Consider the following 228,482-nt stretch of genomic DNA (forward strand, 5'->3'; position numbering starts at 1 on the left):
GCCGTTTTGAACGGGAGAGACGGACTATTCTGCTCGCAAGGCTTGCCAGCCGCGGGCCAGCACCAGGCCCAGCGACGCCGATCTGCCAGGAGGGTCCGGCTGTGACCATCGAAGCCGAACGCATCGAACCGGAACCGATCGTGAGCCGGCCATGGCCGGTGCGCGAGTCGGCGAAGGGCAGCGCGTTGGCCCGGATCATCCGGACGACCGACGCGAAGCAAATCGGCATCATGTACCTGATCACGTCGTTCTTCTTCTTCGCCGCGGCCGGCGTCATGGCGCTGCTCATGCGCGCCGAGCTGGCCCGGCCGGGGCTGCAGTTCCTGTCGAACGAGCAGTACAACCAGCTGTTCACGATGCACGGCTCGGTGATGCTGCTGCTCTTCGGCACGCCCCTGGGCTTCGCGTTCGCGAACTTCCTGGTGCCGCTGCAGATCGGCGCGCCCGACGTGTCGTTCCCGCGGTTGAACGCGTTCGCGTACTGGGCGTTCGCCTTCGGCGGTCTGATGGTGCTCTCGGGCTTCCTGACGCCGGGCGGTGCCGCCGACTTCGGCTGGTTCGCCTACGCGCCGCTGAACTCCGAGATCAACTCGCCGGGTGCCGGCGCCGACCTCTGGATCGTCGGCTTCGCGATCTCCGGTCTGGGCACGATCCTCGGTGCGGTCAACATCATCACGACGATCCTGACGATGCGCGCGCCGGGCATGACGATGTTCCGGATGCCGATCTTCACCTGGAACATGCTGGTCACCAGCCTCCTCGTGCTGATGGTCTTCCCGATCCTGACCGCCGCGTTCTTCGGCCTGCTGGCCGACCGGCATCTCGGGGCGCACGTCTACGACGCCGACACCGGTGGGCCGATCCTCTGGCAGCACCTGTTCTGGTTCTTCGGGCATCCAGAGGTCTACATCCTCGCCCTACCGTTCTTCGGCATCATCACCGAGATCATCCCGGTGTTCAGCCGCAAGCCGCTGTTCGGCTACAAGGGCCTGGTGGGCGCTACGGTCGCCATCGCGGCGCTGTCGATGACCGTGTGGGCGCACCACATGTTCGTCACCGGCGCGGTGCTGCTGCCGTTCTTCAGCTTCCTCTCGTACCTGATCGCGGTGCCCACGGGCATGAAGTTCTTCAACTGGATCGGCACGATGTGGCGAGGTCAGTTGACGTTCGAGACGCCGATGCTGTTCGCGGTCGGGTTCCTCGTGACGTTCCTCTTCGGTGGTCTGACCGGTGTTCTGCTGGCCAGCCCGCCGGTGGACTTCCACGTCTCGGACAGCTACTTCGTGGTGGCGCACTTCCACTACGTGCTGTTCGGCACGATCGTGTTCGCCGCGTTCGGTGGGATCTACTTCTGGTTCCCGAAGATGACCGGGCGGATGCTCGACGAGCGTCTCGGCAAACTGCACTTCTGGTTGACGTTCATCGGGTTCCACACCACGTTCCTGGTGCAGCACTGGCTCGGTAACGAGGGCATGCCCCGGCGGTACGCGGACTACCTGGCCAGCGACGGGTTCACCACCCTGAACACGATCTCCACGATCGGCGCGTTCATCCTGGGTATCTCGACGCTGCCGATCATCTGGAACATCTGGAAGTCGTACAAGCTGGGTCGGGTCGTGACCGTTGACGACCCGTGGGGGTACGGGGGCGGCCTCGAGTGGGCGACGTCCTGCCCGCCGCCGCGGCACAACTTCATCGAACTGCCGCGCATCCGCTCGGAGCGCCCCGCATTCGACGTGAAGTTCCCCCACCTGGCCCCCTGGGCCAACGAGGTGAAAAATCCTCAGCAGCCTCCGATCAACGCTTGACGCAATCACCGAAATGGCCGGCCCCTCACGGGGCCGGCCATTTGCGTGGAGTGGCTCACACGGGACGGGTCGGGTTCAGCGTGACGAGCGCTGGCGTTCTACGGTGAGTTAACGCCACCGCATTACCACCAGCCGCGGAACCGGAGCGATGACTCACAGCACGCGTGCCCTGCTCACCGTCACGGGCGCCGACCGACCCGGCGTCACCGCGGCCCTCTTCTCCACGCTGGCGACGCTCGAACTCGAGGTCCGCGACGTCGAACAGGTCGTGATCCGCGGCCAGCTCCTCCTCGGCGTCTCGGTGGAGCTGCCCTCCGCCGACGACCTGCCGGCGGTGAAGGACAAGGTCTCGAACCTGGGCCGCGCCCTCGGCGTCTGGATCGAGGTCGCCCTCGCCCCCACCCCCGACGCGCCGATGACCCGCCGTCAGGAAAAACCGCACCACGTCACTGTGCTCGGCCGCCCCCTCACCGCCTCTGCGGTCGCGGCGATCGCATCCGGCATCAGCGACCTGGGCGGCAACATCGACGCGATCACCCGCCTCTCCAAGTACCCGGTCACCAGCCTCGAACTCCGCGTCTCGGGGGTCGAGAACGCCCCGCTGCGCAGCATGCTCTCCGCTGTCGCCACCGACCACCTCATCGACGTCGCCGTGGAGCGCAGTGGGCTCTCCCGACGCGCCAAGCGGCTCGTCGTGTTCGACGTCGACTCGACGCTGATCACCGGCGAGGTGATCGAGATGCTCGCCGCGCACGCCGGCCCCGAGGCCGAGGCGGAGGTGGCCGCCGTGACGGCCGCCGCCATGCGCGGCGAACTCGACTTCGCCGACTCTCTGCACCAGCGCGTCAAAGCCCTCGAGGGCCTCGACGCGGTCGTGCTGGAGAAGGTCCGCAGCGAGGTGAAGCTGACGCCGGGCGCCCGCACGCTGGTGCGCACGCTCAAGCGCATGGGCTTCCTCTGCGGCATCGTGTCCGGAGGCTTCACCCAGGTCACCGACCACCTCGTCGACCTGCTCGGGCTGGACTACGCGGCGGCGAACACGCTCGAGGTCGTCGACGGTGTCCTCACCGGGCGCGTGATCGGCGACATCGTCGATCGGCCCGGCAAGGCGACAGCGCTGAAGAACTTCGCCGTGGCGGCTGGCGTGCCGATGGCCCAGACCGTCGCGGTCGGCGACGGCGCCAACGACATCGACATGATCAGCGCTGCGGGCCTCGGCATCGCGTTCAACGCGAAACCGGCGCTGCGCGAGGTCGCCGACACCGCGCTGAACCAGCCCTACCTCGACGCTGTCCTGTTCTTCCTCGGCGTCTCCCGCGAAGAGATCGACGAGGTCGACGAAGACTAGAGCTCGCGGGCCAGGACCGCCGCCTGGGTGCGGCTCCGCAGCCCCAGTTTGGCCAGGATGCGGCTGACGTGGGTCTTGGTGGTCGCCTCCGCCATGTCCAGGGCGAGAGCGATCTCCGCGTTCGACAGGCCCCCGCCGAGATGGTCGAGCACCTCCCGCTCGCGGGGCGTCAGCTTCTCCAGCCCCGCCGGCGGTTCCACAGTGCGCACCGCGCCGCGCGCGAACGCGTCGATGAGCCGACGCGTGACCCGCGGCGCCACCATGCCCTCTCCGGCGGCCACGAGCCGCACCGCGGCGATCAGATCCGCCGCCTCGGTGTCCTTGAGCAGGAACCCCGCAGCACCGGCCCGCAGCGCGCCGAACACGTATTCGTCGAGGTCGAACGTCGTCAGCACCAGAACGTCCGCCAGGCCTTCGGCGACCAGCGCCGCCGTCGCGCCGATCCCGTCGAGCTTCGGCATCCGTACGTCCATCACGACGACGTCCGGCCGCAGCGAACGGGACAGCTCCACCGCCTGCTGACCGTCCCCCGCCTCACCGACGACCTCGATGTCGGGAGCCGAGGAAAGGATCAGCACCAGCCCGGTCCGCACCGCCGACTGGTCGTCCGCGACCAGCACTCGAATGCTCACAGCGGGATCGAGGCGTGCACACGCCACCGTCCTTCCCGCGGGCCCGCATCCAGGGCACCGCCCACCAGCGCGGCCCGCTCGGCCATTCCGACCAGGCCCGCGCCGCCGGGCAGCGGGAACCCACCACTCAGAGCGAACGGAGTGGCGACGTCGAGCAGCGCGTTCTCGACGGTCAGGGTCAGTGCGTCGGGTCGGTAGCGCACCACGGCTTCTACCGGTTGGCCCGGTGCGTGTTTGCCGGCGTTGACGAGGGCCTCCTGGAGGATGCGGTAGCCGGCGAGTTCCACCGCCGGTGACAGTGGGCGCGCTTCGCCGTCGATCTTCAGCGTCGTCAGCGTGTCCACCTCACGCATACGGTCCACCAGCGCGTCGAGCTGGTCCAGGCGTGCCTCGGCGGGGGAGTCGGCACCCTCACCCGCCCGCAGGACGTCGATCAGGTGACGCATCTCGGCGAGCCCGCTGACGCTGTGCTGGCGGATCAGTTCGATCGACTGGCGGGTCGTGTCGCCGTAGTCGTCCCTCGCCAGCGCGGCGGTCGAGTGCAGGGCGATCACGCTCAGGTCGTTGGCGACCAGGTCGTGCAGATCGCGGGCCACCCGGGTGCGTTCGGCCATCACCGCGGCCCGCTGGTCCAGCTCCGCCAGCCGCGCAGTCTGCTCGGCCCGCTCGCGTTCGGCGGTGGCCCGGAGCTGCTCGGCCGTCGCCCGTTCCTGCTCGGCTGTCGCCCGCTCGCGCTCGGCCGCGGCGGTCTGCCGGTGCCGCCGGACGGTCATCGCGGTGTCCACCGGCAGCACGGTGAACAGCGCCGCCTGGACGCCGAGCAGCACCCCGGTCAGGTTGCCCTCCAGAACCAGCCCGACGCCGGTGAAGATCAGCACCGCGCCGACCGAGCCGATCATCATCGCCCGGCCGACCCGCGCCGAACCCTGCTCGGTGACGACGTACAGCGCGTTGGCCAACACGCAGATCGTCAGCAGGTTCGGCCCGACGAGCCAGTCGACGGTCAACGCGACAGCGGCGATCGCCAGGCTCGCCCACGCGTAGTCGCGCAGGAACAGCAGCGAGAGCGCGGAGGCCCCGAGCGTCGCCACCCCGACCCACGACGTCAGCGGATACCCGAACTGGAACAGCAGCAGGCCGCCGACGAACACGCCGAGCGCCGAGAGGACATCGCGCCCCCGCAGTTCCCACCCGCCCAGCCGCATGACCCGATTCGATCACGCGTCAGAGCTCCGTGCCTCGACTCCACCGACGGTGCGCGCTTGCCCGACGTCCACCGAAGGATGTAGGGACGGAAGCGGGGAACGTCCGCCGGACGGCGTACGGGCAGTTCGTCGCACGGGCCGACGCCGGAGCCCCCGCTCGCCGGGACGCTGGTGAGCATGGTTGCCGTCATCATCGCGTGCGAGGTCGGGTTCTGGGTTCTGCTGGGGGCCGGGCTCGCGGCCAGATACCTGCTACGGCAGAAGACGCTGGGCGCGGTGCTGCTCGTGGCCACCGCGTTCGTCGACCTGGTCGCGCTGATCGCGGCCGTGATCGACCTGCGCGGGGGTGCGACGGCCGACTGGTCGCACGGGCTCGCCGCGCTGTACATCGGGTTCTCGGTGGCCTTCGGCCCGACCCTGGTGCGCTGGGCCGACGAACGCTTCGCGCACCGGTTCGCGGGCGGCCCCCCGCCGACCAAGCCACCGAAGTACGGTCGCGGCCGGGCCGTCTACGAGTGGAAGCTGTGGTTCCGCGCGGTGGTCGCGTGCGCGATCTCCGGTGCGCTGCTGTTCGCCGCGATCCGCCTGGTGGACGACGCCGAGCGCACCGAGGCGCTCGGCGGGACGCTGTCCGTGCTCCCGAGAATCGTGCTCATCTGGGGAATCGTCGCGCTGACCTACACGGTGTTCCCCAAGGCCGCGAAGGTGGTCGGCTAGGCGACGACCGGCTCGCCGACCAGCGTCACTCCGGCCTGCTCGAGTTCGGTCAGCGCACGCTGGGTGGTCGGAGCGGCGACACCCGCGGTGAGGTCGAGCAGGACGGTCGTGGCGAAGCCGTTGCGGGCGGCGTCCAGCGCGGTGGCACGCACGCAGTGGTCGGTCGCGATACCGACGACGTCCACTTCGGTCACGTCGTGCTCGCGGAGCCAATCGGTGAGGTTCTTGCCGTCGGAAGCGCCTTCGAAGCCCGAGTACGCAGCGGCGTACTCGCCCTTGTCGAAGATCGCCTCGACCCGCGCGGTGTCGAAGTTCGGGTGCAGCTCGACGCCACCCGTGCCCACGACCGTGTGCGCGGGCCACGTGTCGACGAAGTCGGGCTGGTCGGAGAAGTGGTGGCCAGGGTCGATGTGGTGATCGCGGGTCGCGACGACGCGGTCCCACTGGCGGGCGTCGGCGGCCAGCGCCGCGGAGATGCCGGTGGCGACACCCGCGCCACCGGTGACGGCGAGCGAACCGCCTTCGCAGAAGTCGTTCTGGACGTCGACGACGATCAACGCACGGGCCATCAGTTACCCCTAACTGAAAATGACAGGGATGGCAGGGTCACCCGCGGAGAGGCTCAGGCCCTCCCACGGAAGCGTCACGAGTGCCTTCTCCAAGTGGTCCCGGGAGGCCGTCAGCGTCGGAGCGTCCGCCGTCCGGACACCGGCACGCACCAGCGGAATCTGCAGCGGACGGTCGTGTTCCCCCAGCTCCGGAGAGCCGAGCGAGACGACTTCCTCGACCGCGGTGCCGGTGGAGCGGTGACGGCGTACGGCGGTCTTGCGGCCGCCGCGGGACGCCTTGTTCTCGCTGCGCTTGGCGACCGGGCGGCCTTCGACCTCGACCAGTTTGTAGACCATTCCGGCAGTGGGGGCGCCGGAGCCGGTGACGACCGACGTACCTGCCCCGTACGCGTCCACCGGAGCAACCGCCAGCGCGGCGATCGAGTACTCGTCGAGGTCGCCCGAGACGACGATGCGGGTGCTGGTGGCCCCGAGCGAGTCCAGCTGCTGGCGCGCCTGCACCGCCAGTACGCCGAGGTCACCGGAGTCGATCCGGACCGCGCCCAGCTGCGGACCGGCCACCTCGATCGCGGTGCGGATGCCCGCGGTGATGTCGTAGGTGTCGACGAGCATCGTGGTGCCGACGCCGAGCGCCGCGAGCTGACCGGTGAACGCGGCCTTCTCCGTGTCGTGCAGCAGCGTGAACGCGTGCGCGCTGGTTCCGGTGGTGGGAATGCCGTAGCGGCGGCCGGCCTCGAGGTTCGACGTCGCGGTGAACCCCGCAAGGTAGGACGCGCGGGCGGAAGCCACCGCCGCTTCCTCGTGCGTGCGGCGCGACCCCATCTCGATCAGCGGCCGGTCACTGGCCGCGATGACCATCCGCGCGGCCGCGGTGGCGATCGCCGAGTCGTGGTTGAGGATCGACAGCGCGAGCGTCTCCAGCAGCACGGCCTCGGCGAACGTGCCGCGGACGGTGAGGATCGGCGACCCCGGAAAGTACAGCTCGCCCTCGGCGTAACCGTCGATGTCACCGCTGAAGCGGTAACTGGCCAGCCATTCCGCGGTCTGGTCGTCCACGGCGCCCGCGCTTCGCAGGAACTCGAGGTCGTCGGCGTCGAATCGGAAGTCGACCAGGGCGTCCAACAGCCGACCGGTGCCACCGACGACGCCGAAGCGGCGCTCCTTCGGCAACCGGCGCGCGAACACCTCGAAGACGCACTCACGGTGGGCCGATCCGTCGCGCAGCGCGGAGGCCAGCATCGTGAGCTCGTAGTGGTCGGTCAGCAGTGCTGTCCCCATGCCCACCAGCGTACGAGCCGCTTCTCGAATACTTGTTGCCCGGGGTTGTTGCGAGAACGTCCAGCGATGGCACGATGGGACTCATGACCGCTCCGATGGTCGCTCCGGCGGAGACGCCGAGCACCGCAGAAAGGCCCGCGCACCAGAAGCCGTGGGTCACTGTCGTCTGGGACGATCCGGTCAACCTGATGTCGTACGTGACCCTCGTCTTCCAGAAGCTTTTCGGCTACGACAAGCCCAAAGCCACCCAGCTCATGCTCGACGTGCACCAGAAGGGCCGCGCAGTCGTGTCCAGCGGTACCCGCGAAAAGATGGAGCTCGACGTCGCTCGGCTCCACTCGCACGGGCTCTGGGCCACGCTGCAGCAGGATTGACATGACCTATGGCTTCACACGTTCGCACAACGCACTGACGCTGCGGCTGAGCGCCGAGGAGGCGCAGGCCGTCGGGTTGGTGGTCGCGCAGGTCGCCGGTCTGATCCAGGCCGGTGACCGGCGCGGTGTCATGAGCCTCGACCTGGGTCCGGGTTCGCTCGGCCGGGCTTCAGAGGCGCCACGGGAACCCTTCGACGTCTTCGACGATTTCGACAAGATCGAGCCCGACCCCGAGGACCTCGAGGTCGAGCTCGTCGAAGACGGTGTCGCGGGGCCGAGCCTCGATCCGGTGCTGGCCCGGCTCTTTCCGGACGGCTACCGGGACGACGCCGAGGCGGCCGCCGAGCTGCGCAGCCTCACCGAGTCCTCGCTGCGCGAGGAGAAGATCGGCAACGCCGGCGTCATCCTCGACGATCTGCCGTTCGAGGGCGGCGAGATCCGCCTGGACGCCGACCGCGCCGAAGCGTGGCTGCTGGCGCTGAACGACGCCCGGCTGATGCTCGGTACCGCGCTGGAGATCGAAGCCGACACCGATCCGCTGGCCGAGTTGGATGCCGCCGCGGGCGCCGACCCGACCGGTGCGCGGGTGCTGGGGTTGTCGCTCTATCAGTTTCTGACCGGATTGCAGGCCAGCCTGGTGGACGCGCTCGACCCGGAGTAGCAAAGCTCACCGCCGTGGGGCGGTCCGCGCTAGGTACGCTGGGCGTCGTGTTGAAACTCGACCGGGCCATTTACGACGCCATCGTGGCGCACGCCCGCCGCGACCACCCCGACGAGGCGTGCGGTGTGGTGGTGGGTCCGGCCGGCAGTGACCAGCCCGTCCGGTTCATCCCGATGCTGAACGCGGCCCGGTCGCCCACGTTCTACGAGTTCGACTCCACGGACCTGTTGAAGCTGTACCGGGAGATGGACGACCGGGACGAAGAGCCCGTCGTCATCTACCACTCCCACACCGCGACCGAGGCGTACCCGTCGCGGACCGACATCTCCTACGCCAACGAACCCGGCGCGCACTACGTGCTGGTCTCGACGCGCGAGGAGGAGACCGTCGAGTTCCGGTCGTTCCGCATCGTCGACGGTGCGGTGACGGAGGAGCCGGTGGAGCTCGTATGACTCCGACTCAGTCATACCTGTTCGCTCACACGCGGGTCGAAGTCGTCTACGACTGTCGTCACCGCTGACTTTCGGCTTCCCGTTCAGTTATTTCCAGGAGTGTTCCATGGCCATTGAAGTTCGCATCCCGACCATTCTGCGCACCTACACCGGCGGCGAGAAGACCGTACAGGGCGAGGGCGCCACACTCGAGGCGCTGATCGGCGACCTCGACGGCAAGTACCCGGGCCTGCGTGGCCGCCTCGTCACCGACGAGGGCTCCCTGCACCGGTTCGTGAACGTCTACGTCAACGACGAGGACGTGCGGTTCACCGGATCGCTGGAGACCGGGCTCAAGGACGGCGACGAGGTCACCGTTCTTCCGGCCGTCGCCGGCGGCTGATAGTTCCGCGGAGGCGTGAACACTCTGGGGGCCTATAGCCCCTCGGAGTGTTCATGCCTCGGGAACGGGAAGGGCTGGAACCATGGCTCGTTACGACTCGTTGCTCGACGCGCTCGGTGACACGCCCCTCGTCGGGCTGCCGCGACTCTCACCCAGCGAGAACGTCCGCATCTGGGCGAAGCTCGAAGACCGCAACCCGACCGGTTCGGTGAAGGACCGCCCGGCGATCTACATGATCACCGAGGCCGAGCGTGAGGGGCACCTGCGCCCCGGCGACACGATCCTCGAACCGACGAGCGGCAACACCGGTATCTCGCTGGCGATGGCCGCGAAGCTCAAGGGCTACCGGCTGATCTGCGTGATGCCGGAGAACACGTCGATCGAGCGTCGTCAGCTGCTCGGCATGTACGGGGCCGAGATCATCCCGTCGCCGGCGGCCGGGGGTTCGAACCAGGCCGTGGCGATGGCCAAGCAGCTGGCCGAGGAGCACCCCGACTGGAAGATGCTCTACCAGTACGGGAATCCGGCGAACGCGCGTGCCCACTACGAGACGACCGGCCCGGAGATCCTGCGCGACTGCCCGACGATCACGCACTTCGTCGCCGGGCTCGGGACGACCGGCACGTTGATGGGTACCGGGCGCTACCTGCGCGAGAAGGTGCCGGACGTGCAGATCATCGCGGCCGAGCCGCGGTACGGCGAGCTCGTGTACGGGCTGCGGAACATCGACGAGGGCTTCGTTCCCGAGCTGTACGACGCCAGCGTGCTCACCACGCGGTTCTCGGTGGGGCCGCGGGATGCGTTGCTGCGCACGCGGCAGCTCATCGAGGTGGAGGGCATCTTCGCCGGTATCTCCACCGGCGCGATCCTGCACGCGGCGCTCGCGGCCGCCCACAAGGCCGTGAAGCTCGAACAGCGCGCCGACGTCGTCTTCATCGTCGCCGACGGCGGCTGGAAGTACCTCTCCACCGGCGCCTACGCCGGCACCCTAGCCGAAGCTGAGGCCGCCCTAGAAGGCCAACTCTGGGCTTAGAGGGCGGCCCGCCCAGGACGACGCTGCCGAGCCAGCGCGAGGTCTTGAGTATCAGTTATACGAGGCGACCTCGCGCTGGATCGGCAGCGCCGCCCTGGGCGGGCTCCAGGTTCAAGCAAATGCACATGCACATGGTTAGTTGGACGGTAGGGGAGCGCCGAATTTGACGGGGACGCCGTGGGAGAAGAGGACGCTCGGGGGAGGGCCCTGGATGCCGGGGAGACCGGCGGCTTTCAGGAGGCTCTCGTCCAGGCCCAGTAGCGTTGCTGTGCGTAGCGGCCAGATGGGGTGGTCGTTGGGGAGATAGATCGTCTTGCCTCGTAGCACGGTGTGTAGGCCCCAGCGGGCGGTGAGGAAGTCGTTGAGAGGGCTGGGCGGGGACGGAGCGCCCGGGAACACGGTGAACCCGGCGTGGGGGCCTTTGTCGGGCCAGCGGCGGACGCTCCGGTAGGCGTACGCACCGTCCGGTTCGTGGTGGACGCTCATCTTCGACCAGACGTAGTTCAGGCCGAACAGGGAGCGTCCGATCACTACGGGCAGTAGCCGCGCGGCGTCCAAGGACCGGAACACGACGCCCCGGCGGCCGGCCGCGTCCACCGAGTAGAGCCGCACGTTCGTCTCGGCGAAACGTCCGAAGTACGGAACACCGACGCCGAGCCCCACGCGGTCCATCGTGAACCCGATCAGCCCGACGTAGGTCACGCCGTCGAGCGTGTCCGGCTCGGTGCCGGGCGGCAGCAACGGCGCCACGGCCCCGGGCTCGACCGGCCAGTGCAGGAACGCCAGATCCCGCCACCACTGCGTCATGATCGCCCGCTCGATCGTGCGTGGGGCCGTGAGTGTCACGGGTTCGGCGCTCATGTCTCCAGTCTGCCACCCCGTGGTAATCCCAAATAATAGGACGCTAGTCTCGACATATGGAATCGAGTCGGCGTTGGGTGGTGTTGGCGGCGGGCGTGGCCGGAATGACGGCCGGGTGCGCGTTCCTCTACGGGTTGCCGTACCTCCTTCCGCGGCTCCGAGCCGACGGACTGTCCCTGACCCAGGCCGCGGTCCTCGTCGCGTGCCCGACGTTCGGCCTGCTCGCAACGCTGGTGCTGTGGGGCGCACTGGCCGATCGGTACGGCGAGCGTGGCGTCATCGCGTTGGGGTTGGGTGGAGCGGGGCTCGTGCTGCTGGGCGCCCTCTCGGTGCACGGTCCGGTCGCGCTGGGCGCGTGCCTGGTGGTGGCCGGCGCCGCGGCGGGATCAGTGAACGCCGCGAGCGGGCGACTCATCCTCGGCTGGTTCGGACCCGCCGAACGAGGCCTGGCGATGGGCATCCGGCAGATGGCGCAGCCGCTGGGCGTCGCGGTGGCGGCGGTCACCGTGCCGGTGCTCAGCCGCTCCGGAGCGCTGCTGCTCCTGGCGATCTGCTGCCTCGCGACGGCCGTGCTGATCGCGATCGTGGTGCGCGATCCGGCGCGAACCGGGTCGGACGGGGCGGCCACGAACGGCAACCCGTACCGGACGCCGGTGCTGTGGCGTCTGCACGGCGCCGGGGCGCTGCTGGTGTTCCCGCAGTTCGCGGTCGCGACGTTCGGGTTGGTGTTCCTGGTCGACACGGTGCACTGGGACGCGGCGACCGCGGGCCGGGTGCTCGCCGTCGCCGCGTTCGGCGGGGCGGCCGCGCGGCTGTTCGCCGGGTGGTGGTCGGACCGGGCCGGTTCACGTACCGGTCCGATGAGGATTCTCGCCGGGGTCACGGCAGGGGTGTTGGCGCTGCTCGCGACCGGGGTTCCCGGCCTCGTGGTGGCCGCGCTGGTGGCGGCCGCGGTCGTGTCGGTCTCGACGAACGGGCTGTCGTTCACGGCGGTGGCCGAGTACGCCGGCCCGGGGTGGGCCGGGCGGGCGCTCGGCATCCACAACACGGGCCAGAACGGCGTGGCCGCACTCACCGCGCCGATCCTCGGCGCGGTGGTCACCCACGCCGGCTACCCGCTCGCTTTCACCGCGGCCGCAACAGCCGCCGCAGCAGCAGTAGCCGTAGTGCCCGCCCTCCATGTCCGCGACCACCAGCCGACCACGTAACGCGCCCGCGCAACGCCACCCGCCCGCCGAGCACGGCTCCGTGCCTCGCGCGCCTTGCGCCGCGCTCCGCCGCGCCCCGCGCGCCTTGCGCCGCGCTCCGCCGCGCCCCGCGCGCTGCCCCGCGCCCGCGCGCTGCCCCGCGCCCCGCGCCGCGCCGCCCGGCGCGCTGCCCTGCGCCCGGCGCGCTGCGCCGTGTCCCGCGCGCGCTGCGCGCGCGCTTTGCGCGGGCGCGTGATAGCGCTGGGGTGGGCAGAATGCAACGGTTTCGGTTGGCGCGGTGCGGGGTTATGGTGGCCGCGTCACTGTACGCGGGAGCTCGCGCCGGAAGCGGGCTGAGAGGGCGGCTGTCCGAGCAGGACGGTGCCGCCGACCGCTCGAACCTGACCGGGTAATGCCGGCGTAGGGAGCTCTCTCATGAGCAATGTTTCGCAGTTGAGCCACGCTGTCACAGGCCCTCTTCCGGGCAGCAACAAGTCCTACCGGGGCGATCTCCGCATCCCGGTCCGCGAAATTCCGCTGACGAACGGCCAGATCGTCGAGCGGTACGACACCTCCGGTCCCTACACCGCCAACGGCTTCGTGCCGGACGTCGAAACGGGGATCGAAAAGCTGCGGGAGGGGTGGACCCGCACCCATCCGACGCAGTTGCTGGCCGCGCGAGCGGGCGAGATCACCACCGAGATGGCGTACGTCGCCGCCCGGGAGAACCTGCCCGCGGAGCTGGTGCGCGAGGAGGTCGCCGCCGGTCGCGCGGTGATCCCCGCCAACGTGAACCACCCGGAGAGCGAGCCGATGATCATCGGCAAACGGTTCCTGGTGAAGGTCAACGCGAACATCGGGACGTCGGCGGTGACGTCGTCGCCGGCCGAGGAAGTCGAGAAGATGGTGTGGGCGACCCGCTGGGGTGCCGACACGGTCATGGACCTGTCCACCGGGCCGCGCATCCACGAGACCCGCGAGTGGATCCTCCGGAACTCGCCGGTGCCGATCGGAACCGTGCCGATCTACCAGGCGCTGGAGCGCGTGAACGGTGATCCCACGGCGCTGACCTGGGACGTCTACCGGGACGTCGTCGTGGAGCAGTGCGAGCAGGGCGTCGACTACATGACCGTGCACGCCGGCGTGCGGATGGCGTACATCCCGCTGACCGTCGGGCGGAAGACGGGGATCGTGTCGCGCGGCGGGTCGATCCTGGCCGCGTGGTGCCTCGCGCACCATCAGGAGAACTTCCTGTACACGCACTTCGCCGAGCTGTGCGAGGTGCTGCGGGCGTACGACGTGACGTTCTCGCTGGGTGACGGGTTGCGGCCCGGCTCGGTGCACGACGCGAACGACGAGGCGCAACTCGCCGAACTGCGGACGCTCGGCGAGCTGACGAAGGTCGCGAAAGATCACGGTGTGCAGACCATGATCGAAGGCCCCGGACATGTACCGATGGACAAGATCGCCGAGAACGTCCGGTTGCAGCAGGAGTGGTGCGACGAGGCGCCGTTCTACACGCTCGGTCCGCTCGCGACCGACGTGGCGCCGGGGTACGACCACATCACGTCCGCGATCGGCGCGGCGATGATCGCGTGGCACGGCACCGCGATGCTGTGTTACGTCACGCCGAAGGAGCATCTGGGGCTTCCGGACCGGGACGACGTCAAGGCCGGAATGATCGCGTACAAGATCGCGGCGCACGCGGCGGATGTCGCGAAGGGGCATCCCGGGGCCAAAGCGCACGACGATCAGCTGTCGGACGCGCGGTTCGAATTCCGGTGGGCCGATCAGTTCGCGCTGGCGCTCGACCCGGAGACCGCGCAGTCGTTCCACGACGAGACGCTGCCGGCAGCCCCGGCGAAGACCGCTCACTTCTGCTCGATGTGCGGTCCGAAGTTCTGCTCGATGCGTATCTCGCACGACCTGCGAACCACCTATGCCGACGCTGGGATGGCGGCGAAGTCGGAGGAGTTCAAGGCGGCGGGGAACCGGATATATCTGCCGATCGAGCCACACCCCGAGGAGGCGGCCCGATGAAGGTCGCTCTGACCGTCGCCGGGTCGGATTCCGGGGGCGGGGCGGGGCTGCAGGCCGACCTGCACACGTTCGCAGCGTTCGGGGTGCACGGCACCACCGCGGTGACGGCCGTGACCGTGCAGAACACGGTCGGTGTGTCGGGCGTCCACGAGATACCGCCGCAGCTCGTCGCGGATCAGATCCGCGTGGTCGTCGAGGACATGCATCCGGGCGCGGTGAAGACCGGCATGCTCGCGTCGGCGCCGATCATCGAGGCGATCGGGGAGGCGTTCCGGCGACACGGGATCGGGCGGAGCGGGTCGGTTCCGCTGGTGCTGGATCCGGTGTGCGCGTCGATGCACGGCGACGCGCTGCTGCGTCCCGACGCGCTGGACGCGCTGCGGTCGCTGTTCTCGTTGGCGACGGTAGTCACGCCCAATTTGGACGAGACGGCGTTGCTGGTGGGGACGCGTGACCAGCGCGCGGCCGCGCGGGCGTTGCTCGAGCTCGGTCCGGCCTATGCGTTGGTGAAGGGTGGGCACGGGACCGGTTCGCGGAGTCAGGACCTGCTGACCGACGGTACGAGCGAGCTCTGGCTCGACGCCGCGCGCATCGACACCGGCAACACGCACGGCAGCGGTGACACGCTGGGGGCCGCGATCGCGGCCCGGTTGGCGAGCGGCGACACCCTTGCGGACGCTGTCACCGCGGCCAAGCGGTACGTGACGCGTGCGGTCGCGACCAGCTACTCCGTCGGGGCCGGCCACGGCCCCGTGGGCCATCCACCCGCCACCGATGCCTCGTTACTTCCGGACCCGGCGGCGGCGGGGGTCGGGACGTGAGTCGTGGGCTGTGGGTTTCGGTGGTCGGTGGGGGAGTGATCGGGCTTTCCTGCGCGTGGGCGTTGGCGCGGGAGGGGGCGCGCGTCACGGTGATCGAGCCTGATCCGGGGCGGGGCGCGAGTCTGGTCGGGGCGGGCATGCTCGCCCCGATCACCGAGGCGCACCCGACCGAGCCGGGCCTGCTCGCAGCAGGTCGCGCCGCGGTCGAGGCGTGGCCGGAGTTCGCTGCGGCGCTCGCCGCCACCGGCGTGGACCCGGGCTACCGGACGACCGGCACGCTGGTCGTCGGGTACTCCGCCGACGACCTCGTCGCGCTCGACGAACTGGCATCCCGCCTCTCCACGCTCGGTGTCGACGTCGAGCGCCTCACCGGCTCGGCCTGCCGGCGCGCCGAACCTGCCCTCGCGCCGGGGGTCCGCGGCGGGCTGAGCGTGCCGGGCGATCACAGCGTCGACAACCGCGCGCTCCTCCGCGCCCTCCGAGCCGCCACCGACGCTGCCGGCGTCGAGTTCACCCCCGGCGCCGCGCCCGCGCCCACTCCCGGCAGCGCTGTGCGTGAGCTGGTGGGGGTGGGGGCGGACCTCGTGGTGGTTGCGGCGGGGGTTTGGTCGGCGGGGTTGGTGCCGGAGTTGGGCGGGCTGGTTCGGCCGGTGCGGGGGGAGATCGTGCGGCTCACTGCGCGGCGGTCGACCCCCGTGCTGACCCGGACGGTCCGGGCACTGGTCGACGGCCGAGCCGTCTACCTGGTGCCCCGCGAAACCGGTGAGCTCGTCGTCGGCGCCACCCAGGACGAGGTCGGCTTCGACCGGACCGTCACAGCGGGCGGCGTCCACCGGCTCCTCACCGACGCCCGGCGCGTCCTTCCGGCGATCGACGAGTACGCGCTGGCCGAGACGTCATCGGGGCTCCGGCCGATGAGCCCCGACGGGGCACCGCTCGTGGGTCACGTCGCCGACGACACGATCGTCGCGACCGGGCACGGCCGCAACGGGTTCCTGTTCGCCCCGCTCACCGCGACGCTCGTCGCCCAGCTGGCGACCGGCAACACCGCGACGACGTTCGCGGACACCTTCGCGCCCAGCCGCTTCAGCGTCGCGAAAAGTCGATGATCCAACCAGGACGGTTGAGGGTACGGACGATGACGACGTTACGGGTGAACGGCCGCGAGGTCGAAGTGTCCGACCCGGCGACCGTCGAGGCACTCGTCCAGCAGCTGACGCAAAGCCCCCGGGGCGTTGCGGTAGCGGTCAACGGCGAGGTGGTGCCCCGCGGTGGCTGGGCCCGGGCGCAGCTGACCGACGGTGACGAAGTGGAGGTCCTCATGGCGGTGCAGGGTGGGTAAAGCGGCAGCTACGGATGCGCTGGTCATCGCCGGGAGGCCGCTCGCGTCCCGGCTCGTGATGGGCACCGGAGGCGGTTCGATCAACCTCGCGGTGCTCGGGGAAGCGTTACGCGCATCGGGGACGGTACTCACCACTGTCGCGATGCGCCGGGTGGACGCGGTGGCCGGGATGGGGGTGTTCCCCCTGCTCAAGGAGTACGGCATCGAGCCGTTGCCGAACACCGCCGGGTGCCGCACGGCGTCCGAGGCGTTGCTCACCGCGGAGCTGGCACGTGAGGCGCTGGAGACCGACTGGATCAAGCTCGAGGTCGTCGCCGACGACCGGACGTTGCTGCCGGACCCGGTGGAGCTGCTCACCGCGGCCGAGCAGATGGTCGCGGCGGGGTTCACGGTGCTGCCGTACACCAACGACGACCCGGTGCTGGCTCGGCGCCTGATCGAGGTGGGGTGTGCGGCGGTGATGCCGTTGGGGTCGCCGATCGGGTCGGGGCTCGGGATCCGGAACCCGCACAACATCGCGTTGATCGTCGAGGAGTCGACGGTGCCGGTGATTCTCGACGCCGGGATCGGCACCGCGAGCGACGCCGTGCAGGCGATGGAGCTCGGGTGCGACGGGGTGTTGCTGGCGACAGCGGTCACCGGTGCCCGTGACCCGGTGGCGATGGCCACGGCCATGCGGCTCGCGGTCGAGAGCGGCCGGTTGGCCTACCGTTCCGGCCGCGTCCCCCGCCGCTGGTACGCCCAGGCCTCGTCCCCTCCGGTCTACGAGTGAATCGCCGACGACGGCTGGCTGACGCGCGGCTGTATCTGTGCACACCCGACCGCCCCGACCTCGCCGAGTTCGCGGACGCCGCCCTCGCCGGCGGGGTCGACGTCATCCAGCTCCGCGAGAAGGGCATCGAGGCGCGCCACGAGCTCGAACGCCTCGAGATCCTCCAGGCCGCGTGCCGGAAGCACGGCGCGCTGCTCGCGGTCAACGACCGGGCCGACGTCGCGCTGGCGGCCGGGGCGGACGTGCTGCACCTCGGCCAGGACGACCTCCCGGTCGAGCACGCCCGGCGCATCCTCGGCGACGACGTCCTGATCGGACGCTCGACCCACGATCCCGCCCAAGCCGACGCCGCCGCGGCCCAGCCCGGAGTCGACTATTTCTGCGCGGGACCGTGCTGGCCGACGCCCACCAAACTCGGCCGCCCGGCAGCGGGCCTCGACCTGATCAGACACGTGCACACCGAACGCCCCTGGTTTGCGATCGGCGGCATCGACGAATCCCGCCTCGACGAGGTCACGCAAGCGGGCGCCACCCGCATCGTGGTGGTCCGCGCGATCACCGAGGCAGCCGACCCCGAAGAAGCCGCGAGAAACCTACGAGCCCGCATCGTGGGCCAGCAGCGCTAGCTGCACGCGATTGTTGAGCTCCAACCGCGTCAGGATGCGCGACACGTGCGCCTTCACCGTCGCCACGCTCATGAACAACTCCGTGGCGATCTCGGCGTTCGACGAACCCCGCCCGACCGCCTCCGCCACCTCGAGCTCACGCGGGCTGAGCTGCTGCAACAACCCCACCGCCCGCGCCTTCCGCGCGTCGACCCCCGCCTCGGAGACGTGTGCGATCAGCTGGCGCGTAACGGCAGGCGACAACATCGGATCACCGGCCGCGACCGTCCGGATCGCCCGGACGATCTCCGCCGGCGGCGTGTCCTTGAGCAGGAACCCCCCGGCCCCGGCACGCAGTGCCCGCAGCACGTACTCGTCCGCGTCGAACGTCGTCAGCACGATCACCTCGGGCGGATTCGCGCGCCGCCGCAGTGCCTCCGTCGCCACCAGCCCGTCCACCGACGGCATCCGGATGTCCATCAACACGACGTCCGGCGCGAACGACGCCACCGCTGCCGGAACCTCGGACCCGTCCGAAGCCTCCCCGACCACCCGGAGATCGTCGGTACCGGACAGGATCATCGTCAGCCCCGCCCGCACCAACGCGTCGTCGTCCACGATCAGCACTCGCGTCAGGTCGCCCACGGCAACCATGCTTTCAGCCGGAAGTCGCCAGCGGTCGACGGACCGTGTTCCAATCGCCCACCGGCCAGCCCCACGCGCTCACCGAGCCCGACGATCCCGGTGCCGGCGCCGGGGATCTGCGAGGTTTCGGCCCGGAGCGGCAACCAGTTGCGCACCTCGACGGTCAGGCCGTCCGGGGGTTCACCGCTCACTGTGACCCGCACCGCAGCACCCCGCGCGTGCTTCCGCGCGTTGGTCAGCCCCTCCTGCACCACCCGATACGCGGTACGACCGACAACCGCCGGTACCGCGGACGGATCGTCGACCAGGACGTCGAGATCGATCGTGGCTCCGGCACGCCGTGCCTCGGTGACCAACCCCGGCAGGTCGCCCAGCGTCGGCTGCGGGCGGTCCCGGTCGGCCTCGGAGCCGTTCGGAGCGCGCAGCACGCCGATGACGTCACGCAACTCCTGCAGCGCCTGGTGCGCGCTGGTACGGATCACCCCGGCCGCCTTGGCGATCTCGTCCGGGGGCGCGTCGGGCCGGAACTCCAGTGCACCCGCGTGCAGGCTGAGCAGCGAGATCCGGTGCGCGAGCACGTCGTGCATCTCGCGGGCGATGCGGGTGCGCTCGAGCTGCCGGGCCTGCTCGATGCGGAGGCTCTGCTCGTCCTCCGCCCGGCGGGCGCGTTCCCGCAGCGAGTCGACGAGTGCCCGCCGGGCGCGAATGAAACTGCCCCAGGCGACGAGGACGCCGGCGAGCAGCACGACCACGAGCGTGGTCGCCCAGTACGGCAGGGCGGGGCTGGGCTGGACCCAGCCGTAGATCGAGCCGGTGACCACGAAGACCACCGCGGCGACCACCACCAGCCGGGGCCGCCGGTGGATCGCAACCGTGATCAGCGTGATGCCCTGCGGCACCGCCACCATGGTCGAGACCGTGGAGATCAACGAGACGACGATCGAGATCGTCACCGGCCAGCGTCGGCGCCACCAGACGAGCGGGGCCGCCAGCGTCGCCAACACCAGGTCGACCCGCTGGATCGGCTTCTGCGCCACGTCGTGTCCGAGCGCGATCGCGATCCAGAACCCGATCGGGAACGCGAACGAGACCAGCACGCAGGCCACGTCGACCACGAGGTTCCGCCGCGAGCGGTCCGTCGGCTCCTCGTCGAGCGCGAGGTCGGCCTCGGGCCCTTGTGTGACGGCGCTCTTCAGACGCAGAGCCATACGCCGAGGTTACGGCCCCGCGGCCCGGCCGGATACCAACCAAAGTCGAAGGGCGACACGACCCTAAGTCGATCCGGGTCCCAACTTCCGCGACCGCCCGTAGCCTTCCGCCCGAAGCGTTCGAACACCCGTTACGGCGACGCTTCTCCCATGATCGTTGCTGACCGACTGACGAAGACCTACGGCGCGCACAAGGCAGTGGACGACGTCTCCTTCCGCTGCGAGCCGGGTAGCGTGACCGGCTTCCTCGGCCCGAACGGGGCGGGCAAGTCGACCACGATGCGCATGATCTGCGGGTTCACCGCACCCACGCACGGCGGATCGACAGTCAACGGCCTGCCCTACCGTGACCTGCCGAACCCCGGCCGCGAGGTCGGTGTCCTGCTCGACGCGAGTGCCCAGCACGCCGGCCGCACCGGCTTCGAGACGCTCGCGGTCTCCGCGAGGGTGCTCGGCGTCGACCGGAAGCGGGTGCAGGGGCTGCTCGACCGCGTGGGTCTGCCGCCGGAGGCCGCGAAGCGCCGGGTCGGGAACTACTCGCTCGGTATGCGGCAGCGACTCGGGCTGGCGCACGCGCTGCTCGGCGACCCGGCCGTGCTGATCCTCGACGAGCCGGCCAACGGTCTTGACCCCGAGGGCATCCACTGGATGCGCGGCCTGCTCCGGGAGTTCGCCGACCGCGGCGGAACAGTGCTGCTCTCGTCGCACCTGCTGCGTGAGGTCGAAGTCGTCGCCGACCACCTCGTGATGATCGGCAAGGGCCGGATCGTCGCGCAGGGCAGCAAGTCCGACCTGCTCAACGTCGCCGGAGTGCGGGTGCGCGCCACGAACGCGGCCTCGCTGGGTGGAGCGCTGCAGTCCGCGGGGCTGCGGGCCACTGCGAGCCCCGACGGCAGCTTCTCGGTCGACGCCGACGCCGAGTCGGTCGGCCGGGTCGCCGCGGCGGCCGGCCTGATCCTCACCGAACTGAAGGCCGCCGACGGAAACGGCCTCGAAGAAATGTTCCTGCAGCTCACCGCTGCACACCACGAGGAGGTGGCGGCATGACCACCGCCGTGTCGGCCGAGCAGGTCTCGACGTTCGAGCGGAACGCTCCGGCACCGGCGCCGTCGCTGGGCCGGTTGACGCTCGTCGAACTACGGAAGATGTCCGACACCCGGGCCGGGCGGTGGCTGCTCGCCAGCATCGCGCTGGTCGTGCTGGCGCTCGTGACCGTGCGGGTGTTCGCCGGCTCGTCCGAGGACCGGAACGTGGAGAGCTTCCTCGCGTTCGCCACGACGGGCGTCGGCCTGCTGCTGCCGGTGCTGGGGATCCTCTCGGTCACCAGCGAGTGGGGTCAGAAGACCGTGCTGACGACGTTCGCGCTGGTGCCGCGACGCAGCCGGGTGATCACCGCGAAGCTCCTGGCCGCGGTCGCGATCACCGTGATGTCGGTGGCGGTGACCATCGTGGTCGCGCTGGCCGGCAACCTCGCGGCCGAGGTGCTCAACCGCGGCGGGGGATGGGAGCTGGGCGTGGACACGATCCTCTACGCGTTCCTGTTCCAGCTGCTCAACATGCTGCTGGGGATCGCGTTCGGTGCGCTGCTCCTGGCGTCGGGCCTGGCCATCGTTCTGTACTTCATCATTCCGACGGTCTGGACGGTGATCGGCGGAACCGTCGCGTTCCTGAAGGACGCGGCCGGCTGGCTGGACCTGAGCACGACGACCGAGCCGCTGCTCACCTCGTCGATGGTCGGTGAGGACTGGGCCCGCCTCGGGGTCTCCGCCGCGGTGTGGGTACTCCTCCCGCTCTGCGCCGGCCTGATCCGAGTCCTCCGCACCGAAATCAAGTAGTGGGCGGCCCGCTCAGGGCGGCGCTGACAGGCGAGCGCGAGGACTTGAGACCACCCAAAGGTCGCGGCGTCCTCGCGCTCGACTGCCAGCCCCGCCCTGAGCGGGCTCCAGGTCAAGACCAACTAGCTCTGGCGGCCGATCAGGGTGGCTAGGAAGACTTTTTCGATGTCGGCGCCGGTACGGGCCGGGTACGCCTGGCCGCCCACCGCCTTGGTGATCGTGGTGAGCTCGTTCAGGTCGGCGTCGGGGCCGTACCCGATGATCAGCACCTGGATCGGCTTGTCGGGGTTGGCGGTGGCCCGCAGCTGCTGGATCAGCTGCGCCTGCGTCAGACCGTCGTCCTCGTTCTTGCCGTCGGTCATCATGACCAGCAGGTTGAGCCGGTTGTCGGCCTGCCAGTGACCCTGCATGAACTTGTACGCCGCGAGCAGGGTGTCGTACAGACCGGTCGCGCCCTCCGGCACGAGCTGGTTGTAGATCGACGCCTCGAGCGCTTCCTTCCGTGACGAACCGTCCGGCAACCGGCCACCGACCGGCCCGATCGGCACCATCTCCTGGTAGTCCTTGTCACCGTCGAGCTCGGTGGAGAACCGCCAGGTACCGACGTTCGACTGCGGGTTGAACAGCGCTGTCGCCCGCAGACATGCCTGCTGGACGACCTGCATGCGGGTGCCGTTGCCGTCCGGAGCGCCGTCCGCCATCGACCCCGAGCTGTCGATGACGGCGAGCAGGTTCGCCTTGCGCTGCAGCGCGGTCCAGTAGCCCACCGTCTGCGAGATCGACTTGATGTCGGGCAGCTCACGCGCGGCGGAGGGTGCGCTCCCCATGCCGAGGTCGGTGTCGAGCCCGAGCGCGTACTGCGTGGAGAGCTGCGGGTCACGGAACCCGGCCTGGCCGTACGCCTTCTTGGAGTCCTCGCTCTGCAGGTACTTGAGGAACTCCGCCGCGACCTGCTGGCGCACCGAGTCGACCCAGTCGGCCTTGAGCACCTGGTACTGGTAGTCGGCGAAGACAGTGCCCTCTTCGGGGTTGATCGCGACCAGCGGCACCTTGGGCTTCGCGTTGTCGTACGCGGCGACCTGCGCCTCGGTGGCCGGGAACGGACCGGCGTCCTTCAGCCCGGCCTGCGGGTTGGTCACCTGACGCATCCGCGCGAGGAACGTGTCGCTGGTGGCCGCCTCGACGGTCGACGCACGCGAGAGCACGAGCGCGTTGCCCAGTTCCGGTTCGGTGACCGAGTTGTCGCCGTCGGCGTCGGCCACCGACAGCAGGGTGCCGAGCGCCGGGAACGACGCGCGTGGGTCACCGATGCCGATTTTGATCTGCTGCCAGTCGGGGTGCTTGAACCGCGCCCAGGTGGTGCCGGCGACCCGGGTCTTGGCGAGGTCGGCCCACGACACCACCTTGTCGGGCCAGCCCAGCGCCTCGGCCATCGGCTTCGGCAGCGCCATCACCACCGGTGACTTCGCGACGACCGTCGGGGAGTTCGCCAGCATCGGCTTGACGTCCTGCCGGCTGGCCGCACTCAGGATCCAGACCGACGAGTCCGGCATCCAGACGTCGACCCGTGGAACGTCGGAGTCGGCTTTCCAGTTCGGCGTCAGCGACTGCGCCACCTCGGCCGACTGTGCCGCCCGGACGCTGATCCGCGCGCAGCGGCCGTCGATCTCCGGCGCGTCCTCCTGCCACTTCTCGGCCAGCTTTTCGACGACCGGGGCCTGGTCGGGGGAAGCGGCGATCGCCAACTCGACGGGCGCGCCACCACAACGGGCAGTCACCCATAAGTAACCGAAAGTAGTTCCGCTGACCACCGTTGCCAGAACGATCGCGACGATCACCCAGGGCGCGATTGCTTTCCCTCGCCGCCCGCCTGTGGTGGTGATCCGCTCGGCCGCCGATCGGCGACTTACTTGCTCACTGCGGTGTCGACCGCGAGCCATCAGTGCTCCGCGTCTTCAGTTGACAACTCTCAGTGCCAACAACGTTCATCACTTACGTCACGTACGCCGGGAGCATACGCAGCCCTCGGGGCGAAGGCGGCGGTTTTGTACACCTCCCTTTCGTATCCCAGCAGATGCGGCTTCGGCTTTTCCGAGCAACCATGGCGAGTCGGGCCCCACGTGCCCCGAAGAGTGCGACATGGAGGTGACAACGTGTCCGAAACGACGGTCACGCCGAGCCGAACGCCGGATCCGACGATCGACGAACCGCTCAGCGAGCCGATCCGGACCCGCGCGGACGCCGAGGCGTTCATCGCGAAGATCTGTTTCAAGATCGGACCACCGAAACTCGCCGGTATCGAGCTCGAACGCCTGGTCCACGACATCAATGATCCCACCGCGATTCTCCCGGTCGAGCGGCTCGCTTCCGCACTCGGAAGCTGGAGCCCTCCCGTTCTCACCACCCCGACCGCCGATCCGACGGCCCTCGGTCGGCCACTACCCGCCGGTTCGACGGTGACCGTCGAGCCCGGCGGACAGGTCGAGCTCTCCACCCAGGCATGGGGCACGTTCGCCGACTGCCTGGCCGCCGCCGGCACCGACGCCGACGCGCTCCGCGGCGCACTGGCCCGCTACGGCCTGGCGGTCGGCCACTCGGGCATGGACGCCCACCGTCCCGCCACCCGGATCGTCCAGAAGGCGCGCTACGCCGCCATGGAGCGGTACTTCGACCGTGAGGGCGCCTCCGGCCGCCTGATGATGGGCTCGACCGCGTCGGTGCAGCTCTCCGTCGACGCGGGAACCGAAGACGGCGAGCACGCGATGGCCGAGCGCTGGCGGACGCTGCACGCCGTCGGCCCGACGCTGGTCGCGATGTTCGCCAACTCGCCGATCCACGCGGGCGTGCCCTCCGGTTGGTATTCCACCCGCCAGCGGGTGTGGCTGACGCTCGACCCGGGGCGCACCGCCGCCGCCGCGATCGCCGGGGACCCCCGCGAGGCCTATGCAGTGTCCGCGCTCGGGGCCCGGCTGCTGTGCCTGCCCAACGAGACCGACTGCTGGGACGCTCCGCCCGACGTCACGTTCGCCGACTGGCTCGACGGGGCCCTCGACCGGCCGGCCACGTACGCCGACCTCGAGTACCACCTCAGCACGCTGTTCCCACCGGTCCGCGCGAAGGGCTTCCTCGAGGTCCGTTATCTCGACGCCCAGGCCGGCGACGACTGGCGGGTGCCGCCGTCCGTGCTGTGGACGCTGCTGTCCTCGGCGGAGACCCGGGACGCCGCGCTCGCCGCGGTCGAACGAACCGGCGAGCCCACCTGGCCGGGTGCCTGGGCGCGTGCCGCCCGGGACGGCCTCACCGACGAGACCCTGGCCCGGGCGGCGTCGGACCTGATGACGGTGGCGCTGCGGAACGCCGAAGCGGCCGGTGTGCCGACCGCGACCGCCCGCACGATGCTCCGGTTCGCCGAGCGCTACCCGTTCCGCGGCCGGACGCCGGCCGACGACCAACTCGACGACTTCGCTCACAGCTTCGACTTGGAGCGCTCATGACGGCCATCGAGGAACTTCGTCACTCCCCGGAGCAGCTGCGGGCCCGCATCGCGGCCGAGCTCGAACGAGCCCGCAGCCGCAGCCGGCAGCTCACCGACATCGAGCACGACGAGTTGGTGCGCCAGCACTCGCCGCTGATGTCACCGCTGGTCTGGGACTACGCCCACATCGGCAGCCAGGAGGAGCTCTGGCTGGTGCGTGACGTGGGCGGCCGCGACCCGGTGCGGCCCGACATCGACGAGATCTACGACGCGTTCCGCACCAAGCGTGCCGACCGGCCGTCGCTACCGATGCTCAGCCCGGAGAACGCGCGGCGTTACGTCCAGGAAGTGCGTGACAAGGTGCTGGACGTCCTGGAGAGCACGACGCTGGAGGGCCGCCGACTGGTCGAGGCGGGCTTCGCGTTCGGCATGATCGTCCAGCACGAGCAGCAGCACGTCGAGACGATGCTCGCCACGCACCAGCTGCGTGTCGGCGCTCCGCTGCTCGACGCCCCGAAGCCCCCGCGCGGGAGCGCACCGGAGATCCCAGAGATCTACGTCCCAGGCGGCATGTTCCTGATGGGCACCGACCTCGACCCCTGGGCCCTGGACAACGAACGGCCCGCCCACGCCGTAGGCGTGGAGCCGTTCTGGATCGACACGGACCCGGTGACCAACGCGCAGTACGCCGCTTTCATCGACGCCGGCGGCTACGACGACGAGCGTTGGTGGACCCCCGAGGGCTGGGCCCATCGCACCACCGCAGGGCTGAAAGCTCCGCAATTCTGGGACAACGGCCACCGCACCCGCTTCGGCCACGTCGAACCCATCCCACCCGACCAGCCCGTCCAGCACGTCTGCTGGTACGAGGCCGACGCCTACGCCCGCTGGGCCGGCAAGCGCCTCCCCACCGAGGCCGAGTGGGAGATGGCCGCCCGCTACGACCCGGAGACGGGCCGCAGCCTGCGCTACCCCTGGGGCGACGACGACCCGCAGCCCGAGCACGCGAACCTGGGCGGCACCTACCTCGGGCCGGCCCCGGTCGGCGCCTTCCCGCAGGGAACGTCCCCGCTGGGCGTCCGCGGGCTGATCGGTGACGTCTGGGAGTGGACGTCCAGCGACTTCACTCCGTACCCGGGCTTCGCGATGTTCCCGTATCCCGAGTACTCCGAGGTGTTCTTCGGCCCCGACTACAAGATCCTGCGTGGCGGCTCCTGGGCGGCCGACCCCACTGCGGTCCGGGCCACGTTCCGCAACTGGGACTACCCGATCCGTCGCCAGATCTTCGCCGGCTTCCGGTGCGCACGCGATGTGTAGGCACCTCGCCTACCTCGGCCCCGCCCGTTCCCTCTCCGACCTCCTGATCACCCCGGAACACGGCCTGTACCGCCAGTCCTGGGCGCCGCGCAGGCAGTCCCACGGAACCGTCAACGCCGACGGTTTCGGCGTCGGCTGGTACGCGCCCGGCGACCCGGTACCGGCCCGCTATCGCCGCGACCGGCCGATCTGGGGTGACCCGAACCTGCTCGACCTGGCCCGGGTCATCCGGTCCGGCGCCGTGCTCGCCGCGGTGCGCTCCGGCACCGAGGGCATGGGCTTCGCCGAGGCCGCGGCCGCGCCCTTCGCGTCGGACAAGTGGTTGTTCAGCCACAACGGCGCGGTACCCGGCTGGCCCTCCTCGTTGCACCGGTTGGCGGCAGCGCTGCCGCCGGAGGATCTGGTGGGGCTGGAGGCGCCGACCGACTCGGCGCTGCTCTGGGCGTACGCCCGGTCGCGGCTGGCGTCCGGTGTGCCGCTGCCGGTCGCGCTCGCGGAGACAACTGCTGCGGTCGACGCCCCGGGCGCGCGGTTGAACCTCCTGGCCACGGACGGGACCACGATCGCGGCCACGGTCCGGGGCGACACGCTCAGCTGGCGCCGTGCCGAGCCGGCCGGGGTGCTGGTCGCGTCCGAACCGACCGACGACGACCCCGGCTGGCACGATGTCCCCGACAACTCCCTGCTCGTTGCTACGTCCGACGCCGTCACCGTCGAAGAACTTGCTCTGGAGGCCGTCTGATGGTTGCTGCCACGCTCACCGTCGAGAACCACCTGCCCGCCGACTTCATCGCCCGCACGCTGCGCCAGGACGTCGCCACCGGCCTGACCGCGGACCCGAAGTGGCTGCCCCCGCGCTGGTTCTACGACGACCGCGGCAGCGAACTGTTCGACGAGATCACCCGGCTGCCCGAGTACTACCCGACCCGGGCGGAACGGCAGATCCTGACGGCCCGTGCGGCGGAGATCGCCGAGGTCTCCGCCGCCACCGCACTGGTGGAGCTCGGAGCCGGCGCGTGCGAGAAGACCCACCTCCTTCTCGACGCCCTGCGCGCTGCCGGCTCGCTGCGGACCTACGTGCCGGTCGACGTCTCGGACGGCGCTCTGCGCACCGCCAGCGCGAACCTGCTCTGGGACTACCCCGGGTTGGCCGTCCACGCGGTGGTCGCGGACTTCGACCGGCACCTCGGGCTGCTGCCGGTGGACGGGCACCGGATGGTGGCGCTGCTCGGCGGCACGATCGGCAACCTCGACCCCGCCCGCTTCCTGGCCGACGTCCGGGCCACGCTGCGCCCGGGCGAGACGCTCCTGCTCGGCACCGACCTGGTGAAGTCCCCGGACGTCCTGGTACCCGCCTACGACGACGCGCAGGGCGTCACCGCGGAGTTCAACCGGAACGTGCTGAACGTCCTCAACGCCGAACTCGGGGCGGATTTCGAGACCGGAGCGTTCGATCACGTCGCCCGCTGGGACGCCGAGCACGAGCGGATCGAGATGCGCCTGCGTGCGCAGCACGCGATGCGGGTGCGGATCGCCGAGGTAGATCTGACCGTCGACCTGCGGCGCGGTGAGGAGATCCGCACCGAGATCTCGGCGAAGTTCCGCCGCGAGCGGGTGGTCGCCCTGCTCGACGCCGCGGGCTTCGGACTGACCCGCTGGTGGACCGATGACGACGGGCTGTTCGGGCTGAGTCTGGCTACCGCACGGTGACGGTCGTCGCTCTCAGTACGTGAGAGTGACGACATCGGCCGTCGAGTTAGCTTCCGGACAGACAGACCACCACCCCTGCCGGTTAGTCTCGCCGACGTGACGGACGCGCCAATCGGGATTTTCGACTCAGGAGTCGGCGGACTCACGGTGGCGCGTGCCGTACTGGACCAGTTGCCGAACGAGCAACTGGTCTACGTCGGCGACACCGCGCACGTGCCGTACGGGCCCCGCCCGATCGCGCAGGTGCGCCGGTTCGCGCTCGAAGTGCTCGACCACCTCGTCGAGCAGGACGTGAAGATGCTGGTCATCGCGTGCAACAGCGCGTCGGCGGCCTGCCTTCGCGACGCTCGGGAGCGGTACAGCGTGCCGGTGGTCGAGGTCGTGCTGCCGGCGGTGCGCCGGGCCGCGGCGGCGACCCGCAACGGCCGGGTGGGTGTGATCGGCACGAAAGCGACCATCACCAGCGGCGCGTACCAGGACATGTTCGCGGCGGCGCCCGGCGTCACGGTGACCGGCGTCGCCTGCCCGGAGTTCGTGTCGTTCGTCGAACGCGGGGTCACCAGCGGACGGCAACTGCTCGGCCTCGCGCAGGCGTATCTGGAGCCGCTGCAGCGTGCCGAGGTCGACACGCTCGTACTGGGGTGCACACACTACCCATTGCTGACCGGAGTGATCGGTCTGGTGATGGGGGACGGAGTCACGCTGGTGTCGAGCGCGGACGAGACCGCGAAGGACGTGTACCGGGCCCTGACCCGGCACGACCTGCTCCGCAGTGACGACGCGGGACCGCCCCGCCATCAATTCCTGGCGACCGGCGACCCCGAGCCGTTCGCACGCCTGGGCCGCCGGTTCCTGGGGCCCGAGGCGTCCGTGGTGACGTCCCTTACGCTGCCAGCAGCAGCGTCGTTGGAGGTGGCCGGATGAAGCTCTCCGTCCTCGGGTGCGCCGGCAGCTTTCCCGGGCCGGATTCGCCCTGCTCGTCGTACGTGATCGAAGCCGAAGGCTTCCGGTTGCTGCTCGACTTCGGCAACGGGGCGATGGGGGCGCTGCAGCGGCACCCGGCCGGCCTGCACGGCATCGACGCGATCCTGCTGTCGCACCTGCACTGCGACCACATGAGCGACGCCTGCGTGTACATGGTGGTCCGCCGCTACGACCCCGCGGGCAAGCACCCGCCGCTGCCCCTCTACGGCCCGGCGGGCGCCGGGGAGCGCATCGCCCAGATCTACGGGCCCGAGGAGGGCGTCGGCGGCAGCGTCGAGGACGTGTACGACGTCAAGACGCTCCAGCCGGGGCGCTTCGCGGTGGGCCCGTTCACGGTGGAGGCCGCCCGCGTCAACCACCCGGTGGAGACGTTCGGGCTGCGGATCGAGCACGGCGACACCGCGATGGCGTACTCGGCCGACACGGGGCGTACGGATGCGCTCGTCGACCTGGCGCGTGACGTCGATCTGTTCCTCTGCGAAGCGTCTTATTTAGACGACAAGCCGCACCCGCCGGACCTGCATCTGACCGGCTTCGAAGCCGGCGAGTACGCCACGCGTGCCAACGCCCGCCGGCTGGTGCTCACGCACTTCGTGAAGGCGTGGGGCGACCCGGAGCAGTCGCTGGAAGAGGCGAAGCGTTCGTTCGACGGGCCCATCGAGCTGGCCTACGCGGGCGCGGAGTACACCGTCTGACTCCGCGCCCATAGTGGGCCGCCCGAAGTAGGTGGCTATGCCACGCGCCGAAAATGGGCATAGTGGGCAACGCCCGAAGTAGGTGGCTATGCCACCGAATTCGGGCAGCGCGCCATGGCTGTGGTGCGGAACGAGTCCTCGCTGGCCGACTCGACCAGGACGACGCCCTCGTCGAGGTGGCACGGCGCCAGCAGCACACCGCGCTCCGCGGCCACCGAGAGCAGCCGGCGGCGCGTCTTGGCCGCGTCGTCGGTGGCCTCCTCGTAGCGGTAGGCCAGACCGGCGGTGGTCATCTGACCGCGGTGCACGAACGCGTCACCGGTGATCAGCAGTGGCCGGTCGGGGGCGTCGACCAGCAGGCACTGGTGCCCCGGCGTGTGCCCCGGCGCGAGCACCAGGTCGAGACGCTCGTCGAGCGTCGCCGCGCCGGCCACCTCGACCAGCAGCTGCGCGTCGACGAGCGGCTTGATGTGGGAGTCGTAGAGGTCCTCGTACTCCTCGCCGGACTCGCGCAGCCATTTCAGTTCCGCGTTCTGCACCACGTGGCGTGCGTTGACGAAGTACGGCTTCGGGTCGTCCTCGTCGGCCACCACCCAGCCGATGTGGTCGGGGTGGAGGTGGGTGAGGATCACGTCGGTGATCTCCTCCGGCTCCACGCCGAGAGCGGCCAGTTCCTCGGGCAGGCGCCCGGGACGGCCGAACCATTCACCGGCCGGAGCCCAGTCGGGGCCGATTCCGGCGTCGACGAGGACAGTCCTGGTCGGTGTACGGACAAGATGGCAATGCACATGCATGGGCCACCGGCCGGTGTTCCCCGCGTCGGGGAATGCATCCTCGAGTGGTTCGGGGAACGTTCCGGCGGCGTCACACAAGGTAGTCACCGTCAGGTCGGCACCCAACCTGAGCGTGTCGGTTGGCACGTCACCTCCGCTGTCCGGGCGATCACAGCGATAACCCGGTGCAGTCATCCTGCCTCGTCGCCGGTCGCAGCGCACAGAAGGTAGCGGACTTGGCCGGTCGAGGACATCCTTGGCCGGTCGTTCCCCTGCCGGACATCCGGTAGTGACCAGGGGAAAAGCCGCACTCCTCACTCTGGCTTGCATGCGTGTCGCGATCATCACGGAGTCGTATCCGCCGGACGTCAACGGGGTCGCCCACTCGGTGCTGCGTACGGTCGAGCATCTGCTCGCCCGTGGGCACGAGCCGATGGTCGTGGCACCCACCTCGCTGGGGACGCCCCGGGCGTCCCTGCCCGACATTCCCGTCGTGCGGGTGCCGAGCGTGGGCCTGCCCGGCTACCCGAGTTTCCGGGTGGGGCTGCCCACCCGGCGCGTGGCCGGTGCGCTGCGCCGGTTCCGGCCGGACGTCGTCCACCTGGCGTCGCCGTTCGCGCTGGCCGCGCAGGGTGCGTTCGCCGCTGCGCGGCTGCAGTTGCCGGCCGTGGCGATCTACCAGACCGACGTTCCCGGCTTCGCCGGGTTCTACAAGCTCGGCGCCGGACGTGCGGCAGCGTGGCGTTGGTTGCGCCGGGTGCACGGCGCGACCGCGCGAACCCTCGCGCCCTCGAGTGCGACAGCGACCGAACTGGCCGCCCACGGCATCGGCCCCGTGCAGCTCTGGCCGCGCGGCGTCGACGCAGTCCGCTTCGACCCCGCAAAGCGCTCGGACGCGTTCCGCGCGACCGTCGCGGTCGCTCCGGACGGTGGCGGCGCGGGCGCCGCTGCGGCGGGCCACGACGTGATCGTCGGGTACGTGGGGCGGTTGGCGCCGGAGAAGAGGGTTGACCTGTTGGAGCCGGTGTCCAACCTGCCGGGCGTGAAGGTCGTGATCATCGGCGACGGGCCGGCACGGGCCGCGCTCGAGCGGCAGATGCCCCGCGCGCAGTTCCTCGGCGAGGTCGTCGGCGACGACCTCGCGACCGCCTTCGCGAGCCTCGACATCTTCGTGCACACGGGCGCCCACGAAACGTTCTGCCAGACCGTCCAGGAGGCCATGGCCTCCGGCGTCCCGGTGGTCGCACCCGCAGCGGGCGGCCCGGTGGATCTGGTCCGCTCGGGCGTCACCGGCTACCTGGTCACACCGGACGACCCCGGCGCCTACCTCACCGCGGTCCGCGAACTCGTCTCGGACCCCGCGCTGCGGCGCTCGTTCGGCGACGCCGGGCGCGCGGCCGTGGCGGGGCGCAGCTGGGCAGCGGTCGGCGACGCGCTGATCGGGCACTACCGCGACGTCGTGCGCGCCTCCTCCGTCGCTTCGCCCGTGGAGCGCGCCGCGTGACTGATTCCGGCGCGCGGATCGTCCGGCTGGCCAACTTCGTCGGCCCACGATCGGGCGGTCTTCGCACTGCCCTGTACGAACTCGGCCGCGGGTACCGCGCGGCCGGTCACGACCCGGTGCTGGTCGTACCGGGCTCCCACTACACCGACGAGGACACCCCGCAGGGTCGGGTGATCACCGTGCCCGGCCCGATCGTGCCGTGGATGGGTGGCTACCGGGTCGTCCTGGGCCGGCGTCGGCTGGTGACGCTCCTCGACGAGCTGCGCCCCGACCGTCTCGAGGTCTCCGACCGCACGACGCTGCGCTGGACCGGCGCCTGGGCCCGGCGGCACGGCGTCCCGTCGGCGATGGTGTCGCACGAGAACGCGACAGCGTTGCTGGGCATGGCGCTGCCGCGCTGGGCCCCGGTGCGCAGGATCGCCGACGCGCTCAACGGGCGCACCGCTGACACCTACGACACCGTCGTGGCCACCACCGGGTTCGCCGCGGCCGAGTTCCGCCGGATCGGTGCGACCGGCCTGGTGACGGTGCCGCTCGGCGTCGATCTGGAGCGGTTCCACCCGGACCTGCACGACACCGCGCTGCGGGCCTCGCTGGCCCGGTCGAGCGAGTTGTTGCTGATCCACTGTGGGCGGCTCTCGCCGGAGAAGAAAGTCGAGCGCTCGGTGGACGCGCTGGCGGCGCTGCGCGCGCGTGGCGTCCCGGCGGTGCTCGTCGTCGTGGGGGACGGACCGCGGCGGCCGGCTCTGGAACGGCGGGCCCGCGGTCTGCCGGTGAAGTTCCTCGGTTTCGTCCCCGACCGGGACTTCGTCGCTCGGCTGCTGGCCACCGCCGACGCGGTGCTGGCTCCCGGGCCCGCGGAGACGTTCGGCCTGGCGGCGCTGGAGGCGATGGCCTGCGGTACGCCGGTGGTCGCGGCCGGGGACGGTGCGCTCGGAGAGGTGGTCGGTGACGCGGGCGTCGCTGTCAGTGGAAGCACCGGCATTCGTTTCGCCGAGGCGGTGCTGGAGCTGGCCGCACGCCCGGAAGTCGACCGACGCTCGGCCGCCCGGCTGCGTGCGCAGCGTTTCGACTGGCCGACGGCGGTGAGCGGCATGCTCGCCGTGCACGGGCTCGAAGGGGGTGTTGAGTCGTGGTCGGGGACGTTCGTTTCGCGGCCCTCGGCGACTCGGTGACCGAGGGATTGGGTGATCCGCTGCCGGGTGGCGGCTGGCGTGGGTGGGCGGCGTTGCTCGCCGAGAGTTTTTCGTCGTCGACGTTCGTCAATTACGCGGCGAGTGGGGCGACCACCGCGCGGGTGCTGGACGAGCAGTTGCCGTCCGCGTTGGCTTTTCGCCCTACGGTGGCGAGTGTGGTCGTCGGCGTGAACGACGTACTGCGCCCCGGGTTCGACCCGGCGCTGATCGAGAACCGGCTCGACCACGTCGTCGGATCGCTCTGTGCGTCCGGCGCGGTCGTGTTGACCGCGCGGATGCCCGATCCGGGCCGCATGCTGCGGTTACCGGGGGCGTTGCGTCGCCCGCTCGGCCGGCGCACCGTCGAACTCAACGGCGCGGTGCAGTCCGTGGCCGAGCGTCACCGCACGGTGCACATCGACCTGGCCGACCACCCCGCGGTCGCCGACCGCGCCGCCTGGCACGTGGACCGGCTCCATCCGAACGAGCGCGGCCACCGGGTGGTGGCCCGGGAGTTCGCCGGCGCCCTGGAGGCCCGTGGCGTACCCGTGCCCCGGATGCCGTCGGCCGAGCCCAGCGGCGGACGCTCCACCCGGCCGTTCGAGCACGTCTGGTGGCTGGCCACCAAGGGCACCGGCTGGGTTCTCGACCGCGGTACCGACCTGGTGCCCCACCTGCTGGGTATGGCTGCCCGCGAGTTCTGGTCAGCGGTGCGTTCGCGCCGCCGATAGGGGGCGCACCGGAGTGTCCGAACGGGGGATAGGCTGCCGCCCATGACGGACTCCTCCACCGTGCTCACGATCGGCAACCGGCCCGACGGCCGGGTCGCCGACGCGCTCCGCCCCGTTTCGTTCGAACGCGGCTGGTCCGACCACGCCGAGGGCTCGGTGCTCGTCGAATTCGGCCGTACCCGGGTGCTGTGCACGGCCAGCGTCGTCGAGGGCGTGCCGCGCTGGCGCAAGGGCAGCGGCCTGGGCTGGGTCACCGCCGAGTACGCGATGCTCCCGCGCGCCACCCACACCCGCGGTGACCGCGAATCGGTGAAGGGTCGCATCGGCGGCCGCACCCACGAGATCTCCCGCTTGATCGGCCGCAGCCTGCGTGCCTGCCTCGACCTCAAGGCGCTGGGCGAGAACACGATCACGCTCGACTGCGACGTCCTGCAGGCCGACGGTGGCACGCGTACCGCGGCCATCACCGGCGCGTACGTGGCCCTCGCCGACGCCGTCCAGTGGCTGGCGTCGCGGCACGCGCTCGCGGCGTCGCCCAAGAAGGCTCTGAAGAACTCGGTGTCGGCGGTCAGCGTCGGCATCATCGACGGCGAGCCCCGGCTCGACCTCAACTACGACGAGGACGTCAAGGCCGGCGTCGACATGAACGTGGTCTGCACCGGCTCCGGTGACTTCGTCGAGGTGCAGGGCACCGGTGAGGCGATCACGTTCGGCCGTGACCAGCTCAACGCCCTGCTCGACCTGGCCTCGGCCGGCTGCGCGGAGCTCGCTGCGCTGCAGCAGAAGGCCCTGGACTCGTGAGCCTGACCCGGGTCGTACTGGCCAGCCGCAACGCGAAGAAGATCGCGGAGCTGCGCCGGATCCTGGCGGTCGCCGTTCCGCAGGTCGAGGTCGTCGGCCTCGACGAGGTGCCGCCCTACCCGGAGACGATCGAGGACGGCGCCACGTTCGCGGAGAACGCGCTGCTCAAGGCGCGAGAGGCGGCAGAGGTGTCCGGGCTGCCGGCGATCGCCGACGACTCCGGCATCGCGGTGGATGCGCTCAACGGCATGCCCGGCGTGCTGTCGGCGCGCTGGGCGGGCAAGCCCAAGAGCGACGAGCGGAACCTGCGCCTGGTGCTGGAGCAGGTCGAGGACCTGCCCGACACCCGGCTGGGTGCCGCGTTCGTGTGCGCCGCAGCGCTCGTGCTGCCGTCCGGCGAGGAGCACGTCGTCGAAGGACGCATGGAAGGCTCACTGGTGCGCGAGCCGCGGGGCACGAACGGGTTCGGGTACGACCCGATCTTCGTGCCGTCGGGGTCGGTGCTGACCAGCGCGGAGATGTCGTCGGCCGACAAGGACGCGATCAGCCACCGGGGCAAGGCCTTCCGGGGTCTGGCCGAGGTCCTTGCTGTGGCCGCTGTCACCTTGTGATGAACAACAGGTTGTAAGACTGTTCCGGGCTTTTCGCGTCCGGGTGCGGTGGCTAGACAAAGAGCTGCAGCCGTCCCCGACACTGTGAGGAGTCTGCTCGTGTTCGACGAGCTGCCCGACGCTGTCGTCACACTGGTGACAGCGGCCGTGAGCGTGATCGCTGCGCTCATCGTCGTGCAAATCGTTCATTTCGTGGTGCGTCGCATCGGTCGGCGCGCCCCGCTCTTCGACCAGCTGGCCACGCGCCTGCACCGGCCGACGCAATGCCTGGCGGTGGTGCTGGCCGTGCAGGGTTCGCTGCACGCGACCACCGCCACCGGCGACTGGCGCGGACCTTTACTGCACGGCATCACCGTGCTGATGATCGCGGCCGGTGCGTGGGTGATCGGTGCGGTGCTGCTCGTCCTCGAGGACGCCGCACTCTCCCGGTTCCGCACCGACGTGGAGAACAACAAGACCGCACGCCGGGTGCACACCCAGATCATGGTGGTGCGGCGGGTGACGGTCGCGGTGGTGGTCGTCGTCGCGGTCGGCGCGATGCTGGTGACGTTCCCGACCGCCCGGGCCGCCGGAGCGTCGTTGCTGGCCTCCGCCGGGATCGCGGGTGTGGTGGCCGCGTTGGCCGCCCAGTCGATGCTGGGCAACGTGTTCGCCGGGGTGCAGCTGGCGTTCAGCGACGAGCTGCGCCTGGACGACGTGGTCGTCGTGGAGGGGGAGTGGGGCCGCGTCGAGGACATCACGCTCAGCTATGTGGTCCTGCACCTGTGGGACGACCGGCGGTTGACGTTGCCGACGTCGTACTTCACCACCAAGCCGTTCCAGAACTGGACGCGGAACGAGTCCGCGCTGCTCGGCGCCGTCGAGATCGACGTCGACTGGGCCGTGCCGACCGAGGAGATGCGCCGCGAGCTGCGGCACATCTGCGAGGGCACGGACCTGTGGGACGGGCGGGCCTGCGTGTTCCAGGTGACCGACGCGACCGGTGGGTCGGTGCGGGTGCGTGCGCTGGTGACCGCCCGCGACGCTCCGACGCTGTTCGACCTGCGGTGCCACGTGCGTGAGCGGTTGGTGCAGTGGCTGCGCGAGCGCTACCCCCAGGCGCTGCCGCGCTCGCGCGCAGACGTAACCGGAATCCCCGGCCTCCGAATCGAGGGCCTCAACGGCCCCTCCTCTCGACCGTCCGCCGACGGGCACGCGGACGGCCATACGAATGGGCACGCGGACGGCCACGCGGACGGGCGAGACGGGCGCCGGATGGGGGCGGGAGTCGCTGGACAGGCGTTTGCGCCTGGCAGCGTCGCGGACGCGCCGGATGATGCTCGGGTGTTCAGCGGCTCCGCGGACGGCCGCGAACGGAACGCCGCCTTCGCCGGCCCGTCGGAGGACTCCGACCGCACCTGACGACCGCAAACGCGCGCCCTCCCGTCATCACGGGAGGGCGCGCGTTTGCCCGTGGTGCGCAGCGGTCACAATGGCACCGGCTGCGGAGGGAGACCCGATGTCGGACGGCCTACGGACGGCCCTGTACTGGCTCAGTGCGGGCTTTGGGGTACTGGGCGTCGTACTGATCGTGCTCGCGCTGATCCAGCGCGGTTTCGGGAGCCGCGTGCAGGAGACCACACCCTGGCGCGTGACGTCGCTTGCGATCCTCTTCCTGGCCGCCGCCGTAACCGTCACCGGCATCGCCTACATCTGGCCCCACCCACCGGAGTAGTTGTGCGGCCGCAGTAGGTTCTCGGCTCATGGGTGCACTCAAGCCGTGGCACGTTCTCTCGCTGCTGTGCTGCTTACTGGTCGTCGGTGGCGGCGTCGCCGGCATCATCGCGGCGATCAGCTACTCGACCAAGCGCAAGCGCTAGGGGTCCTGCGGTGCGGGAGGTGGGAGTCGAACCCACATGTCCTTTCGGACACCGGGACCTAAACCCGGCGCGTCTAGCCTTTCCGCCACTCCCGCTCGGCTGACATCGTACGCACGCCGCTGACCGCGGGCACGTCGAGCCTGGGCCGAATCGTCAGTCGAGGCCGAGGTCGCGGCGGAGCTTCGCCACGTGACCCGTCGCCTTGACGTTGTACTGCGCCTTCTCGATCTTGCCGTCCGCGTCGATGACGAACGTCGAGCGGATGACGCCGGTGACGGTCTTGCCGTACATCGTCTTCTCGCCGAACGCCCCGTAGGACGACAGGACGCTCTTGTCCGGGTCGGAGACCAGCGGGAACGTGAGCGACTCCTGGTCGCGGAACTTCGCGAGTTTCTGCGGCTTGTCGGGGGAGATCCCGATCACGGTGAGGCCGGCGGCCTTGAGCGAGTCCAGCGAGTCCCGGAAGTCGCACGCCTGCTTCGTGCACCCCGGGGTCATCGCCGACGGGTATGCGTACAGGATCACGCGCTGACCACGCAGGTCGGCGAGGTGCACGGTGTTACCGGAGTCGTCGGCGAGCTCGAAGTCGGGAGCGGCGTCGCCGGGGGAGAGGCGCGGTGCGGCAGTCATGGCCGGAAGCCTATTCCTCTCGACTCACGCCCCTGCTATTGCAGGTTAGTTGCAACAGCAGAGATGATGCGTGAGGAGTTGTACCGGCCAAGTGAGGGGGAGCGGTGGAGCCAACGGGTACGCCCGTCGCGATGCACATCTCCGACGGCATCGTCAATCTGCCGATCTCGGCGGTCTTCGGCGTCGTCGCCGTGGCGTGGATCGCCTTATGCCTGTTCCGGGCCCGTCGCGACCTCGACGACCGGCTGGCGCCGATGGCCGGCCTGGTGGCCGCGTTCATTTTCGCGGTGCAGATGCTCAACTTCCCGGTGCTGCCGGGCGTCAGCGGGCACCTGCTCGGCGGTGCGCTCGCGGTGATCTTGGTCGGGCCGTGGGTGGGTGCGCTCTGCGTCGCCACGGTGCTGCTCGTGCAGGCGTTGCTCTTCGCCGACGGCGGGCTGTCCGCGCTCGGGCTCAACGTCACGAACATGGCGATCATCACCACGCTCGTCGCGTACGGGGTGGTCGCGGTCGCGTTGCGGGTGTTGCCGCGGAACCGGCTCGGGATCGTCGTCGCGAGCTTCCTGGCCGCCACGGTGTCGGTCGTCGTCGCGTCGCAGGGCTTCGTGCTCGAGTACGCGCTCGGCGGCGAGGTGGACAAGGCGCTCGGGCCGATCTCGGCCACGATGGCCGGCGTCCACCTGCTGATCGGCATCGGTGAGGGGCTGATCACCGCGACCACGGTTGCGACCGTTGCGGCGGTGCGCCCCGACCTGGTCTACGCACTGCGCCGGTACCAGCAGAAGCCGCTGTTGATCACTTCGGGGAGTAACGCATGAAGCGGGTGAGGCTCGCCGCCTTCCTCGGCGCAGGGCTGCTCGTTGCGCTGCTGCTCGCCGGCATCGTCAGTTCCGCCGCGAGCTCGCAGCCGGACGGGTTGGACGCCACCGCCCGCGAGGGCTGCACGTTCAACGCCGACGACGAGATCACCGGCGGCGACTGCCTGGCGAAGTCGGCCAAGGAGCACGACATGGCCGACTCGCCGCTGGCCGACTACGGCATCCGCGGCATCGACAACTCGTTCGTCTCGACCGGCCTGTCCGGCGTCGCCGGCGTGCTTCTCGTCGGCGCGATCGGTGGTGGCGTCTTCTGGCTCCTCCGCCGCCGCGGCACCGCCGGCGCCGACCCGGAGGATGCGCCCGCGGCCTCGCCGGTCGGCGCGTCGAGCAGTGGCGGAGCAGGCGGCCGCGCGGACGAGGCCGCCGGCGACGGATCGGGCCGGTAGGGCTGCGTGGGAGCCGGCCACAGCCATCCGCTGCATCTGCCCGGTGCATCGCTCGTGCACCGGATGCCGTCCGAGGTGAAGATCGTCGCGGCGCTGGCGTTCGTCGTCAGCGTCGTGGCGACCCCGCGCGAAGCGGTGTGGGCGTTCGGCCTTTACGCGGTGCTGCTCGCCGCGGTGGCCGCCACCGCCCGGATCCCCGCCCGGTGGCTCGCGACCCGGGGCCTCATCGAGACGCCGTTCGTCGTCCTCGCAGTGATTCTGCCGTTCCTCGAGAGTGGCCCGTACGTTCACGTCGCTGGACTCCAACTCAGCGAGGCCGGCCTCTGGGCCGGCTGGAACATCGTCGCCAAGGGCACACTGGGCGTCTTCGCGTCGCTTCTGCTCGCCGCGACGACGAACGCACGCGACCTGTTGCTCGGCCTGCAACGCCTGCGCACCCCCGGGCCGATCGTCCAGATCGCCACGTTCATGCTCCGCTACGTCGACGTCATCCTCGGCAACGCGCGGGCCATGCGCATCGCCCGGCTGTCTCGCTGCCACGACCCCCGGTTCTTCTGGCAGGTCCGGGCTTTCGCGACGTCGATCGGCAGCTTGTTCCTGCGGTCGTACGAGCGCGGGGAACGGGTCTACGTCGCGATGCTGTCCCGGGGTTACACCGGCGCACTACCGATGGCCACCACCACGCGACCCCCGGCGAGGCAGTGGGCCACCGCGCTCACGATTCCCGCGGCGGCCGCGGCGGTTAGCGTGACGGCGTGGCTGACGACGTAACCCTGGAAGTAGCGGGCCTCGCTTTCGCGTACCCCGACGGCAGGCAGGCGCTGTTCGGCGTCGATCTCGTGCTGAAGAAAGGCGAGCGTGTCGCCCTGCTCGGCCCCAACGGCGCGGGAAAGACGACGCTGGTGCTGCACCTGAACGGCATCCACACCGCCGGTGCGGGCAGCGTCACGGTCGCCGGGATGCCGGTGGTCAAGGAGAACCTCACCGAGATCCGCCGCCGCGTCGGCATCGTCTTCCAGGACCCGGACGACCAGCTGTTCATGCCCACCGTGGCCGAGGACGTGGCGTTCGGGCCGGCGAACCTGGGTCTGCGTGGCACCGCACTCCAGGAACGCGTCACCGAGGCCCTCACCGCCGTCGGCATGCAGGACTTCGCCGACCGCGCACCCCACCACCTGAGCTTCGGCCAGCGTCGGCGGGTGGCCGTGGCCACCGTGCTCGCGATGCGCCCGGAGATCCTGGTGCTCGACGAGCCGTCCAGCAACCTCGACCCCGCCAGCCGCCGTGAACTCGCGCAGATCTTGCAGAGCCTCGACGTGACGCTGCTGATGGTCACCCACGACCTGCCGTACGCGCTGGAACTCTGCCCGCGAGCGGTGCTGCTGGACGGTGGGGTCGTCGTCGCCGACGCCCCCACCCCGCAGCTCCTGATGGACGCCGAGCTGATGCAGAGGCACCGGCTCGAGCTCCCGTACGGCTTCGACCCGTCGGTCGCGCTCCGTTAGCGCTGCGCGGCGTCGATCGCCTTCGTCAGCTCCGCAGTCGTCGGGTTCTCCAGTGAGGTCCCGTTGACCTTCACGGTCGGTGTGCCGTTCACGCCTGCTTTCGACGCCTCGTCGGTGACCGATTTCGTCCAATCGGCGTACTTCTGATCATCGACACACTTCGTGAACGTGTCCCCGGTGATACCGGCGCTCTTCGCGAGGCTGATCATCTTCGCGTTCGTCAGGCCGGAGGCGTTCTCCTCCGGCTGGTTGGCGTAGAGCGTGGTGAGGAACTCGGGGAACTTGTCGGCGTCGGCCGCGCACCCGGACGCCGCCGACGACCGGCTGGAGTACTTCGTGCCGGACGAGAACCGGTCCAGGTACGCCACCGGGTGGTAGACGATCTTCGCGGTGCCCTCGTCGACGTACTTCTGCAGCGTCTTGCCGCTCTCGTCCTCGAACGTCTTGCAGATCGGGCACTGGAAGTCGAGATAGACGTCGACGGTGACCGGCGCGGTGGTCTTCCCGACGGTCAGGCCGGTCGTCGTCGCCGACTTCGGCAGAACGACGTCGTCGGGCTGGCTGGACTTGTAGAGCGTCACGCCGATACCGGCGGCGATCACCAGCACGGCCAACGCGATCACCGAGACGATGATCGTTCGTCGCCGCCGCTCCGCAGCGCGCTGCTTGGCAAGTTGCTCGGCGGCGATCCGCCGGGCCTTGTTTGACGACTTCCCGCTCATGTTCTCAGCTTCCGGAGATCCAGTTGTCGACGGCCAGACGTCCACGCGGCCACCGGGCGAGTGCGAGCGCGATCACCAGCAGCGCGCTGTCGCGGAGGATTTCGAGGGTGTAGGCGGTGCTCTGATCGGGATCGAGTTCGCCGCCGCTGCCGAAGCACCCGCAGTCGATGCGGAGCCCGCGGGCGGCCGCGGAGATGATTCCGATCAGGAAGACGACCAGCAGCACCGCGGAGAAGATGGCCCCGAACCGCACGGCCACGCCGGCGACGAGCAGCAACCCGAGCACGATCTCGAGCCACGGCAGACCCGCGCCGACGACCGTCGCCGCACCGTCCGGCAGCAGCTGGTACGCCCGCACGGCGCGCACCGAGGCGGCGAGGTCGGTGGCTTTCGCGCCACCGGCCCAGAGCCAGACGCCGCCCAGGAGCAGCCGGGCGACGAGCGGCAGCCACGGCCGGGCGGTGGGCCACCAGGCCGGGGTGCGGCGGCGGGGTTCGCTTCGCGTAGACATCGCTACTTGGTCGTTCGTACGGTCCGATCGGTTCCCGATGTGGGCCAGAACACGCTATCGCTACTTTGCGTAACCGCGGGGGAGGCGTGTGACGGGTGTGGCGATATCTCTCAAGCCGACATTAAGCAGTGCGTAATCGTGCCCCCAAGCCATTCTGATTACCGGTCCGGGCTGATGAACTGGGTTCACCGCAGCGCGGTTCCGGTCGTCGGAGGTGGGCGATCCGGGGTTGCGGGTGGGAGCGGTGGCGGCCGTGGCTCGGGTTGGGAGACAGGGGAACCCGGGCCGCGGCTGAAACCTCGACCTGCGCTCGAGTCCATCGCGATCCGATCGACCGGCTGGACGCGCGTGACCTGCCGGTCCGTGGCCCGCCTGGGGGACGCCCCTCCCCCAGGCGGGCTTCTTTTGTCTGTGGGCGGCCCGCCCAGAACGACGCTGCCAGGCGAGCGCGGACCCTTGAGTATGCAGCTATACGCGGCGGGTCCGCGCTCGACTGGCAGCGTCGCCCTGGGCGGGCTCCAGGCTCATACCAAAGGCAACTGCTCAGGCTGACGTTAGGGCGCTGACCAGGTCTTCTCTTGCTCTTGCCACTCGGGAGCGGATGGTGCCTACCGGGACGTTTTCCACGTCGGCGGCCTCCTGGTAGGAGAGGCCTACCAATTGGGTGAGGACGAACGCGGAACGGCGTTCGGTGGAGAGCCGGGCCAGCAGATCGGTGGCGTCCGCGGTGGTGGAGGGATCCGGTGCGGTCGGTACGAACCGAGCCCTCAGGACCTCGTCGAGGCGCCTGCGTCGCACTACGGTGCGTAGGTGGTCGGCGCAGGCGCGGCGGGCGATGCCGAGCAGCCAGGTGCGGGCGCTGGCCCGCGCCGCGAACGACGGCAGGGCGCGGAACGCCCTCAGATACGTTTCCTGGGTGAGGTCGTCGGCGGCGTTCGTGTCGACGAGCGACGCACAGAATCGCCAGACGTCAGGCTGGGTGGCGCGCACGAACGCCGCGGTCGCCAACGCGTCGCCGTGCTGAGCACGTAGTGCCCATTCGGTGACGTCGTCGGGGGCGGGCACCTGTCCAGGGTACGGCCGAACGTCCGGGAACTACTGCCCGCCGAAGGACGACTATCCCCGTATGCAGTGCGCACAGATCAGGGTCGCCCTCTCCGCGCTCGCGGACCGGGAGGACCCCGGAATCGACCGGGCCGACGTCGACACCCACCTCGCGGGGTGCGCCGAGTGCCAGGCGTGGCAGGCGGCCGCCACCGAGGCCACCGGCGTGCGCTGCCGCGCCACCGCGCAGCCTCCCGATCTCACCGAGCAGATCCTCGCCGCCATCGCCGCGGACCGCACCACCCGGCGCCGAGCGCGCTCCGGGCTCGGCGCCTCCGTACGGCACGCGGCAGCGCGTCTGTCCGGCCGGGCAGCGGCCGCAGACATGTGGGCCGCGACCGGGTCGCCCCCGGCGGCCGGGGCGACGAGCGGGCGGGCGGGCTTGCTGCACGCCGGGGTGTTGCGGTGGGCTTTGGGGATGTCGGCGGTGGCGCAGCTGTTGCTCGCGTTGCCCGCGCTCGTCGCCGAGCCCGGCGCCGGTGGCGCCGTGCACGCCGGGCGCGAAATGGCGTCGTTCGACGTCGCGGTCGCGATCGGGTTCCTGTTCGTGGCCGGACGACCGGCCTGGGCCAGAGCCCTGGTGCCGGTCGCCGTTGCGCTTGCTGGTTGTCTGTTGCTGACGAGTTCGATCGACGTCGCGGACGGAGCCGCCCAACTCGGACACGAGCTGAACCACCTGCTCGCCGGTGTCCAGGCGGCCCTGGTCTGGCTCCTGTCGCGCACCGATCGAACGTCGACGCCCTCGGAGCCGTTGCCGAGGCAGGTATGACGTTACGAACGACAGGAATGGGGAAGCGCGTGCGGAAGGTCCAGCGAGCGCTCGTAGTGGCGTTGTTCGCCCTGCTGGCGATCGGCTTCGGTGCGTCGCCGGCCCAGGCGCACGCCGCGCTGGAGGGCACCGACCCACCCACCGGCTCGATCGTCGACCCCGCGCCGACCGTCGTCACGATGAACTTCAGCGAGCGGGTCACGCCGGTCAAGGGCCGGATCAAGATCATCGCCCCGGACGGTTCGAACGTCGTCCAGGGCGAGCCGACGACGGTGAACGGCGGCGCGCGGGTACGCATCCCGCTGAAGTCGGACCTGGCCGACGGCACCTACCTGGTCAGCTACCGGATCATCTCCGCGGACGGCCACCCCGTGTCCGGCGGGTACACGTTCAGCTCGCGGGTTCCGTCCGCGCTGGGCGCGAAGGCGTCGGAGGTCAACTCCGGCACCGCGTCGGCGTCGGTGGACACCGGTGTGCGCGGGGTGCAGTCGGTCAGCCGATACGCCGCTTACGCCGGCATCGTGCTGCTCGCCGGCCCGCTGGTGATCGTGCTGGGGCTCTGGCCGCGGCGGCTCGCCACGGCCGGGCCGCGACGCATCGCATGGGCGGGCTGGGGGCTGCTCGCTGTCGGAACGCTCGGCGTCCTCGTTCTGCAGGCGCCGTACGCGGACGGGGGCACGCTGGCTGACGTCTCGGTCAGCGGTATCGGCGAGGCGCTCGACGAGACGGTCGGACGTGCGCTGCTGATCCGGCTGGCGTTGCTCGTCGCCGCGATCCCGGTGCTGTTGCGGGTGCTGCGTCCGCCGACACCCAAGGACGGTGACGCCCCGGCGTGGGCGGGGCCGGTCGACCGTGTGCTGGCCGGGATCATCGGCGTCGCGATGCTGATCACGTTCCCGTACGCGGGGCACGCGGGTCAGTCGCCCGCGCCGATCGTGTCGGTGCCGGCGATCACGCTGCACGTGGGGTCGATGGCGGTGTGGCTCGGCGGGCTCGTCGTGCTGGCGCTGTACCTGCTGCCACGGGCCAAGTACCGCGAGCTCGAGGTGATCCTGCCGGTGTGGTCGCGGTGGGCGTTCTGGGCGGTCGGCGCGCTGGTGTTCAGCGGTGCGATCGAGACGTTCCTGGAGATCGGCGGCTTTCGCGGCATCGACCGGCTGGTCAGCACCACGTACGGCCAGCTCGTCCTGACGAAGGTGATCTGGCTCGGCGCGATCCTCGTCGTCGCCGCGAACGCACGCGCCTGGATCAACCGCCGCTTCGGCGTTCCGGTCGCCTACGCCCTGGCCGCGGAGGACCCCGAAGCGAAGCGTCCCCAGAAGGCCGCGAAGAAGACGACGGCGGGCAAGCCCGCCAAGAAGGCTCCCGCGAAGCCGGCGGCGGCAGAACCGGAAGCGGCCGACGACGAGTCGGCGGTCGGCCTCGTCAAGCCCGGGACGGCTTCGGCCGTGAAGGCGGGTACGAAGACCGCGGCGAAGAAGGCTGCCAAGAAGGTCGCGCCGAAGAAGATCAGAGAGCCGGAGCCCGAGACGTCGGACTTCTCCGCGTCCGGGCGCGCGGCCGACGAGGTCCGGCGGCTGCGGTCCCGCGTCGCGATCGAGGTGGCCCTCGGCGCCGTGGTGCTCGCGCTGGCGACCGCGCTGGTGCAGGTCGCCCCGGCCCGCAGCGCCGACGACGCCGCTGCGGCGGCAGCGGCCCTGCCGTACACCGCTCAGGTCGACATGGGCCCGAACGTGCTCCAGATCGACCTGCCGGCCCGGATCGGCCGCAACGAACTGCACCTGACGCTCTTCGACAAGAACGGCCTGCCGGTCAAGGTCGAGGAGTGGAGCGGCTCCGCGGAGCTGGCGAAGGCGAACGTGTCGACGGACGTCGTCGCGTTGCCGCTCACCGAGAACCACGCGGTGGGTCAGGTCGAGTTGCCGATCGCTGGTGACTGGAAGTTCGTGTTCACCGCACGAACGTCCGACATCGACCAGTACAGCGTCGAAAAGACCATCACGATCCGCTGAAACGGTCGGCGGCCCGGCGAGAGCCGGGCCGCCGCCTCAGATCGAGTCCAGGTCGTGCAACGCGGCCCGCAGAAGCTCTGCGGTTTCGGGATCCGTTGCCTCGCACCGCGCCAGCGCCTCCTGGACGCGGAGGCGGGCACGATCCAGCGCTGAGCCCCGCTCGGTGGACGCCACCTCGGTGGAGTGCACCCGCTGCTGGAGCAGTTCCGTGCGCTCCAGCAGCAGCCGGTTCTTCTCCCACAGATCGATGAACACGCTGACCTTCGCCCGCAGCACCCACGGGTCGAACGGCTTGGCCAGGTAGTCCACCGCCCCGGTGGCGTATCCCCGGAACGCGTGGTGCGGCTTCCGGTCTATCGCGGTGAGGAACACGATCGGGATGTGCCGGGTACGTTCCCGGCGCTTGATGTGCTCCGCCGTCTCGAAGCCGTCCATTCCAGGCATCTGAACGTCGAGCAGGATCACCGCGAAATCGTCGGTGAGCAGGCGCTTCAGCGCCTCCTCACCCGACGGCGCGGTCACCAGGTCGTGGTCCAGTCCCTGCAGGATGGCTTCCAGGACGAGCAGGTTCTCGGGGCGGTCGTCGACCAGGAGGACTTTCGCCCGCTTGCGATCAGTGCTCACGCGGCAGGTCCGGGCGCGCCCGCGTCACGTGTGACCCATCCGGCCATCAAGCGGAGCAGCCGATCGAGATCGACCGGCTTCGTGATGTAGTCGCTGGCTCCCGCGGCGAGACTCTTGTCCCGATCGCCCGGCATCGCTTTCGCCGTGAGGAACAGGATCGGCAGTTCGCTGAACCCGGGCATCTTCCGGATCGCCGCTGTCGTCTCGTTACCGTCCATGTCGGGCATCATGACGTCCATCAGGACGAGGTCCACCTCCGGGTGGGCCTGCAGCATCGCGATACCGGCCGCACCGTTGTCGGCGTAGAGCACGGTGAGCCCGTGCAACTCCAGCGCGGAGGTCAGCGCGAACACGTTCCGGACGTCGTCGTCGACGATGAGCACGGTACGTCCGGCCAGCACCGACGTGTCGACGGTCGGGCCGGTCCTCCCGCGCGGCGGCCGACTCTCCACCTGCCGGGGCGCCGGCGCGGGCGGCCGCTGACCGCTCTTGGTGTGATCGTCAGGACTGGAATAGCCCGGCCGCGTCGTCGCCGCAGGCGTCGGCTGCGCCGCTGACGCGCCCTGCGTGATGATCGCGGCGCCGATCTCCTCGGCGTCCACGATGCTGCTCGGCCCGGGCGGCAGCGACGGCTGAGCGGCCGGCAGCGAGCTGCGCAGCGGCCCCGAGTACGTCGAGGACAAGAACGTGTCCTCCGGCAGCCGCTCCAGGCCGCTGCCCGGCTCGGCCGCCTCACCGGGATAGCGCTCCGGCAGGTACAGCGTGAACGTACTGCCCCGGCCGACGTCACTCTGCACTGTGATCGAGCCGCCGAGCACCCGCGCGATCTCCCGCGAGATCGACAGACCCAGGCCCGTACCGCCGTACTTCCGGCTGGTCGAGCCGTCGGCCTGCTGGAACGGGTCGAAGATCAGCTTGAGCTTGTCGGCGGCGACCCCGATGCCGGTGTCGGTCACCGCGAACGCGACGACACGGTCGGCCGCGTTCAGCGTCGGGCTGGCGAACAGCATGTCCTCCGGACCGACGTGGATCGACAGCGTCACCGTGCCCGCGTCGGTGAACTTCACCGCGTTGGACAGCAGGTTCTTGAGGATCTGCTGGAGACGCTGCTCGTCGGTGAACAGGTGCTCGGGGACGCCAGGCCCGCGGTCGACGGCGAACCGCAGTCCTTTCAACTCCGACTGGGCCCGGAACGTCTGCTCGACGTACCCGCAGACGTCGTCCAGCGCGACCCGGCCGGCGTGGACGTCCATCTTGCCCGCCTCGACCTTGGACAGGTCCAGGATGTCGTTGATCAGCGTCAACAGGTCCCAGCCGGCGTCGTGGATCGTCCGGGCGAACTCGATCTGGCGCCCGGTGAGGTTCGACTCGGTGTTCTCCGCCAGCAACCGCGCCAGAACGAGCAGCGAGTTGAGTGGCGTCCGCAGCTCGTGGCTCATGTTGGCCATGAACTCGGTCTTGTACTGGCTGGAGAGCGCCAGCTGCTCGGCTTTCTCCTCCAGGCCGAGACGCGCCATCTCGATCTCGCGGTTCTTGATCTCGATGTTGCGGTTCTGCTCACTGAGCAGCGCCGCCTTCTCCTGCAGCTCGGCGTTCGTGCGCTGCAGCTCCATCGACTGCGCCTGCAGCTCCTGGGTGAGCCGCTGCGACTGCGCCAGCAGCTCTTCCGTCCGCGCGTTCGCGATGATCGTGTTCAGGACGACACCGAGCGTGTCGACGAGCTGCTGGAGGAAGCTCATGTGCAGGTCGGAGAAGTTCTTGAAGCTGGCCAGCTCGATAACGCCGAGCACCCGTTCCTCGAACAGCACCGGGACGATCACCAGGTCGGCGGGCGGTGCCTCGCCGAGCCCCGACCCGATCGTCAGGTAGCCGGCCGGCGTCTGCTCGACGCGGATCGACCGGCGCTCGACGGCGGCCTGACCGACCAGGCCCTCGCCCAGCGACAGCACCGACTCGCCCCGCCGCGGCGCGTACCCGTAGGACGACGCCAGGCGTAGCCGCAGACCCTCCCGAGTGGCCTCCAGAAGGAAGAACGCGCCCTGCTGGGCGTCCACCACGGGGGTGATCTCGCTCATGATCATCTGGCAGACCTGACGCAGGTCGCGCTGCCCCTGGAGCTGAGCACCGATGCGGGCCAGGTTGCTCTTCAGCCAGTCCTGTTCCGCGTTCTTGGTGGTCGTGTCCTTGAGGTTGCCGATCATCTGGTTGATGTTGTCCTTGAGCTCGGCGAGCTCACCCTGCGTCTCCACGGCGATCGCCTGGGACAGGTCGCCGCGGGTCACCGCGGTCGCGACCTCTGCGATCGCACGGACCTGGGTGGTGAGGTTGCCGGCCAGGATGTTCACGCTCTGGGTCAGGTCGCGCCAGGTGCCGGAGACGTCCCGCACCTCGGCCTGACCGCCCAGCTGGCCCTCGGTGCCCACCTCGCGGGCGACTCGCGTCACCTCGTTGGCGAACGACGAAAGCTGGTCCACCATCGTGTTGACGGTGTTCTTGAGCTCGAGGATTTCGCCCTGGGCGTCGACGGTGATCTTCTGTCCCAGATCGCCCTTCGCGACAGCGGTGGTGACCTGGGCGATGTTGCGGACCTGGCTGGTCAGGTTGCCCGCCATCGAGTTCACGTTGTCGGTCAGTTCCCGCCAGGTACCGCTGACACCACGCACCTGCGCCTGGCCGCCCAGCTTGCCGTCGGTGCCCACCTCGCGGGCCACGCGCGTGACCTCGTCGGCGAACGATCCCAGCTGGTCCACCATCGTGTTGACGGTGTTCTTCAGCTCGAGGATCTCGCCCTGGGCGTCGACGGTGATCTTCTGCGTCAGGTCGCCCTTGGCCACGGCCGTGGTGACCGAGGCGATGTTCCGTACCTGGCCGGTCAGGTTCCCGGCCAGCTGGTTCACGTTGTTCGTCAGTTCCTGCCAGGTGCCGGAGACTCCCCGGACCTGGGCCTGGCCGCCGAGCTTGCCGTCGGTGCCCACCTCGCGGGCTACTCGGGTGACCTCGTCGGCGAACGACGAGAGCTGGTCGACCATCGTGTTGACGGTGGTCTTCAGCTCCAAGATCTCGCCGCGGGCGTCGACGGTGATTTTCTGGGTGAGGTCGCCCTTGGCGACGGCGGTGGTGACCTGGGCGATGTTCCGAACCTGACCGGTGAGGTTCCCCGCCAGCTGGTTCACGTTGTTCGTGAGTTCCTGCCAGGTGCCCGAGACGCCGCGCACCTTGGCCTGGCCACCCAGCTTGCCCTCGGTGCCCACCTCACCGGCCACCCGCGTGACCTCGTCGGCGAACGACGAAAGCTGGTCCACCATCGTGTTGACGGTGTCCTTGAGCTCGAGGATCTCGCCGCGGGCGTCGACGGTGATCTTCTGGGTGAGGTCGCCCTTGGCGACGGCGGTGGTGACCTGGGCGATGTTCCGCACCTGGCCGGTCAGGTTCTGCGCAAGCTGGTTGACGTTCTCGGTCAGCTCTTTCCAGGTGCCCGAAACGCCCCGGACGTGGGCCTGGCCGCCGAGTTTGCCCTCGGTGCCCACCTCGCGGGCCACGCGCGTGACCTCGTCGGCGAACGCGGAGAGCTGGTCGACCATCGTGTTGACAGTGCTCTTCACCTCGAGGATCTCGCCGCGGGCGTCCACGGTGATCTTCTGGGTGAGGTCGCCCCGGGCCACAGCGGTGGTGACCTGGGCGATGTTGCGGACCTGGCCGGTCAGGTTGCCGGCCATCGAGTTCACGTTGTCGGTGAGCTCGCGCCAGACCCCGGAGACCCCGCGCACCTGCGCCTGACCGCCGAGTTTGCCCTCGGTGCCCACCTCGCGGGCCACGCGCGTGACCTCGTCGGCGAACGACGAGAGCTGGTCCACCATCCGGTTCACGGTGGTGCCGATGCGGAGGAACTCACCCTTGAGCGGCTGGCCCGCGATCTCCAGGGCCATCTGCTGGGTGAGGTCACCGCGGGCCACCGCGTCGATGACGCGGGCCACCTCGGTCGTCGGCCGGGCCAGGTCGTCGATCAGCGAGTTGATCGCCTGCGCGCCGGTCGCCCAGTCGCCGCGGCCGATCGACTCGTCGACCCGCTCGGTCATCCGGCCGTCGCGTCCGACGACGCGGCTGACCCGTTCGAACTCGCGGTTGCGCTGATCCATCCGGGTCGCGACGTCGTTGAAGAGCTCCGTGAGCTCGGCGTCCTCACCGTCGCGCCGGGAGAGCCGCACGCTGAAGTCGCCCTTGCGGAGCAACTCGAGCGCCGCGGTCAGCTCACGGACGATCGGGGGTCGTTCAGCGAGCATCGTGCCGTTCTGAGCCCCGCCGTTGTCGGCGGGCGCTGACCCGAGCTCCTCGGGACGGCGGGAGCGCCTGCCCCGTTCAGCTGTCGTCATCGTGTGCCTCATCTCGCCGGATGTCCGAACAGCGCAGGTATCCGATGCGCGTGGACGTCTCCATCTTTGCGTATCACGCATCGTGGAGCGCCCGATCCGATTCGGTAGCCTTCTCAGCTTGGTTGTGGCGTGTGCTGAACAGTGTCGGACAACGACCGAAATAGTGCTGGACTCTGCAGCGGTTGGCCCCTGGACGCTAGGGTCTGTCCGGGACTTCCCGAACAGGGCGAGTCCTCCCTCGAGTTCGGCTACGGCTGGGCTGTCCGGGCGGGGGAGCAGAGGTGAGCCAGCAGATGGGTCATCAGATGAATTCTTCTCCGGCTGGGGGGTCCGTGGTGGTCAGCCGCCGCGCGCCGCTACCCGGTGACGCCCGGTCCCCGGCACTGGCCAGGGCCCTCGCCCGTGACGTCGTGGAGGAGTGCGGGCTCGCGTCGCTCTCCGACGAGGTCGCACTGCTGACCACCGAACTCGCGACGAATGCGGTCGTCCACGCGGGCACCGCCATGCACATCGAGGTCGTCGGGGATGCCGCCAGCATCACGGTCCGGGTCACCGACGGCAGTCGTGCGGTGCTCGGCCCCTCGCTCCCACCCCCGATGCTGGCCGAGGGCGGCCGTGGCCTGCACCTGGTCGACTCGCTGGCCTCCGAGTGGGGCGTCGCGTACGGACGCAGCGGCAAGTCGGTCTGGTTCCGGCTCGACGTCGACGACCCGGTGGTGACCCGCGCCGGTTCGGAACCGTCCGCCGCTCCCGAGCCGGAACCAATGACCGAGCCGGCCGAGTCTCGCTGGGGTCTCCGTCGCGAGGTCGGTATCGGGCTCGGCCGCAAGATCCGGGGTCGCCGCAACGGGGTCATGGGTGCCGGTGGCGTCGTCGTGAAGACGAACGAACCCGCGGTGCCCCCGAAGCAGGTGCGCCGGCCGGTCGCCGGGCGCGCGGCGGCGGTCGTTCCGGCCGCCGAGGCCGCCGGGTGGCTCACGTACCTCACCGACCGCGTCGTCCACGAGCTCGACTCGACCGAATTGGCCCAGGAGATCCTCTACCGGGTCGGTGAGGTCACCGGTGCGGCGTTCGGCATCCTGTGGGTGGACGAGGGCTCCGGTGTCCGGGCGCTGGCGTCGATCGGCATCACCGAGGACCCGATCGACCCGCCGGTCCGGCTCTGGCCCGACGACCCGCCGCGCCCCCGCAACGCCGACTTGCTGCCGCCCACCCAGGCGCTCGCCGACGCCGGTGCGGGCGTCGCGCTCTCGGTCGCGCTGCCGTCCAGTCCGCCGATTCGTGGCCGCCTGGAGCTGGGCATGCCGGCGGGGAACCTGTTCCGGTCCGCCGACGCGGTGTTCGCGCTGCTCGCCGCCGAGCGGCTGGCGGTCAGCCTGGACGCCGCCCGGCTGCGGGACACCGAGCAGACCCGCCGGGGCGATCTCGCGTTCCTCGCCGACGCCAGCGAGCTGCTCGCCTCCTCGCTCGACGTCGATCTGACGCTCGCGCTGGTGGCGCAGCTGTGCGTGCCGCGGCTGGGCGAGTGGTGCGTGATCCACACCCTGGACGACGCCGGCGACCCGGAGCTCGTCGTCGCGGTGCACAACGACGAGCGTGGCGTCCCCGAGCTGGAGGACGCGTTCCTGGCGCCGGACGGGGCGGTGCTGCGGGAACGGATCCGGGCCGCGACGGTCACGCACGCCGCGACGCCGCTCACCGGCCCGCTGTCCGGGCTGGTGCTGCCGCTCACGGCCCGGCGCGAGGTCGTCGGCACGATGTCGATCGGTGACCCGCCCGGGCGCCGGCACACGTCCGAGGAAGTCGCGATCGCTGTCGACCTGGCGCGGCGGGCCGCGCTCTCGGTCGACAACGCGCGGCTCTACTCCGAACGCGACTCGGTGGCCGAGGCGTTGCAGAGCGCGCTGCTCCCGGCGTCGCTGCCGGTCGCCGACGGGCTGGAATTCGCCGCCCAGTACCGGCCCGCGGGCGCCAGCAACGAGGTCGGCGGTGACTTCTACGACGTGCTGCCGCTCGGTGAGGAGCGGTGGCTGCTCGCGATCGGTGACGTCTGCGGCAAGGGGCCGCAGGCGGCGTCGGTGACCGGCATGGTGCGCGACGTCCTGCGCACGCTGGCGCGGGAGGGGCGCAACCTGCCGTACGCGCTGGCCGCGCTGAACCGCGCGCTCGTCGAGGAGGCGTCGCTCGTGCGGGAGGGCGGCGGACCGATCGACGGCCAGACCGTGTTCTGCACGGTGGCGGCCGCGTTCGCCGAGCGTCGGGAAGGTGGGCTGCGGGTGCGGTTGTGCCTGGCCGGGCACCCGTCGCCGATCGCGGTGCGCGCCCGCGGGGGAGCGGAGCAGGTCGGTGTCGGCGGTATGGCGGCCGGGCTCACCGACCACATCGAAGTCGAGGAAGTGTCGGTGGACCTCGGGCCCGGTGACGCGCTCGTGTTCTACACCGACGGGGTCACCGAGCGCCGCCGCGGTGACGCGCAGTTCGGCGAGGAAGGCGTGCTGGAGGTGCTCTCGCGCAGCAGCGGCCTCTCCGCCGCCGACATCGCCGCCGGCCTCCGCACCGCCGCCACCGACTTCGGCGACGGCCCGTTGCGAGACGACCTCGCCATCCTCGCTTTGAGGGCGGCCCCCTGAACGATGTGGCGCTGGGCTCGCCATAGCGGGCCCAGCGCCACATCATTCAGTCGCCGGCGGCCCAGACTCCCGTGAGCTGGCGCTGCGTGACGTGTAGCGGCTCGACGCTGATGCTGATGACCGCTACGTCGTCGTAGCCCGGTGGGTCGAACTCGTTCATCAGGTTGCGCACCCAGCGAACGAGTGACTTCGCGTTGTTGTGCGGGCGGTCGGCCAGGGCGGCGGCCAAGCGGCCCTCGCCGAAGCGCTGGCCGTAACGCCGGGCGTCGGTGATGCCGTCGGTGTAGAACAGCAGCCCGTCGCCGGGCCCGAGCAGCGTCTCGAGCGTCGGGTACCGGCTGTCGGGCAGCCAGCCGAGCATGGGCCCGGAGTCGGTGAGCCGCTCGATGCTCCCGTCGGCCCGGCACACCACCGCCGGCGGGTGCCCGCCGTTCGCGAGCCGCACCTGGGCCGACCCGCTCTCGGTGTACTCGATCACGCAGAACACCGCCGTGCAGTAGCGCGGCACGTCCTGGGCGGCCTGGTCGGCGACGATCGTCTCGTTCAGCGCCGCCATCACCAGCGACGGCTCCGACGTCTGGATCGCCGCGCCCCGCAGCGCGTACCGGGCCAGCGACGTCAGCGCCGCCGCCTGCACACCCTTGCCGGAGACGTCACCGATCGAGATCGCCCACCGCCGCCCGCCGAGCGGGAAGACGTCGTAGAAGTCGCCACCGACCTCCTGCAGCGGCGCCGCGTGGTAGAACGCCGAGAGCTCCATCCCGGGCACCTGCGGCATCCTCGGCGGCAGCAGCGTCTGCTGCAGCGTCCGGGCGACCTCCTCGACCTGTCCCTTGGACTTCTGTACCTCCTCCCGGCGACGCCGTTCGAGGCGCACCTCACGCAGCGCCGCGAGCCGCAGCTCCAGCTCGTCGACAACGATCGAGGCGAGGTCGGCCAGCGACTGCAGCTCCTCGGGCGTGGTGGCGCGCGGCTTCCGGTCGATCACGTTCACGGTGCCCAGGTGGTACCCGTCGCTGGTCGTGATCGGGGCGGCCGCGTAGAACCGCAGCCCGAACTCACCCCGGACGAGCGGATTGTTGTACGCGACCGGATCGAGCGTGGCGTCCTCGATCGCGACCGGCTCGTCCACGAGAATTGCAGATGCGCATAGTCCCGGGTCACGACCTATCTCGGTGACGTCGACGCCGTGCGTGGCCTTGAACCAGATCCGGTCTTCGTCCACGATCGTCACCGTGGCGACGGGAACTCCGAATATGCGAGCGGCGAGTGCCGCTATGCGGTCGAAGGCTCCGTCGGGGGGCGTATCGAGGATGTCGTACCGGCGGACCGCCCGGAGTCGCTCGACCTCGTCGGGCGGAATCAGGTCGGCGTCGGTCATTGCGCCCTCCTCGAGGGGTATCCGTTGACACGTTCTGAAGGGGTGGAGATGAACTTGTCCGTCGTGGTGAGCAGCGCTGGGGAGTCCGGCAGTATCGGCGTTCTCCGGCTCTCCGGAGAGCTCGACATTGCCACGTCCGGCACACTGCGCCAATCCCTCGACGCGTTGCGTGACGAAGGCCGGGAGAACCTGGTGCTCGACCTGAGCGGCGTCACGTTCTGTGACTCCACGGGTCTCGGCACTGTTGCAACCCACGCTCGCTGGGTCATGGGTGTCGGTGGCTCCCTCGTGGTCTGCGGGCTCCGGCCGGACGTCGAAGCCGTGTTCGCGATCTCCGGTCTCTCCACCGTCCTCCCCACTGCCAACTCCCTCGACCACGCCGTCGAGCTGGCCGCGGCGGGTTCGTCGCCCAACTGAGCGCCCCCCACCTCTGAGACGCAGTGACGACTCGAACCAAGTCGCACCCCTTCCCCTACCAAACTGGTAGGCCTTATGTGCTTTACTGAACACATGGGTCAGGAGTGCTTGGTGAGGCAGCCGTCCGGACTTCAGCTCGGAACGGTGTTGCAGAAGCTGGTGGCCACCGTCGATTGGCGGGCTCAAGTCCGCTATGACGTCGATGACCGTTGGTACGGCCGCCTCGATGCAGGCGAGTTCACCGACGGCGTCCAGGTGGAGGCCTGGCTGCTGACCTGGTGGCCGGGGCAGCGCACCGGCCTGCACGACCACGGCGGCTCGGCCGGCGCGTTCGCCGTGGTGCGCGGCCAACTGCGCGAGGACACCGTCCAGACCCCGCGCCACGCACTACCCCGGCTGCACAGCCGCACGCTCCACGCATCCCAGCAGCGCGTCTTCGGCCCGCGGCACCTGCACGAGGTCGTCAACGACGGCGCCGAGCCCGCGGTGAGCATCCACGTCTACGCGCCCCGGCTGACGATGATGACCCGCTACCGCTGGACCGACTACGGCCCCGAGGTCGCCGTGGTCGAGAAGGCCGGAGCCGACTGGTAGTTACCGCCCACCGACGACGTCGGACCGGTTGCCGCACCCAGCGGCCCGTCCGGCGTCGTCGCTTGCTGTTCAACCGCACAATCCGACTGTGTCCGTCAACATTGATCGGGTGCCGCTGGCCCTAGTTGGGGGTCAGCACGGTTGCGATTTCAAGGGGGAACGGGTGGCCGATCTGTCCGGCGTGTATCCCGTCCTGCCCCCCATCGAATCGCCCGCGCGGCCGGCGGAGACCCTGACGGTCGAGGACGAAGTGCTGGCATCCTGGCTCGACATCCTGGTCGCCGACGGACTGGTACCGCCGAGGGCCGTACTCGGCAATTCGTACTGACTCCTTTTTGGGGCCAGGCTCGTTGCACCAACGGCTGACGACGATCGGTACGGTCGGCCAAGTTCCCTCCGCCGCTCTGAGCGGTGACGTTTTCCCAGCTAAACTGCGTCGACTAAGTCCGCGGGGGCTGAAGAACCGTTCTTTCGGGGGTTAGGGCGGTTTCTTTCTTAGGGCTAGCACGGTGGAGGCGGCCTGTTACGGGCTGGCACCGTGAGGCCTCTCGACGATCCGCAGCTTTCCGGCTGCGGTGGGGGTTCGGTGGCACCGGGGGGTGCCGCGTTATGGGGGGGACGGAGGGGCTGCACTTCATGGCGGCGAAAGTTTTCGCGCCGCGCCGAAGGTCCGGCGAATGCCGGACCCGCTCCGGAACGGGGAACCGGAGCGTGCGGCGGCGACGCGGGTGGGCCGGGCGGCTCACAGCGGGTGGGGGCGCCGGCAGGACCGACGTCGGCGCGGGCGGCGAGATGGACGAGCGTAAGCAGTTGGCTCCCGGCACGGTGGCCCAGGACGCCCTGGAGACCTCCGCGGCACGGATCGCGTTGATCTTCCGGGTGGCATGGTCGGCACTCACACCGGTGCTGGCGTACCCGCAGGCCATGGCCTCGGGCGGGGTGGACACGTGGCAACACGTCGCAATCGGGAGCACGGTCGCGTGGGGCGGTGCCTACGCGTGGTTCCTGCGGCACGGTCGGCTGGTGCCGGGGGTGGCGGTCGCCGACAGTGCGCTGTTCTGCGTGTATCTGGGCTGCGCGGCCTGGGTCCTGCCCGTCGAGTACGTCGGCAACCCGTCCACGTGGATCATCGGCGGCGCGAGCGTGGCGATCTTCATCGCCTCCTGGTCGCTGACTCCGGTGGGGACGGTGGTGCTCGCGGCCGCGCAGAGCGTCGCGTTCCTGGTCGGCGTCGCCGCGTCGGGGCGCCCGCTGGTCGGCGGCGACTACAGCGTCGTCGCGATCTTCGTCCTGCAGGGGGTTCTCGCCGTCGCGGTGATGCGGCTGATCCGTAACGGCGCCCGCCGCGCGGACGCCACGCTCGACCACGTCGCACGGGCCCGTGCCGAACTCACCGTCGAACGCAGCCGGTTGCGCGGCCGACGCCAGTTCGAGCGCAATCTGCACGACACCGTGCTCAGCACGCTGACGGTCATCGCCCGGGGGGCGTTACGCACGCGCCTCGATCTGGTCCGCGCCCGGTGCGGGCGTGACGTCGCTCTGCTGGACCGTCTCGACGACCTCCCGCGCAGCACGGGGCTGTTCGCGAGCATGGCCTGGGAGGCCGGGTGCCGGGCGATGCCGGTCCGGCTCGACCTGCCAGCCGACGAACCCGCGCTGCCGACCGACGTCAGCGAGGCGATCGCGGGGGCGGTGCGCGAGTCACTGTCCAACACCGAGCGCCATGCCCGGGCGGGCTGCGCCGAGGTGAGCGCGGTCGTGACCGACGGCGGCGTCCGGATCGTGGTCCGTGACGACGGGGTCGGGTTCGACCCGGGCGCGACGGGACGCGAGTCGACCGGGGTCCGCCGCTCGGTCGTCGAGCGGATGGCGGCGGTCGGCGGCCGGGCGGACGTGGTCTCCGCCCCCGGTGCCGGCACCGAGGTGACGCTCAGCTGGCAGGGCGCGGAACGTCCGGTCGTGCAGCCGGAGCCCGACGAGCCGGCGGTCGCCGCCGGTTACCACGCGGGCATGGGCTGGGCGCTCGTCGTCATCGCGCTGGTCTGGCACCTCTACAGCAGTTCGTCCCTGATCACGCAGCGGGACGCCTACCGTCCGTTCTGGCTCGAGCTCACCGCGTGGCTGGCGATCCTCGTCGTCGTGCTCGGCGTCGCGGTGCGGGGCCCGACGAAGGCGCTGCCGCTGCCGGTCAACCTCGCAGCGCAGGTGCTGGTGTTCGCGGCCGCGGTCGCCGGTTTCGCCGCGATCGACGGCACTGATCAGATCGCCGTCAACTGGATCACCGGCGACGTCGGGTGGCCGCTGGCGCTCCTCGCGCTGCACCGCCCGGTCGCGGAGTACCTCGCGTGGTCCGCCGGCGTCGTGGCGCTCTCCGTCGGTGCGGTGCTGGTCGAAATCGGGCCGGACGTCGGCGCGATGACGCGGATCGTCACCGCGCTGCTCTGCGCGATGATCCTGCAGTTGGCGGCCGTGGTCGCGTTCGGGTTGGTCCGCCGGAGCGGAGCGCTGGCCGAGGCCGGTGTCCGCGAGGCCGCCGGCATCCGCGAGAGCCGCGACGCATTGACGGCCGTCGCCGAGGACCGGCGGCACTGGCAGCGCGAGCTCGGTGCGACGCTCCGGCCGCTGGTCGGGGCGCTGGCGAAAGGCACGCTCGACCCGGCCGACCCCGACGTGCGCGCTCAGTGCGCGATCGAGGCCAGCCGGCTGCGGGCGATGCTGTCCGAGCTCACCGAGACCGGGGAGCACTCGATGTGGCGACGCGACATGGTCTCGTCGCTCTCCGGTGCGGCGGCCGACCGCTCCGCGACGATCGAGGCGCGCATCGCCCCCGACTTCGGGGAGGTGCCCGAGCCGGTCCGTGCCGAACTGGTCGCGGCGGTGCTCGCGATCCTGCGGATGACCAGCCCCGGCGAGGCGGTCGTGACGCTCAGCGGCTGTGTGCGGGACGCGTCGGCGACCGTGCTGCTGCCGGTCGCGTCCGAGCGCTCGGCAGTGAAAGAAGCGATGTGGACGCTCCTCCACCGGGTCCGGGCAGCGATTCCCGGAACGGTCAGCGCGGACGTCGAAGAGCCAGGTTCGAGCAAGTTCTGGGTAGAAGTGAGGTGGGTCTCCTGATCACCGTGGCTGCTGTAGACGACGATCCGCTGGTCTTGCAGGGTCTGTCCGCCTGGCTGGCTCCGGCCGACAGCGGGATCGTGGTCATCGATCTCGCCCAGTCCGTCGACGAACTGCTGCACGGCCGCGGCCGTGAGGCGGACGTCGTCCTGCTGGACGTCTGGTTGGGCGACGACAGCCGGGTCGGCGACAACGTGCGGGCGATCACCGCGGCGGGGCCCGCCGTGGTCACGATCAGCACGCAGGACATCACCGACCTGATCGTGGAGTCGATCGAGTGCGGCGCGCTGTCCTACGTCCACAAGAGCTTGGATCCGACGGAGATCCGGGCGGCGGTGCGCGCGGCGGCTTCCCGGCACAAGTTCATGACGCCGGCGCTCGCGTTCGCGTTACGGAGTGACCAGCGCCCGACCCGGCCGTCGCTGAGCCTGCAGGAGACCGAATCGCTGCGGTTGTACGCGTCCGGTCTGCGCATGACCGACGTGGCGCGTCGGCTCGGCGTCAAGCCGTCGACGGCGAAGGGATACCTCGACCGGGTGCGGGCGAAGTACGACGACGCCGGTCGCGCGGCCCGCACCAAGCTGGATCTGCGGGAACGGGCGCTCGAGGACGGCATCCTGCGCACCACGACGGCGCTCGGTCCGCGCGCAGTTCGGAGGGTGACCGGATGACCGCTGTTCAGAGGGCGCGCCGTCGCTCGGCGAACAACGACACTTTTGTCCCGCAACAGGAACGCTGAACGGAGTCGGGGTGGTCGTGGCAACGGCGGGTCCTGCCCGCCTGGCACCGGATCGGGACACCGCGGAGGTCGCGCGGGTCGTCTGGGGAGCGCTGACGAGACAGCGTCAACAGCTCCACCAGGGACGCCGTTGCACAGCGACGCGGAGTCCGCTGTTGCGCGATGCGCATTCGCAGCACTGCCTGGTCTGCGATGAGCTCGCGCTGGACGCCCAGGAGCGCGTGGTCGTCTCCTGGCAGCGGCAGGCCGAGCGTGAGTCGTGGACGCACGCGCGGATCGTCAGCTGTGCGCAGTCGGTACTCGCCGACCGCGTGCGGACGCGCCTGTCGGCCTCCGGGCTGGTCGCTCGGCCGGAGCGCTGGCTCGAGCAGAAGTCGTTCCTGCCGCACGTCGACCCGGCCGGTCGCGTGCTGCTGGTCGCGCTCATCGTCAGCGTCGGCTACTACACCTGCATCCCGACGGCCGGCGGCCGGGTGCGGCTCGGTCCGGCGGTCGTCCAGCCGCTGATCGACGGTGTGCGCCGCGGAGCGTTCGCGTCGGCGCTCACCCGGGCCTGGCCGAGCGACGACGAGCCCGACCTGGGCAAGGCGGCGGGGCACCTGGCCGGGGCGCTGGTCGCCTGGCGGGAGATGCGGCCCGAGCAGTACGCGGCGCTGGTCGGCCTCGCCGAGGCCAACCGCACCGTGCTCAGCCTCGACGTCGCGGGCATGCGGTCGGACGTCGAGTTCACTCACCTGGCCGGGGCTCCGGTCGGCGACGACGTCGCCGAGGTCGTGATCGAGCAGCGGGGGCGGTGGATCGTGGGAACCGAGCACGTGGCGGCTACGAGCGCTTTACTTCGGCGCTTCATCGGGCGGGTGGGGGAAGTGACCCGGCCGGCCGAACTGCGCACACTGCTGGTCGAGGAGGCGGAGAAGCTGGCCGCCGAGGAGGGCAACCCGTCGTGGCTGCGTGAACTGCGCGACCGTCCGGCGGTGGTCAGCGCGCTGATCGACCACGCAGCCGAATTGATCCCGGCACGGGCCTAGCCACACAGCCCCGCGCGGGCACCTAGGCCGTGTCCTGCGAATCTCGCTCGCAGCGAGATTCGCAGGACAGGGCCTAGACCAGCACACCCGCGCTGATGCGGTCGGCGATCCTCGTCGCCTGCGCGCGGATCTCCGGGATCGCGGTCGTCTCGTACCGCGATCCGCGCCGCACCGGGCCGAGCGTCCAACGGCCCGGCACCGGTGTGCCGTCCGCTCCGATGAGCTGACCGTCGTCGGTCGTGGCGTAGCCGAGGTCGTGCGCGTCGGGGCTCGTCACGCCGGTTTCCGCGAGCTGGCGCGCGAGCGGGTCGGCGCTCGCGACCCACGTCCCCGGCCCCCGGCAGTCGACGACCGCGCCGGTGGTCGTCTCGACCGACCCCTCGCCGCGCGGCGTCCACGTGACACCGGACGGCCCGGTGGACACGACGGACCCGGCCACGACCTGCAGCCGACCCTCCCGCGAGAGCCGGCGCAGCTGCGCCCCGATCGGCGGTGCCATCCGGTGCCGGTGCACCTCCCAGAGGCGGGACACGTGTCGCAGGAACCGGTCCTGCGCCGGAACCGGCAACCCGGTCCAGAGACGTTCGACGTCCGGGCGGAGCCCGTCGACGACGCCCCGCCACTCGCCGTGCGGGGGCACCGCCCGGCGCACCTGCCGGACCAGCTCGCTGACTTCTGCGCCGGAGATGCCGGAGTGCACCATTCGCGGTGGCGGGTCCACGTGGACGCGGGGGAGCAGCCCGTGCCGCGAGATCGCGGTGATCCGGCCGAGGTGACCGCGCCCGGCCAGCGTGACGACGACGTCCACGGCGGTCAGCCCCGTGCCGAGCAGCACGACGTCGTCGTACCGGCCGATCCGGTCGAGCGCTCCCGACGTCCACGGGTCGATGTCGCTCGTGCGCGCCGGGGGGTGGCCCAGCGCCAGGACCACGTCGTCGTCGGGCAGCATCCGGCCGTCGGCCAGCTGCACGGCGTCGCCCAGGACGGAGACGGCGCGGCCGCGCACGACCCGCACCCGACCGCCGGAGCCGCGCACCAGGTTCTCCAGGGCCTCACCCAGGTAGCGACCGTAGGTCGTGCGCGGCGCGTACCCGGCGGGACCGCAGTAGAGCCCGCGCTCGCGACACCACTCCAGGAAGTGCCCCGGACGGTCGGCGTAGAGGCTCATCGTCTCGGTGCGGGAGTTTAGCAGGTGACCGTAGTCGGTCGTGGAGTACGCGACACCACGGCCGAGCTCCGGCGCGGACTCCACGACGGTCACCGGCGCACCCGGCCGGGCGGCCAGCGCGACCGCCGTGAGTACGCCGCTCGCACCGGCGCCGATCACCACTGTCATGGCCCGACCGTAGCCGCACATTCCCTACTCATCAAGTAGACAAAGCAGGTCGGAGCGGGTTTCAGCCGAAGTAGAACGTCGCGGCGCGGGTGTCGTGAGGTTCGGGGCCCGCTGTGGGCGCCGGCTCGTCCGAGCGGGCCAGCGCCGAGCCGCCGAAGTTTCGTAGCACCTTGAGTACGGACCACAGCGTGTGGTCACACCGCATGTACAAACCGCCCCGGTATCGCACCATTCCGACGTGCTGCAGCGGGCCCAGTGCGGCCCGCACCGTCGTCTCGGGGAGGTCGAGGTCGGACGCACAGGTGTCGCTGCAGAACAGTCCGCCGTGCGCCGGTGCCGTCCGGTCGATCCAGAGCGCGATCCGCACCCGGTCCGCGTCGCCGAAGACGTCGGCGAACGCCTGCTCCGGAGGGTCCACGACCTCGCTGTCGTGGTCGGTCCAGAGAGCGCGCATGGCCCGGGTGCCCGTCGTCGTCATTCAGCACTCCTTTCTCGGAGGCGGGTCGTCCCGCGTTCCTCCCACGAAAGCATATAAATGTGACGAAAAGGAGTCGTAGTGTCGAGTTTTTCGATCAAGAAGGCCGTTGTTCTCTGATCGGTTGTTACACCCGTATACCGGTGCACGATTCGGGTCACACGAGTAGCGGCGACGGTCCATCATGGGTGCCGTCAGTGACGACGGAGAGGAACCGATCGGTGACCACGGTGCACGAGGTGGAGGACGAGGTCAGTGTCTGGGAGGACGACCCGGGCGCGCCGCCGTCGACGCGAACCCCGGTCCTGCGGGCCCGTCCGGCGTTACGCACCGCCCCGCTCGCTGTCGACGTCCAGGGAACGGTGCCGCCCGACACCGAAGGTGCCGTCCGGTACTGGACCGCGGCCGAGGCCCTGGGCCGGACGGTCGCCCTCTACGCGCCGCTGTTCCCGGCCGACAACTTCCCGAACGGCGCGACCTGGAACCCCGCCGTCGGCGAGGTCCTGGTGGCCGACCTCAACGCCGGCGTCGACCTGAACGCCTACTACGACCGTGGTGGCCTCGCGTTCTTCCGCCAGCACGTCTCCGGCGTCACGGTGTGGTCGGGGGAGAGCCCCGACATCGTCAGCCACGAGACCGGCCACGCGATCCTCGACGCGCTCTGCCCCTGGATGTGGGACGCGGCGAGCGCCGAGATCGCGGCGTTCCACGAGTCGTTCGGCGACATGACCGCCGTGCTCGCGGGGCTGCGCCTGGCGACCCTGCGCGAGCAGGTGATCGGCGAGACCGGCGGTGAGCTGTCCCGCTCGTCCCGGCTGTCCCGGCTCGCCGAACAGCTCGGCTGGGCGGTGCGGCAGCTGGCCCCCTCGTCGGCCGACCCCGACTGCCTGCGCAACGCGTCGAACGAATTGTTCTACCGGGACCCGGTGACGTTGCCGCCGAGCGCACCGGCCAGCCAGCTCTCCAGCGAGCCGCACTCGTTCTCCCGGGTCTTCACCGGCGCGTTCCTCCGGTCGCTGGCCGGCATGGTCCACACGGTCGCCGGCACCGGCCAGATCGACGACGACGTACTGCGCACCGCCGGTGAGGACGCCGCGACGCTGCTGGTCATGGCCGTCACCGACACCGCGGCGGTGCCCTCCTACTACGCCCAGGTCGCCGCGCACCTGATCGAGGCCGACCAGGAGAAGTTCGCCGGCAAGTACACCGCCGCACTGCAGGCGGCGTTCGTCCGGCACGGCATCCTCTCCCCGGCGTCGGCCGAAGCGATCGTCGACGGGGCGACCGCGGACGACGACGACAAGCCCGCCGAGCGGTCGATCGCGCCCGGCGTCCCGCACCAGCGCGGGGCGTCGACGTCCGAGGTCGCCGTCTCCGGCCGGCCGTACGGGCTGCCCGACGACCTGACCGTGCGCGCGCCGGTCGAGTCGCCCCGGTTCTCGGTGGCTCCGGCCGCACCGTCGCGGGGCGAGCTGGCCACGACGCCCGGCGAGGACGTCGCCGCGGCGTTCGTCGAGGATCTGTTCCGCCAGGGACGCGTCGCGGTGCCGCGGGAGTACCAGCGCGGGTTCGCCGCGGCCTCCGGGGTCGACGGGACACTGCGCACCCACGAGGTCGCGAACAACGGGGCGGGCCTGGTGCTGATGCGTCGAGTGTTCGACTGAACCGAAGTCATGACCTCCGACCCGGTTCGTTTCAGGGGGGAAGGGGCTACCTTCGAGTAGTAGCAGCCGACTCTCAGGAGGCGACCGTGAGCGCTGCACGACGAGTAGGCACAGCCGAGCAGACCCCCGCCGAGGTGGAAGCTGCCGAGAAGTTCATCGCGGACCTCATCGCCCGCGGTGAGGCGGTCGAGGTCGACCGCGTACCGTCCGGTAGCGCCGACAAGCAGAACGACGCGCCGGAGGAGCCGTTGCCGGCGGGCGTGACGCATGAGGTCGTGCACCGCGACGGCGAGACAGTGGTGAAGAGGCGGCGTTACAGCGCCTTCTGACGGACCGCACGGCGGGCTCCGTCCCGTGTGAGGTCCAGTTTTCGGCGCTGAAATCTCGGCGCACCGGCATCGAAACCGGTCATGGCGACGCTCGTCGTCATGACCAGCTTCGAAAGCCGCCATCTCGTCGTGGTGGGGCACGGCATGGTCGGCCAGCGTTTGGTCGAGGCCCTCACCGACCGGGACACCCGCGCCGAGTGGCGGATCACCGTGCTCGGCGAAGAGACCCACTCCGCGTACGACCGGGTGGCGCTCTCCCGCTACCTCACCGACCCGTCCGCCGGTCTCGGCCTCGTACCGGACGGCTGGTACGACGGCGATCGGCGCACCTGCCACCTCGGCGACCCGGCGGTGGCGATCGACCGGTCGGCCAGAACGGTCCGTACCGCCTCGGGTCGCTCGTTGACCTACGACGCGTTGGTGCTTGCCACCGGATCGCGAGCCTTCGTCCCGCCGGTGACCGGCGCCGACCTGGCGGGCTGCCACGTCTACCGCACGCTCGACGACCTCGACCGGATCCGGTCGGAAGCCGCTGACCTCGACGGTTCCGCGGTCGTCGTCGGCGGTGGTCTGCTCGGGCTGGAGGCCGCCGGCGGCCTCCGCGACCTCGGCGTCCCGGTGCACGTCGTCGAGTTCGCCCCGCACCTGATGCCGCAGCAGGTCGACGCCGGCGGCGGTGAGGCCCTCCGCCGGTTGGTGGAACAGCTCGGCGTGCGGGTGCACGCCGGCGTCGGTACCGCTTCCCTGTCGGGCGACGCCACCGGGCGGGTCGCTTCGGCGACGCTGACCGACGACACAGTGCTCGACACGCAGCTGGTCGTGTTCGCGGCGGGGATCCGGCCGCGGGACGAGCTGGGGATCTCCGTCGGCCTGCCGCGCGGCACCCGGGGCGGGGTGCTCGTCGACCGCTCGTGCCGCACCGAGGACCCGGCGATCTGGGCGATCGGTGAGTGCGCGGCAGTGGAGGGGTCGGTTTACGGTCTGGTCGCGCCCGGGTACGCGATGGCCGAGATCGTCGCCGACCGCCTGCTCGGCGGTACCGGGGAACTCGCCGAGCCGGACATGTCCACCAAGCTCAAGCTGCTCGGCGTCGAGGTGGCGTCGTTCGGTGCGACGCGGGGGCCGCTGGACGTCGTCTTCTCCGACCCCGTTGCCGGGATCTACAAAAAGCTCGTGATCTCCGACGACGCCCGGACGCTGCTCGGCGGCGTGCTGGTGGGGGACGCCTCGGCGTACGCGGGGCTGCGTCCGCTGATCGGCCGCGCGCTGCCGGCGACGCCGGAGACGCTGTTGTTCAGCTCGCTCGAGCTCGACGACGAAGCCCAGGTCTGCTCGTGCAACGCGGTGACGAAGAAGGACGTCGTCTCGGCGATCACGTCCGAGGGCGCCACGGATGTGGCCTCGTTGAAGGCGTGTACCCGAGCCGGCACGAGCTGCGGGTCGTGCATCCCGATGCTCAAGACGCTGCTGGACGAGTGCGGAGTGCACGTCTCTTCAGCGCTCTGCGAGCATTTCGCGTACTCGCGGGCCGAGCTGTTCGCGCTGGTGCGATCATCCGGGATCACCACCTTCTCCGGGCTGATCGCCGCCCACGGCACGGGCCACGGCTGTGACCTGTGCAAGCCGGTCGTCGCGTCGATCCTGGCGAGTCTCGGCAACGGGTACATCCTCGAGGGCGAGCAGGCCGCACTGCAGGACACCAACGACCACGCGCTGGCGAACATGCAGCGCAACGGCACCTACTCGGTCGTGCCGCGGATCCCCGGCGGCGAGATCACCGCGGAGAAGCTGATCGTGATCGGCGAGGTCGCCCGCGACTTCAACCTCTACACGAAGATCACCGGCGGGCAGCGCATCGACCTGTTCGGCGCCCGCCTCGACCAGCTGCCCCAGATCTGGAAACGCCTGGTCGACGCCGGGTTCGAGTCCGGCCAGGCGTACGGCAAGTCGCTGCGCACCGTGAAGTCGTGCGTCGGCGAGGCCTGGTGCCGGTACGGCGTGCAGGACTCGGTGGGCCTGGCGATCGACCTGGAGCTGCGCTACCGGGGTCTTCGCGCCCCGCACAAGATCAAGATGGCGGTGTCCGGCTGCGCCCGGGAGTGTGCCGAGGCGCGCAGCAAGGACATCGGAGTGATCGCCACCGAGAACGGCTGGAACCTCTACGTCGCCGGAAACGGGGGTTTTCGCCCCCGGCACGCTGACCTTTTCGCCAGCGATCTCGACACCGAAACACTTCTGACATACGTCGACCGGATTCTGATGTTCTACATCCGGACCGGCGAGCGGCTGCAGCGCACGGCGGCCTGGCTGGAGAGCTTGGACGGCGGACTGGAATACCTCCGGTCGGTCGTCTGCGACGACGTGCTCGGGATCGGTGCGGATCTGGACGCGTCGATGGCGGCGCACGTCGCGAACTACTCCGACGAGTGGGCGGACACGCTCGCCGACCCGGAGCGCCTGGCCCGGTTCGTCCCGTTCATCAACGCTCCTGGCGTGACCGATTCGAGCATCGAGATCGTGTACGAGCGCGGTCAGCCGCGCCCTGCCCGCCCCGGCGAGACGCCCACGCTGGTGGCCGGCCCGACCTTGGAGGTAATGCCCCGATGACCGCTTCGTTGATTGCCGTCGATTGGCGCGTGGCCTGCCGGGTGACCGATCTGTTGCCCGAGCGGGGTGCGTGCGCCCTGTTCGACGGGGCCCAGATCGCACTCTTCCGACTGTGGGACGATCAGGTCTATGCGGTGGGAAATCGGGACCCGTACACCGGGGCGCAGGTGATGGCCAGGGGGCTGGTCGGCACCCGCGGCGGACGCCGGACGGTGGCGTCGCCGCTGCACAAGCAGGTATTCGACCTCACGACCGGGGAGTGCCTCTCCGATCCGGCCGTGCCGTCGCTGCCGACGTGGCCGGTCCGGGTGCGCGACGGGGTCGTCGAGGTCGAGCTACGACGTGGGTGAGCTCGACGGGTTCACCGTCGCGGTGACGGCCGAGCGGCGCAAGGACGAGCTCGCCGCTCTGTTCGAGCGTCGGGGTGCGCGGGTGGTGATGGCGCCCGCGCTGCGGATCATTCCGCTTCCCGACGACGAGATGCTGCTGTCGACGACGCGTGGGCTGCTCGACTCCCCGCCCGACATCGTCGTGGCCACGACCGGGATCGGGTTCCGGGGTTGGCTGGAGGCCACCGAAGGGTGGGGTCTGGCCGATGCGGTGCGTTCCATGCTGGCCGACGCGACCGTGCTGGCGCGTGGCCCGAAGGCGCGCGGCGCGATCCGGGCGGCCGGTCTGACGGAGGAGTGGCACGCTTCGTCCGAGACCAGTGCGGAAGTGTTGTCGTACCTGCTGGACGCCGGGGTCGACGGTAAGCGGGTGGCGATCCAGCTGCACGGTGAGCCGCTGCGTGACGTGGCGGCTGCGTTGGTTTCGGCGGGCGCGGAGGTCGTCGAGGTCGAGGTGTACCGGTGGGTGCCGCCGGAGGACGTCACGCCGCTGCGTCGGCTGGTCGAGAGCGTGTGCGTCGGGGCGGTGGACGCTGTGACGTTCACCAGCGCTGCGGCGTCCGCGAACTTCCTGGCTACGGCGGATGCGTGTGACCGGGGTCCGTCGGTGGTGAAGGCGTTCTCGACGTCGGTGATGGCGGCGTGCGTGGGGCCGGTGACCGCGTCGGTGCTCAAGCGGCGGGGGATCCCCGTGGTGACTCCCTCGCGTTACCGGTTGGGTGCCCTGGTGCGGTTGGTGGCCACTGAACTGCCGGAGCGGTGTGCGACGTTCCGGGTGCGGGACCATCTCGTGCAGGTGCGGGGGTTCGCCGTGATGGTGGACGAGGTTGCGGTGGGGGCGCCACCCGCGTCGATGGCGGTACTGCGTGCGCTCGCGTCGCGGCCCGGGCGGGTGTTCAGCCGGTCGGAGCTGCGTGAGGTGCTTCCGGCGGGGGATGCCGGGGACCACGCGGTGGAGATGGCGATCACGCGGTTGCGGGCGGCGCTCGGCGAGGTGGATCTCGTGGAGACCGTGATCAAACGGGGTTATCGGTTGCGCACGGAAATATTGCTCAGCGAGGCAACCTCGGGTGGGGTCGGGCGTCTGTCGGGGTGAAGGGCCCGGAACGGGGCCCGTGACCCCGGGAGTGCCTTCGTGCCACGAATTCGTCCGCGCACGTTAGTGGTGGCCGCCGCGGCTGCCGCGGCCCTGGTCGTCGGCGGCGGGTTCGCGGCGAACGCCGCGATCCGCCAGGACGCCCCGTCGCCATCGCCATCGCCATCGGCGTCGGCGTCGACTCCGGCCGCGGCGCCGGCGTCTTCGGCGGCCGCGTCGAGCCCGCTGCCGCCGACCGACGAAGCCTGCACGACGCCGGCCCCGGTGCCGCCCACCGACGCAATCCCGCCCAAGGCAGCCCCCAAACCGGCCGAGTCCGCGCCCGCGGAGACGGCGGCGCCCGCGCAGACTGCGGTGCCGGTGCCGCCGGTGGAGGCGACTCCGGCGCCCGACTGCACCGTGGCGGCTCCGGCCGAGCCGGCGCCGGCGGAGACGGCGACCCCCGCGCCGGTCCCGCCGAAGCCCGCGACGACGGCCACGGTGGTGCCGGCCCCGGCCGAGACCGCGGCGCCGGTTCCGGCCGAGCCGGCCAGGAAGAAGCCGGCGGCGACCGATCCTCCACGGGTGGTTCCGGCTGAGTCGGTGCCCGCGCCTTCGGAGAAGTGACGGCCGTGTCGACGAGGATGATCCCGTGACCACGCTCGTCCTCCCCACCCCGACGCGTCCCCCGCGTCGGTGGTGGGGCTGGCTCTCCCGCTGGACGACAGAAGCGTCCCCCGACGAACTCGCCTGGCCCCCGAGGCGAACAGCCCCGGGCCCGACCGCTCCGAAGCTCGTCGAGCTCTACCACCACCGCCGCCTCGCGCTCGTACGCCTGGCCGTGCTCCTGGTCGACGACCAACCGACCGCCGAAGACGTCGTCCAGGACGCCTTCGCCGCCGCCTACCGCCGCCACGGCGCCTCGTTCTCCGGCGTCGACAACCCGGACGCCTACCTGAACACGGCAGTGGTCAACGCCGCCCGCTCCGTCCTGCGCCGCCGCCGGACCTTCCGCGCGGCCCCTCCGCGGATCGAACTCTCCCCGGCCACCGACGAGGGCGTACTCCTCGCGGAGGAGCACCGCGAGGTGCTCACCGCACTGCGCCAACTCCCACGCCGCCAGCGCGAGGTACTCGTCCTCCGGTACTGGTCCGATCTCTCCGAGGCCCAGATCGCCGAAACCCTCGGCATCTCCCGCGGCACCGTGAAATCGACCGCCAGCCGTGCCCTCGCGGCCCTGGAGAAGCTGCTGGAGGCCGGACGATGAGCCCCACCCAGCTCGAGAACCGCCTGACCGCCGCACTGAACGCCCGCGCCGACCAGGTCACCGCGGCCGACCTGCGCCCACCGGCGCCACCCACCGGGGCGCGCCGCCCGACCAACCGCTGGATCGTCGCGACCGTGACGATGGCCGCCGTGGCGGTGGCGATCGCCGTCTTCGTCCTGATCGGTCAGGTGCGCGAAACGCCGGTCCGCCCCAGCCACCAGCCGCCACCCAGCACGACACCGGCCACCACACCGGCCACCTCGCCGTCCCCCGTGGCGTCACCAGCGGTCTCGGCGACCCCGCTCACCCCGGCGCCCGAAACGACGGCAGATACCTCGCCACCGAAGGACCCCGGCGACGAGTTCGGTGCGGAACCGACGACGGTCCCGACGGACAACCCCACGAAGTATCTGGTGCCGGAGCCTGCGGAATCCGTACCTTGATCCTATAAGCCGTTTGGGGGACGTTACGTAATCAGGCTGGTGGAACTGCGTCACCGACACGGTCGAAATCCGCCCATACTTTTCGACTCCAATTCCCCCAGGCCCGCCTAGCTCGGCAGAATCGCGTTCGTATCAGCCATGCGGGTTGCGGGGCCCGAGGAACTGGACGGGTGCTTGCCATGCTCATGAATCGTGCGCGTCTCGACGCCGCGTTACCCGCATTCGAGTTCGGGGATCGGATCGGACGTGGTGGCTACGGCGTCGTCTACGCCGCACGTCATCGTCGTATCGGCTGGCAGGCTGCGGTCAAAGTGCTGGCCGACGGCGACACCGACGGACCGCTGCGGGAGCGGTTCGTCTCCGAAGCCACATCGCTCGCCGAGCTCGACCATCCGCACATCGTGCGGATTCATGACTATGTGGAACACGAAGGCCTGTGTCTCCTGGTCATGGAACGCCTCAACGGGCCGATGCTGCACCAACGCCCCGGTCTGACCGGTGTGGAGGCCTGCGGCGCGGGTCTGGCCGTCTCGGACGCTCTGGGCGCCGTGCACGCGCGCGGGATCCTGCACCGGGACGTCCGCCCGGACAACCTGCTGTACAGCTCCGACGGAACGCTCAAGCTCGTGGGCTTCGGAACGGTTTCCGACGGCGCTTCGCTGATCAGTGCGGCGTCCGGAACACCGGCCTACACGGCTCCGGAACGCATCCAGGGGTTCCGGCTCGGCCCGGCGACCGACGTCTACTCGCTCGGCGTCGTCCTGTACGAGCTGTTCAGCGGGCACCTGCCGTTCAGCCGGGAGCTGCCGCTCTCCGCGCTGCTGCACCACCACGTCAACGTGCCCCCACCGTGGCTGTCCGACGTTCCGCGGCCGCTGGCGGCGGTGCTCGACCGGGCGCTGAGCAAGAACGCCAACGACCGGCCACGGTCGGGTCACGAGTTCGCTGTCGAACTGGGATCCGCGGCCGCGGGTGCGCTCGGATCCGACTGGCTCGACCAGGTGTCGGTGCCGATCCGGGTCAGCGGCCGGGTCCGCGACGCCGCACGGGGCCGGGACGGCGCGCGCGGCGGCAACGTCGACATCGACGCCCGGCCGGTGAGCGCGCGGGCGAGCGTGGCGCTCCCGGCGTCGACCAGCCCGGCGTCGGCACCCGCCGGAGCCGCACCGACCAGCGGCGCGCCGATCGGCGGCGGGGGAGTCGTCACGGCCCCGCCGGATCCGGCCGGTTCGTTCGCGGAGTCCGAATCGGAGGTCACGCGCCGCGCCCGCCAGGCGTTCGGTGCGACCGGTCGGCACTCGACGATCACCGAGACCGTCCACCCGAACGACGGGCCGCCGGACGACGTTCCACCGCCGGACGCCTTCGACGACGGATTCGGTGGCGACGAACCACCGCGCAAGCCCTGGTACCGGCGCCGCTGGGTCGTCGGCCTGAGCACGCTCGTCACCCTCGGCATCATCGGCGGATCCGCGCTCGTCGCGATCGCGCCCTGGAAGTCCGACTCCGACAACGACGTGCGCACGATCCGCACGTCGACGCCGCGCGGCATGATCGTCGACTCGGACGGCAACCTGTACCTGAGCGACGTCTCCAACCGGCAGGTCCGGAAGGTCAGCCCCTCGGGTGCGGTCAGCGTCTTCGCCGGCACCGGACCCGAGGTCACCGCCGGCTCCGGTGGTGACGGCGGACAGGCCGTGAAGGCCCAGCTGGCGTTCCCGCAGTCGCTCGCGCTCGGCCCCGAGCGCAGCCTCTACATCGCCGACACCGCCGAGGGCCGGGTGCGGCAGGTCACCTCCGACGGCAAGATCCGCACGGTGGTCGGCGCGAAGCCGACGATCGAGGAGGACGACGACATCACGGACGCGCAGGCCGCCAAGCTCCCGAACTTCTTCGTGATCGCGACCAGCCGCAGCGGGCAGCTCTACATCGCCGAGTCCGGCAGCGGCACCCAGCGCGTCCGCCGCCTCAACCAGAACGGCGGGCTGGCCACCGTCGTCAAGAACGCCACCAACGACGAGGGCGAGACGAACTCCGACGCGGACGCCATCCAGTCGATCCGCTCGATCGCGATCGGCAGCGACGGCCGGATCTACGTGGCCGACCGCGGCCACAAGCTGATCTGGGGCTTCCAGCCGGGCGACGACACCCCTGCTGCGGTCGCGGGCGGCGGCACGCTCGCCGACTGCCCGTCGAAGGTCGTCTTCAACGGGCCCGACACGCTCGCGATCGGCGACGCCGGTGAGCTCTACGTCGGGTCGTACGGGCTGTGCGAGCTCAAGGACGGCGGGTCGGCGCGGGAACTGGTCAAGAGCCAGTACATCGACGCCGTCGCGGCGGGCCGCAACGGCGACGTGTACTACCTCTCGAAGAACACGATCTACAAGCGGACGTCGGCCGGAACGGTGACCGAGGTGGAAGACAGCTAGGTCCCGGCGAGGCGTTCGACGACCGGCGCCAGGTCCTCCATCGCGGCGACGTCAGCGGCGATGTAGGACACGCCGGTGTTGTCGCGGAACCGGGACAGCTTGCCGGCCATCTCGGTCGGCGTGCCCATCAGCACGGCGGTGGACCCGGCCGCCGCGAGCTCGGCCGGCGTCCCACCGAGCCACTGCTGGACGCCGGGCACCACCCGGTCGCCCACCACCATCAGCCGCGACGCGAGCTCGATGTCGTCGAATCGGTCGCCGGCCGCGTCTCTGACGACCGCGGCGGCTCGGGCGTGCGCCGCCTCGTCGGCGCTCGGGGGCAGCGCGAACGCCACCGTGTCGGCGACCCGGCCCGCCAGCGCGAGGATCTTCGGGCCCCCGGCGGCGATCAGGATCCGCGGGCTGTGCTCCTGCGCGCGGACGGCGTCGACAGCGGCCCCGACGCGCGCGATGCGCTCGGCGGCAGGCGGGAACTCGGTGCCGAACATCTCGGCGAGCCGCTCGGCGCCCGGCCGACCGGTGCCGAGGCCGAGCTCGAAGCGACCCTCGGTGAGCCGATGCATGGTGGACGCTTCGTGCGCGATCGACGCCGCCGTGCGCACCGGAGCTACCAGCACGTACGTGCCGACGTGCAGGGTGGTGGTGGCACCGGCGGCGAGCGCGGCGGTGGGGAAGGGCGCGCCGAGGTGGTCGGTGTCGGGGATGAGCAGCACGTCGTAGCCGAGCGACTCGGCTCGCCGGGCGAGGGCGATCCAGTCGGTGCCGGTCATGTTCTGGCCGGCGACCACGCTGAAGCGAAACCTTCGATCCGTCATCGGTTCCTCCCGATAATCGTTCGCGCTTGTAACGATTACTAGATGTATAGCATTCGTCAAGTGCTACGGTTTTGGCGTGGAACCCGCCTGTCCGGCCGAGGGCGCGCCGCCCGAAGGCACGAGCGCGTTCCTGCTCTCCCAACTGGGTGCGTTGTCGGCGCGGATGTTCGCCGAGCGGGTCGCCGCGCTTGATCTGACGCCCCCGCAGGCCGGCCTGCTGCGTCTGGTCGCCGGGCGGCCCGGGCAGAGTCAGCAGGCGCTCGCCGCCCAACTCGGCACTCCGCCGAGCCGCATGGTCGCGTTGATCGACGGCCTCGAGGAGCGCGGTCTGCTGGCTCGCCGCCGCAACGCCGACGACCGCCGGTTGTCGTCGCTGCACGTCACCGCGTTCGGCATGGAGCTGCTCACGGAGCTCGGTGGCCTGGCGGTCTCCCACGACGACGAGGTGTGCGCAGGACTCGACGACTCCGAGCGCGCCCAACTCCACGCACTCCTCGTCCGCTTGGCCGTACTGCGGGAGCAGCGCCCCGGAGTTCATCCCGGCTTTCGGGGCCCGCCCGGCTGAAACCGGCGCCGCATCCTGGTTGTCCGTTGATCACCGCCGCGCCGTTGCGCGGTTGAGACTCGGTGTGCGTTGTGGATTCCGTGGCAAAGCTAGGAAAATTGCACGCGAACCGTGCCATCAACCGGCTGTGCCACCAACAAAACTGGGACGACGTGAATGATCGTCGATCGCGCGCGCATCGAGGAGGCACTGCCCGGCTACGTGCTGGGCGAAGAACTCGGCCGTGGCGCGTTCGGTCTCGTTCTCGCCGCGCGCCACCGGCAGCTCGCGCGTGACGTCGCCATCAAGGTTTTGGGGCGGCCGGGGGACTCCGTCGAGGAAGGCAGGTTCCGCGCCGAAGCGCGCGTCTTGTCCGAACTGGACCACCCGCACGTCGTGCGGCTGCACGACTACGTGGAGCACAGCGGGTTGTTCCTGCTGGTGATGGAACGGCTGAGCGGCGGCAGCCTGGGGGAGCGCGGGCTGGAACGGGTCAGCCCGGAGTACGCGTGCGCGCTGGGCCTCGCGGTCGCCGACGCGCTGGACGCCGCCCACGGCCGGCGGGTGCTGCACCGCGACGTGAAACCCGACAATCTGCTGTTCGCCGGCGACGGTGCGGTGAAAGTGACCGACTTCGGCATCGCGAAGCTCGTCGAGGAGACGTCGGCGGCGTCGAGTTCGTTCGTCGGTTCGCCGGTGTACATGGCGCCCGAGCAGGCGGCGCTCGGTCGGCTCGGGCCGGGCACGGACCTGTACTCGCTGAGCGTCGTGCTGTACCAGCTGTTGACCGGGCGTCCGCTGTTCGCCGTGGACCTGCCGCCCCCGGCGATGCTGCTCGCGCACCTGAGCCAGGAGCCGCCGCCGATGCCGGACGTCGCCGCTCGGGTGGCCGGAGTCGTGCTGCGGGGGCTGGCCAAGGACATCGACGACCGGCAGCCGACGGCCCGTTCGTACGCCCTGGACCTGGCGTCCGCGGCGGCCGCGTCGTTCGGCGGGGACTGGCTCGCCCGGGCGGGGCTTCCGGTCCGGGTGGACGAGGAGGTCCGCGACGCCGCCCGGGCGACCAGCCCGATCCGCTCGTTCGACACGACGGTCGGGCGGAAGTTGCCGGACTGGCCCTGGGGCCTGCCACCGGCCCGCCTCGACGAGGTCCTGCCCGATCCGGCAGCGTCGGAGTCGGCGGCGGCAAAGTCGGGCTCCGCCGCTGAGAAGCTTTCGCTCACCAGCACGGCAGGCCGACGCTCGGGCGCGCTCGTCGTCACCGCGACCCCGGACTGGCTCCTGCGCCCCCCGGAGCCCCGCATCAACCCGGCTCTGCGCGGCCGCGCAGTGGCGATCGGCGCGGCGCTGCTCGGCGCGGTGCTCGTCGCGGTAGTGGTCGGATTCGGCGTCAGCACGCTCTCGACCGGCCCGCACGTCGTCCCCGGGCCGGGCGGTGTCGTAGCGTTCGGCAGCGCCCTCTACGTCTCCGATCCGGCGCACAGCCAGGTCCGCCGCTTCGACTCGGCTGCCGTCCGCGGCTCGGGCGGCACCGTCGTCGCCGGCAGTGGGCGCGACGGTTACTCCGGTGACGGCGACCGGGCCGTCGACGCCGAACTCAGCGAACCCGGCCCACTCGCGGTCGACGGCAACGGCAACCTCTACATCGCCGACGTCGGCAACCGCCGGATCCGCAAGGTCACTGCGGACGGCCGGATCAGCACCGTGGTCGGCGGCGGCACGCACGCGCTGAACACCCGGTTCCGGGCCGACCAGGTACGCCTCTCCGAGCCGTTCTCGATCGCCGTCAGCCCGCAGGGCGTGCTCTGGGTCTCCGAGCAGCAGCGCAACCGGGTCTGCCGGGTGAAGCCCGACGGTCGGGTCGAGGCCTACGTCGGCACCGGCCAGCCCGGTTTCGACGGCGACGGCCTGTACGGGAGCTGGGCGCTGCTCAACGCCCCGACGGCGGTCGCGGTGGACCCGTCCGGTGACCGCCTCTACGTCGCCGACCAGGGCAATCGCCGCATCCGCGAGGTCCGGGTGGGGTCCGGCTTCATCCGGACGTACGCGGGCGACGGCAGCAGCGGACCGTTCAGGAACAACGTCCAGGCCACCACCGTCGGACTCCCGAGCGTCTACACGCTGGCGGTCACCGCCGACGGCTCGGTCTACCTCGGCGGCAGCGACGCCCGCCGGATCGACCCGCAGGGATTCGTCCGCCCGGTGGCGACCCTCCGGACGATCTCGATCGCCGCGACCGGCAACGGGACGGTCTACCTCGTCGCCGAGCAGGAGAACTCGTCGGGTGATCGTGTCCGCAGCCTCTATCGCCGTACACCCGCCGGAGGCCTGTCCCGTCTACCGTGGTGACGTGAGCGTCGTCGTCTCCGTGAGCAAGGATTCCGAGCACCACTTCAGCAAGCACCCGGTCGAGGAGATCGTGCTGCTGACCGGCCTGGGCATCGAGGGAGACGCGCACGCGGGCGTCACCGTGCAGCACCGGTCCAGAGTCGCGGCGGATCCCACCCAGCCCAATCTGCGGCAGGTCCACCTGATCCAGAGCGAGCTGTTCGACGAGCTCGACGGCTTCGACCTGGCGCCGGGCGGGCTCGGGGAAAACGTCCTGACCCGCGGGATCGATCTGTTGGCGCTGCCGACCGGCGCCGTGCTGCGGCTCGGCTCGGAGGCGACGGTGGAGATCACCGGGCTGCGGAATCCGTGCGGGCAGATCAACGGGTACCGGTCGGGGTTGCTCAGGCAGGTGCTCACGAAGGACGAGCGGGGTGAGCTCGTGCGCAAGGCGGGGGTGATGGGCGTCGTGCTCGGCGGGGGTGTGGTTCGACCTGGGGATTCCGTCACGGTGTCGCTGCCGCCGTTGCCGCACCGGGCGTTGGAGCGGGTCTGACGGGGCGGTTCGCGGCGGCGCGGGCGGCCAGGGGCACGATCGGGCCAGCGCAGAACACGAAGAAGCCGGCCAGCGCGAGCCAGCCCTGCGCACCGAGTCCGCCGACGAGCGCCGCCACCGCGGCGGGGGCGAACTCCTGGACGGCGCCGGTCATCGTCGCGTTGAGTCCCTGGTACTCGCCGCGGCACTCCTCACGCATCAACCCGACCGACACGCCCCACTGCCCCGAGACGAACAGCAGTTCCCCGGCGACGTGCAGCAGCCCACCGACCAGCACGATCACCACTGCCCACCCGGCGCCGACCCACGCGGCGGGCACGAACACGAGACAGCTCACGGCCAGCACCACGCCGCTGAGCGCCGCCGCCCTGGCGCCTCGCCGGATCGTCGTGATCCGGGCGCTCACCGCGGTCTGCAGCGCCGCGATCAGCACCGAGCTCACGATCACGGTGCCGGCCGCGACCACCGCCGGGGCGTCCGTCGACGACACCACCCACAGTGGAATGCCGGTCGACTGCACTGCCCAGCACGCCGTGAGCGCGGTGATCGGCACCATCGCCGCCAGATAGCGGCGATCCCGGATCGCAGTGCCACGCAACCCGGCCCAGCGGCTGAGCCGACGCCCCTTCGGCGTCTCCGGCACCCCGGCCAGCAGCAGCGCGTTGACGACGAACGTCACCGCGTTCCCGACGATCGCCGCGACGTACGCCCACTGCTGGTCGACAGCGAGCACCGCCGCGCCCAGCCCGGCGCCGACCGTGTTGCCCGCGTGCACGGCCGCCCGTGACCGGGCGAGCATCGTCACCCGCCGGTCGCCGGTGAAGAGCCCGGTGATCAGCGCGTTGCCGACGCCGGAGCCCACCACCTGGGCGCCGTTGAACACCGCGGCGACGAGCGTCAGCGCGAGCATGCCGTCGACGCGGAGGAACGCGAGGCAGGCGACCGCGCGCACCAGGTTGATCGTCAGCGACACCCGGCGCGCGCCGACCCGATCGGCGAGCGCGCCGCCCGGCAACGAGAGCGCGATGCCGACCACGCCCGCCACGGTCAGCGAGAGCCCGAGTTCGCCGGGGGACAGGCCCACGACCCGGGTCAGGTACAGCGCCCAGATCGTGAACCACAGTCCGCCGCCGACTCCGTTGATCCCGGCGCCGAGGAGTAGTCGGCCACTCACGCGATCGTGTTTCATGGGATCATGAATTGTCAGTGTCGGGCAGGATCAAACCCAGTGGCGTGAAGGGAGCCTGCCGTGGTGGACCTCGCGGACGTGCTCGGTGCGATCGGGGAGCCGATCCGCTTCGAGGTGTTGCAGGTGCTCATGAGCGAGGGGGAGGCGGCTCAGGCCGCACTTGCCGAGCGGCTCGGCGTCACCCCGTCCCGGCTGGGCAACCACCTGGCCACCTTGCGCGCGGCCGGCCTGGTCGAACCGATCCGGACCGGCCGCTCCACTCGCTACCGCCTCCCCGACCCCGACGCCGTCCACGCGCTCCTCTCAGCCGTGAACGTTCTGGCGGGGTATGACCCTCCAAAACGTGCAAGCCTCGACGGGGGGCCGTCGGCGTTCGCGCAGGCTCGGACCTGTTACGACCACCTCGCCGGGGAGGCCGGGGTCCGGCTGCTCGATCGGCTCGTCGCGGACGGGGCGTTGATACCGGGCCCCGAGGCGGAGTCCGTGCTGACCGTCGGCGACAACCTGGACGCCGCGCTGACCCGGCTCGACGTGCCGTATCCGCAGGTCCGCCGCAGGAAGCTGGCGGTGGGCTGCCTGGACGCCACCGCCGGCCGCCCCCACCTCGGCGGAGCGCTGGGCAGCGAAATCCTCCGCAGCCTGCTCCGCCGAGGCCTCCTGCTGCCGGGCCCGTCCCCCCGCAGCCTCATCGAGCACCCCGACCTGGAACCCCTCCTCGCCTAGCTCCTAGACGCGAGATGGCGGGGGAGGAACAGCGTCGGGATCAACGCGACGACCGCGATGCCGACCACCCACCAGAACGTCCCCCCGAACGCCGACGCGACAGCGGCGGGTGACGGCGCCCCGCCGGTAGTGACCTGCCGCTGCAGCACCACGAACAGAATCGCGCTTCCCACCGACCCACCCAGCTGCTGGAAGATCCGCACCGCCACGCTGGCGCGCGGAATTGCGTCCGGGGTGAGACCACGCATCGCGGTGGTCATCACCGGCACCAGCACCGCGCCGATTCCCAGCCCGCTCGCCAGCTGCGCCAGGCTGATCGCCGGGTAACCGGTGTCGGCGGCCAGCTGCGTGTACCCCAGGCCACCCACGGCCCCGAGCACGAGCCCTGCCGCGACCATCGGCGCCGGCGGGAAACGATCGGCCAACCGTCCACCGAGGATCAGCGACAGGCCCATCCCGAGCCCCAGCGGAATCATCAACAGCCCGGTGTGCAGCGCATCCTCACCCCGCACCTGCTGGAAGTAGAGCGGCAACAACCCGAGCGCTCCGAACATCACCCCGCTGGCCAGCGTGATCACACCCGCCGCCGCGGCGAACGACCGCACCCGCAGCAACCGGACATCCACCAGCGCCCGGCCGCCGAGCCGCGCCGCATGGATCGCGAATCCGGCCAACAGCGCCAGGCCGACGAGCACCGGCGCGATCACCGGCGTGTGCAGGAAGCTGCCGGAGCGACCGGCCTCGGCGAACCCGTAGATCATCGCCGCGAACGCGGGGGCCAACAGGATCAGACCCAGAAGATCCAGATCGACGCGCGGCGCGTCGCCCCGCGCCCCCGGCAGGAACCGGGGGGAGAGCACCAGGGCGATCAGGCAGATCGGCACGTTGACGAAGAAGATCCAGCGCCAGCTCAGATTCGTCACGATCAGCCCACCGAGCACCGGGCCTAGCACCGGCCCGAGCAGCGCCGGGATGCCGATCGTCGCCATGACGCGGCCCATTCGTGCGGGTCCCGCCGCGATCGCCAGGATCGACTGGGCGAGCGGCAGAATCAGTCCGGCGCCGACGCCCTGGAGGATCCGGAACGCGATCAGACTCTCGACCGACCACGCGCACCCGCACAGCACCGAGGCGACCAGGAACACCGCGAGCGTCAGCATCCACATCGTCCGGGCGCCGAACCGCTCGAGTGCCCAGCCGGCGATCGGGATGACGCTCGCCATCGCCAGCAGCGGGCCCGTGCTGATCCACTGGATCGTCGAGAGCGTCGTGTCGAAGTCCGCGAGCAGGGTGTTCGTCGCAATGTTCGTCATCGTGACGTCCAGCTGCATCATGATCGCGCCGAGCATGATGACGCCGGCGAGTTTGAGTAGGTCGGGGGTCAAGCGGGTGTTGTCCTCCGTGACGGTCACGATTCCTCCTCCGTAAACATTTACTGCGCGGTAAACAGTTACTGCAATGCTGGTTGGGGCTGGCGGCCAGGTGAGAGCTCAGAGACGAGGCGGTGTCATGCCCTGGACGAACTGGTCGATGATCAGGTCCTTGGCGAATTCTTCGTCGACGTTCAGGAGGTTCACCAGCCGGTTGAACGTCTGTCCGCTGGTCGCACCCATCGCGAAGATCGAACCGATCGCGGTGCTGTAGGCGATCGCGAACGGGAGGTCGGCGCGGAACACGCCGTCGTGCTGCCCGCGCTCGTACAGGTCGCGCAGGGGAGCGGGCAACTGGTCGATGGTGGTGGGGTGCAGCGTGCCGAAGTGCCCGGCGAGCTGCTCCTGGATGAAAAGCGCCGATCGGTACGGGTGGGTCAGCGTGATCTCGAGCGACGCGCGGAGGGCATAGCGCATGCCTTCGATCGGCTCCATCGTCTGAGCCTTTTCGAGAGCCGGCCACCAGGCTTGGGCGACCGCGCGGCGCTGGTCGTCCATGACCGCGCCGTAAAGGCCCTCTTTGTTGCCGAAATGGTGGTAGATCATGCGCTCGTTGACGCCCGCCTTGGCGACGATCGCGCGGATGCGGGCGCCGTGCAGCCCGAACTGGGCGAACTCCTCGGCGGCGGCCGCAAGGAGCGCTTCTCTACTGTCCGCCACGCAGTAAGTGTTTACCGCGCCCGCGCGCTCGTCAAGTGGAGATGGCCCAGGGCGGCGGTCACGGCCCGGCCTACTCGGACGGTGTCGGGGCCGATCGCCACCACCAGTACCGCCGACTCGTCGGCTAGCGGTAGGACGTCGCACCGGACCCCGCCCACGGTGGTCACCGGAATATCGTCGATCTGAAAGGCGGAAGGCACGACGGTGAGGGCTGTCGACTGGACCACGGAACCGCCCAGTACGGCGGGTCCGTTCCATCCGGGTGGGGCGCCGGTGCCGACGTCCAGGTCCTGGGCGAGCAGCATCCGGCCTGCGCGGCGGACGCGCCAGCGGGTGCGGAGGCGGCCGGGTGCTTCGTGGTGGCGGCCGAGGACCACCGTCTCGGTCAGTGTGAGGCGGGCCGTGTCGGCGAGCGAGACCTCCAGCGAGGTGACGTGGTCCGCGCCGCGGGCCACGACCAGCGGCTGGGGTTCCCAGTGGAGCGAGGCCCCGGAACCGACGTTCAGGCTGACCAGCGCGGAACTCGAACCGCCGTGGGGGCCGGGCAACGCCAGCGCGGCACCGGCGGAGCCCACGGCGAGGGAGGCGCCGTCGCCCACGGTGACCGTCAGATCGGTGCGGTCACCGCCGAGCGGCCCGGCAGCGCCGGTGACCATCGTGAGCCCGCGGTCGGTCTTTCGCAGCACGATCGGCGGCTGCGACGCCATCTCACGGAAGACCGTGCGGTCGCCGTCCCGTTCGACGACCGCACGCGCGCTAGCCCGCAACGGCCATGCCGTCTTTCAGCCAGCCCAGCCGTGCGTCCCGGATCCATTCGGCCACCGTCGACGCCGACGGGTCCTCGCGCAGCGACTGGAAAACCACGGGCTTGCCGCGTCGCACGGCGGCGGAGTCGCGGTCCATGACACCGAGGTCGGCGCCGACGAGCGGGGCCAGGTCGGTCTTGTTGATGACGAGCAGGTCGGAGCCGGTGACGCCCGGTCCGCCCTTGCGCGGCACCTTGTCGCCTCCGGACACGTCCAGCACGAACAACTGCACGTCGACGAGACCGCGGCTGAACGTCATCGTCAGGTTGTCGCCGCCGCTCTCGACCAGCACGAGTTCGAGCGGAGCGAACGACTCCTCGAGGCCTTCCACCGCGTCGAGATTCGCGGTGATGTCGTCGCGTACCGCGGTGTGCGGGCAGCAACCGGTCTCCACGGCGGCGATGCGGTCCGGGGCGAGCACGCCCGAGCGGCGGAGGAAGTCCGCGTCCTCGGTCGTGTAGATGTCGTTCGTGACGACGCCGAGCTGCAGTTCCGGGCCGAGCGTGCGGCACAGTGCGGCGACCAGCGCGGTCTTGCCGGAGCCGACGGGGCCGCCGACTCCCACGCGGAACGCCCTCCCCGGGGTACGGGGGGCCAGGTCGCCAGTGAGCGGGGCGTGCTGTTCGAAGACGTCGTGGTCGTGGGGTTCGCCGTTGGCGTGTGCCTGGGTGTGAGCATCAGGAAGCAAAGAGACGCACCTCCGAGCGGGCGTGGGCCTGCGCCAGCAGGTCCAGTAGGGGAGCGGACGGCGCGGGGAGCGCGTCCGAGGGTTGGTCGGCGTAGCGGGTGGCGTCGGCCACCACCGCGTCCGCCGTCGTGGTCAGGGCCGCGTGGGCGGCGGTCAGGGCCAGTGGGTCCAGCCCCAACAACCGCACTGCTGCGGACGCCGGGCCGCTGACCGCGTGTGCGACGGCGAGTGCGGCGGCCTCTTCGGGAGTCCCGCCGGCCGCGTGGGCCGCTACCCCGAGTGCGATCGGGTGGTGGGGGCGCGTGCCGAGCGTTGCGTATCCGGGGTGCGGAAACGCGTTCTTCGCCACCCGCAGCAACGCCCGCCCTTGCGCGCGGGACACCCTCCGCACCTCAGGCGCCGGCGTCCGAGCATCGACCTCCCCGTCGAGGTCGTCCCAACCGGAGTGTTCGGCGAGATGGCACGCGCGGGCGGCTACCGCGGCGGAGAGGAGGCCTGCGGTGTGGAGGCGGCCGTGGAGGAAGGCCATGACCCGGGCGAGGTCGTGGTCGACCAGGCCCGCGTCGACGGCCGGGGCGATCCCACCACTGTGGGCGTGCGCCCCGGCCGGCAGCCGGGAGTCCGCGAGGAGCAGGAGGGCCTGGCGCATCAGTCCGTGTCCATCAGAACAGGAAGTAGCGCTGAGCCATCGGCAACTCCGCCGCCGGCGCTTCCTCGATCAGCTCACCGTTCACGTGCACCGCGAACGTGTCCGGGTTGACGCGGATCTCCGGCAACGCGTCGTTCAGCGGCAGATCGGCCTTGCCCCGACGTCGCACATCAGCAACGGCGGCCAACCGACGCCGCACGGCGAGCCGGTCCGCCAGACGGTCTTCAACGGCGATCGGGGCAACGAAGTGGACACTGGTAGCGCTGGCGACCTGCGGCCGCGCGCCCCACATCGGCCGGGGAAAGATCGGCTGCGGCGTCGGGATCGACGCATTCGCGTCACCCATCTGCGCCCACGCGATCATCCCGCCCTTCACGACGACGTGCGGCCGGACCCCGAAGAACTTCGGATCCCACAGCACGAGATCCGCGAGCTTCCCGATCTCGACCGACCCGACCTCTCCCTCCAGGCCGTGCGCGACCGCCGGAACGATCGTGTACTTCGCGATGTACCGCTTGGCGCGCGCGTTGTCCGCAACCGTGTCACCGGGCAACGACCCACGCCGGCGCTTCATCGCGTGCGCGGTTTGCCAGGTCCGCATCACGACCTCGCCGACCCGCCCCATCGCCTGACTGTCGGAGCCGATCATCGAGATCGCGCCCAGGTCGTGCAGTACGTCCTCGGCGGCCATCGTCGACGGCCGGATCCGGCTCTCGGCGAACGCGAGGTCCTCCGGGACGGCCGGGTTCAGGTGGTGGCAGACCATCAACATGTCGAGATGTTCGTCGAGCGTGTTGACGGTGTGCGGCCGGGTGGGATTGGTCGAACTCGGCAGCACGTTCGGGTGGCTGGCGACCGTGATGATGTCCGGAGCGTGGCCGCCCCCGGCACCCTCGGTGTGGTACGTGTGGATGCCGCGGCCGCCGATCGCGGCGATCGTGTCCTCGACGAACCCGGCCTCGTTCAGCGTGTCGGTGTGCAGGGCTGCTTGGACGCCGTACTCGTCGCAGATTCTGAGGCAGGCGTCGATGGCGGACGGCGTCGAGCCCCAGTCCTCGTGCAGCTTGAATCCGGACGCACCCGCTTTGAGCTGCTCGACCATGGACTCGGCGGACACCGTGTTGCCCTTGCCGAGCAGCGCGACGTTGATCGGGTAGTCGTCGAGGGCCTCGAGCATGCGGGCCAGGTACCAGGCGCTCGCGGTGACCGTCGTCGCCTTCGTGCCCTCGGCCGGTCCGGTGCCGCCGCCGATCCAGGTGGTGATGCCCGAGCCGAGCGCCTCCTCGATCTGCTGGGGTGCGATGAGGTGGACGTGGCTGTCGATGCCACCGGCGGTGAGGATCTTCCCGTTGCCGGCGAGGACCTCGGTGGACGGGCCGATGACCAGTCGGGGGTCGACCCCGTCCTGAGTGTCCGGGTTGCCGGCCTTGCCGATGCCGACGATCCGGCCGTCCTTGACGCCGATGTCGGCTTTGACGATGCCCCAGTGGTCGAGGATCAGCGCACCGGTGATCACCAGGTCGGGGGCGCCGTCGGCGCGGGTGACACGGGACTGGCCCATCGACTCGCGGATGACCTTGCCGCCGCCGAACACGACCTCCTCGCCGGCGCTCGGGCCCCGGGAGAGGTCCTGCTCGACCTCGATCAGCAGGTCGGTGTCGGCAAGCCGGACGCGGTCGCCGGTGGTGGGGCCGTAGAGAAGGGCGTACCGACTCCGGTCGATGCTGTCGGTCACGCGGCGGCTCCCGGGTCGAGGGACGCGGCATCCCGGCCGCGTTGCGGGCGAGGGCTGGGCGCGGCTGCCGTCATGCCTCGGGGCCCCGTTCGTCGAGGAGGCCGGCGAACTCGGGGCGGAGGCCGGGGACATCGCGGGTGCCGGCGATCGCGACGAGATCGACCTCGCGCACCACGCCCGGCTCGAACCGCACCGCGGTACCCGACGGGATCGCGAGGCGGTAGCCCCAGGCCGCGCGGCGGTCGAAGCTCAGGCCGGTGTTCACGGCCGCGAAGTGGTAGTGGCTGCCGACCTGGATCGGTCGGTCCGCGGTGTTCGTCACCTCGAGGGTCTGCCGCTCGCGTCCCTCGAGCAGCGGCACCGGATCGCCGGCGACGAGGATCTCGCCGGGGATCACGGGATGGGGTGGTGGACCGTGACCAGCTTGGTCCCGTCCGGGAAAGTCGCTTCCACCTGCACCTCCTCGATCATCTCGGGGACGCCGTCCATCACGTCGTCCCGGCCGAGCACGTGCCGCCCGGCTTCCATCAGGTCGGAAACGGTGCGACCGTCCCGTGCTGCTTCGAGCAGGAACGAGGTGATCACCGCGACCGCTTCGGGGTGGTTCAGGCGGAGACCGCGCTGGCGGCGGCGCTGCGCCAGGTCGGCCGCGTAGGAGATGAGCAGGCGCTCCTGCTCGTGCGGGGTCAGGTGCACAGCGTCGTCCTCATCCTCGGGCGCCAGTCCGCCCGGCAGCGTAACCGCGCGTTGTTACCAGCACGTTTTGCCTCGCCGCCCCACCCTGATCCCCGTTCACGAAGGCTGTTGCCAGCTCAATGGTACGAGTGCAAGAGTGTAGGCATGCGAGCTCACCCCGTAGAGCCGGATAGCCTGCCCCTTGACGATGCGGTGCGTGGTGTGCGATCCGCGCGCGGCCGGCTGCTCGAGGAGGTCGTCGTGAACGCGGATCCGTTCGACTACTCGATTCCGTGGCCGCCCGGCGGCGAGTGGACCAACGCTTTCCTCGACGCGCTCCGGGATGACGTTCCCTACCGGACCGAAATCGTCGACGGGAACCTGGTTGTGAGTCCCAAACCCCATCCATGGCATCTCCTTGTCTCCCGGCGGATCGCCAATGCTTTGGAGGACGCCGCGCCGCCGGGCATCACCGCCTACGAGGAATTGGAGATTCGCTGGAACGACGGTGAAAGGGTGCGTCGGTCGCTCGCGCCCGATGTCGCTGTGGCGCCCTTTGATCTCGTCGACGGAGAAGAGCCCTTCGCGCGACCCGCTGCAGTGCAGCTTGTCGTCGAAATAGTGTCCCCGTCTTCCGTCGTCACCGATCGCGAGCACAAACCGCGCCTCTACGCAGCGTGGGGACTTCCCCGGATGTGGGTTCTCGACCGCAGCCAGGGGCTCACCGAGTACCAGTTGACGCAGAGTGGGGGACCGGAGGTCGTGCAGGTTCTCTCCAGCGGCAGATTCTCGACCGACGTCCCGTTTCCGGTGGTCATCGATCTCGATCGGCTTGGTTGAGTTGATCGCGATGAGGAAGCCGCCGCCCGCTCACATCCCCATGCCGCTCGATTGGGAGTGGTCCGCTGCTGAGTTGGACGCGCTGCAGGATGAGGTTCCGTATCGCGTAGAGGTCGTCGATGGGGTGCTCGTGGTCAATCCGCGTGCATATCCGTGGCACAACCACGTGGGCGGTGAGGTCTGCGACGTATTGGCGGCCGCTGCTCCGTCGGGAGCCTGGGCGTACTTCGGTGTGGAGATTCGCCACGTCGAGGGTGAGATGGTTCATCGGTCGCTCGTTCCCGACGTGATGGTCGCGCCGAGACGTCTGTGCGACGAGCGGGCGGACTATGCCGTTCCCGGCGACGTCTCGCTGGTGGTCGAGGTTGTGTCGACACATTCCGAAGTGTTCGATCGGCGAGTGCGTCCGGTGCTCTATGCCGACTTCGGGATCCCATCGATGTGGCTCATCGACCGCACCCTGACCCTCGTCGAGTACCGCCTAGCCCCCGACGGCGACCCCGAGATCGTGCGAACCGTCCGCGGCGGCACCTTCACCACCGACATTCCGTTCCCGATCACGCTCAACCTCGACGCCCTCGGCTGACCAGCAAACTCACGTGTGACCGAAAGGCGATGCTGGACCAGCGCCAAGACGTCGGCCATCAGCGTGTTCCAGTCTGCGAACCGTTCGGCAGTCGGAGCGGTGTTGATCTGAAGCGCTCCAACGGCTACGAAGGCGTCTGCAGAAGGCTCTGAGTCGCCTGTGCGGTAATGGTCCTCCGAGAGGTCCCCACGGCCGAATCGGAACTGGTGCCGATCCGCAGGCGTGATGTCCCGTTGGGGCGGTGTCCAAGACGGATAGAGGATGACCGCCATCGGATTGGTGAGTTCCCGGACGGACTGAAAGGCGTCGTCGCCGAGAGCGTCGTTCTCCTCGGCTTTCGGGAAGGCGACGATCTTCCCAGCGCTGTTCGGGCCCGCCAAATGTCCAGTGGCGACGAAGCGTGCGGCAGCGAGCGCGAGCACCATGGATCGATCGATGTCGTGACTCAGCGCTGGCTGATGTGTCAGCCACACGGACGTTCGGACGGTGAGACCAAGAAGTAAGTCGAAAGCCGGGGGTGGGAGGCGGTCGCCTAAAGCTACGGCGTCGCGAAAGATTCGAGGTTGGATTACGCCGTGAAGGTGCATCTCGACCAGTCCGGCGAAAATTATCGTCGCCTCGATGTCGGTCGGGACTGTTCCGCGCCAGGCTGCGGCGCCGGCGCCGATGTGGGCGTCTCGGCGGATGTCGCCGAGTAGGCGGGCTTCGCCTCGGGCCAGCCAGTCCGCAGGGGCGGTGCCGAGGTGTGCGCGGGAGGGGGCGCGTTCCAGCACCCAGCCCGGCCGGACCGTCAGCGCCCCGACCACCGCCAGCCAGGCCTCGTCGTCGAGCGCCGCTCGCCATTGCGGCACCAGCGAACGCCACCACGGCACCGCGTCCACACCCGTGGGCGCCAAGGCTGACAACGGAACTCGACCCTCGGGCGACAGGGATGCCACCAGCGACGCCAGGTTCAGGGTGTAGATCGCGTAGTGGTCGATGGCGTCCCGGCCCAGGGGGTTGTAGGCCGCCGGTGTCCAGGGCGCCAACCGGCTCCGCGCCCCCGCGACCAACCCGCACAGCACCGCCACGACGCCCCCGCCGCCCGCACCGGCATCCCCGCCCGAGGTCGCGGCCCCGCTCGGGATCGTGGAGCCGGCCAGTTCCGTGACGAACTCCAGGACTCGGGGGAACTTCAGCAGCGGTACGTGTGAGAGGAGGGCGCGCAGTCGGTCGCTGTCCGGTATCCCACCCAGCCCTGGCCCGAACGCGCGGGCGTCCTCGTGCTGGCGCGCCATCAGCCGCAGCTGCGCCGCCAGGTGCGACGCCACCAGGTACTCGCCGAACGTCGAGTGCAGGAACTCGTATGTGGACGGCAGTCCGTGCGTCGCCCCGGCGGCCGACGCGTGCACGAAGAAGAACCGGCCGACCGTCCGGATCGTCTGGTCGAGCGGCTCCGGCGCGGCGTCGACGAACGCGGCCAGGTCGGCTTCCAACTCCGGCCCCGTGGCGAACGTCCGGCCGCGGTTGAGCATCGCGAACGCCGCGACCGTCAACGGCCACCGCCGCTCGGCGACGAACCGGTCGACGTCGACGCGCGGCTCCTTGAGCGCCTCGCGCCGCAGAAAATGCGTCACGAGCCGCTCGTACAGCACCGCGGTGGTGACCCCGGAATCCAGCGACGGCGCCGACGGATCGGCGGTGTACAACGCGATCAGCAGCAACAACAGTGGCTGCCGCCCCAACTCGGCGAGGGCCGGCGGCACCACCGGGAGTGCACGGAACCCCGGCGAACCCGCGTTCAACCCATTCCACACCGCGAGCCACTGCGCGACCTGCTCGTCGGTGAAGTGCTCCAACCGAACGATCAGCGTCTCCGCCGGAATCAGCACCCGATCGGCCATCACCGTCCGGGACGTGACCACAACGGCGACCGGCCGCCCCAGCGACGCCTCCACCGCCTGGAACTCCGCCACCTCGTGCAGGTACCGCGACTGCGACGCCCCACTGGCCTGCATCAACTCGTCCAGACCGTCGAGCACGACGACCCTCGTCGTTCCGGCAGCCGCCGCGTCCTCGACGAGCTGACCCCACTGCACCCGGCCGTGCGTCGAGAGGTCGAGCGCCTCCTGGATCTGCATCGCGATCGACGCGTCCGCCCGCACGCGACGCAGCGGCACCCGCACGGCGGTCCACCCTCCGACCGGTAACCGCGCGGCGAGCATCTGCGTCAGCATCGACTTCCCGGCACCGGGGAGCCCGAGCACCAGCAGCGGCGTGCTGATGCTCGACGGCGAGGTCAGGTAATCGGCGAGGAACAGCGCGGAGGACGTGATCAGCCGCTGGTCGGTCCACCACCGCTCGTCGGCAGGCGACGCACCGCGCTCGGCCGTCGCGACCCGCAGTTGCGGTGCGACGTACGCCTGCTCCAGGGTGGGAAGCGTGACGGTTCCGGACCCCGGATCACCCAGCACCGGACGGTCGAGAACGCTCCGGTTGAGCCGGCCCAGGACGTCCAGCGTCGAGAGCGGCGGTGCGGCCCCGCTCACCTCGCCCAGCAGCCGCTCGATCAGCTCGAGCGCCCGGGACTGGCCGGCCACGAGATCGGACCCCCACGCGCGCACCTCCCGCCGCGTCACCGTCGACTCGCCGAGCATCAGCCACCGCCCGAACTCCGGCACGTCTGCCGCGAGCCGCACGAACGCCGCCTCGTAGGTGCCGGTGGCACGCGAAATCAGGTCAACCTCATCAAGAATGACATCACCAGCGAGCCCGCTCACGAACGCCGCACAACCTGCGGCCACCCGGGTGAAGTACGGCGTCAACCGCTCGTCGAGGTTCTCCCGGAACCCGTATCGCGGCCCCGGAATCGGCACCGCGGCGCGCGTCAACGCCTCCAGCCGTGGCTGCTCGGGCCGCCCCGCCGCGAGCCGCAGTTTCTCCTCGTCGGTGAACTCCAAATCCCCGTACGCGGGACCGAGCTGCGCCTGCAGCGCCTCGAAGAACGACGACACGACCAGCGTCGTGTGGGCCGCCGCGATCAGTTGCAGGCGGTCGTACCCCGAAACGCCCAACAGCCTGCTGTGGACGCCGTCCACGAAGCCGCGGAGCAGCCGGACACCGTCGTTCTTCGGGTCGACGAGCTCCAGCAGACCCCCGCCGAGCACCGAAACCGACACCAGTCGTTCGAGACGGTCGAAGATCGGACGGTCGTACTTCCCGAGGATGTTCAACGCGCCGCGGTACGTGAGCGCGGGGTCCGTCCACATGCCCGGCAGCGTATCGGTTCGGTCACAGCCATTGTCGAAAGTGGAGAGGGAATGAAATGGTTCAGGAGTACCGCAGAATGAATGCGTTCTTTTAAGCAAGAATTGATTAACGCGAATTAAGGCTCGGGCCGGTAATCTTGCCGATGCCCGATGGCACCCTCGCTACCTACGTTGATCTGGTCCCGTTAACCGACTGAGGGGCCACTCAGCTAATGTCCGTTTCTCTTGCGGTTCGCCGTATCGTCACAGCTGTCGCTCTCACCGCGACCAGCTTCACCGGTTTGGCGCTCGCCGCCTCGCCGGCCACCGCTGCCTGTTCCGACGTGCAGGTCGTGTTCGCCCGGGGCAGCACGGAGGCGCCCGGCCTCGGCATCCTCGGTCGGCCGCTGGTCAGCGCCATCCAGCAGCAATTACCAGGGCTGACGGTCGATTCGTACGCCGTCGACTACGCCGCGAACATCAGCCAGACCAGTGCCGGCCCGGGTGCGACCGACATGACCAACCACATCAAAGAGGTCGCTGCGGCCTGTCCGAACACCGAGTTCGTGATCGGCGGCTATTCGCAGGGTGCGAGCGTCACCGATATCGCGATCGGCATCCGGACGACACTCGGGCGCGGTGAAACGATTCCGGAGAACCTGGCACCGCGGATCAAAGCGGTGACCGTGTTCGGTAACCCGCTCCGCCTTTCCCGGCAGACGATCAATTCCGCGAGTCAGTTGTACGGTCAAAAGGCGCTCGACACCTGTGCCACCGGTGACCCGGTCTGCGGCAACGGTTCCAACGCGATCGCCCACCTGCGGTACGCGTTCGACGGCTCCGTGACCCGCTCCGCCCAGTTCGCGGCGAACCTGGTCAAGACGACCTAGCGAGTTGGCGGGCGGCGTGACGCAGGTCAGCCCCCGCCGCCTCGACGTCCAGCGTCTGCAACTCGTCTTCGATCACGATCGCGCGGCCCTCGACGAACAGCCGGGCCAACGGGGGAGGCGAGCCGTAGACCAGGGCGTCGATCGGATCGACGATGTCGGAGTGAAACGGGCCGTCCACTCGCCACAGTGCGATGTCGGCCCGTTTCCCGACTTCCAGCGACCCGATCTCGTCCTGGCGCCCGAGGCACCGCGCCCCGCCGATCGTTCCGATCCGCAGAGCGTCCCGCGCGGTGAGCCCCGACGGCCCGTACCGCAGGCGGGCGGCGAACAACGCCTGGTGCAGTTCCTCGGACAGCCCACCGTTCTCCTGCGACGCGGCTCCGTCGACGCCGAGCCCGAGCGGCCCGCCGGCCTCGAGCAGCGCCGCGACCGGTGCGATGCCCGAACCGAGCCGGGCGTTCGAGCTCGGGCAGTGCGCCACCCCGGTGCCCGCACCGGCCAGCGTCACCACGTCCGCGTCCGACAGGTGGACGCCGTGCGCGAGCCAAACGTCGGGCCCGAGCCAGTCGACGTCGGACAGGTACTCCACCGGCGTCATCCCGAACTTCTCCCGGCAGTACTCGTCCTCGTCGTGGGTCTCCGCGAGATGCGTGTGCAGCCGGATACCCAGCTCCCGGGCCTGGGACGCCGATTCACGCATCAGGTCACGCGTCACCGAGAACGGCGAGCACGGCGCCGCCGCGATGCGAACCATCGCGCCGGGCGACGGGTCGTGCCACCGCGACACCGCCTCGTCGACCGCCGCCAGGACGGCGTCGAGCGGCTGGACCACGGAGTCCGGCGGCAGGCCGCCGTCCTTCACGCTCAGGTCCATCGACCCGCGCGTCGGGTGGAACCGCAGCCCGACGTCGGCGGCGGCGGAGATCGTCGCTCCGAGCACGTCGCCGCCCTCGCGCGGGAACACGTAGTGGTGATCGGTCGACGTCGTGCACCCGGTCAACGCCAGCCGCGCCAGCCCCGCCCGGGCCGCCGCCCCCACGATCGGCTCGTTGATGCCCGCCCAGATCGGGTACAGAGTCTTCAACCACGTGAACAGCCCGTCATCGACGGACACCGCCCTGGTGGCCCACTGGTACAGGTGGTGGTGCGTGTTCACCAGCCCCGGGGTGGCCAGGCAGCCTGCGGCGTCCACGTGCACGGCGTCGGTACGGGCAGGTGCGGGACCCGGACCGACGGCAGTGATCACACCATCGGAAACCACGACGTGCCCGGACTGGTATTCGGTGCCGGAGGCATCGACCGTCGCGACGGCGCAGCCCTCGATCACTGTCGTCATCGGCGCACCGTCCCTTCGATCAGCCCGTAGGGCTCGGTGGGGGCCACGTATACCTGGTCTGGGTTGTCGAGGCCGAACGGCGTCAGATCGACGAGATTGTGGTGCTTGTTCGGGAGCGCTAGCCGCACCTCGGCCACCGACGGACAGTCGGCCAGCACCCGCGAGCCCATCGCAAAGAGGGTCTGCTGCAGCGAGTAGCTGTACGTCCCGGCGAACGCCGCGAGCAGTCCGTCGCGCGCGCCCGCGTAGGCCTCGGCCCACTCCACGTCGGTCGTCGAGTGGTCCCACCAGGCGTCCACCGACGTCGCGAGGATTCGCTCGGTCGTCTCGGGAAGCGTGGTGTACGGATCGCGCGGGAAGCCGTGGAACTCCGAGTCCGTCGTGTTCAGCAGGGTGAGGTCACCCAGGCCGGACGAGACCTCCGCGCCCTCGGACGTCACGACCACCCGTGCCCGCCGCGTCTCCGCTCCGGACCGTGCGAACGAGTGCGGCCCGAACGCTTCCCAGCGGTGCTGCTCGATGGTGATCCGCGCGCGGTGGATCGCTGCCTGCGTGGAGACGAAGTGCTGCCCGAGCCGCAGCCCGAACGCCTCCGGCTCACCCACCCCGAACTCGCGGGCGAACGCGTAGACCGTGTTCTTCTGCGTGTCGGTGGCCAGCACCGCGCTGTTGTCGCCGGTGAGGTGGGTGCCTTCCAGGTCGCCGGAGAGCGCGCTGGCGACGGTGAAGTCCGTGACGACGTGCCGATCACCCGACCGGTCGACCGACACCAACCGCACACCGGCCTTGCCGTACTGGTTCGGCCCGAGCGTGAACGTCATGGTCAGCTCCCTCGGTAGGTGGAGTACGCGAACGGGGACAGCAGGAGCGGCACGTGGTGGTGCGCCTCGGCATCGACTATCTCGAACACCACCGACACTTCCGGATAGAACGTGCGCTGACCTCGGCTTCCGAACCACGAGCCGGTGTCGAACACGAGCCGGTGGACACCAGCGTCAGCCTGCCCCCAGGACGAGATCCGCCCGTCGGAATCCGTCTCCCGCGTCACGACCGAGGCCCCGAAATGCCAGCTCACCCGTAGACCCACCGCAGGGACCCCGTTCACCGCATCCAGAACGTGCGTCGAAAGGCTCATGAGAACAGCTTGGCCAACCGCAGGCGCGTGATCGCCGCGAGCTCCCCGCGAACCACGTCGTGCTCGTGCGCCGGGTCGTTGTCCAGCCGGTCCTGCAGGATGCCGAGCAGCTCCTCGGCCGACTTCCCGGACGCGCACACCAGGTACACGTGCCCGAAGCGGGCCTCGTAGGCGGCGTTGCCGTCGGCCAGCGCGGTGAGCACCTCCCGGTCGGCGTCCGCGACACCGGCCTGCTCACCCTGCGACCACCGTTTCTCGGTGGTGGCCGCGTTCTTCGGCCGATCCCCGATGCGGGGGTGCGCCGCCAGTGCTTCCTGCACGTCTGCCCAGCTCAGGTCCGAGAAAATCGGGTCCGACGCCGTGCTCAACGCGTCCAGGTCCGCGTACGGGCGCCCCGCGACCATCGCCCGTGCCCAGGCAGTGGAGGCGCAACACGGATGCAACATCGCCGTAGCAGTGTCGGGATCGGCGTCGTTGAAGGCGTCCACGCTGGTCACGGTGCCCCCTAGTTTTGTGGTACGCGTGTGGCGAACTCTGCCATCAGGAGGTGCGGCCGGTGCTGTTGGGGGACCTGCTCGGGACCGAGGATCTGCGGCTGCGGCCGCTGGTCCTACCGGCGGGTGCCGACAGCCGGACGGTCGTCGACGTCTTCACTACCGACCTGCCGGATCCCGGCCGGTACCTGGCCGGTGGTGAGCTGGTGCTGACCGGTCTGGTGTGGTGGTCCCCGGGTGCTGCCGAGACCTTTGTCGACGCCGTGCTGACGGGCGGCGCGACCGCGCTGGGCGCCGGGGAGGCGGCGCTCGGCGGCGTCCCCGACGAGCTGGTCGAGCTGTGCCGGCGGCGCGGGTTGCCGCTGTTCGCGGTGCCGGCGTCGGTGTCGTTCGCCGACATCACGCGGCGGGCCCTGGCCACGGGGCGCCCGGTCGGTCGGCGGTTGCTCGCCGTGCTCGCGGGGCGGGCCGGGCTCAACCGGTTGCTGGACGTCGCCGCGGCCGAGCTCGGTGAGCCGTGCGTGGTGTTGAGCCCGGTCGCGGGCGTGATCGCGGGGGCACCGCCGGAAGATCAGGCGGCGCTCGTGCGGGCGTTTCTGACTGCGCCGCGGCTCCCGGCGACCGTCAACGGCATCCGCCTGCTGTCGGCCGACGCTCCGGACCGGCACCGAGCCGTCAGCTGGTTCGTCGCCTGCCCCGCCGAGCCGTCCGACGCGGATGCGACGGCGCTCGCCGAGGAGCTGGCCGGTCTCGTCGCGCTGGAACGCGCCCGGGTCGACGCCGGGCGCCGGGCCGAGCGTCGGCTGGCCGATCAGGTGCTGCGGGCGTTGACGGCCGGTGGGGACGCGTCGGCCGAGTTGCGGGTGGCCGGAATCGCTCCGGGGACGCCGGTCACCGTGCTGGTCAGTGCAGCCGCGGCCACCGGCCTGATCGACGAGATCCTGCGCACCGCCGTACCCGACCCGGTCGTCGGCAGCCGCAACGGCGCCACGATCGCCATCGTCCCGCGCCGCGACGCCGACCCGCTCGCCGACGTCCTGCGGGCCGGGTTCGCAACCGTGGCGCCGGGACTCACCGGGACCCGGCTACCGACCGGGCTGAGCGGAACCGTTCCGGCCGGTCCGGCGCTGTCCGCTGCCCTGGAGGAAGCCCGGCACGCCGCCGGTCTCGCCGCAGCTCGCGCCGAGCCCGCCGCCGTGGTCACCGCCGACGAGATCGACTCGCACATGCTGCTGCTCGGGAGCGTCCCGGACGAGGTGCGACGCGCCTACCGCCACCGCGTGCTCGGCCCCGTGCTCGCTTACGACAGCGCGCACGACGCCGAGCTGGTGGCGACGCTCACCGTGTTCCTGGACCACTCCGGATCGTGGAGCCGCTGCGCCGAGGTGCTGCACCTGCACGTGAACACGGTCAGGTACCGGATCGCCAAGGTGGAGCAGCTGACGAACCGGAACCTGTCGCGGTTCGACGACCGCGTCGACCTGTTCCTCGCGCTTCGGCTCAGCGGCCCGTCAGACCGTCGATGAGCTCGCGGTTGATGTCGGCGTGCCCGGCGTGCCGCGACGTCTCCTCGATCATGTGCACGATCACCCACCGCAGCGACATCCGATGGTTGCGGTGCTCCTCCGCGCACGGCACGTCGAAGTTCGGCGCGGCCTCGACGAGCCGGTCGGACTCCTTCCACGCCTCGCGGTAGTCGTCGACCAGTTGGTCCACGGTCACGTCGGGTGCGACGTCCCAGCTGTGCCGGTCCCACTCGGCACCGGGCTCACCGGCCCAGACGTGGCGGAACCAGTACCGCTCGGAGACGGTGAGGTGCTTGAGCAGCCCGGCGAGGGTCCACCCGGACGGGGTGATCGGTCGGCGAGCGTCTTCCTCGGAGAGGTCTTCGACTTTGCGGACGATGGATTGCCGGAGGTAGGCGAGGAACGCGAGCAGAGTCGTACGTTCGTCACCGACGATGAAGGGAGCCCTGCGGTCCGTCATGGGATTTATTGTGCGACGCAACCGGGCGGTGAATGGTGTGTTTCCCGCAGGTGTCGCCACGCCAGCACACGCCTAGTTCGGCACCCCCGCCTTCCAGCGGGAAACCAGCGCCTCCCAGCCGTCGGGCGCCAGCTGCCCGAACGCCCGCACCCGGGCGAGGCCGCCGTCCGGGAAGACGTCGACGCGCAGATGCGTGGCCCGCACCGAACTGTCGACGGCGAACCAGTGCGGCGTGTCCGGCAACAGCGGACGCCGTTCCAGCAGCTCGGTCCAGCCGTCGTCACCGGTAGGGGAGTCCGCGGCGCGTACCCGCACCGCCCCCGGCGCGTTCCCGACGAAGTGCGTCGTGTCGATGAGCAGCTGCCGGACGTGCCCCGGGCCGGTGAGCCGGATCAGCAGCCAGTCGTTGCCGTCACCCCGGCGCCGCCGTGTCTCCCAACCCTGCCCCATCGTCTGGGCCTGACCGGGCAACAACACGTTGTCGGCCGGCGAGTAGAAGCGGTTGCTGCAATCTTCGACCCGTCCGCCGTTCTCCAACGCGGCCAGATCCAGGGACACGCCCTCCAGCCGACGCGGATCAGGAACGACGTCACCGAGCACCCGGAGCCGGGCGACGCCCCCGTCCGGAGCGATGTTCAGCCGCACGTGCGTGACGAGCGGCCCCTCCGGGACGTCGAACGTGTTAGCGGAGTCTCCGGCCAATTTCACCCGGTCGGTCAGCGGCGTCCAGCCGGCGTCGTCAAGAGGCGAGTAGCCGTCGACGTAGCGACCCTCCAGCCAGCACTCCTCGGGGTAGTTGCCGGTGAAATGGGCGGTGTCGACCACGATCCGTCGTACGAACCCCGGCGCACCCAGTCGCACGATCGCCCAGTCGTGCCCCGGCGAACGCCGACGACGGGTCTCCCAGCCGTCGTAGACCTGTCCCTTGTGGCCGAACGTGGCCGGCTGGAACAGCGGAACGTCCGGCCGGATCAGGTTCTCCTTCTCCGCGAACGTCTCGTCGCTCGCCGCGATCACGGCCCCGCCGAGCGAGCGAACCGCCAGGTCGATCATGCGTTCCCCCTGGTCAGCAACTGTCCCGTCGGTTCGTCGCCCACTCGGTGCCCCCGCAGCCACGTCTCCCGCACCAGCCCGGCCAGCGGACGGAACGCGTACGGCGTCACCGGATGCCTGTGGTGCAGCTGCGCCGGATCGACCACGCGCCCGGCGTCGGGCTCGAAAACGGCGAAGTCGGCGTCGAATCCCAGCGCTATCCGGCCTTTGTGTCGGAGGCCGGCGATCTCCGCCGGACGCTGCGACATCCACCGGGCCACGTCTGCCAGCGTGAACCCTCGCGTGCGCGCCTCCGACCAGATGGCCGACAGGCCCACTTCGACCGACGCGATCCCGCCCCACGCCACCCCGAAGTCGCCGATGTCGAAGCGCTTCAGATCCGGCGTGCAGGGGGAGTGGTCGGAGACGATGCAGTCGATGACTCCGTTCCGGAGTCCTTCCCACAGCAGCTCGCGATTGCTCGCCTCCCGGATCGGTGGGCAGCACTTGTACTGCGTCGCCCCGTCGGGCACCGCTTCCGCGGTGAAGCTCAGGTAGTGCGGACAGGTTTCCGCCGTTATTTTTACGCCATCCCGGCGGGCGGAAACGAGCATGGGCAACGCGTCGGAACTGGACAGATGCAAGATGTGGACGCGTGCGCCGGTCCAGCGGGCCAGTTCGATGACCTGCGCGATCGCCACGTTCTCGGCGCCGCGGGGGCGGCTGGCGAGGAAGTCGGAGTAGCGCTCGCCGTGGGCGGTGGGGGCGCGGTCGATCGCTTTCGAGTCCTCGGCGTGGACGATCAGCAGCGCGTCGAACGAGTGGAGGCTTTTCAGCGCCTCCTCGAGCTCGTCCGGTGTCACCGGCGGGAACTCGTCGACGCCGGAGTGCAGCAGGAAGCACTTGAAGCCGAACACGCCGCTGTCGTGCAGGCCGCGCAGGTCGGGGCCGTTGCCCGGCACGACGCCACCCCAGAAACCGACGTCGCAGTGCACCTGACCGGCAGCGACCTTGCGCTTGATCTCCAGTGCCGCCGCGTCCGTCGTCGGCGGGATGCTGTTCAACGGCATGTCGACGATCGTCGTGACGCCGCCGGCGATCGCGGCGCGCGTGGCGGTGGCGAAGCCCTCCCACTCGGTGCGGCCCGGTTCGTTGACGTGCACGTGCGTGTCGACGACGCCCGGCATTAGCACGTGCTCGTCGGGGAGCGTGTGCTCCTCGGTCGCCTCGAGCTCGGCGTCGAACGGCTCGATCGCGACGATCCTGCCGCCGGCCACGCCGATCGCCCGGTCCACCTCACCGGTCGCGGTCACCACCCGCCGCGCGCGGACCACCACATCCAACACGTGGGCCACCTCTTCCGACTCTGACCGGAGGCTTCTGGTCACGACCTGGGGCGGGACAGTTGGCGGAGGGCGGGCACGTCCAACGGGACCTCGTCCTCCGGGAAGGCGCCGCAGTCGAGGCCGCGCAGGATCACGGCGGAGAGGGCGCGGGCCGTGGCGGGCTCGTCGACGACGCCGCTCTGGCTCGACGTCCGGCCGAGGTAGGTGGTCAACCGGGTCACGGCCGGAGGCAACGCGTCGCGGAAGAACACGTACGTGGCCAGATAGCGGGTGACCAGGTGGCCGGGGTGCATGTCCCAGCCCTGGTAGTAGGCGCGCTCCAGCGAACGGCGCACCAGCCGGGCGTGGTTCTGCCAGGCGTTGCGCACCTCGTCGGTGGTCCCGGTCGGCATCACATTCGTGGAACCGTCCACGGCCGGAACCCCGGCCTGCACCGCGGCCAGCAGCATCACGGCCTTGGCGTGGTCGGCGACCGGGTGCTCCAGCGTCTGGAACGCCGCCGCGACGCCGAGCGCGGCGCTGTAGTCGTAGGTGCCGTAGTGGACGCCGGCACACCGATCTTTTGCGGCGGCGACCAGCCGCGCGACCGTCGCGACCCCGTCCGGCCCCTGGATCGCGCTCGGCAACTCGATCTGCAGCTCGATGCCGATCGTGCCGTCGGTGAGGTGGTGCGCCGATTCGACCGTGCTCACGACGTCGACAAAAGCCTGGACCTGAGGGACGGAAGAGACCTTCGGAAGCGTGACGACGAAGTTGTTGGCCAGCACCGGCGGCACCTCGGGACCGTCCGGAAGGTTCTGGCACAGCGCCCCGACCACGAGGTCGAGGGTGCGCACACCCCGACGCCGGTCGCGGGCCTCCATCGACTTCACGCGGAGCCCCAGCGTGAACGGCGCGCCCTCCCGGCCGATCAGCGTGGCGACCGCCTGACCGGCCTTCTGGGCATCGGCGTCCTCGTCGGCGTCGGACCGGTAGCCGTACCCGTCCTCGAAGTCGATCCGCAGGTCCTCGATCGGCTCGGCGGCGAGCTTGATGCGGACGCGCGGCAACGCGGCGCGGACCGCCTCCGCCGGGAGGCCGAACGCGTCCGGGTCCGACCCGTGCGCGTCCAGCAGCGCCAGCGCTTCGGCGCCCCAGCGTGCGGGCAGACCAGCCGTGAACTGGTCCGCCGGCACGTAGACCGTGTGCACCGGCTGGCGGCCGGGGGGCGTGCGATCGTGCTGGGTTTTCAGGGCTTCGTCGGTCTCCGCGAGCCGTTCGTCGAGCTGGTCGAGCAGATCGTCCAGCATCAACGCACCAGCGCGTAGGCCGGAAGCGTGAGGAAGTCGACGAAGTCGTCTGCGAGCGCGACCTGCTCGAACAGCGTCCGGGCCTGGTCGTAGCCCTCGCCGAGCTTCGCGACCTCCTCGTCGAGGAGGCGGCGCACGAGCGACTCGGTGACCGTCTCACCCGTGTCGAGGATCGTGCCCTGGTGGACCCACTGCCAGACCTGCGACCGGGAGATCTCCGCGGTGGCGGCGTCCTCCATGAGGTTGTTGATCGCGACCGCGCCGAGCCCGCCGATCCACGCCTTCAGGTACTGCAGCGCCACCGAGACGTTCGACCGGACGCCCTCCTCGGTGACCTCGCCGGGCGTGTTCGCGACGTTGAGCAGGTCACTCGCGGCCACGTGCACGTCGGGGCGGAGACGGTCGACCTGGTTGGGCTTGTCCTTCAAGACGGCGTCGAACGCGTCCTTGCAGACCGGCACCAGATCGGGGTGGGCCACCCAGGAACCGTCGAAGCCGTCGCCGGCCTCCCGGTCCTTGTCTGCCTTGACCTGCGCGAGCGCCTTCTCGTTGACCTCCGGGTCGCGGCGGCTCGGAATGAACGCGGCCATGCCGCCCATCGCGAACGCACCGCGCTTGTGGCAGGTGGCCACCAGCAGTTCGGTGTAGGCGCGCATGAACGGCGCGGTCATCGTCACCTTCGCCCGGTCGGGCAGCACGAACTCGGGCCCGGCGTCGCGGAAGTTCTTGATGACGCTGAACAGGTAGTCCCACCGGCCGGCGTTGAGCCCGGACGCGTGCTCGCGCAGTTCGAAGAGGATCTCGTCCATCTCGAACGCGGCGGTGATCGTCTCGATCAGCACGGTGGCGCGGATGCAGTTCTTCAGGCCCAGCCGCGCCTCGGAGTGGGTGAAGATCTCGTTCCAGAGCCGCGCCTCGAGGTGGCTCTCGGTCTTCGGCAGGTAGAAGTACGGGCCGCTGCCGCGTGCGAGCAGCTCTTTCGCGTTGTGGAAGAAGTACAGCCCGAAGTCGACGATTCCGCCGGCGATCGGCTCACCGTCGACCGTGATGTGCTCTTCGTCGAGGTGCCAGCCGCGGGGGCGGGTGACGACGACGGCGAGGTTCTCGTCGTTCAGCTCGTAGCTCTTCTCGCCGCTCTTGAAGCTGAGTTCGCGCCTCGTGGCCCGGTACAGCGACACCTGGCCGCCGACGACGTTGTCCCAGTGCGGGGTGTTCGCGTCTTCGAGGTCGGCCAGCCAGACCTTCGCGCCGGAGTTGAGCGCGTTGATCGTCATCTTCGGGTCGGTGGGGCCGGTGATTTCGACCCGGCGATCCTGCAGGTCCTTCGGGGCCTTCGCGACCTTCCAGGCTTCGTCGTCGCGGATGCTGGCCGTCTCGGCCAGGAAGTCCAGCTTGCCGGTGCGCGCGATCTCGGCGCGCCGGGTCTTGCGCCGCTCGAGCAGTTCGTTGCGCCGCGCCCCGAACGTTCGATGGAGATCAGCGAGGAACTCGAGCGCTTCGGTCGAGAGGATGGTTTCCGCTCCGTCGACCGTGGTGGGGGTGCTTTCCACGCCGCTCACGCTGAGCCTCCTAGGTATTCGCCGTCGGTAACACCGTAAGCGGGGTCTACCCCAGAAGGACAAGGTGTGAAGCAGATATATCCGCTGGTTCCGATAGCTGGAACCGGTGGAGGTTCCGCTAGGGGTGACGCAAGCCGTCGTCGAGGACGCGTGCCCAGGGTTCGTCGATCTCCGACGAGCCCATCGTGACGACGATGGAGCACAGGGCGCCATTGGCGAAGAACGCCTGCACGGCCTTTTCGTCGGCGCCGGAGGCGGTTCGGGCGTACTCGACGAGCATCGCGTAACCCTCGCGGACGGCCCGTTTGATCTCGGGGACGCTGACAGCGGCGCACTGGGCGTGCATCTGGAGCAGGAGGAGGTCCTGGTCGGCGATCAGCTCGGCGTAGGAGCCGCCCATCGCGTAGAGGATTGCATCGGGGGTGTCGCCCCTTGTGCCCTCTTTGAAGCTGTCGAGGATGCGCTCGAACCCGCGGCCGACGACGGCGGCGAAGAGCGTCTCCTTGTCAGGGAACAGGCGGTAGAGGTAGGCCTGGGAGATGCTGGCGGCCTTGGCCACCTCGACGGTGGTGGTGCCGAAGTAGCCCTTCGCGGCGAACGCTGAGATCGCGGTGGCGAGCACCGTTTCGCGCCGGTCTTCAGCGGTGGAGAGCGTGCGGGGCATGTGAGTAGTCAACCACACTCTCGGGGCGGCCCGCCCAGAACGGCGCTGCCAGGCGAGCGCGAGCCCTTGAGTATCACTTATACGAGGCGGTCTCGCGCTCGACTGGCAGCGCCGCCCTGGGCGGGCTCCAGGCCAGAGCGAGCGCTTATGCGCTCAGCGGATGCGGGCGCCCGAGATGGCGCGGGCGATGACCAGGCGCTGGATCTCGCTCGTGCCCTCGAAGATCGTGTAGATCTTCGAGTCGCGGTACATGCGCTCCACCGGGTGCTCCCGGCTGTAACCCGCACCACCGAGCAGCTGCACCGCACGCTCGGTGGCCCACACCGCCACCTCACCGGCCTTGAGCTTCGACATCGAGCCCTCACCGGCCCCGAACTCCTTGCCGGTGCGCCCCATCCACGCGGCGCGCCACACCAGCAGGCGTGCGGCGTCGATCTCCATCTTCATGTCGGCGAGCGCGAACGCCACGGCCTGGTTCTCGATGATCGGACGCCCCCAGGTCTCGCGTCCCTTGGCGTACTCGAGCGCGTACTCGTACGCGGCCCGGGCGATGCCGATCGCCTGCGCACCCACTGTCGGGCGACTGACCTCGAACGTCCGCAGCGCCGCCTGCCCCTTGCTGCCGACGCCTTCGCGGGCGCGGGCCAGCTTCTCGTCGAGCTTCTCCTTCTCGCCGAGCAGGCAACTGCCCGGGATGCGGACGTCGTCCAGGAAAAGGTCGGCGGTGTGCGAGGCCTTCAGGCCGAGCTTTTTCACCTTGCGTGCGGTGGTGAGCCCCTTGGTGCCCGGCGGGATCACGAACCCGGCCTGCCCACGGGACCCGAGCGTCGGGTCGACCGACGCGATCACGACGTGCACGTTCGCGATGCCGCCGTTGGTGATCCACGCCTTCGCGCCGTTGATCACCCACTCGTCGGTGGCCTCGTCGTACCGGGCGCGGGTCTTCATGCCCGAGACGTCCGAGCCGGCCTCGGCCTCGGACACCGCGAACGCGCCGAGCTTCGGGTCGGCCTCGTCGCCGAAGCACTGCGGCACCCACTCGGCGAGCTGGTCGGGCGTTCCGGACGCGAAGATGCCGGCCACCGCGAGCGTCGTGCCGAAGATCGACATCGCGATCCCGGCGTCGCCCCAGAACAGCTCTTCGTTGACGATCGGCAGGGACAGGCCGGACTCGTCACCCCACCACGTGGCGAGCGACTCGAAGCCGTAGAGGCCGATCTTCGCCGCTTCCTGGATCACCGGCCAGGGGGTTTCTTCTCGCTCGTCCCACTCGTGCCCGGCCGGGCGGACGACGTCTTTTGCAAACCCGTGTACCCACTCGCGGAGATCGTCTTGTTCTTCAGAGAGGTCAAGGTTGAACATCGCGTCCTCTGTCTGACCGGTTCCGACTACTCATTGGTAAACTTACTGGCGAGTAGATTACTGATGCGGTGGGTAGGCTGCAAGACGTGACCGGGCCCTCCAGACGTCTTCCACGGCGTGTGCGTGAGCAGCAGATGCTGGACGCGGCCACTGCTGTGTTCTCCGAGCGGGGATTCCACGCCGCGTCGATGGACGAGATCGCCGAGCGTGCCGGTATCTCGAAGCCGATGGTCTATCTGTACCTGGGGTCCAAGGGCGAGTTGTTCAGTGCGTGCATCCGGCGGGCGGGTGGTCAGCTCACCGAGGCGATCAGCGCTGCCGCTGAGCCGGACCTGCCTGCCGAGCAGCAACTGTGGGCCGCGGTGCAGGCGTTCTTCGCGTTCGTGGGGGAGCACCGCGACGCGTGGGCGGTGATGTTCCGCCAGGCGCGGGGCGAAGGGGAGTTCGCGGGGGAGGTGGCGGGAATCCGCCGGCTCGTCGTCGACAACGTCGCGGACCTGTTCGCGCGGGCGATCCACTCGGCTGGTGCCGTGGATCCCGGGCCCGACGAGCTGCGGGCACTGGCCCACGCGCTCGTCGGCACCGGGGAGTCGATGGCGGAGTGGCTGCTCGATCACCCGGACGAGAAGCCCGAGACCGCGGCCACCCGTTTGATGAACATGCTGTGGATGGGGCTCGGGAGCCTTATTCGGGGTGAGGTGTGGCGTTCGCCGGTGCCGGTTCCACCCGTCCGGTGAGGTTGTTCGCCACGGTGAGGTCCCAGCCGTTGGCGCGGGGGTGGGCGGAGAAGTCCACTGTCGACGGCAGGAGCAGTGGTTTTCCGAACTGCACGGTGATCGTGTAGGCGTCGGGAAGCCGGCCTTGGAGGGCGGCGAGGCACCGGGCCTTCACCCACATGCCGTGCGCGATGGCACGCGGGAAGCCGAACAGCTTCGCGCTGAGCGCATGCAGGTGGATCGGGTTCCAGTCCCCGGAAGCCCTCGCATACTCCCGCCCCGTCTCACCCCCCACCGACCAAACCCCAGCAGGAACCCCCTCCACGCCCTCGCGCGCGTCCGCAGCGCCCATGCCTGCGCCGCGCGCGTCCGCAGCGTCCATGCCTGCGCCGCGCGCGTCCGCAGCGTCCATGCCTGCGCCGCGCGCGTCCGCAGCGTCCATGCCTGCGCCGCGCGCGTCCGCGCCGGCGCTGTCTGCGTCCGCGGCCGCAGGGGTGGGGTCCGCGGGAGTGGGGGAGCGGTGGAGGTAGGTGGCGGTGCTGTGCCAGATCGGGGCGCCGTCGATTCGGGCGTTGGTGACGATGTCGAACTGGCGGCCGCGGCGGTGGGGGCGGAGGTTTTCGGCGTGGACTTCGAAGGTGAGTCCCTCGGTAGGGGCGATGGGGCGTAGCTGGGTGATCGTGTTGCCGATGTGGACGATTCCGGGCAGCGGGAACGGGAACTCTCGCTCGGACATCAGCGCGATCGCCAGCGGGAACGCGAGCACCTGCGGATATGTGCCGGGCACCGCGTCGCCCAACCCGAACCCGCACACGCGGTTGTAATCCGCGAGCCGCTCCCGATCCACCGCGACCTCCTCCAACACCAGCCGCATACCGGGCAACGAACCACCACCCCCACGCCTGAGCAACGCCCGCGGATAAAGGGTCGAGAGCCGGGGCGCACGCGAAAGCACGCGCACCTCACCGCGCGCAACGGAGGCGCCAGCGCTGTCGGCGCCGGGCTGGGTGGCGTCGGGGGTGGGCATCAGGCGCCCAGAAGGGACTGGCCGCACACCCGGACCACCTCGCCGTTGATCCCGGCGGAGCCGGGGGACGCGAACCACGCGACGGTCTCGGCGACGTCGACCGGCAGACCACCCTGCGTCATGCTGTTCATGCGACGCCCAGCCTCCCGGATCACCAGCGGGATCCCCGCGGTCATCCGCGTCTCGATGAACCCGGGCGCGACCGCGTTGATCGTCCCCCCGCGGGACGCGAGCGTCGGCGCGAGCGACTGCACCATGCCGATCACCCCCGCCTTGCTCGTGGCGTAATTCGTCTGGCCCATGTTGCCGGCGATACCCGCCATCGACGACGTGCCGATGATCCGCGCTCCGGGGCGGAGAATGTTCTCGCCGAGCAGGACGTCGTTGATCCGCTCCTCGCTCGTGAGGTTGACGTTCAGGACGATTTCCCAGCGTGCGGCATCCATTTTGCCGAGCGTTCGGTCGCGGGTGACGCCCGCGTTGTGGACGAAGATGTCGACGCCGTCGCGGAGGTGACCGGCGAGGATGGTCGGGGCGTCGTCCTCGGTGATGTCGAGGCTGAGCGGCTCGCCGCCGACGGTGGCCGCGACCTCGGCGAGGTCGGAGGCCGCGGACGGGACGTCGACGCAGACCACGTGCGCGCCGTCGCGGGCGAGCACGCCGACGATCGCCTCGCCGATGCCGCGTGCGGCGCCCGTGACGACGGCGACCTTGCCGCTGAGGGGTCGCTCCCAGTCGACCTGTGGCGTCTCGGCGGAGCCGATGCGGATCACCTGACCGGAGACGTACGCCGACCGCCCGGAGAGCAGGAACCGCAACGTCGATTCGACGCCGTTCTCCGCGCCCGGCGCGACGTAGACGAGTTGCGACGTCACGCCGCGCTTGACCTCCTTGCCGGTCGAGCGGGTGAACCCCTCGAGGGCGCGCTGGGCGGTGGCTTCGCGCGGGTCGGCGCAGTGTTCGGGGGGTGTGCCGAGCACGATGATGCGTCCGCTCGGCGCTAGGCCGCGTACCTGTGGGGCGAAGAAGTCGTGCAGCGCGCGGAGTTGCTCGCTGCGCGTGATGCCGGTGGCGTCGAACACCAGCGCGTGCGGCCGCGGCTCACCGGGCCGCCCCTCGGTCCGAGGCCCGAGCTCACGCACCACCACCCCAGCAGCCCTCAACAAAGGCCCCACCACCGTCACCAACCGCCCCCCGCCCGAGCCGAGGCCCGCGCCGCCTCCGCCACCCGAGCCGAGGCCCGCGCCGCCTCCCCCACCCGAGCCGGACCCATCCGCGCCAGGCTGCGCAGCGCCGCCACCGGCGGCGCCGCCGGGGTCATCTGGGCCCGCGCCGAGGATTACCGGGCCGGGGAGCAGGGGGTCGCCGGGGTGAAAGCGGCGGAGGGTGGGGGGTTCGGGGAGGCCTACGCGGCGGGCCAGGAAGCGGCCGGGGGCGGTGGTGACGAGCTGCTGGTAGCGGTCGCGCATGGAGTCCCTCGCAGTGACGGATCTTACTGGTTGGTAAGACTACTCGCGAGTAAGGTAGTGGCAAGCGAATCGGGAGGAGCCTTCGATGTTCGGAGCACCACGTCGGGTCGGCATCGTCGGCGGGAACCGCATTCCGTTCGCGCGCCAGTTCGGCCCGTACGCGCGGGCGTCCAACCAGGACATGCTCACCGCGGCCCTGGACGGCCTGATCACCCGCTACGGCCTGGAGGGCCAGGTACTCGGCGAGGTCGTGGCCGGCGCGGTCCTCAAGCACAGCCGCGATTTCAACCTGACCCGCGAGACCGTGCTCGGCACCGCACTCGACCCTCGCACACCGGCCTACGACATCCAGCAGGCCTGCGGCACCGGCCTCGAAGCCGCGATCCTCGTCGCGAACAAGATCGCGCTGGGGCTGATCGACTGGGGTATCGCGGGTGGTGTCGATACCGCGAGCGACGCACCGCTCGTGCTCAACGAGAGGTTCCGTCAGGTGCTCCTGGCGTTCAACCGTGCGCGATCGACGTCCGAGCGGCTCAAACTCGTGACCCGCCTCCGCCCGGGCTTCCTCGTGCCCGAGATCCCGCGCAACGCCGAGCCCCGCACCGGTCTGTCGATGGGTGAGCACGCGGCGCTCACCGCCGCCGCCTGGGAGATCGCCCGCGAGGACCAGGACGAACTCGCAGCGGCAAGCCACCACCACCTCGCCGCCGCCTACGACAGCGGCTTCTTCGACGACCTCGTCACCCCGTACCTCGGCCTCGAGCGCGACCAGAACCTGCGCCCGAACTCGACGGTCGAGAAGCTCGCGACGCTGAAGCCGGTGTTCGGCGACACGATGACCGCCGGGAACTCGACGCCACTGACCGACGGGGCGTCCGCGGTGCTGCTGGCGTCGGAGGACATGGGCCTGCCGGTGCAGGCGTGGCTCACGCACTGCGAGACCGCAGCGGTCGACTTCGTCCACGGCGACGAAGGGATGCTGATGGCGCCGGCGTACGCGGTGCCGCGGATGCTGGCGAAAGCGGGCCTCACGCTGCAGGACTTCGACTTCTACGAGGTGCACGAGGCGTTCGCGTCCCAGGTGTTGGCGACGTTGAAGGCCTGGGAGGACCCGGCGTTCTGCAAGGAGAAGCTGGGCCTCGATGCGCCGCTCGGGGCCATCGACCGCGCGAAGCTCAACGTCAACGGTTCCTCGCTCGCCGCGGGTCACCCGTTCGCGGCGACCGGCGGCCGGATCCTGGCCACCGCCGCCAAGCTGCTGGCGGAGCGCGGTAGCGGCCGCGCGCTCATCTCCATCTGCGCCGCCGGCGGCCTAGGCATCACCGCCATCATCGAGCGCTGACGAGTTCTCGGTGCTTCGACGGGTTCTCGGGCCTACCGGCCGCCGAGATAGGCCCGAGAACCCGTCGTAACCCCGACAACACGTCGAGAGCCCGGTTTGCTGCGGTGCGAGCACGGGGCACTGAAGGGGCATGCCCGAGCACTGGTACCGCGAGGCGGTCGTTTACTGCTGTGACGTTGAGACGTTCCAAGACTCGAACGGAGACGGGGTAGGCGACTTCCCAGGCTTGATCAGTCGGCTCGACTACCTCGCCCGTCTCGGCATCACCTGCCTCTGGCTGAACCCGATCCATCCGACCCCCAACCGCGACGACGGCTACGACGTCGCGGACTTCTACGCGGTCGACCCGCGCCTCGGGACGCTCGGCGACTTCGCGGAGCTCATCCACGAGGCGGGCAACCGCGGCATCAGGGTCGTCATCGACCTGGTCGTGAACCACACCTCGGACCAGCACCCCTGGTTCAAGTCCGCGCGCGAGAACAAGAACTCGCCCTACCGTGACTGGTACATCTGGTCCGACACCGAGCCCGAGGACCGCCGCGAGGGCATGGTCTTCCCGGGCGAGCAGAAGGAAACCTGGACCTACGACCGCACCGCGAAGTCCTGGTTCTACCACCGCTTCTACAACTTCATGCCGGACCTCAACACCGCGAACCCCGAAGTCAAGGCGGAGATCAAGCGGATCGCGGCGTTCTGGGTGCAGCTGGGTGTCGCCGGCTTCCGGATGGACGCGGCGCCGTTCGTCATCGAGGCGACACCGCAGGCCCCGAAGGACTTCTCGTTCCTCACCGACCTCCGCGCCCACCTGCAGTGGCGTCGGGGCGACGCGGTGATCCTGGCCGAGGCCAACGTCGGCGCCGACGAGGTGGGGGAGTACTTCGGCGACGCCGGCGGCTCTGCCAACCGGCTCCACATGCTGTTCGACTTCGCTCTCAACGCCCGGCTGATGCTGGCACTGGCCCGGGGCGACGCCGAGCCGGTGATCGACGCATTGCGCGACACCCCGAAGCTGCCCGAGTCGGCGCAGTGGGCCACGTTCCTGCGCAACCACGACGAGGTCGACCTCTCCAAGCTCACCGCCGAGCAGCGCAGCGACGTGTTCGCCGAGTTCGGCCCCGACAAGGACATGCAGCTCTACGACCGGGGCATCCGCCGTCGGATGGCGCCGATGCTCGGCAACGACCGCCGCCGAATCGAGCTGGCCTACGCGATGCAGTTCTCGCTCCGCGGCACACCGGTGATCCGGTACGGCGAGGAGCTCGGCATGGGCGAGGACCTGTCGCTGACCGGCCGCGACGCGATCCGCACCCCCATGCAGTGGACGCCGAGCGTCAACGGTGGCTTCTCGGTCGGAAAGGAGCTCATCCGCCCGGTGATCTCCGAGGGCGACTACGGCATCGAGAAGGTCAACGTCGTCACTCAACAGCAGAATCCGAACTCGCTGCTCAGCTGGTTCGAGCGCATGATCCGTACGCTCCGTCAGTGCCCCGAGGTGGGTCTCGGTGCCTGCAGCGTCGTCGATGTCGCGATGCCCCGCCACGTACTCGCTCACCAGGCTGACCAGGCGGAACGCGGTGCGATGGTGTTTCTCCACAACCTCGCTGACGAGGATGTGACGGTTGATCTGTCGGCTTTGGGGAATCACGCAGAGCATCCGTACGAACTTCTCGCAGACAGGGACTACCCGTCGGTGGACGACACACTGAGTAAGATTCAGCTCGCCGGCTACGGATACCGCTGGATCCGGCTCCGCGACAGCCGCGGCCGGCACACCGGTGGCCAGGTCACCCGTGGAGGCATTGCATGATCGGCGACACCGCGAAGGTCACCCGGTCGGCGTCGGCAGAGGAGTACCACAATCCCGCCGACGACAAGATCGTCGGCGCGACGATCGGCGTCGAGGAGGAGTTCCACGTCCTCGACCCGAAGTCCGGGGAGCTCGTTCCGGAAGCGCTCACGCTGCTGGCGACCCCGTCGGGGGATCACGAGCCGGAAGCGGAGCTGCTGCGCTCGGCGATCGAGACCGCGACACCGGTCTGCCGCAGCCTCACCGAGGTGCGCGGCGAGGTCGTCGCCGCCCGGCGCGCGCTGATCAAGGCCGCCGCCGAGCACGACGTCGCGGTGGCCACCGCCGGTACGGTGCCGGACTCCGGTCTGCGCTCGATGGGCGTCTTCCCGAAGGAGCGGTACCGGCAGATGGCGGCCGAGTACCAGCAGTTGGTCCGTGAACAGGCGGTCTGCGCGTTCCAGGTGCAGGTCGGCGTGCCGAACCGCGACCTCGCGGTCGCCGTGGTCAGCCAGATCCAGCCGTGGCTGCCGGTGCTGCTCGCGCTCTCGGCGAGCTCGCCGTTCTTCTCCAACACCGACACCGGCTACGCGTCCTACCGGACGATCGTCTGGTCGCGCTGGCCCACCGCCGGCCCGGTGCACGGCTTCCGCTCCGCGGACGAGTACGACCGGACGGTCGCGACGCTCGTCGATTCCGGGATCATCTCCGACCCCGGAATGGTCTACTTCGACGCCCGGCCCTCGGCGCGGTACCCCACCGTCGAGCTGCGGATCACCGACGGTTGCCCGCGGGTGGACGACGTCGTGCTGCTCACCGGCCTGGGTCGTGCGCTGGTGGTCACCGCGGCGAACGAGATCGAGCGCGGGGCCGTCCCGATCTCGGCGCGTCCGGAGCTGCTGCGTGCCGCCGACTGGCGGGCCGCACGGTCCGGCCTGCACGGTGAGCTGTTCGACCCGGTCGTGGGGACGGCAGTACCGGCCTCCGACGCGGTGCGGGCTCTCGTCGAGTACGTCGGCCCGGCGTTGGACGCGAACGGCGACACCGACGAGGTGCGGATGCTGCTCGCGGACCTGCTCGCCCGCGGCACGTCGGCCGACCGGCAGCGCGAGGCGCTCGGGCGCCGCGGCACGTTCAGCGACGTGGCGAACCTGCTCATCGAGGAAACCCGTGGCGGAGTAGACGAATCGTAGTTGCGAGGCTTGTGCGTCGCCTGACCATTTCTGCGGTCAACTGACCGAAGTGGTCGGTAAGGTAGGCCGCGTGGAACAGCACACCGCGTCGGACGTCGAGCCGGAACGGCCCAGCGCGGCGCGGGTCTACGACTACTACCTGGGCGGATCGCACAACTTCGCGGTGGACCGCGCGATGGCAGAACAGGCCATTCGCATACTGCCGGAATTACCGGCGAACATGCGCGCCAATCGGGCCTTTCTGCGTCGCGCGGTCCGTTTTATGATCGCCCAGGGTGTGCGTCAGTTCCTCGATCTCGGGTCGGGGATCCCGACCGTGGGCAACGTCCACGAGGTGGCGCTCAGCGAAGCACCCGACGCTCGGGTGGTGTACGTCGACAGCGATCCGGTCGCCGTCGCTCACAGTCAGTCCATTCTGGAGGACGTGGCACAGGCGACGATCGTGCAGGCCGACGTCACCGACCCGGCGGTCGTTATCGGGCACGCCCGGCGGCAACTGGACTTCGACCGGCCGATCGGCGTGCTGATGGTGGCGCTGCTGCACTTCGTGCCCGAGACGGCGAACCCGCGGGCCCTCATCGCGCACTACCGCGACGCGGTCACCCCGGGCAGCTTCCTCGCGATCTCGCACGGCACCGCCGACCAGCAGGGCGACCGCGGTCCGCAGCTGGAAGCCCTGTACTCGCGCAGCGCGAACCCGCTGGTGTCGCGCGACAAGGCGACGATCGAGAGCTACTTCGACGGGTACGAGCTGGTCGAGCCCGGCGTCGTCTTCGTGCCGCTCTGGCGTCCCGATCCGGGTTCGCTCCCGTCGTCGACGCCGCCCGAGCGCACCGCGACGTACGCCGGCGTGGGGCGCGTGCGGTGACCGCGCTCCGGGATCCGGGCAAGCCGGATCTCGGCCGCCGGTGGGCGGCCGCCATCGGTGACACCTCCTACGTCACCGTCAGCGACGCCCAACTGGCACTGCTCCTGCAGGACATCCTCGACCGGCTCCGCGGCGCCGTGCGCGCCGATCCACCCGACACGGCGGTCGCCGAGGAATCCGGCGCCGCGCTCGTCGGAGCGCACTTCACCGGCGTCGACGCCCTGCAGCGCTCGATCGCGATGCTGGCCGACGAACTCGACCGCGAGTCTCGCCCGCACGCCGCCACCTGGGCGATCATCGGCGCGTTCGCGGCCGGGTACTCCCGCGCCCTGCGCGAGGTGACGCTCACCGAGCAGGAGTCGATCCGCCGCGCCGACCTGATCGCCCGCGCCCGCACCGAACAGGCCCTGCGCGCCAGCGACGCCCGGTTCCGCGCCGTCTTCTCCGGTGCCGCTGTCGCGATCGGCATCGGCGACGTCCAGGGCGCGCTGCTCGACGTCAATTCGGCGCTGTCGGAGATGCTCGGCTACTCGGCGGAGGAACTCCGCGGACGCTCGGTGCTGAGTCTCGTCCACCCCGACGACGTGGCCGACGTCGCCGCCGAGGTGTACCGCGCGCTCGCCGAAGGTGGACGGGAGCACGTACGGGTCGAGAAACGTTTCGTGCGCCGGGACGGCGAAGCGATCTGGGGCCTGCTCACGGTCTCGATGGTGCCGGGCGAGGACGGCGAGCCCGGTTACGTCGTCGCCGTCGGCGAGGACGTCACCGACCTGCACCGGCTGCAGACGACGCTGCGCTACCAGGCCATGCACGACCCGCTCACCGGCCTGCCGAACCGGGTGATGTTCTCCGAGCGGATGGACCAGGCGTTCGAAACCGCCGGGGACGACGCCCGGCTCGGCGTCCTGTTCATCGACCTCGACGGCTTCAAGGTCATCAACGACACGCTGGGCCACGACATCGGCGACCGGCTCCTGGTCATGGCCGCCGAGCGGCTCGACCGGGGCGTGAGCAGCAGCGGCCACCTGGTGGCCCGGATGGGCGGCGACGAGTTCGTCGTCCTCGTCGAGCAGTCCGGCGGCGAGGGCGAGCTCACCGCGCTGGCCGAGAAGCTCCTGGCCGAGCTCTGCCTGCCGTGCCAGATCGACGAGCACCTGCTCACGGTCTCCGCGAGCATCGGCGTGGTCGAGCGGCTGGTGGCCGCCACCGACCGCAGCGAGCTGATGCGCCACGTCGACGCCGCGCTGTACTGGGCGAAGGCGGACGGCCGCAACCAGTGGTCGCTGTTCGACAGCGCCCGGAGCGAAGCCGAGGCGATGCGGTACGCGGTCTCCACGTCGATGCCCGCCGGCCTGCAGCGCCACGAGTTCTACCTCGAGTACCAGCCGATCACCGCGCTCGAGGACGGCCGGATGCTCGGCCTGGAGGCCCTGGTCCGCTGGCGTCACCCGTACTACGGCGCGATGCGTCCCGACGACTTCATCGGGATCGCCGAGGACACCGGACTGATCGTTCCGCTCGGGCGGTGGGTGCTGGAGGAGGCCTGCCGCGAGGCACGCTCCTGGGCCGACCTGATGCCGGACCCGCCGTTCGTCAGCGTCAACGTCGCCGCACGTCAGGCCGCTGATCCGGCGCTCGTCAACGAGGTGCGCGCGGTGCTCGAGCAGACCGGTCTCCCGCCGGAGCGGCTCCAGCTCGAGCTCACCGAGAGCGCGGCGATGGGCCCCGCGCCGATCGACACGCTGCACGCGCTGGCCGAACTCGGCTGCCGGATCGCGATCGACGACTTCGGCACCGGCTACTCGAACCTGGCGTACCTGCGGTCGCTGCCGGTACACAGCCTGAAGCTCGCGTCGCTGTTCGTCGCGGGGCTGCAGCCCGTCCCGGGGTTGGACGGCGACGTCGACGCGGAGATCGTCGCGACGCTGGTGTCGCTGGCGCGGACGCTGCGCCTCACGGTCACCGCGGAGGGCATCGAGACGCAGACGCAGGTCGAGCGCCTGCGCGCGCTCGGCTGCCACCTCGGCCAGGGCTACCTCTTCGGCACCCCCATGGCCGCCGAAGACGTGCGCAAACTACTGCACTGAACTCTGCTAGCCAATGCAAACCCCAAGAGGGTTACTGCACGGAGATATGGACGTGGTTCGTGTGGTCGCCGGACGGCGTGCCGTCACCGCTGTAGGACTTCCAGCCACTACCGGGTAGCCAGATCTGCCGGAACCAGATCACGTACAGAACGCCGAGTCGGTCGGCGTTGTCGACGCCCCAGGCGGCCAGCCGGTCGCCGTAGGCCTTCGAATCGCCCGACGCGATGCCGCCGAACCCGCCGGTGTCGGCCGCGAAGTCACACGCCCGGCCTTTCGGGTGCTCGCCGAACGACGCCTGCCGGAAGCAGTGCGTGTAGTGCGTGAAACCGTCGGCCCTGGCCTCGTTGTACGTGTGCAGCATCCGGGGCGTCAGGCAGCCTCCGGAGGTGGGGTCGTCGATGCTGCAGCTCTCGGACGGCCAGCTGCCGTCGGAGTTACGCGCGGCGGGCTGCGCGGCGGCGGACGTGCCGCTCAGGAAGCCGGCCGACGAGTCACCGCCACCGGCCTCGACGAGCGCCTGCTCGGCGTCGGCGCGGCGCTTGGCCATCGTCTTCTCTTGCTGCCGCTGGAGCTTCAGCTCCTTGTCGACCTGCTCGCGCTGGCTCGTGAGCTTCTTCTGCGTGGTGCGCAGCTCGGTGAGCGTGCCGTTCGTCTTCCGCGAGATCGTGTCCATGTACGAAGCACGCTCGACCAGCTCACCGGCCGAGCCGGAGTTCGCCAGCACGGTCAGCGGGTCGGGCATTCCACCCTTGTACGCCTCGGCGCCGAGCAGTTGGGCCTCACCGGTGAGCACCGTCAGCTTCTTTTCGGTGTCGGCGATCTGGCTGACGAGCGACTTCTGGCGCTTCTGCGAGGAGGCGACCTTCGCTTTGGCGTTGTTGTACCCGCTGGCCGCCTGGTCGAGCTTCTTCCGGAGCGCGCCGGTGCCGCCCTCGTCGTCGTCCGCTGCCGAAGCCGGGTGCGGTAAGCCCACCAGGAGGGCGCAGAGCACAGCGAAGACCGAAACGGCTGTCACGAGGAATCGCCGCCGAGGCGCGAGCGTCACTGTGCGTATCCTCCCGAGGTCGAGCCGTCGGCGTTCGTGGCCGTAGTCCGCCGGAACTGTACCGAAGGAACCTGGGTGTTCCGAGCGGTGGTTACGGGGCTGTGGACAACGCCGACGACTCGAAGGAACTCGGGAAACGGATCAAATACGCAGGTCGGGGCGGTGCTCCCCGCGTGCGGGCCCAGTCGGCTGCGCCTGGTGCGTCCGATGTCACGCAGGGTGAGTTGAACGAGTCTTAAGCTGTGGAGCCGACCCGGTTAACCCCGCTAGCTCAGAAGGGCTGGAAGCCGTCCCGGCGGTGCAGACGCCCGACGACCGACGGCGAACCGTGCCGCCGACGTGCTCTCACCTGGTCCGCGACCGCCGCGGCGCACGCGACCACCGCCCCGAGCACCAGCCCGATCGGCTGCGACGCCACGAGCGAGAACAAGGCGAACCCGGTCGCCAGCGCGACCAGCAACTGCAACGGCCAGCGGCGGTCCCGCCGTGGCGCGCGGGGACGACCCTTCGCGAGACCGGCGGCGAACGCCGGGTCGTCGGCCGAGGTCCACGCTTCGATCGCCGACAACTGACGGCGTTCCTCACTGCTCAGCACCGTGGCGCTCCTTCCAGCCCGCAGGCGGTCGGCGAGGGTGGCTGCCACGCCGTGACCGCTTTGAGATCTTCCCCGCTGTAGCGTCGCGCACACGCGTAATTACGACTGCCCTCATTTGCTCTTAGGACGGCTTTCGGAAAGGGCCTCCCGGCCAACCACTACGGTTGCCGTCATGACTGCCGAGTACGACGTCGCGGTGATCGGAGCCGGACCGGCAGGTGCCTCGGCCGCCCGGATCGCCGCGGAGGCCGGCTGCCGGGTCCTGATGCTCGAACGCGGAGTGCTTCCCCGGTACAAAACCTGCGGCGGAGGCCTGATCGGCCTGTCCCGCGCCGCGTTCCCGGCCGGTTTCACGCCGCCGGTCCGCGCGCGGATCGACCGTCTCACCTTCACGCTCGACGGCCGCCTCTCCCGGACGTGGCGCGCCCGCTCGCCGTTCATCGACCTCGTCTACCGCGACGAACTCGACGCCGCTCTCACCGACGCCGCGCTGGACGCCGGAGCGAAGCTGCAGGAGGGCGTCACCGTCACCGGGCTGCGGTCCGAGGCCGACCTGGTCCGGATCCGCACCGCCGAGGGCGAGGTCACTACCCGCGCGGTGGTCGGCGCCGATGGCACTTCCGGTCGCACCGGAACGTACGTGGGTGTGCAGATCGCCCAGGTCGACCTCGGCCTGGAGACCGAGTTCGCCTGGCCCGACGCGACCGTCGGCGACTGGGCCGGCCGCGTCCTGATCGACTGGGGTCCGCTGCCCGGCTCCTACGGGTGGGTGTTCCCCAAGGGCGACGCGCTGACCGTGGGCGTGATCGCCGAGCGCGGGCAGGGAGCGGCCACCAAGGAGTACCTGGCCGCGTTCGTCGACCGCCTCGGTCTGGGGGACGCACCCGAGATCCGCTCGTCGGGTCACCTCACCCGGTGCCGCACCGAGGACTCGCCGCTGTTCCGCGACCGCGTGCTGGTCGCCGGCGACGCGGCCGGCCTACTCGAGCCGTGGACCCGCGAAGGCATCTCCTACGCGCTGCGCTCCGGTCGGTTGGCCGGTGCGGCCGCCGTCGCGGTGGCCCGTTCCGAGGGTGATGCTCTGAGCGTGGCCACCGAGGGCTACGCGGCCGCGGTGGAGGCGGAGTTCGGCGCGGAGATGCGAGCCGGCCGACGGTTCCACACCGCGTTCAGCCGCCGGCCCGGGCTGTTCCACGCCGCGATCGCGACCGCACCACCGGCCTGGGGCCTCTTCCGCCGCCTGGTCGGCGGCGAGACCTCCTTGGAACACGTCGCCGCCCACCGCTCGATGGACCTCGTGCTCCGAGCGTTGTCCCGCTGACCCGTTGCCGGCCTGCGCGTTGAGCGCGGCAGTATCAGGCGTGCCGGGCCGCGAATTCGGGCGCGGCCAAGCGCAGGACGTGCTGCACCAGGCGCACCAGCGCGTCGCGGCTCGAGCGGCGGTCACGCGCGTCGACGAGGACGACGGGCACACCGGGATCGAGGTCGAGCGCCGTCGCGATGTCGCCCACCGAGTGTTCCTGCGTGTTGTGGAAGCAGTTGACCGCGACGATGAACGGCGTGCCCTGGCGCTCGAAGTAGTCGATCGACGGGAAGCAGTCGGTCAGCCGACGGGTGTCCGCGAGCACCACGGCGCCGAGCGCCCCGCTCGCCAACTCGTCCCACAGGAACCAGAAACGGTCCTGCCCGGGCGTACCGAACAGGTAGACGACCAGATCGTCCTTGAGCGTGATCCGCCCGAAGTCCATCGCGACGGTCGTGGTCTCTTTGCGATCGGTGCCGGTGACGTCGTCGATACCGATCCCGACGTCGCTGAGCACTTCTTCGGTGGAGAGCGTCGGGATCTCGCTCAACGACCCCACCATCGTGGTCTTCCCGGCGCCGAACCCACCGGCGATCAGGATCTTGAGAGCGAGCGGAACTTCGACTCCCCCGGGCGACTCAGATCGCGCGAAGTCCATCGATCACTGCCTCCAGTAGCCGGCGGCTCTGCAGCTCGGCTGTCGTCGGTGCCGGTCTGACGACCACGCAGCCCGCCCCCACCAAGTCATCGATGAGAACACGGACCACGCCCAGCGGGAGGTCGAGGTGAGCCGCCAACTCGGCGATCGAGATCGGACGGCGGGCGGACTCCAGGATGTGCAGGTGCTCCGGTTCGAAGCCGGCCCCCACCGGCACGGTGTCCTGCACGCTCAAGATCAGGGCGACGACGTCGAGTTCCTGCGCCGGCCGGGTGCGGCCACGCGTCATCGCGTAAGGACGGACAACCGGTCCGGCCTCGTCGTCGTACCACGTACCTTTCACATTGGGTCACCTTCAACCCTGCTCTGCGCCGCAGACCGCGGCGACGTGGACAGGTAGGTGCCGACCCGGGTGACGAGCATGGCCATCTCGTAGGCGATGAGGCCCACATCGGACTCGGCGTCGCCCAGCACCGCGATGCACGCACCGCGGCCCGCCGCGGTGACGAACAGGAACGCCTGCTCCATCTCGATGATGGTCTGCCGGACGGCCCCGCCGCCGAAGTAGCGGCCGGCGCCGCGCGCGAGGCTCTGGAACCCCGACGCGACGGCGGCGAGGTGCTCGCCGTCCTCGCGGCTCAGCCCGCGCGATCCGCCGATCATCAGACCGTCGGACGACAGCAGAACCGCCTGCTGGGCGTGCGGAACCCGGTCGACCAGATCGTCCAGGAGCCAGTTCAGTTCGCCCGTGGCTCTCGCCGTCTGCGTCATCGTTCACCCTCCAGCGCACCGGTGTTCGAACCTTGACCGGCTGGTACCCCGTCCGGTTCGGATGTACTGCCTTCCGCACCCGACTCGGGCCCGTCATCGGCCGGTGAGTCGGGCCCGATCGTACGCGCGGCATCCGACCGTCCCAGGACGGAGCCGCGCTGGTAGGAACCCATGACGGCGCGGATCTCCTCGGGTGAGCGCATCGTCGTCGGCTCGATCGGAGCCGAGGGAATTCCGGATCCGGCGCGCAGGGGAGCCGCCAGACTTGCTTGACGGACGCGCCGGGGGAGGCCGCCGGTCGTGGTCGCGGCGGGTTCCGGTGCCGCTGCGGTTTCGGCCGCTGCCTCCGCCGCTGTCTCGGCGGCCGCGTCCTCGTCGAGGCGGGACCGGAGCCGGTCGCCCAGGCTCAACGACTCCGGTTCGGTCGCCGGCTCGTCGTCGGGCAGCCCTCGACTGGCCAACGGCGCCCGCGCGACCCCCCGAGGCCGAACGTCCCCACCCTCGCGTCCGAGATCGTCGGCGTCGGACGGATCGGGGCGGCGGCGTTCGCGGCGGGGGAGGGGACCCTGACTACTGAGGTTCTCCCAGTCCGCGCCGGGGTCCCGCCGAATGAGCGGCGGCAGCCCGTCTGCGGAAGCCTCGGAAGGCTCGGAAGCCGAGGAAGGCTCGGAAGCCGCGGAAGGCTCGGACGGGGCGCGACGTTCGTCGGCCGGCCGCAGAACCGTGTCGTCCAACGGCGTCGACAGCAGACTCCAGTCCGAACCCCCCGACCACGCGGTCGAGTCGAACACCGGCGGCGGATCAGTCGAGAGTGTCCCGTTCAGGACCTCTTCCCCCTGCTCCGGCGCCCGATGCGCACCCCCACCCGGCGCCAGCTCCTCGTACCCGGGAGCGACGGTGAGCACGGGCGGCCCGGCCACATCGAGCTCGGCGTCGAGCGGCTCACCCCGCATCGCCTCGGCGCGCAACGGAGGCTCGCGCCGCTGCTGCGGGATCGCCCCCTCGGGCGCGACGATCATCGACCCCGGCAGCAGCACGATCGCTGTCGTTCCGCCGAACGGCGACCCCCGCAGCACCACTCGGATGTCGTGCCGCCGCGCCAGCTGCCCGACCACGAACAGGCCGAGTCGCTCACTCTGCAGCAGGTCGAACTCCGGTGGCTCGGACAGCCGCTGGTTCACGGCCTCCACCTGGTCGGCCGGCATCCCCAGCCCGCGGTCCTCGATCTCGATCGCGAACCCGGCCGGCACGAGTTCCCCGGTCACGTGCACCGTCGTGTGCGGCGGCGAGAACGACGTCGCGTTCTCGATCAACTCGGCCAGCAGGTGGATGACGTCGCTGACGCCACGCCCGGCCAGCGACGCCCGCGGCGCCCCCACGACCCGCACCCGCGCGTAGTCCTCGACCTCGGCGATCGCACCGCGCATGACGTCGATCAGCGGTACGGGATTGCGCCAGCCACGGCCCGGCGTCGAGCCGGACAGGACGATGAGGTCCTCCGCGTGCCGCCGCATCCGGGTCGCGAGGTGGTCGAGCGTGAACAAGTCCTCGAGCTCGTCGGGGTTCTTCTCTTTGCGCTCCATCGCGTCGAGCAGCGTCAGCTGGCGGTGGATGAGCGCCTGGCTGCGACGGGCCAGGTTCAGGAACACCTCGCGGACGCCCCGCCGCAGCTGGGCCTCCTCGATCGCGACCTCGACCGCGGTGGACCGGGCGGCGTCCATCGCCGAGGCCACACCCTCGATCTCCCGGATCGTGAACCCCGTCATCGGCTGCACCTCGGCGTCGACGTCGACGCTCTCCCCGGCGCGCAGCCTGCGCACGACCGCGGGAAGTTCGTACGTCGCGAGGCTCTGGGCTGAGCGCTGGACGCCGACCAGCTCCCGCACCAGCGAGCGTCCGATCCGGATCGAGACGAAGATCGAGACGACGACCGCGATCAGACCGAGCAGACCCGCGATAACCAGGAGCGCGATCGTGCGGTAGCCGCCGGGTTTCAGCTCGTCGATGAAGCGCACCGCCGCCTGTCGGCTGAAGTTGGCGTACGCCTTGGTCATGCCGGCGTCGGCTTCGTTCCAGTTGTTCTCGTCGACCGGCGGGCGGCGGTTGCGGCTGCCGTCCCGGACGATCGAGTCCTCCATGTCGGCGAGCATCCGTCCGGTGGACGTGTCGCCGAGCGCGATCAGCTCCTGCTGGTCGACGGCCGGGAACTTCTGCAGTGCGTTCGTCAGTAGGTACCGGCGGGTGTTGATCAGGCTGATCGTCCGGTCGTACTCCGCGGTCTGAAACGCCCCGGCGGCCAGTGCGCCGGAGACGATCGCGGCCTCCTGGCTGAAGATCTCGGCCGCTTCACCGATCTGGAGCAGGCCTTCGGAGCGGTGGCCGCGGCCGGGCTCGGGCGTCGCACCCAGCGCGTAGGACGTACCGAAGATCTTGGCGATCAGGTCCGAGTAGTAGTCGGAGACGGTCAGCCGGGGGCTCGCGCCGGTGTCGATCCAGGACCGCTGCTGCGGGAGTTCGTCGGCGGCGGCGAGCAGCGCGTCGAGCTCGGGGCGGATTTCGTCGGCGTGGCTGCTGTCCGAGGTGCTCTTCCTGAACGCGGAGTACGCCTCGTCGGTCTTCTTCCGCGCCGCGGTCAGCTCGACGCTGTTGCGCCGGCCCGCTCCGACGTCGGTGACCGAGATCTTCCGTTCGACCTGGAGGGCTCCGAGGAGGTTCGCGCCGGGGAACCCGATCTCGTCGGACCGCGACGAAGCCGCCAGTAGCGTCAGCCCGTCGGACAGCGTGATGCTGGCGGCGATCGCCCAGAGCACCACGAGCGAGATCAACGGCAACGCGAGAAGCGTGACGAGTTTGGCCAGGACTGACCGGCTGCGGGACTGCATCGCACCTCGCACGGACGGGGAGAGACCGCTGTGCCCGCTGTTTGGGGGCCACGGAATGGTCGTCCGGGAGTCGGCACCGGGTGGGGCCGCGTCGTTGCGTTGTTGCAGGACGTACCCGGAATGGTCCTGCGGGCGGACGCTAGCAAAGTGACGGTTGAGGCGACAAGGATGGCTCCTATCAGGACCGTCAAGACCCGTGGGTCAGAAAGGCGAATATCCCCCAGTAACTCATCGATCGGTGGGATTCTGGGGGTAATCGCTCCCGGAAGGAGTCTTTGATGACCCGTCCCGGTTGGATCGCCGCACTACTTGCCGCCTTGCTCACCACTACCGTCCTGGCCGGCTGCTCGGGTGACAGTTCCTCGGACGACGACGGCACGCTGACTGTGTGGAGTCTGGAGAACCTGCCCGATCGGGTGGCCGCGACCCAGAAAGTGATCGCCGAATTCACGAAAAGCTCCGGCATCAAGGTGAAGTACGTCGGCGTCGACGAGAACCAGTTCTCCAAGCTCGTCACCGCCGCAGCCGCCGGCGGCGATCTCCCGGACGTCATGGGTGCGCTGCCACTGCCGGCGCTCTGGTCGCTGAACGCGAACGAACTGCTCGACACCGCGTCGGCCGGCGAGGTCCTGACGTCGCTCGGCGCCGACACGTTCAACCAGCGCGCGCTCTCGCTCACCAAGGACGGCGACACGGTGCTCGGCGTCCCCAGCGACGCGTGGGCGCAGTTGCTCTTCTACCGCACGGACCTGTTCCAGAAGGCAGGCCTGGCGAAACCGGAGACCTACGAGGCGATCACGGCCGCCGCGAAGAAGCTCACCAGCGGCAGCCAGGTCGGCATCACTGCCTCCACTGTCGCCAACGACGGCTTCACCGCGCAGACGTTCGAGCACCTCGCGCTCGGCAACGGCTGTGAACTCGTCGACGACAGCAAGAAGGTCGCGATCGACAGCGACCAGTGCGTCGGCGCCTTCCAGTTCTACGACGACCTGATCACGACCGGCTCGGTGAAGGGCGCGCAGAGCGTCGACTCCACTCGCGCCACCTACTTCTCCGGCCGCGCCGCGATGGTGATCTGGTCGTCGTTCCTGCTCGACGAACTGGCCGGGCTCCGCTCGGACGCGCTGCCGAACTGCCCGCAGTGCAAGAGCGATCCGACCTATCTCGCCAAGAACACCGGCGTCGTCACCGCGATCAAGGGCCCGGACGGGCAGCAGCCGGCCCAGTTCGGCGAGATCACGTCCTGGGCGGTCAGCGCCACCGCGCAGACCGAGAACGCGAAGAAGTTCGTCGAGTTCATGATGGGCGACGGCTACACCCGCTGGCTCGGGCAGGCGCCCGAGGGCAAGGTGCCGGTCCGCACCGGTGACGGTTCCGCCAAGACCGCCTATGTGGACGCCTGGCGAAAGCTGCCTGCCGGCGTGGACAAGAAGGCCCCGCTCAACACCCTCTACCCACCCGAGCTGGTCGACCAGCTCGTCTCCTCGGTCGACACGTTCGCCCGGTGGGGCATCGAGCAGGGTGAGGGCCGGCTGGTCGGGGCCACCCTGGGCGAGTTGCCGGTCGCCAAGGCGGTCAACGCGATGACCAGCGGCCAGCTCGATCCGCCCGGCGCGGCGAAACAGTGCCAGGAGCAGGTCGACGACATCAAGAAGAGCCTCGAATGAGCCGCGCGACGCTCGAGCCGCCGGAGGTCGACGACCTCCCGAGACGCCGCGGCCGGCGGACGCCTCTGCAGCGCGGCGAAGCGAAGACCGGCTGGGGTCTGCTGACGCCGACGCTGATCATCGTGCTGGTAGTGGTCGTCGCGCCGATCCTGTGGACGATCATCCTGGCGTTCCAGCGCGTCCGGATCATCGACCTGCGGCGGCGCGGGCTCGTCGGCGAATGGACGCTGCAGAACATCGAACGGGTCTTCGGCAGCCCGGGGTTCTGGGACACGCTCTGGACGACAGTGGCGTACACGGTGTTCGGCGTCGCGATCTCGATCGGGCTGGGGCTCGCGGCGGCGCTGGCGGTGCGTCACCCGTTCCGCGGCCGGACGTTCGTGCGTGCGTCGTTCCTGCTGCCGTACATCGCGCCGGTCGTCGGGGCCACGTTCGTCTGGCAGACGATGCTCAACCCGGAGTACGGCGTGCTGAACGCGTGGGGCACCCGGTTCCTCGGCTGGGACCGGCCGGTCGACTTCCTCAACGAAGTGTCCGGGTCGCTGTTCGGCATCCCGGTGCCGACCGCGCTGGTCACCGTGATCCTGTTCGAGGGTTGGCGCTACTTCCCGTTCGCGTTCCTGTTCCTGCTCGCGCGGATGCAGGCGCTTCCGAAGGACATGGAGGAGTCGGCGCTGGTCGACGGCGCCACCCCGACGCAGCGGTTCCGGCACATCGTCCTGCCGCAGCTGCTGCCGACGATCGCGGTGCTGACCGTGCTGCGGTTCGTCCTCACGTTCACCAAGTTCGACGACGTCTACCTGCTGACCGGCGGCGGGTCCGGCACCGAGGTGGTCAGCGTGCGGGTCTACGACTTCCTGACCAGCCGGGGTGACATCGGGGCCGCGTCCGCCGAGGCGCTGGTGCTCGCGATCGCGCTGGCGCTTTTCGTCGGCGTCTACCTGCGTCTGGTGAGGCAGTCATGACCGAGGTGTCCGAGCGGCCGGTGCGTCGGGACTGGGATCGCGACCGGATCGAGCACGCGGTGCTCGGTGTCGCGCGGTGGGTGACGATCGTCGTCCTCACCGTCGTCAGCCTGTTCCCGTTCTATTACATGGTGCTGCTGTCCGTCCGGCTCATCCAGGACGTGCAGCTCTCGCCCGGCTCGATCCTGATCCGGCCGGGCGAGATCGTGTTCGACACCTATCAAGAGGTGCTGCGGTCCGTCGAGAACGGTGGACAGGGCTTCGTGCGGCTGATCGGGGTGAGCGCCGCGGTCTCGGTCGCCACCGTGATCGTGACGCTCGCGGTGTCGATCCCGGGCGCCTACGCGGTCACCCGGCTGCGGTTCGCCGGGCGTCGCCAGGTGGACGGCCTGTTCCTGGCGATCTACCTGTTCCCGGCGATCGTGCTGGCGATCCCGCTCTACGTGGTGCTCAGCCGGCTCGGCCTGCGCGGCTCGCTGGTCGCGTTGGTGCTGGTGTACGTCGCCCAGACCGTGCCGGTGACGCTCTACATGCTGCGCGGCTACTTCGACACGATCCCGGTGAGCCTGGAGGAGGCCGCCCAGCTCGACGGCTGCGGGCGGCTGGGCGTCATCTGGCGGGTGAGCCTTCCGCTGTCGCGCCCGGCGCTGGCGGCGACGGCGCTCTACGTGTTCATGATCGCGTGGAACGAGTACCTGTTCGCGCTGCTGTTCCTGGTGGAGCGGCGCGACCGGTGGACGGTGTCGCTCGGCCTGTCGCAGCTGGCCGGATCGATCGAGATCCCCACCACCGTGCTGATGGCCGGTTCCGTGCTGCTCACCGCGCCGATCGTCGCCCTGTTCTTCGCCGGCGAGCGGCTCCTTGTCGAGGGTCTCACCGGCGGGGCCGAGAAGGGATAGGTACTGTCCCGTACCGTGGCAGACACGAGAGCGGTACGCAGTGAAGACGCGTTCGACGTGGCCGCCGTGCACAAGTGGCTGGCCGAACGGGTCGACGGTCTCGACGTGCCGCCGGACGTGCGGCAGTTCTCCGGCGGCGCGTCGAACCTCACGTACCTGCTCCACTACCCGGACCGGGAACTGATCCTGCGACGCCCACCGGCCGGGCGCAAGGCGTCGTCGGCGCACGACATGAACCGGGAGTACCGGGTGCAGAAGCACCTGAAGCCGGTGTTCCGGTACGTGCCGGAGATGGTGGCGTTCTGCGCCGACCACGAATATGCCGGAGTGCTCGGCGCCGACTTCTACGTCATGGAGAAGCTCGACGGCACGATCCCGCGCAAGGACTTCCCGCCGGAGATCCAGCTCGACCCGGTCCAGGCGCGCACGCTGGCGTTCACGGTCATCGACACGCTCGTCGAGCTGCACGACGTCGACCCGGCGGCTGCGGGCCTCTCCGATCTCGGGCGGGGCGCGGGTTACGTCGAGAGGCAGGTGCGCGGCTGGTCGGACCGGTACCGCAAGGCCCGGACCTGGAACGTGCCGAAGGCCGAGAGCGTGATGGCCTGGCTCGACGAGCACCGCCCCGACGACGTGAAGTCGTGCCTGATCCACAACGACTACCGGCTGGACAACGTCGTGCTGGCGCCGGACGACCCGTTGCGGGTGGTCGGCGTCCTCGACTGGGAGATGGCGACGATCGGGGATCCGCTGATGGACCTCGGTGGGGCGCTGGCCTACTGGATCCAGCACGACGACCCGTACCTGTCCCAGCGTGCTCGCCGGCAGCCGACGCACCTGCCTGGGATGCCGACCCGGCGCGAGGTCGTCGAGTACTACTGCGACCGCGCCGGGCTCAGCGCGGACAACTGGGCGTTCTACGAAGTCTTCGGCCTGTTCCGGCTGGCGGCGATCGCCCAGCAGATCTACTACCGCTACCACCACAAGCAGACGCGGAACCCGGCGTTCCGGCAGTTCTGGATCAACGTCAACTACCTGATCTGGCGCGCGCACAAGGCGATGCGCTGATGGCGGTCGTCTACCTGATCCGGCACGGTCAGGCTTCGTTCGGCGCCGCGGAGTACGACGAGCTGTCGGAGCTGGGACGGGAGCAGTCACGCATCGTCGGTACGGCGCTGGCCGCGCAGGGGGTGCGGATCGACAGTGCGGTCTCGGGCGGGCTGCGCCGCCAGCGGGACACCGCCGAACTGTGCCTGAAGGCCGCCGGCCTGGCGTGCGACCTCGCCGTCGACGACCGCTTCGACGAGTACGACCACTTCGGCCTGGCGGCGCAACTGCACGACGGTCCGGTGCCGGCGTCGTCCCGCGACTTCCAAGCCGTTCTGGACGTCGCGCTGGAGCGGTGGATCTCCGGGGCGATCACGCCGGAGGGAACGGCGAGCTGGGTCGAGTTCTCGGACCGGGCGTGGGCGGGACTGGACGAGTTCCTCGCCGCGCTCGGGCGGGGCGGCTCGGGCGCGGTCTTCACGTCCGGTGGAGTAATTGCTGCGGTCTGTGCCCGGTTGCTCGGACTGTCCCCGGCGGGGTGTGTCGCGCTTCACCGCGTGGTCATCAACGGCGGAATCACCAAGGTCGTCGCCGGTCGCGGTGGTGCCGCGCTGATCTCGTACAACGAGCACTCGCACATTCCCGCTGCGCAGGTCACCTATCGGTGAAGTTGCAGGGGGCAACGCTGGCTACTGTTGCTCGTGTGGGGCAGGATGTCCGCCGGGGGAGAAGAGGGTTGGCTGGCAGTGGAAACCACGCACAAGGGGAAACGGCGCAGAGCGCGCGGTTGGCTCGCCTGGGGCTTACCGACGCTGATCGGTGCTGCGGTGCTCATTTCGGTGACCGCGCTGGTCCTCGGTCTCAAAGGCCTGTCCGACGCCGCCTGCGCGGCCGTCTTACCGCAAGCGCTGTCCGTGCCCGCGGCCGTGCCGCAGCCCGGTGACAGCCGCTCCGGTCACACCACGTTCTTCGACCTTGCCGCGTCCGGTGGCTCCGGCTGCTCGTACGACGGCCCACCCGCCGACGGCATGTACCTCGCGCTCGGTTTCGACGAGTTCGCGAACGGCGCCGCGTGCGGCACGTACTTCAACGTCACCGGCCCGAACGGCAACACGGTCCGCGTCCAGGTCGTCGACTCCTGCGCCCCGTGCGCGCCCGGCCACATCGACATGAGCGAGAAGGCGTTCTCGCAGCTCGCCGACCCCGAGGCCGGTGACGTCCAGGTGACCTACCGTGCGGTGGCCAATCCGTCGCTGCCCGGTTCGCTGAAGTTCAAGGCGCAGGAAGTCAGCGAGTACTACGTCGCGGTGCTGCCGATCAACCACGGCAACCAGCTCACCAAGGTCGAGATCAACGGCGGCAACGGCTGGCAGACCGGGACGCGGCGCGGCGACGGTTACTACACCGCCGACAACGCCGGCAGCGGTCCGTTCCAGATCCGGCTGACCGACATCCAGGGACACACGACGACGGTCAGCGGCGTCGACCTGTCCGGCGGTTCGACCACCTCGACCGGTGTCTCGATGTACTCGGGCTCCGGCGGTGGACGCCAGACCGGCACCACGAAGAAGAAGACGACGACGTCTCCGTCGGCGAGCGCGTCGCCGAAGCCGTCGCACACGATCACGCTGCCGCCGGCGATCGGGGCCACCGACGCGCCGACGCCGTCCGCACCCGCGGTCGGACGGCCCGAGACGACGAACCTCGCCGACCCCAAGCAGTGTTAGGCCCTGTTTCAAAGGCCAGCAGGCCGCCGTGGCCGCGGCCCAGACGACGACCGGCCGCGTTGTCGGCCCTTCCGGATACAACAGCGGTATCCGGAAGAACCTCCGTCTTGCCGGATCGCCGCCTGGACCACGCCCACGGCGGCCTGAACCTTTGAAACAGGGCCTAAGCGTCCCGGCGCTCGCGTCGGGGGAATGTCAGGTCTGGTGGGCGCGGCCGCTCACCGGGACTGCTCCTGAGTTGCTCACGGCCCTGCTCGATCCGATCGAGCAGGGCCGTCGTGCGGGGTATCGGCGGGAGGCGGACCGCGCCCGGTTCACGGTTGCGGCGAGCCTCCTGCGCGTGGTCAGTGGCGCTCATCTGGGGATCGAGCCGTTGCGGGTGGCGGTGACCCGTTCGTGCCCCGACTGCGATCGGCCGCACGGGCGACCGGTGCTTCCGGTGGCCGGGTGGGAGTGCTCGGTGTCGCACTCCGGGGACCGGGTTGCGGTGGCGATCGGTCGGACCGGGGCGCTCGGTGTCGACGTGGAGGAAGTTTCGCAGCGGGATGACGCCGGCCTGCGCGAGATGGTGCTTGCCGCGGACGAGCGTGGGGACGATTTCGTGACCTACTGGGTGCGGAAGGAAGCGGTGCTCAAAGCCACCGGCGAGGGATTACGCGTCTCCCTGACCGAAATCGCGGTCACCGCCCCCGACACCGAACCGGCCCTGGTCCGAGCCCACCACCCCGACCTCCCGTCCCGAACAACCCTCCGCACTCTCACCCCCGGCAACGGCTATCGCGCTTGCCTGGCGGCCCTGGACGCCCCATCGGTCACCGTGACCGAACTAGACGCCACTGAACTCCTGGCCGCGACCGGCCGATAGGCGCGTCCGCGCGGCGGCGCTGGTTGCCCGTCCGCGCGGTGAGCGAGGGTGGGCGGGCGGGACGCCCGCGTCGGCGCGGTGACGGGTCTGCTCGCGGCGTCGGCACGGCGACACTCGGTGCGTCGTCTCGGCGACCTACGCGGTGGGGCGGCGTCGCTACGGTGACCCCGTGCGTCGGCCATTGATAGTCACTTTCGTTGCGATCGTCGGTCTCGGGATCGGCGTCGGCCTGGTGCTGTTCGAGCCCTGGAGACTCTTCACGAGCACCACGGTCGAGGAGTCGCTCCCGACCGTGCCGTCGGGCACCGCGGCCCCCACCGGCAAGAACACCGAAACGACGGTGCTGGCCCGCGGCAAGCTCATCACTCACGAACACGAGACGACCGGAACGGTCACGATCCTCGAACTCCCCGACGGCAGCCGGGTACTCCGCTTCGAGGACCTGAACACCTCCGACGGCCCGGACCTCCGCGTCTGGCTGACCGACGCCAAGGTCGTCGAGGGCACCGCGGGCTGGACGGTGTTCGACGACGGCAAGCACGTCGAACTCGGCGAGCTCAAAGGCAACAAGGGCGACCAGAACTACCCGTTGCCCGCTGACGTCGACCTCGAGACGCTCACCAGCGTCTCGATCTGGTGCGCCCGCTTCCACGTCTCGTTCGGTGCCGCCGAACTCTCAGCCGCCTGATCGGCCGCCCCGCTCGCGGACGGTCCGTGCGTAGCGTCGATCAAAGATTCTGAAGCCGAGGGCGCGGCAATTGCGGAACCGACCAGGGCGTAGCGGCCTTTGCCTTCGACCTTCGCCGCGTACATCGCGAGGTCCGCAGCGCGGAGGAGTTCACCGACGCGCCCGTCGGTCTGGTTCACCGCGATGCCGACGCTCGCGCCGATCCGCACCCGGTGGCCGTCGATCGTGGTGATGGCGGCGATCGACGAGACGATGCGCTCGGCCAGCTCGACGCCGACCTCGGGGGAGGAGGTGGCGGGGAGCAGGACGCCGAATTCGTCGCCGCCGAGCCTGGCGACCAGGTGGCGGTTGTCGGAGTCGAGGCACTCGCGGAGCCGGTCGCCCACGCGGATCAGCAGCGAGTCGCCGACGGCGTGCCCGTACTGGTCGTTGACGGCTTTGAAACCGTCGAGGTCGACGAAGAGCACGATGACCGCGTCGTTGTGCTCACCGATCGCCGCTTCCACCCGGGAGTGGAACAGCGCGCGGTTCGGGAGTTCGGTCAGACCGTCGTGGTAAGCACGGTACTCGAGCTCCTCCTCGCGGCGGCGCAGCTCGAGGACGGTGTCGGCGAGCTGGGCGTTGAGTGTGACGTTCTCGCGGATGATGGTCAGCTGACGCCCGAGCACCAGCACGACGAGCGTCCCGCAGCCGACGACGAGGACGGGGCTGAGCCCGCCGGTCGCGAAGTAGACGGCCTCGGTGGTGAAGATCGCCATGCTGAACGGGACGTACGGCAGCAGCGTGTACTGCGGCACCGTGATCTGCTGTGACTCGGCGCGTGGAGCGGTGGCCACCCAGACGCCGCCCAGCAGCATCGACATGTACGAGATGAACCACAGCAGGTTGATGGCGCCACTGCTGCTGTAGTTGCCGAGGTGGTCGAGGAGTGCGTAGGCGACGTCGCCGACCGCGGTGAGCAGGAATCCGGCGCTGAGCATCGCGAGCGGTGCGCGGGTGCCCGGGGCTCCGGCGCTGAGCACGAGCAGGACGACGGTGGCCATCATGACGTCGGTGATCGGGTACGCGATCGCGATCGCCCAGTTGATCGGCGACTGCTGTTCGGCGGCGATCGGGCCGAGGACCGTGCCCCAGCTGACCAGGAACAACGAGCCGGCGATGATCGTGCCGTCGAGGATCAGCCGCAGGGACACGGCGGGGAGTTGGGCGGCCAGCAGGGAGGTCAGGCCGAACAGCAGGACCGGTATCGCGCTGAGGTAGATGACGTCGGTCGCGCGGGTGTAGTGGTCGTTGTCGTTGAGGTACCGGAGGAAGCTCGACGAGTTGCCGACCGCCCACATCAGGAGCCCGGTCGCGACCGCTGCCCAGCCGCGCCGGGACGTGTCGCGGGTCCGTCGGGCGGCCCAGGCGGCGCAGGCGGACGCGGAGTAGCACGCCAGTGCGCCGCCGATCGCGGCGACCGAGGTGAACGCGCTGCTGTCGGAGGACAGGAACAGCGCGATCGCGTAGTAGGCCGTGGCGAACGCCACGGCGGTCACCGCGATCCGGCGACGTCGTTCCACTCGGCCTCCTGAACTGGCTCGCCCCCCTTATCGGCCGAGTTCACCCAGACCTGATCGCGGGTCAGATACCGGGTTCGACGAGACCGGATTCGTACGCGAGTACGACGGCTTGGGCGCGGTCGCGGAGGTCGAGCTTGGCGAGGATGCGGCCGACGTGCGTCTTCACGGTCTGCTCGGCGACGACGAGCGTGGCCGAAATTTCGCCGTTCGAGAGGCCGCGGGCGATCAGCGTGAGCACCTCGGTTTCCCGGGGCGTGAGCACGCGGAGGCGGTCGGGGCGCGCGCGGTGTGTCGCCGGGCGGCGGGCGAAGTCGGCGATCAGACGCCGGGTGACGCTCGGCGCCAGCAACGCTTCACCGGCCGCGACGACCCGCACGGCCTGGACCAGGTCGGCCATGGGCGCGTCCTTGAGCAGGAACCCGCTCGCACCGGCCCGCAGCGCCGCGTACACGTAATCGTCCAGGTCGAACGTGGTGAGCATGAGGATGCGCGTCTGATCCATCTCGCGAAGGATGTGGCGAGTGGCCTCCAGCCCGTCCATCACCGGCATCCGGACGTCCATCAGAACGACGTGCGGCCGGACACGGCGGGCGAGCGACACGGCTTCGGCACCGTCGGCGGCCTGACCGACGACGCTGAAGTCGGGCTGGGCGTCGAGCAGCGCGGCGAAGCCCTGCCGGACCATCGCTTGGTCGTCGACCACGACGAGACGTACGGGATCGGTCATGGCTCTATCGGTAGTCGGGCACGCACGGCGAACCCTCCGTCGGGGGTGGGGCCGGCGTGAAGTTCGCCGCCGACCACGGTCGCACGTTCGGTCATGCCGGTGAGGCCGTGTCCGGGTTGGGTCTTTTTTGGCGGATCGGCGCGGGATTCGTTGACGACGTCGATCTCGAGGGCTTCAGCGGTGTACGTGAGTTCCACTTTCACTGGGGCGCCGGGGGCGTGCCGTGCGGCGTTGGCCAGCGACTCCTGCACGATCCGGTAGGCCCCGACGTCGACGCCGGGCCGCAGAGGCCGGGGTTCGCCGGTTCGGGTGAACTCGACGTCCGCGCCGGCCTTGGTGGCGCTGTGGACGAGGTCGGGCAGGTCCGCGCAGCCGGGCTGGGGCCGTAGGTCGGCCGACATCTCCTCGCTGCGCAGGACGCCGAGCAACCCCCTGACCTCGTTCAGCGCCTCCCGGGCGGTGCTGCTGATCGCGGCGAAGTCCGCCGACGCCTCGGGGGAGAGGTCACCGAGCCGGTACGGGGCGGTCTCGGCCTGCACGACGACCATCGACATGTGGTGCGCGACGACGTCGTGCAGGTCGCGGGCGATGCGGGCCCGTTCCTCCAGTACCGCGGTGCGCGCCTTCTCCGCCTCGGTGAGCTCCCGTTCGTGGCCGAGTGCCCGGCGGGTGCGGCGCAGCGTCCTGACGACGTCGGTCACCACGGCGATCGCGACCAGCAGGATGATCCAACCGGGGCGCGCGTCCGGGTTCGCGTACGCGAAGAACAGGACCGGCGCGGTGACCCAGGCCCCGGCCGCGACCCGGCGCGGTGCGCGGGCGCAGATGTTCGCGAACGCGACGATCAGCGTGAAGCCGAGTAGCGGTGGCCAGTGCCAGGGATCGTCGTCGAGGACCTCGAAGCAGCTGGGTAGGACCACCGCGACTGTCGCGCCGCCGTACCAGGCCGTGACCGGGTAGCGCCGGAGCGCCCAGAACACCGCGGTCTCGGCGCCGGCCACCACGGGCATCCAGTCGGGACTGATGTCCAGCACCGACGGAGCCCCGGCCAGCGCGAGGGGAAAGTACGCGCCGAGTGCGACGAGCGCCCACAGCGCCGTCTGGATCCGCGGCGGGGTTCGAACCAGCTGCCTCCATAACCGCACGCCGCGAGCGTAGGCCGCGCGGGGGACCCGGGTCGTCATACCGGCGACGGTGATGCGGGGGCTACTGCGGTATGACGCCGTGCCGCGGCTTCTCGGTGGTTCGTCGTTCGCGGGGCCGGGGGGTGGCGTGGCTGTCACACCCACGGGTGACGTTCGGTCGGCGTCCCTCCGAGGGGCTACGCGCGAGATCACGCCTCGGCCGGACGATCGTCGGCGCTGTCGTTCGTAGCGTCCTGACCAGCGGGGACGTGTCGTTCCCGGACGGGAGGGGCGACATGTCGCGTCGAGTGTGGACGGCTTTGCTGCTGACATTGCTGACCGGCGTTCTCTGCGGCGACACCGCCTCCGCGACCCCCGCCGCCCGCCGGGACACACCGGCCGGTGCGGCTGTCCGCGCGGTGACGGCGGACGCGAGTGTGGCGTCGGGCGGGGTGCCGGGCGCTGTGTCGGGCGGGGGTGGAGCTTCTGCGGGAGACGGGGCGCCGGTGCCGGGGGATTTCGAGGTGGTGATGGGGTACTTGCCGGTGCGGGAGGGCGGGGTGTGGGTGGCGCCGCACGGGGCTTGCTCGGCGCCTACCGGGGCGACGCGGTACGACTTCGCGGCGGCGTGCAAGGCGCACGACCTGGGCTACGACTTACTGCGCTATGCCGCGCGGGTGGGGAAACCGCTCGGGCCGTGGGCGCGGGAGGCGGTCGATGCGGCGTTCGGCCGCGCGCTGGCGGCACGCTGTGCCTCGGTCGACGGCGCGGTGGGGTGCCGGGCCGCGGCGGCCGCGTACCACGGGGTGGTGGTGGCGAACTCCTGGCGCCAGGACTGGCGCGATCCGCGCCCGGAGCCGTGGTTGCCTTGGGTTCTGGTCGCGACGGCGCTGACGCTCGCGCCGATCATTCTGAACGCGGTGCTGGCGTATGTGGACCGCATGTCCACGCGACGCGGCCGCTAGTGGAGCACCTTTTGTACCTAAATGTGCAGTACCGTTCGATGGATGAGGAGGCTCGGAGCGGCGTGTGCGAGCGCCGGGATCGCGGCAGTGCTGCTCTGCGGATCGACGGCGCCAGCGATTGCCGACGACGACTGGGGCCAGCAGTGGAACGCGCCGAGCGAATGGGAAGTACCGCGGTACGGCGCTGACCCGTGGTCGTACGAGCAGGAGTGGCCCGGCGATTGGTCCGGGCCGTGGGGCGAGGCGCCGCAGCCCCAGCGCCAGTCGGACGGCCGCTTCACGACCCGCGACCAGTCCGCCCAACGCCCCCCATCAACCCAGCGCCACCCCGCCCGACAACGAGCAGCCGCCCAGCGAGCGGCAGCGCAGCGCGCCGCTCAACGCGCAGCAAACCAGCGAGCCGCGAACCAGCGCGCGGCGGCGCGGCGGGCGGCGGCGCAGCGGGCGGCCGCGCAACGTGCGGCGGCACAACGGTCAGCTTCGCAAGGTGGGGCGGCGTGGCGCTCGGATGCGCAGGGTGCGGCAGCGCAGCGGCCCGCGGGTCAGCGTGGGGCGGGTCAGCGTGCGGCGGGTCAGCGTGCGGCGGGTCAGCGTGCGGCGGGTCAGCGTGCGGCCGGGCCGCAGACGGCGGCTCAGCGGGCGGCGACGCAGCGCGCGACCGCGCAGCGGCAGGCGGTTCGGCGGCAGGCGGCTCAGCGCGCGGCGGAGCGCCGAGCGGCTCGGGTGCGGGCGGAGCGGGCGGCCGCGGCCCGGCGAGTGGCCGAGCAGCGGGCGGCCGAGATGCGCACTGCCGAGGAGCGGCCGGTCGGCGACACCGCGGGCCGACTCCGGCAGGCCGCCGAACGCGCCGCTGCCCAGCGCACGGCTGCCCAGCGCACGGCTGCCCAGCGCGCGGCTGCCCAGCGCGCGGCTGCCCAGCGTGCCGCGGCTCAGCGCGCGGCCTCCGAGCGCGGCGCTAGCCAGGGCACCGCCGCTGAGCGGGCAGCCGCCCAGCGCGCCGCCCAGCGCACGGCGGCCCAGGCAGCGGCAGCGCAGCGGGCGGCAGCGCAGCGTGCGGCGGCTGAGCAGGCAACAGCTGAGCGTGCGGCCGCCCAGCGTGCGGCAACGCAGCGTGCGGCAGGGCAGCGTGCGGCAGGGCAGCGTGCGGCGGCTCAGCGGGCGGCGGCCCAGCGTGCGGCCGACCAGCGGGCGGAGGTGGCGCCGCCGGTGGGGCAGGCGGTGGTGCCGCAGGACGCGCAGGGCGTGGCTCCAGCCGCCCCCGGACGCCCGGCTGACGACGTCCAAGCCCCCACCCAGGCCCCCAGCGCAGAAACAGCGCGCCCCATGGCGTCGATATCAGACGGAACAAACAACGGGGCGGAGGCCGGGCGACCGGAGTACCCCGGCGGACCGGTGCCGGAGAACCTCTTCCCGGCGGCGCCGGACCCGACGCCGGTCGCCACCCCTGTGGCGCCAGCCGACCACCGCCTACCCGTGGGGCTGCAGATCGGTGTCGCGCTGCTGTTCCTGTACCTGGTGCTGGTCTATTTCGACCGGCGTTTCCTGTTCATCCGTCGGCGCCCGGAACCCGAGCCCCAGGACGTGGGGCTCGATCTGGTGCGCGACCACGTCGACGAACGCTAAGCCGCGAGCGCCCGGCGTCGGTAGCAAGCGCGCAGGTGGCTGCTGACCAGGGTCGGTAGCCCGGACCGGACGCAGGCGTCGGCGCCGGCTTCGAGCACCTCGACGACCTGGTCGGCGGTGGCGTAGGTGTCGACGACGCCGACCACGGGGGTGCCCGGGTGCTGCCGTACCGCGGCACGGATTCGGCCACCGTTCGCACCCCCGATCACCAGGAGGTCGGTGTGGTCGATGTCTTCCAGGTCGGCGCTCTGCGCGCGCCAGTGCGCCGGGAGTTGCTCGGCCAGGGCGGCCAGGCTGCCCGAGGCGCCCACGACGGTCACGAGGACCGTGTGTGCCTCATCGGTGAGTACGTTCCGTCCGGACTCGATGCTCGTGATCGTCATGGTTCCTTTTTCGGGCCGGAGCCTGAGGCTGCGCTGAACGGAACATGTGCTGATTCTGTGAGACCCGATCGATACGGTGGCCACGTGCGGAGCTTGCTAAACGCGGCAATCGACCGGGTCCTTCGGCTGCCCGGAAAAACCGGTCCCTACCAGGTCGAACGGAACTTGCGGGTGCCGATGCCCGACGGTGTGGATCTGCTCGCCGACCGGTACGCGCCGCCCGGCGACGAGCCGGCTCCGGTCGTGCTGGTCCGGACGCCGTACGGTCGCGATCGACAGCTCGCCATGCTCTACGGAACGCCCTTCGCCCGCCGCGGGTTCCAGGTCGTGTTGCAGAGCGTGCGCGGCACGTTCGGCTCCGGGGGGCTCTTCGAGCCCTTTCACCACGAAAAGGACGACGGCCTAGCGACGCTGAGCTGGCTGCGGAACCAGCCGTGGTGCGACGGGCGGGTCGCGATGATGGGGTCGAGTTACCTGGGTTTCACGCAGTGGGCGGTGGCGCCGTATGCCGAGCCGCCGCTGGCCGCGCTGTGTCCGGCGATCACGGCGTCGGAGTTCACCAGCTCCACGTACCTCGGCGGTGGCGTGGGCCTTCGCGGTGCGTACGAGTGGGGCACGATGGTCGTCTCGCAGGAAAGGCGTCAATTCTTCCGGGGCCGGCGGAACCGGCGCGCGATGGCGAGCCTGCCGCTCGCGAGCATCGGCAGGGAGAGCTCGTACTGGCAGGAAGTGGTCGCCCACGAGAACGACGACTTCTGGGCACCGAGCGACCACTCGGCGGGCGTCTCATCGGTGACCGCACCGGTGTCGATGTACACGGTCTGGTGGGACATTTTCCTGCTCAACCAGCTGCGTGACGTCATCGCCCTGCAAAAAGCCGGCACCACACCCCACCTGACGATCGGCCCCGGCGCCCACGCTGAAATCCCCGGCGCGCTGGCCGCCAGCCGGGATGCCTTCGAGCACCTCTCGACCGTGCTGCACGGCGCACCGGCACGACAGCGCGCACCCGTCCGGCTCTGGCTCCAAAAAGCCAACCGCTGGCTCGACGCCGAGCAATGGCCACCCCCGAGCACGCCGACGACCTGGCACTTCGGGAACGGTGAACTCGGCGTCGCCCCGATCGACGGGGCCCCCGAGGTCACGTTCTACGACCCCGCCGACCCGACGCCCACCGTCGGTGGACCCGTCATCGGCAAGGACGCGGGGCCCGCCGACAACCGGGCGATCGAGGCGCGGGCCGACGTGCTCTGCTACACGAGCGCGGCGCTGGAGTCCGATCTCGACCTGGTCGGGGAGCTGAGTGCGGTGGTTCGTGTGCGGAGCGATCCGGGGCACGGGGACGTGTTCGTCCGGCTCTGTGACGTCGAGCCCTCTGGCCGCTCGATGACGATCTCCGACGGGTTCGTGCGGCTGCGGCCCGGTGCGCCGCTCGACGTGCCGGTGGAGATGCGGCCCACCGCGTACCGGGTGCGGGCGGGTCACCGGTTGCGGGTGTCGGTCGCGGGCGGGGCGTACCCGCGGTTCGCCCGCAACCTCGGCACGGGCGAGCCCGCCGCCACCGCCACCCGCATGGTCAAGGCCCACCGCCAAACCTCCGGCGGCTCGCTAGTGCTACCGGTCTACGACATCGACTAACCCCGCGCAAGGCCGACTCCGCCGTGCACCACCGCCCCACCCCGCCGCCCGCGCGGCTGTGCGCCCGCGCGGCTGTGCGCCCGCGCCTCGCGCGGCTGTGCGGCTGTGCGGCCCGCGCGGCTGGGCGCCTCGCGCGACCGCGCGGCTGGGCGCCCCGCGCGGCGGGGATCAGTCCCAGAATCCCGCGTGGGCCGCGCGGGCATCGGGGAGGTCCACCGGGCCGTCGACGGTGACCTCGCGCTGGCCCCGCGCGAACACCTCACGGCAGGGCAGCGCCAGGGTCGGGTTCTCGGGGTTCGCGCCGGTCATCTCCCGCAGCACGTCCTCACCCAGCGCGTACACCACCCGGCCGATACCGGCCCAGTAGATCGCTCCCGCGCACATCGCGCACGGCTCCGTGCTGGTGTAGAGCGTGAACCCGGCCAGCTCCGCGGGCGCGAACCGCCCGCTCGCCTGGCGCACCAGGTTCGTCTCGGCGTGCCCGGTGGCGTCCCGGCCGGTCACCACGCTGTTCTCCGCCGCCAGCACCTGCACCCCCTCCGCGTCGACGAGCGTCGCCCCGAAGGGATGGTTGCCGTTCACCCGGGCGTTGCGGGCGACCGAGATCGCGGTGCGCAGATGGTCGGTGTCGACGTCACTGATCGCCATGACCCGATTCTCCTCCTGACAGAAGATGTCAGGAATGACCTCCAGGATCGTGTCCATCCCGACCTAAGGAGTCACCAGTGCGTGCCACCGCCTCATTCACCGTCGACACGTTCGAACCCGTCGGCGAACCGGACGGCAGTATTGCCTCTGCGCTGCTCACCAAGACGTTCACCGGCGACGTCGAGGCGACCAGCACCGTCCGGATGCTGACCGTCGACCAGACGGCCTACGTCGCGGTGGAGCGCATCACCGGAAGTGTCCAGGGACGAAAAGGCAGCTTCGTCCTGCTGCACACGGCCACCCAGGAGGAGGCACGCTGGCAGGTCGTCGCCGGCTCCGGTACCGACGAGCTGGCCGGCCTGACCGGTACCGCGGTGCTGACGCGGCACGAGGACGGTTCCCATACCTTCACATTGGACTACGAAATCTAGCTACGGTGAGGTGGCTGCCGTCGAGGAGGTCAAAGATGACCGTCACCGCCGCCACCGGAAGCACGCTGTCCCAGCTGGCTGAACGCTCCTGGGAGCGGCTCGGTCAGGAGAGCGTGCAAATCTTCGAGGGCACCACCTGGACGTCCGCGCAGCTCGGCGCGCGGTCCCGCCGGTTCGCGGCGGGGCTGCTCGCTGCCGGGCTTCGTCCTGGCGATCGGGTCGTCGTCTGCATGGCGAACTGTCCCGAGGTGGGGGTCGCGTATCACGGCATCTGGTGGGCCGGGGGCGTCACCACGCCCGTGCTGTTCCTGCTCAGCGACGCCGAGATCGCGCACATCCTGCGCGACAGCGGCGCCACCTTCGTCATCACGACCCCGGAATTCCTCCCAAAGATCCAATCCGCCGCCACCGGCATAGAAACGGTCCGCGGCATCATCGTCGCCGGCGAGCCCCCAACTGCGGAAACACCGGCCGCGCGTCCCGCTACGCCGTCCACCGCTACGCCGTCCACCGCTACGCCGCCCACCGCTGCGACGGCCACCGCTGCGACGGCCGCAGCCGCGCCGGGCGCTGCGCTCGGCGGCGCCAAGGCAGTCCTCGGCTTTGCCGAGATGGAAAGCGGCGCCGAAGCGCCGCAAGCTACGCGCCTCCCGAGCGACCTCGCCGGCCTCCTCTACACCGGCGGCACCACCGGCCGCTCCAAGGGCGTCATGCTCACCCACGACGCCATGTCGGCCGCCGCCTACGCGATGGTGCACGCGTCCGGCGAGGACGACGACCTCCGCGTCGCCCTCCTCCCGCTGCCGCTCTCGCACATCTACGGCCTGACGGTCAGCGTCATGTCGGTCCACGCGGCCACCCCGCGCACCGGCGTGCTGATGCGCTGGTTCGACCCGGTCGGCTGGCTGAAGCTCGCCGAGCAGCACAAAGCCCAGGTCGGCGCCGTCGTTCCGAGCATGCTCCAGCTGATCATGGCCCAGCCCATGGAGGACTACGACCTCTCCTCCCTGCGGCGAGTCGCCAGCGGTGGAGCTCCGCTCCCGGCCCAGGTAGCGGCCGACTTCAAGCGACGCATGCCCGGAATAGAGGTCTACGAGGGCTACGGATGCTCCGAACTGGCCGGCGGCATCACGTCCGGAAAGCCGGACAGGCAGATCCCGGTCGGCAGCGTCGGCGTTCCGATGCCGAACATCGAGATGCAGATCGTCCGCCCCGACGGCACCCCGGTATCCCCCGGCGAGGACGGCGAAATCTGCGCTCGCGGCCCGATGATGATGAGCGCCTACTGGAACGCCCCGGACGAGACCGCCCACGCGATCCGCGACGGCTGGTTCCACACCGGCGACATCGGACACCAGGACGAAGACGGCAACCTGTTCGTCGTCGACAGGATCAAGGACCTGATCATCCGCGACGGCTTCAACGTCTATCCCCGTGACGTCGAAGAGGCGATGCTCACCCACCCGGACGTCGCCCTGTGCGCGGTGGTCGGCCGCCCGGACCCGCGCCGCGGCGAGGAAGTCGTCGCATTCGTGCAGCTCAGCCCCGACGCAACGGTCACCGAAGACGAACTCGTCAACTATGGGAAACAGAAGCTCGCCGCCGTGAAGTACCCGCGCGTCGTCCGCATCGTCGACCAGATCCCACTGACGTCCGTCGGCAAGCTCGACCGCAAGGCGCTGCGCAAGCACGTCAGCTGACCCACGCGCTCCCGACACGCATCATCGGCCCGGCAAGGCTTCTCGCCGCCGGCTCCCCGCTGATTCCCACGTCGTCGAGCAGCTCGCTCACGCACGCCACGTCGGCCGCCACCCCGGCCACCAGCGACGGCACGTCGTACATCCCCGCGGCGCGCGGACAGACGTCGACCTCGACGTGGGGAAAATCGGCGAAGCCGGTTTCGGCGAGCACCGCCTCCACGGTCGCGCGAAGCACCCAGCTGGTGGCGCGCAGCGGCGAATCCGGCCGCGCGTGCAGCGGCAAATGCCGGTGGACCCGCCACGGACCGGCCCCCGGCAACCACTCCAGGGCGTACGGGAGGTCGTCAGCGGTGCGCGTCAGGCCTTCGGAAGCGCGCTCGCGGACCGGCTGCGGAACGTCCGAGACCAGGGCTTCCAACGCCCGGCGAGTAGCAGGATCACGCGGATCATCCACCTGAACGGCGGTAGCCGCTTGCACCTTCTGCACGGTCAGCCCCGCCCGGTATACCGCGGAGATCGCCGCAGCCGGATCCACGAACGAGACCGCCAGTGCACACGTGTCGACGCACACCCCGACGTACTCCGGGTCCACCCGTCCAGCCAGCCACCGCACCGAATCCAGCACGGTGTCGAACCGGTACCCCGGCGCGGGCTCGAACGCCAGCGTCACCGGCCGGCCGTTCTCCGCGTCTATCGCGCGCAACCGCTCGACGAGCAACCCCAGATAGGTGGCGGCCGTCGCATCGTCGGCCGGCGACCACGGCTCGCGCCACCCCAGCGGCAGCGTGCCGATCGTGCCGTACGCGAGCCGGTCGGGAAGCAGGTCGGCCAGCACCGCGGCGCAGTCGAGCGAGTACCGCAGCCGCGCCGGGTCGTTCCAGCGCGGGGAGTCGCTGCCGGTGTTGAGCGTGGTGACCTCGAGGCCACGTACGTCCAGCTCGCGTCGCAGCCGACGCCGCGCCGACCGGTCGGACGCGAGCCCCGAGGCCACTGAGGGTGCGAGCCGCAGCCCGAGCCCGAGTCGTTTCATCGGCACGGCACGCCGGATCGGCTCCGCGTACCGGTCTAGTTGCGCAACGACGTCATCGAGGTCGGAGACCGGGTGCAGATCGGCACAGTACGAGAGCGGACCGTCACCCATCAGCCGCCCGCTCGACCGGCACCGTTACTCAACGGCGCGCCGCCTAACCACGACGTCATCGATGTCCTTTACAAAGAGTGAATAAAGGATCTTTCGCCACCTGGGAGGAGCACCATATCGGATCCGCGAGCGCGGTATCCATACTCGGTGACTGATCCGTCACAGCGAGGGTGCCTGCTGAGGCTGGTGTGACAGGAGTCAGAATCGATGGTTCGCCGCCACTGCAGGACCGGGGGACTTTTCGATGCCACGAACCGTCCGCACCAACATCCTGATCACGGGAGCCAGCTCCGGACTCGGCGCCGGCATGGCGCACGAATTCGCCGCCCGGGGCCGGAACCTTGCGCTCTGTGCCCGTCGGCTCGACCGCCTCGAAACGCTCCGTGAGGAACTGACCGGCACCTACCCCGGCGTCCGGGTGGCCATCCACAGTCTCGACGTCACCGACCACGACGCGATCTTCCGGACGTTCCGGTCGTTCGCGAGCGGCCTCGGCCACATCGACCGCGTCATCGTCAACGCCGGCCTCGGCAAAGGCGCACCGATCGGAACCGGCCGATTCGACGCCAACCGGGAAACCGCCGAGACGAACTTCGTCGCCGCGTTGGCGCAGTGCGAAGCGGCGATGGAGCTGTTCCGTGAGCAGAACGCCGGACACCTCGTCGTGATCAGCTCGATCGCCGGCCTGCGTGGGGGGCGGCGCTCCGCAGCGACCTATGCCGCCACCAAAGCGGGTCTCTCGACCCTCGCCGAGGGCATCCGCATGGACGTCGCCGACACCCCGATCCGCGTCACCACGATCGAACCCGGCTACATCCGCACCGACCTCAACGCCGGCGCCGGCAAACTGCTGTTCGAGGTCGACGCCGCAACCGGCAGCCGAGCACTCGCGCGTGCGGTCGAGCGCGAGCCCGCCTCCGCGTACGTTCCCGGCTGGCCCTGGCGCGTGGTCGCCCCCCTCTACCGCATCGCCCCTGCCCAGGTTCTCCGCCGTTTCTTATGAGACGCCACCCGGCGAACCACCGCAGGCAGCCCCGCACCTCCATCCCCGCTTCCGCCGCGCCCCTCGCCTCCCCCTGTCAACGGCGCGCCCTGCCCCGCGGCCCCCTCCCACCCGTCACCTGCCGCCCCGCACACCCCGCACACCCCGCACACCCCGCACACCCCGCACGCGCCGCCCCGCGCCGCACGCGTCGCCCCGCACGCGCTGCGCCGCGCCGCACGCGCTGCGTCGCCCCGCACGCGCTGCGCCGCGCCGCACGCGCTGCGCCGCCCCGCACGCGCTGCGCCGCCCCGCACGCGCTGCGCCGCCCCGCACGCGCTGCGCCGCCCCGCACGCGCTGCGCCGCGCCGCACGCGCTGCGCCGCGCCGCACGCGCTGCGCCGCCCCGCACGCGCTGCGCCGCGCCGCGCGGCACGCGCTGCGGGCCGCATGCGCCTGCGCCCCCGCGCCCGGCTCGGTGCTCCTGGTGGGCTTGCGTGTTTTCGGGGTTTTGTGACGAGTTTGCGGGCTCATGTTGGCTCGGATGAGCCCGGAAAGTCGGCGCGTGAGCCCGAAAAGTCGAATGGCTCAGGCTAGGTAGACCGTGTCGCCGGACACGGTCACCGACTCGCTCGGCAACGCCGTCTTCGCCGGCCCCGACACCACTGACCCGTCCGTCGCGGAGAAGTGGCTCTTGTGGCAGTTGCAGATGATCTTGCCACCGGTCACGGTCGACACCGTGCAGCCCTGGTGCGTGCACACCGCACTGAACCCCTTGTACGTGCCGGCGGTCGGCTGCGTCACCACGATCTTCTCGCTGGCGTAGATCTTGCCGCCGCCGACGGGAACCTCGCTGCTCGGCCCGAGCTCGGTACCGGCGGGGGAGGCGGTCGTCCCTGCAGTGGCGGACGCCGCTGCGCTGGCGGACGCGGGTGCGCTCGTGGCGGCGGCCGTCGAAGCGGTAGTGGTCGCGCTGTCCGAGCCGTCGTCACCGTACGAACTACACGCGCCGAGCGTCGCGGTCACCCCGAACGCACCCGCCCCCGCCACGACGCTACGTCTTGTAACGGCCCTGTTCTCACCCATCTGTCCCCCCAATTCGAGAACCGAAAGTAATCAGTTAACTCCGAGTAGCGATGAGGGCTCTTTAGGGGTCACGAATGCCATTCACCAGTGGGACCGTCGGTCCCCGACGCGGGGGCGCGTCGAGGCGGGGTCAGGGGTGGGCCCGCCGATTGTCGGGGGGCAATCATGCTTTTATCCGTCATCGCGTTGACGCCGTCACCGAGTCCCACGACTCCGGGCCGCATCGAGCAGATCACCGAACAAATAGCCAACCGCCAGTCGCCGACCCCGAACTGGCTGGTGCTCTTCACGGGCCTACTGGCCCTACTCTTCGTCGGCACGTCCATCATCCGCCGCGTGGCGACCAGCAGCCACGAGGGTGCGCACGCGACGGCGGCGGGGATGATGGGCCAGGTATCGGGCATCACGCTGCCGCTGAAAGGCAGCGCGTTCACCACCGTGCAGGTCACCGGCTTCGCCAGCTTCCTCACGCTCTTCATCGGGTACCTCGGACCCCCGCTGTTCGGACTACTGGGCGCCTGGCTCCTTTCCCGCGACCACCCGGTGGCGGTGCTCTGGCTCGCGATCGTGCTGTTCGGAGTAGTGCTCTGGCTGATCAAGAATCCGTTCGGCGCGTTCTTCGCCGCCGCGATCGGGGGCGTGCTGCTGCTCGTTGCTTGGAACACCACTCTCGCCGTCCAGACGGTGGTCGCGTACTTCCTGGTCTGGTCGCTCCTGCTTCGGGGGTCGCGCCACGTGAGCCCGTACCTGGCGGCGGCCGCCCGCAAGATGGACCCGAAGGCGAAGGAGAAGTCCGACTACCGCGCACTCCGCGAGATGACGTACGTACCGCAGATCATCTACGTGGTGGTGCACCTCGCGCTGTGCTGGTCGGCGCTGGCGTTCGGAGCTTGGCTGATGCTCGTCGCCTAGCGGGGATGTGGCGCCGGTCACAGGCGTATCAGGGTGCTGGTTCGGCGGTCTGTTCCGGTGAGTTACCGATACCGGAGGGGAAGATCGACATGGGGTACCGAGTCAGTTTTGGGCTGCGACTGCTGGCTGTCGCCGCCATCGTGGGCCTGGTGGTCTGGGGTGCGAGCGCGGCCGAGGTCGCAGCGCCCAAGGGTCTGAAGACCGCGTTCAGCGCGTTCACCAGCGGGCCGAGCGCCGCGGAGGCCGCAACGCCTACCACCGCGCCGACCGCGGGAGCCACCGCGGCCGCGACCGCGTCCACGGGCGCCACCGCCGCGACCGGTGGCACCACCGCGACCGGCGCGACCACCGCGGCCGGCGCCACCACCGCCGCGACCGCGACCGCCACTACCGCGCCGTTCATGGCGACGCTGACCAACAAGTGCGTGCCGGACGCGTCGCTGCCGAAGACCTACTACGCCGGCAAGAACTGCGACGACCCTGATCTTCGCTACAACAAGTTCCTGCTGACGATGTCGACCGAGGTGTACAAGGTCGTCGGCTACCAGCCGAAGATGGTGCAGCTCGGCGAGGAGACGTGCGGCGAGCTGGCGGTCTACGACCAGACCCGCGTGGTCATGGACGTCACGCAGTGGCTGGTTGCCGAGCAGGCTCCCGCCAACGCCCGCAAGGCCGCGCTGAGTGTCCTGAACTCCGCGACCAAGAACCTGTGCCCCGAATTGCGCAGCAAGGTCACCATCGCCTGATCCCGCACCACCCCGAGGGCGCGCCGAGCGGCGCGCCCTCGGCCGTGTTCCCCCCACCCCCGCTCCCGCGCGCCCCGCCCTGCCCTGCGCGTGCCGCGCGCTCGCCGTGCCCTGCGCGTGCCGCGCGCTCGCCGTGCCCTGCGCGTGCCGCGCGCTCGCCGTGCCCTGCGCGTGCCGCGCGCCCGCCGTGCCCTGCGCGTGCCGTGCCGTGCGCGTGCCCTGCGCGTGCCGCGCGCCCGCCGTGCCCTGCGCGTGCCGTGCCGTGCGCGTGCCGTGCCGTGCCGTGCCGTGCGCGTGCCGTGCCGTGCCGTGCCGTGCGCGTGCCGTGCCGTGCCGTGCCGTGCGCGTGCCGTGCCGTGCCGTGCCGTGCGCGTGCCGTGCCGTGCCGTGCCCTGCGCGTGCCGCGCCGTGCCCTGCGCGTGCCGCGCCGTGCCCTGCGCGTGCCGCGCGCCGCGCGCGTGCCGTGCCGAGCGCCCCGCCATGCGCTAGCCGCTCCCACCACGCGCCATGCCATGCGGGCGGGCAGTGCGCCGTGCCCCACGAAGGTTCCCAGCGCGCGGATTGCCAGGAAACCGTCCAGCGACACGCCGCTCGGCGAACAGGTTCCTGGCATTCCGCGTCCCGCCGCGCCGCGCCGCGTCGCCGCGTTCCGCGCCGTGTTGCGTTCCGCGCTGCGCCGCGTTCCGCGCCCCGCGATGGTGATCCCCTCGAGCGCGGCGGCGCGGCGGCTAGCCGAGGGCTTTCTTGCCCGGGATGGCGGCTAGGAGTTCTCTTGTGTAGTCGTGCTGGGGAGTGGTGAGGAGTTCGTCGGCTCGGCCGGTTTCGACCAGGCGGCCGTTGCGCATCACCCCGACGCGGTCGGCGATCTGGCTCACGACTGCCAGGTCGTGCGAGATGAACAGGTAGCCGAGCCCCAGTTCGTCCTGGAGTCGCACCAGCAGATCGAGGATCTGGCGCTGCACCGACACGTCCAGTGCGGACACCGGTTCGTCGCACACGACGAGCTCCGGCTTCAGCGCGAGGGCCCGCGCGATCGCGACCCGCTGACGCTGCCCGCCGGAAAGCTCTGCCGGCCGGCGGTCCAGCACGTTGGCGGGCAGCGCGACCTGGTCGACCAAAGCAGCCGCCCGCGCGCGCCGCGATGCCGCGTCGCCGACCCGGAACTCGTGCAGCGGTTCCGCGATCGCTTCCTGCACCGAGAGGCGGGGGCTCAGGGACGCGTACGGGTTCTGATAGACCGGCTGCATTCGGCGCCGGAGCCGCCGTAGCGCCTCGCCACGGAGGCGCGTGCTGTCGACACCGTCGAAGGTGATCGAGCCCGCGGTTGGTGTGGTCAGCCGCAACACCATCCGCGCGACGGTGGACTTTCCTGATCCCGATTCCCCGACCAGCGCGAATGTCTCCCCACGCGGGATCGAAAAACTCACGTCGTCCACCGCGCGCAACATCCGCGCACCACCCCGGGTCCACGGCAACCGATAGTCCTTCACCAGCCCACTCACCGAAACCAGCGAGTCGCTGAGATGGACGCCACCCGCGCTGCCCGCGCCACCCCCGCCACCCGCGCTGCCCGCGCCGCGCGGCTCCGCGCCCGCGCCGCCCACGCCGCGCGGCTCCGCGCCTGCGCTGCCCGGCTCCGCGCCTGCGCTGCCCGGCTCCGCGCCTGCGCCGCGCGGCCCCGCGCCTGCGCCGTGCGGCCCCGCGCCTGCGCCGTGCGGCCCCGCGCCCGCGCCGCGCGCTTCCGCGGCGGAGGTGCGGTCCAGGGTGGCCGTGGCCGCGCGGAGGCGGCCGGTGTTGAGGCTGGGGGCGCTCTCGAGGAGAGCGCGCGTGTAGGGCTGGCGCGGGGCGCGGAGAACCTCGGCGGTCGGGCCGGCCTCGATCACCTGGCCGTTCGCCGCCACCACGATCCGCTGCGCCCGATCCGCCGCAACCCCAAGATCGTGCGTGATCAGCAACACCGCCGTGCCGGTACGCGCGATCAACGTCTCGAGGTGATCGAGGATCCGCCGCTGCACGGTGACGTCCAACGCGCTGGTCGGCTCGTCGGCGATCACGAGCTTCGGCCCGCACGCCAGCGCCAGCGCGATCAACGCCCGCTGGCGCATCCCGCCCGACAGCTCGTGCGGATACTGCCGGGAACGCAACCCCGGCGAATCGAGCCCCGCGTCCGCGAGCAACTCCACCGCCCGCGCATCGGCCGCCCGCCCCCGCGCCAACCCGTGGATCTTCAGAACCTCGGAAACCTGCCGCCCCACCCGCTGCACCGGGTTCAGCGCGATCATCGGATCCTGCGGCACCAACCCGATCTCACGCCCACGAATCGAACGAAGATCCTTCGCCCCCACCAACTCACGCCCGTTGAACGTGATCGACCCCCCGGTCAACCGACCGCCCCGCGGCAACAGCCCCACGATCGCGTGCGCGGTCGTCGACTTCCCCGACCCCGACTCACCCACCAGCGCCACGACCTCACCGGCCGAAACGGTCAGGTTCACCCCGTCCACCGCAGGCGGACGATCACCGTACGCGACCCGCAGGTCCGAAATCTCCAGCAGACTCACCGGTACTCCTCCCCACCGCCGCCGAGCGCCCGCGAGACCCGGTTCGTCGCGAGCACGGTCGCGGCCACCGTGAGCCCGGGCAGTGTCGTCAGCCACCACGCGGTGGCCAGATAATCCCGCCCGGTCGACACCAACGAGCCCCACTCCGGCGTCGGTGGCTCCGCGCCGAAACCGAGGAAGCTGAGCGTCGACACGGCGAGGATCGCCAACCCGAAGTCGAGCGCCGCGTACGCCCCGATCGGCCCGAGCGCATTCGGCAGCACGTGCCGCCGCAGGATGCTGTACCAGCGGGCGCCGGTGGCCCGCGCCGCCTCCACATAGGTCGCGGTCCGCACCCGCAGCACTTCCGCCCGCATCAACCGGGCGAAGTTCGCCACGGTGGACAGCCCCACCGCGATCGCCACCTTCGTCGTACCGAACCCCAGTACGGTCACGATCGCCAGCGTCAACAGCAACTGCGGAATTGCCAACAACACGTCGACGAGACGCATGGCGACATCGTCCAGCCACCCACCGACATAACCGGCCAGCAATCCCACGAGCGAGCCGACCACCAGCGCCACGGCCACCGCGATCACCGTGGCCCGCAGCGACAGGTTCGCGCCGTGGACGACCCGGGCGAACAGGTCCCGGCCGGTCTGGTCGGTGCCGAAGAGGTGCTCGGCGCCCGGGGACTGGAGCTTGTCGGCCGGAACGCCGACCAGGGGATCGCGGGAGGTGAAGATCGCGGGGAAGAAGGCGGCCAGCAGCACGGCCGCCAAGAACACGATCGAGAGGACCAAGCCGGGGCGCCGGGCCAGGAACACCGCGGTCCGCCGGAGGCGATTCGGCGCCGGGGTGTGTTCAGGCGTCGCCACGGGCGTGCGGGTGTCGAGGGCGGTCATGCTGCCAGCCCCTGCCTGCTCGTGGTCACCCGTGGGTCGACCAGCGGATACAGCACGTCGACGAGCAGGTTCACCGTGACGAACGCCAGCGCGCTCAGCACGACCAGACCCTGCACCAGCGGGATGTCCTGGTTGCCGACCGCGTCCACGACCAGGCGACCGATGCCCGATCGTGAGTACACGGTCTCGACCACCACCGAGCCGGCGAGCAGCTGCCCGGCCCACGCCGCCGCCACCGTCATCGCCGGAATCGACGCGTTACGCAGCACGTGCCTGAAGTGGACACGGGCCCGCCCGGCTCCCTTCGCCAGCGCGGTCTCGACGTACGGCTCCTCGAGCGCGGTGAGGATGCTGCGCGCGAGCACCTGACCAACGAGCGCACCGATCGGGATCGCCAGCGTCAGCGCCGGGAGGATCAGGCTCTCGAAGCCCTCGTTGCCGATCGCTGGTAACAGGCGCCACTGGAACGACACGACCTGCACCAGCACGAGCCCCACCCAGAACGTCGGCAGGGAGACGGCGACCGGCGGGATCGCCAGCACCGCCTGCCGGACCAGCGGCCACCGCGGATAGGTGCCGCCGAACGCGAGTAGCAGCCCGAAGGCGAGCGAGAACGAGAACGCCAGGCCGGTCAGCTTCAGCGTCTCCGGCAGCGCCTCGAGAATGCTGTGGGTGACGCTCGCCCCGGTCTGCACCGAATGGCCGAAGTCGCCGTGCAGCGCGCTCCACAGGGCACGCGCGTACTGCACGGGTAGCGGCTGATCGAGACCCAACTCGGCCTTCAACGCCGCGATCTGCTCCGGCGTCGCCTGGCTCTGCCCGGACGTCCCGCCGGACAACATGATGTCGACGGGATCGCTGGGCAGCAGGTACAGCACGCCGTAGCCCAGCGTGAACGCCGCCCAGAGGACGAAGAATGCCTGCGCCAGCCTCCGACCCAGGTATCGGACCGTCATTTGCCGAGCCAGGTGTCGTAGAACGAGAGCCGCGACGACGCTTCGAACCGCAGCCCCTGCACCTTCTCGGACAGCCCGATCACCTGCGACAACTCGACGATCGGGATCTGGTAGGCGTGATCGGTGATGATCAGCTTCTGCGCTTCGGCGACGAACTGCTTGCGCTTGGCGTCGTCGAGGGTCGCGACCTGCTCGTCGAGGGCCGTGTCGAGCGGCCCGGGCTTCAGCTGCGAACGGTTCGCGTACTTCGTCGAGAAGATCGTCCGCAGGATGTCCGGATCGGCGCGGGTGACGTTGTACCAGAGGAAGTCGAAGTCGCTGTTGGCCTGTGCGGCGGTCAGCTCACCGGTCGTGAGCTGGCGCAGCTTCAGTTCGATACCGACGGCCTTCAGCTGCTGCTGAGCGAGCTCGAGGATCGTCTGGCTGGGCGGGAACGCCAGGTTGTAGATGACGTCGACGGACAGCTTCTTGCCCGCCTTCTGCCGGATGCCGTCGGAGCCGGGTGACCAGCCGTCGGCGTCGAGGAGCTTCTTGGCGCCGTCCTGGTCGAACTTCAATGCGGCGCCCTGGTCGCTCCAGCCCGGCGTCGACTCGGCCAGCGTGCTGGTCGCGACCTGGTACTTGTCGGAGAGCGCGGTCTGCACGATCTCGTCGCGGTTGAGCGCCTTCTGGATGGCGAGGCGCACCTGCTCGTCGCCGACGATCGGCTTGGACGTGTTGGCCGCGAGGTTGAACGGGATGCCGGGGTTGCCGCGCACCAGCAGCTGGAATCCGTTGCCGTCGAAGCGTGCCTCGTCCTGCGGCGGAATGTCGGTGGCGCCGTCGATCTGTCCGGACTGGAGCGTGCCGGTGCGGACGCCGGACTCGGGCACGATCTTGTACTCGATGCCCTCGAGGTAGGCCTCACCCTTGTGCTCGGCCAGCGACGACGGCCAGGCGTAACCCTTGCGGCGCTCGAGCGTGACGCCCTGATTCGGCGTGTACTTCTTCAGGACGAACGGCCCGGAACCGATCAGGTCACCCTGGCAGCGCTGCTCCGGGGTCTTCGCCGCGGTCGACGCCGAGAGCAGGCCGAGCGACATCGTCGACGTGGCCTGCAGGAACTGGGCACTGGGCGCCGCGAAGTCGACCCGGACCGTCGTCGGGTCGACAACGGTCGAGCTCTGGTAACCGCCCAGGTAGGTTCCGGCGAGCTGGGCCTTCGCGCCGAGCTTCACGATCGCGTCGAAGTTGGTCTTGACCGCGGCGGCGTCCACCGGGGTGCCGTCGCTGAACGTCGCGCCGGTGCGGAGCTTGAACGTGAAGCTCGTCGCCGCGTCGTTGATCTGCCATGACTCGGCGAGCCACGGCTTGATCTCACCGGACTTCGGGTCCTGGTCGGTGAGCGAGTCGACGATCTGGCGGCCCACGTTGAGGCTGGCGTTGAGGCCGAACTGCTGCGGGTCGAGGCACGTCGGGTCGACGGCCAGCGCGAACTTCAACGTGCCGCCGGACTGCGGGGGACCGGACTCGGCAGTGCTGTCGTCGGAGGACGAGCAGCCGGCGAGGACGAGGGTCGTGGCCGTGGCCAGCACCAACAACGTGGAACGTACGGGCACGAGCAGCTCCTGGCGACGCAGAGGGCACGGAAGTCTCAGGGATCACACATTTAACATGCATCCCCTACCTGCGAACTATGGATAGGACTGTAGATGTGTCCAGCGCCGTTGAAAAGGTTCCGTCAGTCGAGGGTGTCGACCGTCCGGGTCAAGTGCCGAGTGAGCAGTGAGGCCGCAACGTCGGCGTCGCGAGCCAGCGTGGCCTCTTCGATCGCACGGTGTTCGCCCAGGTAGTCCCTGATCGGGGCGCGGTCGATCGACCAGCGGCGGACCAGCTCGCCGGCCAGCCACATGCGGTCGAACGTCTCCAGCAGCACGGTGTTGCCGCTGCCCTCCAGAAGCGCCCGGTGGAAGTCGCGGTGCGCGCGTGACCATTCGGCCGTGATCTGCGAGCCGTCGAACGCTGGGGTGCGGGCCAGGCGGTGGTGCGTGGCGCGGACCCGCGCTTCCCAGTCCAGGTCGCCGCGCTCGATCGCCAGCCGCAACGTGGCGACCTCCACCGTGCACCGGGCCTCGACCAGGTCCTGCCAGCGCCGGTCGGACTGCAGAGGAACCGCAAAACCACGGTTCGTCAGCCGGTCGGCCAGTCCGTCGCCGACCAGCCGCACGAGCGCCTCCCGCACCACCGCGAGGCTGACGCCATGAGCGCCGGCGAGTTCTTGCGGCTTGAGTGCGTCGCCGGGGGCGAAGTCGCCGCGCAATATCGCATCGCGGAGCTCGTCGTAGATCCGTCCGGACAACATCTGCGCCATGGCTTCATCGTAGACCATTTGACAGATAATCGATTTTCGGTGTTACAGTCGATTGCATGAACGATCCCTTCGCCCGCCTCCCGGAGGCGGCTACTTTCACCCTGACCAGTACCTCCGTCGCTGACGGCGCGCCCCTCGCGCCGGAGCAGCGGTCCGGTAAGGACCTCTCGCCGCAGCTGTCCTGGAGCGGCGCGCCCGAAGGCACGAAGAGCTACGCGGTCACCGTCTACGACCCGGACGCGCCGACCGGCTCCGGCTTCTGGCACTGGGCCGTGGCCGACATCCCGGCCTCGGTCACGTCGCTCCCCGAAGGGGTCAGCGACAGCGATCTCCCGAGCGGCGCGTATCAGCTGCCGAACGACGCCCGGCTCTCCCAGTTCGTCGGTGCCGCCCCGCCGCCCGGGCACGGCGAGCACCGGTACTTCATCGTCGTGCACGCGCTCGACGTCGAACAGATCGGCGTTCCGGCGGACGCCACGCCGGCGCTGCTCGGTTTCACCATGGCCGGCCACATCCTCGGCCGCGCCGTCCTCACGGCCACCGCGGAAACCTCCGCCTGAGCGCAGAAGGCGTCCGACCAGGCCCGCCGACGGGCGCGGGCGCGCGACGCGAAGCGCTGCCGTCCGGGCCCGCTGTGGGGCCGGGCGGCAGCGCTCCGGTGGCGAGGTCAGCTCGTGATGTAGCCGACCAGTTGTTCCTTTTCGCTCTCCAGCTCGGAGATCGTGCTCTTCACTACGTCACCGATGCTCACCAGGCCGACCAGGCGGCCTTCGTCCACCACCGGCAGGTGCCGGATACGGCGATCGGTCATCGTCTGGCGGATACGGGCGACGTCGTCGGTGCTCCGGCACGTGTGGACGTCGACGGTCATGATCGACGACACGCTCTCGTCGAGGAGCCGCACGCCGTGCTCGTGCAGCCGCCGCACGATGTCGCGTTCGGACACGATCCCGGTGATCGTCTCGCCATCGTTCGACACGACGAGCGCGCCGAAATTGTGCTCGGCCAACTGGGCCAGGAGTGAACGGACGGATTCGTCGGGTCCGACGGTAGCCACCTCGGAGCCGCTGGACTTGGTGCGGAGAACATCGCTGATCAGCATCGGACATCGCTCCCAACGCAGGTCGGGGAGTGTTTCGTTCTGGGTACCGGTTCGGTCCGTCTCGCGTCAAGGGTCCGGACTCCTGGTGACTTCTGGTGATTCCAGGACATCCGCGTCAGATCGGAGCACCCTGATGAGACCTGGATCACAATGATGTGAACCGCGGGGAGGTCGACATGGCGCGCACCCGGACGGTGTTCTCCCTCTCGTTCGTCGCGATCATCGCGCTGGTAGCCGTGGTCGCCGGAGTGGTGGTGGGCCGTGCAACCGGAAGCGGTTCAAGCGGTGGCGGGGGCGGTGACGGTGGTGCGGCCAGCGGCACCCGGATCGACGTCATCATCAAAGCGAGCGACTCGTCCTTCTGGCAGGTGATGCTCGCCGGCGCTGAGCAGGCGTCCGACGACTTCGGCGTCGAGGTCAACACGTTCGGCCCCACCTCGGAGACGAACATCGACGAGCAGGTCCAGTTGGTCGAGAACTCGATCTCGCGTGGCGTGGACGGCATCGTGATCGCGCCGAACTCGTCGAGCGCGCTCAACTCCGTGATCGAGCGGGCGCGGGAGGCCGGGGTGAAGGTCGTCACCGTCGACACCCGGATCACGACGCAGACCGAGGGGTTCATCGGCACCGACAACGTGAAAGCCGGTCAGCAGGCTGGGCGGAGGATGTGCGAACTGCTCAAAGCGCAGGGCCGGACGTCCGGCGCGATCCTGGTCGAGTCGTCGGTAGCGGGGATCCAGTCGCTCGTCGATCGGGACCGCGGGTTCCGGCAGGGGCTCGCAGAAGGGTGCCCGGGTGTCGATTCGAAGCTCCAGCGGTACAACAACAACGACATCAACACTGCGGCGTCGCAGGTCAACGATGCGCTGACCGCCAACAGCAACCTGTTGGGCGTGTTCGCCGACAACAACACGTCCGGGGTGGGGGCTGCCCGTGCGGTCGCGGACAACAAGGCCGCCGACCGGATTCCGGTCGTGGCGTTCGACTCCGATCCGCAGGAGAACGCCGCGCTCGCGAACGGCACTATCGACGCTCTCGTCGTGCAGAACCCGTACTTCTTCGGGTACCAGGGCGTGTTGTCCGGGGCGATGGCCGCGACCGGTCGCACCCCGCCGCGCGAGATCGACCCCGGCGCGGTCGTGGCCGACCAGAAGAACCGCACGACCCCCGAGGTGAAGTCCCTCCTCGAACCCCCCACCGCCGAGCCCGGCTCATGACCAGCCCACCCGCGCCGAGTGACCCGTCCGGCGATCCTCGGCCGGTCGACCAGGCGACCGGATTACCCGTCCCGGGAGAAGAAGCGGGCACGGAAGGCGGTCCCGTCCCGGTCGACGACCCAACGGCGGGCGCGCAGCCCGCGGGCAACTCTCCCGCGCCGATCGACCCGCCCGCGCCGGGTGGTCCGCCCGCGGCGCGCGACGCTGCCGCGCCGGGTGGCACGCCGGTGTCGGCCGACGCGCCCGTGGCGGACGGTACGCGCGCGGCAGCGTCGCGCGCGTCGGCGGCCGATGGGGCCGGGAGCGAGGCGACCCGTGGGGAGGGGGGCGCGGCGGTCTTGGAGCTGGTGGGGGTGTCCAAGGCGTTCGGGCCGGTGCAGGCCTTGAGTCACGTGTCGCTGCGATTGGCGGCGGGGCAGGTGCACTGCTTGGCCGGCGAGAACGGCGCCGGAAAATCCACGTTGATCCGGGTACTGACCGGCGCGCTCCGGCGTGACCGCGGCGAGTACCGCATCGACGGCGTCGACGTCCCGTCCGCCACCCCCGCGGCACTGCGTGCGGCCGGCGTCCAAGCCGTCTACCAGGAACTGAGCCTGCTGCCGCACCTCTCGGTCGCCGAAAACCTCTACATGGGACGCCTGCCCGCGCGCCGCGGGCTACTGGACTCCCGCCGGCTCCGGCGGTCCGCCCGCAACGCCCTGGCCGAAGTAGGCCTCACCGACCTCGACCCCGACACCCCCGTCGAGCGACTCTCCGCCGCCACGAAGCAACTCGTCGAGATCGCGAAGGTCCTCACCGCCGACGAGGTCAAGGTGATCGTCTTCGACGAGCCCACCACCGCCCTCACCGAGAGCGAATCGGCACGCCTCCTCGACCACATCCGGCGCCTGCGCGAGCAGGGCGTCGCCATGCTCTACGTCACCCACCGCCTGGAGGAGATGTTCGAGATCGGCGACCAGGTCACGGTCCTGCGGGACGGCGGTCTCTCCGAGACCGGGCCGATGGCCGAGTACGACGAGAACAAACTGATCGCCGCGATGGTGGGGCGGGAGGTGACGTCGCTGTACCCGGAGGAGACCCGGGACGCGGGCACCCCGGTGCTCCGGGTGCGAGGATTGCAGCGGACGGCCGACGGGCCGTCGGTGGACCTGGACGTCCGCGCGGGGGAGATCGTCGGTATCGGTGGGCTGCTCGGGTCCGGGCGCAGCGAGCTGCTGCTGGCGATCTTCGGCGCGGAGCGGATGGTGGCGGGGGAGGTCCAGGTCCACGGGCGGACCGTCAGGCCGACCGGGCCGCGGGCGATGATGAACGCGGGGATCGGACTGCTGACCGAGGACCGGAAGGTGCTCGGGTTGCTGCCGGAGCTCTCGATCCGGGAGAACGTGACGATCGCGAGCCTGCGGAGGGCGTCGCGGGGTGGGTTGCTGCCTGGGAAGTCCCAGGCCGCGGAGGCCGATCGGTTGCTCGACTCGTTGCGGCTGCGGGCCGGTTCGTACGACCAGCCGGTGTCGACGTTGTCCGGCGGGAACCAGCAGAAGGTGCTGCTCGCGCGGTGGCTGCTCACCGAGCCGAAGGTGTTGATCTTCGACGAGCCGACGAAGGGGATCGACGTCGGCGCGAAGGGTGAGCTGTACGACGTCATCGGTGACCTCGCGCGCCGCGGTCTCGGCATCGTCATCGTGTCCTCGTACCTGCCGGAACTCATCGGGCTCGCCGACCGGATCGTCGTCCTCCGCGACGGCGCGATCGCCGGTGAACTCCCGTCCGGCGCCTCCGAGGAAGACGTCCTCCGCCTGGCCTCCGGCGGCGCGCCCGCCGCGGCCGAAGCGGCCGACGCGCCTGCGGCTGGCGCGCCCGCGACCGGCGCCGAGGATGACGCGCCTGCGGCTGGTGCCGAGGATGACGCGCCTGCGGCCTCCGGCGGCGGCGTTACCCGATCAGCCCCCGGCGGCGGCCCGGCCGCCGGGGGCCGCGACACCGACGCGGAGGGGGATCGTCGTGGTGCCTAGGTTGATGTGGCGGGAAGAGGTTCCGACCACGACGATCACCAGTGACGCCGAGAAAGCCGAGAAGCCCGGGGCACACCGGGTGCTCACGCTCGGCGACATTGCCGGCCGCGAAAGCGGCGGGCTAGTCGTACTGCTGGTCGCCGTCGGCGCGCTCACCCTCGCCAGCGACACGTTCCTCACCGGCGGAAACCTGGCCAACCTCGCCCGGCAGGTCGCGATCTTCGGCATCATCGCGGTCGGCCAGCTCCTCGTCATCCTCACCGCGGGCATCGACCTCTCGGTCGGGTCGGTACTCGGCCTTTCCGGCGCGGTCACCGCACAACTGCTCGTGGCGGGCTGGCCGGTGCTGGTCGCGATCGCGGTCGGCGTCGCGATCGGCGCTGCCCTGGGCCTCGCCAACGGCCTCCTCGTCACCCGGGCCAAACTGCCCCCGTTCATCGCGACCCTGGGCATGCTCGGCATCGCGCGTGGCGTCGTCCTGGTGATCACTGACGCCAAGACGGTGCAGGGCCTGCCGGAAGGATTCCAGGAAATCGCGAACGGCACCGTTCTCGGCATCCCGAACCTGCTGCTGATCGCGGCGGCGGTCGTACTGATCGTCTGGTTCGTGCTCACCCGCACGGTGTTCGGCAGGTACGTCTACGCGGTGGGCTCGAACCCGGAGTCCGCGCGGTTGGCCGGGGTTCCGGTCACCGCGGTGACGATCGCGGTCTACGCGATCTCCGGCCTGCTCGCCGGGCTCGGCGGTGTGCTGCTCACGTCCCGGCTCGGCGCCGGTATCCCGACCGCGGGCACCGGCTTCGAGCTCAATGCGATCGCGGCCTGCGTCATCGGCGGAGCAAGCCTGTTCGGCGCCAAGGGCGGCGCGCTCGGTGCCGCGACCGGCGCGCTGATCATGGGCGTGCTGAACAACGGCGGCAACCTGCTCGCGATCAACGCGTTCTACCTGCAGATCGCGATCGGCGTTCTGATTCTGGTGGCTGTCGGATTCGACCAGTGGAACAGTCGGGTACGCACTTAGCTACAAAAGCGCAGTTTATCGGTATTGTGCGAACATGGGGGAGCGTCGCGGCCTGCAGTGGCGCGCGGGCGTCGTCCGCTGGGGTGCCGCCGTGCTCATCACCGCGACGGTGATCGCGGTCGCCGCCGTCGCGTCGCTGTTCGCCGCCCACGTCAGCGAACGCACTCGGGAGCGGGAGGCGCAGGCGCAGACCGTTGCCGCGGCCACCCGCCTCGAACGCCAGGTGGACCACTACGTCGAGGCGTTGCGCGGGGTCGCGGCGTGGTTGCGGACCGAGGGGTGGCCCAGTCGGACGGATTATGAGCGGTACACCGATGCCGTTGCGGTGCGTCGGCGGTATCCCGGTATCCAGGCGGTCGGTGCAGCGCAGTTCGTGGACGCGTCCGCACGTACGGTGTTCAGTCGACGGGCGGCGGCCGACCTGGCACGCGCGGAGCAGGGCTATCCCGCATTCCGCATTCATCCCGGCGAGACCGGAGAGGCCCTGCCGATCACGTACGTCGACCCGGTCGGGGGCAACGAGGCCGCCGTCGGGTTCGACTTCCTGAGCGAACCCCGGCGTCGCGCCGCCGCCCTGGCCGCGCGGGACCTCGGCGTACCGCGGCTCAGCGCTCCCACCACGCTCGTACAGGAGACCGGCACGCAGCACGGGGCGCTGGTGATGGTGCCCGTGTACCGCACGACGACGACGCCGGCCACCGCCGCCGCCCGCCGCGAGGCGTTCACCGGCGTCGTCTACGCCGCGTTCCGCATGGGTGATCTCGCGGAGGGCGCGCTCGGCGTCGACGCCGACCGACTCTGGCTCGACGACGTAGGCTCCACCACCACGCCCGCGACCGCGCCGCAGGCGCTCTACGCCCCGAGCGCGGCCGCTTCGAGCGCGGCCGCCCCGAGCGCGGCCACCCCGAGCGCGGCCACCCCGAGCGCGGCCACCCCGAGCGCGGCCACCCCGAGCGCGGACGCTTCGAGCGGTCGGGTGCCGGACGGCGTCGAGGAGACCGAGTTGTCGGTGGAGGGGCGGCGGTGGCGGGTGCGGTTCGACGCCGCGACCGACCTCGGCCCGCTCACGCAGTACGGCCCACTCGCCCTGGGAGTCGGCGGAGCAGCGGTCGCCGTGCTCGCCGGTGCTCTGCTGCTCGCGTTGACGTCCGCCCGGAGTCGCGCCCGCGTCCTCGCGGTCTCCATGACCGCCGAGCTGCACTCGGTCACCGACACCGCCACCGACGCGATCGTCACCGTCGACCACTCCGGCAGCGTCACGGCCTGGAACCGCGGTGCCGCGCGGATGTTCGGCATCGAGCCGGGCGGGATCCTCGGCGCCCCCGTCGACCGCGTCATCCCCGGCGGGCTACCGGCGCTCACCGAGGCGCCCGGCCCGGTCGGTCCGCACCCCGACCCGACCGTCGAGGTCGACGCCACCCGCGCCGACGGCACCGAACTGCACGTCGAAGCCTCTGTCTCCACCTGGAAGAGTCCGAAGGGTCTGTTCGCGACCGCGATCCTCCGCGACGTCACCGAGCGCCGCCGCGCCGAAGCCGAGATCCGGCGCACGAACGACCTTCTCGAAGGTGTCCTCCGCGGCGCCACCGAGTGCGCGATCATCGGCTGCGACGCCACCGGGCGCGTCACGGTCTTCAACGAAGGCGCCCACCGCATGCTCGGCTACCGGGCCGAGGAGGTCATCGGCCGGGCCGTCCTCGACACCCTGCACGACCCGGCCGAGATGACCGCCGTGGCCGACGAGCTGGGCGTCGACTCGGTGGAGGAGATTTTCCAGGTCCTGCTGCGTGACGGCCTGCCGAGCACCCGCGAGTGGACGTACGTCCGATCCGACGGCTACAAGCTCCCGGTGCTGCTCACCGTGACCTCGCTGCGGGCCGACGACGGCACCGTCGAAGGTCACATCGGCATCGCGTTCGACCTCACCGAAGCCCACCGGCTCGAACGGGAACGCGCCCGGCTCGCCAACCGGTTCGAGCAGCTCGTCGACTGCTCCGGAGAAGGCATCTACGGTCTCGACGGGAACGACCGCATCACGTTCGTCAACCGGCAGGCAGCCGCGTCGCTCGGCTGGGACGTCGAGGAACTGCTGGGACGCATCGCCCACGAGGTGCTGCACCACCACCTCCCGGACGGCTCCCCGTACCCGGCCGAGGACTGCCCGATCGCCCGCACGATCGCCGAGGGCAGCACGAACCGGATCGACTCCGAGGTGTTCTGGCGGCGCGACGGCACGTCGCTGCCGGTCGAATACGTCGCGGCGCCGCTGCACCGGGACGGGCAGATCGAAGGTGCGGTGATCACGTTCGCCGACATCACCGACCGCAAACGCACCGAGCAGGTGCTCAAGGAGGCGGTCGACCGGCTCCGCGAGATCGACCAGGTGCGCACCGACCTCGTCTCGACCGTCTCGCACGAGCTCCGGACCCCGCTGACCAGCATCTCCGGCTACCTCGAACTGCTGATGGACGGTGACGTCGGTCCGATCACGACCGAGCAGGCCAAGATGGTGCAGGTGGCTCACCGCAGCTCACAGCGCCTGCTGCTGCTCGTCGAGGATCTGCTGACGCTGTCCCGGATCGACGCCGGCGCGTTCCACATCCGGCACGACGAGGTGGAGCTCGGACCCCTGTTGGACGCCGCGATCGGTGCGATCACGCCGATGGCGCTGAGCAAGGGGATCACTGTCACCTCGGAGGTGCCGGACGACATCGGCGTGGTGCGCGGGGACGCCGCCCACCTCGACCGGGTGATGCTCAACCTGCTGTCGAACGCGGTGAAGTTCACCCCGGGCGGTGGTGCGGTGACGCTGAGCGGCCGACGGCTTGGCGACGAGGCGATGGTGACCGTCCGCGACACCGGTATCGGCATCCCGGTCGACGAGCAGGGACGCCTGTTCGACAGGTTCTTCCGCTCGTCCAACGCGATGGACGAGGCGATTCAGGGCACCGGCCTGGGGCTGTCGATCGTGAAGACGATCGTCGAGCACCACGGAGGCCGGATCGTCGCGGACTCCCAGCTCAACCACGGTTCGACGTTCACGCTCACGCTTCCGGTGCACGCCGCCGTTCGAGCCTGACCACCGCGCCGACCCCAATCCCGAGCCGGTCGGCGGCCCTGCCTTGATTGACCGCAATGGCCACCCGTCCGGTCGAGTCGAGCAGCACGACGAGATCGCCGGGCGGTACGGCGCCGAACGTGTCCCCGCGGGCGATGTCCAGCCGCATATCGTCGTCATGAAGAAGGTGCACCGGCGTGCCGAGCGGATCCAGTTCCGCCGCGGAAGCGGCGAGTTGCAGTGAGCCGAACCCGTCGACCGCCCGCACCTCCGCCTCCAGCCACCCCGGCCCCGTGCGGGTGACCTCGGTGGGTAGTCGTACCAGCGTTCGGGGGTCGATCGCGGGCCCGAGCTCAGCCAGCGACGCACCGGTGGCCAGTCGCGCCGCCGCCGGCATGAACAGGTCCCGCCCGTGGAACGTGCGAGCCGGCGTCGCATCGGTCAGCTCGACGGCCGCCGTCACTCCGCCGAGCGTGTCCGCTGCCGGCAGCAGCAGCCCGTTGTCGGGTCCGACCAGGTGCCCCCGCGGCGTCTCGACGACGACCGCCCGCCGGTCGGTGCCGACGCCGGGATCGACGACCGCCACGTGCACGCTGTCGGGCGGCAGGTAGGGGACGGCGTCCGTCAGAACCGCCGCTCCGCGGCGCACGTCGGCCAGCGGTACGAGATGGGTGACGTCGATGATGCGGACGCCAGGCGCGGCGGTCAGTGCCACGCCGTGACAGATCGCGACGAACGCGTCGGAAAGCCCGTAATCGGTGGTGAACGAGATGTGCCGCATCACTCCGCCCCCATTCGGCAGCCGGATGATTCCGGGTTAACTGGGTAGCACTTTCGCATGGCTGACATCACCGCTCACCACGGCATCTTCAAGGACACGAAGCTTCACGTGGACGACACGGGCGGCGTCGGGCGTCCCGTCGTGCTGATCCACGGCTGGCCGCTGTCCGGCGAGTCGTTCAAGTACAACGTGCCGGCGCTCGCGGCTGCGGGGTACCGGGTCGTCACGTACGACCGTCGCGGGTTCGGTCGGAGCGACAAGCCGCTGACCGGCTACTCGTACGACTCGCTCACCGAGGACCTGCACACGGTGCTCACCGAGCTCGACCTGAACGACGTGACGGTCGTCGGGTTCTCGATGGGCGGGGGCGAGGTGGTCCGGTATTTCTCGAAGTACGGGGCGGAGCGGCTGCACAGCGTGGTGTTCGCGTCGGCGGTGCCGCCGTACCTGGCGAAGACGTCGGGTAACCCCGGGGGACCGCTGGAGAAGTCCGAGATGGCGGAGATGACCGCCGGGCTCACCGCCAACCAGGACAAGTTCTACGACCAGTTCATCACCGAGTTCTTCTCGGTGAACGGAGTGCTAGCGGTGACCGAGGCGCAGCGCCAGGAGGCGCTGGCGTTGGCGAAGCGGTCGTCGAAGGCTGCCGCGCTGGAGTGCATGACCGCGTTCGGGAACACCGATTTCCGCGACGATCTGCCGAAGGTGTCGGTGCCGGCGCTGGTGTTGCACGGTGACAGCGACGCGACCGTGCCGTTCGAGGGGTCGGGGGAGCGGACGGTGAAGGCCGTGCCGCAGGGGTCGCTCTACGTGATCGCGGGCGGTCCGCACGGGTGCAACGTGAGCCACGCGGACGAATGGAACGAGGCGTTGCTCGCGTTCCTGGCGAAGTGAGTTGCTAGCGCGCCGGCGGCGCGCCCGAAGGGGGCCGATGGGGTTGCGGCCCCGCTCTGGCACGCCGCGGGCAGGAGGGGGAAGGGCGGCCCCGCCATCTCTTGGCGGGGCCGCCCTTCGTACGTGCTCCACCCTCGGCGGCGGGGCCGCGCTCGCGCCTGCGGCCGCGCTCGCGCCTGCGGCGGGGCTCGCGCGTGCGGCCGTGCTCGCGCGTGCGGCCGTGCTCGCGCGTGCGGCCGTGCTCGCGCCTGCGGCCGTGCTTGTGCCTGCGGCCGTGCTTGTGCCTGCGGCCGTGCTTGTGCCTGCGGCCGTGCTTGTGCCTGCGGCGGGGCCGCGCTTGGGTTTGCGGGCGGGGCCGCGCTTGGGTTTGCGGTGGGGTCGTGCTTGGGGCGGGAGCCGGGCGTGGGACGGGGCTAGGCCTCGTCGCGGACCGGGTCTCGGAGTAGGCGGGGGAGATAGACGGCGCCTGGGCCGGCGCCGGCGGCGCGGTCGCCAGGGTTGGAGAGGCGGCAGCGCTGCAGGGAGAGGCAGCCGCAGCCGATGCACGAATCGAGCCCGTCACGCAGCGCCATCAGCGCGCTGATCTGCTCGTCGAGACGCGACCGCCATGCGCGCGAGAGCCGCGTCCAGTCCTGCCGGGTCGGCGTGCGCCCGGCAGGCAACGTCGCCAGCGCGTCCCGAACTTCTTCGAGGCTCAACCCGACGTGACGCGCGGCCCGGATGAATGCCAGCCGACGCAGCACCGACCGGTGGTACCGGCGCTGGTTACCGGTGGTGCGGGTGGCCTCGAGCAGCCCGACCCGCTCGTAGTAACGCAGGGCGGACGGCGCATGCCCACTGCGGTGCGAGACGTCGCCCATCGTGAGCAGATCGTTCATCCCTGCCTCCAATAGCTTGACTTGAAGTCAACTTCAGTTTTTACCGTACCGGCAGCGCACCTCGAAAAGGAGAAGAACAATGCCTCTCGGAGTGATCACCGGAGCCTCCCGCGGACTCGGCCGCGCCACGGCCCTCGCCCTCGCGGCCCGCGGCTGGGACCTCGTCGTCGACGCCAGGGATACCACCGCGCTCGACCGCGCGGTCGCGGAGTTCCGCAGCCGCGGCGGCCCGGGCACGCAGGTGCTGGCCGTGCCCGGCGACGTCGGCGAACCGTCGCACCGCGCGACCCTCGCCCGCGTCGCCCGCACGCTCGGCCCCGTGGACCTGCTGGTCAACAACGCGAGCCTGCTCGGCCCGATGCCGCCGCTCGCCGAGTACCCGCTGCACCGGCTGGCGTCGGTGCTCGCGGTGAACGTGCTCGCGCCGCTCGGCCTCACCCAGCTGCTCCTCGATTCGCTGGGCACTGTCGTCAACGTCAGCTCGGACGCCGCCGTGGAGGCGTACCCGCAGTGGGGCGGGTACGGCGCCAGTAAGGCCGCGCTGGACCAGCTGTCGGCGGTGCTCGCGGTGGAGCGGGCGGACCTGCGGGTCTACGCATTCGACCCGGGAGACATGCGGACCGCGATGCACCAGGAGGCGTTCCCGGGGGAGGACATCTCGGACCGGCCGGAGCCGGAGACCGTGGTGCCGGCATTGCTGAGGTTGGTGGAGGAGCGGCCGCCGAGTGGGCGGTACCGGGCGTCCGAGCTGTTGGCGGGGGTGGGGGCATGAGGTCTCCCCGTACGGTGTTCAGTCTGCCCACGGACGCCGACGCGCACGAACCGCCCGAGGCGCGCGGGTTGGCTCGGGACGAGGTCCGGTTGCTGGTGGCCGGGTCGTCCGGTCTGACGTCGACGCGGTTCGCCCGGCTCCCCGACTTCCTGGCGCCTGGCGACCTCGTCGTCGTCAACATCTCCGCGACGCTCCCCGCCGCGGTGGACGGCCACCGCCCGGACGACACTCCAGTGGTGGTCCACTTCTCCGCCCCGAGCGGCGCTGCCCCGAGCGGCGCTGGCCCGAGCGGCGCTGCCCCGAGCGGCGCTGGCCCGAGCGGCGCTGCCCCGAGCGGCGCGCGGTCGAGTTGGGTCGTGGAGATGCGGGTGACGGACGGATCCGGGCCCGTTCTGGATGGGGCTGTAGGCGAGCGGATCTCGGTGCCCGGGGGTGCCTGCCTCACCCTCCGCGCCCCGGCGGACCAGCGCGAATCCGGCGTCCGCCTCTGGCACGCCGACGTCGCCCTCGAAGGCCAGGTCGTGCCCTGGCTCAACCGGCACGGCCGCCCGATCACCTACGGCTACCTGCACGGACGCTGGCCACTCACCGACTACCAACCGGTGTTCGCCCGGGAACCAGGCAGCGCCGAGATGGCCAGCGCCGGTCGCCCGTTCACCGACCGCATGGTCACCGACCTGATCACCAGGGGCATCGGCGTGGCCCCGGTACTCCTGCACACCGGCGTCTCGTCGCAGGAATTCGGTGAAGGACCGCAGACCGAACGGTTCCGCGTGCCGGGCGCGACCGCACGCCTGGTGAACTCGGCGCGTAGCGCCGGCGGGCGGGTGGTAGCGGTAGGGACCACGGTGACCCGCGCACTCGAAAGCGCTGCCGACGACACGGGGCACGTCACCGCGGCCGAGGGCTGGACCGACCTCGTGATCGGCCCCGACCACCCGACCAGGGTGGTGAACGGACTCATCACGGGCTGGCACACCCCCGACGCCTCCCACCTGCTGCTCCTCGAGGCCGTCGCCGGCCCGGACCTCGTCCAGGCGGCCTACCGCGAGGCCGTCGCCGAGCACTACCGCTGGCACGAGTTCGGCGACAGCTGCCTACTGTTGCCCTGACACAGCACTGGCGGCTTCCCGCCGGGCCCGCTTCACCCGGTACATGGCCTGGTCGGCGACGCTGAGCAGCGACTCCGACCCCAGCGCGACGCCGATCCCGATCCCGACGCTGGCACTGACCGCGAGTTCGTCGCCGTCCGCCTTCACGGGCGCCCGGAGCAGCACCCGGAAGCGCTCGGCGACCCGCTCGGCGTCGACCGGGGACGCACCGGGCAGCACCACCGCGAACTCGTCCCCACCCAGGCGCGCCGGGGTGTCCCCGGGCCGTGTGCATTCCCGGAGACGCCCGGCGACGGCCACCAGCACGGCGTCCCCCGCCGGGTGCCCGTGCACGTCGTTGATCAGCTTGAAGTCGTCGAGATCGACGAGCAGCAGCGCGCACTGGCCGGACGCCCCGGCCTCCAACCGTTCGTTGAACAGCGTGCGGTTGGGCAGGCCGGTCAGCGGATCGTGGGTCGCCTCGTGCTGGAGCTGATCGCGGAACCGCCGCGCCTCCGTGACGTCCCTGGCGTTACACACCACCCCGCCGACGCCTGCGCCTTCCAGCAGGTTCGTGCAGGCGCCGTCCAGCCAACGCCAGTCGCCGTCCGCGTGCCGGTAGCGCGCCGAGATCGTCATCGTGCCGCCCTGCCGGGCACGCAACTTCGTGAACGCGGCGTCGGTGGCGTCCCGGTCGTCCGGATGCAGAAGGTCGACGAGTCGCAGACCGACCGCCTCGTCGACCGGTAGGCCGAGGACCTTCTTCACCGCGGGGCTGGCGAACGTCACGATCCCGTGGACGTCGACCACCAGCGTGATGTCGGTGGAGTGCTGCAGCAGCGACCGGTACCAGCGTTCGTTCTCGCCGAGGGCCGCCAGACTCTTGTCGAGGCGCTGGATCAGCGCCTCGTTGTCCGCGAACGCGTCAATCTGCCGGATCGAGACCAGGACGCTGATCACCAGCACCGCGAGCAGCACGCCCCAGGCCTTCACACCGGCGCTGCGGGGCAGCACGGCGACGAGGGTTCCGGCCGCGGCCAGCGTCGCCACGTAGGGCAGTTTGTTGTGTGCGCGCTGCACTTTCCGCCGTGGACCGGGGAGCCCGGTCGCGAACGTCAGCCCCTGGATGCGGAAGCCGGCGCCGATCAGCATGGCCGCGAGCACCTGGAGCGCCTGCGCGACACCGGCGTGTTCGTCCGTGCCGAGTGCGCTACTTGCAAAAATGCCAAAACCTTGAGTGACGGTGGACGCGATGCACGGCATCACGGCGATGCGGGTCATCGGCGCGGCGTCGGTATAGAGCAGTTTTGTCGCCGCGAACACGGCAACGAGCACGAGTGCGCCCGCGACCAGCCCGGACACGCGGTCGACGCCGGGCTCGGCGGCCAGCGCCCAGGCGAGGGCCGCGCCGCCGAGCAGGACGGTCGTGGCGTCCAGCCAGAACCGCAACCGTTCCCGGACGGTGCGCACGCTGGTCGGGTAGAACAGCACAACGGCAACGGCCGCGGTGACGCCCACCAGGAAGGATGCGGTCTGGATCGGCCCGCTGACCGCGACCTCAGGGCCTGCACGGGCGAACACGATGACGATCTGGCTGACGTCGCCGACCGCGAAGCAGAAGCCGGTGAACGTGATCGCGCGGTAGAACCGGCGCATCGGGCGGGGGAGGTCGGGCCGCCGCGCGATCCGGTACGCGAACGTGGCGAGGCCGGTGTCCAGCATCAGCTGCGCGATCCAGCTGACCTGGAGCGTGCGAGCCAGGTCGGCGCCGGCGACGAGCAGCCAGGTGATCACCGCGAGGGCGCCGCCGACGTAGACGAGCAGCACCGGGTCGCGGTACACCGCTACCCGACGCCCGTCCCGCCTTCTGCCCGGCACAACTGTTTATCGGTCACCCGGGCGGGAGCCTGACGCGAACGAGCGTCGCGTCGTTGTCCCGATGCGCACGCGCGGAGCCCTCAGCGGGACGCCTCCGCGGCGGTCTCCGCCTCCGCGGCGGTCTCCGCCTCCGCGACGGTCTCCGCCTCCGCGACGGTCTCCGCCTCCGCGACGGGGGAGGCACCCGCGACGGGGGAGGCGCCCGCGCCATCCGTGCCATCCGTGCCATCTGCGGCGCCCGCGGCATCTGCGGCATCTGCGGCATCTGCGGTGCTCGCGGCATCTGCGGTGCCTGCGGTGCTCGCGGCACCTGCGGCGTTCGGGGTGGCGGCGCTCGGGGTGGCGGCGCTCGGGGTGGCGGCGCTCGCGGTTGCGGCGCTCGCGGCGGCGGTGGCGGAGCGGCGGGCCTGGAGTAGCCACCACCAGCCGCTGAGGGCGGCGCCGAGGCTGAAGCCCAGGAGTGCGGTGGTGAGGAGCCGGGCGGCGAGCCCGGGCCACGGCACCGGCGGGACAGCGTGCGCGAATGTCTCGTAGTCGGGCAACCCGCCCAGCAGCGCGAGGCACGCCCCGGCGAACGCCAGCGCGAACGGCCCGGCGTCCGTACCGCGACTCGCAACCACCGCGGCGGCGAGCGCAGCCACCGACACCAGCAGCCCGACCCCCTGCCCCGTCAGCACACCGGTGACGACGCCGAACCCGGTGACCCCCTCGACGAGCGTGCGGCCGATCGCGTCGGCGAGCTCGGCCAGCGCGGCCACCCCCAGGGCTCCCGCCACGAGATGGCGCGCTGCCGGACGTCGACCGAAGAAGTAGGTGCAGGCGAACAGGGCTGCAGCCACGAGCACGACAGCAGCCCACCACAACGTGGGGGTCGGTGGTGGTTCGTAGTCGAGCGTGCCGCGGACCGTGGTCGGAACGCCGGCCACGACGAGCGCGGCGGTCCAGGACGCGACGCGACGCGCGGACGTGGGGTCGGCGCTGACGGCGGGGGGAGGGCTGGTGCTCATCCAGTGCGAGCGGTGGTCGTGCCAGCGCACGACCCGGTCGGAGCTGAGCTTCTGCCACTCCGGCGCGGCAGCGGTGTCGACGCGGGCGTTGGGCGGGACGGGACTCTTGCCGTCCGCGGTGGCGTTGATCCACGTCGCGGGGGAGCGGGTGTTGGTCCAAACGCCGTCCGACGTGATCTTGAGGTACGGCTCGCCGGAGTAACCGCGGATCTCGACGTCCCGGTCGGTGTTGCTGCGCAACTCGAGCCGCACGCCGTTCTCGATGACGCTCAGCGTGACCTCGTCGGTCGACGGGGTGACCGAGGTGATCGCGGTGCGGTAGTCGGTGGCCTCGGGCTTGGCGTCGGCGCCGTGTGCCTGCGCCGGTGTCGCGGTGCCCAGGAGCAGCGCGGCCACGACCGAGAGCAGGGTGACGAGGGGTCGCTGCATGACCCCAGCATATCTGCGCTGTTCAGAGCCCTCTTTCGCGATTTGAAGAAAGGCGCTGAACCACCTGCCGCGCATTTCCGTGTGATGGGCGTGGGCAAACTCCGAAGCTCATCCGGGTGCGCCGGACTCAGGAGAAGCAATGCGAGTAAAAGGTCGGTCAGGTTGGACCTTGGGCGTGGCGATCGGTGGAACCGCGCTTGCGCTGACCGGAGCGGCTTTGGTAGGGACGTCGAACGCCAGCGAAGAGGCTTCAACCGCCTCCAGCGCTGACGTCGGTACGATCACCTGCCCAGACGTCGAAAGCAAGTTGCCCGCTGTTCCGGCTTCGGCCCGGGCTGAAGTCGACCGCAATCTGGAGCTGTTGAAGACCCAGATTTCGGAAGCCCAGAACAGGCTCGAAAGCACCGTCGGTCAGGGCGGCGCGAACTTCGTCCAGAACGCGATCCTCGGCCCGCTGGCGGACAAGCGGAAAGCGACGATCGACCGGATCGAAATTTCGATCGGACGCACTGCGGCCCGGCCGGATCTCGGCGCGGATGCTTTGTCGGTGTGTTCCGTGGGAGACGAGGCGGCCGCACCTTCGGCTGACCCGGCGAACGAGCCGCCCGTCGCCGAGACTTCCTCGCCACCTGCAACTGGTGAGGAGAACGGGGAGGATCCTGCTGGTCAGCAGATCTCCTGCCCGGATGTGGAAAGTCAGCTGCCGGCGGTCCCGGCTCAGGCACAGGCGGAGGTGGAACGCAATCTGGCGTTGCTCGATACGCAGATCAATGAAGCCGAAAACCGACTTGTTACGTCCGCAGGAGAAGGAGGCGCGAACTTCGTTCAGAACGCCATCCTCGGTCCGCTCGCTGACAAGCGAGTAGCTACCATCAACCGAATGCAAACCGCGATCGGCCGGAACGCGCCGCGTCCGAACCTGGACGTCGAGTCGTTGTCGGTCTGTTCACTCGCCTGAATCTGGTAGTGCGGTTGCGCGGTCTGTGGCGGTCCGCGTAATCGGAATCCCGGTCACCGGGTTCAGGCTTTCTGGGAGCACCGCTGGTCACCCCGCCGGCGGTGCTCCCTATTTTTGTGTCCATTTTCGTGGTTCTGATGACCCAAGAACTGTTAATCCTCATTGCTGAACCTCTGGTGGAATAGCGGCGTTCTTTTCTTTCGTGGGCGCAAGAGGCCCTTCCGGGTGCATCTATAGGGAGAGCGGAATGCGAAAACGAGCAGGACGGTCGCGGTGGGCCATCGGCGCCGCAGTCGGAGGAACCGCGATCGCGCTGACAGCAGCGGCGATGGTCGGAGTTTCTGCGGCGAGCACGGATTCGAATGCGGATCCCGCGGCCGCCAGCGCGGACCAGATCGTCTGTCCGGAGGTCGCGAACGAGCTGACCGCGGTTCCCTCTGCGGCGAAGGACGAAGTAGCGCAGAACGTGGTGCTGCTGGAGATGCAGATCGCCGAGGCGCAGGCGCGTCTCGAGTCGTCGGTCGGTGAGGGCGGTGCGAACTTCGTCCAGAACGCGATCCTCGGCCCGTTGGCGGACAAGCGCCAGGCGACGATCCAGCGGATCGAGACCGCGATCGGGCGGCAGGGCGACCGGCCGGACCTGAACGCGGAAGAGTTGGCGACGTGCGCGGTGCAGGGGGCGGATGCTTCCGAGGCTCCGACAGCGGATCCGGCCAACGATCCGGCGGCTGACGCCGCTGCCGCTGATGACGCTGCGGCTGCAGACGACGCTGCGGCTGCAGACGACGCTGCGGCGGATGACGCGGCTGCGGCTGACAACGGGAAGGGCAAACACGGGAAGAAGGGCAAGGACGCTGCGGCGGCGGAGGACGCTGCGGCTGCGGAGGACGCTGCTGCGGCCGAAGATGCTGCTGCGGCCGAAGATGCTGCTGCGGACGACGCGGCTGCGGCAGATGACGCGGCTGCGGCGGACGCTGCGGCTGCTGACGGTGGCGCGATCCAGTGCGGCGTTGCCGCGGACTACGTCGACGCTGCTGACGTCGAAGCTGCTGACGCTCCCGAAGAGGCGGCGGACGCTGTCGACGAGGCCAAGGACGAGATCGCCGCGAAGGAAGCGGCGGCAGAGAAAGAACTCGCCAAGGCCAAGCACCGCAGCAAGAAGTTCGTCGCCGAGCACATCCTCAACCCGCTGGAAGTTCAGCGTACGGGACTGCTCGCCCGAATGGGCCTGGCCGTCGACAAGTACCAGGACGCCGCGGTGAAGGAAGGCGCCGAGGCTGACGCTGCGGCAGAGGTCGCCGACGCCGCCAAGGGCAAGGACGCAGACGCTGCGGACGCGGACGCTGCGGCTGACGCTGCTGCGGCCGATGACGCTGCCGCCGCGGACGCTGCTGACGCTGCTGCTGCTGCTGCCGACGACGCTGCGGCGGCGGACGCTGCCGCTGGCGACGATGCTGCTGCCGCTGACGACGCTGCGGCAGATGACGCCGCCGCTGCGGACGACGCCGCTGCCGCCGATGACGCTGCGAACCAGGCGCTGGAGGACGCCCTCGAGCTGATCATCGCCGCTGCAGGTTGCACCATTGCCTGAGTGAGGTCGCGCTCCCCGGATCCCTGCCCGAGTCGGATGGGCAACGTCGGGTAGGGATGCTCGGAGCCGCCGGGGAGGCGATCGGAACGCGCGGTCTGTGGCGGCCCGCGCGTTACCGATCCCGGTAACCCATTCAGGTCGCTGAGGGCGCACCGCCGGCCGGGGAAGCCGGCGGTGCGCCCCATTCCCATGTCCACTCCGCTCCGCGTCCGCGTCCGCGTCCGCGCTTCCCGCGCTTCCCGCGCTTCCCGCGCTTCCCGCGCCGAACGAACAGGCACCGCGCCGGAAAAGCACCGCACCGCGCCGGATGCGCGGCCCGCACAGCGCCGCACCACGTACGCGCTTCGTTGCACAGGGCGCCGTGCCGCAAAGCGCCAAGGCCGTGTGGCGCCTCGCCTCAGCACGGCGTCCGTCCACGGATAGTGGCTGGACTCGACTCGGACTTCAGTCCGCGCACGTGCGCCGCAAGGCTCCTCGTCCGACGGCATCAGGTTTTCGGCCCTACGACGGGTTCCCGGCCCTACGACGGCCCGTCGTAGGGCCACAAACCCGTCGTAAGCCCAACAACTCGTCGTGAGTCACACGCCGCGGAGCGCCCGCACTATCGGGCCCCCGTGCGGCCCGCCGCGGCCCTGGGCCATGGCGGCATTCGGACCGCCCATGACGCTATTCGCCCCGCCTCACGACGCTGACCGCCCTGCGCACGGGCGACACCGCCCCGCCCCCGCGCACGGGCAACCAACCTGCCCCCGCGACCGGGCGACACCGCCCCGCCGCGCACGGGCGACACCGCCCCGCCCGGGCAACCGTCCAACCCGCGCCAGGGCAACACCGCCCCCACCCCATGTCCGGCAACCGCCTCACCCGGCTCCTGAGCGACCCGCCCCGTCCTGCGCACGGGGGCAGCTCACCGTCCTGCGGACGCGGCAACAGCTCACCGTCCTGCGCACGGGGGCAACACGTCCCTGCGTCGAGTCGATACCGCCCCGCTTCGGGCCCGCGCGACGCCCTGGCGGGGGAGGCTCGCGCTAAGTGGCGAGGCCGCGCTCGGCGCGGGTGGGTGGTCGCCTCAAATGCCGAAACGGGGGCGGAGATATCTCCGCCCCCGCTTGGGGATTGTTCGAGGCGCGACCCCGCCGGTTCCGGGCGGACGGGGCCGCGCGAAATGAATATTGGCCCGTCGACACCCGCGGTTCTCATACATCGCGGAGTACGAGTTATTCGCAGCGGCGTCTAGACGCGTTCGGCAGTGTGCGTGGCGTCGCTTGTGGACAATAGGCTAAATGTCGAGAGTGGTCAGAGGCGCGAATGTGATCGCGATCACGTAGCGTTGCCTGCGGGTATTTCGGTGGTCGAGACACCACCGTCACGCTCACCCGTTCGGCGGGGGTGGCCCGGCACCGTTGGGCGGATCATCGCCCCGCGGCGACGCAAACCGGCTCTGTGGGGCTGCTGTGACGAAGAGTGGTGCTTAGCGTCAAAGCATGCGTTCTTCCGAGCCGGCTTCTGAGTGGATCCACGCCTCGCGGCTCGATTCGCGCGCCGACGAGGACAAGACGATCGCGCTGCGGAGCTTCGATCCGGTCGATGAGCCGACGCGCGTGGTGCGGGCGGTGGATGGTGACGCTCCGTGGCCCGACGACGGGTTCATTCCTCGCGAGCACGTTGCCTCTAAGCACGCCGGTTCGGATTACTCGGGTGACCGCGAACGCTCCGGTGGCGAAATCGTGCCGTGGGTGGGCGGAAGTCAATATCGCCAGGGAATTAGCCGGGACGCTGTTCTCCGAGTCGATTCCGAGCGCGATCCGTGTGATCGTGACGGCGACGAGCACGACATCGACCATGGAGATCCCGGATTCCCGGGCATGCCCGGCCGGTCTTCACGCGAGGACGCGAACCACGCTGACGTCGGCCCCGCTCGCGCCGAGTGGTTCTTCCCGGACCGGTACGACCGCAACGATCTCCACGCCTCCGACCAAGCCTTCGCGCCCCGCGACGACCGTGCCGAGGACGCGCCGGCCCGCGACGAAAGCTCTCACGAGCGCCCTAGACACGACCTAGGCCGCCACAACCGCAATCCCCACGCCGGCCGCGCCCACGACGCCCACGGCGGCCGCGCCCACGACGCCCGCAACCGCGACGGCTACGACGGCCGCGCCCTCGTCGGCCGTGACCGCGGCGGCCATGACGGCCGCGCCTACGGCGGCTATGACGGCCATGATCATGACGGCCATGACCACGGCGTCCATGACGGCCGCGACGACGGCGGCCATGACGGCCGTGACCGCGACGGCCGTGACCGCGACGGGCTCGACGGCCTTGACCAAAATTCCTACGACGATCGTGACCGCGACGGCCATGGCAGCCACGATCGGAATGCCAACAACGGTCATGACCGGCATGCCTATAACAGCCGTGACCGGGACGACCACGATGGCCGTGACCACGGCGGCTACGACGATCATGACCAGGATGTCTACGCGGGTCGTGAGCGCGCCGGCTTCGATGGTCGTGACCGGGATGTCTATGACGGCCGTGACCGCGACGGTGGTGACCGCGTCGGCTTCGACGGTGCTGACCGTGGTGTCTACGACGGTCGTGGCCACGACAGCCGCAGCGGTCGCGGTGGCCATGGCCGCTACGGCGACCGCGATGGCGGCGGCGACCGCGATTGGCACGCGGACGCGCGTGACGGCCGTGGCGACCGCGTTCGCGATGTCTACGGCGGTGGGCGAGGTCGCAGTGGTTATGGCCGCGGCGCGGATGGGTTCGAGTTCGATGGCCGCGGTGGCGATGACTACGACGCCGATGGGGGCGGTCGCGGGAGGTATGCCCTCCTCGGGGACAGCGGCCGGGACGCCGGCGACCGGGGCGCCAGCGACCGCGACGCCAGCGACCGCGATGACTACGACCACGACGTACGCGGCCATGATGTAGGCGGCCACGACGGTCGTGGCTGGGATGCCCGCGATCACGACGCCGGTCACCAGGACGGTCACGATTACGACTTCCGCGACCAATTCCGTGGCGGGCGCGGTGGTGAGGAATACGCCTATGAGGACGGTTGTGGTGATCCCGGGTTAGGCGGACTTGAGCTCGGCGGCCGCTATCGGGGCGACCGTGAGTGGAGTGGGCACGCCCGCGATGGATTCGCCTCTGGTGGTGCCGGCGACGATCGCGACCCGAGCGGGTTCGACTTGGGCGATCGTTACCGCGATAGCTACGACCGCGATGACGACGGCGACCGCTCCGGCGGGACCGGGCGTGCGGGCCACGACAGCGCGGGCCACGACAGCGCGGGCCACGACAGTGCGGCCCACGACAGTGCGGCCCACGACAGCGCGGGCCACGGCAGCGCGGGCCACGGCAGCGCGGCCCACGGCAGCGCGGCCCACGGCAGCGCGGGAGTCGATCGGGATAGGCCCTCGGGCTTGGTTGGGCGCGTAGCGGTGCCGGGTGCTCGCGGCGTGGTGGCTTTGCCTGCTGGGCCGCGTCCGGGCGAGGACGTCGCGCGGGCGGAGATTGTTGGACCTGTTTCGTGGAGCGCTGGTGCGCCCACGGGGCGGGTGGAGGTAGGCGGAGCGCCGGCAGGGTGGGTGGAGGGGTCCCTGCCTGCCGGCGGATCGCATCTGCCGCTGCCTGCCGTGCATCCGGGTGGCCCGGAGTGGCCTGCTGGGAGTTCGGATCACTCGAGACCACATGACCGCTCCGACGCTTCCGAGCGGCCGATAGCTCCCGATGACGGCCAGGGACGGCCGCTGGCGCGCTTTGACGTAGCGCCACTTCCGGCGCCGATGAGCGGCCTGGCGGCCTCGGGAAGTGCCCGGGTGCGGTCGATGGACGTTCCCGCGCAGCCGATAGCGCGCTTCGACGCCCCAGCGCTCCCCTCGGCGCCCACGAGCGGCTCACCGCGCCCGGGAAGCACCCCGGAGCGCCTAGCGAACACGGTGAGCCCCCCGGAGCGCTTAGCGAATACGGTGAGCCCCCCGGAGCGCCTAGCGAACGCAATGAACGGCCCGGCGCAGCCGGTAGATGCGGCCACTGGCTACACACGGCCAGCGAACACGGTGAGCGGCCCGGCGCGCCCGGTACGCGCCTCAGTGCCTCCAGCGAACACGGTGAGCGGCCCGGCGCGGCCGGCGAACGGGATGAGCGGCCCGGGGCGGGCGGTGGATGTGGGGAGTGGGCTTGCTAACGGCTCGGCGCGACCCCCGAGCGCGGTGACGCGGCCGGGGAGTGCGGCGCGGGCGCCCGGGGCGGCTAAAGCTCGCCCCGGCAAAGTGCTCGGCATCGCCGCCGCCCTCCTCCTCGGCGCCGCCGCGACCACCTGGTACGTCGTCGGCGACGCCGACGGCCGGGACACCGACGCTTCCCCCGTCGCTGTCGAGCGTCCGTTCAAGCCCACCGCAACCGCTGCGGCGGGGCAGCCGGTCACGGACGGCGCGCTCCAATACGTCATCAACAGCATTGAATGTGGGCGGAGCACCACCGGTGACGGCGGGCCGACCGCCGAGGGGCAGTTCTGTCTGGTGACGGTCGAGGCTACGAACGTCGGGAGCGAACCGCGGACGTTCGACGCGTCCTACCAGTGGGCGGTCGACGGCGCCGGTGAGCGCCACCCTGCGGACACCACCGCGAGCCTGTACGCCAACCAGAACGGCGAGACGTTCCTCCGCGACCTCGTGCCGGGTGCGGAGGTCAGCGGAGTGCTCGTCTTCGACGTGCCCGAGGGGCAGACGATCGTTTCGGTGGAGCTGCACGAGTCGCCCGACTCCACCGGCGCGGCCGTCGCCGCCCGTTAGGTCGCGCCGAGCTCGACCAGGAGTACGCCGGTCGCGATGAGCGCGATGCCGCCGAGCATCACCTTCGTGAGCGGCTCCTTGAACAGGATTCTCGAGGCGACGGCAGCCAGCGCGACACCGCTGGCGGTCCAGATGCCGTAGCCGACGCTGAGGTGGAGGCCGCGATCGAGCGCCAGCGACAACCCCGCGAACGCGCCGACGTAGCCGGCGACCACGGCGACGTACCACGCCCGCCGACCCACCGACGCCATCCGCAGCGCGAGCGTACCGCCGAGCTCCGACACGATCGCCGCGGCGAGGAGTACGTACTGCATGTCAGCCCTCGTGCTTCGTGCGTGCCGCCTGCGAGCCCAGTTCGACGAGGAGCACGCCGGCGATGATCACCGCGATGCCCAGGCCCATCAGAAGGGTCAGCGGCTCGCCGTAGATGAGCGCGGACAGGATCGCTGTGCACACGACGCCGAGCGCACCCCAGATGCCGTACGCGACCCCGAGCCCCACCCCTCGACGGAGGACGGCCGCCAGCAGCACCAACGACGCCAGGTAACCGGTGACGACTACGACGTACAACACCGGGTGGTCCAGGGCAGCCTTCAGGGCCATCGTCGCGGTGACCTCGCTGGCGATAGCCCCACCGAGTAACAGCCACTTCGTCATAGGAGCTCGAGCGCTGCGGCTAGTACGGCGGGTCGCTCGTCGGCGTCCAGCGGGAGGACGTCGGTGGCGTCGGCGAACCAGCAGCCGTCGGCGATGAAGCGGATCGCATGCAGGCGGGCGCGCTGTTCGGCGGGGAGGTCGCGTGGCACGTCGATCCAGACGCGGAGCCGCTCGGCCCAGCGGACGATCATTCGCTCGCGCAGCTTGGGATCGCTGAGCATGACGAGGTCGGCGGCGTCGTGGTCGGAGTTGAGCGACCACCGCAGGTATGCGACGAGCCGCTCGGTCGGCCCTACCGCACCGCCGGGCAGGAGCGCGATGAGCTGCTGTTCGTGGCCGTCGATGAGGTGGTCGATCATCCCGGCGACGAGTGCTTCCTTGGTGGGGAAGTGGTACATCAGCCCGGGTTTGCTCAGGCCCGCGGCCCGAGCGGCGGACTCGAGCGACACCGCCCCGCCGTCCCGGAGGACTCCGAGCGCGCTGTCCAGCGCCGCCTCGCGCTGTGAGGGTCGAGTCTTCACCCCAGTAACCATACCGACCGGACGGTAAAGTAACGACTTCACAAAAAGGGCGCGAGGCCAATTTCGCCTCGCGCCCGATGTGCGGAAGAAGAGTGCGCCAACAGGGACTTGAACCCCGAACCCGCTGATTAAGAGTCAGCTGCTCTGCCTATTGAGCTATTGGCGCCCGTCAGCCCCGGGAAGGTTGACCACCCCGGGCGACGACACAACGATAGCAGCCCGCTGCGCCAGGCTCGAAATCGGTAAGCACCCCCGGCCCTGAACCAAAGGCTTCACCCGCTCGTAGGGGTTGACAACATCATGTACAGGTGATTCACAGTGTTGTGTAGGTGTACAGCACGACGATGAGCGGGGTGACGATGCGGGCAGTCCGCACATCGAGGGTCAAGCAGGTCGGCGTCGCGGTCCTCGCGCTTGGCCTGCTGGCGGCGTGCAGCACCGGGCAGGAAGTGGCCACCGGCAAGTTCAGCCCGGCGGCGAACGCGATCAAGAGCCCGCCGAAGCCCGCGACCACGCTGACGCTCTCGAAGCCGGCGAACAAGGCCACGAAGGTGCTCACCAGTTCCGTGCTCACGTTCGCCACGAACGGCACGTTGGAGACCGTCTCGCTCACCGGCCCCGACGGCAAACCGGTCCCCGGCAACGTCGCGAGCGACAAGAAAACGTGGGTCCCCGCGAAACAGCTCGCCTACAGCACCACGTACAAACTCACGGCCACGGCCTCCCAAAACGGCCGAAAAGCCACTACCAAGAGCACTTTCTCGACGATGGGCAAGCCTGGTTCCATCACCGGCGCGGATCTCTACGTGAACGACGGTGACACGGTGGGCATCGGCCTGCCGATCGTCGTCGAGTTCACGAACAGCATCCCGAAGTCGCAACGCGCAGCGGTGGAACGCAGGTTGTTCGTCACCAGCACCCCCGCCGTCGAAGGCTCCTGGCACTGGTTCGGCGCCAGCGAGATCCACTACCGCCCGCGCGCGTACTGGCCCACCGGAACGAAGGTGAGCGTCCGGCTCGCGATCGGTGGCCTGCCGATGGGCAAGGGCAACTACGGCAAGCGCGACCGGTTCGCGACGTTCACCGTCGGTCGCGCGGTCACCAGCAAGGTCGTCAACAAAGACAAGACGATGTACGTCTACAAGGACGGCAAGCTGATCCGGAAGTTTCCGATCAGCCTCGGCAAGCGGAGCACGCCGACGTCGTCCGGCAAGATGGTCGCGATGGAGAAGGCGTACGAGAAGACGTTCGACTCCGGCACGTTCGGCCTCCCGGCGGATTCACCCGGCGGTTACCGGCAGAAGGTGTACTACGACGTGCGTTTCACCTGGGGCGGTGAGTTCGTGCACGCGGCGCCGTGGTCGGTGGGCTCACAGGGCAGCACGAACGTCTCGCACGGATGTGTCAATGCGTCCACGGGCAACGCGAGCTGGTTCTACGAGCAGACGCTCAAGGGCGACCCGATCGAGGTCGTCGGCACCGAGGCCCACGTGCAAAAAGGCAACGGCTGGACCGACTGGGAAATGACCTGGGCGCAGTACAAGGCCGGTAGCGCGATCAAGTGACACGCAAAGGGCCGGTCCGAAAGGACCGGCCCTTTTGCATCGGGGTGACTGATGGGATTTGAACCCACGACACCCGGGACCACAACCCGGTGCTCTGCCAACTGAGCTACAGCCACCATGCGCGCGTTTCCTACCCGCGCGGCTCACTCATCATAGCGGTCCCGTGTGGCCACCCTCGACCTCGGGATCGGATGTACGTCACTTCAGGTCGGGCAGCCCTGCCGCGATCGCCCGGGCCTGCTCGACGTCCGGGCCGGGTGGGGCGACGAAGATCGCCTGCCGGTAGTACTGGAGCTCCCGGATGCTCTCCTTGATGTCGGCGAGCGCCCGGTGCGCGAGGCCCTTCGCCGGCTGCCCGAAGTACACCCGCGGGTACCAGCGGCGGCACAGCTCCTTGATCGAGGAGACGTCGACCATCCGGTAGTGCAGGTAGTTGTCCAGCGTCGGCATGTCCCGCGCGAGGAAACCGCGGTCGGTGGCGATCGAGTTGCCGCAGAGCGGCGCGGCCTTGGCGTCCTTGACGTGCTCGCGCACATAGGCGAGCACCAGCTCCTCGGCCTCGGCCAGCGTCACCGTCGACGCCCGCACCTCGTCGGTGAGACCCGACTTCGCGTGCATCTCCCGCACGACGTCCAGCATCCCGTCCAGCGTGGCGTCGGGCGCGTGGATCACCACGTCGACGCCCTCACCCAGGATGTTCAGGTCGGAGTCGGTGACGAGCGCGGCAACCTCGATCAGGGCGTCGTGCCCCAGTTCCAGCCCGGTCATCTCGCAGTCGACCCACACCAAACGCTCAGTCACGCACGGCAGCCTATCGACCTCGATGTCCAACCGTGTCGAGCGCTCCCGTTTTCCCGGATCTCGAACCAGGGCATGGTTGCAGGATGAGCGGCAGAATTGAGGACTACGCGGTCATCGGCGACCTGCACACGGCGGCACTGGTCGGTGCCGACGGCTCGATCGACTGGCTGTGCCTGCCCCGTTTCGACTCCGCCGCGTGCTTCGCGAAGCTGCTCGGCGACGAGGAGAACGGCCACTGGCAGATCTCCCCGGTCGACGAAGCCGTCTGCACGAGCCGGAGGTATCGCGAGGACACCCTCATCCTGGAGACGATCTGGGAGACCCCGGGCGGCAAGGTCCGCGTCATCGACCTGATGCCGCCCCGCGACGACGCCGTCGACGTCGTCCGTGTCGTCGAAGGGCTCGAAGGGCAGGTCGCGATGCGCAGCGTCCTACGGCTGCGGTTCGACTACGGGCGAATCGTCCCCTGGGTACGGCACATCAACGGTGAGTTCGCCGCCGTCGCCGGCCCGGACGCGGTATGGCTGCGCAGCAGCGTTCCGCTGCACGGCGAGAACCTCTCGACGGTGGGCGAGTTCACGGTCTCACCCGGCGAGTACGTCCCGTTCGTGCTCACCTGGCGCGAGTCGTGGCAACAGAACGACCGCGATGTCGACGCCATCGAGCAGGTGAACAACACCGAGGCGTACTGGCGCGGATGGATCCAGCAGTGCCGGTACGAAGGGCGCTGGGCGGACGCGGTCAAGCGGTCGCTGATCACGCTCAAAGCGCTGACCTACGACCCCACCGGCGGCATCGTCGCGGCGGCCACCACGTCGCTGCCGGAGCAGATCGGCGGACCCCGCAACTGGGACTACCGCTACTGCTGGCTGCGCGACGCGTCGTTCACGCTCCAGGCGTTGGTGTCCAACGGCTTCGAGCTCGAGGCGATCGCCTGGCGCGACTGGCTGCTGCGTGCGGTCGCCGGTGACCCCGCCGACCTGCAGATCATGTACTCGATCAAAGGCCGCCGCCGGATCGACGAGTGGGACGTGCCGTGGCTGGAGGGCTACGAGAAGTCGGCGCCGGTGCGCATCGGCAATGCGGCGAGCGAACAGCTCCAGCTCGACGTCATCGGTGAAGTTCTCGACGGCCTGCACTTCACCCGCGAGGCGGGCATCACCGCGAGCGAGGAGGCCTGGAGCCTGCAGAAGCGGCTGATCAAGCACCTGGAGACCACCTGGCGGGAGCCGGACAACGGCCTCTGGGAGGTCCGCGGCGAACGGCAGCACTTCGTGCACTCGAAGGTGCTGTGCTGGGTGGCGTTCGACCGGATGGTGAAGACCGCGGAGAAGTTCGGCCAGGACGGTGACGTCGACCGCTGGCGCTCGACCCGCGACACCATCCACGCCGAAGTCTGCGCGCGTGGCTACGACCGCACCCGCAACTCGTTCACCCAGTACTACGGCTCCGCCGGTCTGGACGCCTCGCTGCTGCTCATTCCGCGCCTGGGCTTCCTACCGCCGGACGACCCACGGGTGATCGGCACTGTCGAAGCCGTCCAGCGGGAGCTGGTGGCCGACGGATTCGTGCTGCGGTACCGCCCGGAACAGGAGTCGGTCGACGGGCTCCCCGGCCAGGAGGGGGCGTTCCTGGCGTGCAGCTTCTGGCTCGCCGACGCGCTCTACCTGATCGGCCGGAAGGACGAGGCCGTCGAGCTGGTCGATCGGCTGGTGAACCTCGCCAGCGACACCGGCCTGCTGGCCGAGGAGTACGACCCGATCGCCCAGCGCCACCTCGGCAACACGCCCCAGGCGTTCAGCCACGTGGCGCTGGTGAACTCGGCCGTACTCCTCGGAGGTGGCTAGGCCCTGTTTCAAAGGCCAGCAGCCCGCCGGGGGCCTGAACCTTTGAAACAGGGCCTAGAAGCGCTGCTCTTCGTGGCCCAGGCCCAGGGCCTGCGCGATCGACCCGGCGTTCTCGAACTCCTGGTCGGCGGGCAGGTCCCGGACGACCGTCACCAGACGCGTCGGGGCGTTGTTCTCGACCAGGCGGTCGATGATCTGGTCGCGGTAGGCCGGGTAGACGGCCCGCCCGAGGTAGGAGGCGAGTTCCGAGCGTTCGGCGACGCCCTCCGGCGTGAGCCCCTCGGGGATACCGCCGGTCAGCGTGGCGTCGGGCGCCAAGTCGGCCTCGGGCTGGTCCTCACCGGGCGCTTCCGGATCGAGCCACTCCTCGGCCCGCCCCGAGCGACCGCCCTGGACGAGGGCACGCGTCTCGCGGGCCATCGCCTCGTCCTGCCGTGGTCCGTGTTTGTCGCTGCGTTCCATGCGCCAGCAGTTACCCGGCGACCCGCAACTCAATCACGCGGGGTGAGGTTCCGATACGCGCGGTCATACCTGACCAGCGGATCCTTCGCGCCGGTCGACGCGCCGACCACCGAGCCGGTCACCAGGAGGTGATCGCCCACCTCCTGCGCGGAGACCGTGACGCATTCGAGCGTGGCGCCGGCCCGATCGAGGAGCAGCGCTCCGGTGAACGCACCGCGGTGGTGCTCTTCAGAAGCCAACAGCAACCGCGCACTCGGACGCCCGGCCGCGGAGAACCGTCCCGCGAGCGCGGCCTGTCCGGAGCCCAGTACGGAGAGCCCCCAGTGCCCGCGCCGCTGCAGAACCTCGGCCAGGTAACCCGAAAGATCCACCGCGATTGCGACGATCGGCGGGAACAACGAGACCGGCATGAACGCTGTGAGAGTAGCGGCGAGATCGTCGGCGGGGTCGTCAAAGTCCTCGTCGGGGTCGACACCGTAGGCGCCGGGCGGTGCTCCCTCGGGAGGTTTGCCGTCACGGATGCTGAGCACCACGACACCGGTTGCGAACCGGCCAAGTGCAGATTTGACCTGGTCAGGCGTGATTTGGGGCGAGGCGTTCGTCACAGAGCCGTCCAGAAGCTCACCCGAGCAGGTTACCCGGCCGATCCGGGGGCATTCCCTGACGGATGGCTGCTGGGGCGCGACGTTGCGCGGATCACCCAACGAAACCGGAATCTCCGTCGGGTGAACGCCGTTGAGGGTTACGTACGTGTGAGGCACAAAGAGGGATTGGGGAGACGATGACGACGGACGTTGTGGAGCCGACTACCCGGGTCGTTGAGGTGGACGACTCAGCGGTGCCGGACCGCGACCTCGTCGGCACCTACCTGCACGAGATCAGCCGCACCCCGCTGCTGAACGCCGAGCAGGAGGTGGAGCTGGCGAAGCAGGTCGAGGCCGGCCTCCTCGCCGAGCACTGGCTCGACGAAGGAACCTTCCCCGAATACATCACGCGTTCAGAGCTTACCCGGCTCGTGGCGGAAGGCCGCCGGGCGAAGGACGCGTTCATTCTGGCCAACCTTCGGCTGGTGGTTTCGATCGCGCGGCGCTACACCCGCTCCGCGATGCCGCTGCTCGACCTCGTGCAGGAGGGCAACTCCGGCTTGGTCCGAGCGGTGGAGAAGTTCGACTACCAGCGCGGATACAAGTTCTCCACCTACGCCACCTGGTGGATCCGGCAGGCGATCAGCCGAGCCATCGCGCAGCAGGCCCGTACGGTCCGGCTTCCCGTCCACCTCGTGGAGGAGATCAACCGGATGCGTAACGTCCGGCGTGACCTCACCCGTGAGCTGGGACGCGAGCCGGAGATCCCGGAGCTCGCCAAGTCGTTGGACATCGAGCCGTCGCGTGTCGAAGAGCTGATTCGCTGGGCGCGGGAGACCGTGTCGCTCGACACTCCGGTCGGTGAGGACGGCGAGACCTCGCTGTCCGACCTGGTCGCTGACGGCGACGAGCCGTCGCCGGAGGACGTCGTGATCGCGGCGATCCAGCGGGACGGGCTCGGCCAGATGATCGAGCGGCTCGACCCGCGGTCGGCCCGGATCGTCCGTGCCCGCTACGGGCTCGAGGACGGTCGGCAGCAGTCGCTCACCGAGATCGCCGGCACGCTGGGCCTCTCGCGCGAGCGGGTGCGCCAGCTCGAGAACGCGGCGCTCCACCAGCTCCGCGAACTAGCCGCCTCAGAAGGCGTAGTCGCCGCCTGAGTGGGCGGCCCGCCGAGAACGACGCTGCCGAGCGGGCGGCAGGACTTGAGTATCACTTATACGCGGCGTCCTGCCGCCCGATCGGCAGCGTCGCCCTCGGCGGGCTCCAGGTTCAAGCCAAGCCCCCGGCCTATTTGGGCCGGGGGCTTCGTCGTGTTCGGCGCAGTACGGTCGGGTCCAACGCTTTCTAGGAGGACTTCAGTGACGTCGGAGAAGCAGATCATTGGGCGGGTCGACGAGCTCGTCGCGGAAGAGCACTCGTTGCGGCAGAAGCTCGCCGCGGGCGAGCTCACCGCAGCCGAGGAGCACGAGCGGCTCAAGCAGGTCGAGGAAGAGCTCGACCAGTGCTGGGACCTGCTGCGTCAGCGCCGGGCCAAGCGCGAGTTCGGCCAGAGCGAGGACGACGCGGCGGCGCGCCCGGTCAGCGAGGTCGAGTCATACCTGCAGTAATCCTTCACATCCCATTCAGTCACGTTTCAACTGAAATCTGACTGACTCCGCTGGGCTGCTCGGGGCGAGGCGACAACCACGTCGCCCCGCCTCGAGGAGGAGTTATGCGGAGTGTCCGTTTACCACTCGCTCTGACCCTGGTCACCGCCTTCATCGCCGCAGCACCGGCCACGGCCTCGGCCGCCCCGACGTTCCCCGCTGCGCAGCCGGCGGCCGCCTCGGCCCTGCCGGCGCGGGCGGCCAAGCATGCGGCGCCGGAAGTGATCGGCCACCGCGGAGCGAGCGGCTACCGCCCCGAGCACACGCTCGCCAGCTACCAGCTCGCGATCGAGCAGGGCGCCGACTACGTCGAGCCCGACCTGGTGAGCACGAAGGACCACGTACTCGTGGCGCGCCACGAGAACGAGATCAGCGGCACCACCGACGTGTCGAAGCACCCCGAGTTCGCCGACCGCAAGACCACGAAGACGATCGACGGCACCGCGGTCACCGGCTGGTTCACCGAGGACTTCACGCTCAAGGAGCTCAAGACGCTCCGCGCGATCGAGCGCCTCCCCGCCGTGCGCCCGGACAACACCGCCTACGACGGCAAGTTCGAGATCCCGACGCTGCAGGAAGTAATCGCGCTGGTGAAGCGTCAGCACCGCACGGTCGGGATCTACCCGGAGACCAAGCACCCCAGCTACTTCCGCTCGATCGGCCTGCCGCTCGAGGAGCCGCTGGTGAAGATCCTCAAGCGGGCGCATCCGCGGAAGGTGATCATCCAGTCGTTCGAGGTCGGCAACCTCCGCGAGCTCAACAAAATGATCGACGTCCCGCTGGCGCAGCTCGTCGACGCGACCGCCAAGCCGGCCGACGACCCGCGTACGCCCCAGGACCTGGTCTCCCCGGCCGGGCTGAAGGACATCAGCACCTACGCGGACGGCGTCGGGCTGAACACCGCCCTGGTGATCCCCGCGAGCGGGAAGCCGACCACCGTGGTCGCCGACGCGCACAAGCAGGGCTTGATCGTCCACGTGTGGACCGTCCGGGCCGAGAACCAGTTCCTGCCGGCCGCGTTCCAGGACGGCACCGACCCGAACGCCCACGGTGACGTCGAAGGCTGGCTCGAGCTGCTGCTCGCGCAGAAGATCGACGGCTTCTTCACCGACTTCCCCGACATCGGCCGCGCCGCGGTGGACGGCAAGCGCGCCGCCTGACCGTTCTGCGAGCGGCTGGCTGCCCGGCTGGGGACCGCCTCACCAGGCGGATCGGGTGTGACGACCGCATACTGGGGATACCAGCAGGACGTCACCCGCTCGCACGTCAGGAGGAGAACGCACCGATGAGTCCCCCGGAGCCTGCGGGGTACTCCGTGCTTCTCGGGCGGTTGGAACTCGCTCTCGACGCGTCCGGCATCGGCTCGTTCGACTGGCACCTGGCCACCCACGAGCTGATCTGGGACGACCGGCTGTGTCGCCTGTTCGGCGTCGACCCGGCCACGTTCGACCGCCGCATCGAGTCCTTCTACGAGGGCCTGCACCCCGCCGACCGCAACCGGGTCCGGGAGCTGATCGGGCGTGCGATCGACGAGGTGGGCGAGTACTCCGCCGAGTACCGCGTGATCCGCCCGGACGGCACGACCCGCTGGGTCGAAGCCCGCGGGCGCGTGTTCGCCGACGCGGACGGGCAGCCCGAGCGTCTGATCGGCGTCGCCGCGGATTTCACCGACCGCCACGACAACTGGCGCCGCGAACAGGACGCCGTCCGCGCGGAGTGGGAGCGCGCGGCGCTGATCACCGCTGTCACCCGCGCTCTGGCGGAGGCGCTGACGCTCAAGGACGTCACCCAGGTCCTGACCGGCACGATGCGCGGCGCGATCGGTGCGTCCGCGCTGGGCGTCGTCCTGATGGAGAGCGACCGCCTGCGGGTGATCGACGCCGTCGGGTACGACCCGCAGGTCGTCGCGGACTTCGACGGCGTCGGCCTGACCGACCCGCGCCCGCTGGCCGAGGCCGTGCGTACCCGCTCGCCGCTCTTCGCCGGCGACGCCGACACGTTCGCCGCGCGCTGGCCGGACGCCGCCGAGGTGGACGGCGCGGCCTGGGCGTACCTGCCGATGGTCGCCGGTGGGCGCCCGGTCGGTGGCTTCGCGGTGCGCTGGGACAAACCACAGCCGTTCACGTCCGACGACCGGACGCTGCTCGTCGCGCTCGGCGGCCTGGCCGCGCAGTCCTTCGAGCGGGCCCGCCTCTACGACGCCGAACACGAGCTCGTCGCCGGTCTGCAGCGCGTGATGCTGCCGCGCCGCACCGACGGCATCCCCGGTGTGTCCACCGCGTGCCGCTACCTGCCCAGCACCGACGGCCTCCAGGTCGGCGGCGACTGGTACGACGTCATCGCGCTGCCGTCGGGCCAGGTCGGCCTGGTGGTCGGCGACGTCGAGGGGCACACGGCGCACGCTGCGGCGGTGATGGGCCAGCTCCGGATCGGCGTCCGCGCGTACGCCGCCGAGGGGCACCGCCCCGAGGAAGTGATGGCCCGGACGAACCGGCTGCTGGTCGAGCTGGAGACCCGCCTGCTCGCGACGTGCTGCTACGTCGCGCTCGACCCGGTCACCGGCGACGGTGTCGTGGTGCGGGCCGGGCATCCGCCGCCCATCGTCGTCCGTGCCGACGGAGCGGTCGAAATCGTCGAAGCCGCCGGTGGGCTGATCCTCGGGGTGCAGGACGCCGAGTACCGGACCGTGCGCGTCCACGTCGGGCCGGGCGACGCGTTGGTGCTGGTCACCGACGGCCTGGTCGAGACGCCGGGGCGGACGATCGACGACGGGCTCGCGGCGGTCGCCGAGCGGGCCGCCGTCGGTGCCGGTGACAACGCCGAACGTCTCGCCGACCGTATCGTCGAGCCGGTCGGTCCGGCCGGGCACCGCCTCGACGACGTGGCCGTCGTCGTCGCCCGCCGTGATCTGGGTGACGAGAGTCGCATCGACGAGGCGCGGCACCCGATCGCCCGCGGTGCGCAGGGGGCGATCGGCCGGTCCCGTGCGTTCGTCTCCCGCACGCTCGGCAGGTGGGGCATCGACGAGAGCGTCGTCGAGCCGGCGGTGCTGTGCACGTCCGAGCTGGTCACGAACGCGATCCGGCACGGCGAGGGCCTGGTGGAGCTGGCGTTGGTGCGCTACCCCGACCGCGTCCGCCTGGTCGTCGAGGACGACTCGCCGCGGCCACCGCGGGTCGTGAAAGCGCCGGCGACCAGCACCGGCGGCCGCGGCCTCGACGTCGTCGACAGGCTGTCCGCCGCGTGGGGCTCGGAGGCGCGGGGCACCGGCAAGATCGTGTGGGCAGAATTCACGACGTGACGCGGCCTCCCGGCCCCGTGCGGTGGTCAGGAGGCGGGCGGCGGCCCGCCCCGTTCGGGCGCGAGGTCGGACAGGGGGCCGGTGGGGAGTGCTATCCAGCCCTCTTTGGCTGCCAGGGCGGCGTCTTCCGGGGCGGGTGGGACGGTGAGGTCGAGGGCGGCGGCGCGGGCGGTGAGGCTCGCCAGGACGGCGTCCAGGGCGTGGTCGCTGGCTCGGCAGAGGGACTCGTGCTCGCCCAGGTCCAGCCAGGGCGCCCTGGTCAGGAGTTCGTCGACCAGGGCGTCCCTGGCGGGCGCGTTCGCCGCGCCCTTGTAGCGGCGGTACGGCAACCCCCAGCACTTCAGCGAGCCGGCCGGGTAGGCCTCGACCACGAGCTCGTCGACCGGGACCCCGTCGGCGGCGAGCCGCGCCAGAATCCCGGCGCAACGCATCGCCGGGTGGGCTATGCGATCGGCCGCGACGCTCAGCGGGACCACGCCCAGGCGTTCCCGCACGACCTCGTCGGTGCGGCGGTACGCGAGCCCTCGCCGCCACGCCTTGTCGGTGTTGGCGGGGGGGACGAGCGTTCCGGCCGACCACGCCCCCAGGAACCGCACGAATTCTTCGGGCCAGCCCAACGGGCAATCGATGCCGGTTCGGGCGGCACCGCCCACGGCGTCCACCAGAATGTCGTCGATAATCGAGACCTGAATGTGATGCGCCTGCGCTCCGGCAGGCGACCAGTCAAGAACGGCAATAGCCGTATTGGCGGCTTCAGCCGCCAAATCCACCCCGAGAGTCCTCATCGGGAGTGCAGCAAGCCTGCTACACAGAGTATTCAGATCGTGCCTCCAGCGCGCTAAGCTAGCCGCTCGGGCGCGGTGCCCTCGGCAGGACTCGAACCTGCGACCAAGTGCTTAGAAGGCACCTGCTCTATCCACTGAGCTACGAGGGCATGGCGCGGGAGCAGGATCAGTCGACGGCCCCCGCCGTGCCCCACCGGTCCCCGCTATCTCGGAGAGCAGAGTAACCCGCAGGTCAGAGCAGTGCTCGGGGATCTGGAGGGACACACCCGACGCGTCTCCTGCCATCCGCGTCAGTTGATACTGACGGACAGCCCGGGTCGTGCTTGTCCATCAGGTTACTAACCCATTTGTCCCTGGCCGCGATCCCCGCGCTTTTTGACACGTGACTACTGTCAGTGTGCGGAAGCGTTGATAACGGTGATGGTCAGGATCCAAGCCAGTACGAGGACGGCAGCGAACGGAACGGTGACCTTGCTCATGGGGAACCCCCTGCGCGGATCGAAAGCGAACGATGGCTCGTCGACCCGGCACTGCGCACCGCGGCGCTGACTTGCTAAGTCAGGGAGGGAAGTCAACACCTCAGCCGCTGATCGCGTGCCGGGTAGGACTACTGGAGGGATCGTTCGATGACACGACGACCACCTCCTCGACCTCGGCACTTGACCGCTCCGAAGGCTACACGCTTTGCGCTGTGAGCGCACATCGATGCTGGTCAGAGCCGGGTGGCGGGCGTCACGGAGTCTATTGTGGATAGTACGAGTAAGACCTCGGCCGGACGGTGGAACCAGCCGTGGTCAGCGGGTGACGAGACCGGCCGGTGTCGCGACCCGATTCCGGCCCGATCGTCGTGTCGTCGTCGACGACGAGCGCGATGACCCACAGGCTGTATCTGTCGGCTGGATCCACTGCGGGTGGCATTGTTCTTGCCGTGTCTTTGGATGACGTCGCTGACGAGCTGTACGGCCTGGACCCCGGATCGTTCACCGCGGTGAAGACCGCGCGCGAGAAAGAGGCCCGCGCGGCCGGTGACCGTGACCTCGCGGCGCAGATCAAGGCGCTGCGGAAGCCGTCGATGTCGGCGTGGCTGACCAATCAGCTCATCCGGGAGCGCAAGGACCAGATCGAGCCGCTGCTGGCGCTGGGGGAGCAGCTACGGGAGCTGCAGGCGTCGGTGAGCGCGGAGCAGCTGCGGGCGCTGACGCAGCAGCGGCACCGGCTGGTCTACGCGGTGGCCCAGGAGGCCCGGGCGCTCGGGCACGAGCGGGGCCAGACGGTGACCGACGCGGTGGCCCGGGAGCTGGAGCAGACGCTGCACGCGGCGCTGGGGGATCCGGAGGCTGCCGAGGCGGTGCGGAGCGGGCGCCTGATCAGTGGCTTGCAGTACGCGGGGTTCGGGCCGGTGTCGCCGTCGTCGGCGGCCGCGCCCGCGAAGAAGGCGGCTGCTCCGGTACGGAAAGACGACCTCGCCGAGAAGCGGGCCGAACGCGCCGAGCAGCTGCGGCAGGCGCGGGTCGAGGCCCAGGAGGTGCTCGATCGGGCGCGGGCCGGGCTGGTGGACGCGGAGGCGTCCCGGGACGAGGCCGCCGCGGAGTTGGCGTCCGCGGAGGAGCGGCTGACCGAGGCGCGGGACCGCGTCGACCAGATCAAGCTCGATCTCGACGACGCGGAGGAAGCGGCCGAGGCTGCCGACCACGAGCTGAAGGGCGCCCGCCGGGCCGCGCAGAACGCGCAGAAGGCCGCGGTGCTGGCGTCCCAGCGGGTGACGGGTGCGGAGTACCGGCTGAACGAGCTGCCCGAGCCCTAACGGACGGCTGCGGAGGCCTGGGCCGCGATTTCCGATTCCTCGTCGGTGGGGATGACGAGGACCTGGACCGGACCCGTTCCGATGGACGTCGGTTCGTCGACGCCGACGGCAGCTCGATTGGCGTCGTCATCGAGTTCGATACCCAGGTGGGCGAGCGGACCGCAGACCTCGGCGCGCAGCCGCCAGTCGTTCTCGCCGACCCCGGCGGTGAACACGAGGGCCTGCACGCCGGGGACGACAGCGAGGAACGAACCGATGTACTTCCGGATGCGGTAGGCGTAGACGTCGAGGGCCAGGCGGGCGGCGTCGTCCGACTCCGCTTTCGCGCGCACCTCGCGCATGTCGGACGCACCGGCGAGCCCACGTAGCCCGCTCTGTTTCGTGAGGATGCCCTCGATCTCGGCCGGGTCGAGGCCGGCGCGGATCAGGTGGAACGGCACCGCGGGGTCGAGGTCGCCGCTGCGGGTGCCCATCACCAGGCCCTCGAGCGGCGAGAGGCCCATCGACGTGTCGACGCTGCGGCCGTGGTGCACAGCGGTGGCCGAGGCGCCGTTCCCGAGGTGGCAGATGATCAGGTTGTCGAGGTTCGCGCGGCGGGTGACGTACTGGCAGCTGGTGCCGTGGAAGCCGTAGCGGCGGATGCCGTGTTCCTTCGCGGTGGCGACCGGCAGCGCGTAGGTGGCCGCGACCGCGGGGATCGTCGCGTGGAACGCGGTGTCGAACACCGCGACCTGCGGGACGTCCGGCAGCAGTTTCCGCAGCGCGCGGATGCCCGCGAGGTTGACCGGGTTGTGCAGGGGTGCGAGCGGGGAGAGCTCCTCGATGCCTTTTTCGACGTCCTCGTCGACGATCGTGGGCGCGGTGTATTTCGTGCCGCCGTGGACGACGCGGTGGCCGACGGCCTGGAGGTTTGCGAGGTCCAGCTTCTCGAGCATCCAGGCGAGGGCCGCGTCGTGGTCCTGTGCGGGGCGGGTCTCCTCGTGGCCGTTGTGCTTGAGGCGGGCGTTGTCGGAGCCGATCTCCTCGATCAGGCCCTTGGCTTTTGCTTTCCCGTCCTCGATCAGCTGGAACTTCAGCGACGACGAGCCCGAGTTGATGACCAGGACCGGCTTCATCGGGTGGCTCCCTGCGCCTGAACGGCCGTGATGGCGACGGTGTTGACGATGTCGGCGACCGTGCACCCGCGGGACAGGTCGTTCACCGGCCGGCGCAGGCCCTGCAGCACCGGACCCACAGCGATCGCCGACGCCGCGCGCTGCACGGCCTTGTAGGTGGTGTTCCCGGTGTTCAGGTCGGGGAAGATGAGCACTGTCGCGTGGCCGGCGACCGGGTTGCCGGGCAGCTTCGCGGCGCCGACGGTCGGGTCGACGGCGGCGTCGTACTGGATCGGGCCGGCGAGCGGGAGGTCCGGGTGCTTTTCTCCGACCAACTCGGTTGCGGCCCGCACCTTGTCGACGTCGACACCTGATCCGGACTGGCCCGTCGAGTAGGAGACCATCGCGACCTTCGGTTCCACGCCGAACTTGGCCGCCGTCTCGGCGGCGCAGACCGCGATGTCGGCGAGCTGGGTGGCGTCCGGATCCGGCACGACAGCGCAGTCCGCGAACACCAGCACCTTCGTCGGCAGGCACATCAGGAACGCGCTGGAGACGAGCGAGACGTCCGGCAGCGTCCGGATCACCTCGAGCGCCGGGCGGATCGTGTGCGCTGTGGTGTGCGCGGCGCCGGAGACCATGCCGTCGACCTCACCGGCGTGCACCAGCATCGTGCCGAAGTACGACACGTCACCGACGACGTCGTAGGCCATCTGCGGCGTGACGCCCTTGTGGGCGCGAAGTTCGGCGTACGTGTCGGCGAACGTTTTCCGGAGTGGGTCCCTCAGCGGGTCGATGATCCGGACTCGTGCGACGTCGGTGCCGAGGTGGGCGGCTTTTGCTTTTATCCGCTCGGGGTCGCCGAGCAGGACGAGATCGGCGACACCGCGCTGGGTGAGTTCCTCGGCGGCGAGCAGAATGCGTTCCTCTTCGCCTTCCGGGAGGACGATCGTCCGCTTGTCGGCGCGGGCGCGTGCGATCAGCTGCGCGGAGAACATGTGCGGCGTGACGACGTCGGGCGTGCTCAGCTGGATCCGCTTGCGGAGCGTTTCGACGTCGACGTGGTCGGCGAACGCCCCCAGCGCGGCGGCGACCTTACGGGCGCTGTCGGCCCGGAGCTGCCCGGTCAGTCCTTCGAGCCGGTGCAGCGTCGTGTAGGTGTCCGCCGTGACCGCGATGACCGGGAGGCCGGACGGCTCGAGCAGTTTGAGGCTCCGCTCGTCCGGCACGTGGCCCACCGTGAGCACTATTCCGGCTGGTGTCGGCAGGTCGGGGCTGACCGCGGCGGCGGCGACTCCCACAGCCAGGTCGATGCGGTCGCCGGACGAGACGAGCAGCGTGCCGTCCTTCAGCAGCGGCAGCACGGTCTGCAGGTAGGCGGAGCCCGCCAGGTACGAGTCGACCTCGCGCTGCAGGGCCGGGCCGTCGCCGCTGAGCAGCGTCCCGTCCAGCGCGGCGACGACCTCGGCCACCGTGAGCGCGGCCAGCACCGGCAGGTCGGGCACGACGTAGACCGGCGCTTCAGCGAGGGCCGCGTGCCTTTCGTCCGCTCGGTTCACGATGGTGGCCAGCACCTCGCAGCCGTGCGTCTTGAGCACGGTGGAGCCCTCGCGGAGTGCGGTGGTGACCGCTTCGGGCGAGCGGCCGTGTCCGGACAGCACCTGGATCACCGGCGCGCCGAGGTTCGCGGCCAGCTCGGCGTTGAGATCGAACTCCACAGCCGGGGAAGGGCCGGTGAAGTCGGTGCCCACGCACAGCACGAAGTCGTAGCGCTCCCGGAGCCGGGCGGCGTGGTCGACGATCGCTTCGATCAGCTTCTGCGGGCCGCCCGTCTCGATCAGGTCTGCAGCGGACGAGTACGTGAACGCGACGGCGTCTTCCTCGGGGATGTCGAGCTCGTAGCGCTGGCGTGCGAGCTCGACGATCGGGTCGGGTCGGTTGTGGTCCGGCACGACCGGCCGGAAGACCGCGAGCTTCTCGACGTCGGCCGCGAGGAGGTCGAGCAGGCCGAGCGCTACCGCCGACTTGCCCGACCGCGGCTCCATCGACGTGAGATAGAGGATATCGGACATCGTGGCCCTCCCCGCTCGACTTGCTCGCAGCTTACGGAGCAGGGTGGGTGGAGGCCGAGCCACCCCAGGTGAACTCTTGGGTCAAGCGGTATTTCTTTCGGCGTAACCGCTTTCAGCAAAATTGCTGAGAGCGAACATTTGTGTTCTCAACGTTTGTCGGCGCTTAGCGTCGGGCGCATGGTGAATTCGCGAATTTCTCGGCGGGCGGTCGACACCGTTCCGTATTGGTCATCCGTGCCGGTCGTGCGTGCTTCGATGCCGGTTTCGTCCGTGCCGGTTCCGGGTGGGGGAGGGCTGGACGAGCAGGTTTATGCGCGGCTGCTGCGCGATCGGATCGTTTTTCTCGGGAGCGAGGTGAACGACACGGTGGCGAATGCGCTGTGTGCCCAGCTCTTGTTGCTGAACGCCGAAGATCCGACGCGCGACATCTGGCTCTACATCAATTCGCCGGGTGGCTCGGTCACCGCGGGAATGGGTATTTACGACACGATGCAGTGGGTCAGTAATGACGTCTGCACGGTGGCGCTGGGCTTCGCCGCGTCGATGGGACAGTTCCTGCTCTGTGCCGGTACGCGCGGCAAGCGGTACGCGCTGCCGCACTCGCGGATCGTCATGCACCAGCCGCACGGTGGGTTCGGTGGCACGGAGACCGAGATCCGGATCCAGGCCGAGCAGATGCTGCACACCAAGAAGACGATGGCGGAGCTGATCGCGCAGCACACGGGTCAGCCGTTGGAGCGGATCGAGGAGGACTCCGACCGGGATCGCTGGTTCACCGCGTCGGAGGCGCAGGAGTACGGGTTCGTGGACCAGGTGGTCCGGACGCTGAGCCCGGCGCAGGTGTTGGGCTGACGCGGCGCGGCTTTTTTCGAGCTTCCGACGGGTTTTCGGGCCTTCGACGGGTTTTCGGGCCTTCGGCCGGCGGGTTTGGGGCCGGGAACCTGTCGTAGGCCCGGTTTGTCGTTGGCGTCGCCCGCCCGGCGGGCGACGCCCGAGCGAGTCCGGGGCTACGCGGCGGTGTCTGGGCGGCGGGGGGCGCCGGTGGTGTGGCAGCGCGTGCCGGACGGTCGATGAACCGCGGCGTGCTGGGTCGCGGCGTCGGCCAGCAGGCGGATCCGGAGCAGGTCGAGCGCGCGGTTGACCGCGGCTCCGGCCTGGTCGGGAAGGGGCGGGGTCATGGGCAAAATTCTACGTCCTGTAGACGAAATAATCCACGAACTGAAATGTGGCTCGGGCGTCCCCTGTGCAGTGTTGTGACTCCACGCGCCGGTGGCAACGACACGGGGCGCATTTCTCCGGAAGTGAATTACGTGAACGCGTCTACCCCGGCGCATTTCAGGACATCGGCGAGGTCTGTACGCAAGCAGTGAACTCTGGTTCACTACTTGCGTGCCGTACCGCCAGCCTCCGCGGGTAGCGCACCGCCGCGCGGCGGTGCGCGAACGACTCGTGTCCGAAGCGACGCGCATCATCGCGTCGCAGGGCTGGTCCGGCGCCACGGTGGCCGCGGTGGCCGCGGCGTCGGAGATCTCGACCGGCGCCGTCTACCAGCACTTCCCGAACAAAGGTGCGCTCGCCGCCGAAGTGTTCCGGCGGGCCACCCAGCGCGAACTCCAGGTGCTCGCGACAGTGCTCACCGCTGCCTCGCCGGAGTCCACAGCGGACCGGCTGGCGCAGGGCGTCGGACTCTTCGCGCAGCGGGCCATCCTTGGCCGGCAACTGGCCTACGCGCTGATCGCGGAACCCGCCGAGCAGCCGGTGCTGATCGAGCGGCTGACCTACCGGCGGCGGTACAACGAGGTGTTCGCGACGCTGATCGCCGAGGGTGTCCGCAAAGGCGAGATGGTGCCGCAGGACGCCGCCGTCACCGCCGCCGCGCTCACCGGCGGCGTCGCCGAAGTTCTGATCGGCCAGCTCTCCGGGCCGGCCGACCGTTCACTGGTACCGGAGCTCACCGCGTTGGCGCTCCGCTGTGCCGGAGTGCTCGTCCTGGAGGCGACATGACAGATTTCTTGGTCTCCCCTGCGACGCACGAGGTCAGCAATCAGCCGCCGCCGCTGGTCGGCCACGACGTCGCGGACGACGCGGCGCTGCTCGCGGGTGTGGTGCGCGAGGGCGCCTCCTGGTACCTCCCGGAGCTGCACGAGCTCGGGCAGTGGGCCGGCACCGCGGAGGCGCAGACGTGGGCCGACGAAGCGAACCGGAACGAGCCCGTGCTGCGCACCCACGACCGGTACGGCAATCGCATCGACGAGGTGGACTTCCACCCGTCCTGGCACCGGCTGATGGAGGTGTCGGTCGGCGCCGGGCTCGGAGCGACGCCGTGGGCCGACGACCGGTCCGGGGCGCACGTCGCCCGCGCCGCCGGGGTGTTCGTCGCCGGCCAGGTGGAGGCTGGGCACCTGTGCCCACTGGTGATGACCTACGCGGCGGTGCCCGCACTGCGTGCGACGCCGTCGCTGGCCGACGTGTACGAGCCGCTGCTGACCAGCCGGGTCTACGACTTCGGGCTGCGGGTTCCGACGACCAAGCGCGGGCTGCTGGCCGGCATGGGGATGACCGAGAAGCAGGGCGGTTCCGACGTCCGGTCGAACACGACGGTGGCCAAGGACGCCGGCGACGGCACCTGGCGCCTGCGCGGGCACAAGTGGTTCACCAGCGCACCGATGAACGACGTCTTCCTGGTGCTGGCTCAGGCGCCCGGTGGGCTGTCGTGCTTCCTGGTGCCACGGGTGCTGCCCGACGGGACCCGGAACACGTTCCGCATCCAGCGGCTCAAGGACAAGCTCGGCAACCGCAGCAACGCCAGCTCCGAGCCGGAATTCGACGACACCGTGGCGTGGCTGGTCGGCCCGGAGGGGCGCGGAGTCCGGACGATCATCGAGATGGTGTCGCTGACCCGGCTCGACAACGTCATCGGCTCGGCGGCGGGCATGCGTGCGGCGCTCGTGCAGGCCGTGCACCACACGCGGTACCGGTCGGCCTTCGGCCGGCTGCTGATCGACCAGCCGCTGATGGGCAACGTGCTCGCGGACCTCGCGTTGGAGTCGGAAGCCGCGACGACGCTCGCGCTGCGCCTGGCCGGGGCGGTGGACCGGGCTCAGCTCGGGAACGACCAGGAGAAGGCGTTCGGGCGGTTGGCCACCGCGATCGGCAAGTACTGGGTGTGCAAGCGGCAGCCCGCGTTCGTCGCGGAGGCGCTGGAATGCCTCGGCGGCAACGGGTACGTCGAGGACAGCGGGATGCCGCGGCTCTACCGCGAGGCGCCGCTGAACGGCATCTGGGAGGGGTCGGGCAACGTCAACGCGCTCGACGTGTTGCGGGCGCTCGGGCGGTCGCCGGAGGCGTTCGCCGCGTACGCCGAGGAGGTCGAGCAGTCGCTCGGAGCCGACAGCCGGCTGGACGCGGCGTGGGCCGCGCTCCGTGGGGAGCTCGCCGACACGCACGAGTGGGAGTACCGGGCCCGCCGGCTGGTCGAGCGGTTCGCGCTGGTGCTGCAGGGTGCGTTGCTCGTCCGGCACGCGCCGGAGGAGGTGGCGAGCGCGTTCTGCGGGTCGCGGCTCGGGGGCGAGAGCGGGTACGCGTTCGGCACGCTGCCGCGGGGTACGCCGATCGAGTCCCTTCTGGAGCGCGCCGCACCAGCGACGTAGCCGTCGAATCTGACTTATCACCCACATGTGACGCCCCGGAAACAGTGGCCCCGCAGGCTTGTTCCGACCGCAAGCGTCGCGGAGGTGAAGTGCGTGGGGAGTGGCGGGGCCGACCGGCCGCTGACATCGCCTGCGCAGGCGTCCGTGGCGGAGCCTTCGGCGATCCAGCTCCTGACGCCTTCCGTCGTGCAGGCCGCGCTCGTGGGCGGGGCGGTGGTCGCCATTCGTCCGGCTCGGCCGCGCGATGCCCCTGCGGTCGCCGAGCTGCACCGGCGGGCGGCGCCGTCATCGCTGCGTGACCGGTACCCGGGGACGCCACCCCCGGCGTTGACGGATCCGGAGCAGTGCCTGGCAGCGGTGCCCGGGAGCTGCACGTTGGTGGCGTTCCACGGGTTCCGGCTGGTCGGGGTCGCGCAGATCACGGGGCACGTGCCCGTTGCGGACTTCGGCGTGCTCGTGCGGGAGGACCATCGACGCCGGGGTCTCGGCGCCATCCTCGCGAAGCACGCGCTGCACGTCGCGCACGAGTTGGGGCATCGTGAGGCGGTGTCGTTCGGGAGCCCGGACAACCGTGCGCTCCGGGCGATGTTGCATCGGCTCGGCCTCGAGGGGCGGACTCGGTACACCGGGGACCTCCTGGTTACCCGTATCTCTCTGCCGTACGAACCCGACCCGGCTCCTTCGGGGCCCGGCCCCGACCCGGCCGTTCGCCTGCCCGACCCGGTCACCCACCGCCACCCCATAGCCAGCGCCTGACCCCCACCTCGTGGGCTCGAATGTTCGGCCCAGTGGTCCGGCCGACGGGGGCTCGAATGCTCGGCCCGGTGGTCCGGCCGACGGGGGCGCGTCGGCCGGACCGGTCGGCCCGTCCGTGGGGCCAGTCTTGGACCGGGCCGACGTTGTCAGGCCGGAACCGGCGAGGCTCCACGCCGGCGGGCCGACGACCGCGTCGCGCTCGGGGCCCGCCCCGACGAGTCGTGGTCTCCTGCGCCCGAGGCGGCCCCTTCCGACCCGCCGCCTTGACCGTCCGCGGCCCGCTCGCGTGCTCCACCCTCCTCAGTCGCCTGCCCAGCGCCACCCATCGGCGCTCGGTCCGAGCCTCCTGCCGCAGCGCCACGGCCCCTGCCTTCAGCACCGGCGTCGCCGCCCGCGCCACTCCCGGTTGCCGCGCTGTCCGTCGCGCCCGTCGTGCCCGCGGCGCTTGCGGGGGCTGTCGTGCCCCAGGTGGCGCCGTTGGTTCGGGGTGCGGCTTCGGCGGGGGTGTTCTGGGTTGGGTGGGGGGTGGGGCCGGTCGGGCGGACGGGGGAGGCGTTGGCGAAGGCGTCGCCGGCTGCGCCGATGTCCGTGTCGTCGAGCGAGCCGTCCTCGGGCGTGGCGATCTGCGGAGCGCCGTTGCCGGCGCCGCCGATGATGTGCGCATCGATCGCGCTGCCCGTCGGCAGACCGTCGGGACCGAGCTCGTCGACGGTGGTCGCCCGCTGCGACGAGATCCGCGTGAACTCTCCTCGTCCGCGGTTGAAGTCGAAGCCGATGGCGGTGGCTTCGAGCTCGTACGAAGCCCGCCGGGATTCGGCCACCTCGTACGTGCGGGTGAAGAGGCGCCCGGTGACGATCACCGGATCACCCTTGACCACGCACGCGGCCGTGTTGTCGGACAGCGTGCGCCAGCACGTCACCTTGAGGAAGAGCGATTCGCCGTCGGCCCAGCGGTTGGTGACTCGGTCGAAACGCCGGGCGGTGGATGCGACCCGGAACGACGTCACGCTCACGCCCGAGTCGAGAACTCGTCGGACCGGCAAGTCGACGACGTTTCCCACGATGGTGGTGATCGTCTCGTTCATCTGAAGATCCCTGCTTCCGCGAATGGTCTGCCCGGACACCCGGGCGCGGTCTCACCGTCCCCGCGTCACCCGCCCCCGGTCAGCGCCCCTGCCCGTTCCTGGGGATAACCCAGGCCCCTGTGCACACCCGCCCCCAGCCACCAACCGTGCTACCTACCCCCGCCGGCCCACCCGCGCCCGGCTGCGCCCGCGCCCGCGCGCCCGGCTGCGCCCGCGCCCGCGCCAGGCTGCGTCCGCGCCCGCGCCCGCGCTGCGTCCGCGCCCGCGCCCGCGCCCGCGCCCGCGCCAGGCTGCGTCCGCGCCCGCGCCCGCGGCGTCCGCGCCCGCGCCAGGCTGCGCCCGCGCCAGGCTGCGCCCGCGCCCGGCTGCGCCCGCGGCTGCGCCCGCGCCCGGCTGCGCCCGCGGCTGCGCCCGCGCCCGGCTGCGTCCGCGCCCGGCCCGCCCCGCGCCCGGCTGCGTCCGCGCCTGCGCCCGGCTGCGCCAGCGCCTGCGCGCCGCGTGGCCGCCTGTGCGCGCCGGGCGCGGCTATCTGCGCGCGCCATGCATACCCCCAGCAACCGGAGGGTGGGTGGGCAACCAGGTACCGGTCGGCGGGACGTCTCGGGCGCGGCCGACGGCGGGCGGGGGCGGAAGGGAGCGGCCCTGGCCATGCAGGCGTCGATCTCGGAATTTAGGCTCTGGCAGTGCTTGCGCCGTCCCGTACCGACCTACTCGCCACCGCCACTGGCCTTGCTCTGGGAGCGCTGCTCGATCACGTCGTGCCTGATCCGAGGCGGGGGCATCCGGTCGCGGTGTTCGGGAGGTTCGCGGGGGCGCTCGAGCGGCGGCTGTACGCGCCGAGCCGTTCGCGTGGTGCGTTGTACACCGCGTTGGCGGTGGGGGTTCCGGTCGCGGCGAGTGTTGCGGTCGATCGGGTGACGCGGGGGCGGCCTGTGCTCCGGGCTGCGGTGACGGGGGTCAGTGCCTGGGCGGTGGTCGGTGGGGCGTCGCTGCGGCGGGAGGCGGCTGCGATGGATCGGCTGCTCGCCGCAGAGGATCTGCCCGGGGCTCGGGAGCGCCTGTCGCATCTCTGCGGGCGTGATCCGGCTGGGCTGGAGGCGCCGGCGGTGGCGCGGGCCGTGGTCGAGTCGGTGGCGGAGAACACCGCGGATGCTGTTGTGGCTCCGTTTTTTTGGGGGGCGGTGGCTGGTCTGCCGGGATTGGTCGGGTATCGGGCGGCTAATACGTTGGACGCGATGGTGGGGCATCGTTCGTCTCGATACGACCGGTTCGGGTGGGCGTCTGCGCGGTTCGACGATCTGCTGAACCTGGTGCCTTCGCGGCTGACTGCGCTGCTCACGGTTGGTGCGGCGCCTGCGGTGCGGCGGAACTCTGCCGCTGACGCCTGGCGGACTTGGCGGCGGGATGGCAGTGCGCATCCGAGTCCGAATGCTGGTCAGTGCGAAGCCGCTGCTGCGGGGGCGTTGGGGATTCGGCTCGGTGGGCGCAACGTCTATGGGGGGACTGTCGACGAGCGTCCGGTTCTCGGTGACGGGCGTGCCGCGCAGGTGTCCGATATTGCACCTGCTGCTCGATTGTCTCTTCTGGTGGGGGCGGGTGCGGCTGCTCTGGGCGCGGCGGCGCTCGCGCTCCGCGCGGCAGGGACGGCGCCCCGGCGCGCGGCAGCCACGGCGCCCCGGCGCGCGGCGACGGCGCTTCAGCGCGCGGCCACCGCGCCTCGCCGCGCGGTCGCAGCCCGGCGTGCGCCCGTCTTCCGGTCCGCCGCGACAAGGCTTGGCCGGGGTGCCGCGTGAAGGGTGCGCTCCTCGTCGCCGGCGCGACGTCCGACGCCGGCAAGAGTCTCCTCACCGCCGGCATCTGCCGCTGGCTAGCCCAACATGGCATCCGCGTAGCGCCTTTCAAAGCGCAGAACATGAGCAACAACGCGGTCGTCACCCCCGACGGCGGCGAAATCGGTCGTGCGCAGGCGCTGCAGGCCGAAGCGTGCGGTCTCGAGCCGAGCGTCAGGTTCAACCCGGTGCTGCTCAAACCGGGCAGCGACCGCAAATCGCACCTCGTCGTGCAGGGCCGCGCCGCCGGCGAGGTCAGCGCGATGTCCTATCGCGAGGTCAAGCCCAGGCTCCACGGCCTCGTTCTCGACGCCCTCGAAGACCTTCGCCGCGACTTCGACGTCGTTATTTGTGAGGGCGCGGGCAGTCCGACCGAAATCAATCTCCGTGCCACCGACATCGCCAACATGGGCCTCGCCCGCCCAGCGAAGCTTCCCACGATCGTCGTGGGTGATATCGACCGCGGCGGGGTGTTCGCGTCGCTCTTCGGCACGCTGGCTCTGCTCGACGCCGAGGACCAGAAGCTCATCAGTGGGTTCGTCATCAACAAGTTCCGCGGTGACGCGCGGCTGCTCGAGCCGGGGATCGAGCAGCTCGTTGCGCTTACCGGGCGGCCGGTGCTGGGGACGCTTCCGTTCGTCGAGGGGCTCTGGCTCGACGCCGAGGACTCCCTGTCGTACAGCCCCGATGGCGTTATCGGGCGCGGAGCGCCACCGATCGGTACGACCTGGCTACGTATTGCCGTGCCCCGACTGCCTCGAATGTCCAACGTCACGGACCTCGACGCGCTCGCGGCTGAGCCCGGGGTGCAGGTGCGCCTCGTACGGCATCCCGCGGCACTGGCCGATGCGGACCTCGTCGTGATCCCCGGCACCCGCGAAACCGTTGACGACCTGGCCTGGCTCCGCCGCACCGGCCTCGCCGACGCGATCCTCGCCCACCACGCTGCCGGTCGCCCGGTCGTCGGCATCTGCGGGGGGTTCCAGATGCTGGCACGGACCATTGCGGACGACGTCGAAAGCAAGCAGGGGACAGTCGACGGCCTGGGGCTGGCGCCGGTCGAAATCACCTTCGCGTCGGACAAGACACTCGGACGGCCGACCGGCACGTACGCAGGCAATCCGGTGAACGGCTACGAAATCCACCACGGTCAGGTGAGTGGGCGTGCACCGGACGTCCCGACCTGGATCACGACCAGCTCCGGAGCGGTCGAGGGGGTCCGGTATTCCGACGGCCCCGGCGTGGTCTACGGCACTCACTGGCACGGGGCGCTGGAGTCCGACGGCTTCCGCAGGTCCCTGCTGGCCGAGGTATCCGACCAACGCTCGTTGGTGGGGTTCGTCGTTCCACCCGACACTGCATACGTGCAGGTCAGAGCCCAGGCTTTGGACGCTCTGGCTAGTCTCGTCGAGCGACACCTGGACACGAACGCACTGATCAGACTGATCGACGAGGGCGCCCCAGCCGGGCAGCCATTCATTTTGCCGGGAGCACCATGAGCATCGCGAGTGTGGCAGGCTGCGAAAGCGGCCTTTAGCGGATCAGGTCGCCGGGTAACGACCCGAACACAGATGTCCGGGGCTACCAGCGGTCTTCCGGCGAACTTCGTCCGGAGGCTCCACAACCCCGGATGCGGTACGGCGCGACGACTGACCCGGGCAGATCGTCGGTGTCGAACCGATGTAGGAGGTTAGGACTTCATGCCGCTCTTCGAGGTCGGGCCCGACGGCCTGGTCCCGCTTCAGCGACTGGACCAAGCGGTCGGAGACTTCGACCGGCAGATCGAGGACGCGTTATGGCGTGACCCTGATCCCGTCTACGGCAGCCGATTACTCCGCATCCAGCAGCGTCCCACGCTCAGCGCAGGCGGCCACCCGACGCTGATCGCCGTGGACAACGAGGGTCGCCTCGTTGTTATACACGCACGGCAGCGCATTGACCGCAACGAGTTAGCGGAGTGTCTCGAGTATTTCGGTTGGGCGCGTGCGGCCAGCCTGGAGGAACTCGCGGCGCTCTACTGGCGCGGCGAGGACATCTTCTGGAACGACTGGAAGCGGTTCTCCGAAGAAGAAGGCATCACCAAGCTCGCGGGTAACCCGAAGCTCGTGCTGGTCGCCGGTGAGTTGGCCGACCGTACGACCGCCACGTTCCAGCTGCTGGTGGAGAACGGTCTTCCGCTGACCGTTTCCACGCTCGGTGTCTGGCGCTCCTCCGTTGGCACGCTTCTGCTCGATATCGGTGACCACGGGCACGGCTTCGGTCGTGCGTCCGGTTTCGGTCGCCTCGATTCCGACGCTGATCTGGGCGACGCCACGCAGAGCCGGCCGTACTCGTCTGTGCCGTTCCCGGCAGGGATGGGCGGATCGGCGCCGTTGTCGGTGGCCGCGAGTGGCCCGGACGCGCCGTCTGGTCCGAAGCCGCCCGTGACCGCACCGGCCGCGAGCTTCCTCGATGCCCCCAGCCCTCTTTCCCGACCCGCGGCGACCCCACTCGACGGCCCGAGCCCCCTTTCTTCGCCCGCTCGCCCCCTCGATTCGCCGCCTGCGAGCCCTGCTGCGCGCGAGGGGGCGAGTGCGCTTTCGACGCCGGCCGGTCCTGGGTCGCTCGACGGCCCGGGCCCGCTCGATGGGCCCAGCGTTCTCGACGGGCCCGGTCCGCTGTCCCAGCTCGCCGCGGGTGCGCCGGGGTCTGGTGGACCGAAAGGGGCGTCCGAAGCCGGCGTTGCGCCGGCGACGGCAAGCCCGACCACCCCGCCGGGACCGCGTCCCCCTGCGTCGTCGCCCGAGCCGTTCGGGTCCTCGACGCCGTCCGCTGACGATCAGAGCGTGACCACGTCGCCGCGCGGTGGCCGCGCGGCCCGGCGAATCGGCGCGGAGCCGGTGAGTCCCGCCCGCGGTCTGACCGTGGTCGGAACCGAAGACCCCACCCCGAGCCGCACCGACGGCCCGCCCCGTGGTGACTCTCCGGGCCGCGGCGACCGCCCGCTTGGTGGCGACGCCGCAGCTCATTCCGGCGCTCCCGAGAGTGCCGACGTCTTCGGCCACGGCGCAGGCTCGGACCGCCTCGACGCGCCTGGTCGCGGCGACGGTCCGGGTCGTCCCGAGGTGCTCGGTCGTGGTGACGGCGCCGGTCGTGATGGCGTGCCCGGTCGTCCTGATGGGCCTGGTCGCGGTGATGGTCCGGGTCGCCCGGAGGTGCTCGGTCGCGGTGATGGTCCGGGTCGCCCGGATGGGGCCGGGCTCGGCGACGGGCCTGGTCGCGGCGACGGTCCCGTGCGGGGTGACGCCCCTGGCCGTGGTGACCTTGCTGGCCGTGGGGACGGGCCGGGGCGGCCGGTTTCGCCGGCGGCTGGGTTGAGCGTTGTGCCGAGTGACGGTGACCAGCGCCCGGAGCCCGGGCGGTCCGAGCCGGGGCGGTCGGATGGATCCGAGCCGGGCCGGCTCGGTGCGGCGTCGCGATTCGACGGACCCCGACGACCCGACGGGGCGGCTCGCACCGACGGCGCGCCCGATCGACCCGAACCTCAGCGCGGCAACCCCGACGCGCCGGTGGTGCGTCGGCTCGGCCCGCCGACGTCGCACGCCGCCGCGGACGACGACCCGATCGATCGGACCGCCGAGATCCGTCCGATCGACCCGCTGAACGACCCGATCTCCACGCTGACCGGTGGGCTCGACGAGGACCCGTTCGGGTCGCAGTCGTCGGGCGGTCGGCACGGGCAGCAGTTCACGCCGGAGGCGCCGAGCGAGGCAGGTGTGCGCCTCGGCCAGCCGCGGCGCCCGATGCCGTCGGGGAGCGAGCATGACCGGGGTGCACGCCCCGGTCCCGAGAAGCCGCGGCGTGGTCCGTACCCGGTGAGCGGGCCGATCCCGCCGAGCGGGCCCTCGAACTCCGGTCCGGGGCGCCCGGAACAGGACGCGCCTGCTGCGCGCCTGGGCAGTCACGCCGGTGACGCGGGTCCGGGGCGCAACGAGCCTCCGGGCCCGGCCGGTCCCCCGCCCACCACGGTGCTCGGCGGACCCCCCGAGTTCGGTCCGCCCCCCGGCGCCCGCCAGCCCGGTGCCCAGCCGGACGGCCGTGAGCCGAGCCCGCTGTCGAGCGGCCGCGAGCCCGGTCCGCTGTCCGGAGGCCGTGAGCCTGGTCCGTTGTCGGGTGGGCGTGAGCCCGGTCTGCTGTCGGGTGGCCCGGAGTTGGGCGCCCGTGACGGTGGGTCCCGCGAGCCGGGTCTTCGGGAAATGGGTGGCCGCGGTGGCCGCGAGCCCGGGCCGCGTGATGGTGGTGCCCGGGAGCCGGGTTTCCGCGAGCAGGGTGGTCGAGAGCCCGCTGGTCGTGAGTTCGGTGGGCGTGAGCCGGGGCGGCGGGAGCCGATCGGGCCCGAGTTGGTTCCGGGACCCCGTGATCCGGGTCCGAGCGAGGCGGACGGCCGTGAGCAGGGTCCGGCTTCGCGCGAGTCCGGGCCTCGCGACGGTGGTGGTCGTGAGCCGCGCCTTCGTGAGGTGGGCGGTCGCGACGGCCGTGACCCCGGGTTACGCGAGGCCAGCGCGCGGGACGGCGGGCCCCGTGATGGTGATCCGCGTGATGGTGGTCTGCGTGACGGTGGCTCCCGTGACGGCGGGCCCCGTGACGGTGGGGCCCGTGACGGTGGTCCGCGAGATGGTGGGGTCCGTGATGGTGGGCTCCGTGAGCCCGGGGCGCGTGAGTTCGGGGCGCGTGAGTTCGGCGGGCGTGGGCCGGGCGGTGACGAACAGGGTCCTCGGGATCCGTTCGGTCGGGAGCAGGGGCTGCGTGAGGTCGGGCGTGACGACGCAGGGCGTCGTGGGCCGGGTGGTGAGCCGGGGCCTCGGCCCGATCAGTTCCGGCAGTTCCCGGACGAGTTCTCCGAGGGCGGCCGTCCCGGCCGGGGTCGTGACCCGCGTGAACAGGGCGACCAGCCGCCGGCGTCGGACCCTCGGTTCGGCCGCGACGTGCTGGCGTTCGAGCGTCCGACGGGGGAGTTGCCCGGGCTGGGTGGGCCGGTCAGTGCCCCGCCGGTGAGCCCGCGCTCCGGCCCGCCGTTGCAGCGTCCGCCGTACGACGACGAGGACGACACCAGCGAGATTCCGGTGGCTCGGTCGCCGCGGCCTGGGCGTCCGGGTAACTCCGGACGGGTGAGCGCGACCGGCACCCACCCGGTGCCGTCGTTCCCGCCGAACGAACCGTCTTTCGGTGTGCCTTCGGACCGGCCGTTCGGGGCGGTCGGAGGCCCGGGTGGACCTGGTCCTGACGGCCCCGGCGCCAATGGCTTCGGTCGTCCCGGCCCGGACGGCCCGGATGGTCCTCCGTTCGGTCGCACCGGCCCGGGTGCGGACGGTCCCGGTACGAACGGGTTCGGTCGCTCGGGCCCCGGACCCGACGGTCCTTCGTTCGGCCGTGGCGGGCCGGGTGCCGACGGCCCTGACGGGCCTGCTTTCGGTCGTCCTGGTCCTGATGGACCGCCCTTCCGTCGCGGCCCGGGTAGCGACGGTCCGGATGGTCCTCCGTTCGGTCGTGTCGGGCCCGGTGCCGAGGGCCCCAACGGGTTCGGGCCTTCCGGGCCTGGACCGCTGGGTGTCGTGCCTGGTTCGCACTCGAGCGGGCCGATTCCGCGGCCGGCCGATTTCGGGGGACCGAACGGGTCCAGCGGGCCGATTCCGCGGCCTGCTGACTTCGGTGGGCCGAACGGGATGGGCGGTCCGCCGCCGCGTCCGAGTGAGATCGGTGGCCCGCAGGATCCGGATGCGCCGTTCCGTCGTCCGGATGGGTTCGGCGGCAGTGAGTGGGAAGTTCCGCCGCCGCCGCCGAGCGACTGGGATCGCGACGATCGCCGCCGGGGCTTCGACGACCGTCCTGGAGGGGCGACGTCCGGAGGGTCCGCGTTCGGTGGCCCGCCTGCCGGCGGCCCCGGCCCTGACGGGCCGTTCTTCGGCGGCTCCGGTACTGACGGACCCTTTGATCGCCCCGGTCCTGACAGCCCGTTCTTCGGCGGTCCTGGTCCCGATAGCCCGTTCGATCGTCCTGGTCCGGACGGTCCGTTCGATCGTCCTGGTTCGGACGGTCCGTTCGGTGGTCCGCGGCCCGATCGTCAATTCGGTGGGCCTCGGCCCGAGGGGTCGTTCGGCGGTCCCAGGTCGGATGGACCGTTCGGCGGTCCGCAGGGTGGTCCGCCCGTTTCGGGCGGACCCGCGTTCGGTGGCCCGCCCGCCGGTGGCCCGCCCGCCGGTGGCCCGCGAGCCGACGGCCCCGTGTTCGGTAGCCCTCGTCCCGGTGGTCCAGGGCCTGATGGTCCCGTGTTCGGTGGGTCCGGACCGGACGGTCCTCCGTTCGGTGGTTCGGGATCCGATGGCCCCGCATTCGGTGGTCCGCGGCAGGACGGTCCGTTCGGTGGGCGGCCGGTGTCCGGTGGGCCCGCGTTCGGCGGTGCGCCACGGCCCGACGGTCCGTTCGGTGGTCCGCCTGCTGGTGGGCCCGGTTCGGAGGGGCCCGCGTTCGGTGGTCCGCCCCCGGGTGGTCCCGTCTTCGGCGGTCCGCCGAATGGTGGTCCGCCCAACGGTGGCCCGCCCAACGGTGGCCCGCCCAACGGTGGCCCGCCCAACGGTGGCCCGCCCAACGGTGGCCCGCCCAACGGCGGTCCTGTCGCAGGCGGCTCGATCTTCGGCGGCCCGCCCGTCGGTGGGCCGGGCTCCGACGGCCCTCCGTTCGGACGCCCGGGCCCTGACGGTCCTTCGTTCGGCGGCCCCGGATCTGACGGCCCTCCGTTCGGACGCCCGGGCACTGACGGTCCTCCGTTCGGACGCCCCGGACCTGACGGTCCTCCGTTCGGACGCCCCGGACCTGACGGTCCTCCGTACAGCGGCCCCGGACCTGACGGTCCTCCGTACAGCGGCCCCGACGGGCCCCCCTTCGGTGGGCCCGGTCCGGACGGTCCGTTCGGTGGTCCGCCCGCCGGTGGACCGGGCGGCCCCGGTCAGTACGGTGGCCCTCCGTCAGCCGGCGGCTGGCCCGGTACTCCGGAATGGCCGGTAGGCCCCAACGGCGGCGAAGGCCGCGATCCCCGCGACCGCGATCCCCGCGACCGCGATCCCCGCGACCGCGATCCCCGCGATCAGAACCCCCGCAACCGCGACCCCCGCGAAAACCGAAACCGCGACGACTGGGACGCCGACGACCAGCCAACCGCCCTCCGCAGCGGCCCAACCCTCGTCTGGGACGCCCGCACCCAGGGCGAAATGCTGCACGAGAACGGCAACAGCGGCCGCTGATCCGCAGCCGAGGGGCGCTCACCCGTGAAAAGGTGAGCGCCCCTTCACGCGTGCAACCGATCCCGGAACAACTGCAGCACCTTCTCCAACGCCTCTCGCGTCGGATGCCCGGGCTCGTCCACGAGGTGCTCGGTCAGCACCGAGTGAGCCCGCCGCCCCGCTGGCACCGTCGACGACGGAATCTCCACCCCCACGAACCCGTCACCCAACTCCCGCCGCAGCCGATCGAACCGCTCCGGCGGCGAGAGCGCGTCCTCGGTGAACCGCAATCCGAGCACACACAGCCCTTCGTCGGCGCAACGCTCCTTCACCCGGGCCAGCGACGCGGTGTCCAGCCCGACGTCGGACTTCCGCGCCGCCCCGACCGGGAACGGCAGCGACGGCTGGGACAGCACCGGCGCGATCATCCGCCGGTCGACGGCCATCGCCAGCGCGAACCCACCGGTGAAACACATCCCGACCGCGCCGACGCCGGGCCCGCCGCACTCCTCGTGCGCCTGCTTGGCCAGCGCCCGCAGCCACACCGTCACCGGCGACGCTTTCCGGAGCGCGAGCCGCGTGAACTCCCGGGAGACGCAGACCGGGCGGAACGCGCTGAGCGCCGCCCTCCCGTCCGGCGCCCGCCCGGGAGTGCCGAACAGCGACGGCAGATACACGGTGAGCCCGAGCGCGGACACCCGCTGCGCGAACTCGATCACCCGAGGAGTGATGCCGGGAATCTCCGCGATGACGATGACCGCGGGGCCACTACCGGCCCGATAGACCGGATGGGTCACTCCATGGTGCGTGAAGTCGAACCGATCGAACCCCTCGAGCGCCATGGAGGCAGCCTAGGGGGCATCAGCCGCCACGGCCTCCGGCTCTTCGACGACGGCGCGCTGATCGTCGTCCCGATGTGCGTAGTTCCGGGCGAAGATGCCGTATCCGACGATGAACATGACCGCGAACAGGTACCACTGGACGGCGTATGCCAAATGTGGACCTTCGTCGAGGTCGTCGGGTGTCGGCAACGCCGACAACGACGGATCCGCCGGCGACACGAGCTCGACGAACGCGTCGTAGGCGGGTTCGCCATCGGCCTTCAGCGCGTCCGGGGTGATCCGCGTGATCAGGTTCCGGCCGCTGACCTGGACGGCCCCCGTCGAACCGCTCTCCGGCTTCCGCACGCGGCCGATGATCGTCACGGTGCCGCTCGGCGCCGGCCCGACCGTCGGAACCTCCGTCGCTCCGCGGGACGACGCCTCGACCCACCCGCGCACCACCCACAGCACCGGCCCGTCGGTGGTGCGCAGCGGCGTCAGTACGTAATAGCCGAGGGTGCTGTTCAGCGTCCGGTTCCGCACCAGAACTTCATTGGCGACGTCATACTGCCCGGCTATCTTCACCTGGCTGTACTCACGCCGGGACCCCGGCGCCGACGAGGTGCTCAACGCCTGGTCGGCAGGCACGGGCGACGCGTTGCGCGCCGCCGTGATCGAGGCGTTGATCGTGCGCTTCTGGTCGAGCCGGTCGAGCTGCCAGTGCGCCAGCCGCACGCAGACCACGGCGGCCAGCACGCACAGCAGGAACGAGGCAACCCACTTCGGGCTCAGCAGGAAGCGGTACACGGCTCGACGCTACTCCGCGTCAAAGATAGGTCTCTACCCAGCGTAGAAGTTCCTCGAGATACCGTTCCCGGACCGGTGGGGCGGACAGCGCGAGGTCGTGCACACCGTTCTCGATGCGCACCAGGGTGACCTGGCGGCCCAACCGGTGTGCTCGGCTCGCGATGTGCTCGACGTCGAGCACCGCATCCGTCCGCAGGACCGAATCGTCCCAGCGCGACGACCGGAACGTGGCCGTCGAGCACGCGACGAAGACCGGCACCTCGATCGCGAGCCCGGCCTCGATCCGCCGGTGCCCGTTTCGGATCGCGCGCAGCCACCCCGCGTGGATCTGCACCCCCGACATCGGCTTCCAGGCCAGGTCGTAGTCCCACTCGCCGGAGTGGTCGCGGTGCAGGCTGCGGCCGTAGAAGTTCGACGACGGAGCCGGCATCACCTGGTAGGGGCGGAACGTGCCGAGCGGCGCGGCGAAGTAGTCGATCGCGTTGCGCAGCATCCGCGGCTGGTTCATGTCGAAGAACGGACTGTTCAGCGCGATGCCGTCGACCAGCGGCTCGGTGCGGTGGCGGTGCGCCCACAGCGGCGCGATCAGGCCGCCCGTGGAGTGGGCGTGGACCAGTACGGTCTCGTGCGAGTCCTCGCCGCGGATGATCTGGAGCGCGGCGTCCAGGTCGGCGAAGTACTCCGTCAGGCTGCGGCAGAAGTACGGAGTCTGGTGCGGACGCAGACTCCGACCGTATTTGCGCAGGTCGATGGCGTAGAAGTCGAAACCTTCGCCGACCAGACGGTCGGCGAGGTGCGTCTGGAAGAAGTAGTCGACGAAACCGTGGACGTGCAGCACCGCACGTCCGGTGGGCTGCTCCGCGCGGCGGCGGATCAGCGTCGCGACGACCTCGCCCTGGTCGTCGTGACCGAGCGGGATCGTGCGCTGCTCGTACGGCTCACCGAGGACGTCGGTGGTCCAGGCTTGCGCCTCCGTGGAGATCGCCATGGACGAAGGCTAACCGGCCAGTAGGGGAGCCCGGGAAGTCGGGCTCCACGCCCTCGAAACCGGGACGCCGGGCGTCGCAGGGTGGTGTCCGACCGAAGGAGAACGATCATGACCACCGCATACGCCGCGGCGACCGTCCGCGAGCAGAACGCCACCGCCAGTCGCACCTGGGCCGCGGTCGGCGCCGTGGCCGGCCTCGCCGGCGTCGCGAGCATCCAGACCAGCCTCACCATCGACGCCGGCTACGCCCCCGACACGATCGGAGACCCGGAGAAAGTCGTCGAGCGGCTGGCCGATCAGACGGTCGCGATCCTGGTCACCCACACGCTGACGATCATCACCGCGCTGCTGCTGGTCGTGTTCGCCGCGGGTCTCAAGCGTCGGCTGGAGGCGCAGGCCCCGGTGGGCAGCCTGCTGCCGTCGGTCGCCGCGTCGGGGCTCGGTCTGGTGTCGGTGGCCGCACTGCTGGGCAGCGGCCTGACCACGGAGTTCGTGTTCGGCGCCAACGCCCCGAAGGGTGAGTTGGTGCCGGAGTCCGGCGACTTCTACGCGCACTGGATCGCCACGATCCCGTGGCTCTGGGTCGGCGCCGGGCTCACCGGTGTCGCGGTGGCCGCTGCCGCGCTGAAGCACTCGGCCGCGCCGCGCTGGATCGGCTGGGTGGGCGTCGTCCTCGGCGGTCTGACGCTGCTCGCCGGTATCTCGCCACTGCAGTACATGGCCGGCTTCACCGGCCCGGTGTGGCTGCTGGTCACCGGACTCGGATTCTTGTTCGCCGACCGCCGTCGGTCTGATGCCCGACTGAAATAGTCGTACGTCAACTGTACGGTCATCGACCGTGACGATCCTCACTGACAGCGCTCTGGCCAGCGGCAACGCCGGCCGGAGCGCTGTCGGCACGCCGCGGGTCGCCGGCACCGTCGCCGGGCTCGCCTGGCTGCTGGCCGTCGGCTCGACGGTGCTGCTCTTCGCTGCCCGGCCGCCGGTCGACGAACTGCTCTGGTTCTTCACCGTCGACGCCACGGTGGCCGCCGTCTACGGCACGGTCGCCGGTCTGACGCTGTCCCGGCGGCGCCATCCCGTGCCGTGGCTGGTCGCGCTCATGGCGCTGGGTTGCGGTGTGTCCGCGCTCGCGATGGCGTACTCGGCGTTCGCTGCGCGATGGCCGCTGCCGGGGGTCGGGACGGCGGCGAACCTGATCAGCGTCGGCTGGGTGCCCGGCACGCTGGCGATCTTCCTGGTCGTTCCGTGGCTGGTGCGTGATCACCGGCTCGGTCCGGTCGCCCGGCTGGGCGTCACGCTCGGCGGCGCGGTGTCCGTGGCGTTGTTCGCGGTCAACGTGTCGCAGCCGGATGCTCCGGTCACGTGGCTCGTCGTCGCCGCGGTCATGCTGGGCCTGGTCGCGTCCGGGGAGGTCACCTGGCGGCGGTTACGTGGCCCGGTCGAGGAGCGGATCGGGCTCGGCTGGCTGGCCGTCGGCACCGCGATCATGGCGGTCTCGTTCGTTCCGCTGGCGTTCTACGGTCAGGTCCAGCTGCCGATCTGGTTCACGCCGGTGCTGCACCTGGTCGCGCAGGCGGTGTTCCCGGCCGCGATCCTCGTCGCAGTGCTGCGTCAGCGGATGTGGGGTCTGGATCTCGCGATCAGCCGTGCGGTGCTCGGTGGGCTGCTCACCGTCGGGCTGGTGGTTCTGTACACGGCGGTCACCGCGGTGCTCACCCGGCTGCTGCCCGGCGACGGCATCGCGCAGGTCGTGGCCGCTGCGGTCGTGGCGGTCGCGGTGCAGCCGTCCCGCCTCTGGTTGCAGAGCCACGTCCGGCGCCTGGTCTACGGCGACGCTGCCGAGCCCGAGCGGGCCGTCCGCCGCCTGGGTCGGCACCTCGGGGGTGCGCAGAGCCCCGAGGAGCTGCTGAACGGGCTGGTCGAGAGCGTCGGGCACGCGTTGCGCCTGGAGTCGGCCACGCTGGAGGTCGACGGCGTGCGTGCGGCGTCGTGGGGTTCGCCCACGGCGTCGCCGATGCTGGTGCCGCTGCTGCACCGGGGCACGGAGGTCGGTGTTCTCGGGGTCACCGTTCCGCCCGGTGAGGCGCTGGACGCTCGCGCGCTGCGCTCGCTCGGCGAACTCGTCTCCGTCGTCGCGGCGGGCGTCGTGCTCGCCCGCGCGTCCTCCGACCTGGCCGACGCCAGACAGCGGCTGACGTCGGTCAGGTTGGAGGAGCGGCGGGTCATCCGGCGGGAGCTGCACGACGGGCTCGGGCCGTCGCTGGCCGGTATCCGGCTGGGGCTGCAGGGGGCGCGCAACCTTCTGGGGAGCGACCCGGGAGCCGCTGGTACGTTGCTCGCCGCCCTGCAGGAGGAGCTCGACGGGCGCGTGGACGACGTCCGTACGCTCTCGCGGAACCTTCTGCCGCCGATCCTCGACGAGCTCGGGCTCGAACCGGCGCTGGCCGAGCTCGCGGCCCGGCACGCAGAGGGTGGGCTCGACGTTCAGGTGCGGTGCGTGGGCACCGAGGCGCTCGCCTCTCCGCTCGCCACCGCGGCGTACGGCATCGTCGTGGAGGCGGTGATGAACGTCGCGCGGCACGCGAGCGCTTCCGGTTGTTCGGTGGAGGTCGTGGCCGACGCGGAGGCCCTTCGGATCGTCGTCGAGGACGACGGCACGGGAGTCCGGCCCGGCGCCGTGCCCGGGGTCGGCACCCGCTCGATGCGCGAGCGCGCCGAAGAGCAGGGCGGCACGCTGTGCGTCGAGCCGACGGCCGCCGGCGGAACCCGCGTCGCGGCTGGCCTGCCGCTAGGCGTCGCATGACGCCTCCCACCCACGGCGCCCCCCACGCCCCGGGCCCCGCCGGCGGTGGCCCCGGTGGCTCCGGCGGCTCCGGTGGCTCCGGCGGCCCCGGCGGCCCCGGCGGCGGTGTGAGGATTCGGGTTGGGGTGGTGGATGACCATCCGGTGTTCCGACTCGGGATGGCGGCGCTGCTGAGCAGCCTCGACGGGGTCGAGGTCGTGGCGCAGGCGGCTTCGCGGGCCGAGGCGCTCGCGGTGATCGGACCGGGTGTCGACGTCGTCGTCATGGACCTGCACCTGGGCGACGACTCCGGCGTCGAGACCACCCGGGAACTGCTCCGGCGGCTACCCGACCTGAGGATCCTGGTCGTCACGATGCTCGAGGACGACGAGTCGGTGGTGGCCTCGGTGCGCGCGGGAGCCCGCGGCTACCTGCTGAAGGGCGCGACCCCCACCGAGGTCGAACGGGCCGTGCGAGCGGTCGCGAACGGCGAGGTGATCCTCGGCCCACAGGTCGCCGCTCAGGCCATCAGCTACCTGTCCGGCGCCCGCACCACCGGCCCGGTGTCGTTCCCCGAACTCACCGACCGCGAACGCGAGGTGCTCGACCTCGTGGCCCGGGGCTACGACAACACCACGATCTCCCGCCGTCTCGTCCTGAGCCCGAAGACCGTGCGCAACCACGTCGCGAACGTGTTGACGAAACTCGGGGTACCGAGCCGCGCAGAAGCGCTGCTCCTGGCCCGCGAACGTGGTCTCGGAGGCGTGTGACGCCGGTTATCGGGGTAACCCGCGGTAACCGGAGGTGCGACATGTCGGACTACTTCGCTGACCGGGCGGAGGCGGGCCGTGCGCTGGCGGTCGCCGTCGCCGAACACCTGAAGGAGCACGAGGTGCCCCTCGTGCTGGGGCTGCCGCGCGGTGGCGTCCCGATCGCGCGGACCGTGGCCGCCGCGGTCCACGGCGAGCTGGACGTCGTCGTCTCGCGCAAGATCGGGGTGCCGTGGCACCGCGAGCTCGGCGTCGGCGCCGTGACCGTCGACGGCCCCGCGCTGTTCGACGAGGGACTGCTCGGCCAGGTGGGCCTCACGTTGCAGGAACTCCAGCCTGACGTCGAGCGGGAACGAGCCGAGGCGGTGCGACGCACCGAGCGGTACCGGGGCGGTCGACCGGCGCCGGTGGTGGAGGGGCGCACGGTGGTCGTGGTGGACGACGGGCTCGCGACCGGTGCCACCGCACGGGCCGCGCTGCGGTCGTTGCGGGCGCTGCGGCCCGCGCACCTGGTGTTCGCGGCGCCGGTGTGCGCACCGCAGGCCGTGATCATCCTCGGCGTCGAGGCGGACGCCGTGGTGTGCGTGAGCGCGCCGCCGGAGTTCCGCGCGGTCGGGTACCACTACCGGGACTTTCCGCAGCTCACCGACGAAGAGGTGGAAGCGGAGCTGACCGCGGCCCGCCGTGACTCGGCCGCGTTGCGCCTTTGAGGCTGCTCACTGTCGCGCCGTGAGCGAGGAAGCGCGGGCGCCCGGACGGCGGTGACGCACGTCTCGCACCTTTGACGATGGGGACGTGGTGAGTCACAGTTACGGCGAGCGGAGGGCAGGAAGACCGGTGAGAATCCGGCGCGGTCCCGCCACTGTCACCGGGGAGCCGACCTCACTCAATGGTCACGGCCGGTAACGGCTGGAAGGCCGAGGACACGCTTCGATCCGGGAGCCAGGACACTGCGTCCGCTCCCTGCGAGCCTGCTCGCAGGCCATCGCACACGCGGGCGTGGACACCCGCGGGAAGGATCCTGGCATGCCCTCGTGCGTGATCGGCGGGTGACTCCGCCGTACCCGTTCTCCGCGGTCGTCGGTCTGGACGACCTCCGTTTGGCGTTGACGCTCAACGCCGTTTCGCCTGCTATCGGTGGTGTGCTCGCCCGGGGCGAGAAGGGCACTGCGAAGTCGACGGTCGTCCGGGCGCTGCACGCCCTGCTCCCACCCATCACGGTGGTGACCGGCTGCCGCTTCGCCTGCGACCCGGCCGCCCCCGACCCCCAATGCCCCGACGGCCCGCATCTCCCGGCGCCCGCAGGCCCGGATGGCGTCGGCGCCTCGGCTGGAGGCGTGGCCGCCGAAACGCGCCCCGCGCGGTTGGTGGAGTTGCCGGTGGGGGCCACCGAGGATCGGCTGGTGGGGGCGCTCGATCTGGAGCGGGCGCTCACCGAGGGGGTGCGGGCGTACCAGCCCGGGTTGCTCGCGGCCGCGCACCGGGGCGTCCTGTACGTGGACGAGGTCAACCTGCTCGCCGACCACCTGGTCGACACGCTCCTCGACGCCGCCGGCATGGGCCGCGCGTACGTCGAGCGTGACGGCGTCTCGGTGCGGCACGCGGCGCGGTTCCTGCTCGTCGGCACCATGAACCCGGAGGAAGGCGAGCTGCGTCCGCAGTTGCTCGACCGCTTCGGTCTGACGGTGGAGGTCACGGCGAGCCGCCGGCCCGCCGAACGGGCCGAGGTCGTGCGGCGGCGGCTGGCCTACGAGGCCGACCCCGAAGGCTTCGCAGCCCGCTGGGCCGACGCCGACGCCGAGCTCGCCGAACGCATCGTCGAGGCGCGCGCCCGTCTGGCTGACGTCACTCTGAGCGATGCCGCCCTGCGCCGGATCACGGCCGTGTGCGCCGCGTTCGACGTGGACGGGCTCCGGGCCGACCTCGTCACCGCGCGGACGGCCGTCACGCTGGCGGCGTGGAATGGGCGGGACCACGTCACGGACGACGACATCCGGCGCGCCGCCGAACTCGCGTTGCCGCACCGGCGCCGCCGTAACCCGTTCGACGCACCCGGCCTGGACCAGGACCAGCTCGACAAAGCCCTCCAGGAAGCCGCCGACGACGACCCCGACGACGACCCGGACGGTCCCAACGGTCCCGACGACGGTCCCAACGGTCCCGACGACGGCCCCAACAGCCCCAACGGCCCCAACGGCCCCGACGGCCCCGACGACGGCACCACCGAGAGCAACACGAGCGACGGCGCCCCCGACAGCAGCACGGACAGCGGCCCCGATCGCCGCCCACCCGACACGAGCGAACCGCTCGACGGCGCGAGCCCCGCAACCGACCGCGGCCGAGCCGACGAAACCGCAGACGACAACCGGCCACGCCTCCCCAGCCCCGCACCCGAACGACCAGCGGTAAAAGCCACCGACCCCTACCGCACCAAACTCCTCACCGTTCCCGGCGTAGGCCGATCCCAGTCCGACGCCACGGGCCGCCGCTCCCTCGCCGAGTCGCGCCGCGGCCGAGTCGTCCGAGCCGCACGACCGGACGGCCCGGTGCACGACGTCCACCTGATCGCGACGTTGCTGGCAGCGGCGCCGCACCAGAAACAACGCGGACGCACCGCGGGCCTGAAGCTCGAGAAGCAGGACCTGCGGTCCGCGGTCCGCCGCGGACGGGAGAGCAACACGATCCTGTTCTGCGTCGACGCCTCCGGCTCGATGGCGGCCCGGCAACGCATGGCCGCGGTCAAGGGCGCGGTGCTGTCGTTACTGCTGGACGCCTACCAGCGCCGCGACACCGTCGGCTTGGTGACGTTCCGCAAGGACACCGCGACCCTCGCCCTGCCCCCCACCGGCAGCATCGAGGTCGCCGCCCGGCGCCTCGACGAACTCCCGACCGGCGGGAGAACCCCGCTCGCCCAGGGACTCGTCAAGTCCGCCGAAGTGATACGGCTCGAAAAACGGCGCAACCCTCACCGGCGACCCCTCCTCGTCGTGGTCACCGACGGCCGCGCCACGTACGGCAAGAACGCCAGGGAAGACGCCCGTCGCGCCGCCGCGTTCCTCGCCGCGGAACACACCGCGGCAGTCGTCGTGGACTGCGAAACCGGCCCGATCCGCCTCGGACTGGCCCAGGAACTCGCCATGAACCTCGGCGCCACCGCACTCCGCCTCGAAGAACTGAACGCCGACAACCTGGCGCACGTCGCGAGGGGAGCAGCCTGATGCCGCAGGGAAAACCGGACGTCATCCCGAACGACGGCCTCACCACCCGCCAGCGCCGCCGCCGGCCGATCCTGGCCGTCCACACCGGCCCGGGCAAGGGCAAGTCCACGGCGGCGTTCGGACTCGCGCTGCGCGCGTGGAACGCCGGCTGGCCGATCGGCGTCTTCCAGTTCGTGAAGAGCGCCAAGTGGCGGGTGGGGGAGGAGGACGCTCTTACCGCGCTCGGCGAGTACCACGCGCAGACCGGCAAGGGCGCACCCGTGACCTGGCACAAGATGGGCGAGGGCTGGTCCTGGATCCAACGTGCGGGCACCGAACAGGACCACGCGCGTGACGCCGCCGAAGGCTGGGAGCAGATCAAGCGCGACCTGGCCGCCGAAAGTTATGGCCTCTATGTCCTGGATGAGTTCACTTACCCCATGAAGTGGGGTTGGGTCGACGTCGATGATGTGGTGGAGACGCTGGGGAACCGCCCCGGCAGCCAACACGTCGTGATCACCGGCCGCAACGCCCATCCGTCCCTTCTCGAAGCCGCTGACCTGGTCACCGAGATGACCAAGGTCAAGCACCCGATGGACGCCGGGCAGAAAGGCCAGAAGGGAATCGAGTGGTGACCGTCGTCCCCCGCCTCGTCATCGCCGCTCCGGCGTCCGGCCACGGCAAGACCACCGTGGCGACCGGGCTCCTCGCCGCGTACAAGGCGCGCGGCCTGCGGGTCAGTCCGCACAAGGTCGGCCCCGACTACATCGACCCCGGCTACCACGCGCTCGCCTCCGGGCGGCCCGGCCGGAACCTGGACCCGTATCTCGTCGGCACGCATCTGATGGGGCCGTTGTTCGCGCACGGCGCCGCCGGTGCGGACCTCGCCGTCGTCGAAGGCGTCATGGGTCTGTACGACGGTGCGGTGGGCCATGGTGAGCTGGGCTCCACCGCGCAGGTCGCCGCCGCGCTGCGTGCGCCGGTCGTGCTCGTCGTGGACTCGTCCGCGCAGGGCCGGTCGGTGGCCGCGCTGGTGCACGGGTTCCGCACGTACGAGCCGAGCGTGTGGCTCGGTGGGGTGATCCTGAACCGGGTCGGGTCCGAGCGGCACGAGCAGATCCTGCGCGAGGCCTGCGAGGAGATCGGCACACCCGTGTTCGGCGCGCTGCGTCGGCGCGACGCGATCTCCACGCCCTCCCGGCATTTGGGGCTCGTACCCGTCGCGGAGCGCAGCAAGGAAGCGACCGAGGCCGTCGAGGCGATGGGTCGGATCGTCGCGGAGAGCGTCGACCTGGACCGGTTGCTGTGGCTCGCGCGGTCTGCTCCGCCGGTGTCGGCGGATCCGTGGTCGCCGACCGAGGCGGTCGGGGGTGCGGTGTCGGAGCGACCGGTGATCGCCGTTGCCGCGGGAGCGGCGTTCACTTTCGGTTACGCCGAAACCGTTGAGCTGTTGGAGGCGACCGGGGCGGTCGTCGCGCGGTTCGACCCGCTGAACGACTCGTCGTTGCCCGAGGGCACGGCCGGGCTCGTCGTTGGTGGTGGGTTCCCGGAGGTGCACGCGGAGGCTTTGAGCGCCAACGAGCCGTTGAAAAAGGCGGTACGTGATCTGGCGGCGTCCGGAGCGCCGATCGCGGCGGAGTGTGCCGGGTTGCTGTGGCTGACCAAGTCGCTGGACGGCAAGCCGATGTGTGGCGTGCTGGACGCCGAATCCGGCATGACCTCGAACCTCACGCTCGGCTACCGCAGCGCGGTCGCGATCTCGGACTCGCAGCTGTTGCCGGAAGGGACGCGCGTGCACGGGCACGTGTTCCACCGCACGCAGGTGGAGCCCCGCGCCGGCGCCCGGCCCGCGTGGCAGTGGCAGGGGCGTCCGCCGGAGGGGTTCGTGCAGGACGGCATCCACGCGTCCTACCTGCACCTGCACTGGGCCGCGCATCCGATCATCGCGCGCAGGCTCGTGGATGCTGCTTCCCGCCTGCAGCGTCGTGCGTTGCCCGCCGTCCCTACCGGTCCGTCACCCACTTTGATCGACGCTCCACGCGAACTACCGCCCGCAGCGGCCGATGCGGCTCCTACGAAGGTGGAAGTGGCCGCCGCGTCCACGTCGTCGAACGACGCACCGCCGGTGGGATCCGACGCACCGTCACCAGCGGCGACGCCGGTCGCACCCGCAACCAACGACGCACCAGCGGCTGTTGCGCCCGCGACCGGCGCTGCGCCGACCGCTGTAGCGACCAGCGACGCGGCCACGGCTGTCGCGCCGGGCGGAGCGCCTGCGGCGGCTGCCGATGCGCCCGCGGCCGACGGCGCCGTGGCCGTAGCCGACGGCGGCGCGCCTGCGACTGTGGCCGGCGGCGGTGCGCCTGCGGCTGTGGCCGAGGGCGGCGCGCCTGTGGCTGGGGCCGAGAGTGGCGCGGCTGCGGGTGGGGCCGGCGGCGGCGCGCCTGTGGCTGGGGCCGGCGGCGTTGCGCCGGTGGCTGGGGCCGGTGGCGGGGTGCCGGAGGGTGGTGTCGGGGGTGGGAGCGCGGTCGCGGCTGATGAGGCTGCGGCCCGGGCTCGGGCGGCGGCCGATGCGGCTGCTGCGCGATCGCGCGCGGAGCAGGACGCCGCCGCGGCGAGCGCGCGCAGGGCCGCCGGAATCTCCGGTGACGGAGATGACACCCCCGGGGTGGACAAAAACGGCGATTCGGAGAGTTTGCCCCGCGTGTCGCAGAGCGACGGTCCGCCGTCCACGACGGATCGCGACGGATCATGAGTTCTCACGGCGGGTGGTCGAGCCGGGCCGGGTGGGACGGCCCCGATCACCGGCGGAGGAGCGTCGCATGAAACTTATCGGCGTCGGTGTGGGCCCGGGCGACCCCGAGCTGGTCACCGTCAAGGCCGTGCGGGTGATGCGCGCGGCCGACCGCGTCTACGTACCGGTGCTGTCCGCCGACGAGACCGGCTACGCCGAACTCACCGTTCGCACCCACGTGGACCACGACCGCCTCGAACGTCTCGTGTTCGCAGCGGGCGACCCCCACGGCGCCGCCGAGTCCGTCGCCCGCCACCTGCGGGCGATCGGCCCCGGCGGTTCGGCGGTGTTCGCGACGATCGGCGACCCGAACGTGTACTCGGCGTTCACCCAACTCGCCCAGGCGATCCGCGAGCTGCTGCCGGACGTCACGGTCGAGACGGTCCCGGGCGTTATCGCCGCCCAGGACCTCGCGAGCCGCTGCCGCGTACCGCTCGTCGAAGGCGGCGACGCGCTCACGCTGCTGCCGCTCGGCACCGGCGTCGGGGGCCTCTCCGACGTGCTCGACGGCCGGGGCAGCGTCGTCGTCTACAAGAGCGGGCGACACCTGATCGGCGTGAAGGAGGCGGTCCGGCGTGCCGGACGTCTGCACGGCGCGCTGTACGGAGCGCGGCTCGGCTTGCCGGGCGAAGTGGTGCGGCCACTGGCGTCCGCCGATGGAAGCACCGCGCCGTACCTGTCGTCGGTGCTGGTCCCCGCACGGCGGACCAGCCTTCGAAGTGGAGTGCAGTGAAGCCGTTAGCGGTGTATGTGGTCGGGGTCGGCGCGCGGGCCGGCGCGTCCGCCGCGGAGGTCAGCGCCCTGGTCGACGAGGCGCTGGCCGATGCGCGGATCCCGGCGCACGAGGTCGCGCACCTCGCGACGGTGGAGGCGAAGGGCGCGGAGGCGGGGATCCGCACGGTTGCCGCCGACCGTGGTTGGCGGCTGGTCACCTGGTCGGCGAATCGGCTGTCGCAGGTGCTGGTGCCGACGCCGTCAGCGCTGGTCGGCGAGGTGGCGGGGACGGCGAGCGTGGCCGAGGCCGCCGCACTGCTCGACGCGACCGGCCGGCAGACCGGCACGCTGGTCGTGCCGAAGCGCACGTCGCCGACCGTGACGGTCGCGATCGCCCAGCACAGTGGTTGAGTCCGGCATCGCGGCCGTGTCCGGGAGTTCGGGCGCGAGCGTGGCGGCAGAGGCATTCGATCTGCGGCACCACGGGGATGCCGAGGTGCGAAAAGCCGGCCTCGTCGACCTCGCGGTCAACGTACGGCAGGGGGAGATGCCGGAGTGGCTCGCGCAGCCGATCCGGTCGTCGCTGAACGATCTGGCGGCGTATCCCGATCAGACGGTGGCGCGGGAGGCGGTGGCGGCGCGGCACGGTCGGCCACCGGCGGAGGTGCTGCTCACCGCCGGGGCCGCGGAGGCGTTCGTGCTGCTGGCGCGGGTGTTGCGTCCCTGGCGGGCGGTGGTGGTGCACCCGCAGTTCACCGAGCCGGAGGCGGCGCTGTTGGCCGCGGGGGTCTCCGTGGACCGGGTGGTGCTGTCGGCGGCGGACGGGTTCGTGCTCGAGCCGTCGTCGGTGCCGGACGATGCCGACCTGGTGGTGATCGGAAACCCGACGAATCCGACATCAGTGTTGCATGCGGCCTCCTCGATCGCTGCTTTGGCGCGGCCGGGGCGGACGCTCGTGGTGGACGAGGCGTTCGCGGACACGGTGCCGGGGGAGCCCGAGTCGGTGGCGGGTCGGCGGGATCTGCCGGGGCTGGTCGTCATCCGGAGTTTGACGAAGACGTGGCAGTTGGCGGGATTGCGGGTGGGGTATCTGTTGGCTTCCGCCTCGGCGGTCGCCGCGTTGGGGGAGGCGCAGCCGCTGTGGGGGGTGTCCACGCCCGCTCTGGCGGCCGCGGTGGCGTGCAGTTCGATGCGGGCCACGGCCGCCGCGGACGAGTTCGCGGTCGTCCTCGCCGAGGAGCGGGAGTACCTGCTGGCGGGGTTGCGGGAGTTGCCGTGGGTGCGGGTGCACGGGGTACCGGCGTCGTCGTTCGTTCTGATCGAGACGCCGGGCGCGGTGGAGTTGCGGGAGCGGCTCCGGGAGCTGGGCTGGGCGGTGCGCCGGGGTGACACGTTTCCCGGTCTGGGCCCGGATTGGCTCCGCATAGCCGTGCGGGACCGCCCTACGACCGACCGGTTCCTCGCCGCGCTCCAGGCAGCCCACTGAGCAGCGTCCCGGCAGCCCACGGGGCAGCGTTCCGGCAGCCCACGGGGCAGCGCCTCGGGTGGTCCGCTGAGCGGCGCCTCGGGTGGCGCCGGGCGGTGCACGGTCGCGTGCGCCGGGTGGTGCACGGTCTGGGCCCGTATAGGGGCGCAAAGCGTGCAGCGCTCGGCGCGACCGGAGGGGCGGGGTGTTTCGGTGAGGTTGCGGGGTGGGGTCCGCCACCGCGGGGAGCCTGAAACGGGGAGGGCGGCGGTGCGCGCCGACCGGGGCAGGGCACGATGATGCAGGGCACTCTTGGGAGGACACCGATGAGCCTGTTGAGCTCGACCGTCGCGGCGATCCGACCGGCGGATGCCGCTGCGGCCGCGGAGGCGCGGAACCGGCAGGCTCGGATGACGAAGCCGGCTGGTTCCCTCGGCGTGCTCGAGGACCTTTCGATCAAGCTCGCAGGGTTGGCCGGGGAGTGCCCGCCGTCGATGCCCGAGCCCGCTGCGGTTGCGGTGTTCGCCGGGGATCACGGGGTTCACGCGCAGGGTGTCACGCCCTGGCCGCAGGAGGTCACCAGCCAGATGGTGGCGAACTTCCTCGCCGGGGGCGCCGTGGTCAACGCGTTCGCTGCCCAGATGCGCGCCTCGGTCACGGTCGTGGACGTAGGCGTAGCCACCCCGCTCGTACCGGCGGAGGACAGCGCCGTCGACCCCCGCGCCGCCGAGCCGCAAGCCGCTGAGCCGCAAGCCGCTGAGCTGCGTGCCGCGGAGCCGGGTGCTGCGGAGCCGGGTGCTGCGGAGCCGGGTGCTGCGGAGCTGCGTGCCGCGGAGCCAGGTGCTGCGGAGCTGCGTGCCGGCGAGCCGGGTGCCGGCGGGGCCGGGGAGCCGCGGCTGCTCGAGCGGAACGTTCGGCGGGGTACTCGGGATATGACGGTCGAGCCGGCGATGACTCGGGACGAGGCCGTGGCCGCGATCGAGGTCGGGATCACGGTCGCGCACGAGCTGGTGGCCTCGGGGAACCGGGCGCTCCTCACCGGCGACATGGGCATCGCGAACACCACCGCCTCGGCGGCCCTGGTGGCCGCCTTCACCGGCGCCGCCCCCACCGAGGTCACCGGCGCCGGCACCGGCATCGACCCCGCAACCCTCGCCCACAAAACCGACGTGGTCCGCCGCGCCCTGGAACTCCACGGCCTCACCCCGCCCGAGGCGGCCACCCCGCCCGAGGGGGCGTCGGGTGGACGCGCGGGACCGGCCGACCCGGTGGAAATTCTCGCGGCGGTTGGTGGGTTGGAGCACGCGGCTATCGCTGGATTCGTGCTGGGCGCTGCTGCAAAGAGGGTGCCGGTGATCCTGGACGGGGTCATCGCCGGCTCGGCCGCGCTCGTGGCCGCGGCGATCGCACCGGACTGCCTGGACGCCGTGGTCGCCGGCCACCGCTCCACGGAACCCGGCCACGGCATCGCGCTCACCCACCTGGGCCTGACGCCCCTCGTCGACCTCTCGCTACGGCTCGGCGAAGGCACCGGCGCGGTGCTCGCGCTCCCGCTCGTGCAGGCGAGCGTGCGCGCACTGCGGGATGTAGCCACTTTTGACTCGGCCGGCGTCACGGAGAAGCAGTGACGTACCCGGTCGGATTGCGGCTGACGGGACGACGCGTCCTGATCGTCGGCGGTGGCACTGTCGCCCAGCGACGGGTACCGGCCCTGCTCGACGCCGGTGCGCACATCGTCCTCGTCGCGCCGGACGTCACCCCCGCGCTCGACGCGCTCGCGGCGGCCGGACGCCTGCGGTGGGAGCAGCGCGAATACACCGACGGTGACGTCGAGGGCGCCTGGTACGTCATGGCCGCGACCGACGCCGCGGACGTCAATGCGGCGGTCGCCGAGGCCGCCGAACGGGCCCACACGTTCTGCGCCCGCGCCGACGACGGCTCCGACGCCTCCGCCTGGACCCCGGCGGTCGGACGCCACGGGAACCTCACCGTCGCGGTGCACGCCGACCGCGACCCCCGGCGCGCCGCACTGCTGCGCGACGCGGTCGTCGACCGCCTCAACGACGGTTCGCTGGACGCCGCCCCGCAGCGCGGCCGAGGCCCGATCCCCGGCGTCGCCCTTGTCGGGGCCGGCCCGGGCGACCCGGAGCTGGTCACGGTCCGTGGCCGTCGGCTGCTGTCCCAGGCCGACGTCGTCGTGGCCGACCGTCTCGCCCCTCAGCTGCTCCTGGACGAGCTGCCACCACATGTCGAGGTCGTGGACGCGGCGAAGGTGCCCTACGGCCGTGCGATGGCCCAGGAGGCGATCAACGAGACGCTGGTGTCCCGCGCGAAGGCCGGACAGTTCGTCGTACGGCTCAAGGGCGGCGACCCGTTCGTGTTCGGCCGCGGCAGCGAGGAGCTGGAGGCGTGCCTCGCGGCGGGCGTACCGGTCGAAGTGGTGCCGGGCGTGACGTCGGCGGTCGCGGTGCCGTCGGCGGCCCGGATCCCGGTCACGCACCGGGGGATCGCGCACGAGATGGTCGTGGTGTCCGGACACGTCGCGCCGGAGGACCCGCGTTCGCTGGTGGATTGGCCCGCGCTCGCGCGTCTCAAGGGCACGCTGGTGATCCTGATGGGCGTCGAGCGGCTACCGGCTATCACCGCCGCGCTGATCGCGCACGGACGCCCGGCGGACACTCCGGCCGCGGTGATCCAGGAGGGCACGACCGGCGCCCAACGTCAGATAGTGGCCACGCTCGGCACGGTGGCGGCGGACGCCCTCGCGGCCGGCCTGTCGCATCCGGCGATCTGCGTCGTCGGTGAGGTCGTCAGGATCGGCGAGCGTCTGACCGAGCTCGCGTCCGCGCTGCCGGTGACCGCCAGGAGCTGACTCCGCGTCACTGTGGAGGCCTCGATCGTGAGTGGTCGGCGTCCTTTCACGCAAGAGCGTTTTGCGTTGCTTTGTCCCTTTCGGGAGGGCATACTCCAAGGGGCATGAGCCCCAGGGTCGCGCCGCCGTCCAGTGTGGTGGTGACCGTCGGGTGCATCGCTTCCACAGCGTGGAAATCCCTGGTTATGCGGCCTGCTTCGCCGTGTTCGCAACCGGTTCCGCGCTGCCACCGAGATTCGGTATCCAGTCGAAAGGAGCTCTTTCGCCTTGTCTTCCAAGTTCATTCGCGGACTCGTCCTCGCGGGCGTTGCGACCGCAAGCATGGCCAGCGTGGCTGCCCCCGCGTCGGCCGCGACTCAGAGCACCGCTCCGGCCGCCAAGAAGGCCGCCATCGTCATCATCTGCGACGGGTACGCACCCGTCTACGGATGCCAGTACCCGGACTACCTGGACTACGGGTGGGCAGGGGACTTCTACCGCGGTGGCGATTACTACTACTACAACCGCCCCGGCTTCTACTACGGCCGTGGCGACTGGGGTTGGGGTGGCCGCAGCCACCGTTACTGGCGTGGCGGTCGTCACCACCACCATCACCACCGCTGAGTAAAGCGTGACGCTGTCGTCGGGAGACTAGGCCGGGCCGCCACCCGGACTCTCCCCACACAGCGCGAGGCCGCCCGGTGAAAGCCGGGCGGCCTACTACGTTCCGACGTGCAGCCGACGTTCCTCGGACAGCAGCGAGAAGATCGTGACCATCTCCTCGGGATCGTCCACTCGGAACTCCGCGGCCGTCTCACCCGGACCGACCTTCACGCCGACGTCGCCCGGCCGCAGCACCGCGAACGCCTTCTCGTCCGTGACGTCGTCGCCGGAGAACAGCACCGCGTCGGCGCCGGTCCGCTCCCGTAGGACGTCCAGCGCGGTGCCCTTGCTGGTCTCGACGACGGCCAGTTCGAGCACCTTCTTGCCGGCCGTGGAGTGCACACCCGGCCAGCTACCCGGCCCGGCGGCCACGCCCGCGAGAAGCTTCTCCCCGGCGTCGGCATCGGCGTTCCGGACGTGCACCGCGACGCTCGCGATCTTCTCTTCCAGGGCCGCACCCGGCACGGACGCGATCATCGGACCCAGTTCGGAGAGCAATCGCTCGCGCAGCGCGGCGGCCTCCGGCGGGATCGCGAACCCGTCGTCGAACTCGACGCCGTGCGTGCCCACCAGCAGCGCCTCGCCGCCCAGGCCGGACAGCCGGGCCAGGTCGACCAGTGCGCGCCCGGAGAGCAGCGCCACCGACGTACGGGGGAGCGTCACCAGCTCCTGGAGCGCGTCGATACCCGCCGGCAGCGGGAACGCCTTCGCCGGGTCGTTGACGATCGGCGCGAGCACACCGTCGTAGTCGGTGGCGACCAGCAGCGTCTCGACGGCGGACAGCCGGGCGATCGCGTCCCGCAGGGTCATGCCTCGATCCCCATCGCCGCGAGGAAGTCGGCGGCCCAGCGCGACACGTCGTGCTCGGCGACCTGACGGCGCATCCGGCGCATGCGCCGGCGGGCGTCGGCCGGGTCGGCGCCGATGGCCTGCCGGACCTTGTCCTTGACGCCGTCGATGTCGTGCGGGTTGACGAGGTACGCCTGCTTGAGCTCCGCCGCGGCGCCGGTGAACTCGCTGAGCACCAGCGTGCCGCCGTGGTCGACCCGGGACGCGACGTACTCCTTGGCGACCAGGTTCATGCCGTCGCGCAGCGGCGTGACCAGCATGACGTCGGCCGCGCGGTAGAACGCGGTGAGCTCCTCGCGGCTGAACGACTGGTGCAGGTAGTGCACGGCCGGGGCGCCCACGTTGCCGTAGTCGCCGTTGATGCGCCCGACTTGGAGCTCGATCTCGTCGCGGAGCACCTTGTAGTGCTCGACCCGCTCCCGGCTGGGCGTCGCGATCTGGATCAGCGCGACGTCCGGCACCGTGACCGAGCCGTCTTGGAGCAGCTCCGAGAACGTCTTGAGCCGGATGGCGATGCCCTTGGTGTAGTCCAGCCGGTCGACGCCGAGGAGGATCGTCTTCGGGTGGCCGAGCTCATCGCGGATCTCCGCGGCCCGCTTGGCGATGCGCTCCTCGCGGGCGATCGCGTCGATGCTGGCGAAGTCGATCGAGATCGGGAACGACCGCGCGCGGACCGTGCGGCCTTCGAAGTCGACCTCGCTGCCGCGTGGTTTGAGATCGACGAGCCGCCGCGCGAGGCGCAGGAAGTTCGCCGCGCCGCCCGGCAACTGGAACCCGATCAGGTCGGCGCCCAACAGCCCGCGGATCACCTGCGTACGCCACGGCAGCTGCATGAACAGCTCCTGCGGCGGGAACGGAATGTGCAGGAAGAACCCGATCCGCAGGTCGGGACGCCGCTCGCGGAGCATCTGGGGCACGAGCTGGAGCTGGTAGTCCTGCACCCAGACCACGGCGCCCTCGGGTGCCGCCTCGGCGGCGGCGTCGGCGAAGCGGCGGTTGACGGTCACGTACGAGTCCCACCAGCTGCGGTGGTACTCGGGTTCGGCGATCACGTCGTGGTAAAGCGGCCAGAGCGTGGCGTTGGAGAAACCCTCGTAGTACGCGTCGACCTCGCGGTGGGACAGCGGTACCGGATGGATCTGGATGCCGTCGGCCTCGAACGGCTCCGGAGCGTCTCCGGCGTCACCTGACCAGCCGACCCAGACGCCGTGGCGCTTGCGCATCACCGGCTCGAGCGCTGTCACCAGTCCACCGGGACTGGGACGCCAATGGACGGAACCGTCGGATTTGACCTCGCGATCGACTGGCAATCGGTTGGCGACGACGACGATCGAAGTGTGGTCCGACACGGGCGGAACCCCCTCGGGTTGTCCGTACGGCCGTCATCTTATCGGTCGTTCGACGAGGACAGCTCGGCGGCTGGGGCTAACGGGACCGGATGGGGTTGCCCAGTCACCAGCCGTTTACTCCAAAGTCCTACTCCATCGATTCAGAACGTCTTCTGTCCGAACCTGGGTTCACCAGGGCGGGGGTTAGCCGCTTCCGGATCGTTACCTGTTTGATCTCCAAGGATGTTGCGCCGGAGTTACGAAAGCGCTTTCATCGCTCTACCGCCCGGGGGAGTTCGAGGCGTAGCTCACACTCATACTCCCTCGTTGAGAAGGAGGTAACAGACGATGGTGTTTGGTTTGCCGCGCCGACGAGCCTTCACAGGGGCCGTCGCGACGGTGGGAGCGGTGCTTCTCCTCGCGAGCTGCAGCACCAGCGGCGGCTCGGGGGCGGACAAGGACTCCGCCGAGTGCGAGCCCTACAAGAAGTGGGCGGTCGAGGAAGACGCCACGGTGACGGCGTACTCGTCGATCCGTGACGTCGAGGCCGACCGGCTCGAAGAGTCCTGGAAGCAGTTCGAGGACTGCACGGGCATCACCATCGAGCACGAGGGCTCCGGTGAGTTCGAGGCCCAGCTCAACGTCCGCGTCGATGGTGGCAATGCCCCTGACCTGGCGTTCTTCCCGCAGCCCGGTCTGCTCGGCTCGCTGGCCAAGGAAGGCAAGGTCAAGCCGGCCCCGGCTGCGGTCAAGACCAGCGCGGAGGCCAACTACTCCGCCGACTGGATCAAGTACGGCACGGTCGACGGTAAGTTCTACGCCGCACCGCTCGGCGCGAACGTGAAGTCGTTCGTCTGGTACTCGCCGAAGACGTTCAAGGAGAAGGGCTACACGGTCCCCAAGACGTGGGCCGAGATGATCGCCCTCTCCGACAAGATCGCCGCCACCGGTGAGAAGCCGTGGTGCGCGGGTGTCGAGTCCGGTGACGCCACCGGCTGGCCGGCCACCGACTGGCTCGAGGACGTCCTGCTGCGTACCGGTACGCCGGAGGACTACGACAAGTGGGTCAACCACGAGATCCCGTTCAACTCGCCGCAGGTCACGGCGGGCCTGGACCAGGTCGGCAAGATCCTGAAGAACCCGAAGTACGTCAACGGCGGCTACGGGGACGTCAAGAGCATCGTGACCACGTCGTTCCAGGAGGGTGGCCTGCCCATCCTCGAGAACAAGTGCACGCTGCACCGCCAGGCGTCCTTCTACGGCAACCAGTGGCCGGAAGGCACCGCGGTGGCCCCGGACGGCGACGTCTTCGCGTTCTACCTCCCGCCGATCGACGCCTCGAAGGGTCAGCCGGTTCTCGGTGCCGCCGAGTTCGTGGGTGCGTTCGCGGACCGTCCCGAGGTTCAGGCCGTGCAGGAGTACCTCTCCACGCCGGAGTGGGCCAACAGCCGGGCCAAGATCGGTGAGGGCGGCTGGATCAGCGCCAACAAGGGCCTGGACGCCAACAACCTGAAGAGCCCGATCGACAAGCTGTCGGTGCAGCTGCTGCAGGACCCGAAGACGGTCTTCCGCTTCGACGGATCGGACCAGATGCCGGGTGCGGTCGGCGCCGGTTCGTTCTGGAAGGCGATGGTCGGCTGGCTGAACGGTTCCAGCACGGCGGACGCGCTCGGACAGGTCGAGAAGAGCTGGCCGAAGAAGTGATCCACGGGGTCGGCTGATTGCTGCCGACCGGCCCGGGCGGCGGGTGGGACCATCCGCCTCCCGGGCACCCGGCTGCCCTTCCTTCGGGGGTCCGGCGCCAATGATTCGCCGCGCGAGTTTTCGCTGATGCCCGGCCTTA

The 228,482-nt window shown here is 70.6% G+C and carries 208 protein-coding genes, 4 tRNA genes, 2 pseudogenes and 2 riboswitches; of the genes and pseudogenes, 122 read left to right on the forward strand and 92 right to left on the reverse strand.

Annotated elements, in window-relative coordinates:
• Positions 1–101: 101 nt before the first annotated feature.
• The gene (gene ctaD / locus ACGFY5_RS05105) at positions 102–1,808 is read left to right on the forward strand and encodes a cytochrome c oxidase subunit I (RefSeq protein ID WP_392717468.1); all 1,707 of its coding nucleotides are present in this window, start codon (positions 102–104) and stop codon (positions 1,806–1,808) included.
• Between the two features lie 148 nt (positions 1,809–1,956).
• Complete coding sequence (gene serB, locus ACGFY5_RS05110) at positions 1,957–3,156, forward strand: phosphoserine phosphatase SerB (protein WP_392717470.1); 1,200 nt, start codon at positions 1,957–1,959, stop codon at positions 3,154–3,156.
• On the opposite strand, the gene ACGFY5_RS05115 is transcribed toward serB, so the two are convergent.
• Positions 3,153–3,788: a response regulator gene (locus ACGFY5_RS05115; RefSeq protein ID WP_392717472.1), complete on the reverse strand. Its 636-nt coding sequence runs from the start codon at positions 3,786–3,788 to the stop codon at positions 3,153–3,155. The genes serB and ACGFY5_RS05115 overlap by 4 nt on opposite strands.
• The gene (locus ACGFY5_RS05120) at positions 3,785–4,993 is read right to left on the reverse strand and encodes a sensor histidine kinase (RefSeq protein ID WP_392717474.1); all 1,209 of its coding nucleotides are present in this window, start codon (positions 4,991–4,993) and stop codon (positions 3,785–3,787) included. The genes ACGFY5_RS05115 and ACGFY5_RS05120 overlap by 4 nt, the downstream gene beginning before the upstream one ends.
• Positions 4,994–5,170: 177 nt before the next feature.
• On the opposite strand from ACGFY5_RS05120, the gene ACGFY5_RS05125 reads away from it, so the two are divergent.
• Positions 5,171–5,710: a hypothetical protein gene (locus tag ACGFY5_RS05125; protein WP_392717476.1), complete on the forward strand. Its 540-nt coding sequence runs from the start codon at positions 5,171–5,173 to the stop codon at positions 5,708–5,710.
• On the opposite strand, the gene ACGFY5_RS05130 is transcribed toward ACGFY5_RS05125, so the two are convergent.
• On the reverse strand, positions 5,707–6,279 hold the full coding sequence (locus tag ACGFY5_RS05130; RefSeq protein WP_392717478.1) for an isochorismatase family protein: 573 nt from the start codon (positions 6,277–6,279) through the stop codon (positions 5,707–5,709). The two genes, ACGFY5_RS05125 and ACGFY5_RS05130, sit on opposite strands and share 4 nt — an antisense overlap.
• Before the next feature lie 9 nt (positions 6,280–6,288).
• Positions 6,289–7,557, reverse strand: coding sequence for a nicotinate phosphoribosyltransferase (locus ACGFY5_RS05135; RefSeq protein ID WP_392717480.1), 1,269 nt, complete (start codon positions 7,555–7,557; stop codon positions 6,289–6,291).
• 83 nt (positions 7,558–7,640) lie between these two features.
• Between ACGFY5_RS05135 and clpS the strand changes: the two genes are divergently transcribed.
• The 5 genes from clpS (at position 7,641) to ACGFY5_RS05160 (ending at position 10,459) form a co-directional block, all read left to right on the forward strand.
• The gene (gene clpS, locus ACGFY5_RS05140; protein WP_392717482.1) at positions 7,641–7,931 is read left to right on the forward strand and encodes an ATP-dependent Clp protease adapter ClpS; all 291 of its coding nucleotides are present in this window, start codon (positions 7,641–7,643) and stop codon (positions 7,929–7,931) included.
• A 1-nt stretch (position 7,932) separates the two neighbouring features.
• On the forward strand, positions 7,933–8,592 hold the full coding sequence (locus ACGFY5_RS05145) for a DUF2017 family protein (protein WP_392717484.1): 660 nt from the start codon (positions 7,933–7,935) through the stop codon (positions 8,590–8,592).
• A 47-nt stretch (positions 8,593–8,639) separates the two neighbouring features.
• Positions 8,640–9,044: a Mov34/MPN/PAD-1 family protein gene (locus tag ACGFY5_RS05150; RefSeq protein WP_392717486.1), complete on the forward strand. Its 405-nt coding sequence runs from the start codon at positions 8,640–8,642 to the stop codon at positions 9,042–9,044.
• Between the two features lie 106 nt (positions 9,045–9,150).
• A complete protein-coding gene (locus tag ACGFY5_RS05155) occupies positions 9,151–9,426 on the forward strand; it encodes a MoaD/ThiS family protein (RefSeq protein WP_392717488.1) in 276 nt (91 codons plus the stop codon).
• Positions 9,427–9,508: 82 nt separating this feature from the next.
• Positions 9,509–10,459, forward strand: a complete 951-nt coding sequence (locus ACGFY5_RS05160; RefSeq protein WP_392717489.1) for a PLP-dependent cysteine synthase family protein — start codon at positions 9,509–9,511, stop codon at positions 10,457–10,459.
• 135 nt (positions 10,460–10,594) lie between these two features.
• On the opposite strand, the gene ACGFY5_RS05165 is transcribed toward ACGFY5_RS05160, so the two are convergent.
• The gene (locus ACGFY5_RS05165; protein ID WP_392717491.1) at positions 10,595–11,320 is read right to left on the reverse strand and encodes a YqjF family protein; all 726 of its coding nucleotides are present in this window, start codon (positions 11,318–11,320) and stop codon (positions 10,595–10,597) included.
• Between the two features lie 56 nt (positions 11,321–11,376).
• Between ACGFY5_RS05165 and ACGFY5_RS05170 the strand changes: the two genes are divergently transcribed.
• The 7 genes from ACGFY5_RS05170 (at position 11,377) to thiE (ending at position 18,108) form a co-directional block, all read left to right on the forward strand.
• The gene (locus tag ACGFY5_RS05170) at positions 11,377–12,528 is read left to right on the forward strand and encodes an MFS transporter (protein ID WP_392717493.1); all 1,152 of its coding nucleotides are present in this window, start codon (positions 11,377–11,379) and stop codon (positions 12,526–12,528) included.
• A gap of 298 nt (positions 12,529–12,826) precedes the next feature.
• Positions 12,827–12,951: riboswitch (TPP riboswitch) on the forward strand.
• On the forward strand, positions 12,943–14,547 hold the full coding sequence (gene thiC, locus ACGFY5_RS05175; protein WP_392717495.1) for a phosphomethylpyrimidine synthase ThiC: 1,605 nt from the start codon (positions 12,943–12,945) through the stop codon (positions 14,545–14,547). (Overlaps the previous riboswitch by 9 nt.)
• On the forward strand, positions 14,544–15,368 hold the full coding sequence (gene thiD, locus ACGFY5_RS05180; RefSeq protein WP_392717497.1) for a bifunctional hydroxymethylpyrimidine kinase/phosphomethylpyrimidine kinase: 825 nt from the start codon (positions 14,544–14,546) through the stop codon (positions 15,366–15,368). The genes thiC and thiD overlap by 4 nt, the downstream gene beginning before the upstream one ends.
• Entirely contained in the window at positions 15,365–16,477 is a 1,113-nt protein-coding gene (thiO, locus tag ACGFY5_RS05185; RefSeq protein ID WP_392717499.1) for a glycine oxidase ThiO, read from the forward strand. Before thiD ends, thiO begins: the two co-directional genes overlap by 4 nt.
• Positions 16,478–16,506: 29 nt before the next feature.
• Entirely contained in the window at positions 16,507–16,710 is a 204-nt protein-coding gene (gene thiS / locus ACGFY5_RS05190; RefSeq protein ID WP_392717501.1) for a sulfur carrier protein ThiS, read from the forward strand.
• Between the two features lie 58 nt (positions 16,711–16,768).
• Entirely contained in the window at positions 16,769–17,482 is a 714-nt protein-coding gene (locus tag ACGFY5_RS05195; protein WP_392718653.1) for a thiazole synthase, read from the forward strand.
• Positions 17,479–18,108 (forward strand): thiamine phosphate synthase, encoded by a 630-nt coding sequence (gene thiE / locus ACGFY5_RS05200; protein ID WP_392717503.1) that lies wholly within the window; start codon positions 17,479–17,481, stop codon positions 18,106–18,108. The genes ACGFY5_RS05195 and thiE overlap by 4 nt, the downstream gene beginning before the upstream one ends.
• On the opposite strand, the gene ACGFY5_RS05205 is transcribed toward thiE, so the two are convergent.
• Positions 18,076–18,741 (reverse strand): response regulator, encoded by a 666-nt coding sequence (locus ACGFY5_RS05205; RefSeq protein WP_392717505.1) that lies wholly within the window; start codon positions 18,739–18,741, stop codon positions 18,076–18,078. The two genes, thiE and ACGFY5_RS05205, sit on opposite strands and share 33 nt — an antisense overlap.
• Positions 18,720–19,940, reverse strand: a complete 1,221-nt coding sequence (locus tag ACGFY5_RS05210) for a sensor histidine kinase (RefSeq protein WP_392717507.1) — start codon at positions 19,938–19,940, stop codon at positions 18,720–18,722. Before ACGFY5_RS05210 ends, ACGFY5_RS05205 begins: the two co-directional genes overlap by 22 nt.
• A 150-nt stretch (positions 19,941–20,090) precedes the next feature.
• On the opposite strand from ACGFY5_RS05210, the gene ACGFY5_RS05215 reads away from it, so the two are divergent.
• Both ACGFY5_RS05215 and ACGFY5_RS05220 read left to right on the forward strand, forming a co-directional pair.
• Entirely contained in the window at positions 20,091–20,987 is an 897-nt protein-coding gene (locus tag ACGFY5_RS05215) for an ABC transporter ATP-binding protein (RefSeq protein WP_392717509.1), read from the forward strand.
• The gene (locus tag ACGFY5_RS05220; RefSeq protein ID WP_392717511.1) at positions 20,984–21,775 is read left to right on the forward strand and encodes an ABC transporter permease; all 792 of its coding nucleotides are present in this window, start codon (positions 20,984–20,986) and stop codon (positions 21,773–21,775) included. Before ACGFY5_RS05215 ends, ACGFY5_RS05220 begins: the two co-directional genes overlap by 4 nt.
• 122 nt (positions 21,776–21,897) lie before the next feature.
• Here ACGFY5_RS05220 and ACGFY5_RS05225 read toward each other — a convergent pair whose 3' ends face one another.
• Positions 21,898–23,553, reverse strand: coding sequence for a substrate-binding and VWA domain-containing protein (locus ACGFY5_RS05225; protein ID WP_392717513.1), 1,656 nt, complete (start codon positions 23,551–23,553; stop codon positions 21,898–21,900).
• A gap of 375 nt (positions 23,554–23,928) precedes the next feature.
• Here ACGFY5_RS05225 and egtA point away from each other — a divergent pair, with 375 nt between their 5' ends.
• The 6 genes from egtA (at position 23,929) to ACGFY5_RS05255 (ending at position 29,956) form a co-directional block, all read left to right on the forward strand.
• Positions 23,929–25,269 (forward strand): ergothioneine biosynthesis glutamate--cysteine ligase EgtA, encoded by a 1,341-nt coding sequence (gene egtA / locus ACGFY5_RS05230; RefSeq protein WP_392717515.1) that lies wholly within the window; start codon positions 23,929–23,931, stop codon positions 25,267–25,269.
• Positions 25,266–26,567 (forward strand): ergothioneine biosynthesis protein EgtB, encoded by a 1,302-nt coding sequence (egtB, locus tag ACGFY5_RS05235; protein ID WP_392717517.1) that lies wholly within the window; start codon positions 25,266–25,268, stop codon positions 26,565–26,567. The genes egtA and egtB overlap by 4 nt, the downstream gene beginning before the upstream one ends.
• Complete coding sequence (gene egtC / locus ACGFY5_RS05240) at positions 26,560–27,309, forward strand: ergothioneine biosynthesis protein EgtC (protein WP_392717519.1); 750 nt, start codon at positions 26,560–26,562, stop codon at positions 27,307–27,309. The genes egtB and egtC overlap by 8 nt, the downstream gene beginning before the upstream one ends.
• Complete coding sequence (gene egtD, locus ACGFY5_RS05245) at positions 27,309–28,277, forward strand: L-histidine N(alpha)-methyltransferase (protein ID WP_392717521.1); 969 nt, start codon at positions 27,309–27,311, stop codon at positions 28,275–28,277. The genes egtC and egtD overlap by 1 nt, the downstream gene beginning before the upstream one ends.
• A gap of 96 nt (positions 28,278–28,373) precedes the next feature.
• A complete protein-coding gene (gene murI, locus ACGFY5_RS05250; RefSeq protein WP_392717523.1) occupies positions 28,374–29,201 on the forward strand; it encodes a glutamate racemase in 828 nt (275 codons plus the stop codon).
• Positions 29,198–29,956, forward strand: a complete 759-nt coding sequence (locus ACGFY5_RS05255) for an MBL fold metallo-hydrolase (protein WP_392717525.1) — start codon at positions 29,198–29,200, stop codon at positions 29,954–29,956. The genes murI and ACGFY5_RS05255 overlap by 4 nt, the downstream gene beginning before the upstream one ends.
• An 86-nt stretch (positions 29,957–30,042) precedes the next feature.
• On the opposite strand, the gene ACGFY5_RS05260 is transcribed toward ACGFY5_RS05255, so the two are convergent.
• A complete protein-coding gene (locus ACGFY5_RS05260) occupies positions 30,043–30,876 on the reverse strand; it encodes an MBL fold metallo-hydrolase (protein WP_392717527.1) in 834 nt (277 codons plus the stop codon).
• Positions 30,877–31,057: 181 nt separating this feature from the next.
• On the opposite strand from ACGFY5_RS05260, the gene ACGFY5_RS05265 reads away from it, so the two are divergent.
• From ACGFY5_RS05265 to ACGFY5_RS05295, 7 genes are all read left to right on the forward strand, one after another.
• A complete protein-coding gene (locus ACGFY5_RS05265) occupies positions 31,058–32,233 on the forward strand; it encodes a glycosyltransferase family 4 protein (RefSeq protein ID WP_392717529.1) in 1,176 nt (391 codons plus the stop codon).
• Positions 32,230–33,408, forward strand: a complete 1,179-nt coding sequence (locus ACGFY5_RS05270; protein ID WP_392717531.1) for a glycosyltransferase — start codon at positions 32,230–32,232, stop codon at positions 33,406–33,408. Before ACGFY5_RS05265 ends, ACGFY5_RS05270 begins: the two co-directional genes overlap by 4 nt.
• The gene (locus ACGFY5_RS05275) at positions 33,405–34,139 is read left to right on the forward strand and encodes an SGNH/GDSL hydrolase family protein (RefSeq protein ID WP_392717533.1); all 735 of its coding nucleotides are present in this window, start codon (positions 33,405–33,407) and stop codon (positions 34,137–34,139) included. The genes ACGFY5_RS05270 and ACGFY5_RS05275 overlap by 4 nt, the downstream gene beginning before the upstream one ends.
• Positions 34,140–34,181: 42 nt before the next feature.
• A complete protein-coding gene (rph, locus tag ACGFY5_RS05280) occupies positions 34,182–34,940 on the forward strand; it encodes a ribonuclease PH (protein WP_392717535.1) in 759 nt (252 codons plus the stop codon).
• Between the two features lie 2 nt (positions 34,941–34,942).
• Positions 34,943–35,551 (forward strand): RdgB/HAM1 family non-canonical purine NTP pyrophosphatase, encoded by a 609-nt coding sequence (gene rdgB, locus ACGFY5_RS05285; protein WP_392718655.1) that lies wholly within the window; start codon positions 34,943–34,945, stop codon positions 35,549–35,551.
• 99 nt (positions 35,552–35,650) lie between these two features.
• Entirely contained in the window at positions 35,651–36,952 is a 1,302-nt protein-coding gene (locus ACGFY5_RS05290) for a mechanosensitive ion channel family protein (protein ID WP_392717537.1), read from the forward strand.
• A 97-nt stretch (positions 36,953–37,049) separates the two neighbouring features.
• Positions 37,050–37,265 (forward strand): hypothetical protein, encoded by a 216-nt coding sequence (locus ACGFY5_RS05295; RefSeq protein WP_392717539.1) that lies wholly within the window; start codon positions 37,050–37,052, stop codon positions 37,263–37,265.
• 156 nt (positions 37,266–37,421) lie between these two features.
• Here ACGFY5_RS05295 and ACGFY5_RS05300 read toward each other — a convergent pair.
• Positions 37,422–37,505: transfer RNA gene (locus ACGFY5_RS05300), tRNA-Leu, on the reverse strand.
• Positions 37,506–37,563: 58 nt separating this feature from the next.
• Positions 37,564–38,040, reverse strand: coding sequence for a thioredoxin-dependent thiol peroxidase (gene bcp / locus ACGFY5_RS05305; protein WP_392717541.1), 477 nt, complete (start codon positions 38,038–38,040; stop codon positions 37,564–37,566).
• A 131-nt stretch (positions 38,041–38,171) separates the two neighbouring features.
• Here bcp and ACGFY5_RS05310 point away from each other — a divergent pair, with 131 nt between their 5' ends.
• Genes ACGFY5_RS05310 through ACGFY5_RS05325 form a run of 4 tightly spaced genes read left to right on the forward strand, consistent with a single transcriptional unit; the run spans position 38,172 to position 40,809 of the window.
• Positions 38,172–38,858, forward strand: a complete 687-nt coding sequence (locus ACGFY5_RS05310) for an energy-coupling factor ABC transporter permease (protein ID WP_392717543.1) — start codon at positions 38,172–38,174, stop codon at positions 38,856–38,858.
• A complete protein-coding gene (locus ACGFY5_RS05315; RefSeq protein ID WP_392717545.1) occupies positions 38,855–39,304 on the forward strand; it encodes a PDGLE domain-containing protein in 450 nt (149 codons plus the stop codon). Before ACGFY5_RS05310 ends, ACGFY5_RS05315 begins: the two co-directional genes overlap by 4 nt.
• Before the next feature lie 6 nt (positions 39,305–39,310).
• Positions 39,311–40,075 (forward strand): cobalt ECF transporter T component CbiQ, encoded by a 765-nt coding sequence (gene cbiQ, locus ACGFY5_RS05320; RefSeq protein WP_392717547.1) that lies wholly within the window; start codon positions 39,311–39,313, stop codon positions 40,073–40,075.
• Positions 40,060–40,809 carry an energy-coupling factor ABC transporter ATP-binding protein gene (locus ACGFY5_RS05325; RefSeq protein WP_392717549.1) on the forward strand — a complete coding sequence of 250 codons (750 nt, stop codon included), beginning with the start codon at positions 40,060–40,062 and terminating at the stop codon, positions 40,807–40,809. Before cbiQ ends, ACGFY5_RS05325 begins: the two co-directional genes overlap by 16 nt.
• On the opposite strand, the gene ACGFY5_RS05330 is transcribed toward ACGFY5_RS05325, so the two are convergent.
• The 3 genes from ACGFY5_RS05330 to ACGFY5_RS05340 form a co-directional block, all read right to left on the reverse strand.
• On the reverse strand, positions 40,806–41,531 hold the full coding sequence (locus ACGFY5_RS05330) for a DsbA family protein (protein ID WP_392717551.1): 726 nt from the start codon (positions 41,529–41,531) through the stop codon (positions 40,806–40,808). The genes ACGFY5_RS05325 and ACGFY5_RS05330 overlap by 4 nt on opposite strands.
• A 4-nt stretch (positions 41,532–41,535) precedes the next feature.
• Entirely contained in the window at positions 41,536–42,042 is a 507-nt protein-coding gene (locus tag ACGFY5_RS05335; protein WP_392717553.1) for a DoxX family protein, read from the reverse strand.
• Between the two features lie 543 nt (positions 42,043–42,585).
• Positions 42,586–43,107, reverse strand: coding sequence for a sigma-70 family RNA polymerase sigma factor (locus tag ACGFY5_RS05340; RefSeq protein WP_392717554.1), 522 nt, complete (start codon positions 43,105–43,107; stop codon positions 42,586–42,588).
• A gap of 61 nt (positions 43,108–43,168) precedes the next feature.
• On the opposite strand from ACGFY5_RS05340, the gene ACGFY5_RS05345 reads away from it, so the two are divergent.
• Positions 43,169–43,915 carry a zf-HC2 domain-containing protein gene (locus ACGFY5_RS05345; protein ID WP_392717556.1) on the forward strand — a complete coding sequence of 249 codons (747 nt, stop codon included), beginning with the start codon at positions 43,169–43,171 and terminating at the stop codon, positions 43,913–43,915.
• 29 nt (positions 43,916–43,944) lie between these two features.
• Positions 43,945–45,927: a copper resistance CopC/CopD family protein gene (locus ACGFY5_RS05350; protein ID WP_392717558.1), complete on the forward strand. Its 1,983-nt coding sequence runs from the start codon at positions 43,945–43,947 to the stop codon at positions 45,925–45,927.
• Between the two features lie 36 nt (positions 45,928–45,963).
• On the opposite strand, the gene ACGFY5_RS05355 is transcribed toward ACGFY5_RS05350, so the two are convergent.
• Entirely contained in the window at positions 45,964–46,551 is a 588-nt protein-coding gene (locus ACGFY5_RS05355) for a two-component system response regulator (protein ID WP_392717560.1), read from the reverse strand.
• On the reverse strand, positions 46,548–50,831 hold the full coding sequence (locus ACGFY5_RS05360; RefSeq protein WP_392718657.1) for a HAMP domain-containing protein: 4,284 nt from the start codon (positions 50,829–50,831) through the stop codon (positions 46,548–46,550). The genes ACGFY5_RS05355 and ACGFY5_RS05360 overlap by 4 nt, the downstream gene beginning before the upstream one ends.
• A gap of 371 nt (positions 50,832–51,202) precedes the next feature.
• On the opposite strand from ACGFY5_RS05360, the gene ACGFY5_RS05365 reads away from it, so the two are divergent.
• Positions 51,203–53,551: a SpoIIE family protein phosphatase gene (locus ACGFY5_RS05365; RefSeq protein ID WP_392717562.1), complete on the forward strand. Its 2,349-nt coding sequence runs from the start codon at positions 51,203–51,205 to the stop codon at positions 53,549–53,551.
• 46 nt (positions 53,552–53,597) lie between these two features.
• Here the strand turns inward: ACGFY5_RS05365 and ACGFY5_RS05370 are convergent, their stop codons facing one another.
• A complete protein-coding gene (locus tag ACGFY5_RS05370; protein ID WP_392717564.1) occupies positions 53,598–54,932 on the reverse strand; it encodes a PP2C family protein-serine/threonine phosphatase in 1,335 nt (444 codons plus the stop codon).
• Positions 54,933–54,980: 48 nt separating this feature from the next.
• Between ACGFY5_RS05370 and ACGFY5_RS05375 the strand changes: the two genes are divergently transcribed.
• The 6 genes from ACGFY5_RS05375 to ACGFY5_RS05400 all read left to right on the forward strand — a co-directional run bounded on the left by ACGFY5_RS05375 (position 54,981) and on the right by ACGFY5_RS05400 (position 60,824).
• A complete protein-coding gene (locus ACGFY5_RS05375) occupies positions 54,981–55,349 on the forward strand; it encodes an STAS domain-containing protein (RefSeq protein WP_392717566.1) in 369 nt (122 codons plus the stop codon).
• Positions 55,350–55,460: 111 nt separating this feature from the next.
• Positions 55,461–55,943 carry a cysteine dioxygenase gene (locus ACGFY5_RS05380; RefSeq protein WP_392717568.1) on the forward strand — a complete coding sequence of 161 codons (483 nt, stop codon included), beginning with the start codon at positions 55,461–55,463 and terminating at the stop codon, positions 55,941–55,943.
• A gap of 163 nt (positions 55,944–56,106) precedes the next feature.
• Positions 56,107–56,271, forward strand: coding sequence for a hypothetical protein (locus ACGFY5_RS05385; RefSeq protein WP_392717571.1), 165 nt, complete (start codon positions 56,107–56,109; stop codon positions 56,269–56,271).
• Between the two features lie 383 nt (positions 56,272–56,654).
• Positions 56,655–59,057, forward strand: coding sequence for a sensor histidine kinase (locus ACGFY5_RS05390; protein ID WP_392717573.1), 2,403 nt, complete (start codon positions 56,655–56,657; stop codon positions 59,055–59,057).
• A 5-nt stretch (positions 59,058–59,062) separates the two neighbouring features.
• The gene (locus tag ACGFY5_RS05395) at positions 59,063–59,728 is read left to right on the forward strand and encodes a response regulator (protein ID WP_392717575.1); all 666 of its coding nucleotides are present in this window, start codon (positions 59,063–59,065) and stop codon (positions 59,726–59,728) included.
• Positions 59,729–59,951: 223 nt separating this feature from the next.
• Positions 59,952–60,824 (forward strand): hypothetical protein, encoded by an 873-nt coding sequence (locus tag ACGFY5_RS05400; protein ID WP_392717577.1) that lies wholly within the window; start codon positions 59,952–59,954, stop codon positions 60,822–60,824.
• 73 nt (positions 60,825–60,897) lie between these two features.
• On the opposite strand, the gene ACGFY5_RS05405 is transcribed toward ACGFY5_RS05400, so the two are convergent.
• Positions 60,898–62,160 (reverse strand): FAD/NAD(P)-binding protein, encoded by a 1,263-nt coding sequence (locus tag ACGFY5_RS05405; RefSeq protein ID WP_392717579.1) that lies wholly within the window; start codon positions 62,158–62,160, stop codon positions 60,898–60,900.
• Between the two features lie 61 nt (positions 62,161–62,221).
• Positions 62,222–62,638 carry a hypothetical protein gene (locus tag ACGFY5_RS05410; protein WP_392717581.1) on the reverse strand — a complete coding sequence of 139 codons (417 nt, stop codon included), beginning with the start codon at positions 62,636–62,638 and terminating at the stop codon, positions 62,222–62,224.
• Positions 62,639–62,856: 218 nt separating this feature from the next.
• Here ACGFY5_RS05410 and ACGFY5_RS05415 point away from each other — a divergent pair, with 218 nt between their 5' ends.
• The 9 genes from ACGFY5_RS05415 to ACGFY5_RS05455 all read left to right on the forward strand — a co-directional run bounded on the left by ACGFY5_RS05415 (position 62,857) and on the right by ACGFY5_RS05455 (position 72,838).
• Entirely contained in the window at positions 62,857–64,299 is a 1,443-nt protein-coding gene (locus ACGFY5_RS05415; protein ID WP_392717583.1) for a hypothetical protein, read from the forward strand.
• Between the two features lie 86 nt (positions 64,300–64,385).
• Positions 64,386–64,628 carry a hypothetical protein gene (locus ACGFY5_RS05420; protein ID WP_392717585.1) on the forward strand — a complete coding sequence of 81 codons (243 nt, stop codon included), beginning with the start codon at positions 64,386–64,388 and terminating at the stop codon, positions 64,626–64,628.
• A gap of 99 nt (positions 64,629–64,727) precedes the next feature.
• Positions 64,728–67,235 carry a nitrite reductase large subunit NirB gene (gene nirB, locus ACGFY5_RS05425; protein WP_392717587.1) on the forward strand — a complete coding sequence of 836 codons (2,508 nt, stop codon included), beginning with the start codon at positions 64,728–64,730 and terminating at the stop codon, positions 67,233–67,235.
• Positions 67,232–67,585: a nitrite reductase small subunit NirD gene (nirD, locus tag ACGFY5_RS05430; RefSeq protein WP_392717589.1), complete on the forward strand. Its 354-nt coding sequence runs from the start codon at positions 67,232–67,234 to the stop codon at positions 67,583–67,585. The genes nirB and nirD overlap by 4 nt, the downstream gene beginning before the upstream one ends.
• Positions 67,578–68,720 carry a uroporphyrinogen-III synthase gene (locus ACGFY5_RS05435; protein ID WP_392717591.1) on the forward strand — a complete coding sequence of 381 codons (1,143 nt, stop codon included), beginning with the start codon at positions 67,578–67,580 and terminating at the stop codon, positions 68,718–68,720. Before nirD ends, ACGFY5_RS05435 begins: the two co-directional genes overlap by 8 nt.
• Positions 68,721–68,759: 39 nt before the next feature.
• Positions 68,760–69,326, forward strand: a complete 567-nt coding sequence (locus ACGFY5_RS05440; RefSeq protein WP_392717593.1) for a hypothetical protein — start codon at positions 68,760–68,762, stop codon at positions 69,324–69,326.
• 25 nt (positions 69,327–69,351) lie between these two features.
• The gene (locus ACGFY5_RS05445) at positions 69,352–69,966 is read left to right on the forward strand and encodes an RNA polymerase sigma factor (protein ID WP_392717595.1); all 615 of its coding nucleotides are present in this window, start codon (positions 69,352–69,354) and stop codon (positions 69,964–69,966) included.
• Positions 69,963–70,409, forward strand: a complete 447-nt coding sequence (locus ACGFY5_RS05450; RefSeq protein ID WP_392717597.1) for a hypothetical protein — start codon at positions 69,963–69,965, stop codon at positions 70,407–70,409. The genes ACGFY5_RS05445 and ACGFY5_RS05450 overlap by 4 nt, the downstream gene beginning before the upstream one ends.
• A gap of 179 nt (positions 70,410–70,588) precedes the next feature.
• Positions 70,589–72,838: a serine/threonine-protein kinase gene (locus ACGFY5_RS05455; RefSeq protein WP_392717599.1), complete on the forward strand. Its 2,250-nt coding sequence runs from the start codon at positions 70,589–70,591 to the stop codon at positions 72,836–72,838.
• Here the strand turns inward: ACGFY5_RS05455 and ACGFY5_RS05460 are convergent.
• Positions 72,835–73,653, reverse strand: a complete 819-nt coding sequence (locus ACGFY5_RS05460) for an LLM class flavin-dependent oxidoreductase (protein ID WP_392717601.1) — start codon at positions 73,651–73,653, stop codon at positions 72,835–72,837. The genes ACGFY5_RS05455 and ACGFY5_RS05460 overlap by 4 nt on opposite strands.
• 76 nt (positions 73,654–73,729) lie before the next feature.
• Here ACGFY5_RS05460 and ACGFY5_RS05465 point away from each other — a divergent pair, with 76 nt between their 5' ends.
• The 3 genes from ACGFY5_RS05465 (at position 73,730) to ACGFY5_RS05475 (ending at position 77,081) form a co-directional block, all read left to right on the forward strand.
• A complete protein-coding gene (locus ACGFY5_RS05465) occupies positions 73,730–74,218 on the forward strand; it encodes a MarR family winged helix-turn-helix transcriptional regulator (RefSeq protein WP_392717603.1) in 489 nt (162 codons plus the stop codon).
• A gap of 156 nt (positions 74,219–74,374) precedes the next feature.
• Positions 74,375–76,546 carry a serine/threonine-protein kinase gene (locus tag ACGFY5_RS05470; protein WP_392717605.1) on the forward strand — a complete coding sequence of 724 codons (2,172 nt, stop codon included), beginning with the start codon at positions 74,375–74,377 and terminating at the stop codon, positions 76,544–76,546.
• 1 nt (position 76,547) lies between these two features.
• The gene (locus ACGFY5_RS05475; RefSeq protein WP_392717607.1) at positions 76,548–77,081 is read left to right on the forward strand and encodes an MOSC domain-containing protein; all 534 of its coding nucleotides are present in this window, start codon (positions 76,548–76,550) and stop codon (positions 77,079–77,081) included.
• Here the strand turns inward: ACGFY5_RS05475 and ACGFY5_RS05480 are convergent.
• Positions 77,032–78,270, reverse strand: a complete 1,239-nt coding sequence (locus ACGFY5_RS05480; protein WP_392717609.1) for an MFS transporter — start codon at positions 78,268–78,270, stop codon at positions 77,032–77,034. The genes ACGFY5_RS05475 and ACGFY5_RS05480 overlap by 50 nt on opposite strands.
• Positions 78,271–78,330: 60 nt before the next feature.
• Between ACGFY5_RS05480 and ACGFY5_RS05485 the strand changes: the two genes are divergently transcribed.
• Positions 78,331–78,993, forward strand: a complete 663-nt coding sequence (locus ACGFY5_RS05485; RefSeq protein WP_392717611.1) for an ArsR/SmtB family transcription factor — start codon at positions 78,331–78,333, stop codon at positions 78,991–78,993.
• Here ACGFY5_RS05485 and ACGFY5_RS05490 read toward each other — a convergent pair.
• The 8 genes from ACGFY5_RS05490 to ACGFY5_RS05525 all read right to left on the reverse strand — a co-directional run bounded on the left by ACGFY5_RS05490 (position 78,990) and on the right by ACGFY5_RS05525 (position 85,657).
• Positions 78,990–80,405, reverse strand: a complete 1,416-nt coding sequence (locus ACGFY5_RS05490; protein ID WP_392717613.1) for a DHA2 family efflux MFS transporter permease subunit — start codon at positions 80,403–80,405, stop codon at positions 78,990–78,992. The genes ACGFY5_RS05485 and ACGFY5_RS05490 overlap by 4 nt on opposite strands.
• A 78-nt stretch (positions 80,406–80,483) precedes the next feature.
• Positions 80,484–81,083, reverse strand: a complete 600-nt coding sequence (locus ACGFY5_RS05495) for a TetR/AcrR family transcriptional regulator (protein WP_392717615.1) — start codon at positions 81,081–81,083, stop codon at positions 80,484–80,486.
• An 11-nt stretch (positions 81,084–81,094) separates the two neighbouring features.
• A complete protein-coding gene (locus ACGFY5_RS05500; RefSeq protein ID WP_392717617.1) occupies positions 81,095–81,850 on the reverse strand; it encodes an urease accessory protein UreD in 756 nt (251 codons plus the stop codon).
• Positions 81,840–82,577 carry an urease accessory protein UreG gene (gene ureG, locus ACGFY5_RS05505; protein WP_392717619.1) on the reverse strand — a complete coding sequence of 246 codons (738 nt, stop codon included), beginning with the start codon at positions 82,575–82,577 and terminating at the stop codon, positions 81,840–81,842. The genes ACGFY5_RS05500 and ureG overlap by 11 nt, the downstream gene beginning before the upstream one ends.
• Positions 82,567–83,226, reverse strand: coding sequence for an urease accessory protein UreF (locus ACGFY5_RS05510; protein ID WP_392717620.1), 660 nt, complete (start codon positions 83,224–83,226; stop codon positions 82,567–82,569). The genes ureG and ACGFY5_RS05510 overlap by 11 nt, the downstream gene beginning before the upstream one ends.
• 13 nt (positions 83,227–83,239) lie before the next feature.
• Positions 83,240–84,961: an urease subunit alpha gene (locus tag ACGFY5_RS05515; protein ID WP_392717622.1), complete on the reverse strand. Its 1,722-nt coding sequence runs from the start codon at positions 84,959–84,961 to the stop codon at positions 83,240–83,242.
• 70 nt (positions 84,962–85,031) lie between these two features.
• Positions 85,032–85,358: an urease subunit beta gene (locus ACGFY5_RS05520; RefSeq protein WP_392717624.1), complete on the reverse strand. Its 327-nt coding sequence runs from the start codon at positions 85,356–85,358 to the stop codon at positions 85,032–85,034.
• Entirely contained in the window at positions 85,355–85,657 is a 303-nt protein-coding gene (locus ACGFY5_RS05525; protein WP_035848995.1) for an urease subunit gamma, read from the reverse strand. The genes ACGFY5_RS05520 and ACGFY5_RS05525 overlap by 4 nt, the downstream gene beginning before the upstream one ends.
• 240 nt (positions 85,658–85,897) lie before the next feature.
• On the opposite strand from ACGFY5_RS05525, the gene ACGFY5_RS05530 reads away from it, so the two are divergent.
• Both ACGFY5_RS05530 and ACGFY5_RS05535 read left to right on the forward strand, forming a co-directional pair.
• Positions 85,898–86,476, forward strand: coding sequence for a Uma2 family endonuclease (locus tag ACGFY5_RS05530; protein WP_392717626.1), 579 nt, complete (start codon positions 85,898–85,900; stop codon positions 86,474–86,476).
• A 40-nt stretch (positions 86,477–86,516) separates the two neighbouring features.
• On the forward strand, positions 86,517–87,062 hold the full coding sequence (locus ACGFY5_RS05535; protein ID WP_392718659.1) for a Uma2 family endonuclease: 546 nt from the start codon (positions 86,517–86,519) through the stop codon (positions 87,060–87,062).
• Between the two features lie 2,636 nt (positions 87,063–89,698).
• Here the strand turns inward: ACGFY5_RS05535 and ACGFY5_RS05540 are convergent.
• Positions 89,699–90,310: pseudogene (locus ACGFY5_RS05540) on the reverse strand (hypothetical protein); the annotation flags it as partial.
• A 212-nt stretch (positions 90,311–90,522) separates the two neighbouring features.
• On the opposite strand from ACGFY5_RS05540, the gene ACGFY5_RS05545 reads away from it, so the two are divergent.
• Positions 90,523–91,179 carry a cutinase family protein gene (locus tag ACGFY5_RS05545; RefSeq protein ID WP_392717628.1) on the forward strand — a complete coding sequence of 219 codons (657 nt, stop codon included), beginning with the start codon at positions 90,523–90,525 and terminating at the stop codon, positions 91,177–91,179.
• On the opposite strand, the gene ACGFY5_RS05550 is transcribed toward ACGFY5_RS05545, so the two are convergent.
• Genes ACGFY5_RS05550 through uraD form a run of 4 tightly spaced genes read right to left on the reverse strand, consistent with a single transcriptional unit; the run spans position 91,166 to position 94,147 of the window.
• Positions 91,166–92,515, reverse strand: coding sequence for an 8-oxoguanine deaminase (locus ACGFY5_RS05550; RefSeq protein WP_392717630.1), 1,350 nt, complete (start codon positions 92,513–92,515; stop codon positions 91,166–91,168). The genes ACGFY5_RS05545 and ACGFY5_RS05550 overlap by 14 nt on opposite strands.
• Entirely contained in the window at positions 92,512–93,336 is an 825-nt protein-coding gene (gene pucL, locus ACGFY5_RS05555; protein WP_392717632.1) for a factor-independent urate hydroxylase, read from the reverse strand. Before pucL ends, ACGFY5_RS05550 begins: the two co-directional genes overlap by 4 nt.
• 2 nt (positions 93,337–93,338) lie before the next feature.
• Positions 93,339–93,650 (reverse strand): hydroxyisourate hydrolase, encoded by a 312-nt coding sequence (gene uraH / locus ACGFY5_RS05560; protein ID WP_392717634.1) that lies wholly within the window; start codon positions 93,648–93,650, stop codon positions 93,339–93,341.
• A complete protein-coding gene (gene uraD, locus ACGFY5_RS05565; protein ID WP_392717636.1) occupies positions 93,647–94,147 on the reverse strand; it encodes a 2-oxo-4-hydroxy-4-carboxy-5-ureidoimidazoline decarboxylase in 501 nt (166 codons plus the stop codon). The genes uraH and uraD overlap by 4 nt, the downstream gene beginning before the upstream one ends.
• Before the next feature lie 59 nt (positions 94,148–94,206).
• On the opposite strand from uraD, the gene ACGFY5_RS05570 reads away from it, so the two are divergent.
• Positions 94,207–95,670: a PucR family transcriptional regulator gene (locus tag ACGFY5_RS05570; RefSeq protein WP_392717638.1), complete on the forward strand. Its 1,464-nt coding sequence runs from the start codon at positions 94,207–94,209 to the stop codon at positions 95,668–95,670.
• Here ACGFY5_RS05570 and ACGFY5_RS05575 read toward each other — a convergent pair.
• The 7 genes from ACGFY5_RS05575 to ACGFY5_RS05605 all read right to left on the reverse strand — a co-directional run bounded on the left by ACGFY5_RS05575 (position 95,645) and on the right by ACGFY5_RS05605 (position 103,382).
• The gene (locus ACGFY5_RS05575) at positions 95,645–96,130 is read right to left on the reverse strand and encodes a DinB family protein (RefSeq protein ID WP_392717640.1); all 486 of its coding nucleotides are present in this window, start codon (positions 96,128–96,130) and stop codon (positions 95,645–95,647) included. The two genes, ACGFY5_RS05570 and ACGFY5_RS05575, sit on opposite strands and share 26 nt — an antisense overlap.
• A 72-nt stretch (positions 96,131–96,202) precedes the next feature.
• Positions 96,203–97,183 (reverse strand): allantoicase, encoded by a 981-nt coding sequence (gene alc, locus ACGFY5_RS05580; protein WP_392717642.1) that lies wholly within the window; start codon positions 97,181–97,183, stop codon positions 96,203–96,205.
• Positions 97,180–98,505, reverse strand: coding sequence for an allantoinase AllB (gene allB / locus ACGFY5_RS05585; RefSeq protein ID WP_392718661.1), 1,326 nt, complete (start codon positions 98,503–98,505; stop codon positions 97,180–97,182). Before allB ends, alc begins: the two co-directional genes overlap by 4 nt.
• Before the next feature lie 41 nt (positions 98,506–98,546).
• Positions 98,547–99,797 (reverse strand): DUF6986 family protein, encoded by a 1,251-nt coding sequence (locus ACGFY5_RS05590; protein WP_392717644.1) that lies wholly within the window; start codon positions 99,795–99,797, stop codon positions 98,547–98,549.
• Positions 99,797–101,356 carry a malate synthase A gene (gene aceB, locus ACGFY5_RS05595; protein ID WP_392717646.1) on the reverse strand — a complete coding sequence of 520 codons (1,560 nt, stop codon included), beginning with the start codon at positions 101,354–101,356 and terminating at the stop codon, positions 99,797–99,799. Before aceB ends, ACGFY5_RS05590 begins: the two co-directional genes overlap by 1 nt.
• Positions 101,357–101,474: 118 nt before the next feature.
• Positions 101,475–102,020 carry a TetR/AcrR family transcriptional regulator gene (locus ACGFY5_RS05600; RefSeq protein WP_392717647.1) on the reverse strand — a complete coding sequence of 182 codons (546 nt, stop codon included), beginning with the start codon at positions 102,018–102,020 and terminating at the stop codon, positions 101,475–101,477.
• 153 nt (positions 102,021–102,173) lie between these two features.
• Positions 102,174–103,382, reverse strand: coding sequence for an acyl-CoA dehydrogenase family protein (locus ACGFY5_RS05605; protein ID WP_392717649.1), 1,209 nt, complete (start codon positions 103,380–103,382; stop codon positions 102,174–102,176).
• A gap of 134 nt (positions 103,383–103,516) precedes the next feature.
• On the opposite strand from ACGFY5_RS05605, the gene ACGFY5_RS05610 reads away from it, so the two are divergent.
• Positions 103,517–104,119, forward strand: a complete 603-nt coding sequence (locus ACGFY5_RS05610) for a TetR/AcrR family transcriptional regulator (protein WP_392718663.1) — start codon at positions 103,517–103,519, stop codon at positions 104,117–104,119.
• Here ACGFY5_RS05610 and ACGFY5_RS05615 read toward each other — a convergent pair.
• A complete protein-coding gene (locus ACGFY5_RS05615) occupies positions 104,067–104,972 on the reverse strand; it encodes a MaoC family dehydratase (protein WP_392717651.1) in 906 nt (301 codons plus the stop codon). The genes ACGFY5_RS05610 and ACGFY5_RS05615 overlap by 53 nt on opposite strands.
• Positions 104,973–105,124: 152 nt before the next feature.
• Positions 105,125–106,594, reverse strand: coding sequence for a 3-oxoacyl-ACP reductase (locus ACGFY5_RS05620; protein ID WP_392717653.1), 1,470 nt, complete (start codon positions 106,592–106,594; stop codon positions 105,125–105,127).
• Between the two features lie 85 nt (positions 106,595–106,679).
• Between ACGFY5_RS05620 and ACGFY5_RS05625 the strand changes: the two genes are divergently transcribed.
• From ACGFY5_RS05625 to ACGFY5_RS05645, 5 genes are all read left to right on the forward strand, one after another.
• Positions 106,680–107,936, forward strand: coding sequence for an acetyl-CoA C-acetyltransferase (locus tag ACGFY5_RS05625; RefSeq protein WP_392717655.1), 1,257 nt, complete (start codon positions 106,680–106,682; stop codon positions 107,934–107,936).
• Between the two features lie 130 nt (positions 107,937–108,066).
• Positions 108,067–109,743 carry an alpha-amylase family protein gene (locus tag ACGFY5_RS05630; protein ID WP_392717657.1) on the forward strand — a complete coding sequence of 559 codons (1,677 nt, stop codon included), beginning with the start codon at positions 108,067–108,069 and terminating at the stop codon, positions 109,741–109,743.
• Complete coding sequence (locus ACGFY5_RS05635) at positions 109,740–110,915, forward strand: glutamate--cysteine ligase (protein ID WP_392717659.1); 1,176 nt, start codon at positions 109,740–109,742, stop codon at positions 110,913–110,915. The genes ACGFY5_RS05630 and ACGFY5_RS05635 overlap by 4 nt, the downstream gene beginning before the upstream one ends.
• A gap of 70 nt (positions 110,916–110,985) precedes the next feature.
• On the forward strand, positions 110,986–111,783 hold the full coding sequence (locus ACGFY5_RS05640; protein WP_392717661.1) for an SAM-dependent methyltransferase: 798 nt from the start codon (positions 110,986–110,988) through the stop codon (positions 111,781–111,783).
• On the forward strand, positions 111,780–113,870 hold the full coding sequence (locus ACGFY5_RS05645) for a putative bifunctional diguanylate cyclase/phosphodiesterase (RefSeq protein ID WP_392717663.1): 2,091 nt from the start codon (positions 111,780–111,782) through the stop codon (positions 113,868–113,870). Before ACGFY5_RS05640 ends, ACGFY5_RS05645 begins: the two co-directional genes overlap by 4 nt.
• 31 nt (positions 113,871–113,901) lie before the next feature.
• Here the strand turns inward: ACGFY5_RS05645 and ACGFY5_RS05650 are convergent, their stop codons facing one another.
• Positions 113,902–114,885 (reverse strand): coiled-coil domain-containing protein, encoded by a 984-nt coding sequence (locus ACGFY5_RS05650; protein WP_392717665.1) that lies wholly within the window; start codon positions 114,883–114,885, stop codon positions 113,902–113,904.
• A 301-nt stretch (positions 114,886–115,186) separates the two neighbouring features.
• Positions 115,187–115,510 carry a DUF3040 domain-containing protein gene (locus tag ACGFY5_RS05655; protein WP_392717666.1) on the reverse strand — a complete coding sequence of 108 codons (324 nt, stop codon included), beginning with the start codon at positions 115,508–115,510 and terminating at the stop codon, positions 115,187–115,189.
• Between the two features lie 172 nt (positions 115,511–115,682).
• Between ACGFY5_RS05655 and ACGFY5_RS05660 the strand changes: the two genes are divergently transcribed.
• Positions 115,683–116,831, forward strand: coding sequence for a geranylgeranyl reductase family protein (locus ACGFY5_RS05660; RefSeq protein WP_392717668.1), 1,149 nt, complete (start codon positions 115,683–115,685; stop codon positions 116,829–116,831).
• Between the two features lie 34 nt (positions 116,832–116,865).
• Here ACGFY5_RS05660 and ACGFY5_RS05665 read toward each other — a convergent pair whose 3' ends face one another.
• Genes ACGFY5_RS05665 through ACGFY5_RS05680 form a run of 4 tightly spaced genes read right to left on the reverse strand, consistent with a single transcriptional unit; the run spans position 116,866 to position 121,124 of the window.
• The gene (locus ACGFY5_RS05665) at positions 116,866–117,471 is read right to left on the reverse strand and encodes an ATP/GTP-binding protein (protein WP_392717670.1); all 606 of its coding nucleotides are present in this window, start codon (positions 117,469–117,471) and stop codon (positions 116,866–116,868) included.
• Complete coding sequence (locus tag ACGFY5_RS05670) at positions 117,452–117,814, reverse strand: DUF742 domain-containing protein (protein WP_392717672.1); 363 nt, start codon at positions 117,812–117,814, stop codon at positions 117,452–117,454. The genes ACGFY5_RS05665 and ACGFY5_RS05670 overlap by 20 nt, the downstream gene beginning before the upstream one ends.
• Entirely contained in the window at positions 117,811–118,242 is a 432-nt protein-coding gene (locus ACGFY5_RS05675; protein ID WP_392717674.1) for a roadblock/LC7 domain-containing protein, read from the reverse strand. Before ACGFY5_RS05675 ends, ACGFY5_RS05670 begins: the two co-directional genes overlap by 4 nt.
• On the reverse strand, positions 118,239–121,124 hold the full coding sequence (locus ACGFY5_RS05680; RefSeq protein ID WP_392717676.1) for a nitrate- and nitrite sensing domain-containing protein: 2,886 nt from the start codon (positions 121,122–121,124) through the stop codon (positions 118,239–118,241). The genes ACGFY5_RS05675 and ACGFY5_RS05680 overlap by 4 nt, the downstream gene beginning before the upstream one ends.
• A gap of 278 nt (positions 121,125–121,402) precedes the next feature.
• On the opposite strand from ACGFY5_RS05680, the gene ACGFY5_RS05685 reads away from it, so the two are divergent.
• The 8 genes from ACGFY5_RS05685 to ACGFY5_RS05720 all read left to right on the forward strand — a co-directional run bounded on the left by ACGFY5_RS05685 (position 121,403) and on the right by ACGFY5_RS05720 (position 128,982).
• Positions 121,403–122,791, forward strand: coding sequence for an ABC transporter substrate-binding protein (locus tag ACGFY5_RS05685; protein WP_392717678.1), 1,389 nt, complete (start codon positions 121,403–121,405; stop codon positions 122,789–122,791).
• Positions 122,788–123,756 carry a carbohydrate ABC transporter permease gene (locus ACGFY5_RS05690; protein WP_392717680.1) on the forward strand — a complete coding sequence of 323 codons (969 nt, stop codon included), beginning with the start codon at positions 122,788–122,790 and terminating at the stop codon, positions 123,754–123,756. The genes ACGFY5_RS05685 and ACGFY5_RS05690 overlap by 4 nt, the downstream gene beginning before the upstream one ends.
• Positions 123,753–124,655, forward strand: a complete 903-nt coding sequence (locus tag ACGFY5_RS05695; RefSeq protein ID WP_392717682.1) for a carbohydrate ABC transporter permease — start codon at positions 123,753–123,755, stop codon at positions 124,653–124,655. Before ACGFY5_RS05690 ends, ACGFY5_RS05695 begins: the two co-directional genes overlap by 4 nt.
• A 15-nt stretch (positions 124,656–124,670) precedes the next feature.
• A complete protein-coding gene (locus ACGFY5_RS05700) occupies positions 124,671–125,723 on the forward strand; it encodes a phosphotransferase family protein (RefSeq protein ID WP_392717684.1) in 1,053 nt (350 codons plus the stop codon).
• Positions 125,723–126,370 carry a histidine phosphatase family protein gene (locus ACGFY5_RS05705; RefSeq protein ID WP_392717686.1) on the forward strand — a complete coding sequence of 216 codons (648 nt, stop codon included), beginning with the start codon at positions 125,723–125,725 and terminating at the stop codon, positions 126,368–126,370. Before ACGFY5_RS05700 ends, ACGFY5_RS05705 begins: the two co-directional genes overlap by 1 nt.
• A 78-nt stretch (positions 126,371–126,448) precedes the next feature.
• Complete coding sequence (locus tag ACGFY5_RS05710) at positions 126,449–127,429, forward strand: expansin EXLX1 family cellulose-binding protein (RefSeq protein ID WP_392717688.1); 981 nt, start codon at positions 126,449–126,451, stop codon at positions 127,427–127,429.
• A 238-nt stretch (positions 127,430–127,667) separates the two neighbouring features.
• Positions 127,668–128,294: a 4'-phosphopantetheinyl transferase family protein gene (locus ACGFY5_RS05715; RefSeq protein WP_392717690.1), complete on the forward strand. Its 627-nt coding sequence runs from the start codon at positions 127,668–127,670 to the stop codon at positions 128,292–128,294.
• A gap of 169 nt (positions 128,295–128,463) precedes the next feature.
• Positions 128,464–128,982, forward strand: a complete 519-nt coding sequence (locus ACGFY5_RS05720; RefSeq protein WP_392717692.1) for a DM13 domain-containing protein — start codon at positions 128,464–128,466, stop codon at positions 128,980–128,982.
• On the opposite strand, the gene ACGFY5_RS05725 is transcribed toward ACGFY5_RS05720, so the two are convergent.
• From ACGFY5_RS05725 to ACGFY5_RS05735, 3 genes are all read right to left on the reverse strand, one after another.
• Complete coding sequence (locus ACGFY5_RS05725) at positions 128,877–130,544, reverse strand: diguanylate cyclase domain-containing protein (protein ID WP_392717694.1); 1,668 nt, start codon at positions 130,542–130,544, stop codon at positions 128,877–128,879. The two genes, ACGFY5_RS05720 and ACGFY5_RS05725, sit on opposite strands and share 106 nt — an antisense overlap.
• Before the next feature lie 61 nt (positions 130,545–130,605).
• Positions 130,606–131,271, reverse strand: a complete 666-nt coding sequence (locus tag ACGFY5_RS05730) for a response regulator (protein ID WP_392717696.1) — start codon at positions 131,269–131,271, stop codon at positions 130,606–130,608.
• Positions 131,268–132,416: a sensor histidine kinase gene (locus ACGFY5_RS05735; protein ID WP_392717698.1), complete on the reverse strand. Its 1,149-nt coding sequence runs from the start codon at positions 132,414–132,416 to the stop codon at positions 131,268–131,270. The genes ACGFY5_RS05730 and ACGFY5_RS05735 overlap by 4 nt, the downstream gene beginning before the upstream one ends.
• A 275-nt stretch (positions 132,417–132,691) precedes the next feature.
• Here ACGFY5_RS05735 and ACGFY5_RS05740 point away from each other — a divergent pair, with 275 nt between their 5' ends.
• The gene (locus ACGFY5_RS05740) at positions 132,692–133,360 is read left to right on the forward strand and encodes a phospholipase A2 (protein WP_392717700.1); all 669 of its coding nucleotides are present in this window, start codon (positions 132,692–132,694) and stop codon (positions 133,358–133,360) included.
• A 474-nt stretch (positions 133,361–133,834) separates the two neighbouring features.
• Here ACGFY5_RS05740 and ACGFY5_RS05745 read toward each other — a convergent pair whose 3' ends face one another.
• On the reverse strand, positions 133,835–134,644 hold the full coding sequence (locus ACGFY5_RS05745; protein WP_392717702.1) for a hypothetical protein: 810 nt from the start codon (positions 134,642–134,644) through the stop codon (positions 133,835–133,837).
• 39 nt (positions 134,645–134,683) lie between these two features.
• On the opposite strand from ACGFY5_RS05745, the gene ACGFY5_RS05750 reads away from it, so the two are divergent.
• On the forward strand, positions 134,684–134,983 hold the full coding sequence (locus ACGFY5_RS05750; protein WP_392717704.1) for a hypothetical protein: 300 nt from the start codon (positions 134,684–134,686) through the stop codon (positions 134,981–134,983).
• Here ACGFY5_RS05750 and ACGFY5_RS05755 read toward each other — a convergent pair.
• On the reverse strand, positions 134,980–135,366 hold the full coding sequence (locus tag ACGFY5_RS05755; protein ID WP_392717706.1) for a hypothetical protein: 387 nt from the start codon (positions 135,364–135,366) through the stop codon (positions 134,980–134,982). The genes ACGFY5_RS05750 and ACGFY5_RS05755 overlap by 4 nt on opposite strands.
• Before the next feature lie 84 nt (positions 135,367–135,450).
• Here ACGFY5_RS05755 and ACGFY5_RS05760 point away from each other — a divergent pair, with 84 nt between their 5' ends.
• Complete coding sequence (locus ACGFY5_RS05760; RefSeq protein ID WP_392717708.1) at positions 135,451–137,004, forward strand: CocE/NonD family hydrolase; 1,554 nt, start codon at positions 135,451–135,453, stop codon at positions 137,002–137,004.
• 168 nt (positions 137,005–137,172) lie between these two features.
• Here ACGFY5_RS05760 and ACGFY5_RS05765 read toward each other — a convergent pair whose 3' ends face one another.
• Positions 137,173–137,652, reverse strand: a complete 480-nt coding sequence (locus ACGFY5_RS05765; RefSeq protein WP_392717710.1) for a nucleoside deaminase — start codon at positions 137,650–137,652, stop codon at positions 137,173–137,175.
• 77 nt (positions 137,653–137,729) lie between these two features.
• On the opposite strand from ACGFY5_RS05765, the gene ACGFY5_RS05770 reads away from it, so the two are divergent.
• Positions 137,730–138,083, forward strand: coding sequence for a DUF3224 domain-containing protein (locus ACGFY5_RS05770; protein WP_392717711.1), 354 nt, complete (start codon positions 137,730–137,732; stop codon positions 138,081–138,083).
• Positions 138,084–138,118: 35 nt separating this feature from the next.
• Positions 138,119–139,783, forward strand: coding sequence for a class I adenylate-forming enzyme family protein (locus ACGFY5_RS05775; RefSeq protein WP_392717713.1), 1,665 nt, complete (start codon positions 138,119–138,121; stop codon positions 139,781–139,783).
• On the opposite strand, the gene ACGFY5_RS05780 is transcribed toward ACGFY5_RS05775, so the two are convergent.
• The gene (locus ACGFY5_RS05780; protein ID WP_392717715.1) at positions 139,776–140,924 is read right to left on the reverse strand and encodes a xylose isomerase; all 1,149 of its coding nucleotides are present in this window, start codon (positions 140,922–140,924) and stop codon (positions 139,776–139,778) included. The two genes, ACGFY5_RS05775 and ACGFY5_RS05780, sit on opposite strands and share 8 nt — an antisense overlap.
• Positions 140,925–141,168: 244 nt before the next feature.
• Here ACGFY5_RS05780 and ACGFY5_RS05785 point away from each other — a divergent pair, with 244 nt between their 5' ends.
• Positions 141,169–141,927, forward strand: coding sequence for an SDR family oxidoreductase (locus ACGFY5_RS05785; protein WP_392717718.1), 759 nt, complete (start codon positions 141,169–141,171; stop codon positions 141,925–141,927).
• Between the two features lie 567 nt (positions 141,928–142,494).
• On the opposite strand, the gene ACGFY5_RS05790 is transcribed toward ACGFY5_RS05785, so the two are convergent.
• The gene (locus ACGFY5_RS05790) at positions 142,495–142,992 is read right to left on the reverse strand and encodes a Rieske (2Fe-2S) protein (protein ID WP_392717720.1); all 498 of its coding nucleotides are present in this window, start codon (positions 142,990–142,992) and stop codon (positions 142,495–142,497) included.
• 165 nt (positions 142,993–143,157) lie between these two features.
• Here ACGFY5_RS05790 and ACGFY5_RS05795 point away from each other — a divergent pair, with 165 nt between their 5' ends.
• The gene (locus tag ACGFY5_RS05795; RefSeq protein WP_392717722.1) at positions 143,158–143,904 is read left to right on the forward strand and encodes a M50 family metallopeptidase; all 747 of its coding nucleotides are present in this window, start codon (positions 143,158–143,160) and stop codon (positions 143,902–143,904) included.
• A gap of 89 nt (positions 143,905–143,993) precedes the next feature.
• Positions 143,994–144,650 (forward strand): hypothetical protein, encoded by a 657-nt coding sequence (locus ACGFY5_RS05800; RefSeq protein WP_392717724.1) that lies wholly within the window; start codon positions 143,994–143,996, stop codon positions 144,648–144,650.
• Between the two features lie 728 nt (positions 144,651–145,378).
• Here ACGFY5_RS05800 and ACGFY5_RS05805 read toward each other — a convergent pair.
• The 5 genes from ACGFY5_RS05805 to ACGFY5_RS05825 form a co-directional block, all read right to left on the reverse strand.
• Positions 145,379–147,211 carry a dipeptide ABC transporter ATP-binding protein gene (locus tag ACGFY5_RS05805; RefSeq protein WP_392717726.1) on the reverse strand — a complete coding sequence of 611 codons (1,833 nt, stop codon included), beginning with the start codon at positions 147,209–147,211 and terminating at the stop codon, positions 145,379–145,381.
• Positions 147,208–148,095 carry an ABC transporter permease gene (locus tag ACGFY5_RS05810; RefSeq protein WP_392717728.1) on the reverse strand — a complete coding sequence of 296 codons (888 nt, stop codon included), beginning with the start codon at positions 148,093–148,095 and terminating at the stop codon, positions 147,208–147,210. Before ACGFY5_RS05810 ends, ACGFY5_RS05805 begins: the two co-directional genes overlap by 4 nt.
• Entirely contained in the window at positions 148,092–149,051 is a 960-nt protein-coding gene (locus tag ACGFY5_RS05815) for an ABC transporter permease (protein WP_392717731.1), read from the reverse strand. The genes ACGFY5_RS05810 and ACGFY5_RS05815 overlap by 4 nt, the downstream gene beginning before the upstream one ends.
• Positions 149,048–150,649, reverse strand: coding sequence for an ABC transporter substrate-binding protein (locus ACGFY5_RS05820; RefSeq protein ID WP_392717733.1), 1,602 nt, complete (start codon positions 150,647–150,649; stop codon positions 149,048–149,050). The genes ACGFY5_RS05815 and ACGFY5_RS05820 overlap by 4 nt, the downstream gene beginning before the upstream one ends.
• 122 nt (positions 150,650–150,771) lie before the next feature.
• Complete coding sequence (locus tag ACGFY5_RS05825) at positions 150,772–151,392, reverse strand: GntR family transcriptional regulator (protein ID WP_392718665.1); 621 nt, start codon at positions 151,390–151,392, stop codon at positions 150,772–150,774.
• A 65-nt stretch (positions 151,393–151,457) separates the two neighbouring features.
• Between ACGFY5_RS05825 and ACGFY5_RS05830 the strand changes: the two genes are divergently transcribed.
• Positions 151,458–151,961 (forward strand): YbhB/YbcL family Raf kinase inhibitor-like protein, encoded by a 504-nt coding sequence (locus tag ACGFY5_RS05830; protein ID WP_392717735.1) that lies wholly within the window; start codon positions 151,458–151,460, stop codon positions 151,959–151,961.
• A gap of 107 nt (positions 151,962–152,068) precedes the next feature.
• Here ACGFY5_RS05830 and ACGFY5_RS05835 read toward each other — a convergent pair whose 3' ends face one another.
• A complete protein-coding gene (locus tag ACGFY5_RS05835; RefSeq protein WP_392717737.1) occupies positions 152,069–152,503 on the reverse strand; it encodes a CBS domain-containing protein in 435 nt (144 codons plus the stop codon).
• Between the two features lie 176 nt (positions 152,504–152,679).
• Between ACGFY5_RS05835 and ACGFY5_RS05840 the strand changes: the two genes are divergently transcribed.
• Genes ACGFY5_RS05840 through ACGFY5_RS05855 form a run of 4 tightly spaced genes read left to right on the forward strand, consistent with a single transcriptional unit; the run spans position 152,680 to position 159,829 of the window.
• Positions 152,680–153,720, forward strand: coding sequence for an ABC transporter substrate-binding protein (locus tag ACGFY5_RS05840; protein WP_392717739.1), 1,041 nt, complete (start codon positions 152,680–152,682; stop codon positions 153,718–153,720).
• Positions 153,717–155,729 (forward strand): sugar ABC transporter ATP-binding protein, encoded by a 2,013-nt coding sequence (locus tag ACGFY5_RS05845; protein ID WP_392717741.1) that lies wholly within the window; start codon positions 153,717–153,719, stop codon positions 155,727–155,729. Before ACGFY5_RS05840 ends, ACGFY5_RS05845 begins: the two co-directional genes overlap by 4 nt.
• Positions 155,722–156,750 (forward strand): ABC transporter permease, encoded by a 1,029-nt coding sequence (locus tag ACGFY5_RS05850; RefSeq protein WP_392717743.1) that lies wholly within the window; start codon positions 155,722–155,724, stop codon positions 156,748–156,750. The genes ACGFY5_RS05845 and ACGFY5_RS05850 overlap by 8 nt, the downstream gene beginning before the upstream one ends.
• Positions 156,751–156,784: 34 nt before the next feature.
• Positions 156,785–159,829, forward strand: a complete 3,045-nt coding sequence (locus tag ACGFY5_RS05855) for a PAS domain S-box protein (RefSeq protein WP_392717745.1) — start codon at positions 156,785–156,787, stop codon at positions 159,827–159,829.
• Here the strand turns inward: ACGFY5_RS05855 and ACGFY5_RS05860 are convergent.
• Positions 159,795–160,589, reverse strand: a complete 795-nt coding sequence (locus ACGFY5_RS05860; protein WP_392717747.1) for an S-adenosyl-l-methionine hydroxide adenosyltransferase family protein — start codon at positions 160,587–160,589, stop codon at positions 159,795–159,797. The genes ACGFY5_RS05855 and ACGFY5_RS05860 overlap by 35 nt on opposite strands.
• A gap of 57 nt (positions 160,590–160,646) precedes the next feature.
• Between ACGFY5_RS05860 and ACGFY5_RS05865 the strand changes: the two genes are divergently transcribed.
• Positions 160,647–161,483 carry an alpha/beta fold hydrolase gene (locus tag ACGFY5_RS05865; RefSeq protein ID WP_392717749.1) on the forward strand — a complete coding sequence of 279 codons (837 nt, stop codon included), beginning with the start codon at positions 160,647–160,649 and terminating at the stop codon, positions 161,481–161,483.
• 413 nt (positions 161,484–161,896) lie between these two features.
• On the opposite strand, the gene soxR is transcribed toward ACGFY5_RS05865, so the two are convergent.
• Complete coding sequence (gene soxR, locus ACGFY5_RS05870) at positions 161,897–162,361, reverse strand: redox-sensitive transcriptional activator SoxR (protein ID WP_392717751.1); 465 nt, start codon at positions 162,359–162,361, stop codon at positions 161,897–161,899.
• Positions 162,362–162,440: 79 nt separating this feature from the next.
• On the opposite strand from soxR, the gene ACGFY5_RS05875 reads away from it, so the two are divergent.
• Positions 162,441–163,133, forward strand: a complete 693-nt coding sequence (locus ACGFY5_RS05875) for an SDR family NAD(P)-dependent oxidoreductase (RefSeq protein ID WP_392717753.1) — start codon at positions 162,441–162,443, stop codon at positions 163,131–163,133.
• Complete coding sequence (locus ACGFY5_RS05880) at positions 163,130–164,245, forward strand: S-adenosylmethionine:tRNA ribosyltransferase-isomerase (RefSeq protein ID WP_392717755.1); 1,116 nt, start codon at positions 163,130–163,132, stop codon at positions 164,243–164,245. Before ACGFY5_RS05875 ends, ACGFY5_RS05880 begins: the two co-directional genes overlap by 4 nt.
• On the opposite strand, the gene ACGFY5_RS05885 is transcribed toward ACGFY5_RS05880, so the two are convergent.
• Both ACGFY5_RS05885 and ACGFY5_RS05890 read right to left on the reverse strand, forming a co-directional pair.
• Positions 164,231–166,051, reverse strand: a complete 1,821-nt coding sequence (locus tag ACGFY5_RS05885) for a diguanylate cyclase domain-containing protein (protein ID WP_392717757.1) — start codon at positions 166,049–166,051, stop codon at positions 164,231–164,233. The two genes, ACGFY5_RS05880 and ACGFY5_RS05885, sit on opposite strands and share 15 nt — an antisense overlap.
• A gap of 131 nt (positions 166,052–166,182) precedes the next feature.
• A complete protein-coding gene (locus ACGFY5_RS05890; protein ID WP_392717759.1) occupies positions 166,183–167,538 on the reverse strand; it encodes a hypothetical protein in 1,356 nt (451 codons plus the stop codon).
• 139 nt (positions 167,539–167,677) lie between these two features.
• Here ACGFY5_RS05890 and ACGFY5_RS05895 point away from each other — a divergent pair, with 139 nt between their 5' ends.
• Complete coding sequence (locus ACGFY5_RS05895) at positions 167,678–168,496, forward strand: hypothetical protein (RefSeq protein ID WP_392717761.1); 819 nt, start codon at positions 167,678–167,680, stop codon at positions 168,494–168,496.
• A gap of 247 nt (positions 168,497–168,743) precedes the next feature.
• Positions 168,744–170,087: a hypothetical protein gene (locus ACGFY5_RS05900; protein ID WP_392717763.1), complete on the forward strand. Its 1,344-nt coding sequence runs from the start codon at positions 168,744–168,746 to the stop codon at positions 170,085–170,087.
• A gap of 1,880 nt (positions 170,088–171,967) precedes the next feature.
• On the opposite strand, the gene ACGFY5_RS05905 is transcribed toward ACGFY5_RS05900, so the two are convergent.
• From ACGFY5_RS05905 to ACGFY5_RS05915, 3 genes are all read right to left on the reverse strand, one after another.
• Positions 171,968–172,126 carry a hypothetical protein gene (locus ACGFY5_RS05905; RefSeq protein WP_392717765.1) on the reverse strand — a complete coding sequence of 53 codons (159 nt, stop codon included), beginning with the start codon at positions 172,124–172,126 and terminating at the stop codon, positions 171,968–171,970.
• A gap of 18 nt (positions 172,127–172,144) precedes the next feature.
• Positions 172,145–173,086: a hypothetical protein gene (locus ACGFY5_RS05910; RefSeq protein WP_392717767.1), complete on the reverse strand. Its 942-nt coding sequence runs from the start codon at positions 173,084–173,086 to the stop codon at positions 172,145–172,147.
• 81 nt (positions 173,087–173,167) lie between these two features.
• On the reverse strand, positions 173,168–173,482 hold the full coding sequence (locus ACGFY5_RS05915) for a hypothetical protein (RefSeq protein WP_392717769.1): 315 nt from the start codon (positions 173,480–173,482) through the stop codon (positions 173,168–173,170).
• 885 nt (positions 173,483–174,367) lie between these two features.
• Here ACGFY5_RS05915 and ACGFY5_RS05920 point away from each other — a divergent pair.
• A complete protein-coding gene (locus ACGFY5_RS05920) occupies positions 174,368–174,889 on the forward strand; it encodes a DUF4352 domain-containing protein (RefSeq protein WP_392717771.1) in 522 nt (173 codons plus the stop codon).
• Here the strand turns inward: ACGFY5_RS05920 and ACGFY5_RS05925 are convergent.
• The 4 genes from ACGFY5_RS05925 to ACGFY5_RS05940 form a co-directional block, all read right to left on the reverse strand.
• Complete coding sequence (locus tag ACGFY5_RS05925; protein WP_392717774.1) at positions 174,886–175,203, reverse strand: DMT family transporter; 318 nt, start codon at positions 175,201–175,203, stop codon at positions 174,886–174,888. The genes ACGFY5_RS05920 and ACGFY5_RS05925 overlap by 4 nt on opposite strands.
• Position 175,204: 1 nt before the next feature.
• Positions 175,205–175,546 (reverse strand): DMT family transporter, encoded by a 342-nt coding sequence (locus ACGFY5_RS05930; RefSeq protein ID WP_392717776.1) that lies wholly within the window; start codon positions 175,544–175,546, stop codon positions 175,205–175,207.
• Positions 175,543–176,067 (reverse strand): TetR/AcrR family transcriptional regulator, encoded by a 525-nt coding sequence (locus tag ACGFY5_RS05935; RefSeq protein WP_392717778.1) that lies wholly within the window; start codon positions 176,065–176,067, stop codon positions 175,543–175,545. Before ACGFY5_RS05935 ends, ACGFY5_RS05930 begins: the two co-directional genes overlap by 4 nt.
• Positions 176,068–176,160: 93 nt before the next feature.
• Positions 176,161–176,233, reverse strand: a tRNA-Lys gene (locus ACGFY5_RS05940).
• Between the two features lie 178 nt (positions 176,234–176,411).
• On the opposite strand from ACGFY5_RS05940, the gene ACGFY5_RS05945 reads away from it, so the two are divergent.
• Positions 176,412–177,632 carry an Ig-like domain-containing protein gene (locus ACGFY5_RS05945; protein ID WP_392717780.1) on the forward strand — a complete coding sequence of 407 codons (1,221 nt, stop codon included), beginning with the start codon at positions 176,412–176,414 and terminating at the stop codon, positions 177,630–177,632.
• A 43-nt stretch (positions 177,633–177,675) separates the two neighbouring features.
• Here ACGFY5_RS05945 and ACGFY5_RS05950 read toward each other — a convergent pair.
• Together ACGFY5_RS05950 and orn are read right to left on the reverse strand one after the other, a co-directional pair.
• Positions 177,676–177,748 (reverse strand) — tRNA-His (locus tag ACGFY5_RS05950).
• Between the two features lie 82 nt (positions 177,749–177,830).
• On the reverse strand, positions 177,831–178,433 hold the full coding sequence (orn, locus tag ACGFY5_RS05955; protein ID WP_392717782.1) for an oligoribonuclease: 603 nt from the start codon (positions 178,431–178,433) through the stop codon (positions 177,831–177,833).
• 83 nt (positions 178,434–178,516) lie between these two features.
• Between orn and ACGFY5_RS05960 the strand changes: the two genes are divergently transcribed.
• A complete protein-coding gene (locus tag ACGFY5_RS05960; RefSeq protein ID WP_392717784.1) occupies positions 178,517–180,280 on the forward strand; it encodes a glycoside hydrolase family 15 protein in 1,764 nt (587 codons plus the stop codon).
• 54 nt (positions 180,281–180,334) lie between these two features.
• Here ACGFY5_RS05960 and ACGFY5_RS05965 read toward each other — a convergent pair whose 3' ends face one another.
• On the reverse strand, positions 180,335–180,742 hold the full coding sequence (locus tag ACGFY5_RS05965) for a DUF2795 domain-containing protein (RefSeq protein ID WP_392717786.1): 408 nt from the start codon (positions 180,740–180,742) through the stop codon (positions 180,335–180,337).
• Between the two features lie 29 nt (positions 180,743–180,771).
• Positions 180,772–181,347, reverse strand: coding sequence for a flavin reductase family protein (locus tag ACGFY5_RS05970; protein WP_392717788.1), 576 nt, complete (start codon positions 181,345–181,347; stop codon positions 180,772–180,774).
• Positions 181,348–181,523: 176 nt separating this feature from the next.
• Between ACGFY5_RS05970 and ACGFY5_RS05975 the strand changes: the two genes are divergently transcribed.
• From ACGFY5_RS05975 to ACGFY5_RS05990, 4 genes are all read left to right on the forward strand, one after another.
• Positions 181,524–182,486 carry an RNA polymerase sigma factor RpoD/SigA gene (locus ACGFY5_RS05975; protein ID WP_392717790.1) on the forward strand — a complete coding sequence of 321 codons (963 nt, stop codon included), beginning with the start codon at positions 181,524–181,526 and terminating at the stop codon, positions 182,484–182,486.
• A gap of 201 nt (positions 182,487–182,687) precedes the next feature.
• Positions 182,688–182,936, forward strand: a complete 249-nt coding sequence (locus ACGFY5_RS05980) for a DUF2630 family protein (RefSeq protein WP_392717792.1) — start codon at positions 182,688–182,690, stop codon at positions 182,934–182,936.
• 104 nt (positions 182,937–183,040) lie between these two features.
• Positions 183,041–184,135 (forward strand): glycerophosphodiester phosphodiesterase, encoded by a 1,095-nt coding sequence (locus ACGFY5_RS05985; protein ID WP_392717794.1) that lies wholly within the window; start codon positions 183,041–183,043, stop codon positions 184,133–184,135.
• Between the two features lie 125 nt (positions 184,136–184,260).
• Positions 184,261–186,276 (forward strand): SpoIIE family protein phosphatase, encoded by a 2,016-nt coding sequence (locus ACGFY5_RS05990; RefSeq protein ID WP_392717796.1) that lies wholly within the window; start codon positions 184,261–184,263, stop codon positions 186,274–186,276.
• Between the two features lie 26 nt (positions 186,277–186,302).
• Here the strand turns inward: ACGFY5_RS05990 and ACGFY5_RS05995 are convergent, their stop codons facing one another.
• Positions 186,303–187,046 carry a DUF429 domain-containing protein gene (locus ACGFY5_RS05995; RefSeq protein WP_392717798.1) on the reverse strand — a complete coding sequence of 248 codons (744 nt, stop codon included), beginning with the start codon at positions 187,044–187,046 and terminating at the stop codon, positions 186,303–186,305.
• Positions 187,047–187,137: 91 nt separating this feature from the next.
• Positions 187,138–187,210, reverse strand: a tRNA-Arg gene (locus ACGFY5_RS06000).
• Between the two features lie 779 nt (positions 187,211–187,989).
• On the opposite strand from ACGFY5_RS06000, the gene ACGFY5_RS06005 reads away from it, so the two are divergent.
• Complete coding sequence (locus tag ACGFY5_RS06005) at positions 187,990–188,865, forward strand: hypothetical protein (protein WP_392717800.1); 876 nt, start codon at positions 187,990–187,992, stop codon at positions 188,863–188,865.
• Here the strand turns inward: ACGFY5_RS06005 and ACGFY5_RS06010 are convergent.
• Entirely contained in the window at positions 188,862–189,980 is a 1,119-nt protein-coding gene (locus tag ACGFY5_RS06010; protein ID WP_392717802.1) for an acetate/propionate family kinase, read from the reverse strand. The genes ACGFY5_RS06005 and ACGFY5_RS06010 overlap by 4 nt on opposite strands.
• Positions 189,977–192,031 (reverse strand): phosphate acetyltransferase, encoded by a 2,055-nt coding sequence (pta, locus tag ACGFY5_RS06015; RefSeq protein WP_392717804.1) that lies wholly within the window; start codon positions 192,029–192,031, stop codon positions 189,977–189,979. The genes ACGFY5_RS06010 and pta overlap by 4 nt, the downstream gene beginning before the upstream one ends.
• 255 nt (positions 192,032–192,286) lie before the next feature.
• Between pta and ACGFY5_RS06020 the strand changes: the two genes are divergently transcribed.
• Entirely contained in the window at positions 192,287–192,883 is a 597-nt protein-coding gene (locus ACGFY5_RS06020) for an ATP-dependent Clp protease proteolytic subunit (RefSeq protein ID WP_392717806.1), read from the forward strand.
• 155 nt (positions 192,884–193,038) lie between these two features.
• Here the strand turns inward: ACGFY5_RS06020 and ACGFY5_RS06025 are convergent, their stop codons facing one another.
• The gene (locus tag ACGFY5_RS06025; RefSeq protein ID WP_392717808.1) at positions 193,039–193,209 is read right to left on the reverse strand and encodes a hypothetical protein; all 171 of its coding nucleotides are present in this window, start codon (positions 193,207–193,209) and stop codon (positions 193,039–193,041) included.
• Positions 193,210–193,420: 211 nt separating this feature from the next.
• On the opposite strand from ACGFY5_RS06025, the gene ACGFY5_RS06030 reads away from it, so the two are divergent.
• The 3 genes from ACGFY5_RS06030 to ACGFY5_RS06040 all read left to right on the forward strand — a co-directional run bounded on the left by ACGFY5_RS06030 (position 193,421) and on the right by ACGFY5_RS06040 (position 196,437).
• On the forward strand, positions 193,421–194,035 hold the full coding sequence (locus ACGFY5_RS06030; protein ID WP_392717810.1) for a TetR/AcrR family transcriptional regulator: 615 nt from the start codon (positions 193,421–193,423) through the stop codon (positions 194,033–194,035).
• Positions 194,032–195,681: an acyl-CoA dehydrogenase family protein gene (locus tag ACGFY5_RS06035; RefSeq protein ID WP_392717812.1), complete on the forward strand. Its 1,650-nt coding sequence runs from the start codon at positions 194,032–194,034 to the stop codon at positions 195,679–195,681. The genes ACGFY5_RS06030 and ACGFY5_RS06035 overlap by 4 nt, the downstream gene beginning before the upstream one ends.
• A 144-nt stretch (positions 195,682–195,825) precedes the next feature.
• Entirely contained in the window at positions 195,826–196,437 is a 612-nt protein-coding gene (locus tag ACGFY5_RS06040) for a GNAT family N-acetyltransferase (RefSeq protein ID WP_392717814.1), read from the forward strand.
• A 146-nt stretch (positions 196,438–196,583) separates the two neighbouring features.
• Here ACGFY5_RS06040 and ACGFY5_RS06045 read toward each other — a convergent pair whose 3' ends face one another.
• A complete protein-coding gene (locus ACGFY5_RS06045) occupies positions 196,584–197,522 on the reverse strand; it encodes a single-stranded DNA-binding protein (protein WP_392717816.1) in 939 nt (312 codons plus the stop codon).
• 683 nt (positions 197,523–198,205) lie between these two features.
• Here ACGFY5_RS06045 and ACGFY5_RS06050 point away from each other — a divergent pair.
• The gene (locus tag ACGFY5_RS06050) at positions 198,206–199,315 is read left to right on the forward strand and encodes a cobalamin biosynthesis protein (RefSeq protein WP_392717818.1); all 1,110 of its coding nucleotides are present in this window, start codon (positions 198,206–198,208) and stop codon (positions 199,313–199,315) included.
• Positions 199,312–200,850, forward strand: a complete 1,539-nt coding sequence (locus ACGFY5_RS06055) for a cobyric acid synthase (RefSeq protein ID WP_392717820.1) — start codon at positions 199,312–199,314, stop codon at positions 200,848–200,850. Before ACGFY5_RS06050 ends, ACGFY5_RS06055 begins: the two co-directional genes overlap by 4 nt.
• A 450-nt stretch (positions 200,851–201,300) precedes the next feature.
• Here ACGFY5_RS06055 and ACGFY5_RS06060 read toward each other — a convergent pair whose 3' ends face one another.
• A complete protein-coding gene (locus ACGFY5_RS06060; RefSeq protein ID WP_392717822.1) occupies positions 201,301–201,603 on the reverse strand; it encodes a hypothetical protein in 303 nt (100 codons plus the stop codon).
• Between the two features lie 700 nt (positions 201,604–202,303).
• On the opposite strand from ACGFY5_RS06060, the gene ACGFY5_RS06065 reads away from it, so the two are divergent.
• On the forward strand, positions 202,304–202,708 hold the full coding sequence (locus ACGFY5_RS06065; RefSeq protein WP_392717824.1) for a hypothetical protein: 405 nt from the start codon (positions 202,304–202,306) through the stop codon (positions 202,706–202,708).
• A 1,169-nt stretch (positions 202,709–203,877) separates the two neighbouring features.
• Here the strand turns inward: ACGFY5_RS06065 and ACGFY5_RS06070 are convergent.
• The 5 genes from ACGFY5_RS06070 to ACGFY5_RS06090 all read right to left on the reverse strand — a co-directional run bounded on the left by ACGFY5_RS06070 (position 203,878) and on the right by ACGFY5_RS06090 (position 209,223).
• A complete protein-coding gene (locus ACGFY5_RS06070) occupies positions 203,878–204,519 on the reverse strand; it encodes a hypothetical protein (protein WP_392717826.1) in 642 nt (213 codons plus the stop codon).
• Between the two features lie 1,833 nt (positions 204,520–206,352).
• Positions 206,353–206,604, reverse strand: a complete 252-nt coding sequence (locus tag ACGFY5_RS06075; protein ID WP_392717828.1) for a hypothetical protein — start codon at positions 206,602–206,604, stop codon at positions 206,353–206,355.
• A gap of 68 nt (positions 206,605–206,672) precedes the next feature.
• Positions 206,673–207,449: a dienelactone hydrolase family protein gene (locus ACGFY5_RS06080; protein WP_392717830.1), complete on the reverse strand. Its 777-nt coding sequence runs from the start codon at positions 207,447–207,449 to the stop codon at positions 206,673–206,675.
• A 9-nt stretch (positions 207,450–207,458) separates the two neighbouring features.
• On the reverse strand, positions 207,459–208,235 hold the full coding sequence (locus ACGFY5_RS06085; protein ID WP_392717832.1) for an SURF1 family protein: 777 nt from the start codon (positions 208,233–208,235) through the stop codon (positions 207,459–207,461).
• Positions 208,236–208,254: 19 nt separating this feature from the next.
• Entirely contained in the window at positions 208,255–209,223 is a 969-nt protein-coding gene (locus tag ACGFY5_RS06090) for an alpha/beta hydrolase (protein ID WP_392717834.1), read from the reverse strand.
• Positions 209,224–209,331: 108 nt separating this feature from the next.
• Between ACGFY5_RS06090 and ACGFY5_RS06095 the strand changes: the two genes are divergently transcribed.
• The 13 genes and pseudogenes from ACGFY5_RS06095 to ACGFY5_RS06155 all read left to right on the forward strand — a co-directional run bounded on the left by ACGFY5_RS06095 (position 209,332) and on the right by ACGFY5_RS06155 (position 224,423).
• Positions 209,332–210,033, forward strand: coding sequence for a hypothetical protein (locus ACGFY5_RS06095; protein WP_392717836.1), 702 nt, complete (start codon positions 209,332–209,334; stop codon positions 210,031–210,033).
• A gap of 52 nt (positions 210,034–210,085) precedes the next feature.
• The gene (locus tag ACGFY5_RS06100; protein ID WP_392718667.1) at positions 210,086–212,029 is read left to right on the forward strand and encodes a histidine kinase; all 1,944 of its coding nucleotides are present in this window, start codon (positions 210,086–210,088) and stop codon (positions 212,027–212,029) included.
• Positions 212,026–212,778, forward strand: coding sequence for a response regulator (locus ACGFY5_RS06105; RefSeq protein WP_392717838.1), 753 nt, complete (start codon positions 212,026–212,028; stop codon positions 212,776–212,778). The genes ACGFY5_RS06100 and ACGFY5_RS06105 overlap by 4 nt, the downstream gene beginning before the upstream one ends.
• Before the next feature lie 41 nt (positions 212,779–212,819).
• Positions 212,820–213,488: a phosphoribosyltransferase gene (locus tag ACGFY5_RS06110; protein ID WP_392717840.1), complete on the forward strand. Its 669-nt coding sequence runs from the start codon at positions 212,820–212,822 to the stop codon at positions 213,486–213,488.
• A 116-nt stretch (positions 213,489–213,604) separates the two neighbouring features.
• Positions 213,605–213,731, forward strand: a riboswitch (cobalamin riboswitch).
• A gap of 96 nt (positions 213,732–213,827) precedes the next feature.
• A complete protein-coding gene (locus tag ACGFY5_RS06115) occupies positions 213,828–215,996 on the forward strand; it encodes a putative cobaltochelatase (protein ID WP_392717842.1) in 2,169 nt (722 codons plus the stop codon).
• A complete protein-coding gene (gene cobO / locus ACGFY5_RS06120; RefSeq protein ID WP_344650913.1) occupies positions 215,996–216,610 on the forward strand; it encodes a cob(I)yrinic acid a,c-diamide adenosyltransferase in 615 nt (204 codons plus the stop codon). Before ACGFY5_RS06115 ends, cobO begins: the two co-directional genes overlap by 1 nt.
• Positions 216,607–217,947 (forward strand): annotated as a pseudogene (locus tag ACGFY5_RS06125) (cobyrinate a,c-diamide synthase); the annotation flags it as partial. The gene cobO and the pseudogene ACGFY5_RS06125, both read left to right, overlap by 4 nt.
• An 850-nt stretch (positions 217,948–218,797) precedes the next feature.
• Positions 218,798–219,502, forward strand: coding sequence for a precorrin-2 C(20)-methyltransferase (gene cobI / locus ACGFY5_RS06130; protein ID WP_392717844.1), 705 nt, complete (start codon positions 218,798–218,800; stop codon positions 219,500–219,502).
• Complete coding sequence (locus ACGFY5_RS06135) at positions 219,499–219,894, forward strand: cobalamin biosynthesis protein (RefSeq protein ID WP_392717846.1); 396 nt, start codon at positions 219,499–219,501, stop codon at positions 219,892–219,894. Before cobI ends, ACGFY5_RS06135 begins: the two co-directional genes overlap by 4 nt.
• A 7-nt stretch (positions 219,895–219,901) precedes the next feature.
• Positions 219,902–220,969: an Rv2231c family pyridoxal phosphate-dependent protein CobC gene (cobC, locus tag ACGFY5_RS06140; protein ID WP_392718669.1), complete on the forward strand. Its 1,068-nt coding sequence runs from the start codon at positions 219,902–219,904 to the stop codon at positions 220,967–220,969.
• Positions 220,970–221,280: 311 nt separating this feature from the next.
• Positions 221,281–222,576, forward strand: a complete 1,296-nt coding sequence (locus tag ACGFY5_RS06145; RefSeq protein WP_392718671.1) for a nicotinate-nucleotide--dimethylbenzimidazole phosphoribosyltransferase — start codon at positions 221,281–221,283, stop codon at positions 222,574–222,576.
• Positions 222,573–223,820, forward strand: a complete 1,248-nt coding sequence (gene cobA, locus ACGFY5_RS06150) for a uroporphyrinogen-III C-methyltransferase (RefSeq protein ID WP_392717848.1) — start codon at positions 222,573–222,575, stop codon at positions 223,818–223,820. The genes ACGFY5_RS06145 and cobA overlap by 4 nt, the downstream gene beginning before the upstream one ends.
• Positions 223,821–224,150: 330 nt before the next feature.
• Positions 224,151–224,423 (forward strand): hypothetical protein, encoded by a 273-nt coding sequence (locus ACGFY5_RS06155; RefSeq protein WP_392717850.1) that lies wholly within the window; start codon positions 224,151–224,153, stop codon positions 224,421–224,423.
• Between the two features lie 96 nt (positions 224,424–224,519).
• On the opposite strand, the gene otsB is transcribed toward ACGFY5_RS06155, so the two are convergent.
• Entirely contained in the window at positions 224,520–225,272 is a 753-nt protein-coding gene (gene otsB, locus ACGFY5_RS06160) for a trehalose-phosphatase (RefSeq protein ID WP_392717852.1), read from the reverse strand.
• On the reverse strand, positions 225,269–226,660 hold the full coding sequence (locus ACGFY5_RS06165) for a trehalose-6-phosphate synthase (protein WP_392717854.1): 1,392 nt from the start codon (positions 226,658–226,660) through the stop codon (positions 225,269–225,271). The genes otsB and ACGFY5_RS06165 overlap by 4 nt, the downstream gene beginning before the upstream one ends.
• 327 nt (positions 226,661–226,987) lie before the next feature.
• Between ACGFY5_RS06165 and ACGFY5_RS06170 the strand changes: the two genes are divergently transcribed.
• The gene (locus ACGFY5_RS06170) at positions 226,988–228,343 is read left to right on the forward strand and encodes an ABC transporter substrate-binding protein (RefSeq protein WP_392717856.1); all 1,356 of its coding nucleotides are present in this window, start codon (positions 226,988–226,990) and stop codon (positions 228,341–228,343) included.
• Positions 228,344–228,482 lie beyond the last annotated feature (139 nt).

The organism is Cryptosporangium sp. NPDC048952, from assembly GCF_043197895.1.
Lineage (GTDB): Bacteria > Actinomycetota > Actinomycetes > Mycobacteriales > Cryptosporangiaceae > Cryptosporangium.

Excerpts from the sequence above, each read along its gene's own strand:
- serB (WP_392717470.1), top strand. The coding sequence starts at position 1,957 with ATGACTCACAGCACGCGTGCCCTGCTCACCGTCACGGGCGCCGACCGA.
- ACGFY5_RS05120 (WP_392717474.1), bottom strand. The coding sequence starts at position 4,993 with ATGCGGCTGGGCGGGTGGGAACTGCGGGGGCGCGATGTCCTCTCGGCG.
- ACGFY5_RS05125 (WP_392717476.1), top strand. The coding sequence starts at position 5,171 with ATGGTTGCCGTCATCATCGCGTGCGAGGTCGGGTTCTGGGTTCTGCTG.
- ACGFY5_RS05130 (WP_392717478.1), bottom strand. The coding sequence starts at position 6,279 with ATGGCCCGTGCGTTGATCGTCGTCGACGTCCAGAACGACTTCTGCGAA.
- ACGFY5_RS05135 (WP_392717480.1), bottom strand. The coding sequence starts at position 7,557 with ATGGGGACAGCACTGCTGACCGACCACTACGAGCTCACGATGCTGGCC.
- clpS (WP_392717482.1), top strand. The coding sequence starts at position 7,641 with ATGACCGCTCCGATGGTCGCTCCGGCGGAGACGCCGAGCACCGCAGAA.
- ACGFY5_RS05145 (WP_392717484.1), top strand. The coding sequence starts at position 7,933 with ATGACCTATGGCTTCACACGTTCGCACAACGCACTGACGCTGCGGCTG.
- ACGFY5_RS05155 (WP_392717488.1), top strand. The coding sequence starts at position 9,151 with ATGGCCATTGAAGTTCGCATCCCGACCATTCTGCGCACCTACACCGGC.
- ACGFY5_RS05160 (WP_392717489.1), top strand. The coding sequence starts at position 9,509 with ATGGCTCGTTACGACTCGTTGCTCGACGCGCTCGGTGACACGCCCCTC.
- ACGFY5_RS05165 (WP_392717491.1), bottom strand. The coding sequence starts at position 11,320 with ATGAGCGCCGAACCCGTGACACTCACGGCCCCACGCACGATCGAGCGG.
- ACGFY5_RS05170 (WP_392717493.1), top strand. The coding sequence starts at position 11,377 with ATGGAATCGAGTCGGCGTTGGGTGGTGTTGGCGGCGGGCGTGGCCGGA.
- thiC (WP_392717495.1), top strand. The coding sequence starts at position 12,943 with ATGAGCAATGTTTCGCAGTTGAGCCACGCTGTCACAGGCCCTCTTCCG.
- thiD (WP_392717497.1), top strand. The coding sequence starts at position 14,544 with ATGAAGGTCGCTCTGACCGTCGCCGGGTCGGATTCCGGGGGCGGGGCG.
- thiS (WP_392717501.1), top strand. The coding sequence starts at position 16,507 with ATGACGACGTTACGGGTGAACGGCCGCGAGGTCGAAGTGTCCGACCCG.
- ACGFY5_RS05195 (WP_392718653.1), top strand. The coding sequence starts at position 16,769 with ATGGGCACCGGAGGCGGTTCGATCAACCTCGCGGTGCTCGGGGAAGCG.
- ACGFY5_RS05205 (WP_392717505.1), bottom strand. The coding sequence starts at position 18,741 with ATGGTTGCCGTGGGCGACCTGACGCGAGTGCTGATCGTGGACGACGAC.
- ACGFY5_RS05210 (WP_392717507.1), bottom strand. The coding sequence starts at position 19,940 with ATGGCTCTGCGTCTGAAGAGCGCCGTCACACAAGGGCCCGAGGCCGAC.
- ACGFY5_RS05215 (WP_392717509.1), top strand. The coding sequence starts at position 20,091 with ATGATCGTTGCTGACCGACTGACGAAGACCTACGGCGCGCACAAGGCA.
- ACGFY5_RS05220 (WP_392717511.1), top strand. The coding sequence starts at position 20,984 with ATGACCACCGCCGTGTCGGCCGAGCAGGTCTCGACGTTCGAGCGGAAC.
- egtB (WP_392717517.1), top strand. The coding sequence starts at position 25,266 with ATGACGGCCATCGAGGAACTTCGTCACTCCCCGGAGCAGCTGCGGGCC.
- egtC (WP_392717519.1), top strand. The coding sequence starts at position 26,560 with ATGTGTAGGCACCTCGCCTACCTCGGCCCCGCCCGTTCCCTCTCCGAC.
- egtD (WP_392717521.1), top strand. The coding sequence starts at position 27,309 with ATGGTTGCTGCCACGCTCACCGTCGAGAACCACCTGCCCGCCGACTTC.
- ACGFY5_RS05255 (WP_392717525.1), top strand. The coding sequence starts at position 29,198 with ATGAAGCTCTCCGTCCTCGGGTGCGCCGGCAGCTTTCCCGGGCCGGAT.
- ACGFY5_RS05265 (WP_392717529.1), top strand. The coding sequence starts at position 31,058 with ATGCGTGTCGCGATCATCACGGAGTCGTATCCGCCGGACGTCAACGGG.
- rph (WP_392717535.1), top strand. The coding sequence starts at position 34,182 with ATGACGGACTCCTCCACCGTGCTCACGATCGGCAACCGGCCCGACGGC.
- ACGFY5_RS05295 (WP_392717539.1), top strand. The coding sequence starts at position 37,050 with ATGTCGGACGGCCTACGGACGGCCCTGTACTGGCTCAGTGCGGGCTTT.
- bcp (WP_392717541.1), bottom strand. The coding sequence starts at position 38,040 with ATGACTGCCGCACCGCGCCTCTCCCCCGGCGACGCCGCTCCCGACTTC.
- ACGFY5_RS05310 (WP_392717543.1), top strand. The coding sequence starts at position 38,172 with ATGCACATCTCCGACGGCATCGTCAATCTGCCGATCTCGGCGGTCTTC.
- ACGFY5_RS05315 (WP_392717545.1), top strand. The coding sequence starts at position 38,855 with ATGAAGCGGGTGAGGCTCGCCGCCTTCCTCGGCGCAGGGCTGCTCGTT.
- ACGFY5_RS05330 (WP_392717551.1), bottom strand. The coding sequence starts at position 41,531 with ATGAGCGGGAAGTCGTCAAACAAGGCCCGGCGGATCGCCGCCGAGCAA.
- ACGFY5_RS05335 (WP_392717553.1), bottom strand. The coding sequence starts at position 42,042 with ATGTCTACGCGAAGCGAACCCCGCCGCCGCACCCCGGCCTGGTGGCCC.
- ACGFY5_RS05345 (WP_392717556.1), top strand. The coding sequence starts at position 43,169 with ATGCAGTGCGCACAGATCAGGGTCGCCCTCTCCGCGCTCGCGGACCGG.
- ACGFY5_RS05360 (WP_392718657.1), bottom strand. The coding sequence starts at position 50,831 with ATGCTCGCTGAACGACCCCCGATCGTCCGTGAGCTGACCGCGGCGCTC.
- ACGFY5_RS05370 (WP_392717564.1), bottom strand. The coding sequence starts at position 54,932 with ATGACCGACGCCGACCTGATTCCGCCCGACGAGGTCGAGCGACTCCGG.
- ACGFY5_RS05375 (WP_392717566.1), top strand. The coding sequence starts at position 54,981 with ATGAACTTGTCCGTCGTGGTGAGCAGCGCTGGGGAGTCCGGCAGTATC.
- ACGFY5_RS05405 (WP_392717579.1), bottom strand. The coding sequence starts at position 62,160 with ATGACAGTGGTGATCGGCGCCGGTGCGAGCGGCGTACTCACGGCGGTC.
- ACGFY5_RS05410 (WP_392717581.1), bottom strand. The coding sequence starts at position 62,638 with ATGACGACGACGGGCACCCGGGCCATGCGCGCTCTCTGGACCGACCAC.
- nirB (WP_392717587.1), top strand. The coding sequence starts at position 64,728 with ATGACCAGCTTCGAAAGCCGCCATCTCGTCGTGGTGGGGCACGGCATG.
- nirD (WP_392717589.1), top strand. The coding sequence starts at position 67,232 with ATGACCGCTTCGTTGATTGCCGTCGATTGGCGCGTGGCCTGCCGGGTG.
- ACGFY5_RS05450 (WP_392717597.1), top strand. The coding sequence starts at position 69,963 with ATGAGCCCCACCCAGCTCGAGAACCGCCTGACCGCCGCACTGAACGCC.
- ACGFY5_RS05455 (WP_392717599.1), top strand. The coding sequence starts at position 70,589 with ATGCTCATGAATCGTGCGCGTCTCGACGCCGCGTTACCCGCATTCGAG.
- ACGFY5_RS05460 (WP_392717601.1), bottom strand. The coding sequence starts at position 73,653 with ATGACGGATCGAAGGTTTCGCTTCAGCGTGGTCGCCGGCCAGAACATG.
- ACGFY5_RS05470 (WP_392717605.1), top strand. The coding sequence starts at position 74,375 with ATGATCGTCGATCGCGCGCGCATCGAGGAGGCACTGCCCGGCTACGTG.
- ACGFY5_RS05480 (WP_392717609.1), bottom strand. The coding sequence starts at position 78,270 with ATGAAACACGATCGCGTGAGTGGCCGACTACTCCTCGGCGCCGGGATC.
- ACGFY5_RS05510 (WP_392717620.1), bottom strand. The coding sequence starts at position 83,226 with ATGCGCCAGGCCCTCCTGCTCCTCGCGGACTCCCGGCTGCCGGCCGGG.
- ACGFY5_RS05535 (WP_392718659.1), top strand. The coding sequence starts at position 86,517 with ATGCCGCTCGATTGGGAGTGGTCCGCTGCTGAGTTGGACGCGCTGCAG.
- ACGFY5_RS05545 (WP_392717628.1), top strand. The coding sequence starts at position 90,523 with ATGTCCGTTTCTCTTGCGGTTCGCCGTATCGTCACAGCTGTCGCTCTC.
- ACGFY5_RS05550 (WP_392717630.1), bottom strand. The coding sequence starts at position 92,515 with ATGACGACAGTGATCGAGGGCTGCGCCGTCGCGACGGTCGATGCCTCC.
- pucL (WP_392717632.1), bottom strand. The coding sequence starts at position 93,336 with ATGACGTTCACGCTCGGGCCGAACCAGTACGGCAAGGCCGGTGTGCGG.
- uraH (WP_392717634.1), bottom strand. The coding sequence starts at position 93,650 with ATGAGCCTTTCGACGCACGTTCTGGATGCGGTGAACGGGGTCCCTGCG.
- ACGFY5_RS05575 (WP_392717640.1), bottom strand. The coding sequence starts at position 96,130 with ATGACGGACCGCAGGGCTCCCTTCATCGTCGGTGACGAACGTACGACT.
- alc (WP_392717642.1), bottom strand. The coding sequence starts at position 97,183 with ATGATCGACCTGGCGGTTCGCTCGCTCGGCGGGGCCGTGATCGCGGCG.
- ACGFY5_RS05590 (WP_392717644.1), bottom strand. The coding sequence starts at position 99,797 with ATGCTGGACGATCTGCTCGACCAGCTCGACGAACGGCTCGCGGAGACC.
- ACGFY5_RS05600 (WP_392717647.1), bottom strand. The coding sequence starts at position 102,020 with ATGCCCCGCACGCTCTCCACCGCTGAAGACCGGCGCGAAACGGTGCTC.
- ACGFY5_RS05605 (WP_392717649.1), bottom strand. The coding sequence starts at position 103,382 with ATGTTCAACCTTGACCTCTCTGAAGAACAAGACGATCTCCGCGAGTGG.
- ACGFY5_RS05610 (WP_392718663.1), top strand. The coding sequence starts at position 103,517 with ATGCTGGACGCGGCCACTGCTGTGTTCTCCGAGCGGGGATTCCACGCC.
- ACGFY5_RS05615 (WP_392717651.1), bottom strand. The coding sequence starts at position 104,972 with ATGCGGCTGGTGTTGGAGGAGGTCGCGGTGGATCGGGAGCGGCTCGCG.
- ACGFY5_RS05620 (WP_392717653.1), bottom strand. The coding sequence starts at position 106,594 with ATGCGCGACCGCTACCAGCAGCTCGTCACCACCGCCCCCGGCCGCTTC.
- ACGFY5_RS05625 (WP_392717655.1), top strand. The coding sequence starts at position 106,680 with ATGTTCGGAGCACCACGTCGGGTCGGCATCGTCGGCGGGAACCGCATT.
- ACGFY5_RS05630 (WP_392717657.1), top strand. The coding sequence starts at position 108,067 with ATGCCCGAGCACTGGTACCGCGAGGCGGTCGTTTACTGCTGTGACGTT.
- ACGFY5_RS05635 (WP_392717659.1), top strand. The coding sequence starts at position 109,740 with ATGATCGGCGACACCGCGAAGGTCACCCGGTCGGCGTCGGCAGAGGAG.
- ACGFY5_RS05660 (WP_392717668.1), top strand. The coding sequence starts at position 115,683 with ATGACTGCCGAGTACGACGTCGCGGTGATCGGAGCCGGACCGGCAGGT.
- ACGFY5_RS05665 (WP_392717670.1), bottom strand. The coding sequence starts at position 117,471 with ATGGACTTCGCGCGATCTGAGTCGCCCGGGGGAGTCGAAGTTCCGCTC.
- ACGFY5_RS05675 (WP_392717674.1), bottom strand. The coding sequence starts at position 118,242 with ATGACGCAGACGGCGAGAGCCACGGGCGAACTGAACTGGCTCCTGGAC.
- ACGFY5_RS05680 (WP_392717676.1), bottom strand. The coding sequence starts at position 121,124 with ATGCAGTCCCGCAGCCGGTCAGTCCTGGCCAAACTCGTCACGCTTCTC.
- ACGFY5_RS05685 (WP_392717678.1), top strand. The coding sequence starts at position 121,403 with ATGACCCGTCCCGGTTGGATCGCCGCACTACTTGCCGCCTTGCTCACC.
- ACGFY5_RS05690 (WP_392717680.1), top strand. The coding sequence starts at position 122,788 with ATGAGCCGCGCGACGCTCGAGCCGCCGGAGGTCGACGACCTCCCGAGA.
- ACGFY5_RS05695 (WP_392717682.1), top strand. The coding sequence starts at position 123,753 with ATGACCGAGGTGTCCGAGCGGCCGGTGCGTCGGGACTGGGATCGCGAC.
- ACGFY5_RS05705 (WP_392717686.1), top strand. The coding sequence starts at position 125,723 with ATGGCGGTCGTCTACCTGATCCGGCACGGTCAGGCTTCGTTCGGCGCC.
- ACGFY5_RS05730 (WP_392717696.1), bottom strand. The coding sequence starts at position 131,271 with ATGACCGATCCCGTACGTCTCGTCGTGGTCGACGACCAAGCGATGGTC.
- ACGFY5_RS05740 (WP_392717700.1), top strand. The coding sequence starts at position 132,692 with ATGTCGCGTCGAGTGTGGACGGCTTTGCTGCTGACATTGCTGACCGGC.
- ACGFY5_RS05750 (WP_392717704.1), top strand. The coding sequence starts at position 134,684 with ATGGCGTCGATATCAGACGGAACAAACAACGGGGCGGAGGCCGGGCGA.
- ACGFY5_RS05755 (WP_392717706.1), bottom strand. The coding sequence starts at position 135,366 with ATGACGATCACGAGCATCGAGTCCGGACGGAACGTACTCACCGATGAG.
- ACGFY5_RS05765 (WP_392717710.1), bottom strand. The coding sequence starts at position 137,652 with ATGGCGATCAGTGACGTCGACACCGACCATCTGCGCACCGCGATCTCG.
- ACGFY5_RS05775 (WP_392717713.1), top strand. The coding sequence starts at position 138,119 with ATGACCGTCACCGCCGCCACCGGAAGCACGCTGTCCCAGCTGGCTGAA.
- ACGFY5_RS05780 (WP_392717715.1), bottom strand. The coding sequence starts at position 140,924 with ATGGGTGACGGTCCGCTCTCGTACTGTGCCGATCTGCACCCGGTCTCC.
- ACGFY5_RS05785 (WP_392717718.1), top strand. The coding sequence starts at position 141,169 with ATGCCACGAACCGTCCGCACCAACATCCTGATCACGGGAGCCAGCTCC.
- ACGFY5_RS05790 (WP_392717720.1), bottom strand. The coding sequence starts at position 142,992 with ATGGGTGAGAACAGGGCCGTTACAAGACGTAGCGTCGTGGCGGGGGCG.
- ACGFY5_RS05795 (WP_392717722.1), top strand. The coding sequence starts at position 143,158 with ATGCTTTTATCCGTCATCGCGTTGACGCCGTCACCGAGTCCCACGACT.
- ACGFY5_RS05800 (WP_392717724.1), top strand. The coding sequence starts at position 143,994 with ATGGGGTACCGAGTCAGTTTTGGGCTGCGACTGCTGGCTGTCGCCGCC.
- ACGFY5_RS05810 (WP_392717728.1), bottom strand. The coding sequence starts at position 148,095 with ATGACCGCCCTCGACACCCGCACGCCCGTGGCGACGCCTGAACACACC.
- ACGFY5_RS05815 (WP_392717731.1), bottom strand. The coding sequence starts at position 149,051 with ATGACGGTCCGATACCTGGGTCGGAGGCTGGCGCAGGCATTCTTCGTC.
- ACGFY5_RS05825 (WP_392718665.1), bottom strand. The coding sequence starts at position 151,392 with ATGTTGTCCGGACGGATCTACGACGAGCTCCGCGATGCGATATTGCGC.
- ACGFY5_RS05830 (WP_392717735.1), top strand. The coding sequence starts at position 151,458 with ATGAACGATCCCTTCGCCCGCCTCCCGGAGGCGGCTACTTTCACCCTG.
- ACGFY5_RS05835 (WP_392717737.1), bottom strand. The coding sequence starts at position 152,503 with ATGCTGATCAGCGATGTTCTCCGCACCAAGTCCAGCGGCTCCGAGGTG.
- ACGFY5_RS05840 (WP_392717739.1), top strand. The coding sequence starts at position 152,680 with ATGGCGCGCACCCGGACGGTGTTCTCCCTCTCGTTCGTCGCGATCATC.
- ACGFY5_RS05845 (WP_392717741.1), top strand. The coding sequence starts at position 153,717 with ATGACCAGCCCACCCGCGCCGAGTGACCCGTCCGGCGATCCTCGGCCG.
- ACGFY5_RS05855 (WP_392717745.1), top strand. The coding sequence starts at position 156,785 with ATGGGGGAGCGTCGCGGCCTGCAGTGGCGCGCGGGCGTCGTCCGCTGG.
- ACGFY5_RS05860 (WP_392717747.1), bottom strand. The coding sequence starts at position 160,589 with ATGCGGCACATCTCGTTCACCACCGATTACGGGCTTTCCGACGCGTTC.
- ACGFY5_RS05865 (WP_392717749.1), top strand. The coding sequence starts at position 160,647 with ATGGCTGACATCACCGCTCACCACGGCATCTTCAAGGACACGAAGCTT.
- soxR (WP_392717751.1), bottom strand. The coding sequence starts at position 162,361 with ATGAACGATCTGCTCACGATGGGCGACGTCTCGCACCGCAGTGGGCAT.
- ACGFY5_RS05875 (WP_392717753.1), top strand. The coding sequence starts at position 162,441 with ATGCCTCTCGGAGTGATCACCGGAGCCTCCCGCGGACTCGGCCGCGCC.
- ACGFY5_RS05880 (WP_392717755.1), top strand. The coding sequence starts at position 163,130 with ATGAGGTCTCCCCGTACGGTGTTCAGTCTGCCCACGGACGCCGACGCG.
- ACGFY5_RS05890 (WP_392717759.1), bottom strand. The coding sequence starts at position 167,538 with ATGCAGCGACCCCTCGTCACCCTGCTCTCGGTCGTGGCCGCGCTGCTC.
- ACGFY5_RS05895 (WP_392717761.1), top strand. The coding sequence starts at position 167,678 with ATGCGAGTAAAAGGTCGGTCAGGTTGGACCTTGGGCGTGGCGATCGGT.
- ACGFY5_RS05900 (WP_392717763.1), top strand. The coding sequence starts at position 168,744 with ATGCGAAAACGAGCAGGACGGTCGCGGTGGGCCATCGGCGCCGCAGTC.
- ACGFY5_RS05925 (WP_392717774.1), bottom strand. The coding sequence starts at position 175,203 with ATGCAGTACGTACTCCTCGCCGCGGCGATCGTGTCGGAGCTCGGCGGT.
- ACGFY5_RS05930 (WP_392717776.1), bottom strand. The coding sequence starts at position 175,546 with ATGACGAAGTGGCTGTTACTCGGTGGGGCTATCGCCAGCGAGGTCACC.
- ACGFY5_RS05945 (WP_392717780.1), top strand. The coding sequence starts at position 176,412 with ATGAGCGGGGTGACGATGCGGGCAGTCCGCACATCGAGGGTCAAGCAG.
- ACGFY5_RS05960 (WP_392717784.1), top strand. The coding sequence starts at position 178,517 with ATGAGCGGCAGAATTGAGGACTACGCGGTCATCGGCGACCTGCACACG.
- ACGFY5_RS05965 (WP_392717786.1), bottom strand. The coding sequence starts at position 180,742 with ATGGAACGCAGCGACAAACACGGACCACGGCAGGACGAGGCGATGGCC.
- ACGFY5_RS05975 (WP_392717790.1), top strand. The coding sequence starts at position 181,524 with ATGACGACGGACGTTGTGGAGCCGACTACCCGGGTCGTTGAGGTGGAC.
- ACGFY5_RS05985 (WP_392717794.1), top strand. The coding sequence starts at position 183,041 with ATGCGGAGTGTCCGTTTACCACTCGCTCTGACCCTGGTCACCGCCTTC.
- ACGFY5_RS05990 (WP_392717796.1), top strand. The coding sequence starts at position 184,261 with ATGAGTCCCCCGGAGCCTGCGGGGTACTCCGTGCTTCTCGGGCGGTTG.
- ACGFY5_RS06010 (WP_392717802.1), bottom strand. The coding sequence starts at position 189,980 with ATGAAGCCGGTCCTGGTCATCAACTCGGGCTCGTCGTCGCTGAAGTTC.
- pta (WP_392717804.1), bottom strand. The coding sequence starts at position 192,031 with ATGTCCGATATCCTCTATCTCACGTCGATGGAGCCGCGGTCGGGCAAG.
- ACGFY5_RS06020 (WP_392717806.1), top strand. The coding sequence starts at position 192,287 with ATGCCGGTTTCGTCCGTGCCGGTTCCGGGTGGGGGAGGGCTGGACGAG.
- ACGFY5_RS06025 (WP_392717808.1), bottom strand. The coding sequence starts at position 193,209 with ATGACCCCGCCCCTTCCCGACCAGGCCGGAGCCGCGGTCAACCGCGCG.
- ACGFY5_RS06035 (WP_392717812.1), top strand. The coding sequence starts at position 194,032 with ATGACAGATTTCTTGGTCTCCCCTGCGACGCACGAGGTCAGCAATCAG.
- ACGFY5_RS06045 (WP_392717816.1), bottom strand. The coding sequence starts at position 197,522 with ATGAACGAGACGATCACCACCATCGTGGGAAACGTCGTCGACTTGCCG.
- ACGFY5_RS06080 (WP_392717830.1), bottom strand. The coding sequence starts at position 207,449 with ATGGCGCTCGAGGGGTTCGATCGGTTCGACTTCACGCACCATGGAGTG.
- ACGFY5_RS06090 (WP_392717834.1), bottom strand. The coding sequence starts at position 209,223 with ATGGCGATCTCCACGGAGGCGCAAGCCTGGACCACCGACGTCCTCGGT.
- ACGFY5_RS06095 (WP_392717836.1), top strand. The coding sequence starts at position 209,332 with ATGACCACCGCATACGCCGCGGCGACCGTCCGCGAGCAGAACGCCACC.
- ACGFY5_RS06105 (WP_392717838.1), top strand. The coding sequence starts at position 212,026 with ATGACGCCTCCCACCCACGGCGCCCCCCACGCCCCGGGCCCCGCCGGC.
- ACGFY5_RS06110 (WP_392717840.1), top strand. The coding sequence starts at position 212,820 with ATGTCGGACTACTTCGCTGACCGGGCGGAGGCGGGCCGTGCGCTGGCG.
- cobO (WP_344650913.1), top strand. The coding sequence starts at position 215,996 with ATGCCGCAGGGAAAACCGGACGTCATCCCGAACGACGGCCTCACCACC.
- cobI (WP_392717844.1), top strand. The coding sequence starts at position 218,798 with ATGAAACTTATCGGCGTCGGTGTGGGCCCGGGCGACCCCGAGCTGGTC.
- otsB (WP_392717852.1), bottom strand. The coding sequence starts at position 225,272 with ATGACCCTGCGGGACGCGATCGCCCGGCTGTCCGCCGTCGAGACGCTG.
- ACGFY5_RS06170 (WP_392717856.1), top strand. The coding sequence starts at position 226,988 with ATGGTGTTTGGTTTGCCGCGCCGACGAGCCTTCACAGGGGCCGTCGCG.